202 protein-coding genes (2 of these 202 only partly in view) are annotated in these 227770 nt (G+C 67.3%); 110 read left to right on the top strand and 92 right to left on the bottom strand.

Going from position 1 to position 227770, the window contains the following annotated elements; translation table 11 throughout:
* Positions 1–353: the final stretch of an ATP-binding protein gene (locus tag AC3A6F_RS12650; RefSeq protein ID WP_487681179.1), read on the top strand. Its footprint begins 1159 nt before the window's first position; the window shows 353 of its 1512 coding nt (coding positions 1160–1512); its start codon lies beyond the left edge, outside the window; it ends in the stop codon at positions 351–353.
* A gap of 28 nt (positions 354–381) precedes the next feature.
* Here the strand turns inward: AC3A6F_RS12650 and AC3A6F_RS12645 are convergent, their stop codons facing one another.
* From AC3A6F_RS12645 to AC3A6F_RS12595, 11 genes are all read right to left on the bottom strand, one after another.
* The gene (locus AC3A6F_RS12645) at positions 382–1413 is read right to left on the bottom strand and encodes an SAM-dependent methyltransferase (protein ID WP_487681177.1); all 1032 of its coding nucleotides are present in this window, start codon (positions 1411–1413) and stop codon (positions 382–384) included.
* Positions 1414–1415: 2 nt separating this feature from the next.
* The gene (locus tag AC3A6F_RS12640; RefSeq protein ID WP_487681175.1) at positions 1416–2384 is read right to left on the bottom strand and encodes a phytanoyl-CoA dioxygenase family protein; all 969 of its coding nucleotides are present in this window, start codon (positions 2382–2384) and stop codon (positions 1416–1418) included.
* A gap of 142 nt (positions 2385–2526) precedes the next feature.
* Entirely contained in the window at positions 2527–3447 is a 921-nt protein-coding gene (ppk2, locus tag AC3A6F_RS12635) for a polyphosphate kinase 2 (RefSeq protein WP_487681173.1), read from the bottom strand.
* 134 nt (positions 3448–3581) lie between these two features.
* Positions 3582–4805: a ComEC/Rec2 family competence protein gene (locus AC3A6F_RS12630; protein ID WP_487681171.1), complete on the bottom strand. Its 1224-nt coding sequence runs from the start codon at positions 4803–4805 to the stop codon at positions 3582–3584.
* Entirely contained in the window at positions 4805–7171 is a 2367-nt protein-coding gene (locus AC3A6F_RS12625) for a TonB-dependent receptor (RefSeq protein ID WP_487681169.1), read from the bottom strand. The genes AC3A6F_RS12630 and AC3A6F_RS12625 overlap by 1 nt, the downstream gene beginning before the upstream one ends.
* Before the next feature lie 103 nt (positions 7172–7274).
* Positions 7275–8237, bottom strand: a complete 963-nt coding sequence (locus tag AC3A6F_RS12620; protein WP_487681167.1) for a FecR family protein — start codon at positions 8235–8237, stop codon at positions 7275–7277.
* 3 nt (positions 8238–8240) lie between these two features.
* Entirely contained in the window at positions 8241–8798 is a 558-nt protein-coding gene (locus AC3A6F_RS12615) for an RNA polymerase sigma factor (protein WP_487681165.1), read from the bottom strand.
* 122 nt (positions 8799–8920) lie between these two features.
* Positions 8921–10687, bottom strand: a complete 1767-nt coding sequence (locus AC3A6F_RS12610; RefSeq protein WP_487681163.1) for a monovalent cation:proton antiporter-2 (CPA2) family protein — start codon at positions 10685–10687, stop codon at positions 8921–8923.
* Positions 10684–11202, bottom strand: a complete 519-nt coding sequence (locus AC3A6F_RS12605) for a nuclear transport factor 2 family protein (RefSeq protein WP_487681161.1) — start codon at positions 11200–11202, stop codon at positions 10684–10686. Before AC3A6F_RS12605 ends, AC3A6F_RS12610 begins: the two co-directional genes overlap by 4 nt.
* A 3-nt stretch (positions 11203–11205) precedes the next feature.
* Entirely contained in the window at positions 11206–12018 is an 813-nt protein-coding gene (locus AC3A6F_RS12600; protein WP_487681160.1) for an SDR family oxidoreductase, read from the bottom strand.
* A gap of 38 nt (positions 12019–12056) precedes the next feature.
* Positions 12057–12461, bottom strand: a complete 405-nt coding sequence (locus tag AC3A6F_RS12595) for a GlcG/HbpS family heme-binding protein (protein WP_487681159.1) — start codon at positions 12459–12461, stop codon at positions 12057–12059.
* A gap of 216 nt (positions 12462–12677) precedes the next feature.
* On the opposite strand from AC3A6F_RS12595, the gene AC3A6F_RS12590 reads away from it, so the two are divergent.
* From AC3A6F_RS12590 to htpX, 4 genes are all read left to right on the top strand, one after another.
* Positions 12678–13592, top strand: a complete 915-nt coding sequence (locus tag AC3A6F_RS12590; protein ID WP_487681156.1) for a helix-turn-helix domain-containing protein — start codon at positions 12678–12680, stop codon at positions 13590–13592.
* A gap of 25 nt (positions 13593–13617) precedes the next feature.
* Complete coding sequence (locus AC3A6F_RS12585) at positions 13618–14001, top strand: hypothetical protein (protein ID WP_487681154.1); 384 nt, start codon at positions 13618–13620, stop codon at positions 13999–14001.
* A 134-nt stretch (positions 14002–14135) separates the two neighbouring features.
* Entirely contained in the window at positions 14136–15719 is a 1584-nt protein-coding gene (locus AC3A6F_RS12580) for a TerC family protein (protein WP_487681152.1), read from the top strand.
* Between the two features lie 38 nt (positions 15720–15757).
* Positions 15758–16633: a protease HtpX gene (htpX, locus tag AC3A6F_RS12575; protein ID WP_487681151.1), complete on the top strand. Its 876-nt coding sequence runs from the start codon at positions 15758–15760 to the stop codon at positions 16631–16633.
* Positions 16634–16637: 4 nt separating this feature from the next.
* On the opposite strand, the gene AC3A6F_RS12570 is transcribed toward htpX, so the two are convergent.
* The 5 genes from AC3A6F_RS12570 to AC3A6F_RS12550 form a co-directional block, all read right to left on the bottom strand.
* A complete protein-coding gene (locus tag AC3A6F_RS12570) occupies positions 16638–17258 on the bottom strand; it encodes a TadE/TadG family type IV pilus assembly protein (protein ID WP_487681149.1) in 621 nt (206 codons plus the stop codon).
* The gene (locus AC3A6F_RS12565; protein ID WP_487681147.1) at positions 17245–17721 is read right to left on the bottom strand and encodes a TadE family protein; all 477 of its coding nucleotides are present in this window, start codon (positions 17719–17721) and stop codon (positions 17245–17247) included. The genes AC3A6F_RS12570 and AC3A6F_RS12565 overlap by 14 nt, the downstream gene beginning before the upstream one ends.
* Positions 17718–19232, bottom strand: a complete 1515-nt coding sequence (locus tag AC3A6F_RS12560; protein ID WP_487681146.1) for a pilus assembly protein TadG-related protein — start codon at positions 19230–19232, stop codon at positions 17718–17720. The genes AC3A6F_RS12565 and AC3A6F_RS12560 overlap by 4 nt, the downstream gene beginning before the upstream one ends.
* Positions 19233–19304: 72 nt before the next feature.
* Complete coding sequence (locus AC3A6F_RS12555; protein WP_487681144.1) at positions 19305–20351, bottom strand: Lnb N-terminal periplasmic domain-containing protein; 1047 nt, start codon at positions 20349–20351, stop codon at positions 19305–19307.
* The gene (locus AC3A6F_RS12550; RefSeq protein ID WP_487681142.1) at positions 20348–21727 is read right to left on the bottom strand and encodes a nucleobase:cation symporter-2 family protein; all 1380 of its coding nucleotides are present in this window, start codon (positions 21725–21727) and stop codon (positions 20348–20350) included. Before AC3A6F_RS12550 ends, AC3A6F_RS12555 begins: the two co-directional genes overlap by 4 nt.
* A gap of 97 nt (positions 21728–21824) precedes the next feature.
* Between AC3A6F_RS12550 and AC3A6F_RS12545 the strand changes: the two genes are divergently transcribed.
* Positions 21825–23210 (top strand): MBL fold metallo-hydrolase, encoded by a 1386-nt coding sequence (locus AC3A6F_RS12545; RefSeq protein WP_487681140.1) that lies wholly within the window; start codon positions 21825–21827, stop codon positions 23208–23210.
* On the opposite strand, the gene AC3A6F_RS12540 is transcribed toward AC3A6F_RS12545, so the two are convergent.
* Complete coding sequence (locus tag AC3A6F_RS12540; RefSeq protein WP_487681138.1) at positions 23204–23878, bottom strand: lipid-binding SYLF domain-containing protein; 675 nt, start codon at positions 23876–23878, stop codon at positions 23204–23206. The genes AC3A6F_RS12545 and AC3A6F_RS12540 overlap by 7 nt on opposite strands.
* A gap of 154 nt (positions 23879–24032) precedes the next feature.
* On the opposite strand from AC3A6F_RS12540, the gene AC3A6F_RS12535 reads away from it, so the two are divergent.
* On the top strand, positions 24033–24419 hold the full coding sequence (locus AC3A6F_RS12535) for a formylglycine-generating enzyme family protein (protein WP_487681136.1): 387 nt from the start codon (positions 24033–24035) through the stop codon (positions 24417–24419).
* A gap of 81 nt (positions 24420–24500) precedes the next feature.
* On the opposite strand, the gene AC3A6F_RS12530 is transcribed toward AC3A6F_RS12535, so the two are convergent.
* The gene (locus AC3A6F_RS12530) at positions 24501–24971 is read right to left on the bottom strand and encodes a hypothetical protein (protein ID WP_487681134.1); all 471 of its coding nucleotides are present in this window, start codon (positions 24969–24971) and stop codon (positions 24501–24503) included.
* Positions 24972–24980: 9 nt separating this feature from the next.
* A complete protein-coding gene (locus tag AC3A6F_RS12525; RefSeq protein ID WP_487681132.1) occupies positions 24981–25694 on the bottom strand; it encodes a DUF3313 domain-containing protein in 714 nt (237 codons plus the stop codon).
* Positions 25695–25821: 127 nt separating this feature from the next.
* Between AC3A6F_RS12525 and AC3A6F_RS12520 the strand changes: the two genes are divergently transcribed.
* The 5 genes from AC3A6F_RS12520 (at position 25822) to AC3A6F_RS12500 (ending at position 31230) form a co-directional block, all read left to right on the top strand.
* A complete protein-coding gene (locus AC3A6F_RS12520; protein WP_487681130.1) occupies positions 25822–28008 on the top strand; it encodes a patatin-like phospholipase family protein in 2187 nt (728 codons plus the stop codon).
* Positions 28009–28135: 127 nt separating this feature from the next.
* On the top strand, positions 28136–28276 hold the full coding sequence (locus tag AC3A6F_RS12515) for a hypothetical protein (protein WP_487681128.1): 141 nt from the start codon (positions 28136–28138) through the stop codon (positions 28274–28276).
* A gap of 283 nt (positions 28277–28559) precedes the next feature.
* Positions 28560–29213, top strand: a complete 654-nt coding sequence (locus AC3A6F_RS12510; RefSeq protein WP_487681127.1) for a response regulator transcription factor — start codon at positions 28560–28562, stop codon at positions 29211–29213.
* A 137-nt stretch (positions 29214–29350) separates the two neighbouring features.
* Positions 29351–30100: an aquaporin Z gene (gene aqpZ / locus AC3A6F_RS12505; protein ID WP_487681126.1), complete on the top strand. Its 750-nt coding sequence runs from the start codon at positions 29351–29353 to the stop codon at positions 30098–30100.
* A gap of 224 nt (positions 30101–30324) precedes the next feature.
* The gene (locus AC3A6F_RS12500; protein ID WP_487681124.1) at positions 30325–31230 is read left to right on the top strand and encodes a PLP-dependent cysteine synthase family protein; all 906 of its coding nucleotides are present in this window, start codon (positions 30325–30327) and stop codon (positions 31228–31230) included.
* On the opposite strand, the gene AC3A6F_RS12495 is transcribed toward AC3A6F_RS12500, so the two are convergent.
* The 3 genes from AC3A6F_RS12495 to AC3A6F_RS12485 form a co-directional block, all read right to left on the bottom strand.
* The gene (locus AC3A6F_RS12495; protein WP_487681122.1) at positions 31227–31925 is read right to left on the bottom strand and encodes a trimeric intracellular cation channel family protein; all 699 of its coding nucleotides are present in this window, start codon (positions 31923–31925) and stop codon (positions 31227–31229) included. The genes AC3A6F_RS12500 and AC3A6F_RS12495 overlap by 4 nt on opposite strands.
* An 89-nt stretch (positions 31926–32014) precedes the next feature.
* Positions 32015–33457, bottom strand: coding sequence for a catalase (locus tag AC3A6F_RS12490; RefSeq protein ID WP_487681120.1), 1443 nt, complete (start codon positions 33455–33457; stop codon positions 32015–32017).
* A 30-nt stretch (positions 33458–33487) separates the two neighbouring features.
* Complete coding sequence (locus AC3A6F_RS12485; protein WP_487681300.1) at positions 33488–34402, bottom strand: alpha/beta fold hydrolase; 915 nt, start codon at positions 34400–34402, stop codon at positions 33488–33490.
* Positions 34403–34585: 183 nt separating this feature from the next.
* On the opposite strand from AC3A6F_RS12485, the gene AC3A6F_RS12480 reads away from it, so the two are divergent.
* From AC3A6F_RS12480 to AC3A6F_RS12470, 3 genes are all read left to right on the top strand, one after another.
* A complete protein-coding gene (locus tag AC3A6F_RS12480) occupies positions 34586–36043 on the top strand; it encodes an ATP-binding protein (protein WP_487681118.1) in 1458 nt (485 codons plus the stop codon).
* Entirely contained in the window at positions 36034–38844 is a 2811-nt protein-coding gene (locus AC3A6F_RS12475; RefSeq protein ID WP_487681116.1) for an ATP-binding protein, read from the top strand. The genes AC3A6F_RS12480 and AC3A6F_RS12475 overlap by 10 nt, the downstream gene beginning before the upstream one ends.
* An 85-nt stretch (positions 38845–38929) precedes the next feature.
* Entirely contained in the window at positions 38930–40249 is a 1320-nt protein-coding gene (locus AC3A6F_RS12470; protein WP_487681114.1) for an ATP-binding protein, read from the top strand.
* Here the strand turns inward: AC3A6F_RS12470 and AC3A6F_RS12465 are convergent.
* Positions 40236–41594 (bottom strand): cysteine hydrolase family protein, encoded by a 1359-nt coding sequence (locus AC3A6F_RS12465; protein WP_487681112.1) that lies wholly within the window; start codon positions 41592–41594, stop codon positions 40236–40238. The genes AC3A6F_RS12470 and AC3A6F_RS12465 overlap by 14 nt on opposite strands.
* A gap of 268 nt (positions 41595–41862) precedes the next feature.
* Between AC3A6F_RS12465 and AC3A6F_RS12460 the strand changes: the two genes are divergently transcribed.
* The 4 genes from AC3A6F_RS12460 (at position 41863) to AC3A6F_RS12445 (ending at position 46835) form a co-directional block, all read left to right on the top strand.
* The gene (locus AC3A6F_RS12460) at positions 41863–42567 is read left to right on the top strand and encodes an SDR family oxidoreductase (RefSeq protein ID WP_487681110.1); all 705 of its coding nucleotides are present in this window, start codon (positions 41863–41865) and stop codon (positions 42565–42567) included.
* 412 nt (positions 42568–42979) lie between these two features.
* On the top strand, positions 42980–43519 hold the full coding sequence (locus tag AC3A6F_RS12455) for a 2Fe-2S iron-sulfur cluster-binding protein (RefSeq protein WP_487681108.1): 540 nt from the start codon (positions 42980–42982) through the stop codon (positions 43517–43519).
* Complete coding sequence (locus tag AC3A6F_RS12450; protein WP_487681106.1) at positions 43516–44502, top strand: FAD binding domain-containing protein; 987 nt, start codon at positions 43516–43518, stop codon at positions 44500–44502. Before AC3A6F_RS12455 ends, AC3A6F_RS12450 begins: the two co-directional genes overlap by 4 nt.
* A gap of 11 nt (positions 44503–44513) precedes the next feature.
* Positions 44514–46835, top strand: a complete 2322-nt coding sequence (locus AC3A6F_RS12445) for a xanthine dehydrogenase family protein molybdopterin-binding subunit (RefSeq protein ID WP_487681104.1) — start codon at positions 44514–44516, stop codon at positions 46833–46835.
* A gap of 45 nt (positions 46836–46880) precedes the next feature.
* Here AC3A6F_RS12445 and AC3A6F_RS12440 read toward each other — a convergent pair whose 3' ends face one another.
* From AC3A6F_RS12440 to AC3A6F_RS12430, 3 genes are read right to left on the bottom strand one after another with little or no spacing between them, the layout of a single operon-like run.
* Complete coding sequence (locus tag AC3A6F_RS12440) at positions 46881–48248, bottom strand: VWA domain-containing protein (protein ID WP_487681102.1); 1368 nt, start codon at positions 48246–48248, stop codon at positions 46881–46883.
* Between the two features lies 1 nt (position 48249).
* A complete protein-coding gene (locus AC3A6F_RS12435; RefSeq protein ID WP_487681100.1) occupies positions 48250–48867 on the bottom strand; it encodes a TadE/TadG family type IV pilus assembly protein in 618 nt (205 codons plus the stop codon).
* Positions 48868–48907: 40 nt separating this feature from the next.
* Positions 48908–49342, bottom strand: coding sequence for a TadE/TadG family type IV pilus assembly protein (locus AC3A6F_RS12430; RefSeq protein ID WP_487681098.1), 435 nt, complete (start codon positions 49340–49342; stop codon positions 48908–48910).
* A gap of 128 nt (positions 49343–49470) precedes the next feature.
* On the opposite strand from AC3A6F_RS12430, the gene AC3A6F_RS12425 reads away from it, so the two are divergent.
* The 14 genes from AC3A6F_RS12425 (at position 49471) to AC3A6F_RS12360 (ending at position 61902) form a co-directional block, all read left to right on the top strand.
* On the top strand, positions 49471–51192 hold the full coding sequence (locus AC3A6F_RS12425) for a sensor histidine kinase (RefSeq protein ID WP_487681096.1): 1722 nt from the start codon (positions 49471–49473) through the stop codon (positions 51190–51192).
* 24 nt (positions 51193–51216) lie between these two features.
* Entirely contained in the window at positions 51217–51870 is a 654-nt protein-coding gene (locus AC3A6F_RS12420; RefSeq protein WP_487681094.1) for a response regulator, read from the top strand.
* Between the two features lie 217 nt (positions 51871–52087).
* Positions 52088–52222, top strand: a complete 135-nt coding sequence (locus AC3A6F_RS12415; protein WP_487681092.1) for a hypothetical protein — start codon at positions 52088–52090, stop codon at positions 52220–52222.
* A 35-nt stretch (positions 52223–52257) separates the two neighbouring features.
* A complete protein-coding gene (locus AC3A6F_RS12410; RefSeq protein WP_487681091.1) occupies positions 52258–52440 on the top strand; it encodes a Flp family type IVb pilin in 183 nt (60 codons plus the stop codon).
* 82 nt (positions 52441–52522) lie between these two features.
* Complete coding sequence (locus AC3A6F_RS12405) at positions 52523–53110, top strand: A24 family peptidase (RefSeq protein ID WP_487681089.1); 588 nt, start codon at positions 52523–52525, stop codon at positions 53108–53110.
* Positions 53107–54462 (top strand): ATP-binding protein, encoded by a 1356-nt coding sequence (locus AC3A6F_RS12400; RefSeq protein WP_487681087.1) that lies wholly within the window; start codon positions 53107–53109, stop codon positions 54460–54462. Before AC3A6F_RS12405 ends, AC3A6F_RS12400 begins: the two co-directional genes overlap by 4 nt.
* A complete protein-coding gene (cpaB, locus tag AC3A6F_RS12395) occupies positions 54455–55318 on the top strand; it encodes a Flp pilus assembly protein CpaB (RefSeq protein WP_487681085.1) in 864 nt (287 codons plus the stop codon). The genes AC3A6F_RS12400 and cpaB overlap by 8 nt, the downstream gene beginning before the upstream one ends.
* A gap of 14 nt (positions 55319–55332) precedes the next feature.
* Entirely contained in the window at positions 55333–56775 is a 1443-nt protein-coding gene (locus AC3A6F_RS12390; RefSeq protein ID WP_487681083.1) for a type II and III secretion system protein family protein, read from the top strand.
* Between the two features lie 2 nt (positions 56776–56777).
* Positions 56778–57020 carry a hypothetical protein gene (locus AC3A6F_RS12385; RefSeq protein WP_487681081.1) on the top strand — a complete coding sequence of 81 codons (243 nt, stop codon included), beginning with the start codon at positions 56778–56780 and terminating at the stop codon, positions 57018–57020.
* A gap of 19 nt (positions 57021–57039) precedes the next feature.
* Positions 57040–58218 (top strand): CpaE/TadZ family protein, encoded by a 1179-nt coding sequence (locus AC3A6F_RS12380; RefSeq protein ID WP_487681079.1) that lies wholly within the window; start codon positions 57040–57042, stop codon positions 58216–58218.
* Positions 58219–58246: 28 nt separating this feature from the next.
* Positions 58247–59635, top strand: a complete 1389-nt coding sequence (locus AC3A6F_RS12375) for a TadA family conjugal transfer-associated ATPase (protein ID WP_487681077.1) — start codon at positions 58247–58249, stop codon at positions 59633–59635.
* Positions 59636–59654: 19 nt separating this feature from the next.
* Positions 59655–60629 (top strand): type II secretion system F family protein, encoded by a 975-nt coding sequence (locus AC3A6F_RS12370; protein ID WP_487681075.1) that lies wholly within the window; start codon positions 59655–59657, stop codon positions 60627–60629.
* A gap of 20 nt (positions 60630–60649) precedes the next feature.
* A complete protein-coding gene (locus tag AC3A6F_RS12365) occupies positions 60650–61579 on the top strand; it encodes a type II secretion system F family protein (protein WP_487681073.1) in 930 nt (309 codons plus the stop codon).
* A gap of 107 nt (positions 61580–61686) precedes the next feature.
* Positions 61687–61902, top strand: a complete 216-nt coding sequence (locus AC3A6F_RS12360; RefSeq protein WP_487681071.1) for a hypothetical protein — start codon at positions 61687–61689, stop codon at positions 61900–61902.
* Between the two features lie 49 nt (positions 61903–61951).
* Here the strand turns inward: AC3A6F_RS12360 and AC3A6F_RS12355 are convergent, their stop codons facing one another.
* The gene (locus tag AC3A6F_RS12355; RefSeq protein ID WP_487681298.1) at positions 61952–63022 is read right to left on the bottom strand and encodes an AI-2E family transporter; all 1071 of its coding nucleotides are present in this window, start codon (positions 63020–63022) and stop codon (positions 61952–61954) included.
* A gap of 243 nt (positions 63023–63265) precedes the next feature.
* On the opposite strand from AC3A6F_RS12355, the gene AC3A6F_RS12350 reads away from it, so the two are divergent.
* The 4 genes from AC3A6F_RS12350 to AC3A6F_RS12335 all read left to right on the top strand — a co-directional run bounded on the left by AC3A6F_RS12350 (position 63266) and on the right by AC3A6F_RS12335 (position 67757).
* On the top strand, positions 63266–64123 hold the full coding sequence (locus AC3A6F_RS12350; RefSeq protein ID WP_487681069.1) for a hypothetical protein: 858 nt from the start codon (positions 63266–63268) through the stop codon (positions 64121–64123).
* A 100-nt stretch (positions 64124–64223) separates the two neighbouring features.
* Positions 64224–65510: a paraquat-inducible protein A gene (locus AC3A6F_RS12345; RefSeq protein WP_487681067.1), complete on the top strand. Its 1287-nt coding sequence runs from the start codon at positions 64224–64226 to the stop codon at positions 65508–65510.
* On the top strand, positions 65503–67113 hold the full coding sequence (locus tag AC3A6F_RS12340) for a PqiB family protein (RefSeq protein WP_487681066.1): 1611 nt from the start codon (positions 65503–65505) through the stop codon (positions 67111–67113). The genes AC3A6F_RS12345 and AC3A6F_RS12340 overlap by 8 nt, the downstream gene beginning before the upstream one ends.
* Positions 67113–67757, top strand: coding sequence for a PqiC family protein (locus tag AC3A6F_RS12335; protein ID WP_487681064.1), 645 nt, complete (start codon positions 67113–67115; stop codon positions 67755–67757). The genes AC3A6F_RS12340 and AC3A6F_RS12335 overlap by 1 nt, the downstream gene beginning before the upstream one ends.
* A gap of 4 nt (positions 67758–67761) precedes the next feature.
* Here AC3A6F_RS12335 and AC3A6F_RS12330 read toward each other — a convergent pair whose 3' ends face one another.
* Both AC3A6F_RS12330 and AC3A6F_RS12325 read right to left on the bottom strand, forming a co-directional pair.
* The gene (locus tag AC3A6F_RS12330) at positions 67762–68829 is read right to left on the bottom strand and encodes an SDR family oxidoreductase (RefSeq protein WP_487681062.1); all 1068 of its coding nucleotides are present in this window, start codon (positions 68827–68829) and stop codon (positions 67762–67764) included.
* 125 nt (positions 68830–68954) lie between these two features.
* Positions 68955–71174 carry a TonB-dependent siderophore receptor gene (locus AC3A6F_RS12325; protein ID WP_487681060.1) on the bottom strand — a complete coding sequence of 740 codons (2220 nt, stop codon included), beginning with the start codon at positions 71172–71174 and terminating at the stop codon, positions 68955–68957.
* Between the two features lie 251 nt (positions 71175–71425).
* On the opposite strand from AC3A6F_RS12325, the gene AC3A6F_RS12320 reads away from it, so the two are divergent.
* Positions 71426–71827 (top strand): RidA family protein, encoded by a 402-nt coding sequence (locus AC3A6F_RS12320; RefSeq protein ID WP_487681058.1) that lies wholly within the window; start codon positions 71426–71428, stop codon positions 71825–71827.
* A 22-nt stretch (positions 71828–71849) separates the two neighbouring features.
* On the opposite strand, the gene AC3A6F_RS12315 is transcribed toward AC3A6F_RS12320, so the two are convergent.
* From AC3A6F_RS12315 to AC3A6F_RS12300, 4 genes are all read right to left on the bottom strand, one after another.
* On the bottom strand, positions 71850–72737 hold the full coding sequence (locus AC3A6F_RS12315; protein ID WP_487681056.1) for a LysR family transcriptional regulator: 888 nt from the start codon (positions 72735–72737) through the stop codon (positions 71850–71852).
* Positions 72738–72824: 87 nt separating this feature from the next.
* On the bottom strand, positions 72825–73424 hold the full coding sequence (locus tag AC3A6F_RS12310) for a class I SAM-dependent methyltransferase (protein WP_487681055.1): 600 nt from the start codon (positions 73422–73424) through the stop codon (positions 72825–72827).
* A 51-nt stretch (positions 73425–73475) separates the two neighbouring features.
* Complete coding sequence (locus AC3A6F_RS12305; RefSeq protein ID WP_487681053.1) at positions 73476–74939, bottom strand: APC family permease; 1464 nt, start codon at positions 74937–74939, stop codon at positions 73476–73478.
* A 176-nt stretch (positions 74940–75115) separates the two neighbouring features.
* Positions 75116–76300, bottom strand: a complete 1185-nt coding sequence (locus tag AC3A6F_RS12300; RefSeq protein ID WP_487681051.1) for an alpha/beta fold hydrolase — start codon at positions 76298–76300, stop codon at positions 75116–75118.
* Between the two features lie 235 nt (positions 76301–76535).
* On the opposite strand from AC3A6F_RS12300, the gene AC3A6F_RS12295 reads away from it, so the two are divergent.
* Positions 76536–77480 (top strand): 2-hydroxyacid dehydrogenase, encoded by a 945-nt coding sequence (locus AC3A6F_RS12295; protein WP_487681049.1) that lies wholly within the window; start codon positions 76536–76538, stop codon positions 77478–77480.
* 7 nt (positions 77481–77487) lie between these two features.
* On the opposite strand, the gene AC3A6F_RS12290 is transcribed toward AC3A6F_RS12295, so the two are convergent.
* Entirely contained in the window at positions 77488–78216 is a 729-nt protein-coding gene (locus AC3A6F_RS12290) for a siderophore-interacting protein (protein ID WP_487681047.1), read from the bottom strand.
* A gap of 114 nt (positions 78217–78330) precedes the next feature.
* Here AC3A6F_RS12290 and AC3A6F_RS12285 point away from each other — a divergent pair, with 114 nt between their 5' ends.
* Positions 78331–78729 (top strand): MarR family winged helix-turn-helix transcriptional regulator, encoded by a 399-nt coding sequence (locus AC3A6F_RS12285; protein ID WP_487681045.1) that lies wholly within the window; start codon positions 78331–78333, stop codon positions 78727–78729.
* Positions 78730–78748: 19 nt separating this feature from the next.
* Here the strand turns inward: AC3A6F_RS12285 and zwf are convergent, their stop codons facing one another.
* The 5 genes from zwf to AC3A6F_RS12260 form a co-directional block, all read right to left on the bottom strand.
* Entirely contained in the window at positions 78749–80227 is a 1479-nt protein-coding gene (zwf, locus tag AC3A6F_RS12280; RefSeq protein ID WP_487681043.1) for a glucose-6-phosphate dehydrogenase, read from the bottom strand.
* Positions 80228–80419: 192 nt separating this feature from the next.
* Complete coding sequence (locus tag AC3A6F_RS12275; RefSeq protein ID WP_487681041.1) at positions 80420–83371, bottom strand: TonB-dependent receptor; 2952 nt, start codon at positions 83369–83371, stop codon at positions 80420–80422.
* Between the two features lie 184 nt (positions 83372–83555).
* Positions 83556–85421 carry a glycoside hydrolase family 28 protein gene (locus tag AC3A6F_RS12270; protein ID WP_487681039.1) on the bottom strand — a complete coding sequence of 622 codons (1866 nt, stop codon included), beginning with the start codon at positions 85419–85421 and terminating at the stop codon, positions 83556–83558.
* A gap of 9 nt (positions 85422–85430) precedes the next feature.
* Positions 85431–86642, bottom strand: coding sequence for a DUF4861 family protein (locus AC3A6F_RS12265; RefSeq protein WP_487681037.1), 1212 nt, complete (start codon positions 86640–86642; stop codon positions 85431–85433).
* A 12-nt stretch (positions 86643–86654) separates the two neighbouring features.
* Positions 86655–88052 carry a glycoside hydrolase family 88/105 protein gene (locus AC3A6F_RS12260; RefSeq protein WP_487681035.1) on the bottom strand — a complete coding sequence of 466 codons (1398 nt, stop codon included), beginning with the start codon at positions 88050–88052 and terminating at the stop codon, positions 86655–86657.
* Between the two features lie 165 nt (positions 88053–88217).
* Here AC3A6F_RS12260 and garD point away from each other — a divergent pair, with 165 nt between their 5' ends.
* From garD to AC3A6F_RS12240, 4 genes are read left to right on the top strand one after another with little or no spacing between them, the layout of a single operon-like run.
* Positions 88218–89759: a galactarate dehydratase gene (garD, locus tag AC3A6F_RS12255; protein ID WP_487681033.1), complete on the top strand. Its 1542-nt coding sequence runs from the start codon at positions 88218–88220 to the stop codon at positions 89757–89759.
* A 25-nt stretch (positions 89760–89784) separates the two neighbouring features.
* The gene (locus tag AC3A6F_RS12250; protein WP_487681031.1) at positions 89785–90618 is read left to right on the top strand and encodes an NAD-dependent epimerase/dehydratase family protein; all 834 of its coding nucleotides are present in this window, start codon (positions 89785–89787) and stop codon (positions 90616–90618) included.
* Positions 90618–91493, top strand: coding sequence for an aldose 1-epimerase (locus tag AC3A6F_RS12245; RefSeq protein WP_487681029.1), 876 nt, complete (start codon positions 90618–90620; stop codon positions 91491–91493). The genes AC3A6F_RS12250 and AC3A6F_RS12245 overlap by 1 nt, the downstream gene beginning before the upstream one ends.
* On the top strand, positions 91490–93922 hold the full coding sequence (locus tag AC3A6F_RS12240; protein ID WP_487681027.1) for a family 43 glycosylhydrolase: 2433 nt from the start codon (positions 91490–91492) through the stop codon (positions 93920–93922). Before AC3A6F_RS12245 ends, AC3A6F_RS12240 begins: the two co-directional genes overlap by 4 nt.
* Positions 93923–93928: 6 nt before the next feature.
* On the opposite strand, the gene AC3A6F_RS12235 is transcribed toward AC3A6F_RS12240, so the two are convergent.
* The 3 genes from AC3A6F_RS12235 to AC3A6F_RS12225 form a co-directional block, all read right to left on the bottom strand.
* A complete protein-coding gene (locus AC3A6F_RS12235) occupies positions 93929–97027 on the bottom strand; it encodes a pectinesterase family protein (RefSeq protein ID WP_487681025.1) in 3099 nt (1032 codons plus the stop codon).
* A complete protein-coding gene (locus tag AC3A6F_RS12230; RefSeq protein WP_487681023.1) occupies positions 97024–97740 on the bottom strand; it encodes a rhamnogalacturonan acetylesterase in 717 nt (238 codons plus the stop codon). Before AC3A6F_RS12230 ends, AC3A6F_RS12235 begins: the two co-directional genes overlap by 4 nt.
* A 74-nt stretch (positions 97741–97814) precedes the next feature.
* Complete coding sequence (locus AC3A6F_RS12225) at positions 97815–98510, bottom strand: FadR/GntR family transcriptional regulator (protein ID WP_487681022.1); 696 nt, start codon at positions 98508–98510, stop codon at positions 97815–97817.
* A gap of 188 nt (positions 98511–98698) precedes the next feature.
* Here AC3A6F_RS12225 and AC3A6F_RS12220 point away from each other — a divergent pair, with 188 nt between their 5' ends.
* From AC3A6F_RS12220 to AC3A6F_RS12200, 5 genes are all read left to right on the top strand, one after another.
* Positions 98699–99427 carry a FadR/GntR family transcriptional regulator gene (locus AC3A6F_RS12220; protein ID WP_487681021.1) on the top strand — a complete coding sequence of 243 codons (729 nt, stop codon included), beginning with the start codon at positions 98699–98701 and terminating at the stop codon, positions 99425–99427.
* Positions 99428–99549: 122 nt separating this feature from the next.
* Positions 99550–100461, top strand: a complete 912-nt coding sequence (kdgD, locus tag AC3A6F_RS12215; protein WP_487681019.1) for a 5-dehydro-4-deoxyglucarate dehydratase — start codon at positions 99550–99552, stop codon at positions 100459–100461.
* 2 nt (positions 100462–100463) lie between these two features.
* Positions 100464–102050 (top strand): aldehyde dehydrogenase (NADP(+)), encoded by a 1587-nt coding sequence (locus tag AC3A6F_RS12210; protein ID WP_487681017.1) that lies wholly within the window; start codon positions 100464–100466, stop codon positions 102048–102050.
* A 72-nt stretch (positions 102051–102122) separates the two neighbouring features.
* Complete coding sequence (locus tag AC3A6F_RS12205; RefSeq protein ID WP_487681015.1) at positions 102123–103517, top strand: MFS transporter; 1395 nt, start codon at positions 102123–102125, stop codon at positions 103515–103517.
* A 14-nt stretch (positions 103518–103531) separates the two neighbouring features.
* Positions 103532–104407 carry an SMP-30/gluconolactonase/LRE family protein gene (locus AC3A6F_RS12200; protein WP_487681013.1) on the top strand — a complete coding sequence of 292 codons (876 nt, stop codon included), beginning with the start codon at positions 103532–103534 and terminating at the stop codon, positions 104405–104407.
* On the opposite strand, the gene AC3A6F_RS12195 is transcribed toward AC3A6F_RS12200, so the two are convergent.
* The 3 genes from AC3A6F_RS12195 to AC3A6F_RS12185 form a co-directional block, all read right to left on the bottom strand.
* Positions 104396–105391, bottom strand: a complete 996-nt coding sequence (locus tag AC3A6F_RS12195) for a DUF4380 domain-containing protein (protein WP_487681011.1) — start codon at positions 105389–105391, stop codon at positions 104396–104398. The two genes, AC3A6F_RS12200 and AC3A6F_RS12195, sit on opposite strands and share 12 nt — an antisense overlap.
* Positions 105392–105492: 101 nt before the next feature.
* The gene (locus AC3A6F_RS12190) at positions 105493–105882 is read right to left on the bottom strand and encodes a hypothetical protein (protein ID WP_487681009.1); all 390 of its coding nucleotides are present in this window, start codon (positions 105880–105882) and stop codon (positions 105493–105495) included.
* A gap of 112 nt (positions 105883–105994) precedes the next feature.
* The gene (locus AC3A6F_RS12185; protein WP_487681007.1) at positions 105995–106882 is read right to left on the bottom strand and encodes a LysR family transcriptional regulator; all 888 of its coding nucleotides are present in this window, start codon (positions 106880–106882) and stop codon (positions 105995–105997) included.
* Positions 106883–106978: 96 nt separating this feature from the next.
* Between AC3A6F_RS12185 and AC3A6F_RS12180 the strand changes: the two genes are divergently transcribed.
* Positions 106979–107908, top strand: coding sequence for a DMT family transporter (locus AC3A6F_RS12180; RefSeq protein WP_487681005.1), 930 nt, complete (start codon positions 106979–106981; stop codon positions 107906–107908).
* A 105-nt stretch (positions 107909–108013) separates the two neighbouring features.
* Positions 108014–109528, top strand: a complete 1515-nt coding sequence (locus AC3A6F_RS12175; protein ID WP_487681003.1) for a S41 family peptidase — start codon at positions 108014–108016, stop codon at positions 109526–109528.
* On the opposite strand, the gene AC3A6F_RS12170 is transcribed toward AC3A6F_RS12175, so the two are convergent.
* Together AC3A6F_RS12170 and AC3A6F_RS12165 are read right to left on the bottom strand one after the other, a co-directional pair.
* Positions 109446–110138, bottom strand: coding sequence for an MOSC domain-containing protein (locus AC3A6F_RS12170; protein ID WP_487681002.1), 693 nt, complete (start codon positions 110136–110138; stop codon positions 109446–109448). The genes AC3A6F_RS12175 and AC3A6F_RS12170 overlap by 83 nt on opposite strands.
* Before the next feature lie 14 nt (positions 110139–110152).
* Positions 110153–111610, bottom strand: coding sequence for a M28 family peptidase (locus tag AC3A6F_RS12165; RefSeq protein WP_487681000.1), 1458 nt, complete (start codon positions 111608–111610; stop codon positions 110153–110155).
* A gap of 387 nt (positions 111611–111997) precedes the next feature.
* Here AC3A6F_RS12165 and AC3A6F_RS12160 point away from each other — a divergent pair, with 387 nt between their 5' ends.
* The 3 genes from AC3A6F_RS12160 (at position 111998) to AC3A6F_RS12150 (ending at position 116586) form a co-directional block, all read left to right on the top strand.
* A complete protein-coding gene (locus AC3A6F_RS12160; protein ID WP_487680998.1) occupies positions 111998–114565 on the top strand; it encodes a TonB-dependent receptor plug domain-containing protein in 2568 nt (855 codons plus the stop codon).
* A 132-nt stretch (positions 114566–114697) separates the two neighbouring features.
* The gene (locus tag AC3A6F_RS12155) at positions 114698–115789 is read left to right on the top strand and encodes a sensor histidine kinase (protein WP_487680996.1); all 1092 of its coding nucleotides are present in this window, start codon (positions 114698–114700) and stop codon (positions 115787–115789) included.
* Positions 115786–116586: a LytR/AlgR family response regulator transcription factor gene (locus AC3A6F_RS12150; protein ID WP_487680994.1), complete on the top strand. Its 801-nt coding sequence runs from the start codon at positions 115786–115788 to the stop codon at positions 116584–116586. The genes AC3A6F_RS12155 and AC3A6F_RS12150 overlap by 4 nt, the downstream gene beginning before the upstream one ends.
* 14 nt (positions 116587–116600) lie before the next feature.
* Here the strand turns inward: AC3A6F_RS12150 and AC3A6F_RS12145 are convergent, their stop codons facing one another.
* The 3 genes from AC3A6F_RS12145 to AC3A6F_RS12135 all read right to left on the bottom strand — a co-directional run bounded on the left by AC3A6F_RS12145 (position 116601) and on the right by AC3A6F_RS12135 (position 117837).
* Positions 116601–116948 carry a hypothetical protein gene (locus AC3A6F_RS12145; RefSeq protein WP_487680992.1) on the bottom strand — a complete coding sequence of 116 codons (348 nt, stop codon included), beginning with the start codon at positions 116946–116948 and terminating at the stop codon, positions 116601–116603.
* A gap of 100 nt (positions 116949–117048) precedes the next feature.
* Positions 117049–117423 carry a hypothetical protein gene (locus tag AC3A6F_RS12140; RefSeq protein ID WP_487680990.1) on the bottom strand — a complete coding sequence of 125 codons (375 nt, stop codon included), beginning with the start codon at positions 117421–117423 and terminating at the stop codon, positions 117049–117051.
* A 9-nt stretch (positions 117424–117432) separates the two neighbouring features.
* Positions 117433–117837: a DUF6973 domain-containing protein gene (locus AC3A6F_RS12135; protein WP_487680988.1), complete on the bottom strand. Its 405-nt coding sequence runs from the start codon at positions 117835–117837 to the stop codon at positions 117433–117435.
* Between the two features lie 126 nt (positions 117838–117963).
* On the opposite strand from AC3A6F_RS12135, the gene AC3A6F_RS12130 reads away from it, so the two are divergent.
* The 11 genes from AC3A6F_RS12130 (at position 117964) to AC3A6F_RS12080 (ending at position 132618) form a co-directional block, all read left to right on the top strand.
* Positions 117964–118752 (top strand): ferritin-like domain-containing protein, encoded by a 789-nt coding sequence (locus AC3A6F_RS12130; RefSeq protein WP_487680986.1) that lies wholly within the window; start codon positions 117964–117966, stop codon positions 118750–118752.
* Positions 118752–121124: a DNA polymerase II gene (locus AC3A6F_RS12125; RefSeq protein WP_487680984.1), complete on the top strand. Its 2373-nt coding sequence runs from the start codon at positions 118752–118754 to the stop codon at positions 121122–121124. The genes AC3A6F_RS12130 and AC3A6F_RS12125 overlap by 1 nt, the downstream gene beginning before the upstream one ends.
* 77 nt (positions 121125–121201) lie before the next feature.
* Positions 121202–122980 (top strand): alkaline phosphatase D family protein, encoded by a 1779-nt coding sequence (locus tag AC3A6F_RS12120; protein WP_487680982.1) that lies wholly within the window; start codon positions 121202–121204, stop codon positions 122978–122980.
* Positions 122981–123233: 253 nt separating this feature from the next.
* Positions 123234–124643, top strand: coding sequence for a GntP family permease (locus AC3A6F_RS12115; RefSeq protein WP_487680980.1), 1410 nt, complete (start codon positions 123234–123236; stop codon positions 124641–124643).
* A 135-nt stretch (positions 124644–124778) separates the two neighbouring features.
* Positions 124779–125738, top strand: coding sequence for a chemotaxis protein (locus AC3A6F_RS12110; RefSeq protein ID WP_123070530.1), 960 nt, complete (start codon positions 124779–124781; stop codon positions 125736–125738).
* 43 nt (positions 125739–125781) lie between these two features.
* Positions 125782–126723: a LysR family transcriptional regulator gene (locus AC3A6F_RS12105; protein ID WP_487680977.1), complete on the top strand. Its 942-nt coding sequence runs from the start codon at positions 125782–125784 to the stop codon at positions 126721–126723.
* An 81-nt stretch (positions 126724–126804) separates the two neighbouring features.
* Entirely contained in the window at positions 126805–128259 is a 1455-nt protein-coding gene (locus AC3A6F_RS12100) for an efflux transporter outer membrane subunit (RefSeq protein WP_487680975.1), read from the top strand.
* A 17-nt stretch (positions 128260–128276) separates the two neighbouring features.
* Positions 128277–129449, top strand: a complete 1173-nt coding sequence (locus AC3A6F_RS12095) for an EmrA/EmrK family multidrug efflux transporter periplasmic adaptor subunit (RefSeq protein ID WP_487680973.1) — start codon at positions 128277–128279, stop codon at positions 129447–129449.
* A 15-nt stretch (positions 129450–129464) separates the two neighbouring features.
* On the top strand, positions 129465–130922 hold the full coding sequence (locus tag AC3A6F_RS12090) for an MFS transporter (RefSeq protein ID WP_487680971.1): 1458 nt from the start codon (positions 129465–129467) through the stop codon (positions 130920–130922).
* 47 nt (positions 130923–130969) lie between these two features.
* On the top strand, positions 130970–131497 hold the full coding sequence (locus AC3A6F_RS12085) for a TetR/AcrR family transcriptional regulator (RefSeq protein WP_487680969.1): 528 nt from the start codon (positions 130970–130972) through the stop codon (positions 131495–131497).
* Positions 131494–132618, top strand: a complete 1125-nt coding sequence (locus tag AC3A6F_RS12080; protein ID WP_487680967.1) for an MFS transporter — start codon at positions 131494–131496, stop codon at positions 132616–132618. Before AC3A6F_RS12085 ends, AC3A6F_RS12080 begins: the two co-directional genes overlap by 4 nt.
* A gap of 60 nt (positions 132619–132678) precedes the next feature.
* On the opposite strand, the gene AC3A6F_RS12075 is transcribed toward AC3A6F_RS12080, so the two are convergent.
* From AC3A6F_RS12075 to purU, 7 genes are all read right to left on the bottom strand, one after another.
* The gene (locus tag AC3A6F_RS12075; protein ID WP_487680965.1) at positions 132679–134181 is read right to left on the bottom strand and encodes a tripartite tricarboxylate transporter permease; all 1503 of its coding nucleotides are present in this window, start codon (positions 134179–134181) and stop codon (positions 132679–132681) included.
* A 4-nt stretch (positions 134182–134185) separates the two neighbouring features.
* Positions 134186–134650, bottom strand: a complete 465-nt coding sequence (locus AC3A6F_RS12070; protein WP_487680963.1) for a tripartite tricarboxylate transporter TctB family protein — start codon at positions 134648–134650, stop codon at positions 134186–134188.
* Between the two features lie 169 nt (positions 134651–134819).
* Complete coding sequence (locus tag AC3A6F_RS12065) at positions 134820–135794, bottom strand: tripartite tricarboxylate transporter substrate binding protein BugD (RefSeq protein WP_487680961.1); 975 nt, start codon at positions 135792–135794, stop codon at positions 134820–134822.
* Positions 135795–136053: 259 nt separating this feature from the next.
* The gene (locus tag AC3A6F_RS12060; RefSeq protein WP_487680959.1) at positions 136054–138366 is read right to left on the bottom strand and encodes a xanthine dehydrogenase family protein molybdopterin-binding subunit; all 2313 of its coding nucleotides are present in this window, start codon (positions 138364–138366) and stop codon (positions 136054–136056) included.
* Entirely contained in the window at positions 138363–139412 is a 1050-nt protein-coding gene (locus AC3A6F_RS12055) for an FAD binding domain-containing protein (RefSeq protein ID WP_487680957.1), read from the bottom strand. Before AC3A6F_RS12055 ends, AC3A6F_RS12060 begins: the two co-directional genes overlap by 4 nt.
* Positions 139409–139936: a (2Fe-2S)-binding protein gene (locus AC3A6F_RS12050; protein WP_487680955.1), complete on the bottom strand. Its 528-nt coding sequence runs from the start codon at positions 139934–139936 to the stop codon at positions 139409–139411. Before AC3A6F_RS12050 ends, AC3A6F_RS12055 begins: the two co-directional genes overlap by 4 nt.
* Before the next feature lie 97 nt (positions 139937–140033).
* On the bottom strand, positions 140034–140924 hold the full coding sequence (gene purU, locus AC3A6F_RS12045) for a formyltetrahydrofolate deformylase (RefSeq protein WP_487680953.1): 891 nt from the start codon (positions 140922–140924) through the stop codon (positions 140034–140036).
* A gap of 230 nt (positions 140925–141154) precedes the next feature.
* Here purU and AC3A6F_RS12040 point away from each other — a divergent pair, with 230 nt between their 5' ends.
* Positions 141155–141652 (top strand): GNAT family N-acetyltransferase, encoded by a 498-nt coding sequence (locus AC3A6F_RS12040; protein WP_487680951.1) that lies wholly within the window; start codon positions 141155–141157, stop codon positions 141650–141652.
* Position 141653: 1 nt separating this feature from the next.
* Here AC3A6F_RS12040 and AC3A6F_RS12035 read toward each other — a convergent pair whose 3' ends face one another.
* Positions 141654–142121, bottom strand: coding sequence for a hypothetical protein (locus tag AC3A6F_RS12035; protein ID WP_487680950.1), 468 nt, complete (start codon positions 142119–142121; stop codon positions 141654–141656).
* A gap of 183 nt (positions 142122–142304) precedes the next feature.
* On the opposite strand from AC3A6F_RS12035, the gene AC3A6F_RS12030 reads away from it, so the two are divergent.
* On the top strand, positions 142305–142601 hold the full coding sequence (locus AC3A6F_RS12030; RefSeq protein ID WP_487680948.1) for a putative quinol monooxygenase: 297 nt from the start codon (positions 142305–142307) through the stop codon (positions 142599–142601).
* A 28-nt stretch (positions 142602–142629) separates the two neighbouring features.
* Here the strand turns inward: AC3A6F_RS12030 and AC3A6F_RS12025 are convergent, their stop codons facing one another.
* Positions 142630–143019 (bottom strand): group III truncated hemoglobin, encoded by a 390-nt coding sequence (locus AC3A6F_RS12025; protein WP_487680947.1) that lies wholly within the window; start codon positions 143017–143019, stop codon positions 142630–142632.
* Between the two features lie 5 nt (positions 143020–143024).
* Positions 143025–144224 carry an NnrS family protein gene (locus AC3A6F_RS12020; RefSeq protein WP_487680945.1) on the bottom strand — a complete coding sequence of 400 codons (1200 nt, stop codon included), beginning with the start codon at positions 144222–144224 and terminating at the stop codon, positions 143025–143027.
* A 224-nt stretch (positions 144225–144448) separates the two neighbouring features.
* Between AC3A6F_RS12020 and AC3A6F_RS12015 the strand changes: the two genes are divergently transcribed.
* A complete protein-coding gene (locus tag AC3A6F_RS12015) occupies positions 144449–145072 on the top strand; it encodes a PEP-CTERM sorting domain-containing protein (protein WP_487680943.1) in 624 nt (207 codons plus the stop codon).
* A gap of 1 nt (position 145073) precedes the next feature.
* Here AC3A6F_RS12015 and AC3A6F_RS12010 read toward each other — a convergent pair whose 3' ends face one another.
* The gene (locus tag AC3A6F_RS12010) at positions 145074–145607 is read right to left on the bottom strand and encodes an ankyrin repeat domain-containing protein (RefSeq protein WP_487680941.1); all 534 of its coding nucleotides are present in this window, start codon (positions 145605–145607) and stop codon (positions 145074–145076) included.
* 65 nt (positions 145608–145672) lie between these two features.
* On the bottom strand, positions 145673–146881 hold the full coding sequence (locus tag AC3A6F_RS12005) for an MFS transporter (RefSeq protein WP_487680939.1): 1209 nt from the start codon (positions 146879–146881) through the stop codon (positions 145673–145675).
* A gap of 106 nt (positions 146882–146987) precedes the next feature.
* Here AC3A6F_RS12005 and AC3A6F_RS12000 point away from each other — a divergent pair, with 106 nt between their 5' ends.
* The gene (locus tag AC3A6F_RS12000) at positions 146988–147902 is read left to right on the top strand and encodes a LysR family transcriptional regulator (RefSeq protein WP_487680937.1); all 915 of its coding nucleotides are present in this window, start codon (positions 146988–146990) and stop codon (positions 147900–147902) included.
* Between the two features lie 69 nt (positions 147903–147971).
* On the top strand, positions 147972–148349 hold the full coding sequence (locus AC3A6F_RS11995; RefSeq protein WP_487680935.1) for a Rap1a/Tai family immunity protein: 378 nt from the start codon (positions 147972–147974) through the stop codon (positions 148347–148349).
* A gap of 16 nt (positions 148350–148365) precedes the next feature.
* Here AC3A6F_RS11995 and AC3A6F_RS11990 read toward each other — a convergent pair whose 3' ends face one another.
* The 5 genes from AC3A6F_RS11990 to AC3A6F_RS11970 all read right to left on the bottom strand — a co-directional run bounded on the left by AC3A6F_RS11990 (position 148366) and on the right by AC3A6F_RS11970 (position 153809).
* Entirely contained in the window at positions 148366–150516 is a 2151-nt protein-coding gene (locus AC3A6F_RS11990; RefSeq protein WP_487680933.1) for a TonB-dependent receptor domain-containing protein, read from the bottom strand.
* 178 nt (positions 150517–150694) lie between these two features.
* The gene (locus AC3A6F_RS11985; protein ID WP_487681296.1) at positions 150695–151162 is read right to left on the bottom strand and encodes an EAL domain-containing protein; all 468 of its coding nucleotides are present in this window, start codon (positions 151160–151162) and stop codon (positions 150695–150697) included.
* A gap of 20 nt (positions 151163–151182) precedes the next feature.
* Positions 151183–151563 carry a response regulator transcription factor gene (locus AC3A6F_RS11980; RefSeq protein ID WP_487680931.1) on the bottom strand — a complete coding sequence of 127 codons (381 nt, stop codon included), beginning with the start codon at positions 151561–151563 and terminating at the stop codon, positions 151183–151185.
* Positions 151564–151638: 75 nt separating this feature from the next.
* The gene (locus AC3A6F_RS11975; RefSeq protein WP_487680929.1) at positions 151639–152295 is read right to left on the bottom strand and encodes a response regulator transcription factor; all 657 of its coding nucleotides are present in this window, start codon (positions 152293–152295) and stop codon (positions 151639–151641) included.
* Positions 152296–152315: 20 nt separating this feature from the next.
* Complete coding sequence (locus tag AC3A6F_RS11970) at positions 152316–153809, bottom strand: sensor histidine kinase (protein WP_487680927.1); 1494 nt, start codon at positions 153807–153809, stop codon at positions 152316–152318.
* Positions 153810–154038: 229 nt separating this feature from the next.
* On the opposite strand from AC3A6F_RS11970, the gene AC3A6F_RS11965 reads away from it, so the two are divergent.
* From AC3A6F_RS11965 to AC3A6F_RS11950, 4 genes are all read left to right on the top strand, one after another.
* The gene (locus tag AC3A6F_RS11965) at positions 154039–155661 is read left to right on the top strand and encodes a HAMP domain-containing methyl-accepting chemotaxis protein (protein ID WP_487680925.1); all 1623 of its coding nucleotides are present in this window, start codon (positions 154039–154041) and stop codon (positions 155659–155661) included.
* A gap of 265 nt (positions 155662–155926) precedes the next feature.
* Entirely contained in the window at positions 155927–156238 is a 312-nt protein-coding gene (locus tag AC3A6F_RS11960) for a c-type cytochrome (RefSeq protein WP_487680924.1), read from the top strand.
* A gap of 214 nt (positions 156239–156452) precedes the next feature.
* On the top strand, positions 156453–157154 hold the full coding sequence (locus tag AC3A6F_RS11955; RefSeq protein WP_487680922.1) for a pirin family protein: 702 nt from the start codon (positions 156453–156455) through the stop codon (positions 157152–157154).
* An 88-nt stretch (positions 157155–157242) separates the two neighbouring features.
* On the top strand, positions 157243–157626 hold the full coding sequence (locus AC3A6F_RS11950) for an OsmC family protein (protein ID WP_487680920.1): 384 nt from the start codon (positions 157243–157245) through the stop codon (positions 157624–157626).
* On the opposite strand, the gene AC3A6F_RS11945 is transcribed toward AC3A6F_RS11950, so the two are convergent.
* On the bottom strand, positions 157623–158555 hold the full coding sequence (locus AC3A6F_RS11945; protein WP_487680919.1) for a LysR substrate-binding domain-containing protein: 933 nt from the start codon (positions 158553–158555) through the stop codon (positions 157623–157625). The genes AC3A6F_RS11950 and AC3A6F_RS11945 overlap by 4 nt on opposite strands.
* A 162-nt stretch (positions 158556–158717) precedes the next feature.
* Here AC3A6F_RS11945 and AC3A6F_RS11940 point away from each other — a divergent pair, with 162 nt between their 5' ends.
* From AC3A6F_RS11940 to AC3A6F_RS11900, 9 genes are all read left to right on the top strand, one after another.
* Complete coding sequence (locus AC3A6F_RS11940) at positions 158718–158990, top strand: XapX domain-containing protein (protein ID WP_487681295.1); 273 nt, start codon at positions 158718–158720, stop codon at positions 158988–158990.
* Between the two features lie 33 nt (positions 158991–159023).
* Complete coding sequence (locus AC3A6F_RS11935) at positions 159024–159710, top strand: hydrolase (protein WP_123070156.1); 687 nt, start codon at positions 159024–159026, stop codon at positions 159708–159710.
* 100 nt (positions 159711–159810) lie between these two features.
* Positions 159811–161679: an amidohydrolase gene (locus tag AC3A6F_RS11930; RefSeq protein ID WP_487680918.1), complete on the top strand. Its 1869-nt coding sequence runs from the start codon at positions 159811–159813 to the stop codon at positions 161677–161679.
* Between the two features lie 44 nt (positions 161680–161723).
* A complete protein-coding gene (locus AC3A6F_RS11925) occupies positions 161724–162365 on the top strand; it encodes a YoaK family protein (protein WP_487680917.1) in 642 nt (213 codons plus the stop codon).
* A gap of 9 nt (positions 162366–162374) precedes the next feature.
* A complete protein-coding gene (locus tag AC3A6F_RS11920) occupies positions 162375–162950 on the top strand; it encodes a TMEM175 family protein (protein WP_487680916.1) in 576 nt (191 codons plus the stop codon).
* Between the two features lie 65 nt (positions 162951–163015).
* Entirely contained in the window at positions 163016–163648 is a 633-nt protein-coding gene (locus tag AC3A6F_RS11915; RefSeq protein ID WP_487680914.1) for a response regulator transcription factor, read from the top strand.
* 129 nt (positions 163649–163777) lie between these two features.
* Positions 163778–164242, top strand: a complete 465-nt coding sequence (locus AC3A6F_RS11910; protein ID WP_487680913.1) for a Rid family hydrolase — start codon at positions 163778–163780, stop codon at positions 164240–164242.
* Positions 164243–164363: 121 nt separating this feature from the next.
* Positions 164364–164843, top strand: coding sequence for a helix-turn-helix transcriptional regulator (locus AC3A6F_RS11905; protein WP_487680911.1), 480 nt, complete (start codon positions 164364–164366; stop codon positions 164841–164843).
* Positions 164844–164859: 16 nt separating this feature from the next.
* A complete protein-coding gene (locus AC3A6F_RS11900) occupies positions 164860–165468 on the top strand; it encodes a DedA family protein (protein WP_487680909.1) in 609 nt (202 codons plus the stop codon).
* Positions 165469–165471: 3 nt separating this feature from the next.
* Here AC3A6F_RS11900 and AC3A6F_RS11895 read toward each other — a convergent pair whose 3' ends face one another.
* The 7 genes from AC3A6F_RS11895 to AC3A6F_RS11865 form a co-directional block, all read right to left on the bottom strand.
* Entirely contained in the window at positions 165472–166395 is a 924-nt protein-coding gene (locus AC3A6F_RS11895) for a diguanylate cyclase domain-containing protein (RefSeq protein WP_487680907.1), read from the bottom strand.
* Complete coding sequence (locus tag AC3A6F_RS11890) at positions 166392–169931, bottom strand: hybrid sensor histidine kinase/response regulator (RefSeq protein ID WP_487680905.1); 3540 nt, start codon at positions 169929–169931, stop codon at positions 166392–166394. The genes AC3A6F_RS11895 and AC3A6F_RS11890 overlap by 4 nt, the downstream gene beginning before the upstream one ends.
* A gap of 132 nt (positions 169932–170063) precedes the next feature.
* Positions 170064–173531: a hybrid sensor histidine kinase/response regulator gene (locus AC3A6F_RS11885; protein WP_487680903.1), complete on the bottom strand. Its 3468-nt coding sequence runs from the start codon at positions 173529–173531 to the stop codon at positions 170064–170066.
* 2 nt (positions 173532–173533) lie between these two features.
* Positions 173534–174934, bottom strand: a complete 1401-nt coding sequence (locus AC3A6F_RS11880; RefSeq protein WP_487680901.1) for an oxygenase MpaB family protein — start codon at positions 174932–174934, stop codon at positions 173534–173536.
* A gap of 47 nt (positions 174935–174981) precedes the next feature.
* Entirely contained in the window at positions 174982–177231 is a 2250-nt protein-coding gene (locus AC3A6F_RS11875) for a TonB-dependent receptor (RefSeq protein WP_487680899.1), read from the bottom strand.
* Between the two features lie 255 nt (positions 177232–177486).
* Positions 177487–179100 (bottom strand): methyl-accepting chemotaxis protein, encoded by a 1614-nt coding sequence (locus AC3A6F_RS11870; RefSeq protein WP_487680897.1) that lies wholly within the window; start codon positions 179098–179100, stop codon positions 177487–177489.
* 208 nt (positions 179101–179308) lie between these two features.
* Positions 179309–180907, bottom strand: coding sequence for a methyl-accepting chemotaxis protein (locus tag AC3A6F_RS11865; RefSeq protein WP_487680896.1), 1599 nt, complete (start codon positions 180905–180907; stop codon positions 179309–179311).
* Between the two features lie 272 nt (positions 180908–181179).
* On the opposite strand from AC3A6F_RS11865, the gene AC3A6F_RS11860 reads away from it, so the two are divergent.
* A complete protein-coding gene (locus tag AC3A6F_RS11860; protein ID WP_487680894.1) occupies positions 181180–181554 on the top strand; it encodes a hypothetical protein in 375 nt (124 codons plus the stop codon).
* A gap of 93 nt (positions 181555–181647) precedes the next feature.
* Positions 181648–182292 carry a TetR/AcrR family transcriptional regulator gene (locus AC3A6F_RS11855; RefSeq protein ID WP_487680892.1) on the top strand — a complete coding sequence of 215 codons (645 nt, stop codon included), beginning with the start codon at positions 181648–181650 and terminating at the stop codon, positions 182290–182292.
* A gap of 36 nt (positions 182293–182328) precedes the next feature.
* Here AC3A6F_RS11855 and lpdA read toward each other — a convergent pair whose 3' ends face one another.
* Genes lpdA through AC3A6F_RS11835 form a run of 4 tightly spaced genes read right to left on the bottom strand, consistent with a single transcriptional unit; the run spans position 182329 to position 187359 of the window.
* Entirely contained in the window at positions 182329–183723 is a 1395-nt protein-coding gene (lpdA, locus tag AC3A6F_RS11850) for a dihydrolipoyl dehydrogenase (protein ID WP_487680890.1), read from the bottom strand.
* Positions 183724–183727: 4 nt separating this feature from the next.
* Positions 183728–185074, bottom strand: a complete 1347-nt coding sequence (locus AC3A6F_RS11845; protein ID WP_487680888.1) for a dihydrolipoamide acetyltransferase family protein — start codon at positions 185072–185074, stop codon at positions 183728–183730.
* 4 nt (positions 185075–185078) lie between these two features.
* On the bottom strand, positions 185079–186089 hold the full coding sequence (locus AC3A6F_RS11840; protein WP_487681293.1) for an alpha-ketoacid dehydrogenase subunit beta: 1011 nt from the start codon (positions 186087–186089) through the stop codon (positions 185079–185081).
* 37 nt (positions 186090–186126) lie between these two features.
* The gene (locus tag AC3A6F_RS11835) at positions 186127–187359 is read right to left on the bottom strand and encodes a thiamine pyrophosphate-dependent enzyme (protein WP_487680886.1); all 1233 of its coding nucleotides are present in this window, start codon (positions 187357–187359) and stop codon (positions 186127–186129) included.
* A 404-nt stretch (positions 187360–187763) separates the two neighbouring features.
* Here AC3A6F_RS11835 and AC3A6F_RS11830 point away from each other — a divergent pair, with 404 nt between their 5' ends.
* Positions 187764–189059, top strand: coding sequence for a S41 family peptidase (locus AC3A6F_RS11830; protein ID WP_487680884.1), 1296 nt, complete (start codon positions 187764–187766; stop codon positions 189057–189059).
* Here the strand turns inward: AC3A6F_RS11830 and AC3A6F_RS11825 are convergent.
* From AC3A6F_RS11825 to hmgA, 6 genes are all read right to left on the bottom strand, one after another.
* Positions 189056–190408, bottom strand: a complete 1353-nt coding sequence (locus AC3A6F_RS11825; protein WP_487680882.1) for an amino acid permease — start codon at positions 190406–190408, stop codon at positions 189056–189058. The two genes, AC3A6F_RS11830 and AC3A6F_RS11825, sit on opposite strands and share 4 nt — an antisense overlap.
* Before the next feature lie 245 nt (positions 190409–190653).
* Positions 190654–191355, bottom strand: a complete 702-nt coding sequence (locus AC3A6F_RS11820) for an MBL fold metallo-hydrolase (protein WP_487680880.1) — start codon at positions 191353–191355, stop codon at positions 190654–190656.
* A gap of 59 nt (positions 191356–191414) precedes the next feature.
* On the bottom strand, positions 191415–192218 hold the full coding sequence (locus AC3A6F_RS11815; RefSeq protein ID WP_487680878.1) for a TlpA family protein disulfide reductase: 804 nt from the start codon (positions 192216–192218) through the stop codon (positions 191415–191417).
* Between the two features lie 55 nt (positions 192219–192273).
* Positions 192274–193026 carry an SDR family NAD(P)-dependent oxidoreductase gene (locus tag AC3A6F_RS11810; protein WP_487680876.1) on the bottom strand — a complete coding sequence of 251 codons (753 nt, stop codon included), beginning with the start codon at positions 193024–193026 and terminating at the stop codon, positions 192274–192276.
* Between the two features lie 131 nt (positions 193027–193157).
* Positions 193158–194483 (bottom strand): hemolysin family protein, encoded by a 1326-nt coding sequence (locus tag AC3A6F_RS11805; RefSeq protein ID WP_487680874.1) that lies wholly within the window; start codon positions 194481–194483, stop codon positions 193158–193160.
* 120 nt (positions 194484–194603) lie between these two features.
* Positions 194604–195911 carry a homogentisate 1,2-dioxygenase gene (hmgA, locus tag AC3A6F_RS11800; RefSeq protein ID WP_487680873.1) on the bottom strand — a complete coding sequence of 436 codons (1308 nt, stop codon included), beginning with the start codon at positions 195909–195911 and terminating at the stop codon, positions 194604–194606.
* A gap of 180 nt (positions 195912–196091) precedes the next feature.
* Here hmgA and AC3A6F_RS11795 point away from each other — a divergent pair, with 180 nt between their 5' ends.
* The 5 genes from AC3A6F_RS11795 (at position 196092) to AC3A6F_RS11775 (ending at position 200424) form a co-directional block, all read left to right on the top strand.
* Positions 196092–197000 carry a LysR family transcriptional regulator gene (locus AC3A6F_RS11795; RefSeq protein WP_487680871.1) on the top strand — a complete coding sequence of 303 codons (909 nt, stop codon included), beginning with the start codon at positions 196092–196094 and terminating at the stop codon, positions 196998–197000.
* Between the two features lie 34 nt (positions 197001–197034).
* Entirely contained in the window at positions 197035–198129 is a 1095-nt protein-coding gene (gene hppD / locus AC3A6F_RS11790; RefSeq protein ID WP_487680869.1) for a 4-hydroxyphenylpyruvate dioxygenase, read from the top strand.
* A 112-nt stretch (positions 198130–198241) separates the two neighbouring features.
* Positions 198242–198595, top strand: coding sequence for a CidA/LrgA family protein (locus tag AC3A6F_RS11785; protein ID WP_487680867.1), 354 nt, complete (start codon positions 198242–198244; stop codon positions 198593–198595).
* A complete protein-coding gene (locus AC3A6F_RS11780) occupies positions 198588–199325 on the top strand; it encodes an LrgB family protein (protein WP_487680865.1) in 738 nt (245 codons plus the stop codon). The genes AC3A6F_RS11785 and AC3A6F_RS11780 overlap by 8 nt, the downstream gene beginning before the upstream one ends.
* A gap of 67 nt (positions 199326–199392) precedes the next feature.
* Positions 199393–200424, top strand: a complete 1032-nt coding sequence (locus AC3A6F_RS11775) for a patatin-like phospholipase family protein (protein ID WP_487680863.1) — start codon at positions 199393–199395, stop codon at positions 200422–200424.
* A 170-nt stretch (positions 200425–200594) separates the two neighbouring features.
* On the opposite strand, the gene AC3A6F_RS11770 is transcribed toward AC3A6F_RS11775, so the two are convergent.
* On the bottom strand, positions 200595–201197 hold the full coding sequence (locus tag AC3A6F_RS11770) for a hemerythrin domain-containing protein (RefSeq protein WP_487680861.1): 603 nt from the start codon (positions 201195–201197) through the stop codon (positions 200595–200597).
* Between the two features lie 346 nt (positions 201198–201543).
* On the opposite strand from AC3A6F_RS11770, the gene AC3A6F_RS11765 reads away from it, so the two are divergent.
* The 5 genes from AC3A6F_RS11765 (at position 201544) to AC3A6F_RS11745 (ending at position 206209) form a co-directional block, all read left to right on the top strand.
* Positions 201544–202545, top strand: a complete 1002-nt coding sequence (locus AC3A6F_RS11765; protein WP_487680859.1) for a manganese catalase family protein — start codon at positions 201544–201546, stop codon at positions 202543–202545.
* A gap of 58 nt (positions 202546–202603) precedes the next feature.
* Positions 202604–203512, top strand: a complete 909-nt coding sequence (locus tag AC3A6F_RS11760) for a ZIP family metal transporter (protein ID WP_487680857.1) — start codon at positions 202604–202606, stop codon at positions 203510–203512.
* Positions 203513–203584: 72 nt separating this feature from the next.
* Positions 203585–204190 (top strand): TetR/AcrR family transcriptional regulator, encoded by a 606-nt coding sequence (locus tag AC3A6F_RS11755; protein ID WP_487680856.1) that lies wholly within the window; start codon positions 203585–203587, stop codon positions 204188–204190.
* Positions 204191–204736: 546 nt separating this feature from the next.
* Positions 204737–205450: an SDR family oxidoreductase gene (locus AC3A6F_RS11750; RefSeq protein WP_487680854.1), complete on the top strand. Its 714-nt coding sequence runs from the start codon at positions 204737–204739 to the stop codon at positions 205448–205450.
* 36 nt (positions 205451–205486) lie between these two features.
* A complete protein-coding gene (locus AC3A6F_RS11745; RefSeq protein WP_487680852.1) occupies positions 205487–206209 on the top strand; it encodes a hypothetical protein in 723 nt (240 codons plus the stop codon).
* A gap of 74 nt (positions 206210–206283) precedes the next feature.
* On the opposite strand, the gene AC3A6F_RS11740 is transcribed toward AC3A6F_RS11745, so the two are convergent.
* The gene (locus AC3A6F_RS11740) at positions 206284–207627 is read right to left on the bottom strand and encodes an MFS transporter (protein WP_147935445.1); all 1344 of its coding nucleotides are present in this window, start codon (positions 207625–207627) and stop codon (positions 206284–206286) included.
* Between the two features lie 144 nt (positions 207628–207771).
* On the opposite strand from AC3A6F_RS11740, the gene cyoA reads away from it, so the two are divergent.
* The 8 genes from cyoA to AC3A6F_RS11700 all read left to right on the top strand — a co-directional run bounded on the left by cyoA (position 207772) and on the right by AC3A6F_RS11700 (position 215005).
* Positions 207772–208779 (top strand): ubiquinol oxidase subunit II, encoded by a 1008-nt coding sequence (cyoA, locus tag AC3A6F_RS11735; RefSeq protein ID WP_123071373.1) that lies wholly within the window; start codon positions 207772–207774, stop codon positions 208777–208779.
* Between the two features lie 2 nt (positions 208780–208781).
* A complete protein-coding gene (gene cyoB / locus AC3A6F_RS11730; protein ID WP_487680849.1) occupies positions 208782–210791 on the top strand; it encodes a cytochrome o ubiquinol oxidase subunit I in 2010 nt (669 codons plus the stop codon).
* Positions 210784–211422 carry a cytochrome o ubiquinol oxidase subunit III gene (gene cyoC / locus AC3A6F_RS11725; protein WP_292029235.1) on the top strand — a complete coding sequence of 213 codons (639 nt, stop codon included), beginning with the start codon at positions 210784–210786 and terminating at the stop codon, positions 211420–211422. The genes cyoB and cyoC overlap by 8 nt, the downstream gene beginning before the upstream one ends.
* Positions 211419–211796, top strand: coding sequence for a cytochrome o ubiquinol oxidase subunit IV (gene cyoD, locus AC3A6F_RS11720; RefSeq protein WP_487680847.1), 378 nt, complete (start codon positions 211419–211421; stop codon positions 211794–211796). The genes cyoC and cyoD overlap by 4 nt, the downstream gene beginning before the upstream one ends.
* Positions 211797–211883: 87 nt before the next feature.
* Positions 211884–212633, top strand: coding sequence for an SURF1 family protein (locus tag AC3A6F_RS11715; RefSeq protein WP_487680845.1), 750 nt, complete (start codon positions 211884–211886; stop codon positions 212631–212633).
* Between the two features lie 55 nt (positions 212634–212688).
* Positions 212689–214044, top strand: a complete 1356-nt coding sequence (locus AC3A6F_RS11710) for an ATP-binding protein (protein WP_487680843.1) — start codon at positions 212689–212691, stop codon at positions 214042–214044.
* Positions 214031–214570: a response regulator transcription factor gene (locus AC3A6F_RS11705; RefSeq protein ID WP_487680841.1), complete on the top strand. Its 540-nt coding sequence runs from the start codon at positions 214031–214033 to the stop codon at positions 214568–214570. Before AC3A6F_RS11710 ends, AC3A6F_RS11705 begins: the two co-directional genes overlap by 14 nt.
* Positions 214571–215005, top strand: coding sequence for a c-type cytochrome (locus AC3A6F_RS11700; RefSeq protein WP_487680839.1), 435 nt, complete (start codon positions 214571–214573; stop codon positions 215003–215005).
* Here AC3A6F_RS11700 and AC3A6F_RS11695 read toward each other — a convergent pair.
* Positions 215002–215760: a ZIP family metal transporter gene (locus AC3A6F_RS11695; RefSeq protein ID WP_487680837.1), complete on the bottom strand. Its 759-nt coding sequence runs from the start codon at positions 215758–215760 to the stop codon at positions 215002–215004. The genes AC3A6F_RS11700 and AC3A6F_RS11695 overlap by 4 nt on opposite strands.
* Before the next feature lie 391 nt (positions 215761–216151).
* Here AC3A6F_RS11695 and AC3A6F_RS11690 point away from each other — a divergent pair, with 391 nt between their 5' ends.
* Together AC3A6F_RS11690 and AC3A6F_RS11685 are read left to right on the top strand one after the other, a co-directional pair.
* The gene (locus AC3A6F_RS11690; RefSeq protein ID WP_487680836.1) at positions 216152–217381 is read left to right on the top strand and encodes a cation:proton antiporter; all 1230 of its coding nucleotides are present in this window, start codon (positions 216152–216154) and stop codon (positions 217379–217381) included.
* The gene (locus tag AC3A6F_RS11685) at positions 217368–218489 is read left to right on the top strand and encodes a YbdK family carboxylate-amine ligase (protein WP_487680834.1); all 1122 of its coding nucleotides are present in this window, start codon (positions 217368–217370) and stop codon (positions 218487–218489) included. The genes AC3A6F_RS11690 and AC3A6F_RS11685 overlap by 14 nt, the downstream gene beginning before the upstream one ends.
* A gap of 16 nt (positions 218490–218505) precedes the next feature.
* Here AC3A6F_RS11685 and AC3A6F_RS11680 read toward each other — a convergent pair whose 3' ends face one another.
* Entirely contained in the window at positions 218506–219006 is a 501-nt protein-coding gene (locus AC3A6F_RS11680) for a MarR family winged helix-turn-helix transcriptional regulator (protein ID WP_487680832.1), read from the bottom strand.
* Between the two features lie 104 nt (positions 219007–219110).
* Between AC3A6F_RS11680 and AC3A6F_RS11675 the strand changes: the two genes are divergently transcribed.
* Both AC3A6F_RS11675 and AC3A6F_RS11670 read left to right on the top strand, forming a co-directional pair.
* Complete coding sequence (locus AC3A6F_RS11675; protein ID WP_487680830.1) at positions 219111–221924, top strand: bifunctional diguanylate cyclase/phosphodiesterase; 2814 nt, start codon at positions 219111–219113, stop codon at positions 221922–221924.
* 91 nt (positions 221925–222015) lie between these two features.
* On the top strand, positions 222016–224478 hold the full coding sequence (locus AC3A6F_RS11670; protein ID WP_487680828.1) for a penicillin-binding protein 1A: 2463 nt from the start codon (positions 222016–222018) through the stop codon (positions 224476–224478).
* On the opposite strand, the gene AC3A6F_RS11665 is transcribed toward AC3A6F_RS11670, so the two are convergent.
* Genes AC3A6F_RS11665 through AC3A6F_RS11655 form a run of 3 tightly spaced genes read right to left on the bottom strand, consistent with a single transcriptional unit; the run spans position 224435 to position 226105 of the window.
* Positions 224435–225028, bottom strand: a complete 594-nt coding sequence (locus AC3A6F_RS11665; RefSeq protein WP_487680826.1) for a M23 family metallopeptidase — start codon at positions 225026–225028, stop codon at positions 224435–224437. The genes AC3A6F_RS11670 and AC3A6F_RS11665 overlap by 44 nt on opposite strands.
* An 11-nt stretch (positions 225029–225039) precedes the next feature.
* Positions 225040–225879: a glucose 1-dehydrogenase gene (locus AC3A6F_RS11660; RefSeq protein ID WP_487680824.1), complete on the bottom strand. Its 840-nt coding sequence runs from the start codon at positions 225877–225879 to the stop codon at positions 225040–225042.
* A 49-nt stretch (positions 225880–225928) separates the two neighbouring features.
* Positions 225929–226105, bottom strand: a complete 177-nt coding sequence (locus tag AC3A6F_RS11655; protein WP_147935428.1) for a DUF3606 domain-containing protein — start codon at positions 226103–226105, stop codon at positions 225929–225931.
* Positions 226106–226300: 195 nt separating this feature from the next.
* Here AC3A6F_RS11655 and AC3A6F_RS11650 point away from each other — a divergent pair, with 195 nt between their 5' ends.
* Positions 226301–226621 carry a thioredoxin family protein gene (locus AC3A6F_RS11650; protein ID WP_487680822.1) on the top strand — a complete coding sequence of 107 codons (321 nt, stop codon included), beginning with the start codon at positions 226301–226303 and terminating at the stop codon, positions 226619–226621.
* A protein-coding gene (locus AC3A6F_RS11645; protein ID WP_487680820.1) for an MFS transporter crosses the window boundary here: on the top strand, positions 226618–227770 show its 5' portion. The gene runs 137 nt beyond the window's last position; only the first 1153 of its 1290 coding nucleotides appear in the window; the start codon lies at positions 226618–226620; its stop codon lies beyond the right edge, outside the window. The genes AC3A6F_RS11650 and AC3A6F_RS11645 overlap by 4 nt, the downstream gene beginning before the upstream one ends.

Here is a 227770-nt window from a genome sequence, read left to right as displayed (position 1 = left end):
GCAAGCCGCTGGCGCTCAAGCGCGCGCTGGGCAACTTGCTCGACAATGCGCTGTTCTATGGCGCCCGCGCCGGAATCACGGTGCGTGAGGAGCCGGGCAGCGTGGTGGTCGAGGTGCGTGACCACGGGCCGGGCGTGCCGGAGGACGCGCTGGCCAGCCTGTTCGATCCCTATGTGCGGCTGGCCCACGGGCGCGACAGCAACGATGGCGGCATGGGCCTGGGCCTGGGCATCGCACGCGGCATCGTCGAGGCGCACGGCGGCCGGCTGGAACTGCGTAACCATCCCGACGGCGGCCTGGTGGCGCAGGTAAGGCTGCCGGCGCGCAGGCTGGCCGCCATTGCCGCTGCGTGACAAGGCGAGCTTTCGCACATGGGCGCATTCAGCCCGGCAGCACGGCGTAGTCGAGGCCCGGGTCGGCGCCCAGGCGGTAGTGGAAGCGCACCTTCTGGCCGGCGGCGAACAGCGGCTTGCCCGGCAGGTAGCGCGGTGTGTTCAGGCTGCAGTCGCCCTCGGTCAGGCCGATGCCGTCGAAGACCGTGATGTCCGTGAGCAGGCGTAGCGTGGTGTGCGGCGCGATGTCGGCCGGAATGGTGAACGTGGCCGCCGGCAGCGCGCCGTCCACTTCGGCGTCCCAGGCCGTCGCCGCGGCCGCGTCCAGCGCGAACACCTGGCCCAGGCGGACGGTGTCGCGCCAGGCGCTGGTCGCGTCCGGGCGTTCGCTCAGCGCGCAATCGACCCGCACCGAGGCCGGCACCATCAAAGCGCCCGGGGCCTGGGCGAGCAGGTTGCGGGCGATCGCTACCTGCGGTTCGCGCTTCAGGGCCGCGCTCATGGTCTCGCTGACGATCACGTCCGGTAGGGCGGCCGGGTCGAGCCGGACCGTCGCAGCGTCGGCCTGGATCCAGGACGTCACGCCCGCATCCAGGCCGAGGGCCGCCACCAGCCTGCGCGCCGGCGCCAGCGCTTCGGCGTGGATGTCGAGCATGGTGAACGTCGCCCGCTCCTTCGGCCACAGCGCCAGCAGGGGAAGCAGCAGGAAAGCGAACGGTCCGCAGCCGGCGTACAGCACCCGCACCGGGCGTCCCTCGCAGCGCCTTGCCGCCTGTTCCATGGCCCGCGACGCGCCCTGGATGAAGGCGGCGCTGCGCAACACTTCGTGCGCACATTGGGCGGCCGAGAGCGGCGACACCGCCAGCCCGGACGGCAGCCAGCTCTCGCCGTCGCAGATATTGCCTTGCACCGATCTCTCCATGGTGGACAGGCGTTCGGCGAGCCGGCGCAGGTCCTGGACCGGCCCGATGGCCGCGTGCAGGTCGGTACCGGTGGCCAGGATGGCGCGGGCAATCGCGCACAGGCGCGCGAGCTCGTTCGTGCCGGCGTCGGCTCGCTCGTTGTTCGTCGTGTCGTTCATGGTCAGATCCACTGTGCTTGATGATCGATGGTGTCGGGCAGGTAGGTCAGGTATTGCACCATGCGCGGCAGCTTGCCGTGATTGGGCGTGGCGCAATGGGGCAGGGCCTGGTGCCACAGGATGAAGTCGCCAGCCTGGCCCGGCACCGGAACCGGCTCCAGGTCGTGCAGCGCCCAGTCGCGCGGATGAACCCCCGCCGGCACCCGCGCCAGCCAGTCCGGCAGGCGCGCGTGGAAACCGGGAACGCAGTGGAAGGCGCCGTCGAGCGGTCCGCAATCGCCGAGGTATAGCAAGCCCTGCAGCCGGAACGGCATCGGCAGGCACAGGCTTGCATCCCAGTGCAGGGGGCTGCCCTGGAAGCGCGAGCCGCCGTCCTCGGGCGGATTGAAGCTGACCTTGTCGATGGACGGATAGACCGCGGTGCTGCCATACAGCTGTTCGCAGACGCGCCGCACCAGCGGCGCGGCGCGGTTGGCGGCAAGCGCCGGATGGTCGTAGAAGTCGAGCATCATGCCGCGCTTGCCGGGATGCTCGCGATACCAGGAGCCGGGATCGTCGGCGCTGGCGCCGAGGAAGTCCCAGATTGCCTCGCACGCCGCCTCGCACTGCGCGCGCGGGACGACGCCCGGCAGCACCAGGTAGCCATGGCGGTGCCAGAATTCCCGCTGGGTCGCCGTCAGTGCGCCGTCGTCGACGCCAGCCGCCGGATCCGGGACGGCCGGCTGCGGCCGCCCGGTTTCCAGCAGCCAGTCCCCGAACGCGTGCCGGTCCGGGCGCTCGCCATACAGGAATTGCAGCGCGGTCTCGATCGAGATACCGCGCCGGTACAGGGCCCTGACCTGGCGCTGCCAGTCCGGCCCGCTGGCAGGGCCACGCATGCCGACGCTGTGCTGCCGCAACGCTTCGAGCGCGGCATCGTCGTCGTCCAGCCGCGTAGGGAGATGTATCTCAACATGTTCTTGCAAGGTCATCGGTCAAGTCCAGGAGGCCGGCGTGATGGGATCGCCACGCGGCAAACCGATCTGAAGCTTAGCAAAAAGAACAGTTCCTGGACAGAAAATCGTCGCGCCGCTTCTCTGACAGACCACAGGCCGGCTGCGCGCCGGCCGTGGTCTAGAACACTTCCGGCACGATGATCTCGGGCGGCACTGGCCGCCGCACGTAATCGTCGTGATATTCTCGTTCCGGCAGCGCGATCGCCGGCCGCTCGACTTCTACATAGGGCATCTGTTGCAGCAGATGATGGATGCAGTTCAGGCGCGCACGCTTCTTGTCGACCCCTTGCACCACCCACCAGCGCGCCTCGGGAATATGGGTCCGCTCGAGCATGATTTCCTTGGCCCGCGTGTACTCTTCCCAGCGCCGGCGCGATTCCAGGTCCATCGGGCTGAGCTTCCACTGCTTGAGCGGATCGTGGATGCGGCTCAGGAAGCGCGCGTTCTGTTCTTCGTCCGAGATCGAGAACCAGTACTTGATCAGCTGGATGCCGGAGCGCACCAGCATGCGTTCGAACTCAGGCACTGTCTGGAAGAATTCCTCGTACTGGTTGTCGGTGCAGAAGCCCATCACGCGCTCGACGCCGGCGCGGTTGTACCAGCTGCGGTCGAACAGCACGATCTCGCCCGCTGCCGGCAGGTGGGAGACGTAGCGCTGGAAGTACCACTGGGTGCGCTCGCGGTCGTTCGGCGCCGGCAGGGCCGCCACCCGGCACACCCGCGGATTGAGGCGCTGGGCAATGCGCTTGATGACGCCGCCCTTGCCGGCGGCGTCGCGACCCTCGAACAGGATCACGACCTTGTGGCCGGTGTGCACGACCCAGTCCTGCAGCTTGACCAGCTCGGCCTGCAGGCGGAACAGCTCATGGAAATACTGGCGACGGGCTTCCTTCTCCTGCTCGCTGCGGGTAGGCGAGGGCAGCAGCGTTTCGGGATCGAGGTCGCGGTCGTCGAGCTCCATTTCGAGCTCTTCGTCGTAGCTATCGGTGAGGTCGCGCTGCACGCGGTGGGTGAGGTCGGTAGTGTGGGCGGTAGACATGGAAGCATCCTCAGGGAACAAGAAAATCCACCCGGTGCGGGGCCGGTGGATGGGCGGCCGTTCACGAGAAAACACACCGGGTGACCGGCCAAGTCTAGCGCCCCGGTGTGTCACCCATATGACAAGGCGCAGCGTCAAGGTGCCATGCGCGCCGTCGCCAGTTTCACGATATCGGCCTCGTCCCCGTTGCCGGTGACCGTCACGTGGAAGTGGCCGCCGCCCGGCGCCACCCGCACGACCACGTGGCCGTCGTGGCTGCGCAGGCGCCGGGTCAGGCGGCCGTTGGCCAGCAGGTTTTCGCGCATCACGGAGGTGGCGAACACGTCGCGCGGCCCCGGATAGTGGCGCTCGCTGAACATCCGCTCTAGCTGCAGCATGTCGGGGTGGGCGATGTGCCAGGATTGGATCACCCAGACGCGCGGCCGCAGGGTGCGCACGATGTCGCCGTCCAGGCCGTCGAACATGCCGTGGTGGTCGGCGGTGGCCACGGTGACGGGGCCGGCCGCGCGCGCCGCCGGCCCCAGCACGTCCTGCCATGGCAGCGCGCCGTCTGCCGTGTAACTGGTCAGGTCGCCGCCCGTGAAGTAACTGAACGGGCCGTAGCCGATGCGCAGCGCGGCCGAGCACTGGTTCTCATTGGGCCAGTCGGCGCGCGGCAGGGTTGCCAGTTCCGGGAACAGCGAATGGGTCGATTCGCCCTGGCCGGTCCAGACCACGCCATTGGCGGCCACCGTGCGGATGTCCCAGTCCGGTGCGCCCGGCCGATGACCGCGCGGCGCGACCTGGCTGGAGCTGCCGACCCGGAACCGCTCGACCGCCAGCCCGGCCGCTCGCCGCGCCGCGATCCAGGCCCGGTAGCTGGCGGCGAACGGAGCGTCGACGCGCTGCGGATAGGCGTAGTCGGGAAAGCCGCGGTCGATCACGGTGCGCACCGGGAGCTGTTGTGCGACGTCGGCGACGCCGTCCGTGTGGTCCGGATGCACATGGGTCGCCAGCAGGTAATCGATGCCGTCCAGACCGGCCCGGCGCAGGTGGCGCGCCGCATAGCGGCCGACCCACTCCCCGGGACGGCGGCTGGCGTCGGGGCGCGGCGCCACCGACACGTCGAGGGCGTTCAACGAGGCGCCGGCATCGATCAGGAGGCTGGTGCCGTCCGGCAGCAGGACAAAGGTCGCGTTGCCGCGTCCGGTGGCGATGTGGTGGATTTCCAGCCAGCCTGGCTGCCAGGGCGCCAGGCGCTCGCCAAGCCGGTCGGGTACCTCGCCGGCGGCCGCCAGCGCCTGCGACGGCCATTGCCAGGCTGGCCCGGCCAGCAGCGCCGCCAGCAGCGCCCGGCGCTGCATCGACGGGGCGGCCATCAGAAGCGTCCCGTCAGGCTCAGGCCAAAGGTGCGCGGCTCGCCGGCATAGCGCGCACGCACGACCTGGGTCGAGCGCGTCAGCAGGTAGTCGGTATCGTTCGCATTCTTGACCCAGGCCAGCAGGCGCCAGCTGCGGTCGGGCGACTCGACGCCGGCCGACAGGTTGGCCAGGCCGAAGCCGGGCAGCTGCAGGTTGGGGTCGTTGGCGGCGCCCGTGTTGTAGCTGTCCTTCCACGCATAGCTGGCGGCGCCGACCAGGTAGCCGAACGAGACCGGATAGCTGAGGTTTGCCGCCAGGCCGGCCTGGCGCCGCGGCGAGTTCGACAGCGGGTTGCCGCTATTGTTGACGGTGCCGACCACGAACCGGTCGTAGCGCCCGTCGAGGTAGCCGAAGCTGGCCGACAGGTCGAGCCAGGTCGCCGCCTTCCAGGCCAGTTCGACTTCGGCGCCGTCGACGCTGGCCTTGCCGGCATTGACGATGGACAGAATGCCGGTCAGGGTATTGTTGACGAATTCCTGCTTGTCGCGATACTTCATGCGGAACAGGGCGGCGTTCAGGCGCACCCGGTTCTGCAGCCATTGCGACTTGAGCCCAAGTTCGGTATTGGTGACGGTTTCCGGGTCGAAGGGCATGCTGAAGGCCGCGACGCTGGTGGCATCGGCGTTGTAGCCGCCGCTGGTGAAGCCGCGGCTGGCGCTCAGGTAGGCCATCATGCCGCTGTGGGGCGTCCAGCTCAGCACCGCGCGCGGCGTGGTCTCGGTCCAGCTATGGGCCAGGCCGTCGACGCGCCAGCCGTTCGCCGGCCGCACCAGGTCGCTACGTACGAGGCTGACGCGCTTGCGGTCGCGCGTGGTGCGCGCGCCGACGGTCAGGTCGAGTGTGTCCGTCAGGTGCAGCGTGCCGTCCGCGAACACGGCGGCGCTGCGGCTGTCGACCGACTGCTCGGCCAGCGTGGAGCTGGCCTGCAGGCCCGTGCCGGCGGCCAGGCCGCGCACGCCGAGCTGGCGGTCGCCATTCTCGTCGGCGAAATAAAGGCCCGCCACGAAGTCGCCGCGCGCCCATTTGGGGCTGGCGTAGCGCAGCTCTTGCGAGAAGGTCGTGATCTGGTCGGCGTCGCGGGTGATGCTCTGGCTGCCGGCGCTCAGCAACGAATAATGGGCGCCGACGCCGGAATAATCCTCGCCCGACTGCGACTTGCGCCAGGCGCTGATCGAGGTGATCTCGCCCGCGTCCAGGCGCCAGACCAGTTTGGCGGACAGACCGGCGATGATGCGCGCGAAACGCTGCTCGACCCCGACTTCGGAGGTGCGCACGTCGCCATCGTTGCCCAAGGTGTCGGACGAGAGCGTGCGCCCGCCGTTGCGGTCGTCGCCATAGTCGGCGCTGAAGGTGGCGTCGAAGCCGCTGCCCGCGCGCACATACGCCTGGGCGCGAAAGTTCTGGCTGTCGATGTCGTCCTGCTCGCGGCCGGTCAGGCGATCGCGCCCCAGGCCGTCGCGCTTGCGCAGCGAGGACGAGATCTTGAAGGCCGCATTCTCTGACAACGGGACGTTGAGCACGCCCTTTGCCTGGCGTTCGCCGTGGTTGCCTGCAATGAGTTCCGCTTCGGCCGCGAACTGCGCCGGATCGGGCTGGCGGGTGGTGATCACGATCGCGCCGCCTGTCACGTTGCGGCCGAACAGCGTGCCTTGCGGGCCCTTGAGCACGGCGATCGATTCAAGGTCGAACAGTTCGAAGCTGGCCGCGCTGTTGCGCGGGATGAAAACGTCGTCGACCACGATGCCCACCGGCTTGTTTACGCCGATCTGGTTGAAGGTATTGCTGATGCCGCGGATCGCGATCGTCGGGTTGGCCTGGCTGAAGCTCGACACCAGCAGGCCCGGGGTCAGGCGCGCCAGGTCTTGCAGACCCTGGACGCGGTGCACGTCCAGGGTCTTGGCCGACAGCGCGGTCATGGCGATCGGCACCGCCTGCGCCGACTGGGTGCGCTTTTGGGCGGTGACGGTCACGGTGGTGAGTTCATTGTCTGCGGTTTCGTTGGAGGCGGCGCTATCGTCCTGGCCGGAACGAAAGACGAGGATGGCGTTGCTGCCATCCTTGCGGGTCGCCATGCCGGTTCCCGCCAGCAGCGCAGCCAGCGCCTGGGCCGGGTCCAGGCTTCCCTGGACGCCAGGGCTTGTGCGTCCCTGGACGTCGTCGGCGCGGTACAGCAGTTGCACGCCGCTCTGGGCGGCATAGCGGTCGAGCGCGGTGTTGAGGTCGCCGGCCGGGATCTGCAGCGGCATCGCCTGGGCCTGGACTGCGCCGCAGAACATGGCGGCGCACAGCGCGCCAATCAGGGTGGTGAGGGTAGGTTGTGCCATCGTCGTCGTTCCTGGTTTGAGAGGAGCCATGCGGCTCGATTGTGTACTGCTCCCCTCAATGACGGATGGTCGCGAAAAATCCGGTATGGCGCTCGCGAAAACTTCAGCGGCTGATTACGACATCCTTGCCGCGCCGTGCGGTGCGCAGGCCGAAACCCTGTTCGAGCAGGCGCAGGAAACCGTCGACATTGGTCGGCGCGAAGCTGCCTCCCAGGACGATGCCGGCCACCTCCGGACCATCCACGACGATCTTGCGCTCGTTGTAGCGATTGAACTCGCCGACCGCGTCGCCCAGCGGCGTCCGGTCGAACACGATCCGGCCTTCGCGCCAGGCCAGCTGGCGGTCGGTATGGGCGGCGTCATGGACGCTGCGGGCGATCGCGCCGCCGTGGGCCAGCGCCTCCTCGTCGGGCGAGAGTTCGACCGAGGACTTGCCGTCGCTGACCCGCACCCGGCCCTGAGCCACCAGCACGCGGGTGCCGCCGTCCTCGCGCCGCACCGTGAAGCGGGTACCTAGCACAGTGATGCGGCTGGCGCCGGCCTCGATGATGAAGGGGTGTTGCGGATCATGGGCGACGTCGAAATAGGCTTCGCCGCTGTCGAGCCAGACTGTACGCGCATCGTCCTGCGAGGAGCGCAGCCGGGTGTCGGTATTGAGCGTGAGGCGCGAACCGTCGGCCAGCGCGACCAGGCGGCTTTCGCCGACCGCTGTCGCATAGCGCTGGACGCCGTGGTCGCCCCTCATCGACGCCAGCTGGGCCCCGAGCGCGCAGGCCAGCGCGACGCCGGCGGCGATGCGCCAGGGTGAAGAGCGTGCCAATGCCGGCCTGGCCGTGGGCAAGGGTGCGGGCAAGGGCAAGGGCGCGCGCTCGTGGCCGCACAGGGCGTCCGCCTCGTTCCAGGCGGCGCGCAGGCGCAGCCAGGCCACCCGGTGGCGGGTGTCCGCCGCCAGCCAGGCAGCGAGTCCGGCTTGCCGTGCGTCGTCCCAGTCCGGCCCGTCCTGGCGCGCCAGCCACGCGGCCGCTTCTTCCTCGACCGTCGCGGCCTTCCTGTTCGTGTCAGTCATCTTTCATGTGCCTCTCTTGCGCAGCTTGCGTTCCAGCTTCGCGATGCCGGCGCCGATGCCGCGCGCGAACAGCGCGTCGGCCAGCGCGCGCATGCCGTTCGCGATCTGCCTTTCCACCGTATCCTCGGTGATCCCCATCTGTTGCGCCACCTCGCGCTGCGACAGTCCGTCCACCTTGCGCCGCAACACCACCTCGCGGCAGCGCGGCGGCAGCGCCTCGATCGCGTCGACCAGGACTTCCAGTTCGGCGCGCCCGCTGGCATGGCGTTCCGGCGTCAGTTCGTCGGCAGCCATGTCGTCGAGTTCGGCGAAGGCCTCGATCGACACCACCTGGCTCTTGCGGGCGCGGTCGATCAGCAGGTTGCGCGCCGTGGCCAGCACGAAGGCCGCCGGACGCTCCGGATAGCCGCTCCGCGCCGCCTCGTACACGCGCGCGTAGACCTCCTGGCGCAGGTCCGGCCATTCGGACGCATCGCGCCAGTTCCGGCGCAGGTAGCGCATCAGCGCGCCCTCGACGGGAAGTATCTCGTGGATGAACCACTCGTCCAGATCATTGAGCATGTGTTACATGGGTAGACGAACGGTCCTGGAAAATCCGGTATCGGATCGCATGAAAAGCGGCGCCGATAGTCTATCCCGTGTATATGACGGCTCGATGAAGCCTGGGCGGCCGCCGCCGCGGCTCAGCGCTCCCGGCCTTGCGCATTATTCCGGATCAGCCCCGGCGCCGCATACAGCCCCTCGGCAACCTGGATCGCCAGCCTCTCCGCATCGCGCTGGCGCACGGCGTCCATCACCGCGTCGCGCACGCCGGCGTCGGGCTCGAGCAGCTCGAGCGCCTTGCCGGCCAGGGCCAGCGCCGATTCGAAGGTCTCGCGCACCTGCCAGTCGACTCCGAGCCGGATCAGTTCGAGCGCATGCTCGCGGTCGAAGGCGCGCGCCAGCACCGGCGTGTGCGGGAACTCGGTCCTGGCGATTTCCACGATCCTGAGGCAGGCCTGGCGGTCGTCGATCGCCACCACGATCAGCCGCGCCTCCATCGCGCCGGCCGCCTGCAGGATGTCGAGCCGGGTGCCGTCGCCGTAATGGACCTTGAAGCCGAGCGGTTCCAGGTCGAAGATCGCCTGGGTGCTGGTTTCGATGATCGACAGCGAGTAGCCATTCTCGAGCAGCGGCTGGCTGGCGATCTGGCCGAAACGGCCGAAGCCGATCAGCAGCACGTTGGCCGACAGGTCCGCCGGCGGCGTCACCGACGCGGTCGATGGCGCCCACTTCGGCCCGAAGGCGTCGTACAGCATGATCAGGAACGGCGTCAGGATCATCGAGACGATGACGGCGGTGGTGAGGATGGCGTTCTGGCGGGCGTCGAGGATGCCGGCGGCGGTGGCGGCCGCATACAGCACGAAGGCGAACTCGCCGCCCTGGGCCATCAGCACGGCGCGGCCGACCGACTCGCGGTTGTCGAGGTCGAACACGCGGGCGACGCCATAGATGACCGCCATCTTGAGCAGCATGTAGCCGGCGACGGCCAGCGCCACCTGTTGCCAGCCGCTGGCGATCACGCCCAGGTCCAGGGCCATGCCGACACCGAGGAAGAACAGGCCGAGCAGGATGCCGCGAAACGGCTCGATGTCGGCTTCCAGCTGGTGGCGAAACGTCGATTCCGACAGCAGGACCCCGGCCAGGAAAGCGCCCATGGCCATCGACAGGCCGCCCAGCTGCATGGCATAGGCTGCGCCCAGCACGACCAGGAGGGCGGCGGCGGTCATGACTTCGCGCGCCCGCGCCTGGCCCAGCATGCGGAACAGGGGATCGAGCAGATAGCGCCCTGCCAGCACCAGGCCGGCGACGCTGGCGGCGCCGATGGCTAGGGCCTCGATCCGGGCGCTGCCGGCGATGCGGTCGGTGTCCGGTGCCAGCAGGGCCACCACCGCCAGCAGCGGCACGATCGCCAGGTCCTCGAGCAGCAGGATGGCGATCGTGCGCCGGCCGCGCGGCAGGCCGCGCACGCGGCGTTCTTCAAGCATCTGCATGACGATGGCGGTCGAGGTGAGTACGAAGCCAGTGCCGCCGACGAAGCTCTTGGCGAACGGAAAACCCAGCACCATGCCGAAGGCGGTGAGCAGGGCGCTGGCGCCGGCCACCTGGGCGAAGCCAAGGCCGAAGATCTCGCCGCGCATCGTCCACAGCCGCGAGGGCTGCATCTCAAGGCCGATCACGAACAGGAACATCACCACGCCCAGCTCGGCGACATGCAGGATGGCCTGGGGATCGGCGATGACCTGCAGGCCGAACGGTCCGACGATCATGCCGGCGGCCAGGTAGCCGGTCACCGAGCCCAGTCCCAGGCGCTTGAACAGCGGGACCGCCAGCACGGCTGCGCCGAGCAGCATCAGGATCGGCAGCAGCTCGACCGGGGCCGCCTGGGCGTGCCCGGCGGGGGCGCTCATGGCGGCGGGCCGGCGGGCTTGACCCGGGTCCAGAGTTCGTTGAACTCGATGGCGTCGAAAAAGGCCCACACCCGTAGCGCCCGCCCGTCGCGCATCTCCATGATCCAGGTGTAGGTGTTGACGTAGGGCTTCCCGTCGAGCGCCGTACCCTTGGCGTCGAAGAACACGATCACCGTGTCGCCGTCCGCGTACAACTGGCGCACGGTTGGCCGCAGCGGCTGGGCCATGCGCGCATTGAAGGGGTGGATCACCTCGTTCATGAAGGCGGCCTTGTCGGGATAGGTACGCGAGGCCAGCGAGCGCCCCACGATGGTCCACTGCGCATCGTCGGCCAGCAGGGCGAACGGCCCGCCTGTGCCCTCCGCCCAGGCCTTGAAGGCGGCGCGCACGCTTTCCCTGTTGGCCGATTCAGTCTCTGTCTTCATGGCGGCGCTGGCATCGCTGGCCCTCAGAGGGCAGGGCGTGCCGGCAGCCAGCAGCAGGGCCGCCAGGCACAGGTTTCGGAAGGTGGACATGGCCTAGATCGTGTTGTCCCAGGCGGCCAGCTGGTGCTGCTTGAGCATGTCCTCGATCACCTTGGGCATCACGTTGCGGAACTTGCCGCTGTCGGCCGGGACGATCTCGATCATGCGGTCGATCATCTCTTTCGGATCCATCTTGCCTTCGGGCGTGGCAAAGAAGTCGTCGAAGCCCTTGCGCAGCTGGGCGCGGCTGGTCAGATGCTTGCGCTCGTCGAGCCAGCGGAAGGGATTGTCCGCCATGGTTTCGTTGTAGCCGGTGTAGTAGGCGCCGGGGTTGATGGTCTGGATCCGGATCCCGTAGGCGGCCAGCTCCTGTTGCAGTGCCTCGGCGATCGCTTCCAGCGCGTGCTTGGTCGAGACATAGGTGCCCCAGTTGGCCGGCGTGAACAGGCCGCCCATCGACGAGGTGAACACCACCTTCTTGCCCTGCGGCTGGCCGCCGTCGATCCACTTGCGCACGACGCGCTGGGTGAGCGTGAGCGGCAGGAACACGTTCACCTCGTAATTCTTGCGCACCAGGTCGATCGGGATTTCCCAGACCGGCCCGGCCTCGCCCATGCCGGCATTGTTCCACAGGACGTCAACATCCCATGTCAGCGCCTGGTCGATGTCGTAGGGGTCCGTCAGGTCGAGGCGTTCGACCCGGATGCGCTCGGCAAGGTCCAGCTCCTGGACCTGCTCGCGCAAGGCGGTTACCTGTGACGACACGTGTACGGTGGCAATGATGTTGTGGCCATTCTTTGCCATGCCGATGGCGGCGCCGCGGCCGAAACCGACGGCGGCGCCGGTGATCAGGATCGTCTTGGACATGTGAATACTCCTTATCGTTGGAGAAATGAAGGAAAGTTTCAGGCGGCGAAAGCCGCGGCGCCGGCGCGGGCGATCTCCTGGTCCTGGGATACCGCGCCGCCCGAGACGCCGACCGCGCCGACCACCGCGCCGTCGCCGGACCTGAGCGAGATCCCGCCAGCGAAGGTCATGAGCCCGCCGTTGCTGAGCTCGAGACCGGGCGCCGGCGCGCCGGGCTTGCAGTATTCCCAGACGTCTTCGCTATTGCAGTTGAACAGGACCGCGGTCCTGGCCTTGCCCAGGGCGATGTCGATCGATCCCAGCGGAGCGCCATCCATGCGCTGGAACGCCTTCAGGTGGCAGCCGCCGTCGATGACCGCGATCACGGCGGGTACGCCCAGGGTCCGGGCCCTGGACTGCGCCGCCTCGATCATCGCCTGCGCTTGCTGGCTAGTGATAAGCATATGCATCCTCCCTCGTCGAACGTCACGGATCGGGTGTCGGCGGCTGCCACCAACGGCAGGTAGCGAGCTATGGCCAGGGACAGGGTATCGCTCGGCTTGGCCAATGGCCCGCTGCAGCCGCCAGCACCTGATACCGATTATCTTTAAAACATGGTTCGCGGCGTGGTAAGTTATTGCCAAGCTTTGGTATTTACTTGCCATCAATGGGAGGCGGTCATGCACCCTTCACCTGTGTCGGATAACCGGCTGCTGGCCACCCCGGTCGCGTCCAGTCAGGGCCGTCCCTGGAGCGGCGTCGGCATCAGCGTCTACGAGTGGACAGCGGCGGGAAGCGTCGGCTCCGGCGTGCTCGACCAGGACGTGATCGGGATGCGCATCTCGGGCGCCGTGCGCCTGACCCAGGTGCGCGACGGCAAGACCCATAGCGCCATGATCGGTCCCGGCAATATCGGCGTCCATCCGCGCGGCATGCCGTCCGAATGGGCCTGGGACGGTCCCGGCGCGATCATGCTGATGCGGGTGCCGCCGGCGCTGCTGCAGCATGCGGCCGAGACGGCGCTGCGCGGTGCGCTGCCCCGGACCGAGCTGGCCAACTGTTTTTCGGCGCGCGACCCTTTCGTGGAGCGCATCGTGGCGCTGTTCCTGGCCGAGATCGAGCGTGCGCCGCATCCGGCCCAGGCCTATGTGAGCCAGGCTCTGTCGAGCGCGCTGGCGCTGCACCTGGTGCACCGCTTCAACTGCCAGCTGGCGCCCCTGGCGCCGGTCCCGCGCGGCCTGAACCCGCGCAGCCTGCAGCGCGTGAAGGACTTCATCGACGCCCACCTGGGCGAAGAAATCGACCTGCAGATGCTGGCGAATGTCGCCAACGTCAGCCGCTTTCATTTCGCGCGGCTGTTCCGACGCAGCACCGGCGCCAGCGCCATCGCCTGGCTGGAGCAGGCGCGCATGCGGCGCGCGCAGGAGCTGATCCGGCAGGGTCGGCTGCCGCTGGCGCAGGTGGCGGCGCTGGTGGGCTACGCCGACCAGAGTTACTTCACGCGCCGCTTCCGGCTGACGGTGGGGGTGACGCCGGCGCGCTATGCCCGCTTGTGCGCGGCGGGGCGGGAGCTAGGCGAACGCATGCTATACTGATACCGTTCCGACTCCTGCAATGTATATGAGACGATTTTTCGTCATCTGCCTGACCCTGCTGCTCCCCCTGAACATGTTTGCCCTGGCCATGGCCGCATCCGCGATGCAGCCCGCCGCAGCGACGGAACGCGTCACACCCTCCGAAGTCCTCATCCACACGGCTGCGCTCGAGACCGATGCCGCCGTGCCGCTGTTCGCCGATGCCTACCTGTCGGGCGCTTACGATTGCCAGGCCGGCTGCGAGATCGATCCCGACGAGCCGCCGGCCGGCGCCGACGTCCACGACTCCGTCTACGAAGACCTCGGCCTGCAAGTGGACGGCGCTCCGGGAGGCGCGATCGCGCCGCCGGCGCCGCCACGCGCCAATCACTCCTCGTTTCCACCGCTAAAACCCCCGCGCATGGCTTGAGGGCCTGCTTCGCCGCCTGCGCGGCGCCCCTGGCCGATCACGATCCCCGCATCGCGGCGCACGTCACCGGACTGCGCCGCCGTGCCCGCGATCGCGGCCGCGACACACATTTAGCAAAATAACGAGGTAATACCATGGAATGGCTATTCGACCCGGCAATCTGGGCGGGTCTGCTCACACTCGTTGTCCTGGAAATCGTCCTGGGCATCGACAACCTGATCTTCATCGCGATCCTGGCCGACAAGCTGCCGCCGCACCAGCGCGACAAGGCGCGCCTGATCGGCCTGACCCTGGCCATGCTGATGCGCCTGGGCCTGCTGACCATCGTGTCCTGGCTGGTGACGCTCACCACGCCGCTGTTCGCGCTGGGGCCGTGGTCGCCCTCCGGGCGCGACCTGATCCTGCTGCTGGGCGGCGTGTTCCTGCTGTTCAAGGCCACCGTCGAGCTGCACGAACGCCTGGAAGGCGTGACCCACGTCCAGACCCAATCGAGGGTGTATGCCAGCTTCGGCGCCGTGATCGTGCAGATCGTGGTGCTGGACGCCGTGTTTTCGCTCGACGCCGTGATCACCGCGGTCGGCATGGTCGACGAACTGGGCGTCATGATGGCGGCCGTGATCATCTCGATCGGCGTCATGATCCTGGCCTCCAAGCCGCTGACCCGCTTCGTCAACGCCCACCCGACCGTGGTCGTGCTGTGCCTCTCCTTCCTCTTGATGATCGGTCTGTCGCTGGTGGCCGAGGGCCTGGGCTTCCATATCCCGAAAGGCTATCTGTACGCGGCGATCGGCTTCTCGATCCTGATCGAAGCCCTGAACCAGTTCGCGCGCCGTAACTTCCTCAAGAACGAGGAGCGCCTTCCGCTGCGCGACCGCACCGCCGACACCGTGCTGCGCCTGATGGGCGGCAAGCGCCGCCAGGATGCCGAGCCGGACGCCCACGACGAGCAAGTTGAAGAGACGCAGGCCTTCGGCGTCGAGGAACGCAATATGGTCAGCGGCGTGCTGACCCTGGCCGACCGCTCGATCCGCTCGATCATGACGCCGCGCTCCGAAATGTCGTGGGTGAATCTCGACGACGAAGCCGACGAGATCCTGCGCCAGCTGCAGGAGTCGCCGCACAGCCGGATGCCGGTGGGCCGCGGCCAGCTCGACAAGCTGGTCGGCATCGCCCGCACCAAGGACCTGATCAGCCAGCTGGTGCTGCAGGGGCGCATCGACGACGGCATCGTCGACGGCAATGGCCCCAATGGTCCAATCAGGAAGCCAATCCTGCTGCCCGATACCGCCGGCGTGCTCAAGGCCATGGACACACTCAAGCGCGCCCACGGACAGCTGGTACTGGTGACCGACGAATTCGGCATCGTCCAGGGCCTCTTGACCCCGGTCGACATCCTGGAGGCGATCGCCGGTGAATTCCCCGACGAGGACGAGCAGTTGGCGATCCAGCCCAGGGGCCCCGGCGAGTGGGAAGTGATCGGCACGGCCGACCTGCACCAGCTGGAGCAGGTGCTGGAGACCGAGGGCCTGGTGAGCATCGACGATGACTACACCTCGCTGGCCGGCTTCCTGCTGGCGCGCTTCGGGAGCATGCCTGAGCCGGGCCAGGAGATCGAGATCGACGGCCTGCGCTACCGCATCCTGAGCGTGGAGGAGCGCCGCATCGCCAAGGTGCTGGTCCAGCGCATCGTGGCCGACGATGCCGAACAGGCCGCCTGACCCCATTTTTTTACCGCAACCGTACCAAGAAGGACATCATGAAACGTACTCTTTTGTTTGTCGCGACTAACCTGGGCATCATGCTGGTGCTGGGCATCACCGCCAGCCTCTTGGGCGTGAACCGCTTCCTCACCTCGAACGGCCTGGATCTCACCAGGCTGCTGATGTTCGCCGGCCTGATGGGCTTTGGCGGCGCCTTCATCTCGCTGCTGCTGTCGAAGCCGATCGCCAAATGGAGTACCCGCGCCCGCGTGATCACCCAGCCGTCCAACTCGACCGAGCAGTGGCTGCTCAACACCGTGGCGGCCCAGGCCCAGCGCGCCGGCATCGGCATGCCCGAAGTGGCGATCTACGAGGGCGAACCCAATGCCTTCGCGACCGGCGCCACCAGGAACTCGTCGCTGGTCGCGGTATCGACCGGCCTGCTGCAGTCGATGACCGAGCAGGAAGTCGAAGCCGTGCTGGCCCACGAGGTGGCCCACATCGCCAACGGCGACATGGTCACGCTGACCCTGATCCAGGGTGTGGTCAACACCTTCGTGATCTTCCTGGCGCGCATCGTCGGCTACTTCGTGGACGGCATGTTGCGCAAGAACGACCAGGAAAACAGCGGCCCCGGCATCGGCTACATGGTCACCGTCATCGTGTGCGAGATCGTGTTCGGCATCCTGGCCAGCATCATCGTGGCCTGGTTCTCGCGCCAGCGCGAGTTCCGCGCCGACCGCGGCGCCGCCAACATCATGGGCCAGCCGCAGCCGATGATCGCGGCCCTGCGCCGCCTGGGCGGCATGGCCGAAGGCGAGCTGCCGAAGAATATGAGCGCATTCGGCATCTCGGGCAAGGGCGGCGCGATGGCGCTGTTCTCCAGCCACCCGCCGATCGAAGAGCGGATCGCGGCCCTGCAGTCGCGCTGACCGTTCAAGGGCAGGGGCAGGGGGATTCGCCGGCCTGGTAGCCGAACGACTCCACCGGCACGATCGTGGTCGCCCTGTGCAGCGGCACGCGCAGGTCGATCAGCGGCAGCATCATGCGCGAGCGCACCAGCGGACATGCGCCGTCGCCGTCGTCGCCCGTGCCGCAGATGCGCACCTGGACGAAGCGGATGCAGTTCGCGGCATTCGGATTGGCCATGCACACCTGCCGGTTGCGCGCTGCGGAATTCGGGATCGAGCCCGACGCGACCGGCGCCAGGCTCAGTTCACCGTCGTCGGGGTCGCGGGTCAGGGCCAGGTAGTCGATCTGCAGGTGGGCGTCCGACACCGGCGGCGCCAGCGCGAGTTCGCCCGGGCCGCTGCGAAACAGCGCGGCGTACTTGAGCCGGGCGATGCCGGCGCTGTCGGTCGGGTACACGTGCGCCGCGCTGGAGGCGGCGCGGCGCGTCACTTCCTGCAAGGTGCCGTAGACGTACAGCATGCGCGCCACTTCGATGATCCCGAACACGACCAGGAAGAACAGCGCCGCGAGCAGCGCGAACTCGACCGCGGCGGTGCCGCGCTGGCGGCGCTGCCCGCGCGACCTGTGCGGATTATTTGCCGACATAGGGCGCCACCACGTCGACCTCGATCGGCAGGCCCCACGGACCGAGGTAGGTGTTGAAGATGGGGTCGTGCATATGGAACACCAGCGTGACCTTGACGGTACGCGGCACCGTGCCGGTCCGAACCCCGCAGTTGTTGGTATCGCACAGCACGTCGGCGTCGCGCAGATCTTCGCCCGGCGCCAGGTCGCCCAGCTCGCGTCGCGCGATCTCGATCGCCACCTCCTTGGCCTGGACGGCAAGGGTCGGCGAGCGCATTTCGACGGCCGGCACCGTGGCCATGTAGCGCGCCGCGTCCTGCGCCGCCTTGTGCGCGACGGTGTAGTGCCACATGAAGCGCGCGCAAAAGATCAGGGGCGCCAGTACGATCGCCAGGCATGGCAGCAGGAGGGCGAATTCGACGGCCGCCGCGCCGCGCTGCCGGTGGCCGATGGCGGACCGGCGCCAGGGCAGGTTCAGGTTCATGGATAGAGCTCCACTGCGCCGGGGATCGCCTGCTCGGATGCCGTGCCGGCGAACTCGGCAATGAGGGCATCGCCGGTGGCGGGCACCGTCATGAAGAACTTCCCGACCGCGAGGACGGTGGCCGCGACATTGGCGCCCGACGGCGCGGCGCCTGCACACGACAGCAAAGGCACGTACAGCACCCGCCGCAGCGGCGATGCGTAGTGCCGGCGGAGGGTCGACGGCGCCGCCACCGTGGGCGGGTCCATGGTGTTTTGCGGATTGTAGGGCGTGTACTGGCCGGTGCCGGGATATCTGTTGGCGGCGATGCCGGTCCGGTACAGCTTGGGCCAGTCGGCGGTGGCGAACGTCGTGTAGCCGCCGGACGGCTCGGGAACGCCCGCGCTGTAGGACGAGAACCGGACCGCCTTGGCATACGACCACAGCGGCCCGAACGAGCTGGCGGTGACGGTGGCCAGTCCGCTGCCGGGGTAGGGAATGTCGGCTACGGTCTCGAGCCGGCCGCGTTCGATGGTGGTCATGGCGGCGCGAAGGCCGGTGGCCGGGGTCATCCACGGCGCACCGCCAGCGGTGTCGTAGGTGTAGGCCCGGATATTGGTGTCGGGGGGAGCGCCGGCGGGAAAGCACAGGTCCTGGCTATAGTCATCGAAGCGCGCGTTGAGCTGGGTGGCCAGCCCGGCCAGCGGCGCCGTCTGCTGCAGCGACGATACCCGGATCGGGCCGCCGGTCAGGCGCGGCATCCAGAGGGAGCCGGCGCACACGAAAGGCCCCAGGATGCCAGAATTGAACGAGGTGCTGGCCATGCCCGGCGGGATGACCGGATTGATCATGTAGCGCGCCGCCGTGGTGCCGCGCGGGTTGAGCTGCATCAGGTCGTAGCTGATGCCGCGCCGGAAGCCGTACTCGACCAGTTCGTGATTGCTCAGGTCGGAATTGGCGCGTTCGCTGGCCGCGGTTTCCGACATCGCGCAGATGGCGAGCGGCGCGGCCTGGATGCCGGCGCGGCCGGCGACCGCGACGTCGGCCACTTCCACCGTGGCCAGGCTGCTCGAGACGACGCGCATGAAAACCGTGCTGATGCTGGCGCTCACCGCGCCGAGCGCGGCGGTATTCACCTTCGCATAGAAGTAGCCGGCGGCGTCGCCGACGCCGTCCGCGCTGACCCAGGCGCCGCCGCGCGCCGGGGTGGTGCCGAAGCTGAGGGCGGCTTCATCCCATGCGATGGTGGCGCCGTAGCGGTAGGTGAAGCGCTCAGCGGCTTCGCGCGCCTGGGGCCTGGCCGCGGTGATGCCGCTGCTTTTCCCGTTGAGCTCCTTGGCGGCGGCCAGCGCGGCGGCCTTCGCCATGCCGCTCAGCTCGACCTTGCGGTTGTAGACCATGCCCATGTCCATGGCCAGGCCGGCAAAGGCCACCAGCAGCACCAGCAGCGGCACGAACATGATGGCGAAGGCGCCGTCCTGGGCTGCCGGTCCAGGCAGGCGTTGCCACGGCGGATGTCGACCCGATACCATTGCGTTTCCTTATCGATTCCTGGCAGCGTTGCAGGAGCAAATCGAACCTGAGTCGATTCTATCGAGGAGGGATCAGGGCCTATTGATCTTCAACAGTTGATTGGGGACAGTGGGCGCGGCGATGCCCGGCACGCCGGCCCGGATCGCCTGCGAAAAGTCGGGCGTGCCGGCATCGGATGCGAGCGCGCGCGCATTGATGTGGCCACGCTCGCGCAAGACCGCGTAGGGCAGGCCCGAGGTGAGCGCGCCCTGGTCATAGGCATATTCGGCGAAGTGCCCCGACGCCAGCAGGCGGTAGTCGAGCGGCAGGGCGGGATCGATCTGGCGCGCCAGTTCGAACAGGATGGTGGTGCAGTTGCTGGTCAGGGTATTGTAGAACTCGGGCTCGCGCCGCAGCCGCTCGGCGCGCGCCAGGTAGTCCAGCAGCACCGCGCGCAACTGCGGCTGCGTGGAGTGCAGCCGGTACAGATAGACTTGCTCGCCGCGCACATTGCTGCGGGTGCGGATCAGGTCGCGCTCGTCGGACGCGATGACTACCTGCTCGAACTTGCGGAAGAATCCGCCGGCCGCCGAGAAGGTCTCGTTGCGTTCCTTGCGAATCTCGAGCGACAACACCAGTCTTTGCCCGTCGCTGAAGCCGAACGACACCAGCGTGTGGGCGATGTGCGGTCCCATCCAATAGGACAGGATCAGGTCGGCCGATTCGAGCCGCGACAGGTCGTAGCGCCGGGTCTCCCAGCGCGGCGTGTAGTCGGTCTCGGTGCGCCACTCGAAGGCGCGCACATTGCGCAGTTCCACGCGGTCGCCGTCGACCGTCGATTCCAGCAGGCGCGCGACGTCGTCGGCCCACGGCCGATCGTGCGACGGCGTGAGCGACTGCCACCAAGCCAGCATCGCGAGCGCTGCCAGCGCGCCGGCCAGCAGCAGCCTGCGTTCGTACCGCCAGGCAGGCGCGCGCGCCAGGACCGTCGCCACGGCCAGGCCGAGCAGGGTCCAGGCGCCGCCGATGGCCAGCGCAAGCGCCGGCGCCAGCTGGAACCACAGCGCCAGTGCGCCCCACGCCGTCACCGCCACGACCGGCAGCGCCGACACGCCCCTGGCCAGCCGCTTCCAGTTCATTGCGATTCTTTCGGGCCCGCCGCCTGTTCGGGCAGGAACCAGTTCAGCAGCAGCGCGCACAGGCCGCCGGTGGCGACGCCCGATTCGAGCACGTTGCGCACAGCGGCCGGCATATGGGCCAGGAATTCGGGCACCTGGGACACGCCCAGGCCCAGCGCCAGCGACACCGCGATCACCAGCAGGGCGCGGCGGTCGAGCGTGACGCTGGCCAGGATATTGATGCCGGCCGCGGCGACGGCGCCGAACATGACCATGGCGGCGCCGCCCAGCACCGGTTCCGGCACCGCCTGGATCACGCCGGCGACGGCAGGAAACAGGCCCAGGATTACCAGGAACAGGGCGATCCACATGCCGACGTGGCGGCTGGCGATGCCGGTCAGCTGGATCACGCCGTTGTTCTGGGCGAAGATCGAGCTGGGGAAGGTGTTGAAGATGCCGGCCAGCAGGGAGTTGGCGCCGTTGACCAGCACCCCGCCCTTGATGCGCTGCATCCAGAGCGGCCCCTCGACCGGCTGGCGCGAGACCTTGCTGGTGGCCGTCACGTCGCCGATCGCCTCCAGCGAGGTGACCAGGTAGATCACGATCATCGGAATGAACAGCGACCACGAGAAGCCCAGGCCGAAGTGCAGGGGTGTGGGCACCTGGAACAGCGGCGCCTCGTGCATGCCGGTAAAGTCCAGGCGCCCCATCCAGCCCGCCAGCGCATAACCGACGGCCAGCGCGATGACGATGGCGGCGCTGCGCATCCACACCACCGGCACCCGGTTCAGGATCACGATGATGGCCAGCACCACGCCGGAAAGCAGCAGGTTCTCGCCGTTGGCGAAGCTGCCATTGGCCATGGCCGCGTAGCCGCCGCCCATGCTGATCAGGCCGACCTTGATCAGGGTGAGGCCGATCATCAAGACCACGATGCCCGTGACCAGCGGCGTGATCAGGCGCTTGACGAAGGGCAGCACGCGCGAGACGCCCATCTCGATGAAGGAGCCGGCCACCACGACGCCGAAGATCGCCGCCATCACCGCCTCCACCGGCGTTCCCTGCTTGACCATCAGGGCGCCGCCGGCGATCAGCGGCCCGACGAAGTTGAAGCTGGTGCCCTGCACGATCAGGAGGCCCGCGCCGAACGGGCCGAAGCGGCGGCATTGCACGAAGGTGGCGATGCCGGAGACGACCAGCGACATCGAGACGATCAGGTTGGTGTCGCGGCTGGACACGCCCAGCGCCTGGCAGATCAGCAGGCCCGGCGTGACGATGGGGACGATGATGGCCAGCAGGTGCTGCAGGGCGGCCAGCATGCCGAGCGGCGGGGGCGGACGGTCGTCGAGTCCGAGGATCAGTTCCGAGTGAGTCTGCTGGGAGTGCGATGTCGACATGGGATGCGGCCGGGCAAAGACGCGATTCTACAGGCAGACGGGCGGCGGCAGGCGGCCGCCGTGTAGAATGCCGCCTTTCACGGGGAGGGCGCAGTACATGGAGGAGTACAGGGAGGAGTACAGGGAGGAATTCACGGCGGAGCTGACGATATCGAGGATCCTGCATGCGGGGTATGTCTTCGAGTGCGGGGTCAGCCGTATCGCCTTCGATACCATCTTCGAGAATCCCTTCAGCCGCAACTGCCACGCCTTCCCCGACGTGCGCTTCGACCTGGATGCCATCCGGCGCCAGCGCTTCGACGCCGTCTTCATCTCTCACTTCCACGACGACCACTGCTCGCTCGACAGCCTGGACATGCTGGAGCGCGCCACGCCAATCTACCTGTATTGCCAGTTCGAGGCGCTGTTCGACATGCTGCGCCAGCTGGGATTCACGAAGGTCCACGCGCTTGCGCTGGACCAGGCGGTCGAGGTGGGGCCATTCACGGTCATCCCGCGCGAGGCGATGGATATAGACGTCGATTCGATGTTCCAGGTGCGCGCGGCCGGCATGAACGTGCTGAACGTGGTCGACTCGTGGATCGACGACGACACGCTGGCCAAGCTGGTCGCGCAGGGGCCGTGGGACATGGTGCTGTGGCCGTTCCAGACCATGCGCGAGCTCGAGGTGCTGGCGCCGTCGCGCCACACCGCGGCGCCGCCCGGCCTGCCGGAAGAATGGATAGACCAGCTGCGCGCGCTGGCGCCGCGCTACATCGTGCCGAGCTCCTGCCAGTTTCAGCAGGAGCCGTGGTCCTGGTATAACCGCGCCTTCTTCCCGATCTCGTACGCGCGCTTCGCGCAAGAGGCGGGGGCGGCCCTGCCGGCCTCCCGGGTCGTGCGGCTCGACCCGTCCGTCTCGCGCCGGCTCGATGCCGGCGGCCTGCATCCGGCGCCGCCATTGCCCTGGGTGATCCCGGTCGGCGCGCAGGACGTCGACTACGTCTATGAAGGCAATGCGGCGCCGCCGTCGACTGGCGAAATCTCCCGCCGGTTCGCGCCGCTGACGCCGCAGGAACAGGCGCGCGTGGCGGATTACTGCCTGCGCGGGCTGGCCGAACGCTACGGCGCGACTGAGGCGGGCTCGGACTATTTCGAGCGGCCGCGCATCTGGCGCCTGTCGGTGTTCGACCACACGGGTGAGGCGCGCGACTATCGCTACCGCCTCGACGGCGAGCGCGCGGTCCTGCTGGATGCCGATGCCGGCGCGCTCGGCTGGACCACCGAGGTGCCGGCCGCCAAGCTGCATGCGGCGCTGGCGCACGGAGAATCGCTGACCTCGATGTACGTGCGCATCAACGGCGTCGTCTTCGATGCCGGGACCGAGCGCGCGCTGCAAGAGGCCGAGCTGGTCGACGACCCCTTGATCCGCTGCCTGTTCGGCGATACCTTCGGCGCCTACCAGGCGGCCCAGCTGCGCCGCTTGCTGGCGCGCCCCTACTGATCGCCGGAATCGCCGTCGACCGCGCTGGACGCGACCCGGGCCAGCGTCTGGCCGTGGGGATTGATCACGCTGCGCGTCACCAGGATGTCCACCGGCGTCGCCCCTGCGCCGTAATAGGCGTGATTGCGGCCGTCATCGACCGAGATTACGGTTCCGTCCAGGTTCAGCCCACCATACAGGCCCTTCGAGCGCGTGTACACCACCATGTCGGCATTGAGCGGCGCCCCGGTGCCGGCGCCGACCGGGCCGGCGGCGACGCTCACGTCGGCGCCCAGCTTGAACGTGGTCGACAGCAGTGAATTGAGGCCTTTCTCGGTCATGATCAGGGCCACCATCTCGGACGCCTGGGCGCCGGCCTGCAGCCCGATGGAGCCGGCCGCGATGCGATAGAAGGCCGGCCCGGCCCAGGCATCGCCCTTGCGCGCGATGAGGACCGCCGAGCCGCCCGAGCCACCCACGATGAAGCCGGCCTGCACGATCTCGGGACTGATCAGGACCGCCTTGGCGTGGCCGACGTGCTCGCGGAACCAGCCCATGTCGGGATCGCGCACGAAGTTGTCCAGGGTGGCCTGGGCGGCGTCGACCCGGGCCTGGGTCTCGTCGCGGGTGGGCTGGCCGGCGCAGGCGGCCAGCGCCAGCGCCAGCGCGGCGCCGAGGATGGTTGGCATCAGCAAGCGTCTCGTGTTGCCTGGTTGTGCCTTCATGGTGACCTCATGGGGAAGTGGATGGGGGCGGTTGGATGCAGAGCCGCTGCGGGCTGTCACAGCCTACCGCCGCCCTGGACGCCGGCGCTATTGGACTTTCGTCCAACCCTGCCATTCCTTGGGACTGTGGTCCAATGCCGCCGCACGGGCGGTGCGGCTACCATCGATGGACGGCGCGCCGATGGCCGATACCTGGCACGGCGAGTTTCCCTGGCAGCGGCTGCCACCCTCGCTTGCCGGTGGCACGATGCCGGTGCGCGCCTTCGCACCGAACGGTTATGGCCTGTACCAGAACGCGGGCAACGTCTGGGAATGGACGGCCGACTGGTATCGGGCCCGTCATCCCGCTGTGGCGCACGAGGCCTGCTGCGTGCCGCTCAATCCGCGCGGCGGCGCCCTGGACGGCAGTTACCAGGCGGGCCAGCCCGGTGGCCTTCCCAGGATCGCGCGCAAGACCATCAAGGGCGGTTCGCACCTGTGCGCGCCGAATTATTGCCGGCGCTAGCGGCCGGCGGCGCGTTATCCGCATCCGCTCGACACGGCGACCTGCCACCTGGGCTTTCGCTGCATCCTGAGGGTGTAGTTACTACTCGACGGTATAGCCGCGCCCGCGCATGCAGGCATGCCAGGCGCGGCTGTATTCGTCGAGGGCTCCCTGCTGCGCGCCGGCGTTGGCCGCATTGCGGCCGGCCTGGTTCTGCCGCGCGCGGTGGCCACCGGCGAGGGTGCCGACACCGGCGCCGACGGCCGCGCCTCCGCCGGCATCGCCGCCAATCGCGCCGATGGCCGCGCCGCCCAGCGCCCCGCGCAGGGCGCCGCGCACCCGCTCGCCGCCGCCCACCGCGGGCCCGGTTTCCTGGGGCGGCGGATTGGCCGCCAGCGTGGCCGGATCGACGCCGGTCTGCTTCCTGGCCCAGACCTGGCATTCGCCGTCATCGCGGTCCTGGCGCTCCTGGCCCTGGCCCTGGGAAGGATAGGCGACCGGGCGCTGGGCCTGGGCGGCGCAGAACCAGGCGGCAAGCAGGGCGGCGCAGGTCAGCTGGCGGGCAATGAACATGGCGGCCTCCTATTCGTCGGCGCCGGCGCTGGCGCGCGCCGTCCCGCCGCCACGCATTTCGTCGAGCCGGGTGCGGAAGTTGTCCGCCCAGTAGTCGCTGATCGACTGCAGCTCGGTCCACGTGATCTGTTCGCCCTGCGGCAGGGTCTTGTCGCCGCGCCGGGTAGCGGTGGCGGCGACGACCCGCCGGCCATCCGGCGCCAGCGCTTCCATCTCGGCGGTCATCTCGACCAGCCGCGGCAAGGTGCCGGCCGCCGCGCGCCCGGCGTTGTACAGCGCCTTGATCGGCAGGAAGTCGCTGGCGCCGGTGGGCGGCTTGACGGTCTGCAGATTGGTGATCGCGATGCGCACGCGCAGCACGTCGGGACCAGGTGCGGTCACCACCTGGTAGGTCGGCGCCAGCGCCCGCTGCAGCGCTTGCTGGAAGTCGGCGCTCATGCGCGCGACCGCGTCGGGCGCGGGCGGCGGCTGGCCCGGGGCGGGCGTGGCCAGCACCTGGATCGGATCGAGCAGCAGCTTGGTGTAGCGCGTGTAGTCGACCGAGCGGTCGATGTACAGCTCGACGCCGTCGCGGTCTGGCGCCGGCTTGAGCTGGGAATAGTCGCCCAGGAAGCCCGAGCGCTGGGCCTGGGCGGTACCGACATCGCCGGGTTGTGTGGTCTGGCTCGATTGGCAGCCTGCCAGCACCGTGACCAAAAGCACTGTGCCGATGGAAGTTTTCATATGAAGGATCCCTCAAAAGTCTGATGGCCATCGTCATCTTGGGTGAATCGACGGAACAAGCCTATTGTCCTTTGGTCCTACCGCAAAGCCGATTGACGGCCACGACAGTGCAAAGGACATGAGGACAATGACGGCGAGCACCTGCCTGCGCCTGGCGTTGCTTTTGGCGCTCACCCTGATCTCGGCCTGGCCCGCGGCATCGGCGCAGCCGGGGCCGCGCATCGGCCTCGTGCTGGGCGGGGGCGGGGCGCGCGGCACCGCCCACGTCGGCGTGCTGGAGGTGCTCGACGCCTTGCGGGTGCCGGTCCATTGCGTGGCCGGCACCAGCATGGGCTCCCTCGTCGCGGGGGCCTGGCTCGGCGGGCTCTCGCCACCGCAGATGCTCGAGCGCATGGGCAAGGTCGACTGGCACGACCTGTTCGACGACGACCCGGCCCGCAGCGAAACCAATTACCGCGAGCGACGCTTGGCGCAGAGCTATTATCCGAGCCTGGAAGCCGGCGTCACCCAGGACGGCCTGCGCATGGCGCGCGGCCTGGTCGGTGGGCAAAAAATCAAGCTGTTCTTCAACGCCCTGGTCGGCGCCGACCGTGGCGAGCGCACCATCGAGAGCCTGCCGCTGCCCCTGTCGATCGTGGCCACCGACATCGGCACCGGCGAGCGGGTGGTGTTCCGCAGCGGCGAGCTGGCGGCAGCCATGCGCGCCAGCATGAGCGTGCCGGCGGTGCTGGCCCCGGTGCCCTACAAGGGACACTACCTGGTCGACGGCGGCCTGGTCGACAACCTGCCGGTGCGCGAGGCGCGCGAGCGCTGCCAGGCCGACGTCATCATCGCGGTCGATGTCGGCTCGCCGCTGCTGAAGCCGCAGCAGGTCGAGTCGCTGACCAGTGTGTCCCTTCAAATGATCAATATCCTCACGGAGCAGAACGCGCAGGCTTCGCGCGCCTCGCTGGGGCCTGGCGACATCTACATCCAGCCCGACCTGAAGGGCATCACGGCAGCCGATTTCGGCAAGTTCCGCGAGGGTGCGGCGCGGGGCAAGACGGCGGCCGAGGCGGTGGCGCCGCAGTTGGCGCGCCTCGCGCTGCCGGCCGCCGACTATGCGGCGTGGAATGCCCGCCTGCGCAGCCCGCCGCAGCCGGCGGAACCCATCGACGGCGTCGAGATCGCCGGGCTGCATCATGTGAACCCGGTGCTGGTGCGTGAACACCTCGATATCGTGCCCGGCCAGCCGCTCGACACCATTCGCCTCGAGGATGGCCTGGCCCATGTGTATGGCGAAGGCGACTTCGAGAGCGTCGACTATGCGCTGCTGGGCACCCGCGCGCGGCGCATCCTGCAGGTCACGCCCACCGAGAAGAGCTGGGGGCCCGATTACTTGCGCTTCGGCGTTGACCTGCAGGCCTCGAACAAGGAGAACGATTTCGCGCTGCGCATGGCCTATCACCGAAAATGGCTCAACCCGCTCGGTGGCGAATGGCTGTCCGGCGTCCAGATCGGCGAACGCGCCACGCTGTTCACCCAGTTCTACCAGCCGCTCGAGGCGCGCCAGCGCTTCTTCGTCCAGCCGGCGCTTGCCGTGGCACGCGACCGGCTCAATGTGTACCAGGGCGACAGCCGCATCGCCGAATACCGCTTGCGCAACCGCGGCGCCAGCCTTGGACTCGGCATGAATGCCGGCACCGTCGGCCAGTTGCGCCTGGAACGGACGGTGCGCAAATACGACGCCACGGTCGAGACCGGGCCGGCGACCTTGCCGACCGGCGAGTCGACCCTGCGTGGCTGGCAAGTCGTGGCGGACTTCGACCAGCTCGACCGTGCCTTCTTTCCCAGCCGCGGCTGGTCGGCGCGCGCCGCCTGGTTTCGGCATGACCACGGCGACTACAGCCGCCTGGCGACCGAGCTGCGCGCGGCGCGCGGTTGGGGCGATTACGTGCTCAACGGCCGGCTGCTCTACACCGGCTCGACGGACGGGCGGCTGCCGCTGGCCGAGGCCGGGGCGCTCGGCGGCTTCCTGAACCTGTCCGGCTATGTGCGCAATCAGATCCTGGCCGACGATGTGCGCATTGCCATCCTGCGTGGGGAAAAGATCATCGGCCGCATGCCGCTGGGGCTGAGCGGCGATCTGCGCATCGGCATGTCGCTCGAGGCGGGCAGTGCGCGCAATCGCTACACTGAGACAGGACTCGACGGCTGGCAGGCCGCAGCCTCGATCTACCTGGGCGGCATGACGCCGCTGGGCCCGCTGTACTTCGGCGCCGGGCTGGCGCAGGGCGGGCGTTCTTCGCTGTACCTGTTCATCGGGCTGCCTTAGTGCAGGTATGCCAAGTCGCCGCATTCCTTCTCCATCACAAGGCCTGACTATCGGAGGCTGGCATGAGTATCGGTTTCACGAGCAAGACGGCAGCGGCGCTGGGAGCGATTACGCCTGGCAGTTGTTGGTGAGCGCCAGCTATGCCTGGCGGCCGGACCGCTCGATCAAGCTCGGCTACCGCCAGCTCAAGACCAAGTACAGTGGCGAGCGCATCGAACTCGACACGACGATGCAGGGCCTGTATATCGGTGTCGGCTTCCGCTTTTGACGGGCGATTTCTGCAGGCGAAGTGCAGTCAAGACCAGGGCGCGCGGAAAGACAGATGCTGTGCGACCGCGTTACTCAAGATTGGTTTCGCAGGAGGCCGGCTTAGCGCACCCGATGTTTGTGACATATCAAATATGCCATCTGTCCTCCCGTGCGTGCGTGGACGCGCATCTAGAATCGTCTGCACCGCGCTCGATGCGCAGATGGTGATTGACGGCGGAAGACGCAGGCGCCGCGCGAGGGCGCCGGCGGTTTCCGGTGCAGGCTTGCAGCGGGAGTTGCCTATGCATACGATCGAACCCCTGACCTATCTTGTCGATGGCAATGCCGGCGCGCTGAATGACATGGCGTGCCTGCTGCAGGCCGTGGGCCTGCGCGTCGCGGCCTTTGACCGCACCGACGGTTTCCTGCGGGCCCACGATCCCGCGATGCCCGGCTGCGCCGTGATCGATGTCCGCATGCCGGACCTGGACGGCCTGGCGCTGCTGCGCGAACTGCAGCAGGGCGGCGCCGAGCGCGCCATCGTGTTCGTCGCCGGCGGCGGCGACGTCGAACTGGGCGTGCGGGCCATGAAGGCCGGGGCCGACGACTTCCTGCTCAAGCCGCTCGAGGCGGACAGTTTCGTGGCCGCCGTCCGGCATGCGCTGGCGCGCGACGCCCACGAGCGCGCGGTGCGGCGCGAGCTGCAGCGCATCCGCGCCCACCTCGACACGCTGACCCGGCGCGAGCAGCAGGTATTGCGCCATGTGGTCTCGGGCCGCCTGAACAAGCAGATCGCCTTCGACCTGGGCATCGCCGAAAAAACGATCAAGGTGCACCGCGCCCGGGTGATGGAAAAGATGGGCGCGACATCGCTGGCCCAGCTGGTGCGCGAGACCCTGGAACTCGAGGCGGGCGCGGTGTTCGCCGGCGACGGCGTCGACAAGGACGGTGGCTGAGGGCGGCCGCGTTCGGCCACCAGCCCCAGTCGCCGGCATCGCCCTTTGGTCCAATAGGCACTTGCCATCGGCCAGAGCACGATGGCGATCCGCAGGCGCGCGCCGTACGTGCGCCCGGCACGATGGGGGAGAACGTCATGTTGAACAAACTACTGGCCGAGTTCATCGGCACATTCTGGCTGGTGCTGGGCGGCTGCGGCAGCGCCGTGCTGGCCGCCACCTTTCCCGAGGTCGGCATCGGCCTGACCGGTGTTTCCCTGGCCTTCGGCCTGACCGTGCTGTCGGCGGCCTATGCGCTCGGCCCGATCTCGGGCGGCCATTTCAATCCCGCCGTGTCGGTGGGCCTGTGGGCCGGCGGGCGCTTTCCGGCGCGCCACCTGGCGCCCTATGTCGTGGTGCAGGTGTCCGGCGCCGTGCTGGCGGCGGCCCTGATCTATGTGATCGCGAGCGGCAAGGCCGGCTTCGACGTCCAGGCCGGTTTCGCGGCGAATGGCTACGGCGCGCATTCTCCGGGCGGCTATTCGCTCGAGGCCGCCTTCGTGTGCGAGCTGGTGATGAGCTTCATGTTCGTGCTGGTGGTGCTGGGCGCGACCCACACGCGGGCGCCGGTCGGCTTCGCCGGCATCGCGATCGGCCTGGCCCTGGCCCTGGTGCACCTGATTAGCATCCCGGTGACGAACACCTCGGTCAACCCGGCGCGCAGCACCGGCCCGGCGCTGTTCGTCGGCGGCTGGGCGATGGCCCAGCTATGGCTGTTCTGGCTGGCCCCCCTGCTCGGCGGTGCGCTGGCCGGGGTGTTGTACCGCAAGGTGCTCCAGCGCGAACCGGTCGAGCCGTCGGTCACCGGCCAGCTGGAGCCGGGCCTAGGGTTGGGCGCCCGCACCTGAAGCCACACTGGGGGCTGATATCGGCTTAATGGCGTAGGGGGACTAGCGCAAAAAAATCCTGACATTGACGTAGATTAACCACTACAATCGAAGCGCATCCTGTTATGACGATGCACCGTCAGCGCCCGCCCTTGTGCGGGCGCTTGTTCGTTGTGCCTCGCATGCAGCCGGCATATCCGCTCTGCGGATAGGGCATGTGCGGGTCCGGTTCGAAAGGAAGTGGCGTGCAATCCCACATCAAGTCATCTGTCATGGAAGCGATCGGCAACACTCCGGTGGTCAGGCTCGGCCGCGTGTTTGCGACGGCCAATGTGGTGGCCAAGCTGGAGTTCATGAATCCCGGCGGCAGCATCAAGGACCGCATGGTGCGGGCCATGCTGCGCAAGCTGCCGCCGGATGCCGGACGCTTGGTCGAGGCGTCTTCTGGCAACACGGGCGCGGCCCTGGCCATGGCCAGCGCCGTGCTCGGCCTGGACTGCGAGGTCGCCGTCCCCGTCAGCACCAGCCGTGAAAAGATCAGGCGCATCGAGGCCTATGGCGCCACGGTGCGCGTGTGCGACGGCGAGCGCGGCCCCGACTACCAGGAGACGGCCCTCGACATCGCCCGGCAGGGCGGCGCCCACCACCTCGACCAGTACCGCTCGACCCTCAACAGCCAGGCGCACTACGGCGACACCGCGCCCGAACTGTGGTCGCAAATGGCAGGCCAGATCGACGTCTTCGTGTGCGGCGTCGGTTCGGGAGGGACGATCTCGGGCATCGGGCGCTACCTGAAGGAGCGCGATCCGGCGATCCGCGTGATCGGGGTCGAGCCCCAGGATTCGGCCTACAGGAAGCTGGTGACCGACCTGCCGGCGGGCGGCGAATTCTCCAGCGCGATCGAGGGCGTCGGCAAGGGCTGTCCGTCGCCCGTGTTCGACCCGGCGGTGGTCGACGACGTGGTCCAGGTGCCGGATGAAGAATCGCTGGCGTGGATCCACCGGCTGGCGCGCGAAGAAGGCATCCTGGCCGGCGGCTCGAGCGCCTGCGTGGCGGCGGGCATCGCCCGCCTGCTGCCGACACTGGGCACTGCCCGCATCGTCACGATCTTCCCCGATTCCGGCGCGTTCTACCTCTCGAAGTATTTTTAACGGCCGTCGCGTCCGTCGCGGCCCGCTTCCTGCTCGCCCTCGGCCGGTTCCGGCGCGCGCGCCGTCGGCAAATGCCAGCCGTAGCGGATAGCCGCCAGGCGCAGGCCGAAGCACAGGGCGGCGCCGGCCAGCGCGGTCGGGGTGCTGGGCAGCCCCAGCGCGTCGCCAGCCACGACCACGGTGGCCCCGGCCAGGGCGGCGACGGCGTAGATATCCGACCTGAACACGGCCGGCACGTTCGACAGCAGCACGTCGCGCGCGATGCCGCCGCCGATGCCGGTCAACATGCCGAGCAGCGCCGCCATCACCGGCTCCAGGCCGAACACCAGCGCCTTCTGGGCGCCGGCGACGCAGAACAGGGCCAGGCCGGCGCCGTCGAACACCAGCACCGGGTGGCGCAGGCGGTGCAGGGCGGGCGACCAGAAGAAGATCGCCACTCCGGCCAGCAGCGACACGCCAAGATAGCGCCAGTCGGTGAAGGCGGCCGGCGGCGTGGCCCCGATCAACAGGTCGCGCACGATCCCGCCCGACGTGGCGGCGACGAAGGACAGCACCAGCACGCCGAACAGGTCGAGCTGGCGTCGCAGGCCGGCGGTGGCGCCGCTCAGGGCAAACACGAAGGTGCCGACCAGGTCGAGCGTCAGCACCAGGGTCTTCATGGCGGCGCCCATGTCGAGGGCGGGAACGGGGAACACGGCGTACCTCTGCACTTGTAAGGTGCAATCCGCACCGAGGATGCGGATTCTATAGCACCGCGCCGGTCCTTGCCGAGCTGCACCCGTCCTCAGGTCCCTTCGCTGGCCTGCACGATGGCGCGCGCCACGCCGTCGCCATAGGCCGGATCGCACATCGTACAGTTGGCGATGTGGCGCGCCTTGACCTCGCTTGATGCGCCGGCGATCGCCCGTGCCGTGTTCTGGAACAACGCCTCGCGCTGGGCCGGCGACATCTTCCTGAACAGCAGGGCCGGCTGCGAAAAATAGTCGGCGTCGACCCGGTGGTTCCAGTGGTCGGCGGCGCCTTCGAGCGACAGCGGCGGCTCCCTGAAGTCGGGCTGGTCCTGCCACTCGCCGTGGCGGTTCGGCTCGTACGAAGTGGTGCCGCCGCGGTTGCCGTCGACCCGCATGGCGCCATCGCGGTGGTAGCTGTGCACCGGGCAGCGCGGCGCGTTCACCGGGATCTGGTGGTGGTTCACGCCCAGCCGGTAGCGCAGCGCGTCGCCGTACGAGAACAGGCGCCCCTGCAGCATCTTGTCGGGCGAGAAGCCGATGCCCGGCACGATGTGGGCCGGGTTGAAGCCGGCCTGCTCGACCTCGGCGAAGTTGTTTTCCGGGTTGCGGTTCAGCTCCAGCACGCCGACTTCGATCAGCGGGTAGTCGGCGTGCAGCCAGACCTTGGTCAGGTCGAACGGGTTATAGCGATAGGTGGCCGATTCGTTCTCGGGCATGATCTGCACGTACAGGGTCCAGCGCGGGAAGTCGCCGGCCTCGATGCTGTCGTACAGGTCGCGCAGGTGGCTTTCGCGGTCGCGGCCGATCAGGGCGCCGGCCTCGGCGTCGCTCAGGTTCTCGATGCCCTGCTGCGTCTTGAGGGTGAACTTGACCCAGAAGCGCTCATTGGCGGCGCTGATGAAGCTGAAGGTATGGCTGCCGAAGCCGTGCATGTGGCGAAAGCTCCTGGGGATGCCGCGGTCGCTCATGACGATCGTCACCTGGTGCAGCGCCTCGGGAAGGCTGGACCAGAAGTCCCAGTTGTTGTCGGCGCTGCGCAGCCCGGTGCGCGGATCGCGCTTGATGGCGTGGTTCAGGTCGGGGAACTTGAGCGGGTCGCGCAGGAAGAAAACGGGCGTGTTGTTGCCCACCAGGTCCCAGTTACCCTGTTCGGTATAGAACTTGATCGCTAAACCGCGGATGTCGCGTTCGGCATCGGCGGCGCCGCGCTCGCCGGCCACCGTCGAGAAGCGCAGGAACAGGTCGGTCTTCTTGCCGATCTCGGAGAACATGCGCGCCTTGGTGTAGCGCGTGATGTCGTGGGTCACGGTGAAGGTGCCGTGGGCGCCGCCGCCCTTGGCGTGCATGCGGCGCTCGGGAATCACTTCGCGGTCGAAGTGGGCCAGCTTTTCCAGGAACCACACGTCCTGCAGCAAGGCCGGGCCGCGCGGGCCGGCGGTCATGGTGTTCTGGTTGTCGACCACGGGTGCGCCCGCGGCGGTGGTCAGTTCTTTCATGGCTTCGTCCTCTGGTTTGGGGGGGGACGGTCAGCCGCGCACGAAGGCCAGCAGGTCGGCATTGACCTGGTCCTTGTGGGTATCGGTGAGACCGTGCGGCGCGCCCGGGTACACGATCAGCTGCGCGTGCGGGACCAGGCGTTTGGAGGCGCGCCCGGCCGCGTCGATCGGCACGATCTGGTCGTCGTCGCCGTGGACGATCAGGGTCGGGATCGTGAATTTCTTCAGGTCTTCGGTGAAATCGGTCTCCGAGAATGCCTTGATCGAGTCATAGGTGTTCTTGTGGCCGCCCAGCATGCCCTGCAGCCACCACGACTGGATCAGCCCTTGAGAGACCTTGGCGCCGGGCCGGTTGAAGCCATAGAACGGACCGCTCGGGACGTCCAGGTAGAACTGGGAACGGTCGGCCAGCTGGGCGGCGCGCAGGCCGTCGAACACCTCGAGCGGCAGGCCGCCGGGATTCGCCTCGGTCTTGAGCATCAGCGGCGGCACCGCCGAGATCAGGCCGGCCTTGGCGATCCGCGCGGTGCCGTGGCGGCCGATATAGCGCGCCACTTCGCCGCCGCCCGTCGAAAAACCGAACAGCACCGCGTCCTTGACGTCCAGGTGGGCGAGCAGCTCGGCCAGGTCGTCGGCGTAATGGTCCATGTCGTTGCCATCCCATGGCTGGCTCGAGCGGCCGTGGCCGCGGCGGTCGTGGGCGATGCAGCGGTAGCCCTGGTCGGCGAAGAAGATCATCTGCGATTCCCAGCTGTCCGAGTTCAAGGGCCACCCGTGGCAGAACACGATGGGCTGGCCGCTGCCCCAGTCCTTGTAATAGAGTTCGACGCCTTCCTTGGTGGTGTAGATGGTCATGCGGGTTTCTCCCTGGAGTGGATGTGGTTGACAGAAATGGTTGGCGCCGGCCGATGGTGCATGCGCCGTCCAGCGTGAGTAGACTCGAATTCACAGCCGGCCGACACCTGTCAGAAGGAATAGCCATGGACCACACGATCGGTATCGCTGGCCTTCCTGTACATCTCGGCTGAGCTGTTGTGTATTTACTTCTTGTCATGAGGCCGGCAACCATTTAAGGTAGCGGTATCGACGCGCAATACCGTGCGCCATGCCGTGTGTTGGACCGATCGCATGCATACCGATACCTCTATCGCGCCGCCACCACCACCACCGCCGTCCGCCGGCGTGCAGCACGCCAGGCTGGCGTGGGGCGGCCCCGCTTACACCTTTGGCTTTTTTTCGCTGTACCCGGCGCGCAAGCTGCTGGTGCGCGGCGAGACGCCGGTGCCGCTCGGCGGGCGCGCCTTCGACCTGCTGGTCGCGCTCATCGCGCGCGCCGGCGAGGTGGTCAGCCACCACGAACTGGTCGCGGCCGTGTGGCCCCATTCGGTGGTCGAGGAGAACGGCTTGCGGGTGCATATGTCGGCGCTGCGCAAGGCGCTCGGCGAGAATCCGTCCGAGCAGTACATCCTGACCGTGCCTGGACGCGGCTACCGCTTCGTCAAGACCGTGGCGGCCGCCCCGCTGGCGCCGCTGCGTGGCCCGCGTCCGGGGCGTCTGGTCGGGCGCGCGGCCCTGCTGGCGCAGCTCGACGGCAGCCTGGCGCCGGGCCGGGTGACGACCCTGGTCGGCGCCGGCGGCAGCGGCAAGACGGCGCTCGCGCTGGCCCATGCGGCCGCGAACGCGCGCCACTATCCCGATGGCTGTCGCGTGGTCGACTGGGCCGCCGCCGGCGATCCGGTGGCCATGGACCGTAGCGCCCTGCGCGAACGCCAGGCCCTGCTGGTGCTCGATAACTGCGACGCGGCGCTGCCGGCGGCGGCGGCCCTGGCCGCGGGCCTGGCTGGCGCCGGCGCGCGGCTCACGGTCCTGGCCACCAGCCGCGCGCCGCTCGGGCTCGCCGGCGAGCGGGTGGTCGGGGTGCCGACGCTCGACGTGCCCGCGCCGGGCGCCGCGCTCGATTGCAGGCAGGCGCTGGCGCTGTCCGCGATCGCGCTGTTCGTCGAACGCGCCGAAGCCAACGGCAGCCGCTTCGCGCTGACCCCGGCCAACCTGGCGTGTGTGGCCGAACTGTGCCGCCAGCTGGATGGCCTGCCGCTGGCGCTCGAGCTGGCCGCCGCGCGGGTCGAGGCGCTGGGCGTCGAAGGGCTGGCGGCGCGCCTGGACGACATCTTTCTTTTGTTGACGCGCAGCCGGCGCCTGGCGGACCCGCGCCATGCCTCGCTCAAGGCCATGTTCGACGCCGGCCATCGCCTGCTGGACGAGGCCGAGCGCACGCTGCTGCGCCGGCTGGCGGTGTTCGCGGGTCCCTTCGCGCCCGGGACGGCGCTGCGGGTATGCGCATTCGGTGGGCTCGGACCGGGCGAGGCGGCGCGGGCCTTGCCGTCGCTCGCCGCCTGCTCATGGCTGGTTGCTGAAGGCAGCGCCCACGCGCCACGCTACCGTCTGCTGAACACGACCCGCCGCTATGCGTCAGCGCAGCTGGCCGCCAGCGGCGAGGCGTGGATCGTGGCGCAGCGCCTGGCGCATACCGGTCCCGAAGAACACGGGCAGGCACAGGACGCAGTGTGGGGCGCGGTGTGGGAATAAGGCAGGAACCGCAGGGCGAGCAGCCCGTCTACGTCTTCGGCGCCTTCCGCCTGCTGCGCCAGGCGCGCCAGCTGTTCCTGGGACCGACCCCGGTGCGGCTGGGCGGGCGCGCGCTCGAACTACTGCTGGTGCTGGTCGAGCGGGCCGGCGAAGTGGTCAGCCGCGCCGAACTCGAACGCACGATCTGGCCCGGCAGCGTGGTCGAGGACAGCTGCCTGCGGGTGCACATCGGGGCGCTGCGCAAGGCGCTGGGCGACGGCCCCGGCGCCTCGCGCTACATCGCCAATGTGCCCGGGCGCGGCTACAGCTTCGTGGCGCCGGTGGTCACGCTCGGCCTCGATGCCGATGCCGATGCCAATCCGGCGCCGCCCGCCGGCGCGCGTTCCTTGCCGCTGCGTATGACCAGCGTGCTGGGGCGCGAGGACGTGATGGAGCAATTGCGGGCGCTGCTGCCGCGCTGCCGCCTCGTCACCATCGTGGGCCATGGCGGCATCGGCAAGACCACGCTGGCGCTGTGCCTGGCCGCCGAGCTGCAGGACGGCTATGCCGACGGCGCCTGCTTCGTCGACCTGGCCCTCCTGAGCGGCGCGATCCAGATCCCCGATGCGCTGGCCGCCAGCCTGGGCCTGGAGCCGGACGGAGAAGGCGTGCGCGCACTGCTGGAGCGCTGGCTGGCGCCGCGCCGGATGTTGATCGTGCTGGACAACTGCGAGCACCTGATCGAGGCCGCGACCGCCGTCGCCGAATGCCTGCTGCGGCTGGCCCCCGGAATCGACGTCGTCGCCACCAGCCGCGAGCCGCTGGACGCCGACGGCGAGTGGGTGCTGCGACTGGGACCGCTCGCCTGTCCGCCCGACGATCCCGCCCTGAGCCTCGAACAGGCGCTGCGCTATCCGGCCCTGCAATTGCTCGCCAACCGGGCCGAAGCCGGCATGGACGCGTTCCGGCTCGGCCAGGCCGAGCTGCCGGCCGCCGTCAGGCTGTGCCGCCGGCTGGACGGGGTGCCGCTGGCGATCGAGTTCGCCGCCGCCCAGGTCTGCCTGCTGGGCGTGCACGGGGTGGTGGAGCAGCTGGGGGACCGCCTGCGCCTGCTCGGCAGCGGGCGCCGCACCGTGCTGCCGCGCCATCGCACCCTGCGCGCGCTGCTCGATTGGAGCTATGAACTGCTCTCGCCGGACGAGCAGCGGGTGCTGCGCGGCTGCGCGGTGTTCGCCGGCCCGTTCTCGCTGGAGGCGGCGCTGGCGGTGGTGGGACCCGGCGCCGCCGGCGCGATGGGCAGCATGGTTGGATGCCTTCTGGACCTGGTGTCCAAATCGCTGGTCGCGGCCGACACCGGGGGACCGGACGCCCGCTTCGTGCTGCTCGGGATCACCCGCGCTTATGCGATCGAGCGCCTGGCCGAGGATCCCGGGCGCATGTCGCTGGCGGCCCGCCACGCGCGGCACACCCTGGGCCTGCTGGACGAGTGCGAGCGCGCCTGGGACACGCTCGACCATGGCGCCTGGCTGGCGTGCGCCAGCCACGTGGCAGGAGATCTGCGCGCCGCACTGGACTGGGCGTTCGGTCCCGGCGGCGAGCGCGCGCTGGGCGTGCGCCTGGTGGCCGCGCCCGCTGTACTGGGCGCGGGCCTGTTTGGCGAGCGCGAACTGGAGCGCCACGTGCGCGCGGCGCTGGAGGCGATCGGCGCCGGGGCCGCGGCCGAGCCGCTCGATGAGGCGCGCCTGCACGCCGCCATTGCCCGCGGCCCGCTCAGGGACTCAAACTCGGACTCGGACTCGGAGCCGTACCTGCGCGCGATCCGCCAGGCCGAGGCCGGCGGACAGCCGGAAGCCCTGGCCGAAGCTCTATACGTAAGCGCCATGCGCTGCCTCGGCGCCGGCCTGTATCGCAGCGCCCACGAACACGCGCTGCGCATGGCGCGGGTGGCGGCGCAGGCCGGGCTGGCGCGCACGCTGGCGGTGGCGCGGAGCCTGCCGGCCTTGAGCCTGCACGCGCTGGGCGAGCATGAAGAGGCGCTGCGCCTGGCGCGGCAGCGGCCGGCGGCGGTGGGTGCGCGCGCGCCGCTGCGCCTGGCCGGGCCGGTCGGCGCCGATCTCGCCCGCGCGGTGCTGGCCGTGCGCACGCGCTGGCTGCTGGGTGAGGGGCGTGCGGCGGCGGCGCAGGCGCGCGAGCTGCTCGCGCAGGCGGCCCGCGACGGCGCGCCGGCCTCGCTGGCCTGGGCGCTGGCGCTGGGGGCCTTGCCGGTGGCCTTGTGGCGCGGCGACGACGACTGGGCGCGCGAACTGGCCGGCTTGCTCGAAGAACATGCCGAGCGCCATGCGCTGGCCTACTGGAGCGGCTGGGCGCGGCTGGCGCGCCAGGTGCTGGCGGCCCGCGCCAGCCGCCTGGAGACGCCGCCCGGGGGCGCCTGGGGGCTGGACGCGGTCCAGGGCGACCACCTGGCGACCTGGCTCGGCGCGGCCACCGGGGCGGGGGTGGACGCGGCCGCGCAGCGCTGCGTCGGAGGCCAGGTCGGGTGGTGTGCCGCCGAGGTCTGGCGCGCGGGCGGCGAACGCTTGCTGGCCGGACCGGGCGCGCAGGGGGCGGCCGAGGCGCTGTTCGAACGGGGCCTGGCCGCTGCGCGGGCCCAGGGTGCGCTGGCCTGGGAGCTGCGCTGCGCGATCAGCATGGGCCGCCTGTGGCGTGACGCCGGCGACGGCGCGCGTGCGCGGGCGCTGCTGCAACCGCTGGTGCTGGCCCTGGGCGACGGCCATGACGGCGTCGACCGGCGCACCGCCTTGCTGCTGTTGCAAGACTTATAGCGCATCCTGATTTCACACTTTTTCACATCGGCCGCTTGATCCAAGTCATATGATCGTAATCATAAGATTGACGGGGAGGTGGCTGATGGACATGGAAGGCGAGCTGCTGTTCGGCCCCTTTGTGCTGTCGCTCGACCGGCGCGAGCTGCGCCTGGACGGGCGCGCGCTGCCCCTCGGCGCCCGTGCGCTGGAGCTGCTGGCGCTGCTGGCCTGGCGCGCCGGCGAGGTGGTAGGCAAGGAAGAGATCGTCGCCCGCCTGGCGCCTGGCGCCGACATCGAGCAGGGCCGGCTGCGCGCCCACGTCGCCGCCCTGCGCCGCGCGCTCAGGGATGGCGAGGATGGCGGCCGCTACATCGTCAACGTCCTGGGGCGGGGCTATGTGTTCGTCGCCGCCGTGCGCCGGGCCAGGCCGGCCGTCGTGCCGAGCGTAGCGGATCTGCCGGACGGCGCCGCGCCGCTGCTGGGCCGCGAGGAGACGGTTGCGTCACTGGCCCGCCTGATCGGCGAGCGGCGCCTGGTGTCGGTTGTCGGCGCCGGCGGCCTGGGCAAGAGCGCGCTGGCGCTGGCGGTGGCGCGCCGAGTGGCGCCGCGGTTCGACGGCCGCGTGGCCTACCTCGACCTGGCGCCGCTGGCCGACGGCGCCCTGCTCACGGATGCGATCGCAGGCGCGGCGGGGCTGGCGGTGGGCGGCTCGTTCCCGCGCCTGTGCGCCGCCCTGGCCGAACGGCGCCTGCTGCTGGTGCTGGACAACTGCGGCCACCTGGCCGATCCGACGGCGCTGCTGGCCGAGGCGCTGCTCGAGGCCGCGCCCCAGCTGTCTCTGCTGGCCACCAGCCGGGAGGCGCTGGACCTGCGCGCCGAATGGGTGCACCGGCTGGCGCCCCTGGCCTTGCCGGCGGCGCAGGAACTGTTCGCCTTGCGCTGTGGAACCAGGCCCGATGCCGCCGCTCGGGCGCTGGCGGCGCGACTGTGCCGTCAGCTGGACGGCAACCCCTTGCTGATCGGCCTGGCCGCGGCGCGCGCCAGGACTCGCGGCATCGAGGCGCTGCCCGGCGGGGTCGAGGCGCTCTGCGGCGCGGGCGGAGAGCAGGAAGGACGCCACCGTTCGGCCGACGCCCTGCTGGACTGGAGCTGGCGCCTGCTCGCGCCGCGCGAGCGCGCCGTCCTGCACCGCCTGTCGGTGTTCCCCCGCAGCTTCACCCTCGACGACGCTGCCCGGGTGTGCGCCTGCCCCGAAATCGACGGCGCCGCCGTGAAGTGGTGCCTGTCGGGGCTCGTGGCCCGCTCGCTGGTCGAGGTCGATTATGGGCGGCACGGGGTGCGCTACCGCCTGACGAACGCTACCCGCCACTACGCCGGCGAGGCGGTGGCGCGCCGTGAGGCGTCGGCCCTCATGCCGTCGTGACCTCGTCCGTGGAGCGCATGTCGGCATAGGCGAATCCAAGCGCCGCCATGAAGGCGGCATGGGCGTGCGCCGCCGGCACCCTGAGCCCGCCGAATTCCAGGTCGCGCGAGGCGCAGGCGTCGTGCACCACCGTGACCTTGAAGCCGAAGTCGTTGGCGGCGCGGCTGCAGGCGTCGACGCACATATGGCTCATGGCGCCGCAGATCACGACTTCGTCGACCTGGTGGCCGCGCAGGATGTACAGCAGGGCGGTGTCGCGGAACGAGTTGATGTGGTGCTTGAGCAGCACCGGCTCGCCCTCGATCGGCGCGGCCGACGGGTGGATCGCGGCGCCTTCGGAGCCGGGCGCGAAGAACGGCGCGCTGGCGGCGTCGGGGAACTCGTGGCGGATGTGGACGATCGGCGTGCCGCTGGCCCGGTAGTGGCGCAGCAGCCGGCCGACGTTGGCGCTGGCGGCGTCCATGTTCGCCAGCTCCCAGCGGCCGTTTGGAAAATAGTCGTTCTGGACGTCGATGACGATCAGTGCCTGCTTGCTCATGGTGGCTCCTCGTGGTGGTTGTGGTGATGGTGGTGGTGGGTGCGATTGGTTGACCTTGCCCGTCAGCGTCAGTTTCCCCGAAGCGACCTTGAACACGTCGGCCACGCACAGCAGCGGGCTGTGGACGCTGGCATTGACCCGCAGCGCCGCCGTGACGCCGTCGAAGCTCGCCGCCTCGACCACGCCGATGTCGTCGAACGGCACCTTGACCTCGAGCGAGTCGGCCTTGAATACCGGGTGCCAGCCGGGGCTGTCGAGCAGGATCGGAAACCCCAGCCAGGTCTTGGGCAGGCGCGGTTTGGCGCCCTGGGGGATGTCGACGACCTTCAATGCATCCTTGCCGCAGGCGTCATCCTTCGTGAGCACCACCCAGTGCGAGTGCCACAGGTTGCCGTCGTTGCCGACGTCGCCGTCTCCGTTCTCGTCGTACAGCGGGGTGTCGTCGAAGTCGGGGTGGGAGGTGACGGCGAAGGCCAGGATCCCGGCCTTGCTCTCGAACCCGACCGCATAGGGGTCGATGGTCGTCGGCCAGACGTAGGAAAACACGGCGCTGCCGCCCAGCTTGCCGTTCTTGGTCGGATAGGTCTTGCCGGCCTTGCCGGACACCGCGATGTGGAAGGTGGCGACATTGCCCTCGGTGGTAATTTTTGTGTGGACGATGTCGTAGTCGGCCTTCACGCCCTTGGCGGCAGGAGTCTGGATGCCCCCTGTATGCGCCTTGCCGCCCTGGTGGGCGGTGGCCGTGGAAGCGGCGCCGCAGGCGGCGAGGGCAAGGGCGGCGGCGAGGATGGTGCGCATGGCGGTCATGGAGGCTCCGTGGCGGTGGTGGCATTGGCGGCGGTCTGATGCCGCAACTGTCATCGAGCTTAGTCGGCCCATGGGGCGCCGGTTGTAAAGACGTGTGATGAGATGTGCCGCGCGGACATGGGCGCAACCAATGGGAGAGATGGACGGCTTGCGCCGGATCGAACGCACGCCATTTCACAAGGATTTACTGCGGCGGCCCGCGGTCTGACCTTAGTATCGGAGCATCGCCGGAGCTTTCGTGCATCCGGCATCGACTCGGGAGAGCGTCATGAAGGTCAGGGATTCCGTCGTACTCATCAGCGGGGCGAACCGGGGGCTGGGCCGCGCCTGGGCCCGGCTCCTGCTCGAAGCCGGGGCGCGCAAGGTGTATGCCGGCGCCCGCGATCCGCGCAGCATCGACCTGCCGGACGTCATTCCCGTCGAGCTCGACATCACCGACCCGGAGCAGGTGCGGCGCGCGGCCGCCGAATGCGGCGACGTGACGTTGCTGGTCAACAATGCCGGCATCGTGCGCGGCGGCCATGTGTTCGACGACGAGGCCGTCGACCGCGCGCGGCAGGAGCTCGACACCAACCTGTTCGGCACCCTCGCCATGTGCCGCGCCTTCGCGCCCATCCTTGTCGCCAACGGCGGCGGCGCCATCGTCAATGTGTTGTCGGTGCTGAGCTGGATCAGCATCCCGGGCGGCGCCACCTACGCCATGTCGAAGGCGGCCACCTGGTCGATGACCAATGGCGTGCGCATCGCCCTCAGGCCGCAGGGCACGCAAGTGGTCGGCTTGCATGTGGCCTTCATGGATACCGACATGACCTCCGGCATCGACGCACCGAAGGCATCGCCCCAGGACGTCGTGGCCCAGGCCATTGCCGCCATCGAGGCGGGACAAGAAGAAGTGCTGGCCGATGCGCTCACGCGCGAGGTCAAGCGCGGCCTGTCGCTCGAGCGCGGCGTCTACCTGGATGCGGCCAGCTGAATACATTGACACAACACGGGCGCCATCGGGCGGCCGCATCGAATGGGAACTGACCGATGAGCATCTCAAGAAGCGGGGCGAAGCAGCGCGGGAAGGAGCCTCGACGGCAAACAAGCGGCGATCCGCAGGCGTCTCCGGACCCGCACCAGGAAGCAGCGCTCGACGAAGCGCTTGCCGAATCCTTCCCGGCCAGCGACCCCGTGGCGGTCTCGATCAGCACGGTCGCTCCGGGGGAGAAGCCGCGTCTTGCACGATCCTCCGAACCGCCATCCTGAGCCTCAAGCGTGCGCCTTTTCTGCACGGCTGACTCTACACTTGGTACTCGTTATCGGAACACATACGGTCACTTTGCACATGATTTGCTGCATGCGTTTGCAGGCAGGCGACCGCCACCCGAGAAGGAGTTTCTACCGTGTCGACCACCATCACCATCAACGGAAACACCGTCGCGCTGCCGAGCGATCCGCGCGTTTCCCTGCTCGATTTCCTGCGCGAGCACCTGGGTCTCTGCGGCACCAAGAAGGGCTGCGACCAGGGCGCCTGCGGCGCCTGCACCGTGCTGCTCGACGGCGAGCAACGCATCCTGTCCTGCCTGGCCCTGGCCGTGCAATACCAGGGCCGCGCGATCACCTCGGTCGAGGGCCTGGCCACCGACGGCCAGCTGCATGCGCTCCAGCAATCCTTCATCGAGCATGACGGCTTCCAGTGCGGCTATTGCACGCCAGGTCAGATCTGCTCGGCGCTGGGCATGGAAGCCGAGCTGCGGCGCGGCGTGCCGAGCTACGTGACCGAAGACATCGGCGCCGGGACCGTCGCGTTCAGCGAGGACGAGGTGCGCGAGCGCATGAGCGGCAACCTGTGCCGTTGCGGCGCCTACAACGGCATCGTGGCGGCAGTCACCGAACATCATGTGCGGCTGCACGGCAAGGCTGCGTCCGGGGAGGCCTCATGAATCCGTTCACGTTCGCCCGCGCCCTGGATGCGCAGGACGCCGTACGCCAGGGCGCGGCGGCGGGCAGCCGCTATCTCGGCGGCGGCACCAACCTGGTCGACCTGATGCGCGAGACCATCGAGCGGCCGGCGCAGCTGGTCGACGTCAGCGGCCTGTCGCAACAGATCGAAGAGCGTCCCGACGGCAGCCTGCTGGTCGGCGCCGCCGTCAGGAACACGGCGCTGGCCGAGCACCGCGCGGTGCGCGAACGCTTTCCGCTGCTGTCACGCGCCATCGCTTCCGGCGCCTCGGGCCAGATCCGCAATATGGCCACCGTGGCCGGCAATGTCCTGCAGCGTACCCGCTGCACCTATTTCTACGACCGCGACGGCGCCCACTGCAACAAGCGCAATCCGGGCGAAGGCTGCGACGCGCTCCAGGGCGTGCACCGCATGCACGCGGTGCTGGGCGCCTCGAGCGCCTGCATCGCCACCCATCCGTCCGATATGTGCGTGGCGCTGGCCGCGCTCGACGCCGTGGTCCACCTGCAGCGCGTGGGCGGCACGCGCCAGGTGCCGTTCACCGGTTTCCACCTGCTGCCTGAGGATCGCCCGGAGCGCGAGACCGTCCTCCACCCCGGCGAGCTGATCACGGCGATCGAGATCCCGGCGCTGGCCTTCGGCGCCAACTCCACCTATCGCAAGGTGCGTGACCGCGCCAGCTATGCCTTCGCGCTGGTGTCGGTGGCAGCTGCGCTCGACGTCCGGGACGGGGTGGTCAGCGAGGTGCGGCTGGCGCTGGGCGGCGTGGCGCACAAGCCGTGGCGCGCGTCGACGCTGGAGCAGATGCTGCGCGGCCAGCCGGCCGATGCGGCCCATTTCGAGGCCGCGGCGCGCGCCGAGATGGCCGACGCGAAGCCCTTGCGCGACAACGCGTTCAAGATCCCGCTGGCGCAGCGCACGATGGTGGCGGTGCTCGACCGCCTGGCCACCGTGCATTCCTGAGGAGACGGACCATGAAGATCGTGCAGAACATCCAGAAGGCCGGCCAGGCGATCATGCAGAAGGCGGTGGCGCTCGCGCCCGACCGCTACGTCACGGGTGGCAAGCCCGACCCGCTGACGTCCAGCGACGATCCGCTGATCGGTGCGCCGGTATCGCGCCTGGACGGCCCCGTCAAGGTAAGGGGCGAAGCAAGATATGCCGCCGAGTTCGCGCTGGACGGCATGGTGTATGGCGCCCTCGTATACAGCACGGTGGCGAAGGGACGCATCGCCGCCCTCGACGTCGCGAAGGCCGAGGCGGCGCCCGGCGTCGTGTTGGTGATGAGCCACCTGAATGCGCCGAAGATGCAGCCACCGCCACTCCTGATGCGCGAGCCGCTGGGCGGCAGCGGGGACGCGCTGCCGGTGTTCCAGGACGACCGCGTGCACTGGAACGGCCAGCCGGTGGCGGTGGTGCTGGCGGAGACCCGCGAGCAGGCCGAGCACGCCGCGTCCCTGGTGCGCGTGCGCTACGACGTCGAGGACGGGGTGACCAGCATGGATGCCGCGCGCGCGGCCGGCGTGAAAGTGGCCGAATTCATGGGCGCGCCGCTGCAGGACATCATCGGCGACGCCGAGGCCGCGCTGGCGTCCGCGCCGCAGCGGGTCGACGCGGTCTACCGCACCCCGCGCCAGAACCATCATGCGATCGAGCTGCACGCGGTGACGGTGGCCTGGGAGGGCGAGGTCCTGCGGGTCCACGACTCGACCCAGGGCGTCGTCAACGCCGCCTTCACGCTGGCCCAGGTGTTCGGCATCGCGCAGGAACAGGTGCGGGTGACGTCGCCCTTCGTCGGCGGCGGTTTTGGGGGCAAGCTGGTGTGGCGCCACCACTTGCTGGCCGCCGCCGCGTCCAAAGTGTCCGGCAGGCCGGTGCGCATCATGCTGTCGCGCGAAGGCGTGTGCCGCGCCGTCGGCGGGCGCACGGTGACCGAGCAGCGGGTGGCCATCGGCGCCGACCGCGACGGCCGTTTCGTGTCCCTGATCCACACCGGCGTGGCCGTGATGACCGAATACAATGCGATGCCCGAGCCGTATATCCACAATGCGCGGGTGCTGTATGCGGCCCCCGCCATGAAGCTCGAGGTGCAGGCGGTGACCATGAATATGGTCGCCAACGTCCCGATGCGCGCGCCGGGAGAATCGGTCGGCTCGTTCGCCCTCGAAAGCGCGGTCGACGAGCTGGCCGAGCAGCTGGGCCTCGACCCGATCGTGCTGCGCCGGCGCAACGAACCGGTGCAGGATCCGACCGCAGGCACGCCGTTCTCGTCGCGCCACCTGATCGAAGCCTATCGCGCCGGCGCCCAGGCCTTCGGCTGGCAGGAGCGGCACGCCAGGCCACGCATGCGCCAGGAAGGCGAATGGCTGGTCGGCCTGGGTTGCGCCAGCGCGGTGTTCCCCTATTATCGGATGGAAGGCGGGGAGGCCCGCATTGTCCTCTCGCGCGACGGCCACGCGCGGGTGTCGGTCGGCGTGCACGAGATGGGGATGGGCACGGCCACCGCCCAGACCCAGCTGTGCGCGGTGCGCCTTGGTTTACCGATGGACAAGGTGAGTTTCGACTATGGCGACTCGGCGTTGCCGGGCGCGGTGCTGGCGGGCGGCTCGCAGCAGACGGCCGTGGTCGCGGCGGCGGTCAAGGCCGCGCACGCGGCGCTGTGCGCCGAGCTGCTCAAGCTGGCCGGACGCGAATCGCCGCTGGCGGGCTTGAAGCCTGAACAAGTGCGGTCCCGCGACGGCGGCCTGTGCAAGGTCGACGATGCCGGCCGCTGGGAGAGCTACGCCGACATCCTGGCCCGGGCCGGCCGCGACGAAGTGGATGTGACGGCCAAGGCGCCGCCGTCGCAAGAGAGCGAGCACTGGTCGATGCATTCCTACGGCGCGATCTTCTGCGAGGCGCGGGTCAATGTCGTCACCGGCGAGCCGCGCGTCACGCGCCTGCTGGGCTCCTTCGATTGCGGCCGCATCCTCAACGCCAAGACCGCCGCCAGCCAGTTCCGCGGCGGGATGATCATGGGCCTGGGCGCGGCGCTGATGGAAGAGACGCATTTCGACGAGCGCAACGGGCGTGTCGTGAACGCCAGCCTGTCGGAATACCACGTCCCGGCCCACCTGGACGTGCCGGAGGTCGAGGTGATGTGGCTCGACATACCCGATCCGCACGCGCCGGCCGGCATGCGCGGGGTGGGCGAGATCGGCATCGTCGGCACGATGGCGGCGATCGCCAACGCCATCTATAACGCGTGCGGCAAGCGGGTCAGGGAGTTGCCGATCACGCTGGATAAACTGATGTGATCCGGCGGCGAGGGCGCCCCGGCGGCTGCCGGGGCGCCCAAGCGCTTATTTCGAGATGCGCAGGATGGCCGAGGCCAGGCGCGAGAAGCAGGGCGTCAGGTCGGCGTCGGAGGCGGCGTAGCAGTACATGCCGACCGGCTGGTTGGCGTTCTGGCAGCGCTTCGGTGCATCGACGGAGTTGGCCATGCATTTCAGGATGGTTTCGCCGTTGCTGGTCGTATCGCTGGTTTCAATATCTTTCAGTCCGGACCCGAACCCAAGCGTAAAGACGACAATGCCTTCGCTACGCGCCTTGGCAGCTGCGGCTTCGGCAAGATTGCGCGATGCGCGCAGGATGTTACGTTCGTAAAGGGCCGGCGTGCTGATGTCGGCGGTAACCTGGCGTGGCCCGTCTGTCACGACGGGAAACTCGCGTACCGAACTGCTGCGCGCGTTGTACCACTCGGGCAGACGGCGCACCGTCGGAACCGGTTCGTTACGCCGGGTGGAAAAGTTATAGGCCATGCGCCAGGTCTTGCAGCCCTCACTGACATACCGCTTCTCGCTCGATCCCAGCTCGGCCAGACCGGCTTGATTGAGCACGCGGTCGATCGAGCCCGCGGTCTTGCAATCGCCCGGATTGTTGAACTCGGGGAGGGCTCCGAAGGCCGTCGGTGCGCCGTCTGAGAAGAACACGATCACCCGCATCGTCGAGCGGTTACCGGCAGGAACCAGGTTGAGCTGGCGGCGTGCTTCCCACATGCCTTCAAAGGACGCCGTGCCGCCGTCGAACACATAGCCGTTGATTGCATTGTTCATCGTGGTGCGGTTGAATCCGCGTGCCGAGGGGTTGATCGGACTGTCAGCCTCCACCCCGGTAGCGAAGTGGAGGAGCGCCACCCGGTCCTGGGTCACATTGAATTTGCTGAGGAAGCTCTTCGAGGATGCCTTCACTGTCGCTGCTGAATCCTCCAGCGAGCCAGAGGTATCGATCACCAGCGCCATGTCCAGGTCGTTGCGGATGGTCTGCGCGGCCGCCACCGGCGTCAGCGATTCGAAGCCCATCACCTGCATGATCGACACCGGCATCTTCGCCTCCGCCTCGACGTCGATGATCGCCTGGCCACCCTTGAACGTCACGTTCGTGCTCAGGATCCGCGGCGCAGAGAGCAGGTAATTGGTGGGTATATTGGCCGCGAAGAAATCCGCCGCCGCGGTGCGCGCGCTGGCGATCTGAGCGGTCTGGGTATCGCCGGTGGTGACGGCGCGGGCGCCGGCGAGAGCGGCCGAGTCGACCGCCGCATTCAGGCGCGCCTTGAGGAGGTAAGCCAGGCCGGCGTCGATCGTCAGGCCCACCACGCCGAGGAGGACGAGCATGGCGATGGCCACCATGATGGCGACAGCGCCGCGCTGCCGGTGAAGAGTCGGACGCATATCAGAATACACTCATGGAATACAGGTCGGGCCCGAAGGCGGGCAGGGCATCCTTGCGGAATGAAAACGCGCTGACCAGCATATCGAACTTATAGAAGGTCTCAACCACATAGACGATCTCGCCATTGTCTAGCTTGTTGGTCAGCACGGCGACGGCGGGCCGCGACGTACTACTGATGCTGGAGCACTTGCCGGCGCTGTTCCACGAGCCGCAGGCATGGACCCGGCTGGTTGGCTGGTAAGTGCTCCTGCGGGCGCCGAGGTTGCGCGCGGCATCGTCCCAGCGGTACTGGTCCAGCACGACGCTGCGCGTTCCTCCGGTGCCAGTCACGCCCATCACGCGCGTGATGTACATCATGCCTTGCTGATTGACGTTCAGCGGCGGTGCACTCGCCATCACGGCATAGATGACATCCTGGCTCTCGTCATCGAGGTCGGCGCCGCCGCGCGCGACCAGGTTGGCCCCCTCGCGCGCGATATTGGTCATGATGATGTTCGCCTGCAAGGCGCGGGCGCCGTCGATGGCGCACAGCGCCAGGATCACCAGCATGGGCAGCAGCAGGGCGAGTTCGACTGCCGCAACGCCGCGCTCGGATTTGCGGATTTTCGGTACAGTCATGACGGATTTGCGCGTTCTAAATTGCATCAGGTAAAGAGAATCAGGGGAATATTTCGTTGCGCATGGTCGCCGCGACCGTGAAGCGGTAGGTGCCGTTGGTGAAGAAGCTCGACAGGATCGGTGTCGTCACCGGCCAGCTGCAGTCGAGCTGGATCACGAGGATGTCCCCGGGTGCGCCGAACATGCCTTTGCTGTACGTTGCATATTTGGTGCCATTGACCGAGACCTGGGGCGAAGTGCGCGCGAACATCCCGATCGAGTTGTCGCGGATCCTCGCGATGACGACCGCGGGATCGGCGGTCTGTCCGGTGACGGCGTAGCGGCCGCCTTCACGTACCGCATACTGCATGGTCAGGGTGGCGAAGAACATCATGCTGAACTCGATGATCGCGACCAGCACCAGCAGGAAAACCGGGGCGATGATCGCCATCTCGACGATCGTGGCGCCGGTTTGACGTCGGGGAAGGGAATACATCGTTGTCCAGAAAATTTTACGGAAAGTAATACTTGGCATGCGGTAAGCTTCGGGAATTCTACAGGGCAAAATTCATTTCCCGCATCGCTTTTAGAAAGGATTCAACGCCGCTGTCGGCGCCACACAACATGAATTGGCTAGCTAGCATCGTCCCTTCCTTCCTTCGTTCACCGGTTCGCGCGCGCGCGGGCCAGTCCAGCGCCGAACAGCGCGTGGCCGCCGCCGACGCCGAGGTGTGGATGGTGTTCGGCATGCGCGTGCTGCTGGCCGTGTCGGCGCTGCTCACCCTGTTCATCGGGCCGGGCAGCGTGACGGTCTCGGGCGAATGGACCACGGTCGTGCTCGCGGCCTATGTCCTGCACAGCCTGACCCTGCTGGTGATCGCCGGCTACCGCGCCGGCTTTTCGCACGGTCCGCTGGTGTACTGGATCGACATCGCCTGGTATGGCCTGATCGTCTGGGCCAGCGGCGGCAGCTCCAGCCCTTTCTTCTCGTTCTTCTTCTTCGCCATCCTGGCGGCATCTTTCCGTCATGGCTTCGACGTCGGCGCCAAGCTCACCCTCGGTTCGGTCGGCGTGGTGACGCTGTCGGTGCTGGCGGCGCGGGGCCTGGCGTCGGTTCACATCCTGCTGCTGCGCGCGACCTTCGTGCTGGCGCTCGGCTATATGATCGCGTTCTGGGGCGGCCTGGCGGTCGACCAGCGCCGCCGCCTGGCGCTGCTGCGCGACGTCAGCCGCCTGTCCAATCCCCGCTTCGGGGTGCAGCACACGCTGGACTCGCTGATGGAGAAGATCCTGCGCTTCTACGGCGCCGACAGCTGCGTGCTGCTGATGCAGGACAGCCATGAGCGCTGGGTCATGAGCACCGCCCACCATCCGAAAAGCGGGCGCGCGATCAGCCGCAGCAGGCCGGATGCGGCCGATATCGAGCCGCTGCTCGGGCTCGAGGATGGCGCCACCCTGTACCAGGCGCCGCCGCGCCACTTCGGCCTGTTCGTGCTGGGGCGCGCCACGGCATTGCAGCAGGGTAAGAGCGCACGCGACTGGCTCAAGGCCGATTCCGACGCCTGCGGCCACGTCGCCGACCTGCTCGACGCCAGCGGCTATATCAGCACCTCGCTGCCCCTGCGCAAGGGCAGGGGCCGCATCATCGTCACCGGCTCCCGGCTCAAGCGCAGCGACGCCAGTTTCCTGAAACATATCGTGCAACAGGCGTTCCCGGTCATCGAAACCATCGACCTGCTCGACCGCCTGGCGTCCGAAGCGGCGTTCCGCGAGCGCCAGACCATTGCCCGCGATTTGCACGACAGCACAATCCAGCCGTATATCGGGCTGCGCCACGCGGTGGCCGCGATCCGCAACCAGGCCGGCGACGACAGTCCGGTCACGCCCGAGCTGGACCGCCTGATGGCGATGTGCTCGGGCGTGATCGGCGATATGCGCGATTTCGCCCAGCGTTTTCGCAGCGGGCGCCAGGAAGAGCCGGAACTGCTGATCGCGCTGCGGCGCCAGCTGCGCCAGGTCGAGACCTTCTATGGCCTGGATGTGATGCTGGAAATGCATGCCGACAGCGCCATCAACGACCGCATGGCGGCCGAGGTGTTCCAGATCGTCACCGAAGGCATCAGCAATATCTGCAAGCATACGCGGGCGCGCACGGCCGGCGTCGTGGTCGAAGAAGAGGGCGGTACGCTCGCCATCGATATCTTCAACCCGGCGGCCGTGGCCGGACAGGCCGCTGCGCCATTCCTGCCGCGTTCGATCGCGGAGCGCGTCCAGGGGCTGGGCGGCAAGCTGGAAGTCGAGGCCGACGGCCGCCAGACCCTGCTGCGCATCCGCATTCCGATCTGAACACCCCTCGTTTCAAGGAGAAACATGACCATTCGTATCTTGCTGGTCGACGACCATAAAACCATGTTGTGGGGCCTGGAGCGCCTGATCCAGGCCGAGGGCGACGCCTTCCAGCTGGTCGGCAGCGCCAGCGACGGCATCGAGGCCAGGGCCTTGTGCGCCGAGTTCAATCCCGACATCGTGCTGCTGGACCTGGACCTGAAAGGCAGCAGCTCGATCGACTTCCTGCCGGCGCTGGTCCAGAACGGGACCAGCAAGGTGGTCATCCTGAGCGCCAACCGCGACCAGGCGACCCTGGCGGCGGCGGTCAAGGCCGGCGCGCGCGGCGTGGTCAGCAAGGAGGCGCCGACCGACGACGTGCTGGCGGCCGTGCGCAAGGTGCATGGCGGCGAGCTGTGGCTCGACCAGACGCTGATGCAGGTCTTGCTGGGCCAGCTGGTGGCCCCAAGCCCGAAGGCAGATCCCGAGGCACAGCGCATCGCCTCGCTCACGGCGCGCGAACGCGAGGTGATCGGCATGATCGTGCAGGGCAAGGGCGCCTTGAACAAGGACCTGGCCGAGCGCGCCTTCATCTCCGAGCGCACGCTGCGCAACCACCTGACCACGATTTACCAGAAGCTCGACGTGGCGAACCGCCTGGAACTGTACGTCTACGCCACCAAGCACGGTCTGTCCTGATCGTTCCCCCCGCCGGCGCCCGCCCGGGGCGTCGCATTCTCTCGGTAATCCCCCTCCCACACGGCGTCTAGGACATATGTCCTGGGCCGCCACGGCAAGAAGTCCTCCTCAAAAAGGTAGTTTTGACGGATGGCAACAAAACCGCCGATCCGTAAGATTCAACTCATGCGCTGCGTTTCGTTTCATGCGGAACGGCGGCAAGAGGACAGGAGCGAACGTGTACGACAAGGAAGACAATCCGGAGCAGCATTATGAAAGAAGCGAAAGCCCGGCGATGTCGTACCTGGTCCTGAGCGTCCTGCTCGCAGTCGTCTGCTTCATTGCGGCAATGGCCGTGTGGACGAGCGCATAAAGCCCAACTTATTTATATACCTGAAAGGAAATACCATGAACTTCATCGCCAACCTGATCAAAGAAGAAGACGGCGTCACCGCAATCGAGTACGCACTGATCGCCTCGCTGATCGCCGGCGTCATCATCGCCGCAGTCAGCCTGCTGGGTGGCAACATCAGCGCCCTGTTCACCACCCTGGCGGACCGCATCAAGGCCAAGACCCCGACCGCCGCTTAATACCTGGCGTTACGGCCGCCCTCGGGTGACCACTGTCCGGCACTGGATTTTCGTGCCGGATTTTTTTTGACCGGAGCCCAACTTGACAACCCTGCCACATCTGCTGCCGCTCTTGATTCTGCTGGCCCTGCTCGGCGCCGCCGTCTGGCACGACGTGCGCGCACGCCGCATCCCGAATGCCGTCGTGTTTCCCGGCATGCTGGCGGCGTGCGCGCTGCACGCGCTGCTGCCGGCGGGGCAGGGCCTGTTCGCTCCGCAGATGGGCGGCCTGGGCCTGCTGCAGTCGCTGGGCGGCTGGGGCCTGGGCCTGGCGCTGCTGCTGCCGATGTATGCGCTGCGCCTGATGGGCGCCGGGGACGTCAAGCTGCTGGCGATGGTGGGCGCCTTTGTCGGCGCCGGCCAGATCCTGACGGTCGGCCTGATCACCCTGGCGGCCGGCGGCGTGCTGGCGCTGGCCTTCGCCGCCTGGCAAGGCCAGCTGCGCCGCCTGGTGGGCAACGCCTGGCATATGGCGATGCACAGCGCCTACTCGGCTCTGGCCGGCAGCATCGCCGCACCAGTGACACCGCCCGAGGCGGCCAGCGGCCGCCTGCCGTACGCGGTGGCGATCGCCGCCGCCACCGTCGGCTGCGTGCTGTGGATCGGCGTGCATGGGGAGTTGCCGCTGTGACCCATGCGCTGCTGGCTCCGGCCAACGCCCGTGCCCCGCGCACGGTGGAAGATACCGGCCTGCCATTCTTGTTTTTGGCCGAACTGATCTCGAAAGTGCTGTTCCAGCGCGGCCAGCTGCGCCTGGCCGAACTGGCCAGCCACCTGAAACTGAACGTCAGCGTCATCGATCCGCTGGTCGCTTTCCTGCGCGCCGAGAAGCTGTGCGAGATCGCGCGGGTGGGAAGCAGCGGCACCGACGCCGACCTGTCGTACATCCTGACCGACGCCGGCCGCGCGCGCGCCGCCAACGCGGTCGCCCGCAATGCCTATGCCGGCCCGGCGCCGGTAACCCTGGCTGCCTATACCGCCCAGGTGCAGGCCCAGAGCGTGGCCGCGATGCAGGTGACGCGCGCCGCCATGGCGGCCGCTTTCCAGGGTGTCGTGGTCAACCCGCTGGTGCTGGACCAGCTGGGCGCGGCGATGAATTCGGGCCGCGCGATCTTCTTGCACGGCCTGGCCGGCAGCGGCAAGACCTATCTGGCCGAGCGCCTGCGCGACCTGCTGGTCGGCACGGTCTCGGTGCCTTACGCCCTGATGGTGGACGGCGAGGTGATTCCCTTCTTCGACGCCCTGCAGCACGTGGCGGCGGACGAAGGCGTGGCCACCGGCCTCGGGCTGGATCGCGGCAGCGCGCCGGACGCGCGCTGGGTGCGCGGCGTGCGCCGCCCGGCGGCACTGGCCGGCGGCGAGCTGACCCTGGACATGCTGGACCTGAGCTTCGACCCGCACACCCGCCTGTACCAGGCGCCGCCGCACCTGAAGTCGAACAACGGCATCTTCATCATCGACGACCTGGGGCGCCAGCGCTGCACCCCGGAAGCCCTGATGAACCGCTGGATCGTGCCGATGGACCGCAGCGTCGATTACCTGACGCTGCACACCGGCCACAGCTTCCAGATTCCGTTCGACGTGATCGTCGTGTTTTCGTCGAACTTCGTGCCGCAGCGCCTGTCGGACGGCGCCTTCCTGCGCCGCCTGGGCTACAAGATCGAAGTGCCGCCGGCGTCGATTGATGAATACGCGACGCTGTTCCGCCAGGCATGCGCCTCGGCCGGCGTGGCGTTCGACGGCGCGGCCTTCGACTACCTGCTGGCGCGCCACTGCGAGCGCATGGTGCCGCTGCTGGCCTGCTACCCGCGCGACCTGGTGCGCCAGTTGCGCGACCTGGCGCGCTACGAAGAGCGCGCCCCTGAACTGAACCGCCAGACCATCGACTGGGCCTGGGACAACTATTTCGCCGCCGGCGCCGCCGGCCGCCCTTTGGAGCTTGAGCGCCGCGAACGCGGCGCCGTGGAGTACAACAATGCGTAAATCTGTAACAAGTTCGCGAGCCTTCCTGATCATCGGCGTGGCCCTGGTGCTGGCGCTGGGCGCGGTCGTGATGGCCGCCAAATGGATGGGCGAGCAAGGCCCGTCCGGCACCCGTGTGGTGGTGGCGGTCGCCAACATCAACCAGGGTTCGCGCCTGGCGCCGACCAGCCTGCAGCTCGCCGACTGGCCGGCCACCTCGGTGCCGCCGGGCGCGATCCTTGACATCAAGGCCCTCGAAGGCCGCATTGCGCGCGCCGAGATCCTGGTCGGCGAGCCGGTGACCGAATCGAAGCTGGCGCCGAAAGGCACCCTTGGTGGCCTGTCGGCCGTGGTCAGCGCCGGCAAGCGCGCCATGACGGTGCGCGTCAACGACGTGGTCGGCGTGGCCGGTTTCGCGCTGCCCGGCAACTACGTCGACATCCTGGTCAACCTGCAGGCTACTGGCAGCGACCTGGCCGCCTCGCCATCGATTTCGAAGATCGTGCTGGAACGGATCCTGGTGCTGGCCGTGGCCCAGGAATCGACGGTCGATGACAGCAAGCCGCGCGTCGTGAACGCAGTCACCCTGGAGCTGACCCCGGACCAGGTGGAAAAACTCGACCTGGCGCGTTCGATCGGCGAGCTGTCGCTGGTGCTGCGCAACCAGGTCGACCCGCAGCCGGCCGCCACCACCGGCGCCACCCGCGAGTCGGTGCTGGGACTGCCCGAGCGCAGCCCGGCGCCGGCGCCTGCGGTCGCCCACGAACCTGCCTATGAACCGGCGCCACGTGCGGCCGCCCCGGTGCGCCAGGGCGCCCCGCGCGGCGACGGCGTGCTCGTGATCCGCGGCCTGGACGCCGCTTCGCAAAGCTTTTGATTGAAGACCCCATCATGAATCCATCGTTCAATAAAACCCTGCTGGCCTCACACCTGACCCTGGCGCTGGCCATGCAGGCCGGCCCGGCATCGGCCGCCGACTGCATCGACTTGCGCAGCGACGCCGCTCCGCGCCTGGAACTGGTGCGCGGCAAGTCGGTCATCAAGCGCTTCTGCACGCCGGCCGCCCAGGTTACGGTGGGCGACCCGCAGGTGGCCAACGTGGTGGTGCCCAATTCCGGCGAAGTGGTGATCGTGGCGCGCAGCGTCGGCACCACCAACCTGATCGTGTCGGGCCGCGACAAGAAGTCGACCGTGGTCGACATCGCCGTCGGCGTCGACACCTCGGTCCTGCGCAGCCAGTTCGACACGCTGTTCCCGCAAGAGAAGGACGTGCGCATCGGCAGCAGCGGCAACGCCCTGATCCTGTCGGGCATGGTGAGCGACGCCGTCGTTGCCAGCCAGCTGGTGGAGCTGGCCACCGCCTTCCAGGCGATCGGATCGTCCGGTGGAGAGTCCAACAGCGGGGCAGGCAGCCCGTCGCCGGCCGGCGTCGGCGCTCCCGCGGCCGCGGGCGCCGGCGGCGCGGCGCCGTCGACTGGCGCCAAGGTGCTCAATATGCTGTCGATCGCCGCCCCGCAGCAGGTCATGCTCGAAGTGAAGATCGCCGAGGTGTCGAAGTCGCTGGTCGACCAGCTGGGCGCCAAGGCCGGCTATGCCAAGACCAATGGCAGCTGGACTTATGGCGTGGTTTCGAGCCTGCTGAGCGGCGGCGCCGGTTCGATCGGCGGCGTCGGCGCCGGCATCAAGGAACTGACGATCGACGGCGAGAAGCGCGACGGCCTGGTCAAGATCCTGGCCGAGCCGAACGTGATGGCCGTGAGCGGCCAGGAGGCGAGCTTCCTCGCCGGCGGCAAGATCTTCATCCCGGTCGCCCAGTCGTCCGGCGGCGGCACGCCGACCATCACGCTCGAAGAGAAGGAATACGGCGTGGCGGTGAAGTTTACCCCGACCGTGCTGGCCGGCGGCCGCATCAACCTGCGCGTGGCGCCGGAAGTGTCGGAGCTGAACCGCGAAGGCATCGGCATCTCGACTGGCGGCAGCAGCAACGCGAGCGCGATCCTGCCGTCGTTCACCACCCGCCGCGCCTCGACCACGGTGCAGCTGCTGGACGGCCAGAGCTTCGCCATCGGTGGCCTGATCCGCAACAACGTGACCAGCAATATCAAGCGTTTCCCCTTCCTGGGCGAAGTGCCGGTGCTGGGCACGCTGTTCCGCAGCAGCGACTTCCAGAACGACCGCACCGAGCTGGTGTTCATCGTGACGCCGCGACTGGCCAGGCCGATGGAAACCGTGCCGGCGCTGCCGACCGATCATTACGTGCAGCCGAGCCGCACCGAGTTCCTGCTCGGCGGCCAGCATGAAGGCCAGCGCGCCAGCGCTACCTCAAAGGAGTAATCATGAAAACCATCCTGTGCGCCAGCCTGCTGGCTTTCCTGGGCATCCTGGCCGGTTGCGCCACCGACGGCCCGGCCACCAATGGCGACAGCGTGCGCGCCATGCTCGCCAGCCAGACGGCGCCGCCGCAGCCGCGCGTGGAGCGGGGCAGCGACGCCCGCGCGGCCGTCGCGGCCTATGCCAATTACCAGAACTCCTATGTGACGCCGACGTCGCAGGGCGACGCCAGCGCGTTTGGCAAATAAGAGAGCAGGGAGAGCCACCATGAAGATCGCAGTCCTTTCGCGCGACGAGCGCCACCTGATCGAGCTGTCGCGCCAGTTGCGCGCCCGGCCGGGCAGCGACGAAGTCGACATGATCGCCGGCACCGCCGCGCGCCTGTCGACGATGGCCGACGAGGCCGTGCCAGACCTCCTGATCGTCGACGCGCCGCGCGCCGACGAGGGTGAGCTCGACCAGCTCGAGCGCCTGGGCCACCTGTTCCCGCGCATGGCCTTCATCGTGTTGTCCGAAGACCTGTCGCAGGACTTCCTGCTGCGCGCGATGCGCGCCGGCGTGCGCGAAGTGCTGGCGGCCAAGCCGCTGCCGGCCGACCTGGTCGCGGCCGTCGACCATGTCGCCGAGAAGCTGGGCAGCCAAGGCGCGGCCCAGGGCCGGGTGCTGGCCTTCATTTCGTGCAAGGGCGGCAGCGGCTCGACCTTCCTCGCCACCAACCTGGCCTACGCCCTGAGCGCAGGCGGCGCCAAGCGCGTGGCGCTGATCGACATGAACCTGCAGTTCGGCGACGCCTCGCTGTTCGTCTCGGACAGCAAGCCGCTGGCCACGCTGTCGGACGTCGCGACGCAGATCCACCGCCTGGACCCGTCCTTCCTGTCCTCAAGCATGGTCAGCGTGACGCCCAACTTCAGCGTGCTGGCGGCGCCGTCCGATCCGGCCCACGCCAGCGACGTCAAGCCCGAACACATCGACGCCATCATCAAGCTGGCGCGCCGCCAGTACGACTTCATCGTGCTCGACGTCGGCCGCAGCCTGGACCCGGTCAGCATCCGCGCGCTGGACCACGCCGACACCATCTACCCGGTGTTGCAGACCACCTTGCCCTATATCCGCGACGGCAAGCGCCTGCTGACGGTGTTCCGCAACCTCGAATACGGCAACGACAAGGTCGAGCTGATCGTCAATCGCCATGACAACAACAGCGACATCCGGCTCAAGGACCTCGAAGAGGCGTTCGACACCACGCACCTGCGCACGATGCCGAACCATTACGACGCGGCGGCCAGGTCGGTCAACCAGGGCGTGCCGGTCACGCGCCTGGCGCCCGACAGCCAGCTGAGCATGGCCCTGATGACGATGGCGCGCGGCCTGACCGGCGAAGCCGCGCCGGTGCAGGGCGCCAGCCTGATGACGCGCTTCTTCAAACGCAGGAAGACCGACGTCTGACCGTCGCCCGAGATAGAGAAAGACCGAGATGAACATGACGCCACCATCCTCCCTGCGCGAACGCCTTGCCAGCATGAGCGGCAGCGCCGGCACCAGCATTGGCGCCGGCGCGATCACGCGCCCGGTCGCCCAGCGCGGCGGCCCGATCGACAACCGTGCCTACCACCAGCTCAAGGCCCGCATCCACGAGGCGCTGCTCGACCGCGTCGACCTGGAGAGCATGCAGCGCCTGAACCAGGACCAGATCCGCCAGGAGCTGCGCCTCTTGGTCGAGCGCCTGCTCGAAGAAGAGATGGTCGTCATCAACGACGCCGAGCGCAAGACGCTGACGCGCGACATCCAGAACGAGATGCTGGGCTTCGGCCCGCTGGAGCCGCTGCTGGCCGATCCGAGCGTGTCGGACATCCTGGTCAATACCCACAAGCAGGTCTATGTGGAGCGCCGCGGCAAGCTGGAGCTGACCGACGTCACCTTCACCGACGACGCCCACCTGATGAAGATCATCGACAAGATCGTCTCGCGCGTGGGCCGCCGCATCGACGAATCGAGCCCGATGGTCGACGCGCGCCTGCCGGACGGCTCGCGCGTGAACGCGATCATCCCGCCGCTGGCGATCGACGGCCCGGTGATGTCGATCCGCCGCTTCTCGGCCGATCCGCTGCGCCTGGCCGACCTGGTCTCCTACGGAAGCATGACGGCCGACATGGCCGAGGTGCTGCAGGGCCTGGGCAAGGCCAAGGTCAATATCCTGATCTCGGGCGGCACCGGCAGCGGCAAGACCACCATGCTCAACGTGATCTCGGGCTTCATCAGCCACAGCGAGCGCGTAGTGACGGTGGAAGACGCGGCCGAGCTGCAGCTGCAGCAGCCGCACGTGGTGCGCCTGGAAACCCGTCCCGCCAATATCGAGGGCAAGGGCGAGGTGAGCCAGCGCGCGCTGGTCAAGAACGCGCTGCGCATGCGCCCCGACCGCATCATCCTGGGCGAGGTGCGCGGCGAAGAGGCGATGGACATGCTGGGCGCCATGAACACGGGCCACGAAGGCTCGATGGCGACCATCCACGCCAACACCCCGCGCGACGCCCTGACGCGCCTGGAAAACATGATCAGCATGGCGGCGCCGAACCTGCCGCCGAAGGCGATGCGCCAGCAGATCGCGTCGGCGGTCGGGGTGGTCGTGCAGGTGTCACGCCTGACCGACGGCAAGCGCAAGGTGCTGTCGATCTCGGAAGTAACGGGCATGGAAGGGGAGGTGATCACGATGCAAGAGATCTTCACCTTCCGCCAGACCGGCGTGGCCGAGGACGGCGCCGTGACCGGACAGTCGAGCGCCACCGGCGTGCGCCCGCATTTCGCCGAGCGCCTGCGCACCTTCGGTGTGAATCTGGCGCCGCACATCTTCGAGCCGCGCGTCTGAGCGCCGAGCGAAAGCCGACATGGACACCACCTTCATCCTGTTCATCCTGATGCTGTTCGCGGCCGTCATGCTCCTGGTCTGGGGTGTGTACGCCGCCTGGCAGGCCAGCCGCGATCCCGAGGCCGAGCGCGTCGCGCGCCGCCTGCGCAGCGTCATCAAGAGCGATACCCGCCAGGAAGACGTCACCATCACCAAGGATCGCCGGCTCTCCGACAATCCCGATCTCGAGCCGCTGCTGCGCCGCCTGCCGCTGGCGCGCCGCCTCGACCGCATGCTGGTGCAGGCCGGCAGCGCCCAGCTGGTGGCCTCGCTGCTGGCGGTGTGCGCGGCCTGCTTCGGCGCCGGCCTGGTCGCCGCGCTGGTGCTGCGCCTGCCGCTGCCCGCTGTGCTGGGTTGCGCGCTGGGCGCGGCCGGCCTGCCGCTACTGCGCCTGGGGCGCGCGCGCGGCCAGCGCATGGTGCGCTTCGAACGCCAGCTGCCCGAGGCGCTGGACATGATGGGCCGCGCGATGCGCGCCGGCCATGCCTTCCCGACGGCGCTCAAGCTGGTGGCCGACGAAGTGGCGGCGCCACTGGGCGAGGAGTTCAAGACGGCGTTCGACGAAGTGAACTTCGGCGTCTCGATGGCCGATGCGCTGAACAACCTGGCGCAGCGCGTGCCGAGCATGGACTTGCAGTACTTCGTGGTGGCGGTGCTGATTCAGCGCGAGAGCGGCGGCAACCTGACCGAGCTGCTGACCTCCATCGCCACCATCGTGCGCGACCGCCAGAAGCTGGCAGGCCAGGTGCGCGTGCTGTCGGCGGAAGGGCGGATCTCGGCCTGGGTGCTGTGCCTGCTGCCGTTCGGCGCCGGCACCATGATGTACGCGGTCAATCCGGAGACGATGGGCGTGCTGGTGAACGATCCGGTGGGACGCCAGCTGACCGGCGCGGCGTTGGGCATGATGGCTTTCGGGGTGCTGGCGATCCGCAAGATCGTCCGCATCCGCATGTAAGAACTTTCAGGATCAACAAGATGACGATGCCTCAAATCGTGATGCTGGCGGCGATGTTCGTGCTGGTGTTCGGGATCGCCGTGGCGGCCATGATGCTGCTGACGCGCGACCCGGTGAAGGCGCGCCTGGTGGCGCTCGATGAACGCGACACGCCTGCCGCCCGCCGCACCGACGGCTGGCGCGAGCGCCTGGCGCGCCTGGCCGAGCCGCTGGCCAAGCTGTCGGTGCCGGCCGAGGGCTGGGAGACCTCGCCGGTGCGCCTGCGTTTCATCAACGCCGGCTGGCGCGCGCCGTCGGTGCCAGGCCTGTTCCACGCCGGGAAGACCGCGCTGACGATCGGCCTGCCGCTGATCGTGTATATCGCGCTGCCGCACCATAACGAGCGCCCGCTGGTGCTGACCTTCCTGTACCTGGTCGGCTCGGCCGCCGTCGGCTACTACGTGCCGGACATCGCCCTCAAGCGCCGCATCGCCAACCGCCAGCGCGAGATCTTCGAGAGCTTCCCGGACGCGCTGGACCTGATGACGGTATGCGTCGAGGCCGGCCTGGCGATGGATGCGGCACTGGCGCGGGTCGGCAACGAGATCGGCCTGAAAAGCCCGGTGCTGGCCGAGGAACTGCAACTGGTGACGCTGGAACTGCGCGCCGGTAGCGGCAAGGAGAAAGCGCTGCGCAACCTGGCGCTGCGCACCGGCGTCGAGGACGTCGACGCGCTGGCCAAGATGCTGATCCAGGCCGAGCGCTTCGGCACCAGCATCGGCACCGCGCTACGCGTGCAATCCGAACAGCTGCGCACGCGGCGCCGCCAGCTGGTCGAGGAGAAGGCGGCCAAGATCGCGACCAAGCTGCTGTTCCCGCTGATCTTCTGCATCTTCCCGGCGCTGCTGGTCGTGCTGCTGGGGCCGGCGGTGTTGCAGATCATGCGTTCGGTGATGACGGTGGGGGTTTGAACGCCAGATAGATGATTTGTGAATGGCAATCATCATGGATTGCAATTTGATTTCTATCTGAGAGGGCGCATACTGGAGTCATACCAGCCCACACACGAAAGAAGATCATGTCCACCCTGTCGCTCCGCCCAAGCCTCGCAGCCCAGCTGTCGGCCTTCGTCGCCACCCTCGCCAATTTCGTCAGTGCGAAAGCGGCGCCGGGCGCCGTCGCCCGCAGCGCCGACGCGGGCGACGTCTGGGCCTTGTACCGCATGACCCGCGGCGCCGATGCCGTCGCTCCGGCCGTTGCTCGCCGCCTGGAAGCGCACGCTCAAGCGAAGTAATCACACTGCGCCAGCTTGACGACGCCCCGCCTCGAACGGGGCGTTTTTCTTACTGGACTTCCGAAGGCTCGTGGAATTCATCCGCGCGCGAGAACAGATCCCAGGCCGCGATGAACAGCGCGGCGATCACCGGCCCGATCACGAAGCCGTTCAGGCCGAACAGCGCCATCCCGCCCAGCGTCGACAGCAGGATCACGTAATCCGGCAGCTTGGTGTCCTTGCCGACCAGGATCGGGCGCAGGATGTTGTCGACCAGGCCGATCACCAGCACGCCGTAGGCGGTCAGCACGACGCCCTGCCAGATGTCGCCGGTGGCCAGGAAGTAGACCGCCACCGGCGCCCACACCAGGGCCGCGCCGACCGCCGGCAGCAGCGACAGGAAGGCCATCACCACGCCCCACAGCAGCGCGCCGCTGACGTCCAGCGCCCAGAAGATCAGTCCACCCAGCGCACCCTGGGCCATCGCCACCAGCACATTGCCCTTGACCGTGGCCCGGATCACCGTGGTGAAGTTCTGGAACAGGCGGCCCTTGTATTCGACCGACAGGGGCACCGCACGCTGGATGCGCGCCGCCAGGATGCGGCCGTCGCGCAGCAGGAAGAACAGCAGGTACAGCATGATGGTCATGCTGACTACGAAGTCGAGCGTGTTGCGGCCGATATTGAGGGCATAGTGCGCCGTGGCCTGGCTGATCTGGGCCGCGCCTTCGGCGATTTTGTCCTGCAGCGAAGCCAGGTTGGTCAGCTCGAAACGCTCGAGCAGCGAAATCGCCCAGTCCGGCAGCGCGCGGATCACGAGGTTGAAGTAGGAGGCGAAATTGACCTCGCCGGCGCTGACGCGGGCGTAGATGACGGTGACCTCATTGATCAGCGACGAGGTGATCAGGGCCAGCGGAAAAAGGACCATCAGGATGATCACCAGCAGCGAAAGCAGGGCGGCGACCGTCGGCCGCCCCTTGGTCACGCGCAGCAGGCGCGATTGCAGCGGTGCGAACAGGATGGCGAACACCACGCCCCAGAACACGGCTCCGGAATAGGGCAGCAGCACCCAGATGAATGCGATCGTCACGATCGCCAGTAACAGGAGGAAGGAGTTCTGCGGCAGCGTGTATTGCTTCATCGGCGGGCTGGAGGTGGTTGATGTTTCCTGATGATAAACCATGCCATCCTCTATACGGCTGCCTTTTGCGTGGCGCGGTACGCCAGCTAACATATGTTTCGACTTTTGGTGAAGTGTCGCTTGTTGACCACAAAGTCAGTTCAATCGTGCGCATTGTTTAAATGGCATCTTGCGATAATGAATGTCGCCGCGTCAAGACATAGTCTGGCGGGCTTTGAATAACATTTTTTATCGGAGAGCTCCATGTCCCGCACCGCGCCGCGCACCACCTTGTCCATCGTCCACACCACACTCGTCACGGCCCTGAAGGGCGCCATCCTGCTGGGCGCGGCAAGCGCCGGCATGGCCCAAGCCCAGCAGTCGCCGGCCCTCGACCGTATGAGCGTTTCGGCCGGCGCCTTCTATGCCGAGCCGAAGATCCACCTGGGCGGCGACACCCGCTACGGCCGCGTCGACACGCCCGACGAAAAAATCGACGACGTCACCCTGCCGCGCGTGAAGGCCGAGATGCTGATCGGCGACAGCCATGGCCTGTCGTTCGATTACTTCCGCTTCGACGAAGACTGGACCGGCACCGCCAGTGGCGACGCTGTCTACGAAGGCCGTCCGGTCAGCGGCACCATCACCGCCGACGCCGACCTGCGCCTGGAAATGGCCCGCTTCGCCTACAAATGGTGGATGGGCAAGGAAAAGAACGCCTTCGGCGTGGGCCTGGGCGCCGCCTACCTGCGCGCGAAGATCTCCGGTTCGGCCGACGCCAACCTCTCCGCCTCGAATCCGGTCGAGAACCGCTCGTGGAGCGGTTCGGCCGAGGGCAGCGACAGCGTCTGGGCGCCGACCGTCGAGCTGGCGTGGCGCCACCAGTTGAACGAGCAATGGCGCTTCTACGCCGAAGCCTCGGGCATCAAGAAGAATGGCGGCACGGTCGAGGGCCATATCTGGAACGGCGCCGTCGGCGTCGAATGGTTCCCGCACAAGAACGTCGGCCTGGTGCTCGACTACAACGTCCAGAAGATCGACCTGCACCGCAATGGCGACCGCACGGCCGACCTCGACCTGAAACTGAAGGGACCGTCGGCCTTCGTCAAGGTTCGCTTCTGATCGACCGGACACGCGCGATTCGATCGAAAAGACACGCTCAATTGCTTCCGGTCATAATACATAGTGCGAAAGCACTAATGTAGCAGAGCGAGGAGAACGATTGAGCGCGGAGCATCTGATCGGCTGTCATGACTGCGGTTGCCTGTACCACCGGGAGCCGCTGAACTCGTGCGAGCGCGCGCGCTGCACGCGCTGCCGCCACGAGCTGTATCGCTGGCATGCCGGCGGACCGCTGCGCCGCGCCGATTCGCTGGTGGCGCTGACCCTCGGCGCCGTGCTGGTCTACCTGCTGGCCCAGAGCTTCCCGATCGTCACGCTCGAACTGGGCGGCATGGCGACCGGCGCGACCCTGCTGCAGGCGGTAGGCGTGCTGTGGAACGCCGGGATGCAGGTGGTCGCGGCCATGGTGCTGTTGTGCGCCGTCGTCTTCCCGGGGCTGGAACTGGGCGCGCTGCTGTACGTTGCCATCGGCCTGCGGCGCGGTCGCCGCGTTCCCGGCTTTCACCTCGTGCTGCGGGTGGTCCAGGGCGCACGCCACTGGGCCATGACCGAGGTGCTGATGATCGGCATCCTGATCACCGTCATCAAGATGACCAGCCTGGCACGGGTCGTGCCCCATCCAGGGCTGTTCGCCTTCGGCGTGCTCACCATTCTGTGCGCGCTCGTGATGCGCTACGAACCCAAGGCGCTGTGGGAGCTGGCCGACCGCCTGGCGCCGCGCCCGCCGCAGGGGGCCGGCGCCTACGCCGTGGCCCATGCGCCTGACACGCTCCTGGCCTGCCGCGCCTGCGGCCTGGTCAACGGCTATCCCTGGCAGCGCGCGAAGGATGGCGCCTGTCACTGCCGCCGCTGCGGCGCGGCGCTGCACCGCCGTATCCCGAACAGCATCGGCTGGACCTGGGTGATGCTGGTCGCGGCCACGCTGCTCTACGTACCAGCCAACCTGCTGCCCGTGATGTACTCGCGCATGATCGGCGGCGGCGCCGAGGGCGACACCATCATGAGCGGGGTGGTGCTGTTCTGGAACACCGGCTCGCCTGGCCTTGCCATCATCATCTTCGTCGCCAGCGTGGTGGTGCCGGTATCGAAGCTGGTGGCGCTGGCCTGGCTCAATGCCACCGCCCAGCTGCGCTCGCGCGCCGCGCCGCTGGCGCGCACCCGCGCCTACCGGGTGGTGGAATTCGTCGGCCGCTGGTCGATGCTCGACATTTTCGTGGTCGCGCTGACCGTGGCCCTGGTGCGCTTCGATGCGCTGGCCACGATCACCGCCGGCCCCGGCGCGATCGCCTTCGGCTGCGTGGTGATCCTGACCATGGTCGCCTCGCACCAGTTCGACCCGCGCCTGATCTGGGACCCTATTGAATCGAATGGAGAACGACATGTCTGAACCGGACGGCGCACGACCGCCGCAGGGACCCGCATCGCCCGACGTCGACCGCCCGAGCCGCTGGCTGCCGTCGCTGATCTGGCTGATCCCGCTGCTGGCGGCCCTCATCGGCGCCTGGCAGGTGGTCCAATGGGTAACCAACAAGGGACCCACGGTGTACGTGTATTTCGCCAGCGGCGAAGGGCTGGAGGCGAACACGACCCGGGTCAAGTACAAGGACGTCGACATCGGCCGTGTGGTGTCGGTGACGCTGGCCGACGATGGCAACCGGGTAGTGGCCAAGATCGAGATGGTCAAGGAGGCCGGCCGCTTCACGGCCAAGGATTCGCGCTTCTGGGTGGTGCGCCCCCAGATCGGCGCCAGCGGCGTGTCGGGACTCGGCACCTTGCTGTCAGGCCCGTACATCGGCGCCGCGCCCGGCGCCTCGGAGGACAGCAGCGATGCCTTCACTGGTCTCGAGACGGCGCCGCCGATTCCGATCGGCCTGAAGGGCCGCGAATACCTGCTGCACGCCGACAGCCTGGGCTCGGTGGCGCCTGGTTCGCCGGTTTACTTCCGGCGCGTGCGCGTGGGCCAGGTGGCCAAGGTCGAACTGGACAAGGCCGGGCAGGGCATCGACATGTCGGTGTTCGTCGAGGAGCCGTATATCGGCTTCGTCGGCACCGACACGCGCTGGTACCACGCCAGCGGCGTCGACCTGCGCCTGGACGCGAGCGGCTTGAAGCTCAACACCCAGTCGCTGGCGGCGCTGGCCACCGGCGGCATCGCCTTCGAATCGACCGACGGCAAGAAGCCGGCCGCGCCGGCCCCGGCAGGCAGCCGCTACCGCCTGGCCGAGGACCGCGCCGCGGCGCTGCGTCCGCCGGACGGCCCGGCCACCAGCGCGGTGCTGTACTTCGACCAGACGCTGCGCGGCCTGGCGCCGGGCGCGCCGGTCGACTTTCGCGGCGTGGCGCTGGGCGAGGTGCGCAGCGTGGGCATCGAATGGGATCGCGAGCGGCGCCGCTTCAATATGCCGGTGACGATCGATATGTACCCGGGCCGCCTGGGCCAGGACTTCATGAACGCCCTGAACCAGGGCCGCGAGGGCAAGGACATGATGGGCATGATGGTGGGGCGCGGCCTGCGTGCGCAGCTGCGCAATGGGAACATCCTCACCGGCCAGCTGTACGTGGCGCTCGACTTCTTCCCCAACGCGGCCAAGGCCGCAGTCGGCCAGCAGGGCGAGCTGGTGGTGCTGCCGACCGTGCCGGGCCAGCTCGACGAGCTGCAAAGCCAGGTGGCGCGCATCGCCAACAAGCTGGACAAGGTGCCGTTCGACGAGATCGGCGCCAACCTGAACCGCACGCTGGCGCAGGCGAATGCGACCCTGTCGCGCCTCGAAGGCGAGGTGCTGCCGGAGATGACGGGCACGCTGACCGCCGCCAAGGGCACGTTCGCGCGCGCCGAGAACCTGCTGGCCCAGGATTCGCCGCTGCAGTCCGACCTGCGCCAGGCGCTGCAGGAAGTGACGGACACGATGGCCAAGCTCAATGCGCTGGCCGACTACCTCGAACGCAATCCGCAGTCGATCATCCGCGGCAAACCCCAGGAGAAGAAGTGATGACGTCGTTTACCAGCCCTTGCCGCCTGATTGGCGCCGCCGTGTCGACGGTCGCCCTGGCCACCCTGGCCGCTTGCAGCAGCACGCCGGTCGACCGCTTCTATACCTTGAGCGGCGGCCCTGCGACGGCCACGCCGCCGGCAGCCAGCGCCGCGCCGCTGTATTTCGAGATGCGGCCGGTGACGGTGCCGGCCCAGCTGCGCCGTCCGCAGATGGTGGTCAGCACCGGCGAAGGCACGATCGACCTCGAAGAACACCACCGCTGGGCCGGGCCGCTGGCCGAGGAGATCGGCAACAGCCTGTCGCTCGGGATCGCGGCCCGGCTGGGCGGGGTGGACGTCTACCGCAGCGCGGCGCCGGACGGGAGCACGCTGTACCGAGTCGGCGCCGACGTCCAGCGCTTCGAATCGAGCCCCGGTAGCCTCGCGCTGCTCGACGTGGTGTGGAGCGTGCGCCGGCTCGAAGGCAGCCAGCCTGGCGGCCAGATGCAGACTTGCCGCAGCGTGTACCAGGAACCGGTGGGGATGGGCCACGATGCCCTGGTGGCGGGCCACCGGGCGGCGCTGGACAAGCTCTCGGCCACGATCGCGCAGGCCGTGCGGGCCCAGGCCGGGGGGCAGGCGCCGGCCTGTCCGGCCGGCTGAACGATCAGGGGATCAGGCGCTCTGCGCGCAGGCGCGCGAACAGGTCGTAGAAGGAATCGTCGGTGGCCTGGTAAGCGGTAAAGCCCAGGCGCCGGCTGTTGGCCATATCGGTCATCACTTCCAGTGGACGGCCCAGGTCGAGGTCGGTATGCCAGGGCGAGGCCAGGCGATCCAGGTCGGCTTCGACCAGGCCGTGGCGCGCGGCGATCTCGCGCCACACCGCGTGGTCGTTCGCCATTGCGGCTTCCAGCGGCTGGATGGTGCCGTTGAAGCCCGCCGCCTCCACGCCGAAGAACGCGGCCAGTTTCGGCCACAGCCAGCTCCAGCGGAACACGTCGCCGTTGACGATATTGAAGGCATCGTTGCGCGCGGCGTCGGTATCGGCGGCCCACACCAGCTGCCTGGCGAGCATGCGCGCGTCGGTGACGTCCGACAGGCCGTTCCACTGCGCGCTTGAACCCGGGAACTGGAACGGACGACCGGTCTCCTTGCAGATGGTCGCGTACACGCCCAGGGTGGTGCCCAGGTTCATCGCATTGCCGACCGCCAGGCCGATGACGGTGTGCGGACGGTGCACGGTCCAGGTGAAGCGGTCGCGCTCGGCCGCGGCATAGACTTCGTCTTCCTGCGCATAATAGAAATTCTCGAGCGGCAGGCGTGGCTGGCTCTCGCGCAGGGGGGTATCGGGCAGGGTGCCCGAACTGGCATAGGCTTCGAACGGCCCAAGATAGTGTTTCAGCCCGGTCACCAGCGCGACGTGGCGTACGCTGTTTTTTGGCGACAGCGCGTCGAGGAGGTTGCGCACCAGCGCGGCATTGACGCGGATGTTCTCGGCTTCGGTGTCCTGGCGCATCCAGGTGGTGATGAAGACGTGGGTCGGCTCGACGTCGGCCAGCGCCGCACCCAGGGCGGCAGGGTCGAGCAGGTCGGCGGCCACGTGGCGTACGGCGGGCAGGTCTTGCGGCGCGCGGCGCGACAGGCCGACCACGTCCCAGCCCCTGTCCAGCAGTTCGCGCGCGACGTGATTGCCGCCGATGCCGGTGACCCCGACGACCAGTGCGGTTCGTTTCATGTGTGTACTCCCGATGTGACAATTGACCCCCATTCTACCGGCTAGGCGAAAATCGGCGCGCAGGCCCAAAAGAAACGGGGCGCCGCATCGCTGCGGCGCCCCGTTCGGGTCAGCGCTTCAGGACATCAGAAGCGGTAACGCAGGGTCAGCGAGGTGTTGCGCGGCGCACCGTAGGTGATCTGGTTGAAGGCCGAGAACATCGCGAAGTGGGTCTCGTCGGTCGCGTTGCTCACGTTGAGCTGGGCCGACAACTGCTTGGTGAAGTCGTAGCGCGCCATGAGGTTGACCAGGGCGAACGAATCCTGCTCGATGCGGCCGTCGATGCCAGAGGCTACGGTGCCGTCGATCGTGTAGGTGCTGCCTTCCCAGTTGACGCCGCCGCCGATGGTGAGCTTGCTCCACGCGCCCGGCAGGCGGTAGGAAGCGAAGGCGCGCAGGGTCTTGCGTGGGTAGATCGAGTTGAAATCGGCGCCGGTTTCGTCCTTGGCGCGGTAGATCGCGTAGCCGATGCTGGCGTTCAGGCCAGAGACGATCTCGCCCGAGACGTCCAGTTCGATGCCCTTGCTGGTGGCGCCGTCCACGGCGCGGTAATAGGCTTCTGGCAGCTGCGGACCGGCGCCGTCACGGTCGACCTCGCCGGCCCTTTGCGCCAGGCCATCCTGCTTGAGGTGGAACACGGACAGCGAGGCGTTCACGCGGCGGTCGAAGAATTCACCCTTGATGCCGGCTTCGCTGGCCTTGCCTTCGATCGGGTCGAGCAGGTTGCCCGCAAAATCCTTGTTGTTCTGCGGCTGGAAGATGCTGGTGTGGCTGGCGTACAGCGAGTAGGTGTCGTTCAGGTCGAACACCAGGCCGGCGTATGGGGTGATCTCGTTGTCGTACTTGAGCAGGTAGGGGACGGCGCCGGCGAGGCCACCGGTCTTCTCGTACTTGGTCACACGGGCGCCGACGATCGCCTTGAGCCGGTCGGTGAGCGAGAAGCGCGCCATGCCGTACAGGCCTTGCTGGGTGACTTCGTTGCCTTCATAGAAGCCCTGCGGGCCCCACACGGGCGTCGGGTAGCTGGCGGGATCCCATTGCGGGAAGCCGGTTACCGAGGGCGCGAAGCCGTCCGCCGTGGTCGGGAAGCTTGCCAGGCGGTTGTTCGACGTGAAATCGGTCTTGGCATGCAGGTAGCCGACGGCGGCCTGGTGCTCGCGGCCGAAGGCCGAGAACGGACCGCTGGCGTGCACGCCGAAGTCCTTCTGCTTGGTTTCGATGACGTACGAACCGGCGAACGCAAAGAGCGAGCCAGTGGCGCGGTCGGGCACGCCCGACAGGTACAGCAGGCGCGAGTCGCCGTCGCGGGTGGCGTCGGTATAGGTGAAACGCAGGTTCCAGCCGTTGGCGAAGCGGTGTTCGTAGTCGGCGAAGAAGTTGTCGTACTGGTTGTCGAAGCCAGCCCACGGGGCGCCGGTCGTCAGCGAGCGATCTTCGGGGATGACCGAGCCGTCGGTAAAGCGGTAGGGCAGGCCGCCCCACATCGGCGCGCGCGGGCTCATCTTCTGGCGGCTGAAGCCGGCCGAGAAGGTGCCGTCACGGCCGATGTCGGCTTCGATGGTGCCGTAGTAGGTACGGTCGCTGTTCTCCATATTCCTGATCCAGCTGTCGGCCTCGCCGTACTCGCCGACGAAGCGGCCGCGCACGCTGCCCGATTCGTTCAGCGGGGTCGAGACGTCGGCCACGATGCGGCGCTTGTCCCAGCGGCCGACGGTGGCTTCGACCGAGCCGGCCAGCTTCTTACTGAAGGCGCGTTTGCGCACCAGGTTCAGCGCAGCCGATGGGGTGCCGGCGCCGGTCATCAGGCCGGTCGCGCCGCGCACCACTTCGACGCGGTCGTACAGGGCCAGGCTGCCCAGCACTTCGCCGGCGCTCCATTGCGCGTCCCAAGTCGTTGGAATGTTGTCGATCTGCAGGTTGGTGACTTCGAAGCCGCGCGCCGTGAAGCTGCCGCGGTGGGTCTCGTACTGGTTGACCGAGACGCCGGTGACGTTGTTGACCACATCGGTGATGGTCGCCAGGTTCTGGTCGTCGATACGCTGCTGGGTGATGACCGAGACCGATTGCGGGGTGTCGCGCAGCGACATGTCGAGCGGGGTCGCGGTGCGGGTGCGGCCGATGGTATACGAGCCGACGTCGTCGGCGAGCTTTTGCGCCTGGACCTGCACTTGCGGCATCGAGGTGGTGCCGGCGGCGGTGTTGCTCTCGGTGGACTGCGCTTGAGCGATGAACGGGAGCGCGAGGCCCACACAGACCGTCAGGGTCTTCAATTTACGGCTTCCGTTGGCGCTGACCTGCTTTTCCATCTTTTTTCCTGTTTTTAACGATGAGTGGGGGGCGGACCAGCGCTCGAGGAGCACACGTCTACCTATAACAAATAAATGCGACTACGAATGATAACGATTCTCATCTATTTATGTCAATGTATGACAGCTGCATTGGCCTATTTAGGTAGGATTGTGCAGCTGGATGGATGGTATTGTCAGCGGACCGGTCTGTATCCGGACGCTGGAAGAGGATAAGCTGACGTCACTTCAGAAACCGAAAGGACAAGCACATGGACAAACCAGAATTCTTCGTGACCCCGGGTTATGGCGAAATGTTTTACAAGAAGCTCGGCTATTCGCAGGCCGTGAAGGTCGGCAACCGGGTCGAGATTTCGGGGCAGGGCGGCTGGACCGATGACCTCCAGTTTCCGGAACGGCTCGAGGACGAGATCGAACTGGCCTTCAAGAACGTCGAACGCGTGCTGGCGGCGGCTGGCGCCACCTGGGAGCACGTGATCCACGTGAACTCTTACCACGTAGGGGGCTTTCCTCCCGAGACCAACGAGACGATGGCAAGGCTGTTCCGCCAGTACATGCCGAATCGGGCGCCGATCTGGACCGAGCTCGGTGTGGCGGAGCTGGGCGCGCCGAATATGCGGATCGAGATCCGGGTGACCGCGATCATCGCGTGATCATCCTGGCGCCAGGGCGGCGCTAGTCACGGAAAGTGTCGATCAGCCAGTCCACGAACACCGTGAGCCGGGCGTTCTGGTGCCGGTTCGGCGGGTACAGGATGTGGAAGGGCATGGCGGGTCGGTTCCAATCCTGGAGGATCGGCACCAGCTCGCCGGCGTCGATCGCAGGCTGCACCATCCGCGTGAAATGCTGGCCGATGCCCATGCCTGCCCGCAGCAATGCCAGCAGGCCGTTGCCGTCGTTGGTGGACAATTGGCTGGCCTCGATGTCCAAGCGGTCGTCGCCGCGCGCGAACACCAGCGGATTCGGCTTTGTTGTGGCTGCAAAGAAATAGCCCAGACGGACGTGATGCTCGAGGTCGGCGGGTGTGCGTGGCGTCCCCGCCCGTGCGAGATAGGTGGGTGACGCGAAGGTACCGTAGCGCAGGTCGAGCAGCTTGCGGCCGACCATCGACATTTCTTGCACTTCGCCGGCGCGGATCACGCAGTCGACGCCTTCGCCGACGATATTCGCGGGACGGTCGCTGACGCCGAGCGCCAGGGTGATGTCCGGGTATTCGCGGTGGAAGGCGGGCAGTGCCGGAATCAGGAGCGAAGTGGCGAACGAGGCTGGGGCATCGATCCGCAGATGGCCGTGCGGCTTGCGTTTCTGGCCGCGCATGGCGTGGTCCATCGCGTCCAGTTCGGTCAGCAGGCGGGTGGCTTGCTGGTAGTACTCTGCGCCCTCGGCCGTCGCCGCCACCGTGCGCGTCGTCCGGTGCATCAGTTTGTTGCCGAGGTGGACCTCGAGATCGCCGATCAGCTTGCTGACCGTGGAGCGTGGTAGGCCCAGCTGGTCCGCGGCGCGGCTGAACGAGCCGGTGTCGATCACGCGGGTGAAGGCGCGCATGGCCAGGAGCTGGTTCATGCGCGGGCAGACGGGATGCGGAAGTTCATGGATCACCATTATCCATGTAACTGGATAATGGCGGCAGTCAAGAGGGGCGCGGCTGGATCAGGCCAATTCCTTCTTGTTCGCCTCAGTGATGGTCCAGTAATAAATCGTCCGGCCATCCACCTCAACGGTCTTCTCCGCCGGCCATTCCGACCCCATGTCGAAGGCATGCGACACTACGCGCGTGCCCACCTTGAGCTGCTTCCACAATTGCGGACGCAGCTTCGCATTAATCGTCGGCAGCAGATACAGGGTCACGACGGTGGCGGTCGAAAAATCGGTCTTGAACAAGTCACCGACACGGAACTGGGCGCGATCGGACACACCCGCCTTCTTGGCGTTTTCCTTGGCCTCCGCGATGCGGGTCGGATCGATGTCGATGCCGGTGCCGCGCGCGCCGCGTTCCTTGGCGGCGGTGACGACGATGCGGCCATCGCCGCAGCCCAGGTCGAACAGGGTGTCGTTCTTGCCGACCTTGGCCAGGTCGAGCATCTTGTCGACCACCTCTTGCGGGGTCGGCACGTAAGGCACGTCGAGGCGCGGCGTGGCGGCGGTGGCGGCAGTGGCCTGGGCCAGCGCGCGGCCGAACGGGAACATCATCAGGCCGGTGGCGGCGACGGTCGACAGCAGCAGGGTACGGCGGCGAGGTTGCGGATTCATCAGCACAGCTCCTTGGTCAGGTTTGGACTTGGGGGTAAAAACGGATGGCATCTACTGGTCGTTCTTCGAGCGTAGCAGCAGCAACAGCACGACGCCGATGGCAAGCACCGCGACGCCGATCCAGGCGGCGTTCAGGCCGCCGAGCTGCTGGCTGTACACATACGACAGGCTCGACCACAACATATAGGCGCAGCTGGCGCAGAACAGCAGCGGCAGCACCGGGTACAGCGGCACCTTGAACGGGCGCGTCACATGCGGCTCGCGCCGGCGCAGCACGAACAGCGAAATGCCGGTGAGCAGGAAGAACAGCCAGAACACGGGCGCCGTGAATTCGACCATGGACTTGAAGCCGCCGCCCAGCGCGGCGCCGGTCGCGACCAAGGCCAGGGCCGCCACGCATTGCACCGTCATGGCGACCGTCGGCGTACCGCGCTCGCTGTCCCACTCGGCCAGGCGACCCAGCTTTTTCCAGTCGAGGCCCATGGCGTAGCTGGTGCGGGCGCCGACGATCATGGTGGCGTTGATCGAGGTGAGGGCCGAGATCGCTACCAGCACCGAGATGATTTTTTCGCCGGCCGGGCCGAAGGCAGCCTTCATGACATCGGCCGCGACCGCCTCGGAGGCGGCCATGCCGTCCATGCCGAGTACCTTCCAGTAGGCCCAGGTCACCATCAGGTAGAGCACGGTGATGATGACGATGCCCATGGTCAGCGCCTTGACCATGTCGCGCGGACCGCCGCGCATCTCGGCGCTGATGTAGGCGGCCTCGTTCCAGCCGCCGTAGGTGAGCAGGACGAAGACCATCGCCATCCCGAGGGCGGCGGTGGTCGCGCCGGATGCGCCGCTGGCGGCCGTCGCCGCAGCGACCGGTGCGGGCGCCGGATCAGTGAACAGCGCCGCGGCGCCGACGATGAGCAGCAGGCCGAGGATTTCCGCAACCGTCAGGAAGGTCTGGGTGCCGGTCCCGGTGCGGATCCCGCGCAGGTTGAGCGCCGACAGGCCGGCGATCACGGCGACGGCGTACGTTGTGCTGCCCCAGCCTTCAGGCAGCATCGTCAGCGGAATCGCCTGCTGCATGTAGTCGCCGAACACGAAGCCGAGCAGCGCGATCGAGCCGGTGGTGATTACCGAGAAGCGCGCCCAACCGAACAGGAAGGCGACCGAGCGGCCGTAGGCGCGGTGCAGGTAGTGGTAGTCGCCGCCGGCATGCGGATACGAGGTGGTCAGTTCGGCGTAGCACAGGGCGCCGATGAGCGAGACCACGCCGCCCATGATCCACAGGGTGAACATGGCCGTGGCGCCGCCGCTCATGCTGGCGACCAGCGACGGGGCCTTGAAGATGCCGGCGCCGATCACGACGCCGACGATGACGGCGACCGCTTCGCGCAGGCCGATGGTGGGACGAGGTCGGGTGTCGCGAGGGGCTGAGATAGTGCGTTGCACTTCTATGGCATCCATGTCGTGATCGGTTGGGCGCGGCGCCGGCCGATGGCCGGGTGGCGCTTGGTTGCACATGGGGAGCCTATAAATACACTAACGCTCACCCGCTTTTCGGTACTGGATGTTATCCAGACCGCAGAGCAGATGGCGCGCGATTGAATTGCTATAAAGATAAATACAGTTTGGTTGCGCGGGGCGCGGAGGAATGTGCAATGCATGGCGCGGCACGACGCCGCGCCCGTGTCCGGGTACTAGTCCGCTGCCGGCGACGCCTTGGCGTCAGCCCCGGCGCTGGCCGCGAGAGCCGGCAGCGATCGTTTGCTTCCATCGTTCGATGCATTCGCCAGCGCGGGCGAGCCGAGCCACTCGAAGATGGCCGGCCAGATCGCGGCGTGTGCGCTGCGGCCGACCAAGACGCCGACGTGCTGCAGGTTGACGCCGACGTCGCCCTGGTATTCGAGCACGTGCTTGCGTTCGCTGCTGGCGGCTTCCTGGAAGGGCAGCACGGCTTCGGGCGGGATCACCTTGCTTCGGAAGTCGACCACGCACAGCAGTGGGGCGCGCAGGTCGCGCGGGCCGATCGTGCGCCCACCGACGTCGAGCCGGCCCTGCATGAAATCGTCGTTGCGGTACAGCGACTCGACGATGTCGGTGAACAGCCTGCCGGGCAGCGGGAATTCGTCATGGGTCCAGCGCTCGACCCGCATATGGGTGGCCAGTGCCTTCGGGTCGAGCAGCGACAGCCAGCGGTCGGCGATGCGCTCCCACTGGAAGGCCTGCGGTTCGGCCATGGCGCTCATCATGTTCAGGTAGACGCCCGGCACGTGGCGGAAGGCGTCGGCGATGCCGCGTGCATGCGGGGTGGCGTTGACCAGCGGCGAGAAGCAGCAGCTGGCCTGTTCGAAGTGCAGCGGCGACTCGAGCAGGACGGTTGCGGCCACGCGCTCGGGATGGCTACAACTGTAGATGGCGGCCAGGATGCCGCCCAGCGAGTGGCCGACGATCGTCAACTGCTCTTGCCCGCTGTCCTCCATGATCGCCTGCTGGCAGGCCGACAGCATGCGGTCGCCATAGTCGTCCAGGCCGACGTCGCCGTCACCGTCGGGCATCGGCAGCCATTCGGCCAGGTAGACCCGATAGCCGCGCTCGCTCCAGCGCTGCACCACGCTGATGTCGGGCGCCAGGTCCCAGATATAGGCCCGCTTGATCGGCGCCGGCACCAGCAGCACCGCCGGGCCGCCGCCAGGGGCGTCCAGATAGCGGTGCAGCTTGAGGCCGGGCTGTTCGAGGATCACGGTCGACGGGGTCTGCTGCGGCCCGTAACCGGCGCGATCCAGCATCTTGCCGCGTGCCTGGCGGCTGCGGTCCATTTGCTTTAGGGCTTGCGTTCCGAGGTCTCCGAAGGCCCCGAGATTGTTCCAGTTGCTGGCGTACATGGATGGCGATCCTGTCGAATTGGCGATCACGCGACTCTACGCCAACTATCGCCGGGCTCCAACCGCGCACGATTCGAATCCCAAGCCTGTTTGCGCTAGGTAAAACTCTGTACGAATAGATATAGCCGGAGCGGAAGGCAGCGGCGTCGGGAAAGCGGCCGGCGACCGGCGCATGAGCTGCTCCTCTGGCATACTCGACTTATCCATATTGAGCGACAAGGCAGGGTATTTACCGATGAAACCAGAGATTCTCGTGTTGGGCGGCGTGTGGTCGCCGGAGGTGCGCGCACAGGTGGAACAAGCGTTCCAGTGCCATTTTGTGCCGGCGATTCCGGCGACCGGAGACCCGGATTTCCAGCACATCGCCGGCGGCATCCGCGCCGTCCTCACCACCGGTACGCTCGGCGTGACGCCGGAGCTGGTGGCCAGCCTGCCGGCGCTCGAGATCGTGTCGGTGCACGGCGTCGGCGTCGATGCGGTGCCGCTGGCGCTGCTGGCGGACAAGGGCATCCACGTCAGCAACACGCCCGACGTGCTGACCGACGACGTGGCCGATTTCGCCGTCACCCTGCTGTTGTCGACCGTGCGCCGCCTGCCGCTACTCGACCGTTACGTGCGCGCCGGCGGGTGGCCGGCCAAGGCGCCATTGACCCAGGCCCGCAGCCTGAAAGGCAAGGTGGCGGGCATCGTCGGCTTCGGCCGCATCGGCCAGGCGGTGGCGCAGCGTTTGCAGGGCTTCGGGATGGAGATCCGTTACCACCAGCGCAGCCCGGGGCCGGCGCCCGAACAGCGCAGCAGTTCGCTGCTGGCGCTGGCCGAGGAAAGCGATATGCTGGTGCTGTGCATGCCGGGCGGCCCGGAGACCCGGCACATGATCGGGCTGGACGTGATCGAGGCGCTGGGCCCGGAAGGCACGCTGGTGAACATCGCGCGCGGTTCGGTGGTGGACGAGACGGCGCTGGTCGCGGCCCTGCGGGATGGCCGGCTCGGCGCGGCCGGGCTCGACGTGTTCGAGGACGAGCCGCACGTGCCGGAGGCGCTGTTCGCGCTCGATAACGTGGTGCTCACGCCCCACGTCGGCAGCTTCACCGTTGAGGCGCGGCGCGCGATGGGGCGGCTGGCGGTGGCAAATCTGCTGGCCCACTTCGATGGCGAGCCGTTGCCGACGCCGGTGGTCTAGCCGGGCTTCAATCCAGATGCGCGTGGTGATCGGCCACGCCCTGCTTCCAGTAGGCCGAGATTCGTGCAGCCTGGCGCGGCAGGCCCTTGTCGATCAGCAGCTGGCGCACCTGGGCCATCAGGGCGGCCTCGCCGCCGCCCCAGGCCAGGCCGGCGCCGCCTGGCATTGGCAGGTCCTTCAGCACCTGCAGCAATTCCTCGTTCGACGCCACCCAGTGGACGTAGGCGTTGGCCTGGGTGGCGAACTCGCGGCGGTCGGCCGCATCGACCAGCAGCACGGCCTGGATCCGGGCCGCGGACGGCAGTTCTTCCAGGCGCCGCGTCACCGCCGGCAGCGCGCTGGCGTCGCCCACCAGCAGGTGCCAGTCCATGACCAGGGGCAGGATCATCGAGCCGCGTGGCCCGCCGATGATGGCTTTCGATCCGACCGTGGCATTGCGCGCCCATTCGGCCGCGCCGCCATGGCCGTGCAGGGCGAACTCGAGGTCGACCTCGCAGGCTTGGCGGTCGAAGCGGCGTGGCGTATAGTCGCGCCGAACCTGCTGGCCGCCCGCGTCGTCGAACATGAACTTGACGTGGTCGTCGAAGGACAGCGACGTGAAATCCGAGAGTGCGGCGCTCTTGAAGGTGATGCTGGCAAAGCCGGGGCTGAGCTGCTCGATGCGCGCAACCTCGACCTCGCGCATCTTGAGGTCGTGGCGAACGCGCTCAATGGAGGGAATATGGGATTCAGACATGCTACACTCCAGCATTAGTTGATAGTGTCCACTATTATGCAAAAAGAAGTTGATAGAGTCAACCAAATCCAGGGCAGCCGTGCGGACGATCCCCTGGAGACGATGCACGCGATCGTGCATCTCTACCGTTCGCGGCAGCTGCGCGGCCTGCGCGGCGGCCCGCACGAGCTGGCGCATATGGAGATGAAGGCGCTGGGGTATTTTGCGCGCCATCCCGGCGCCACACAGAGCGATCTGGTGGCGCATTCGGGAAGGGACAAGGCCCAGGTGGCGCGCCTGATCCGGGCGCTGCGTGAAGCGCAGTTGCTCGAGGCGGCCGCCGACGAGCAGGACCGGCGCAGCACGCGGCTGACGCTCAGCGCGGCCGGGCAGGAGGTGTTCGCGGGACTGCACCGCCAGAGCGGCGCCTTGGGAGCGGTTGCGCTCGCCGGGCTGTCCGACGATGAGCAGTCCCAGCTGACGGTGCTGCTGGCGCGGGTGCGCGCCAATCTGGAAGAAGCGCGGGCGGACTGAACCGCCCGTTCAAACAGGCTTACTCGACCCAGCCGAAGCCGTCGCGCGCCAGCAGCGCGAACGATTCCGCCGGGCCCCACGAGCCGGCCGCATACGCGTGCGGCTTCTCGTTCAGGGTTTCCCAGCCATTGATGATCGGCTCGACCCATTCCCACGCCGCTTCGAGCTCGTCGCGGCGCATGAAGTGGGTCAGGCGGCCGCGCACCACGTCGATCAGCAGGCGTTCATAGGCTTCGGCGCGGCGCTGCTGGAAGGCCGATTGCAGGTCGAGGTTGAGCGCGACCTGCTGCATCAGCATGCCGCTGCCGGGCTGCTTGGCAAAGAGCTGCAGCTTGATCGCTTCTTCGGGCTGCAGCTCGATCACCAGGCGGTTGGCGACGCCGCCGGGGGTTTCCGGGAACAGCGGGAATGGCGGATTGGCGAACTCGATCACGATCTTGGACGAGCGGCGGGCCATGCGCTTGCCGGTGCGCAGGTAGAACGGCACCTTCGACCAGCGCCAGGTATCGATGTGGGCGCGCAGGGCCACGAAGGTCTCGGTATGGCTGCCTGCCGGCACGTTGCTCTCTTCGTGGTAGCCCTTGACTTCCTGGTTGCCGCTCACGCCGCGGCTGTACTGGCCGCGCACCGTGTCGCGCGCGATGTCGGCCAAGGTCATGCGGCGCAGCGAGCGGATCACCTTGAGCTTCTCGTCGCGCACCGCGTCCGGCGACAACGAGGTCGGCGGCTCCATGGCGACGATGCACAGCAGCTGCATCAGGTGGTTCTGCACCATGTCGCGCATCGCGCCGGCGCTGTCGTAGAAGCCGGCGCGGCTGCCCACGCCGACTTCTTCGGCGACCGTGATCTGCACGCTCGCGATGTTCGGCGCGCGCCACAGCGGTTCCAGGATTGAGTTCCCGAAGCGCAGCACCATCAGGTTCTGCACCGTTTCTTTACCCAAGTAGTGGTCGATGCGGTAGATCTGCGATTCGGCGAAGTGCTTGCCGACCGCCTCGTTGATCTCGACCGCCGAAGCCAGGTCACGGCCCAGCGGCTTTTCGAGCACGACGCGCGCATTGGCGTCGACCAGGCCGGTGGCAGCCAGCTTGTCGCAGATGGTGGTGAACAGCGACGGCGCGGTGGCCAGGTAGAACACGCGTTGGGCGCCATCGCGCGAAGCATCGCGCAGGGTGTCGAAGAGCTCGGCGTTCGAGACGTCCAGGCGCACGTAGACCAGCAGGTCGAGAAAGCCCGCCCAGCTCTTCTCGTTGAAGTTGGCGGCGCTGATGAAGGAGCGCGAATGTTCCTCGACGAAGGCCAGATAGGCGGCGCGATCGTAGTCCTGGCGGCCGGTCGACAGGATGCGGGTCGATGGCGGCAGGTTCCCGTGCAGGAAGGCCATGTACAGGGCGGGCAACAGCTTGCGCATGGCGAGGTCGCCCATGCCGCCGAAGATGGTCATGTCGAGGGGAAGGCCGTCATTGTGCTGATTCGCTTGCTCGTTCGAGGTGCTCATGTCTCTTTCGCTGACAGGTTGTATAGATCGCTTGCGCCGTGCGCTCGCCTGAAATGGTCTTTGATTGTAGCTTACATGACCGAATAAAGTCTGGCAAAAGCGGCAAGCTTGCCATTGTCGGCGCACCAGCGAAAGGCCGAGCGAAAAAAAGCCCGCGCAAGCGCGGGCCGCAAAGCCACCAAGAGATCGTGCTTAGAACTTGTAGCGCAGGCCGAACAGGTATTCGCGACCGGTCACGTTGTTCACCACTACGCTGTCGCGCTGGCGGCTGATGAACTGGTCGTTTTCCTCGTTGGTCAGGTTGACGCCTTCGAGCGTGAACTCGAGGTTTTCATTGACCTTGTACGACAGCGACAGGTCGACGTTGAAGGTTTCGTTCTTGCCCTCGACGTCGTTGTTGTTCTGGCCCGGCACGCGGGTCACGAAGCCCGAACGCTTGGCGCCCGAGACGCGTGCGCTGAACTTGCCGTCGTCATAGAAGAAGGTGGCGTTCCACGACTTCGGCGACAGGTTCAAGAGGTCGTCGGTGATGGTGGCGCCGCCGGTCGGCGAGACCAGGTATTCGATCTTCGAGCTCACCTTGGTGTAGTTCAGCAGGGTGCCGAAGTTCTTGCCCCAGCCCGGCAGGAAGGTGAACGGCTGCTGGTAGCTCAGCTCGAAGCCCTTCAGCTTGCCGCCATCGGTATTGACCGGCAGCGTCTGCTGGAACACTTCCTCACCCGTGAAGTTGGCCGGCAGCAGCGACATCGGCAGGCCCGAATCCCGGAACGCCACGTTGGTGCGCAGGCTCTGGATATAGGTGTCGATGTTCTTCTGGAACAGACCCAGGCCGACGAAGGCCTTGTTGGCGAAGTAGTACTCGAAGCTGCTGTCGAAGGTCTTGGCGCGGAACGGTTTCAGGAACGGGTTGCCGGAGTTGATCGACAGGTTGCCGGTGGTGGCGATGCTGCCCCCCGGTGACAGGAAGCCCAGCTGCGGACGGGTCATCACCTTGGCCGCGCCGAAGCGCACGATGAACTCGTCGGTCACGTTGGCGGTCAGGTTGAACGAGGGCAGGGTGTCGGTGTAGTCGTGCTCCACTTTCACCGCGGTGCCGCCGCCGGCCGCCTGGTAGCCGATGGTTTCGAGGTCGGTCTTCACGTAGCGCACACCGATATTGCCGCGTACCGGAATATTCCACAGGTCGTGGCGGAACTCGCCCATCAGGTAGACGCCGTCGCTCTTTTCGGTGACCGAGCGGTTGTTGCCGCGCGCATTGCCGTTCTCGATCGACGACAGGGTGAAGTCGCCCGGGCCGCCGGCAGGACCGCTCTTGATGCAGTTGCAGTAGATGTCGTAGGCGGCGGCAATGGCCGCCAGGTTCGGCATCACCCAGCCGGTGGCGTTCCCGGCCGGCATGCCGAGCTGGCTGCCAAAGCCGGTCATGTTCGAGGTCAGGCCGGTGGCGCCGGCCGGTGGCGCGAAGATCGTGTCGTTCTGGTTCACGCGGCGGAACTCATAGGTCTCCGACGTGTACTTCTTGCTGTTGACGCCGCCCTTGAAGGTCAGGCTGTCGCTCGCTTCCCAGGCCAGGTCGAACTGGGCGACGTTGTTGACGTTGTCGGTGCCCTGCGGACGGATGCGGATCTCGCTGGTAGTGGTGTTCGGCACGGTCGTCGGCTGGGTGCCGCCGGCGACCTGCGGCACGCCGATCAGGCCCAGCGGGCCGCCGTTGACGTCGAACGGATACGTGATCAAAGGACGGCGGCTGTCGCGACGGAAGTCGATGCTGTAGCCATCCACGTTCAGGGCGTCGAGCGTGACCGTGGTCTGGATCGGATTGCGGAACTTGGATTCGGCGCGGCCGTACTTGGCGCTCATGCTCCAGGTGTCGGAGAGCTTGTGTTCCAGGGTCAGCGTCGGCTGGGTGAAGGTGGTCTTCAGTTCGTCGAAGCGCTGCTCGGAACGGATGTCGACGTTGTTGTAGCGGCCGTACAGCAGCGAGCCGTTCGGCGCGTACTGCGCTTCGAGCACGCCGACCTGCGGCTTGCCGCCCTGGCTGGCGCTGCGGCTGAACGACGTCGCCTGCAGGAAGTCTTCCTGGCGGGTCGCATCGAGCTTCGAGTACAGCATGTCGAAGGTCAAGAGGGTGCCGCGTTGCGGACGCCATTGCACCGAGCCGGTCAGGCCCAGGCGGTCCTGGTCGTGGGTCAGGCGGCCGTAGCGCGGCAGGCGTGGATGGAAGTTGTTCGGGTCGCTGGCCGCGTTGTAGGCGGCGATGTTCTCGGGCGTGCCGGGCAGGCGCTCGGCGCCCTGGGCGGCCGGGCCGCAGGTGGTCGCCGTCGAATTGCTCGGATTGGCGACCATCCCTTGCGGCGCGCACCAGCCTCCCGAGGATGGGCCGTTATCCCAGCGCACGGTGCTGAAACCGTCTTCCAGCACGCGGCGTTTCGAATAGGCGCCCGAGAACAGCACGCCGACCTTGCGGTCGAAGAAGGTGTTCGAGATCATGAAGGCGGCGCGCGGATCGGTTTTCTCCGAGCCGTCGTTGTATTTGCCCTTCAAGGCGACAGTGGCGTTGAAGCCGCGCAGGTCGAATGGACGCAGGGTCTGCAGGTCGACGGTGGCGCCGAGCGAGCCTTCGTCGACATCGGCCGAGGAACTCTTGCGCACTGTCAGGGCGCTGAACAACTCGGACGCGAACACATTGAAGTCGAAGCCGCGGCCGCGGTTGGTGCCGCCCGAGCTGTCGGTGCCGCCGGTGGTGGCCAGGCCCTCGATGCCGTTGATCCGCACGCGGGTAAAGTCCTGGCCCAGGCCGCGCACCGTGATGCTGCGGCCTTCACCGGCATCGCGGTCGATCACGACGCCCGGCACGCGCTGCAGCGACTCGGCCAGGTTCGTGTCCGGAAACTTGCCCATGTCTTCCGACTTGATGACGTCGACGATGCCGTTGTCCTGGCGCTTGGCGTTCAGCGCGCTTTCCAGCGAGGCGCGCAGGCCGGTCACGACCACGGTTTGCGCATTGGCCGTTTCGGCGCCAGCTGACGTGGCTGCCACTTCCTGGGCGAAAGCCGGGCCGAGCGAGAGTGCCGATACCGATGCGGTGCCGAGCAGGCACAGGGTAAGTTTGCGCAGGACTGCGCGGTGGGGGTTGTGGTTCATTTTGTCTCCATGCGTTTTTGATCCGGTGGACTATGAACATGTCCGCCGCCGCTACTTTGTGATTATTTGGTCCCCCCGGTGTTAATCCCGGTGGTCAGGCCAGTTGTTGAATTCTATGTCAACTTTTGCGTTTTTGGTCAGACCAATTAAAAAATATTTTTCAACTGGCCTGACCTGTTGCAAGTCAGGTCTTTGTCGACAAGACCTGCTTGTAGCGCTTGCCGCCGATGGTGACGTTGTCGAGCGTGATCTCGGCGGCGTTGTGGATGAACCACGGCTGCTTCGTGTTGGCGGGCGTGCCGAAGTCCGAATCGCTGATGCGGATGCGCGCGATCGGCGGGATCGGCGCGCCAGGCTTGCCGTTGAAGCTCGACGCAACCGGTCCCAGCAGCATGAAGGCCTGGTAGCACGAGAAGCTGCCCTTGCCGGTATCGACATTGCTGGCGCGGACGTTGCGGATATCGATGTCCGACACTTGCGGCGGCCGGATACGCATCGTGTCGTCGCCCGGCACGTAGTCGCAGTCGATGGTGACGATGGCGCCGGCGCTCGAGGCCACCGGCGCCTTGATCTCCGTGGCGCCGGGCAACGGCTTGTACAGCATCGGCTCAACCGAGACGCCATGCGGCAGGGTGACGTCGCGCACGTACAGGTGGCGCAGGAAGCCGCCCCGGTTCATATTCGTCTTGAGCCGGATCGCCGTGTTCAGCGGATCGTCCTTCCAGTGGATATTGCGGAACTCGAGCTTCTCGGCGAACACGTACTCGATCCCGCCGGCCATCTCGCTGCCGAGGGTGACGCCGCCATGGCCACTGTTCATCACGCAGTTCTGGATGACGATATTGCGGGTCGGGCCGTGCTGGGTGTCGAGGTTCTTGCCGGCCTTGATCGCGATGCAGTCGTCGCCGTTGTTGAACAGGCAGTCGTCGACCAGCACGCCGTCGCAGGCTTCAGGATCGAAGCCGTCGCTATTGGGCCCCAGGCTTTCCATGTTCACGCGCCGGATCAACAGGTCGCGGCAGTTCACCGGGTGGTGCAGCCAGAACGGCGCGGCATTGACCTGGTAACCCTGCAGCAGCACTTTATTACAGCCGATCAGCTCGATCATGCACGGGCGCAGGTAGTGTCCATGGCCGAAGACCCGTCTCTCCACTGGCACGCCGGCTTCGGACAGCGCCGGCAGGTAGCGCGAATCGGTCTGCCAGCGATCTCCCTCACCCTGGATGCTGGCCTGGCGCCGCGCATCGATGCCGGGGACGACCTTGTCGAGCGGCGGATTGTTCGGATTGGCGTAAACCTCGGTGCGCTTGCGTACTGGCTTGCCCCGTCCCTTCCAGTCCCACCAGCATTCCGGCCCTTCGGCGAAGCCCGGCTCGAACGGCACGCCGCCCTGGCCATTGAGGATGCTGGTCCAGTCCTCGCCGGTGAGGGCGATATTGGTCTGGTTGATCGCGTACACCATCGGCGAGTAGTTCAGGCAGTCGTTGCCCTGCCAGCGCGACAGCACCAGCTTGCCGTTTTTTCCGCAATCGTGTTCACCGTGGCGCGCGTAGTGGGCCGGATTGGCGGCGAAGTGCACACGCGCGCCGGCTGCCAGGTGCACGTGCACGTTCGAGCGCAGTACGATCGGGCCGGCGCAATACCACTCTCCCTTCGGGATCACGACCCGGCCGCCACCCTTGGCGTGACAGGCCGCGATCGCGGCGGCGATCGCTGGATAGCAGTTCGGGGAGCCCGGCGCCGGTGTGTCGAGGATGCCTTCGACCAGCGATTCGGTCTGGCCCTTCACCTTGACCAGCGTGCATGGCTTGGCGCCGTGGTCGGTGATCGGGAAATCCTCGTCGCGGAAGTTCAGCGGGGTGGCGAATCGGGCCACGATGGCGGCTGCGCGCTGCCACGGATCGGCCGCCTTGGCTGCGGCGGTCGTCAATGCACCCGTGTTGGCCAGCGCGCCGGCCTGGTGCGCCGCAGCGGTCTTGACGCCGCCCAGCATCAGCGAGGCGGCGGGGACGGTGCGCAGCAGGGCGCGGCGTTTTGCGTGAAAAGTCATCGAGATCCTTTACTTCGCAGGCTGGATGGTCACGCGCACCGGGCTGGCGTCGCGCGCGGCGATGTCCTGCGCCTGGCGTTCCCATTGAGCGCGGCTGGTGATCTCGCCAGCGCGGCTCCAGGCGGCGCCGGCGTAGTAGCGCAGTGGCTGGCCCGGCGTGGCTTTCGCGAACACCAGTTCGTTGAGCGAATCCTGGCCGAAGCCCTCGGCGGTCGGCAGTACGATCGCGGTGCCGAAGGCGTCATTGCTCTTCTGCTCGACCCATTGCAGCAAGACCTTGCCGTCGCGGCCGACCGTGATCTTCGGATCCTGGCCCTTGTCGCCCGGCGTCTTGTTCAGGCCCACGGCCACCGTCAGCGGCGCAGCATCGCTGGTAGTGAAGGTGCTGTCGATGCGGTCCAGCCAGTGGCCTGCGTCGACCGTGAAGCGCTTGACTTCGCTGACCTGGCGGCCGCCCGCATCCCATGGCGCATAGTGCAGCTCGAATACGGCGCGGATGGGGCCATTCGCCAGGATCTTGTAGCTGGCGTAGTTCACGCCCGTGTACAGCGTCTTGCCATCCCAGATGCCGGTGCCGCCAGCCCCGCGCGACTTGCCGACGTTGTACATGTCCATGCCTTCACCCTGGTCCTTGTGGTAATGGTCATGGCCCTTGTTGTACCAGCGGTCGACGATCGGGTAGTCCACCCGCTTGAACCAGATATCCAGGCCGCTCGTCACCAGCACTTCCTTGACCACACCGGCGGGCGCCGGCGCCGCCAGTGCCGGGCCATAGGTGCGGTGCGCGACCTTGTCGTTCTCCCAGGCGAAATCGTCCAGGCGTTCCGGCACCTGGCGCGCGAACGCCTTGATCGGGAAGGGCGGAGCCACACCAATGATGCGCTCGACGGTGAAGCTGGCGCTCTTTTCGCCAGCGCCGAAGCTGTGCTGGAACAGCAGTTCGCCGTAGGCGACGCCTTCGTTGTTCGGATCCTTGGCCTGCGGGGCGACGTTGGTCACCTGGTGCGGCAACACGCGGCCACCCGCGTCCTTGACCGCGATCTTCTGCACCATCGCGCCCGGCATGGCGGCATTGACCTCTTTCCACGGGATCGCAATGGTCTCCGATGGCCGCGCGATCGTCAGGTCGTGCTGCACGGTGACCGCGAATTTGTCCTGGGCCTGCGCCTGTGCCTGCGCGAGCGCCGTCCCCAGCATGGCTGCTAGTACGAGTCGTTTCATCTTGTCTCCCGATTAGTGGTGTTCGCGGTAGTCGGTCTGCCCGCCCTTGGGCATGTAGTGGTAGGTGCGCACCTTATGCTGCACCTCGAAGGCGGGATTCTTCACCAGGCGGATGATCTCGGCGCCGGCCATCAGCATCGGACCGTAGCCGTGCAGGGCATCGACGCTGGTCGGGCGGTGGTAGTAATAGACCATGTCGCTCGCGAGCGTCGTGCCCACGCAGGTGCCTTCCACCTGGCCCAGCGAATTGATGCGGGTCGACAGTGCGCTCCAGCCGGCCTGGGCAATCGAACCATAGGTGGTCGGGCTGACCCAGCCTTCATTCACGGCGTGTGCGAACACATAGGTGAACATGGCGCTGGCCGAGGTCTCCAGATAAGAGTCGTTGCGGTCCAGCATCTGGTGCCACATGCCGCTGCCGCTCTGCAGTTCAGCGATGCCCCTCAAGGAAGCGCGCAACTGGGCCAGTACCTTCGGATAGCCCGGATGATCTTTCGGCAGCACGTCGAGCAGGTCGGACATCGCCAGCACCGCCCAGCCGTTGGCGCGCGCCCAGTAGAAGCGCGGCGCGTCCTGGTGGTTGGCGTGCCAGCCGTGGGTGTACAGGCCCAGCTGGGGGTTGAACATGCGGCTCGACATGCCCAGCACGTTGTTGACGGCGTCGTCGAAGTGCTCGCGCTTGCCCGTCAGGCGGCCCATCTCGGCCAGCGCCGGGATGCTCATATACATATCGTCGGCCCACAGCGAGACTTCCTGCGGACGCTTGCGCGCCATGGTGCCGTCCTCCAGGCGGAACTGGCGCTTGGCGACCCAGTCGCTGCAGGTGTCGATCATGTTCTGCAGATCGGGACCGACCTTGGCCAGGCGGGCGCGGATCAGGGCCGCGCACATGGAGCCCGTGTCGTCGAGCGAGCGCGGATCGAGGAAGCGCGAAAAACTGTTGCCCCGCTCGAGCTTGAACTTCTGCTCCTGGGCGCGGAAATAGGGGAGGGTGTCGTTGAAGAACTGGAAGTGGCGGCGCGTCATGCCGGTGAAGCCGTTGTCGCCGGTGATCTGGGCAGCCTTGATCAGGCCCGAGTGGACCACGCCCATTTCGTAAACCTGGATGCCATAGTCGCCGGCGCTGCGCTCGAACACCGCGTCGGCGTTCGGGGTCCTGAGGTCGGTAATCGGCTGGCCGGTGCGCTTGCTGACGACGCGGGTTGGCGTGGCGCGGTCCATGAAGGAGCGGATCGATTGCAGTTGGGCCGTCACCTCGGCCACGACCGGCATCTTGTAAGGGATCGGGTAGGTCCCTTCACCCGGGTCGCCCAGGTTGGTGTTGTCGGGATTACGGTACTTGCCCTCGGCCAGGGCGGGTCCGCAAGCGAGCGCGCAGCCCAACAGGGCTGCCAGCAAATGCAGTTTCATGTGTCTCCAATCGGCGTTGTTGTGTTACCCGTGTTGCTTAAACTTCAGGTACTGCTCTTTTGGTCAGGCCATTCTAATTTGGTCAGACCAAAATCGCAAGGTGGACTAGCCACTTTCGATTTTTGTGTGGCATACTGAAAAAGAACTTCCAGACAAGGCAGACCCATGAACCAGCTCGTCCCCCGTACCATTCGCATGCAGTCCAGCGACAACGTAGCGATCGTCGCCAACGATGGCGGCCTGCCCGCCGGCACCGTGTTGGAGGGCGGCCTGGTGCTGGTCGAAGGGGTGCCGCAGGGGCACAAGGTTGCCTTGGTCGACCTGGTCGATAAGGACCCAGTGATCCGCTACGGCGTCGTGATCGGGTATGCCAATGGCGCCATCCCGCGCGGCAGCTGGATCTCGGAGAAGGTGCTGCACATGCCGGCCGCGCGTTCGCTCGACAACCTGCCGATCGGCACCCATGCCGTGACCGATTTTCCGCCGCTGGAGGGCTTCACCTTCGAGGGCTACCGCAACGCCGACGGTTCGGTCGGCACCCGCAACCTGCTGGCGATCACCAGCACGGTGCAATGCGTGTCGGGCGTGATCGAGTATGCGGTCAAGCGCATCCGCGACGAACTCCTGCCGCGCTATCCGAACGTCGACGACGTGGTGTCGCTCGAACACATCTATGGCTGCGGCGTCGCGATCGACGCGCCAGGCGCCGAGATCCCGATCCGCACGATTCGCAATCTGTCGAAGAACCCGAATTTCGGCGACGACGTCATGGTGGTGAGCCTGGGCTGCGAGAAGCTGCCGCCGACGCGCCTGTTCCCGGCCGGTTCGATCCCGATCGGCTCGGCCCAGCCCTCGGTCGTGACGTTGCAGGACCAGCAGCACGTCGGCTTCATGTCGATGATCGACAACCTGATGGCGACCGCCGAACGGCACCTGCAAAAGCTGAACGCCCGCCGCCGCGAGACCTGCCCGGCATCGAGCCTGGTGGTAGGCGTGCAGTGCGGCGGCAGCGATGCGTTCTCGGGTGTCACCGCCAATCCGGCGGTGGGCTACGCGACCGACCTGATCGTGCGCGCCGGCGGCACCGTCATGTTCTCCGAGACGACCGAAGTGCGCGACGGGATCGACCAGCTGACCGCGCGCGCCGCGACGCCGGAAGTCGCCCAGGCCATGGTGCGCGAGATGCAGTGGTACGATGACTACCTGGTGCGGGGCGGTGTGGACCGCAGCGCGAACACGACGCCGGGGAACAAGAAGGGCGGCCTGTCCAATATCGTCGAAAAGGCGATGGGATCGATCGTCAAGTCGGGCAGCACGGCCATCACCGGCGTGCTCTCGCCCGGCGACAAGCTCGCGCAGAAGGGCCTGATCTACGCCGCCACGCCGGCCAGCGACTTTATTTGCGGTACGCTGCAGATGGCCGCCGGGATGAACGTCCACATCTTCACCACCGGCCGCGGCACGCCTTATGGCCTGGCCGCGGTCCCGGTGATCAAGATGGCGACCCGTTCCGACCTGGCGCGCCGCTGGCACGACTTGATGGACGTCGACGCCGGCCGCATCGCCACGGGCGAAGCGAGCATCGAGGACGTGGGCTGGGAGCTGTTCCGCCTGATCCTCGACGTGGCCAGCGGCCGCCGCACCTGGGCCGAGCAGTGGAAACTGCATAATTCGCTGGCGCTGTTCAATCCGGCGCCGGTGACGTAAACAATAAAGATAGAGGAGTGGTGGAATGACCGACGCAGTTGGCAGTACGAAGAAGATTGGCAAGCCGTTCAAGCGCATCCTGCTGACCGGCGCCGCCGGCGGCCTGGGCAAGGTGCTGCGCGACCGCATCAAGCCGTGGGCCGAGGTGGTGCGCCTGTCGGACGTGGCGGACATGGGAGAAGCGCGCGAGGGCGAGGAAATCGTCCAGTGCGACCTGGCCGACAAGGAAGCGGTGATCAGGCTGCTCGAAGGCGTGGACGCGGTGCTGCACTTCGGCGGCATCTCGACCGAGAAACCGTTCGAACCGATCATGCAGGCCAATATCCTCGGCGTGGCCAACCTGTACGAGGCGCTGCACAAGGCCGGCACCCGGCGCGTAGTGTTCGCCAGCTCGAACCACGCCATCGGCTACCACCGCACCACCGAGGTGCTCGATGCGAATTCGCCGACCCGCCCGGACAGCTACTATGGCCTGTCGAAGGTGTTCGGCGAACAGATGGGGCGCTACTACTTCGACCGCTTCGGCATCGAGACCGTGTGCATCCGCATTGGCTCGAGCTTCCCGGAGCCGGCCAACAAGCGCATGATGAGCACTTTCCTCTCCTACGACGACCTGACCGAGCTGTTGCGATGCTCGCTGTTCGCGCCGCGCGTCGGCCACACCATCGTGTACGGCCAGTCGGACAACGACAGCACCTGGTGGGACAACCGCCTGGCCTCGCACCTGGGCTACAAGCCGAAAGACAGCTCGAGCAAGTTCGCCCACCTGTTCCCGGACACCTCCGAGTTCCCGGCCCAGGATGACGTGACCACGATGTACCAGGGCGGGAAGTTCCTGCTCGACGGTCCGCAGTACTGATGCTGAAGCGCCTGCAGCTCGAGAACGGCCGCCTGCGGGCCGACGTCGTGCCGCAGGCGGGCGGCGGCCTCGGTCGCCTCGACTGGCTTGGCGGAGCGTCGGCGCAACCGCTGTTGCGGGCGCTTCCGGCGAATACGCAAGACGTGCCGCTGCCTTCCCAACTGGCGTGCTTTCCCCTCCTGCCTTGGTCGAACCGCATGTCGCCATCGGGCTTCGTATTCGATGACCGGCGCCACGTGCCGGCGCCGAACCGCGCCGGTGAACCCTGTCCGATTCATGGCGACGGCTGGCAGCAGGCGTGGGAAGTGGCCTCGTACACGTCCGATTCAGTGCAGTTGCGGCTCGAGCGCCATGCCGCTTCGCCGTTTTCCTACGACGCCGCATTGCGCTACACACTCGAAGGCGATGCGCTGGTCGTCGAGCTGGAAGTGCGCAACGCCGGGGAGCACGCCTTGCTGTTCGGCCTCGGCCTGCATCCATGGCTGCCCGATCCACAGGGGGCGCGCCTGCGCGCCAGGGCGAGCCAGGTGTGGCTGGCAGGCGCCGACAAGCTGCCGTCGATGCGCAGCCACCTGCCGCCGGACTGGGATTTCACCGATCCGGCCCGCCTGCCCGGGAACGGCGTCGACAACGTCTTCGAGGGTTGGGATGGGGCTGCCCACATCACCTGGCCGGCGCGCAGCGTAGGCCTCGTCATCGAGACCGACATGGATTACTTCATCCTGTACGCGCCGCCCGGACGCGACTTCTTCTGTTTCGAACCGGTCGACCACCCGATCAATGCCCACAATCTGCCGGGCTATCCGGGCCTGAGCATCCTGGCGCCGGGCGCGAGCTTGCGCCGGCGTGTCGTGTTCCGGGGCAGTGCGCTGTGAGGCGCTGGACGCTGGCGCTGTTGCTGCCATTTGCCGCGACGAGCGCGCAGCCGCAGCCTCAGGCCTACAACGCCGAGACCACTTACCGCAAGCTGGCGGCTGACTATCCGTTCATCCGCATCGCCGCCGCCACGGCGCCAGCGCCGGTCCAGGTGCGCAAGGACGTCGTCTACGCGCGGCGGGGCGACACGTCCCTGGCGCTCGACCTCTACCTTCCTGCACCAGGCAAGAAGCCGGCGCCGCTGGTCGTGCTGATCCACGGCGGCGGCTGGCGTAGCGGCGACCGTAGCGAGATGGCCCCATTGGCGGCGCGGCTGGCCGCGCGTGGCTATGCTGCCGCCAGCGTCAGCTATCGCCTGTCGGGCCAGGCACCTTACCCGGCGGCGATCGACGACGTCAGGCAAGCCGTGGGCTGGCTGCAGGCGAACGCCGGGCGCTTCGGCGTCGACCCGGCGCGCGTGGCGATCGCAGGCGGCTCGGCCGGCGGGCAGATCGCGGCCCTGGTTGGCATGACGGATCACGGCGCCATTCGGGCGGTCGTGAATATCGATGGCCTGTCCGACTTCACCTCCAGCGAAGCGCTGCGGCACGAGGACGATCCAGCCAAGAACCCGTCGGCGGCCGGCGCCTGGCTCGGCGGCCGTTACGCCGAGCGGCGCGAGACCTGGCACGCTGCCTCGCCGATCGCGCATGTGGACATGGCGAGCCCGCCGGTGCTGTTCATCGTGAGCGGCGCGCCGCGTTTTTCGGTCGGCCGCGAAGCGATGACGGCGAAACTCCAGAGCCATGGCGTCCTGGCCGAGACCGTGGCGCTGCCTGGCACGCCGCACGCGTTCTGGCTGTTCGATCCGTGGCTGGCGCCGACCGTCGATGCGATGGATGGTTTCCTGGGCCGCGTGCTGGGTCCGCAGCGTGCGCGCGCGCCATGGTCGCCCGACCTGGGCAATGGCCGCTACCGCAATCCGATCCTGCACGCCGACTATTCCGACCCGGACGTGATCCGGGTGGGCGACACCTATTACATGGTGGCGTCAAGCTTCGCCAATGCGCCCGGCCTGCCGCTGCTCACGTCGAAGGACATGGTCAACTGGGAGCTGACGGGCCATGCGCTGCCGCGCCTCGTGCCTGAGGCGGCGTTCGCGACGCCCCAGCACGGCAAGGGTGTCTGGGCGCCGTGCCTGCGCTACCACGACGGCAAGTTCTGGATCTTCTATCCCGATCCCGACCAGGGCGTGTTCGTCACCACGGCCACCAGTTTCAACGGGCCATGGAGCGCGCCGCACCTGCTCTTGCCCGGCAAGGGCATCATCGACCCGACGCCGCTGTGGGACGACGACGGCAAGGCCTGGCTCCTGCACGCCTGGGCCAAGAGCCGCGCCGGAATCAACAACGTGCTGACGCTGCGCCGCATGGCGCCCGACGGCCGCAGCCTGCTCGACGACAAGGGCAAGGTGGTCATCGACGGCAATCGCCTGCCGGCCTACCGCACACTCGAGGGCCCGAAGCTGTACAAGGCCGACGGCTGGTATTACGTGTTCGCCCCGGCCGGTGGCGTCGAGCATGGCTGGCAATCGGTGTTCCGTTCGCGTTCGATCGAGGGACCCTACGAGGACCGCATCGTACTGGCCCAGTCCACCACCGACATTAACGGTCCGCACCAGGGCGCCTGGGTCAGGACCCCGCAAGGGACGGACTGGTTCTTTCACTTCCAGGACAAGCGCGCGTACGGTCGCGTGGTGCACCTGCAGCCGATGCGCTGGCAAGATGGCTGGCCGTTGATCGGGGAGCCGTCAGGCGCGCCTGGTGTCGGCCAGCCAGTGCTGGAGCATGCCAAGCCGGTGGCCGGCGCCTTCCCACGACGCGAGCCAGCGGCCGGCGACGAGTTCGACGGATCGGCGCTCGGCCCGCAATGGCAATGGGCCGGCAACTGGAAGGCCGACTGGTATGCGCTGGGCGGCGGCATGCTGCGCCTGAACGCCCAGCCGCCGGCGCCACTGCGCCAGCTGGCGTCGGTGCTGACCCATAAATTCGTGGCCCCGGGCTTTAGCGCGACGGCCAGTGTGCGCCTGGACGCGGTGCGCGATGGCGACCAGGCGGGCTTCGGCGTCGCGGGGCTGGCCGACAGCTGGTTCGGCCTGCGCCGTGTCAAAGGGGGCACACGGATCGTCATGATGCGCTGCGGCGAAGGTGGACCGTGCGTGGAAGACGTGGGCCCGGTGTTGCCGCGCCCGGAAGCGCGGCTACGGATCGACGTCACCGATGGCGCCAGGGTGGCGTTTTCGTACAGCGCGGATGGCGGACGCTTTGTGCCGCTGGGCGCGCCGTTCGAGGCGCGCATGGGGCGCTGGGTCGGTGCGCAGCTGGCCTTGTTCGCCACCGGGGAGCCGGGCGCGCGGGCCGAGATCGACTACGTGCGGATCACGCCCTGAATCGGCTCAGGGCTGGGGATTCCAGCCTTGGCCGCCATTGAAGCCGCCAAAGATGGCGCTGCGCGTCGACAGGCGGCGGGCTTCCTCGTCACTCATGCGGTATCCGCCGAAGTGCAAGGGCGTCCCGTCCAGCGTTAGATTCCCGTGTTCGCGCCAGCCCGACGTGGCGTCGCCGGCGCGCGGATTGGGCTCCGGCTTGCGCAGCCAGGCGTCGGCGGCAATATGGCCATCGACCGTATTGCCGATGAAGACGACGTTGTCCCAGGTATGCGCGGTGCCCGGCGAACGCGCCAGATAGGCGCTGCCCGCCGGTGGCCGGTTTCCGGCAGGCCCGGGACCCTGGGTCAGCCGCGAGCGCAGGAAAACGAAGCCCGGGTCGCCCCGCGTCACGGTCCTGGCCTGCACCAGGTAGCCGCCGTTGTCCGTCGCCGCGCTGTCGCCGACGCTGCGGATCTCGCTTTCCTCGAACAGCGCGGCGCGGTTGTTCCCCCAGATGAAATCGACGTTACCCTCGACCAGCGAGCGGTAGATCCAGGCGTAGCCGGTCAGTTGCAACGTGTCCTGCTCGCTGAGGAAGGCCGCATTGCGAGCGATGAACCTGCCTTTGGCGTTGCTGAAGAAGAGCGTTTCGGCCTGCGCCGAGTGACCGTCGCTGCGGCGCGTCGTGTTGTGAAGCGTCAGGTCGCGGATCTCGAGCAGGTCGCTGGCCTGGGCCAGGAATAGCGCGCGTCCGTCGGAACCCGGGTTGCGCGCATCGCTGTTGGCGGCCCGGATGATGGTGGCCTCGCGACTTTGCCCGCGCAGCATCAGGCGGTCCTTGTCGCGCAGGTAGAGTAGCTCCGGATAGACGCCGTCGCGCACGTTGACGGTTATCGGCTTCTCGCGCGGCAGCGTCATCGCGTGATCGAGGGCGCCCTGCACGGTGCGGAAGTCGGCGCGGCCATCGTCATCCACTGTCACGCTGTCGCCGACCGGCGGATAGGGTTTGGTGCGGAAGGTCCAGCGCGCTCCCTTGAACGCGGGGTCGCGCAGCAGCGCCGGATCGACCACGGCCTCGTATTCGACGCCGTAGTCGAGCTTGAGCGGCAGGCGCACGCGCATGTCATTGCCTTCGACCGCAATCGCATGGTGGCGCAGCTGGCGCTGCTTCCCGGCTGGCCCGAGTGCGATGACGGTCTCGCCGGGCCGGATCGTCGCGAGCCGCGCGCCGTCATGGCGCCGCACGATGCGTACGCTGCCGGCGCCGCTCAGGACCGGAGGACGGTCGAACGTCATCAACAGCGGCGTGTCCGGCGGGACGCCGCGCTCGGCATGCGCCGGGCGCAGGTGGGCCGCCGGCAGCGCCGTTCGACGGGGCCCGGCGAATGGCTTGCCTACTTCCAGCGCGAGCGCAGTCTGCTGCCAGGCCGGGTCCGGGCCGCCGGCGGTGATGGTGGCGCGCCCGGGCTTGTGCGGCGCGACCAGCAGCCGGTCGTCCGAGATGGTGGCCGAAGCGATGTCCGGATTGCTGGAAGTGACAACCGTGGCCTGTCCCGTGACGATGATGTGCTCGGCCGGATCCCCGGCCTGCAGCGCAAACGTGTTTGTTCCAAGCAGCAGGGCGATGCGCTCCGCAGGCAGGCCGGGCGGTCCGTCGCGCAGGTCGAGAAGGATATGTTCGGCGGCATCCCAGGCCGCCGGCGCGCTGGCCGTCAGCGGCGCGACCTGGCTCGAGGTGACCCGTTCGCCATCGACCCAGGCCGACAGCATGCCGGCGTGGCTCTCGACGCGCAGCACCAGCGGTGTACCCGCCAGCGGCGCGCGCCGCCTTACCTGCTTGAGGCGCACCGGTGCGCCGCCGCGTGCTTCCAGCAGCTCGACCTGCAGCGTGGCGCCGTCGTCGATGGCGCGCACGCTGGCGCCTTGCCAGCCACCCTGGTCGTCGCGCCGCGCCTGCAGGACGAAGGGCGCAGCGCCGCCCTTCAGCACCAGACGTGCCTCGACCACGCCGTCCACCCGGTCGACGGGGCGAGGCCCGGCATGGGCGAGCACGTGGCGCGGGACCTCATGAGCGGGCAGGGCGTCAAAGCGGTAGGGGACGCGCCAGCCGGCGTCGCCGCCATGCGGGCAGCCGGTGAGCGGCTGGCCATTCAGGGCCGACCCCTGGTCGACATGGACGCCGGCGCTGCCGCCTGGCGCGCGCACCACCTGTGCGCAGGTCGTCGCACCCAGGATCTCGTAGGCATTGGCATGCGTGATCACGTGGGCTTCGGTGCCGATGCCGACGCTGTAGGCGTGCGCATACACGGGATGCTTGCGGTCGCCGACGTGGTAGTTGTTCAGCAGGTGCACCTGGCCGTAGCGCACGCGCGGCGCGCGCTCGCTGACGTGCTCGAACAGATTGCCCTTGAAGGTCACGCGCAGGTGTTCCCGGTCGCCTTGCGCGCGGTCGCTGCCGCCTACCAGCGTGTTCTTTTCGTGCTGCGCGAAGCGGTTGTAGGTGACGCTGACGAAGTCGGAACCATTGGTGATGTCCAGCGCGCCGTCGTGGCACTGCTTCGGCATGCCGTTCTCCACCGGCTGGGTATCGTCCGTGACCGGCGCATCGGTAAAGCTGTTGTGGTCGATCCAGACGTGGCGCGCGTTCGAGACGCTGATGCCGTCGTAGCGCGAATTCCAGTTGCCCTTGACGCCATCCTGTGGATCCCACTTGGGGTCGACGTCGCAGGGATTGCGCAGCTCAAGGTTACGCACGATCACCTGGGACACCCCCGATACGACCAGGCTGGCGTTGACGAAGCCGGCACCGGGCGTCACGCCGAGCAGGGTGGTGTTGGCGGGAACGCGCACCACGCCGCGCCGCCCCTGGTCCGCGCTGTCTTGAAAAGGTGCGCCTGCGCTCATATCGATGCTGGCCGCGACGCGTACGATGCGGGCCGGCGCCGGGGCGCGGAGCGCCGCCAGTAATTCGTCCGGACTGCGCACCGTGTAGACGTAGCTCGGCGCTGCCATGGCGCCGCCGCGTGTGCCGCCTTCCTGGGCGGCCCAGCCGTCGGAGGGCGCGTGCTGTCGCTCGCTGACGGCGCCGGCGAGCGCCAGGGTGAGTGCGGCCAGCGCGGCGCTCATCGTACGCTCCCGAATGCGGCGCCCATGCCGGGCGCCTGGCGCCGCAACGCGCGCGCCATCATGTTCCCATAGCGTTCGGCGCCGACCGGCCCGACGTGCGTATGGTCGAAGTTCGCGCCGGCGCGGGCCAGCGCGTCGGCCTGCCGCGGCCCCATGGCCTGGACGTCGGCCATCGACAGTGCGTTCAGGTCGACCAGCGCGGCCTTCGTCTCGCGCGCCACCTGGCGTACTGCGGCCGACCACGGGGCGAGGTCGTCATGCACCCAGAAGCCGCGGAAGCCGCGCCGGGTCAGCGGCGTCACCAGCACCGGAATGCCGCCGGCGGCGCGTGTCTCCTCGACGTAGCGCCGCATATTGGCGGGGAACTCGTTCACGTAGTCGGTCGAACGCCCCGGTTTGCCCGGCTGGTCGTTGTGGCCGAACTGGATCAGGACGTAGCTCCCCCTGAACGCATCGCCAGCGCGCAGCAGGGATAGCACCTCGTCCCAGCGACCTTCGGCGCGGAAGCTCCCGGAGCTGCGGCCACCGCGCGCCAGGTTGTGGCAGGCGGCGTCGGGACTCAGGCGGGCGCACAGGGCGTCGCCATAGCCGGTGCTGCTGGCCATGGTGGAGTCGCCCACGAGGATCAGGCGCAGCGGCTTGTCGGGAGCGGCGCCGGCGCCGGTCGCAAGAAAGGCCAGCAGCAAGGGAAGGACGCGAAAGCGAAACGGCATGGCAAACTCCAAAGGGTTTGCCGGATTCTATTTTGGCCTGACCAATTAAGCAAGCGGTCAGGCCATTCGCGCATTCAGCCGCGCGAGAAGGTGCGCGTCACGCGCTCCAGGTGGGCGCGCATCGCAGCGCGGGCAGCGGGCGCGTCGTGCGCGGCGATGGCAGCCAGGATGTTGCGGTGGTCGATCAGGGTCTGCTTGCGCAATTCCTCGGTCTGGAAGTGTTCCTTCAGCTTGTGCCACAGGCTGCCGCGCTGGGCCCACAGGTACTCGATCACGCCCACCATGGCGGTGTTGCCGGTGGCGCGCGCGAGCGCCAGGTGGAAGTTGCGGTCGGCGTTCTCGTTGCTGGCGCGGTCGTCGTGCTGGCGCTCCATCTCTTCGACGGCCTTCAGGATGGCGTCGATGGCCGAGTCGGTGGCGTTCTTGGCGGCGAGGGCGGCGATCTCGGATTCAATCATGCGACGCGCCGCCAGCACCTCGAACGGGCCGGGGCCGGCTTCCGGCACGTCGGACGGCGCCACCGCCTTCTCGCTCACATAGACCCCGGAACCTCCGCGCACCTCGACGATGCCGGACAACTCCAGCACGATCAGCGCCTCGCGCAGCGAGGCCCGGCTCACTTCGAGCTTGGCGGCCAGCTCGCGCTCGGCCGGCAACCGGGTGCCGGGTTGGATCTTTTCTTCCCGGATCAGCTCCTGGATGCGCGCGGCGACGACGCGGTACAGGCGCGGCTCCTGGCCTGGCTCGGCGGTTGCTGGGACTTTTTTCATGTGGCGGGGGTGCTGTCGGCGTGATGACCGACGGGTAGGTGACGGTCAGACGATTCTAATTTGGCCAGACCAATCCCGCAAGGTGGACATACCAATGATGCAAGAAAAGACGTCTGCTCATAAGATGTCTGACAACTTGTGCTGCGGTATAATCAGTGGACTTCTTTTCATTTTCTTACTAGGCAATCATGGTACTCCCGCAGCGCAAGCACCGCAGTCTGGCACAGGGTGTGGTCGAGCAGGTCAGCGGCATCATCCGCGACGGCATGCTCAAGCCGGGCGACAAGCTGCCCACCGAAGCGTCCCTGATGACGCAGTACGGGGTCAGCCGCACCGTGGTGCGCGAGGCGATCTCGCACCTGCAGGCGGCCGGCCTGGTGCAGACCCGGCACGGCATCGGCACCTTCGTGCTCGACCGGCCGCAATCGGGACTCGGCCTGGATGCCGAAAGCATCCTGACCCTGCGCGACGTGCTGTCCATCCTCGAGCTGCGCATCGGCGTGGAGACCGAGACGGCGGGCCTGGCGGCAGTGCGCCGCAGCGAAGACCAGGTCGACGAGCTGGCCGGCGCCTTGCTCGAGATGCAGCAGGCGATGGCCGAGGGCAGGTCGGCGGTGGACGCCGACAAGCGCTTCCACCTCTTGATCGCCCAGGCCACCGGCAACCGGTATTTCGCCGACATCCTCGAGCAGCTGGGCAATGCGATCATCCCGCGCGCGCGCCTGGACACGCCCAAGCTGGAGCAGGACAAGCCGGCCGATTTCCTCGAGCGCGTCAGCCGCGAGCACGACGATATCTTCCGCGCCATCGAGCGGCGCGACCCGGAGGCGGCGCGCGCGGCGATGCGCACCCACCTGTCCAACAGCCGCGAACGCCTGCTGCAGGCGCAGCGCCGCCTGGAAGGGGCCCTCAACTAGAATTAGCCGCACATTTTGCTTGCGGCCGACTTCGCTAGGTTGTACGATGACTTACAACTTGATTTTGGCATATGCCTGATCGCACGACTTTCGTCCAACACTAGACCTACGGAGACCTAGCAATGCACCCAAATGAACTCAAGCAAGTCCTGTCGCACGGCCTGCTGTCCTTCCCGATCACCGACTTCGACGCGCAGGGCGAGTTCGATCCAAAAGGCTATGCCGCCCGTCTGGAATGGCTGGCGCCGTTCGGCGCGACAGCGCTGTTCGCGGCCGGCGGCACCGGCGAATACTTCTCGCTGCACGGCGAGGAGTACGGCCAGATCATCAAGACCGCCGTCGACACCTGCGCCGGCGTGGTGCCGATCCTGGCCGGTTGCGGCGGCCCGACCCGCACCGCCATCGCGCATGCACAGGAAGCCGAGCGCCAGGGCGCCAAGGGCCTGCTGCTGCTGCCGCACTACCTGACCGAAGCCAGCCAGGACGGCCTGATCGCCCACGTCGAGGCGGTGTGCCGCTCCGTGAAGATCGGCGTCGTGGTCTATAATCGCGCCAACTGCCGCCTGACCCCGGATTCGCTGGCCAAGCTGGCCGACCGCTGCCCGAACCTGATCGGCTTCAAGGACGGCAACGGCGACATCGAACTGATGGTCTCGATCTGGCGCAAGCTGGGCGACCGCTTCAGCTACCTGGGCGGCCTGCCGACCGCGGAAGTGTACGCCGGCGCCTATAAAGCCCTGGGCACCCCGGTGTACTCGTCGGCCGTGTTCAACTTCGTGCCGCAACTGGCGATGGACTTCTACCACGCCACCGCCAACGACGATTTCGCCACCACCAACCGCCTGATCGACGAGTTCTTCCTGCCTTACCTCGAGATCCGCAACCGCAAGGCCGGCTACGCCGTCAGCATCGTCAAGGCCGGCGCCCGCCTGGTCGGCCACGGCGCCGGTCCGGTGCGTCCGCCGCTGACCGACCTGACCGCCGAAGAAGACGCGATGCTGCTCGACCTGCTCAAGAAGAATGGAGTGCTGTGATCATGACGATTCTCGGTGAAATGATCATTGGCCAGCAGTGCGTGCGCGGCACGGCCGGCGAAGCCTTCGGCTTCAACCCGGCCACCCGCGCCAACCTGGAGCCGGGCTTCGGCCAGGCGACCGGCGACGACGTCGAGCGCGCCTGCGCGCTGGCTGGCCAGGCCTTCGACCCTTACCGCGCACTGCCGCTCGAACAGCGTGCGCGCTTCCTGGAAGCGATCGCCGAGCAGATCCTGGCCGTGGGCCCGGAACTGATCGAACGCGCCATGTTAGAGACCGGCCTGCCGCAGGCGCGCCTGGAAGGCGAGCGGATGCGCACCGTGACCCAGCTGCGCTTGTTTGCGAAAGTGGTGCGCGACGGTTACTTCATGGATGCGACGATCGACAGTGCGCTGCCTGACCGTACGCCGCCGCGCCCCGACCTGCGCCTCTCCAAGATCGGCCTCGGCCCGGTCGTCGTGTTCGGCGCCAGTAACTTCCCGCTGGCGTTCTCGGTGGCCGGTGGCGACACCGCCTCGGCACTGGCGGCCGGCTGCCCGGTCGTGGTCAAGGCCCATGCCGCCCACCCAGGCACTTCGGAACTGGTCGGCCGCGCCGTCCAGCGCGCGGCGAAGGAAGCCGGCGTGCCGGAAGGCGTGTTCTCGATGCTGTACGGCGATGGCCGTACCGTTGGCCAGCAACTGGTGGCGCACCCGGCGATCAAGGCGGTGGGCTTTACCGGTTCGCGCCAGGGCGGCACCGCGCTGATGCGCACCGCCGCCGGCCGCTCCGAGCCGATCCCCGTGTATGCCGAGATGAGCAGCGTGAATCCGGTGTTCCTGCTGCCGGCCGCCCTGCAAGCCGGCGGCGCCGGCCTGGCGCAAGGCTTCGTCGATTCGCTGACGCTGGGCGTCGGCCAGTTCTGCACCAACCCGGGCCTGCTGTTCGCGCTCGAAGGCGCCGACCTGGACGCCTTCGTCAAGGCCGCCAGCGAAGCGCTGGCAGGCAAGGGCGCCGGTACCATGCTCACCGCCGGCATCCATGAGGCGTACAACACCGGCGTGGCCAAGTTCGGCCAGGTCGAGGGCTTGCAGCTGGTCGCGCAAGGCGGCGAGCAGGGCACCGGTTGCGCGGCGCGCGCCGCGCTGTACGTGTGCGACGCCGACACCTATCTGGGCAACGCGGCGCTCGAAGACGAAGTGTTCGGGCCGGCCGCGGTGCTGGTGCGCTTCAGGGACGCCGATCAGCTGCTCAAGGCGGCCGAGGCGCTGCACGGCCAGCTGACCGTCACCGTCCACGCCCAGGCCCAAGACCACGGCGTTGCCGGCGCACTGCTGCCGATCCTGGAACGCAAGGCAGGCCGGGTGCTGTTCAACGGCTTCCCGACCGGTGTCGAAGTGTCGCACGCGATGGTCCACGGCGGCCCGTTCCCGGCCACCAGCGACAGCCGCACGACTTCGGTGGGCGCGTCCGCGATCGACCGCTTCCTGCGACCGGTGTGCTACCAGAACGTGCCTGCCAACCTGCTGCCGGAAGCGCTGCGCGACGAGAACCCGCTGGGTCTCGCGCGCCTGCAGGACGGCACCCTGCAAGCTGGAGGGAAAGCGTAACGCCTTAAGCCTTTATTGCAGCACCAGCCGGGGGAGACACCGGCTGTTTTAACTTGTAAAGAACTGATCACCATGAATCAGCAAGTCATCGACCTCGCACCGGCACAGACGGTGGTGGGCAAATATCGCTGGACGATCTGCGCACTGCTGTTCTTCGCCACCACCATCAATTACCTGGACCGCCAGGTCCTCAGCCTGCTCGCACCGATGTTGTCGGCCGAATTCGGCTGGTCCAACACCGACTACGCGAACATCGCGGCCACCTTCCAGTTCGTCTACGCCATCTCGATGCTGTTTGCCGGTCGCGTGATCGACCGTATGGGCACCAAGCGCGCCTACGTGGTGGCCATCGTCGTCTGGTCGCTTGGCGCCATCGCCCACGCCTACGCGATCTGGATCGGCGAGGCGGTCAATACGGTCTTCACCTCCATCGGTCTGGCCGTGGTGCCGGTGTCGATTGCCGGCTTCATGATCGGCCGCGCGATCCTCGCCATCGGCGAAGCCGGCAACTTCCCGGCCGCGATCAAGGCCACCGCCGAATACTTCCCCAAACGCGAGCGCTCGTTCGCGACCGGCATCTTCAACTCGGGCGCCAACGTCGGCGCCATCCTGGCGCCGCTGACGGTGCCGGTGATCGCCGAGTTCTGGGGCTGGCAGGCGGCCTTTATCGTGATCGGCGCCATCGGCTTCGTCTGGATGGGGATCTGGATCTGGCTGTACGACGTGCCGGAACGCTCGCCGCACGTCGGCGCGGCCGAGCTGGCGTATATCAACAGCGACGCCGGCGTCAGCCCGGCTGCCGTCGACAACACGCAAGTGGCGAAAAGCTCGTGGTTCAAGCTGCTCGGCTACCGCCAGACCTGGGCCTTCGTCGCCGGTAAATTCCTGACCGACGGCGTGTGGTGGTTCTTCCTGTTCTGGCTGCCCAAGTACATGTCGGCGCAATACGGCATGTCGGCCACCGCCATGATCCTGCCGCTGGCGGTGCTGTACAGCATGACGATGGTGGGCAGTATCGGCGGCGGCTGGCTGCCGACCTACTTCCTGAACCGCGGCGCCGACATCTACCATGGCCGCATGCGCGCCATGCTGCTGATCGCACTGTGCCCGCTGGTGGTGCTGCTGGCGCAACCGCTGGGTTACCTGGGCTTCTGGATTCCCGTAATCCTGATCGGCATCGGCGCCTCGGCCCACCAGGCCTGGTCGGCCAATCTGTTCACGACGGTGTCGGACATGTTCCCGAAACACAGCGTCGGCTCGGTGGTCGGCATCGGCGGCATGGCCGGCGGCCTGGGCGGCGTGCTGCTGACCAAGCTCGGTGGCTGGCTGTTCGACCACTATGGCGCGCTGGGCCAGCTGTCGACCGGCTACATGATCATGTTCTCGATCTGCGCGCTGGCCTACCTGGTGGCCTGGTGTGTGATCAAGGCGCTGGTGCCGCAGCACCGTGAAATCAAGGACCTGTAAGGATGTCGATGGAAATGGAAATCGTCTCCGGCGTGCATTGCGCGACCGGTGAAAGCCCGATGTGGCATGCGGGGGAACAGGCCTGGTACTGGGTCGACATTCCCGCCCGCCGCATCTGGCGGCGCGACCACGCCAGCGGGGAACTGCGCCGCTGGCTGGCGCCGGAAATGGTGGCCTGCATTGCCGGCAGCAGCGGCGGCGGACTGGTGGCGGGGATGGAAAGCGGGATCTTCCATCTCGACCTGAACGACGACGGTTCGGTCGGCGCCAGCCGGCTGGCCGCGCCGCCAGCCGCGGAGCTGGGCGAGGGCATGCGTTTCAATGACGGCCGCTGCGACCGCCAGGGACGATTCTGGAGCGGCACCATGTTCATGGACATGGGCGCCGCGCGCGCGGTCGGCGGACTGTATCGCTACTCGCAGCGCGACGGCCTGCACGGGCCGGTGGTGTCGAACATGCTGACCCAGAACGGGCTGGCCTGGTCACCCAGCGGGAAGACGATGTACCTGTCCGACTCCCACCCGCAGCGCCGCATGGTCTGGGCCTTCGACTACGACGTCGACGCCGGCCTGCCGCATGATCAGCGGGTGTTCCTCGACCTGAACGGCCAGAAGGGCCGCCCCGACGGCGCCGCGGTCGATGCCGACGGTTGCTACTGGACCTGCGCCAACGATGGCGGCGTGGTGCAGCGCTACACCCCGGCTGGCAAGCTCGATCGCGAGATCGAACTGCCGATGGCCAAGCCGTCGATGTGCGCTTTCGGCGGGCCGGATCTCGACCTGCTGCTGGTAACGTCGATCGATCCTGGCGCCGGTGGGGATGCCGGCGCCGTGGTGCTGTTGCGGCCCGGTGTCAAGGGCGTGGCCGAGACGCCGTTCTTACGGGATTGATATTCCGAGCTGCGCCGCATGCCGGCGCAGGAATTCCAGGTGGGCGTCGCGGGCGGCGGGACCGTCGTAGGGCAGGATGGTCCACAGCTCCGACGCCCGCATCGCCGCGCCGGGCGCCAGCTCGACATAGGGCGCGTGCACTTCCAGCTCCAGCATCCCTTTGTCCGCCGCGCGCGCGTCGGCGTCCTGGTACAGCTCCACCTGGCCCTGGGCCGGATGGATCGCGGCGCGCGGCTGGTGGGCGAACTGGATCACCAGCGCCTGGCCGTCGCGGAACGCCGCCAGCCAGCCGTGCGACGGCTGGGCGAACAGCTTGCCCTTGCGTGGGGCCTCACCCGGCGTCGGCAAGTCCAGCGACAGCAGGCCGCCACCCAATGTGTAACGCAAGGCCTCAGCCGGCTCGATCCGAACGTCTTCCTGCGAGGCCACCGGCACATAGGCCATCGTATGCGCCGGCACCCGCGTATTGAACCAGATGTCGCGCCCCGCCAGCTTGCCGCTGCGGTTGGTCGCCTCGGCCTCCAGCCGCAGGCTGTCCGGCTTGTCCGCGACCAGGGAGTAGCGCTTGCGCAGCTGGACGCCGGATACGGGGCTGGCCGGGCTATCGAGCACGATCTCGTCCTGTTTTCTCTCCGCCAGCGTGTACTTCGCCAGGCTCAGCCAGGGATCGGGCGGCCAGGTTGCCCTGGCCGCGGCGCGCGCCGGGTTGACATCCTGGTGCACCCACCACTCGCGTTGCGGACCGATCCAGACCTCGTGACCCTGGTAGCGGATGTAGTTCGACGTCGCATTCGGGGCCAGGTCGGGATCGCCGGCGGCTTCGTCGATGAGCAGGAAACTGGGCTTGCCTGCCAGTGCGAACGACAGCAGCCGGCCGCCGGCCACTGCCGAGACACGCGCGTGTACCACGCCATTGTCGAGACGATGCGAGGGCAGTTGCGGTGCAGCGTGCGATACGGGCGAGGCGATGCAGAGACAGGCCACGATGAGTGCCTGGAAGGACGGGGACGAGGACCAGAAGAACGACGAGCCGCGCAGCCGGTTACCCGGCCGCGCGGCTCGCTCATGTTGATGACGCTGGACGATTATTTCGAAGCGTCCTGCATTTTTTCGCCGGCGCGTTCGACGCTGCGTCCAGCAGCGGCGGTGGTGTCGCTGACGGCATCCTTGGCTTCGGCTGCGGCTTCACGCGATTCCTGACGCACTTCGGCAGTGGCGTTGTCGATGCGGTCGCCGGCGCGGTCAGCGGCGGCTTCGGCGCGGTCGCCGGCAGCTTCGATACGGTCGCCAGCGCGCTCCGCGGCGGCGTCGGCAGCTGCCACGCCTTCGCGGGTTTCATTGGCCACGGTGCGGCCGGCGTTGTCGACGGCGGCGCCGGCTTCTTGCGCTGGGCCCATATTGTCGTTCTTGTTACAGCCGGTAGCCAGCACGGCGACGGACAGCATGAGGGCGGAGAGGGCGATAGTGGTTTTCATGGTGTGCTCCTTAAAATAAATGTTGTCGTTTAGCTTACACCTACTGCTAATTATTTGACTCACGCTACGATCGCAATCGTGCGCGACGAAAGCATTACAACATTTCCAACACTCATCGGCTGTGCGCTAGATAACGTAACAACGTTTCGGTATGCGGCGACAGCGTAGCCGGATCGGCGAAACACACTCTCAGTTCCCGGTTGGCCCAGGTATCGTCGAGCGACACGATGCCCACCGGCATCTCGCGGGCGAAGCGGCTGGCGGCGGCCTCGGGCAGCATGGCGATGCCGGCGTCCTGCGCCACCAGCTGGGCGATGGCGTCGAAGCTGGGCGCCCGCACCCGCACCTTGAGCGGCCGCCCGCTCTGAACCGCGCGCGCCTCGATGAAGTGCTGCATCGGGCGCTCGGCCGGCAGGCACACGAAGGCGAACTCGAAGGCGTCGCGCATCCGGATGGCCGGGCGTTCTGTCAGCGGGTGGCCGTTCGGCACCAGCAGCACCAGGCGGTCGGTGCGAAACGGCAGCGAGATCACGTCGCCGGTCGCCACATTGCCGTCCAGGATGCCGATCTCGATCTCGCGTTCGCGCACGGCCTGCAGGATGTCGCGGCTGGTGCGTTCATCGAGCTGCAGGTCGATTTCCGGGTGGTCGGCCAGGAACACGCCCAGCGCGGCCGGCAGGAAGGTGCTGATCGCCACCGTGGTGCCGGCCAGGCGCACCGCGCCGCGCTGCGGCCCGCGCAATTCGCGCACGGTGTCGCGCAGCTGGTCGGCCTCGCTGACCACGCGCGCCGCGCGTTCCAGGATGAAGCGGCCAGCCGGCGTCGGCGTCATGCCGCCGGCGGAGCGCGTGAAGACGACGACGCCGCAGTCGTCCTCGAAGCCACGCAGGCGGTTGCTGGCGGCCGACAGCGCGAGCGGGAAGCGCTCGGCTGCCTTGCTGAGGCTTCCGGCGTCGGCGATGGCCAGCAGCAGGCGAAGGTCGGTGAGGTCGAAGTGCATGGGTTTCTCGAAACGCGAAGGCTGGGTCCAGGATTGACGCATTCTAGCGTGGATGCTTTCTCGGCAGAATAAGGTCTTTGCCACCGAAGCGAGAATATGAGTCCAACCCAAGCACGCCTGCACAGCTGGTCGCAGGATGGCCGCCTGTATGCGGTGCTGGCCGCCGCCGGCTTCAGCATGAAGGCGGTATTCGTCAAGCTGGGTTATGCCGCGGCGCCGGTCGATGCATTGACCCTGCTGGCCTTGCGCATGGGCTTCGCGTTGCCGCTGTTCCTGTGGCTGGCCTGGCTAGCGCGCGATCGCGACGCCGAACCGCTGTCCGTGAAGGATGGCGTCCACATCGCCGTGCTGGGTTTTCTTGGCTACTATCTTTCCAGCCTGTTCGACTTCTATGGACTCGAAACCATCACGGCCGGGCTCGAGCGGCTGATCCTCTATCTGTATCCGACCCTGGTGCTGCTGTTCCAGGTGGCCCTCACGCGCCAGCGGCCCTCGGGACGCACCCTGCAGGCGCTGGCCATCTGCTACCTGGGCCTGGGCATCGGCTTCGTGCACGACCTGCAGGTGACGGGCTGGAGTCGAGAGATCATGGTGGGATCGGCCTGGGTATTCGCCAGCGCCGTAACCTATGCCATGTATTACCTGGGCACCGGCGCCCTCGTGGGCCGGATCGGGTCCATGCGCCTGGCCGGCCTGGCCGGCAGCGCTTCATGCGTGTTCGTGCTGGGGCACTTCGCGGCGGCTGGCGATGTGGCCGCGCTGCCGGCGCTGCCGGCCGCAGTGTGGCTCAATGGCGGCCTGATGGCGGTGGTCTCGACCGCGCTGCCGATCTACTGGCTGGCGCTGGCGATCGGGCGCATGGGCGCGGCCCAGGCGGCGGCGGTGGGGAACCTGGGGCCGGTGCTGACCGTGTTCGCTTCCTGGCTGCTGCTGGGCGAGCCGCTGTCGATCTACCAGCTGGGAGGTTTGGCGCTGGTGATCCTGGGAGTTGCGCGGCTCAAGCCGAAGGCGCCGTCGCACCGGTAGCGCACGATATGCGACACACAATCGCAGTTAGCGATCCATTTGAAGCAACCGGGACATGGTAAAACTCTTGCTGCAATGTACATTCATCGACAGCAACGAGGAATCATGACAAGCACGTTAACACTACATCGCGCGATCAAGGTGCTTGCCTTCGGCCTGTGCGGCCTGCACGCGTCGCTGGCGTTTGCGGCGAACCCACAGAATCCCTGGGCCGCGATGGCGCGGGCGGACGCGGATTTCATCCACGACTGGATCGAGCGGCAATCCATCTCGGCGGTCCACCCGGCCGATGGCGCTTTCAAGGCGAAGCTGGCTAGGGCTCGGAGCGCATTCGAGGCCGACTCGGCGCGGGTCGACAGTTACGCGGGCTATCGTCATGCACTCGGGTCTTTCCTGGGTTCCATGCAGGACCTGCACCTGACGCTGCGCCATTCGCTGACGCCATCGACCTACCAGTGGCCCGGCTTCATGGCAGTCTATCGTGGCGGGCGCTACCTCGTGTCTACCCAGGGCAGCGACCTCGCCGGCCAGGAGATCACGCAATGCGACGGCCAGCCGATGGATGCGCTGGTGCGCCGTGTCGCCACCTACGAACAGCTGATCGCCGGCGTGGAGTCGACCAAAGCGCGGGCCGCGCCCCTGGTCTTCCGGGACGCCGGCAGCCCCTTCGTGCCGCGTCCGCGCAGCTGCCGCATCGGCGGCCGCGATGTCGCCCTCGATTGGCAGAGCGTCGCGGCGAGCAGGTTTGCGGCGGATATGCGCAGCGTGATCGCATTCACCGACCGGGTCACGGGCGTCACGCCATTCGGCGCCGACGGTTCCTGGGTGCGCATGGGTATATTCCACATACAGACACAAGCCGAAGGCAAGGCGTTCAAACAGCTCATGGCCGATGCACCGGCATTGCGGGACAAATCCGTCATCGTCCTCGACGTGCGTGGCAACGGCGGCGGCTCCTATGAGTGGTTCATGGGTTTCCTGCGCGCGCTGTACGGCAAGGATTATGCCGACTATCACGCCCGCTCGCGCCTGGAGATCTCGCACGTCTACCGGACTACGCCCGAGATCATGGCGTTCTTTGCCGCCGACGAAGCTGCCGAAACCGGCGACCTCATACCTCCTGCCGACGGCACGCCATTCGACAAAGGCTATGTCAAGTACCGCCAGGCCCTCGAGGCGGGGAAGACGGTCTTCGTCACGCCGCCCAATGCGCGCGCAATCCCGAAACCGGCGAGGGAACCAGTCAACCCGGTCAAGGCCAGGGTGCTGCTGCTGACCGACTACAACTGCGCCAGCGCGTGCATGGTCTTCGTCGATGAACTGAAACGGTTTCCAGGCGTCGAGCAGGTCGGCGTCGAGACCTCGGTCGACTCGCGCACCGGCACCGGGTTCGGAGCGCCGCTGCCGAGCAAGAATGGCGTGATCGAAGTACCGGTCGTGACGCGTGACGGCCGCGAGCGGGGGGATAATATTCCGCATCGTCCGAGCCGGGTCTTCACTGGGAATATTTTCGATACGGCGGCCGTCAAGGCATGGATCAGCGACGAGATCCTGGGCGGGAAGGCGGAAGTGCATCCCGATCGAACAGGCCCGCACCCGTCCAGCGCGGCTGGGAAGTGAGCGCGCGCGCCGCGACGGCCTTTCGCGCGTCAGCGGCTTTCATTGCGCGCAGCAGACGTGGAAAGGCGCGGCAATAGCTGGACTGGATGCCCGCCAGGCGCGCCAGCTGGGCGTAGTCGACCACGGCGCCAGCAGGGACGGCGTCGAGCACCTGGGCGATGCGCAGGCGCCAGTCGTCCGGCCACGACGCGAAGCCCTGGCCGAGGTTGCGTACCGGATCGCCCGGTCGAATGACTCCGCCCTCGACCACGCGCGCCAGGACGCCGCGCCGGGCGCCGATCCTGGCCGCCAGCCGCTCACCCTGCAGGTCGAGCCGGCCGCAGGCTTCGCAGGCGAACATCAGGCGCACCCTGGCTTCGTCCCCGATCTGCAGCACGGTTCCGGAAGGGAGATGCTCGATGTCGTCGTCGAGCAGGAGATTCTCGCGCAGCGCCTGCGGCGGGAGCAACAGGGCGGCGTAGCTGGCTTGGGAAGCTAGCAGCAGCTGGCGCGCGGACAGCGGGTCGAGATGGCGGTCGCCCTCGGCGCCGCAGCCGGCGACGAGCCTCAGGCTGTCGACCCGCGTTGGCGCGGGCGCGCCGGTGGGGCGGACCGACAGGCTGGCTATCATTTAAGTCGACACAATCAAGGTGCGCCGTGCAGCGCGCGCGCCGCCTCGCGGTACTTGGCGGCGTTGGGGACGTCGGTCCATGCCGGCTTGGCCGTGTCGTTAGCGATGTCCTGCAGGGCGACGGCGATCATGCGGCTCACGCGCGCCATATTGTCGTAGTCGATCTTGTCCCAGGTGTCGTCCTTGCCGTGGTAGTCGGGGAAGCCGAAGGCCACCGCCAGCGTGTGGGCCGGCACGCCGGCATCGGCCAGCGCCTGGTTGTCGCTGCGCGCGAAGTAGCGGTTGCTATTGGTCGGGTGCTTCCAGAAGCGGATGCCGGTGCCGTCGGCGGCGCGTTGCAGGGTCGTGCCGACGGTCGAGTAGTCGAAGCCGGTCATGGTCGCGGAGGAGACCTGCGGGCCTTCGCTGTCGTCGGTGCGGCCCAGCTGCTCGAGGTTCAGGTTCATCACGGTGTCCTTCAGCGGGAACACCGGGTTCTTCGCGTAATAGCGCGAGCCCAGCAGGCCCAATTCTTCGCCGAACAGGGCGACGAACACAATGCTGCGGCGCGGACGCTCCTTTTGCGCGGCCATGGCCGCGGCGATCTCGATCATCGACACGGTGCCGCTGCCGTCGTCGTTGGCGCCGTTATAGATCTCGCCGTCGCGGATGCCCAGGTGGTCATAGTGGGCGCTGAGCATGACGTAGGTGCTCTTGAGCTGCGGGTCGGACCCGCGCAGCACGCCGATCACGTTGCGCAGCTTGACCGGGCTGACGGTCGGCGCCACGATCCTTGCGGCCACGCTGGTGCCGCCTTGTTCCAGCTTACCGGCGATGTCGGCCGCATGCAGCAGCACGACCGGCGGGCCGTCCTTGGCCACCGGCTGGCTCGGATCGATCAGCCAGCCGCCCTGGGTGCGGCCGTGGCGGCGCTCGCGGTCGATCATCACGACCAGCGCAGGTTTGCTTTGCAGCTTCGATTGCAGGGTGGCGGCCGCGCCGGGAATCGCCGCCGCCGGCACGACCAGCACCTTGCCATTGGCCGCGCCTTTGTCGTCCAGCGCTGCCTGCCACTGCATGAACACGGCCGGCGTGTTCTTGAGCGTGACCGGATCGAGGAAATTGGCCGATGCGCCGCCCAGCGGCACCTCGATGGTCTTGCCGCCCGCCGTCACCGTGATCGTGATGTCCTTCTCGCCGCGCCTGGCGTATTGCCAGTTGGCGGTCTGGTAGTAGCCGTCGTCGCCCGCTGCTTCCAGGCCGGCGCGGCGGAACTGGGCCGCGATGTATTCGGCGGCCAGATCGACGCCGCGCGACGGCGTGCCGCGGCCCTCCAGCAGGTCGGACGACAGGAAGGACAGGTGGCCGCGCAGCGAGTCGGCCGAGATCTGGCTGGTCAGCGCTGTATTGGAGGGCGCGCGTGGCGCTTCGGCATGGACCGCACAGCCGGCGAGGACGACGGAAAAGCCGAGGGCAGAGACAAGGTGACGCATGCGTGGACTTCCTTGGGATGGAAAAAATTGCAATATGACATGTTGAGCAAGTGCGGTCAATCGCATGGCCGGCAGGGCGTTTCGATGGCGATTTGCATAAGCTTGTATTTATTTATTCGTTTGGCATAGCATTTCCGCTCGGTATTATGCGTCTTCCACAGGGATTCAACGATCATTCAGCCATGACACATTCGCAGCATCCCACTTCACGAACCCGCGCGGCGCACATGCCGGGCAAGGTCGGGTCGTGCTGTCGAATGCCGCGCACCTGATCGCCTGATCCATACCGCCGTCTTCCGCACCCGTCCACCAAGGATGGGGCAGGAAGCGCACGCCCGCTGCGGGGCCGGGAGCACCGCCAGCGGGTAGACCACCACCAGGAACACCATGCACAAACCACTCGCTATCGTCGTGGCGCTCGCCGCCGCATTCTCGCAACACGCCGCCGCCCAGGACATCGAAAAAGTCGTCGTCACCGGCTCGAACATCCGCACCACCCAGAAGGAGGGCGCCAGCGCCGTCCAGGTGATCACCGCCAAGGAACTGGCCGCCACCGGCAAGTCCAGCATCGCCGACGTGATCCGCTCGATCTCGGCCAACAGCGGCAACAGCTACAACGAGCAGTTCACCGGCAGCTTCTCGGCCGGTACCGCCGGCCTGTCGCTGCGCGGCCTGGGCCAGAAGAACACCCTGATCCTGGTGAATGGCAAGCGCGTCAGCCCCTATGCCACCGCCCAGAACCTGCAGGAAGTCTTCGTCGACCTGAACAGCCTGCCGATGGCGGCGGTGCAGCGCATCGAGGTGCTCAAGGACGGCGCCTCGTCGGTCTACGGTTCGGACGCCGTCGCCGGCGTGGTCAACATCATTCTCTACAAGGAGTTCAAGGGCACCGAAATCAGCGCCCAGGTCGGCCGCTCCACCGAGGGCACCGGCCAGGACGACAAGAGCGTGACCCTGCAGACCGGCTTCGGCTCGCTGGTCGAGGATGGCTATAGTGTCGTGTTCTCGGCGGACGCGCAGTGGCGCGACAAGCTGCAGCAGGACCAGGTGGGCTGGATGGCGGGCAGCGACTTCCGCGGCAATCCGAACGGCACGCTGGCCTGGGTGCCGACCAACTACGTCAACAACGATCCGACCCAGTGGCTGGGCGGCGCGTCCGGCGCCAATGCGGGGCCGCTGGCGGTCCAGCCCTACGGCGAGATCACCCCGGGGCGCAGCGGCAACGTGCTGGCCTATAACCCGGCCACCTACAAGACCCTGATCCCGGGCATCCAGCGCGCCCACGCCTCGCTGCGCGGCACCGTCAAGCTGGGCCAGGACCACGAGGCGTATGCCGAGGTGCTGTACGGCCGCTCGCGCGCCGACCAGACCTTCAGCGCGCCGCTGACCGTCGGCACCGGCCTGCGCGCCTGGAACAACGGCACCCAGCAGCTGGACAACATCAATGTCGTGCTGCCGGTAGGCCACCCGAACAATCCCGGCGCCACGCCGCTGCCGTTCAACGCCACCCTGTTCGACCTCGGTCCGCGCATGAAGCAGGGCCGTGTGGAGTTCTTCCGCGTGCTGACCGGCGTGAAAGGCTATGCCGGCGGCTGGGAATACGATGCCTCGGTCGGCCATTCCGGCAGCGAGTTGAAAGAAACCGTACAGAACTTCGTCAACCGCTACGAATTCGAAAAGGTGTTGGCCGACGGCAGCTATGACTTCGTCAACCAGGCCAACAACAGCGAAGAAGTGCGCAACCGCCTGCGCCTGTCGACGCTGCGCCCGGCCGAATCGAAGCTCACGACCGTCGATCTGAGCGCCACGCGCGAACTGGCGCAGCTGCCGGCCGGCGCGCTCGGCTTCGCTGTGGGCGCCCAATGGCGCCGCGAAGACATGGATTCGCAGACCTCGACCGCGGTCCTGTCGGGCACCGAGCTGCGCCCGGCGATCAACATCATCGACGGCAGCCGCGACGTGGCGGCGCTGTTCGCCGAATTGAACGTGCCGGTGCTGAAAGACTTGAGCGTCAACCTGGCCGGCCGCGGCGACCATTACGACGACTTCGGCAGCGCCTTCTCGCCGAAAGCCAGCGTGCGCTGGCAGGCGGCGCCGTGGCTGCTGGTGCGCGGCACGGTGTCGCGGGGCTTTCGTGCGCCGTCGCTGCCCGAGATCACCAACTCGACCTCGGTCAGCTACGGCAACGTGGTCGATCCGCGCGATCCGATTTCGCCAACCCAGGCGCGCGGCATCACCAACCTGACGATCGCCAACCCCGACCTGTCGCCGGAGCGTTCGACCAATGCCAACTTCGGCATCGTGCTGGCGCCGAACAACCGCACCAGCCTGGGCTTGGACTTCTACCGCATCCGTACCAAGGGCGTGATCGGCACCGAATCGGCCGACAACATCATCGCCAACGAAGCCATCGCCCCCGGCAAGATCGTGCGCGACGCCCAGGGCCGCATCCTGACCTTGTACCGCCAGTATGCGAACCAGGGCAACCGCTCGGTATCGGGCTTCGACATCGACCTGCGCCACGTGCAGCCGCTGGCGGCGTACGGCAAGCTGACCGTGAACGCGCAACTGAGCCGCGTGCTGACGTTCGAACAGCCGCTGGCGGTCGGGCGGCCGCTGACCGAGGGCGCCGGCAACAATTACTTCGGCTCGATCCCGAAGTGGCGTGGCGTGACGGGCCTGACCTGGGACATCCAGGACTGGAGCAATACGCTGGTGTGGAACTACATCGACGGCTACGAGCAGACCACCCGCCCGGGCGAACGCGTCAAGCCATATGGCACCTTCGACCTGAACCTGGCGTGGAAGGCGACCGAGGCGGCCACCGTCAGCTTCATCGTGCATAACCTGGGCGACAAGCGTCCGTCGTGGGATTCGTCGACCGCGTTCTTCGATTACACCCAGGGCGATCCGCGCGGCCGTGTGGCGTCGGTGAAGGTCAACTACCGCTTCTAAACCCCACCTCGAGCGGTTCCGGTCGACGCCGGAGCCGCTTCGCGCCATCCTTTCTCCGGTTCGTCGCAACGCGGCTTGCCGGACACCCGCCTGCTGGGCACAATGGCTTTACTTTTAGTCAAGCGAGCCAGCATGTCCAGTCCTATCCGATCTCTCCTGCCTGCGCCGCGTTCTCGCCTGCGACGCCTGCTGGCCGACCTGCCGCTGTCGATCGCGGTCAGCGCCGTGCTGGCGATCTTCATCGGCCTGGTGTCCGGGCACTTCCTCGAAAACCTGGTGGTGTCGATCGTCATCGGCATCGTTGCCTTCACCATCGTCAATGGCGGCCGGCTGCTGTGGTGGGACCGGCGCGGCTGGGGCGTGCGCGAATGGGCGCCTTTCCTGGCGCTGGCCGTTGCGACGGCGCCGGTGGCGCACTTCACCGGCTTGCGCGTCGGCGGCATGATGCTGGGGATCCCCACGCCGACGCTGGCCGAATATCAGACGCCGGCGCGCATGAGCATGGTCTTGTTCACCATGCTGGGCACCATGATGATGGTCGTGCTGGTGAGGTACCGCGAGCGCGTGCGCCGCATCGAGGAGGAGCATGCGGCGGCAAGGCTGCACGCCGAGATCATCGAGCGCCAGGCGCTGCAGGCGCAACTGCGTCTGCTGCAGGCCCAGATCGAACCGCACATGCTGTTCAATACGCTGGCCAACTTGCAAGGCCTGATCGCCATCGACCCCGACCGCGCCGGCGAGATGCTCGACCAGCTGATCCAGTACCTGCGCGCGACCCTGAGCGTCTCGCGCGCCGAGAGCACGACCCTGGAGCAGGAATTCGCGGCAATGCAAGCCTATCTGGGCCTGATGGGGGTGCGCATGGGCGAGCGACTGGCCTATCGCCTCGAACTGCCGCCCGAGCTGAAGACGGCGCGCCTGCCCACGATGCTGCTGCAACCGCTGGTGGAAAACGCGATCGTGCATGGGCTGGAGCCGAAGGTCGATGGCGGCGAGGTCGTCGTCAAGGCCAGCGTGGCCGGCGACAGCCTCGTGATCGAGGTATGCGACACTGGCCTGGGCGTGATACAGGTGCCTGGCCGGCGCGGCGGCGGGGTGGGGGTATCGACGACCCGCGAACGTCTCGAGGCCTTGTATGGCGAGCGCGCGACGATTACCCTGACGCCGGCCCCGCCACAAGGCACGCTGGCCCGACTGACCCTTCCCCTGGAGACCACCGCATGACCCGCGCCCTGATTGCAGAAGACGAACCGATCCTCGCAGCGACCCTGGCCAAGACCTTGCAGGGCTTGTGGCCGGAACTGGAAATCGTGGGCACGGCGCCCAATGGCCTGGCAGCGGTGGAGCAGGCGCTGGCGCTGCGTCCGGACGTGCTGTTCCTCGACATCCGCATGCCCGGCCAGACCGGGCTGGAGGCGGCCGAGGAACTGGCCGAGCGCTGGGAAGGGCCGCAGCCGTTCCCGCACATCGTGTTCGTGACCGCCTTCGACGACTATGCGGTCGAGGCTTTCGAACGGGCCGCGGTCGACTACGTGCTCAAGCCGGTCAGCGCGGGGCGGCTGGGCAAGACGGTGGAGCGCCTGCGGGCGCTGGTCGAGGCGCGCCGGGAGCCGGCAGTTGGCGTGGCGGACGCGGACTCGCTGGGCCAGCTGCTCGGCCAGCTCCAGGCGCTGCTGCCGGCGGCAGCGTCGAACGAGCGCCTGACGACCGTGCGGGCGGCGGTCGGCAATGTGGTGCGCATGATCCCGGTGGCCGACGTCGTGTTCTTCCAGGCGGTCGACAAGTACGTGAACGTGGCGACGGCGGACAGCGAGGCGCTGATCCGGGTGCCGCTGAAGGATTTGCTGCCGCAGCTGGATCCGGACCGGTTCCGGCAGGTCAGCCGCAGCATGGTGGTGAATATGGCGTGCGTGGTGAGTGCGGGGCGGGACGATTTCGGCAAGGTGACCCTGAACCTGCGTGGGCGGGCGGACAAGCCGCGGGTGAGTCCCGTGTATGCGCATTTGTTCAGGCAGATGTAGGGCTGCTGCTTGTCTTACTCGACATCCGGTACGAAAAATACGCTGTCGATCCGGCCGGTGTCTTTGTCTGCCTCGAAGACCAGTAAATACCCTTTTCCGTACATGCTTCTAACTGTATCCGGCCCGACGACATAGGCAAGGTTCGTATCGTAGTTGTAGTAGGCGGTCTGGGTGCCAAGCAATGCCTCTACTTCTTTTCGGGTGAAATTCCTGGTGTCGTGCTGTTTGAGGAAAGACGCTGTCATTTCTGCCCGCTGCATTTGTGATGCAGTCGCCCAAGCCTCTGGCGTGAAGTCGCGCCCTCCGAGTTTGCTCGCTTGATTCTCAACCGAGTTCAGCCAACATCCGGTCAGTCCGATCATCGAAAGGAATAGTGGACAGGATATACGGGCCGCGGTCGATCGGACCGAATGAAGGGGTGAAAGCAAAGTCGTCCTGGCAACCATGCTTATGTATCAGTCTTCATTCCACTTCGGGAAGGAAGAAGACTCTATCGACCTCCCCATTGTATTTGTCGGTTTCAAATACCAGCATGTAGCCTTTTCCGTACACGCTCTCTACGGTTGTTGGTCCGACAAAATAGGCTGGATTCGTGTCGTAGTCGTAGTATCCCGTCGGCGCCCCGAGCAGCGCAACCACTTCTTTACGATGAAAGTTGGTGATGTCATGCTTCCTGAGAAGCGAAGCAGTCATCTCGCCACGCTGCAGGTCCGTGGCGGTCGCCCATGTCTCAGCCGTGAACTCACGCGCGCCCAGCTTACTGGCCTGATTTTCGACCGAGTTCCAACATCCCGAAAGTAGAATCGAGAGCAATAGGATTTGTGCCAGGGTACGCATCTGGTCCTCTCACGGCCTGATCACTTTGAGCTGGCCAGACCGTAAAGCGCTAATGCAAAGTTGACCGAGCAATTGATTCGAAGTGGGAATGCGGCCGATCCTGAGACCGACTTCATTGTTATGAAGATCCATGGCTTTTTCTTCCGGTGGGTTCTCCGGGAAGTCTTCGTGCGCCGAAGTGTATCTGAGCGCACTGTTGTAGCCTATATCGCGACAGAGGATTGCCGACCAGAAGCAATGTCGAAACGCGTCGCCTGGACCGTTGTGGTCGTGTCTGCCAAATCGCCTTTTTGTCTCATCAGTCGCAGTACGCGCTGCATCGTCGATCAATGCCGCGTGCTCAGGGTACATCATCAAATAGACCTTCTCACTATTGCTAAGTTTCCAAATTTTCATGAGTACCGAGGTGGTCATTCTCAAACTCCGGAAACGTGTCAACGTTTGAGTGTTTCATGCCTTCTGAAAAAGTAGTTTGGCGCCCCTCAAGAACATGCTGTGGAATTGAGTAAAATGCCGTCTTTCGCCTGACTAGTCACCATCATGGAACTCCGCGCCGCCGCGCTGCACGCGCTGCTCGAAACCGATCCCGCAACCAAGGCCCAGGCGGTCGCCGCATTGACCGCCGCCTGCAAGGCCGGGACCGTGCGCATCGACACAGGCATCGCGCTCGCCGCGCCCGCCGGCATCCCCGGCCGCCCGGTCCGCCCCGAACTGGTGCCGCCGCTGCAAGTCGGCCGCCGCTCGATGGCCACGCCCGAGGGCCGGGCCATGCTGGTCCACGCCCTCGCGCACATCGAATTCAACGCCATCAACCTGGCTTTGGACGCGCTGTGGCGTTTTCACGGCATGCCGGAGCAGTATTACCTCGACTGGCTGCGCGTGGCCGACGAAGAGGCGCTGCATTTCACGATGCTGAGCGCCCACCTGGCCACGCTCGGCTATGCCTACGGCGACTTCCCCGGCCACGACAGCCTGTGGGAGATGGTGGCCAAGACGGGCGACGACGTCATGGCGCGCATGGCGCTGGTGCCGCGCACCCTGGAGGCGCGCGGGCTCGATGCGATTCCGCCGCTGCGCAAGAAGATCGCCCAGGCCGGCGACCTGGCCGCGGCCCAGATCCTCGACCGGCTGCTGGTGGACGAAGTAGGGCACGTCGAGATCGGCAACCGCTGGTACTTCAGCCTGTGCGAGGAACGCGGGCTGGAGCCGATCGCCACCTACGACGAACTGACCGTGCTCTACAAGGCGCCCGTCCTCAAGGGACCGTTCAATATCGAAGGCCGGCGCCAGGCTGGCTTCACCGAGGCCGAGCTGCAGCGCTACCGCTGATGGACACCGGCTTTCTCCTGACGCGCCACTGGCGCGACACCGCCGCCGGCTGCGAGGTCGAGTTCTGGCTCGCCACCGATGCCGGACCGCGCCGCCTGCGCCTGCCGGTACAGAAGCCCGTGGCCTTCATCCCCGAGGAGCAGCGCGCGACCGTCGAGCAGTTGCTGAGCGATGAACGCGGATGGGAGCTGCGCCCGCTCGACCTGCTCGATTTTCGGCACCGGCCGGTGGCCGGCCTGTATTGCCGCAAATACCGCCAGCTGCTGCGCATCGAAAAGCAGCTGCGCCAGCACGGCCTCGACGTGTTCGAGGGCGACGTGCGTCCGCCCGAGCGCTACCTGATGGAGCGCTTCATCACGGCGCCGGTGAGCTTTGGCGGCACGCCCGTCGACGGCGATCCGCTGTTGCTGGTCGATGCCGTCCTGAAGCCGGCGGCCGGCTACCGGCCGGCGATCCGCACGGTCTCGCTCGATATCGAGACCACCTTCCAGGGCGAGCTGCGCTCGATCGGGCTCGAAGGTTGCGGCCAGCGCCAGGTCTATATGCTGGGGCCACCCAATGGAAAAGACGGCGAACGCGATTTTGAACTCGATTTCGAACTCGAATACTGCGCTACCCGCCTCGAACTGCTCGACCGGCTGGAAGCATGGTTCATCCGCCACGATCCCGACGCCATCATCGGCTGGAACCTGATCCAGTTCGACATGCGGGTGCTGCAAAAGCACGCCGACCGGTTCAATCGCCCGCTGCGCCTGGGCCGCGACGGCAGCGCGATCGAATGGCGCGAGCACGGCGGCAAGCAGGAACACTACTTCATCTGCATCGCCGGCCGCCTGGTGATCGACGGCATCGATGCCCTGCATTCGGCCACCTGGAGCTTCCCGTCCTTCAGTCTCGAGAACGTGTCGCGCTCCCTGCTGGGCGAAGGCAAGGCGATCGACAACCCGCACGACCGCATGGCCGAGATCGACCGCATGTTCGCCGAGGACAAGCCGGCACTGGCCTGGTACAACCTCAAGGATTGCGAGCTGGTCACCCGCATCTTCGACAACACGAAGCTGATGGCCTTCCTGCTGGAGCGCGCCAGCGTGACCGGGTTGGCCGCCGACCGCAGCGGCGGTTCGGTGGCGGCGTTCGAGCACCTGTACATGCCGCTGCTGCACCGCCAGGGCAGGGTGTCACCCAATATCGGCGACGTCGCCGGCGCCGACAGTCCCGGCGGCTTCGTGATGGATTCGCGTTCCGGCCTGTACGATTCGGTGCTGGTGCTGGACTACAAAAGCCTGTATCCGTCGATCATCCGCACCTTCCTCATCGATCCGCTCGGCCTGGTCGAAGGCTTGCGCGAGCCCGAGGAAGCCACGGTCCCGGGCTATCGCGGCGGACGCTTTTCGCGCACCAGGCACTGCCTGCCCGGCATCGTCGCCCAGGTCTGGGCCGGCCGCGAGGCCGCCAAGAAGGAAAGCAATGCGCCGCTGTCGCAGGCGCTGAAAATCATCATGAACGCCTTCTACGGCGTGCTCGGCACCACCGGCTGCCGCTTCTTCGACCCGCGCCTGGCCTCGTCGATCACGATGCGCGGCCACGACATCATGCACCGCACGCGCGAGCTGATCGAGGAGCAGGGCTACCAGGTGATCTACGGCGACACCGATTCGACCTTCGTCTGGCTGGGGCGCGAACATGCCGAAGGCGATGCGCGCCGCATCGGGCAGGCCCTGGTCGATCACGTCAACAGCTGGTGGCGCACGCATTTGCAGGCCGAGCTGGGCATCGAGAGCGCGCTCGAACTGGAGTACGACGTGCACTTCCGCCGCTTCCTGATGCCGACCGTGCGCGGCTCGGACGAAGGCAGCAAGAAGCGCTACGCAGGCCTTGCGGCAGCGGCGAACGGCGGCGAAGAGATGGTCTATAAAGGCCTGGAGACGGTGCGCACCGACTGGACGCCGCTCGCGCAAGCCTTCCAGCAGGGGCTGTACGAACGCATCTTCAAGGGCCAGCCCTACGAAGACTATGTGCGCGAACTGGTCGCCCGCATGTTGCGCGGTGAATGTGACGACGATCTCGTCTATCGCAAGCGCCTGCGGCGGCCACTGGAAGAATACCAGCGCAACGTCCCGCCGCATGTGCGCGCCGCGCGCATGGCCGACGAGCACCATCTGCGCCATGGCCGCACCGCGCTATACCGCAAGGGCGGCTGGATCCGCTACGTGATGACCTTGAACGGCCCCGAGCCGATGGAAGCGCGCCACGGGGCGATCGACTACGAACACTACCTCACGCGCCAGCTCGAGCCGGTGGCCGACGCCATCCTGCCCTTCCTGGGCGACAGCTTCGCCAATCTCACGAGTCCGCAGCAAACGCTGTTCTAGGCATCCCGCCGCCCTGTCATGCCTCGGAAATATCGGCTCGCTAGACTGCCGACACGTTTTCAACAGGGAGGTGGCAAGTGGATCGTCGGGGCTTTTTACGCAGTAGCGCATATTTCACCGTCGCCAGCGCAGGCGGCTTGCTGGCTGCCTGCGGCGGCTCGGACGACACGCCGCCAGAGGGCAGCTTCAGCTTCCCGCTGGGCGTCGCCAGCGGCGATCCGAAGGAGGGCAGCATCGTGTTCTGGACCCGCTGCGCGCCAAAGAGCGGCAGCGAAGAAGTCGCTGTGCGGCTCGAGGTGGCGCTTGACGCGGCATTCACCCAGGTTGCCGGCGTGGTGGAACTGAGGGCAGTGCCGACCTACGACCACACGGTGCGCGCCAAGCTGACCGGCCTGGCCCCGGTCACCCGCTATTATTATCGCTTCCGCGCCGGCGCCGACCTGAGTCCGGTGGGCCAGGCAAGGACCGCACCAAGCGCCGCCAGCACTCCGGCGCAGATGCGCTTCGCCTGGATGACCTGCCAGGACTGGAGCATCAACCACTGGGCCGCGATGGGCATGATGGCGACCGAAGAACTCGATTTCATCGTCCACCTGGGCGACTACGTCTACGAGACGGTCGGCGCCGACTTCCAGTCCGGCCGCGCCGAGCCGGCCCATGCGCGCATCAACCTGCCCGACGGCGTGACGATCGAAGGCGGCGGGCGCTACGCCAACACCCTGGCCGACTACCGCACCCTGTACCGCACCTATCGCAGCGACGCGCGCCTGCAGGCGCTGCACGCCAAGTGCCCGATGATCGTGATCTGGGACGACCATGAATTCTCGGACGATTGCTGGCAAGACCACCAGACCTACGACAACGCCAACCAGCAGCAGACCTCGCGCCGCCGCAACGCCACCCAGGCCTGGGCCGAGTACATGCCGATCGACTGGGGCGACGTCTCGTTCGACCTGAACAAGGCCGGCTACGACAATATCCGCATCTACCGTGACTTCCGCTTCGGCACCCTGATGCACCTGGTGATGACCGATCAGCGACTGTACCGCGACGACCACGTGGTCAATGAAGCGGCCTACGCCAGCATGCTGCAGGGCGACCCGGTGAACGGCGACGATTCGATCGGTTCGCGCTACTTCGTGCCGCAGCCGCTGCTGGCCCAGTTCGAGGCCGGCGCGAGAAGCGCGCTGGGCCGCAATCCGGGCCTGCTCGGCCCGACCCAGACCCAGTGGTGGAAAGACACCATGAAAGGCTCGACGGCCACCTGGAAGGTGTGGGGCAATGAAGTGACCCTCAACCGCATGTGGCTCGACATGCGCACGCTGGCGCCGGCGCCGTACAACAACCTGTATATCGTGAACGCCGACGGCTGGGACGGTTTCCCGTCCTACCGCGCCGAAATGCTGGGCCACCTGGCCAGCAACAACGTGAAGAACGTGGTGGCGATCACGGGCGACCTGCACGCCTTCCAGTGCGGCGTGATCTACGACAGCAACGATCCGGTCGGCGGCCGTCCGGTGGCGGTGGACTTCGTCAGCGCCGGCATCAGCAGCTCCTCGTTCTACCAGTACCTGCGCGCCGGCGCCGGCAGCACGCCCTTGGCGCCGCTGGTCGCCACGCCGCAGGGCTTCGACCAGGTGCTGCGCATGAACAATCCTGCCTTCGCCTATGCCGACCACGATGCCCAGGGTTATGCGGTGGCCACCGTGACCGCGGCTTCATTCAGCGTGGTGTTCACCAAGGTCAAGCCGCTGGACGCCAACGGCGCCGCGCCGAGCGCGCCGCTGGCCAAGCGCACCCGCATTACCCTTGCCAGTGGATCGACGACGCCACGGGTCGAGGACAATGTGGCGTAGCACCACCGTCGTTACTGCCACTGGCAGTAACGACTCCCCGCGAAGGCGGGGACCCAAGCTTGCTTGCGCTGTCGATATGCGTGCAAACTTAGGTTCCCGCCTGCGCGGGAACGACGGGCTAACTGCGCGGGAACGACGGGGTTTGCAGATGCCGGCTGCATAAGCGAACCTGAAAGCCGAATGAGCGCTGGCCGATCACGCCATATGCTTTCTATAATGATGACGTCTTTACACGCCATCACATGGAGTCGACTTGTCCTTCCTGATCGTCCTGGCCGCACTGGCCTTCCTGATGTTCGCCGCCTACCGCGGCTACAGCGTCATCCTGTTCGCGCCGGTCGCCGCCCTCGGCGCCGTGCTGCTCACCGACCCGGCGCAGGTCGCCCCGGTCTTTTCCGGCATCTTCATGGAAAAGATGGTCGGATTCGTCAAGCTGTACTTCCCGGTGTTCATGCTCGGCGCGGTGTTTGGCAAGGTGATCGAACTATCCGGCTTTTCCGAGTCCATCGTGGCGGCCGCGATCCGCTACATCGGCGCGGCGCGCGCCAATGCCGTCATCGTCGCCGTGTGCGCCTTGCTCACCTATGGCGGCGTGTCGCTGTTCGTGGTCGTCTTCGCGGTGTATCCATTCGCGGCCGAACTCTATCGCCAGAGCGACATCCCCAAGCGCCTGCTGCCGGGGGCGATCGCGCTGGGGGCCTTCTCATTCACGATGGATGCCTTGCCCGGCACCCCGCAGATCCAGAACATCATCCCGACCACCTTCTTCCAGACCACCTCGTGGGCCGCGCCGGTGCTGGGCACCGTGGGGGCGCTGTTCATCCTGGCTGTCGGGCTGGCTTACCTGGAATGGCGCCGCCGCACCGCCGCCGCCAATGGGGAGGGCTACGGCACCTCGCTGGTGAACGAACCGGAACGGGTGGACACGGGCGCCGGCGGCTTGCCGCATCCGCTGCTGGCGGTGGCGCCGCTGCTGCTGGTCGGCGTGGCCAACTTCGTGTTCACCCGCATGATTCCAATCTGGTATGGCGGCGACAGCCACACGGTGCCGCCCGAGATCCTCCCCGGCATCGCGACGCCGGTAACGACGACGATCAAGACCGTGACCGCGATCTGGGCGGTGCAGGCCGCGCTGCTGCTGGGGATCCTGTTCGTGATCGCGACCGCATTCGGGCGGGTGGCGAAGCGGTTTGCCGACGGCAGCAAGGCGGCGGTGGGCGGCGCGCTGCTGGCGGCGATGAATACGGCGTCGGAGTATGGCTTTGGCGGCGTGATCGCGGCGCTGCCGGGATTCCTGGTGGTGAGCGATGCGCTGCGCAGCATCCCGAACCCGCTGGTGAACGCAGCGGTCTCGGTCAGCTCGCTGGCCGGCATCACCGGCTCGGCCTCGGGCGGCATGAGTATCGCGCTGGCGGCGATGTCCGATGTCTTCATCCGCGGCGCCGAGAATGCCGGGATCCCGCTCGAGGTCATGCACCGGGTGGTGGCGATGGCCAGCGGCGGCATGGACACCCTGCCGCATAACGGCGCCGTGATCACCTTGCTGGCCGTCACCGGCCTGACCCACCGCGAAGCCTACCGCGACATCTTCGCCGTCACCCTGATCAAGACGGCGGCCGTATTTGTTGTCATCGGCGTCTACTACACCCTAGGCCTGGTGTGACAATCCGTGGTTTTTTTGCACTCGTTCTCGCAAAATCAGCAAGGCTTGTGCGTCGTATTGACCCAAGAAAGAGCCGCACGACTACAATGACTTCCGCAATGGTTTCCGTGCAGCACTATTACTCCAGGATGGAACATGAAATCGGTACAACAAGAAGTCGACGAACGCAGCAACCTGACCGGCACCAATAAATTCGAATTGCTGTTGTTCCGCCTGGGCGGTGACGAGCAGGGCAACCACAACGAGCTGTTCGGCATCAACGTCTTCAAGATCCGCGAGATCGTCGCCATGCCCGAAATCACGGCGGTGGCCGGCGCCCCGCGCCATGTGCTGGGCGTGGTCAACCTGCGCGGCCAGATCATCCAGGTCCTCGACCTGCCGGGCATCACCGGCGTCAAGCCCAAGTCGGGCCTGAACATCATGCTGGTGACCGAGTTCGCGCGCACCACCCAGGCCTTTGCCGTCGAGAGCGTGGAAGAGATCGTGCGCCTGGACTGGAGCCAGGTGATGACCGCCGAACATAGCGCCGGCAGCGGCATGGTGACCAGCATCGCGCGCCTGCCCGAGCAGGACGGCCAGCCGGCGCGCCTGGCCCAGGTGCTGGACGTCGAGACCATCCTGCGCAACCTGAATCCGACCCAGGAGCGCGAGAACATGGAGCAGGCAGTGGGCGCCAAGATCTCGATCAAGCCGGGTTCCGTGATCCTGGCGGCCGACGACTCGGTGGTGGCGCGCGCGTTGATCGAGCAGGGTCTGGATGCGATGGGCCTGCCCTACATCATGACCAAGAGCGGCAAGGAAGCCTGGGACCAGCTGGGCACGATCGCCGCCGCGGCCGAAGCCGAAGGCCGCACCGTGTACGACCGCGTGGCCATGGTGCTGACCGACCTCGAGATGCCCGAGATGGACGGCTTCACGCTCACCCGCAACATCAAGTCGAGCAACCGCTTCGGCAACCTGCCGGTGGTGATCCACTCTTCGCTGTCGGGCAGCACCAACGAAGAACACGTCAAGAACGTGCGCGCCGACGCCTATGTCGCCAAGTTCTCGGCCGAAGACCTGTCGCGCACGCTGCGCAAGGTGCTGGGCGGCTGAGCCGGCACCCAGGGGATCATTGCCGCAATGTTATGATGCGGCCGTGATCCCCGACCTTTCCCAATTACTGATCCTCGACAGCCTCCTGCGCGAGGGCAGCCTCACCCGCACCGCCGAACTGCTCGGCATGACCCAACCCACGGTCAGCCGCGCGCTGGCGAAACTGCGGCGCCATTTCGGCGACCCGCTGTTGGTGCGCTCGGGCCAGCGCATGCAGCCCACCGCGCGCGCCCTCGAGCTGACCGGGCCGGTGGCGGCCGTGCTGGATGCGGCGCGCCAGCTCGAAGGCGGCCCGGCCGCATTCGATCCGCTGACCGCCACCCGTTCTTTCGGCCTGTATATGGTCGACGGCGCGGTGGTGAACATCCTGCCGCAACTGCTGGACGGGCTGGCGAAGCTGAAAAACGGCGCCGCAGGGCTACAGCTGCGCAGCGTGCACATCGATCCGGGCTCGCTCGAGGCCCAGCTCGAACGCGGTCACATCGATCTGGCCATCGGCCGCTTTCCGCACCTGCTCAACAACATCCGCCAGCGCAAGCTGTGGGACGACGAATACGCCTGCGTGATGCGGCGCGACCATCCCTGGGCCGGGCAACTCGACCGCGAGGCCTGGCTGACCCACCGCCACGTGCTGATCGAGATGGAGCACACCAGCCACCACAACGTGGCCGTGACCCGCAAGCTCGAGACGCTGCTCGAACCCACGCGCATCCTGTGCCACGTGCCGAGTTTCACCTCGGCCGCCCACATCGCGCTGCATACCGACGCGATCGCCACCATCCCGCTGCGCCTGGCGCGGCCGCTGGCGCGCGACCTCGGCCTGCTGCTGGCGCCCATGCCGGTCGAGCTGCCGCCGCTGCAGCTGGCGCTGTACTGGCATGAGCGCAGCCATCGCGACCCGGCCAACCGCTGGCTGCGCGAGTTCGTGCTGACGACGCTCACCAATACGCTGGGCGCCGAGACTGGTTATGCAGAATCTGCATGATGCCCATGCCGCTTATGGCATGGCCTAAATAACTCAGAGCAACTATGCTTCGGCTATTCAGTATTTTTGCCGAGGCACACCATGCTTCCATATCTTCCCGCGCCAGGCCGGTTATCGACCCGCCTGGCGCTTGTTTCTGCGATGCTCGTTCTCAGTGGTTGCGTGTCGATGGGCGCGCAGCCGCAACTGGCCCGGCTGAATCAGGACGCGGCTCCAAATTCATCGCGTGCTATTGGGTCGTTGGCGACCGAGGCCGCCACCTGGCCGGCCCAGGATTGGTGGCGCGCCTATGGCGATCCCCAGCTCGACCGGCTGGTGGAGACCGCAAGCGATGCCAGCCCGACGATCGCCGGCGCACTGGCGCGGGTGCGCCAGGCGGCGGCCCTCGAAGGCCTGGCCGCAGCAAGCCTGGGGCCGCAGGCCAATGCGTCGGCCCGTTCCGCGCGCCAGCGCTATAGCGAAAACGGCAGCGTGCCCAAGCCGCTGGCCGGCAGCTGGCAGTGGGTCAACGACGCCAGCGTCAACCTGAATTATGAGCTCGATTTCTGGGGCAAGAACGCAGCGGGCGTGGCCGCCGCCGCCGGCCGCGTCAATGCGCGCCAGGCCGAAGCCCAGGCCGCGCGCCTTGCCGTGTCGACCGCCGTGGTGCAGGCCTACCTGCGCCTGGACCACCTGTACGCGCAGCGCGACCTAGCCGAGCGCGAGCTGCGCCAGAGGAGCCGCATCCTCGAGCTGGTGCAGCAGCGCGTCTCCGCCCAGCTCGACAGCAATGCGGAGCTGAAGCAGGCCGAGATCGGCGTGCCGTCCGCACGCGGCCAGATCGCGGCGCTGGACGAGGCGATCGCGCTGACCCGCGGCCAGATCGCGGCCCTGGGCGGGCAGGGCCAGGACGCCGCCGAGGCGATCGCCCGTCCGCAACTGCGCCTGGAGCGCCCGGCGGCGGCGCCGGCCGATATTCCGGCCGCGCTGCTGGGTCGCCGGCCGGAACTCGTCGCGCTGCGCTGGCAGGTCGAAGCGGCCAGCGGCGAGATCGATGTAGCCAAGGCGCAGTTCTATCCGACGGTGAACCTGAGCGTGTCGGGTGGCCTGGCCAGCCTGGGCTTCGACCGCCTGCTGCAAGGCGGCAGCCGCAGCTTCGCGGCCGGACCGCTGGTTACCCTGCCGCTGCTCGACGGCGGCCGGCTGCGCTGCAACCTCGCGGCGCGCAGCGCCGAATTCGACCTCGCGGTCGAGAACTACAACGGCGCCGTGATCGAGGCGCTGCGCGACGTGACGGCGCAACTGACGTCGCTGCGCTGGCTGGGCGAACGGGTGCGCGAGCAGGACCAGGCATTGGGCGCGGCCGAGCAGGCCTACGACCTGGCCGAACAGCGCTACCGCGCGGGGCTGGGCAACTTCGTGCAGGTGCTGATCGCCGAGACCCAGGTCGTGGTCCAGCGCCGCGCTCAGGCCGACCTGGACGCCCGTGCCTACGAGCTGGACGTGAACCTGGTGCGCGCACTGGGTGGCGGCTACCAGGCCCTGGCCGTGCATTGAACAATCGAGAGAACGCTATGGACACCAAGAATACGAACAATGCTCCCCAGGGCCGGCGCAAGATCGCGATCGGCCTGACCGCCTCCGTGCTGGCCGCCGCCGCCGGCATCGCCTGGTCCTCGCCCGAGGTGCTCGGCATCGGCTGGAACAGCCAGCACACCGAAGACGCCTATGTCGAGGGCAACCTGGTGCAGGTGACGCCGCAGGTCGGCGGCACCGTGACCCGCATCGCGGCCGACAACACCGATTTCGTGCGGCCCGGCGAGGTGCTGGTGCAGCTGAACGAAGTCGACGCGCGCCTGGCCCAGGACCGTGCCGAGGCCGCGCTGGCCAAATCTGCGCGCCAGGTGCGGGCGCAATTCGCGGGCGTCGAGCAGCTGCGCGCGACGGTCGCCCAGCGCGAGGCGGATCTCGGCAAGGCCACCAGCGACCTGGAACGCCGGCGCAAGCTGGCCGACACCGGCGCGGTCTCGGGTGAGGACATTCGCCACGCCGGCGATGCCGTGGCCGCCGCCCGCGCCGCCTTGACGGCCGCGCGCCAGCAGGTCGGCTCGGCGCTGGCCATGGTCGACGGCACCACGGTCGAAAGCCATCCCGACGTGCTGGCCGCGATCGCGCAGTTGCGCGACGCCTCGCTGGGCCTGGCGCGCACCACGCTGGCCGCGCCGGTGGGCGGCATCGTCGCCCGCCGCAACGTCCAGATCGGCCAGCGTGTGGCGCAGGGCACGCCCCTGATGGCGATCGTGCCGCTGGACCAGATGTGGGTCACCGCCAACCTGAAGGAAACCCAGCTCAAGGATGTGCGCATCGGCCAGCCGGTGGCAGTCACCGCCGACGTGTACGGCAAGGACGTCGTCTTCCATGGCCGCGTGGTCGGCCAGGAAGCCGGCACCGGCAGCGCCTTCGCCGCCGTCCCGGCGCAGAACGCGACCGGCAACTGGATCAAGGTGGTGCAGCGGGTGCCGGTGCGCATCGCGCTCGACCCGGCCGACCTGGCGCGCCACCCGCTGCGCCTGGGCCTGTCGATGAAGGTGGCGATCGACACCAGCAGCAAGCAGGGCCCGAGCCTGATGCAGGCCGGCGCCGTGCGCCAGCAGTACAAGACCGTCGTGTTCGAGGCCGAGTCGCATGGCGCCGAGGAGGCGATCCGGCGCGCGCTCGGCCACCCGGGCGCGGTGGCGTCGCGTTGATGGAAAGGGCAGGCGATGAACGCCCCCACTAGTGTGACCATTCCGCGTCCGGCCCTGCTGGCCGCGATCTTCGTCTTCAACTTCATCGAGTTCCTCTCGACCGGGATGACGGTGTTCGCGGCCCCGGCCATCATGGGCCATATCGGCGCCTCGCCCGAGGAATACGCGACCGTCTCGGCGCTGTACGCGGCGGTGGCGGTGCTGTCGATCTCGCAGCTGACGGTGCTGGTGCAGCGCCTCGGCTGGCGCAACTACCTGCTGGGCGGCGTGCTGTTCTACATGATCGGCGCCTGGATCTGCGCCAGCAGCGGCAGCGTCGCCGCCTTCGCCGGCGGCCGGCTGTCGATGGCCATGGGCGGCGGCGTGTTCATGACGGCCTCGCGCATGATGGTGAACCTGATCCCGCCGTCGCCCCAGCGCCTGCAGGGCATTGCGGCCTTCGGCGGCGCACTGTCGCTCGGCCTGGCGCTCGGGCCCCTGGCGGCGGCGAAGTTCATCGGCCACGAAGCCTGGGGCGGCATGTTCCTGCTGCTGGCAGCGCTGGCCGCGATCGGCGCCGGCATCGCGGCGCGCTGGCTGCCGCCCGGCGCCGACACGCTGGACGGCACCCCGACGCGTTTGCACGTGCCGGATGCGATCCTGCTCGGTGGCGGCGCCGCGGTCACGCTGTTCGCCCTGCAGCACCTGACCTACGACTGGCATGGCGGCGAGCGCGCCGCGCTGCTGGGCCACCTGGCGCTGGGCCTTGCCTTGCTGCTCGCCTTTGGCCTGCTCAAGGCGCGCCGCCGCGAGCCGTTTCTGCACCTGAACATCCTGGCCAGTGCGCGCTACCGTTTGGGCCTCGTCATCTTCGCGGTCTGCTACGCGGTGCTCGGCATGGTCAATACCCTGCTGCCGCAGGCGGTACAGAAGGGCCTGGGCATGGGGCTGGAACAGGCCGGCGTGCTGCAGGGCGTGGGCCTGCTGTCGACCTTCGTCGTGTTCACGGTGATGCTGCAGCTGGTCAAGCGCAATCCGCATCCGACCAGGTTCTTCGTGACCGGCTTCCTGATGCTGGCGGCGCTGGGCTGGCGCTTCGCGACCCTCGATCCGCGCGCCAATGCCTGGGACACGGTGATGCTGTGGCTTGGCCTGTTCGGCGGCTTCCTGACGCTTGGCATGGCCACCGCCGCGATCCACTCGTTCAAGGATCTGCAGGCCGACAACGTGGTGTTCGCGCATGCCCAGCAACTCAAGAACATGCTGGGCCAGGTTGGCCTGGCGCTGGGCGTCGGCGTGACCAATATCGCGCTGCAGGAGCGCACCGCGCTGCACTCGTCAAGGCTGGCCGAGAAGGCGACGGCGCTTCTAGATGGCGGCGCCGAGATGTCGCGCCAGGCCGGCCTGCTGGCGGGGCAGGACCTGTTCTGGGTCGTGATGTGGGTGGGACTGGTGGGCGCCGTGCTGCTGGCCATGCAGCGCAGGTTCGATTGACTCCCAACCGTGCGCCGAGTGTAAAACGATCGTTTTACACTTGAGCCATGGATACGAACCCAGCACTGATCAATACCGCCGAATGCCTGTTCTACGAGCACGGCTACATGGCCACCAATATGGACACCCTGGCCCGCGCGGCCAGGATGTCGAGCCGCACCCTGTACAAGCACGCCGGCAGCAAGGCCGCCCTGGCGGTCGATGTTCTTGCTGCGCGCGACCGGCGTTTCTTCGAGCAGGTCGACGGGCGCGACGTGCGCGCGCTGTTTGCCGCACTGGCCGACTGGATCGGCCAGGAAGGCGCGCGCGGCTGCCTGTTCCTACGCATGCTTGGCGAGACCGGCGGCGCCGAACCGGCGATCGTCAAGGCGGTATTGGCCCACAAGGACAGGCTGCGCCGGCACGTGGACCGCATCGTCGAGGCCGACCTCGGGCGCGCCGACGACGTGCTGGCCGAGCGCATCGTGCTGCTCTTCGAGGGCGCGGTGGCGGCCAGTGCCTGGCAGGGGGCGGCCGCGGTCGAGGCGGCATGCGCAGCGGCGCTGGACCTGGTTGCAGCGGCGCGCGCGGCATGAGCCGGACCGTCGTTCTCGGCGCCACCGGCTTCGGCCTGATCGCGGTCTGCTACGGCTTCGCGCGCTTCGCCTTCGGTCTGTTCCTGCCGGCGATCGCCGACGATTTCGCGCTCTCGTCCACGCTGGCCGGGGTCATCTCGGCTGGCTCCTTCCTCGGTTTTTGCCTGGCAATCGTGCTGGCGGCATGGCTGACCGAGCGGGTCGGCCCGCGCAGCGTGGCTGTCGCCGCAGGCGCGGCCGGCGCCATCGGCATGATCGGGATCGCCAGCAGCGCGTCGCCCGCCTGGCTCGGGGCCTTCGTCATCCTGGCCGGCTCGAGCACCGGGCTCGCCTCGCCGGCGCTGGCGGCCGCCGTGACCTCGATCGCGCCTTCAGACCGCCAGGACGCGACCAATACCTTCATCAATGCCGGCACCAGCGCCGGGGTCGCCCTGTCCGGCCCCGTCGCGGCGCTGATGGGTGCGCAGTGGCGGCTGGCCTTTGCCGGCTTTGCCGGCGCCGCGATCCTGATGGCCCTGGCCACGCTGAAGGTGCTGGCCGGCGCCGCCGCGCAGCCGGCCGGGCGTGCGCCCTTGCTGCCGCCTCTGTCGCCCGACCTGAAGCGCCTGGCCGCGGCCGCGGGCCTGAGCGGGGCCGCGAGCACGGTGGTCTGGAGCTTCGGCGCCGACCTGCTGGCGGCCAATCTCGACTGGAGCGGTGGTCAGGTCGGCATGCTGTGGACCGTCATGGGCTCTGCGGGCGTGGTGGGGGCCATGGCGGGATCCCTGATCGCCCGCTTCGGCATGCGCGCCGTGCACCTGGTATTCCACATTGCGTTGGGGCTGGCCGTCGCCGCCGTCGGGCTGGACGGCGCGCCGCCGTGGCTGGTGCTCACGGGGGGAGCGCTGTTCGGCGCCGCCTATCTGATGCTGACCGGCGTCTATCTGGTGTGGGGCATCGCGGCGCTGCCCGAGCGGCCGGCGACCGGCGTGACCGTGGCCTTCCTGGCGCTCGCGGTGGGCCAGACCCTGGGCGCGATGGCGTTCGGCTTTGTGATGGAGCGCGTTTCGGCAAACGTCGCGGTGGCGTCGTTCGCGGCGCTGGCGCTCGCCGCAGGCGGGGTGCGCCGCCGCGCCGACTGAGCAAAAAAAAGCGCCGGCCTGTGAGGGCCGGCGCCGGGTGGTGCTTGCGCACCCGTCAGGTCAGTCTTCCTGGAACGCCTCTTCGCGCTTCTTGCGCAGCGACGGCAGCAGCACGACGATCATCGCCGCTGCGGCCAGGCCCAGCATCACGCCCGAGATCGGACGCTCGATGAACACCATCGGGTCGCTGCGCGACAGCAGCAGGGCGCGGCGCAGGTACTCCTCCATCATCGGTCCGATGATGAAGCCGAGCAGCATCGGCGCCGGTTCCAGTTCCAGCTTGGCGCACAGGTAGCCAAGCAGTCCGAACAGCGCCATCAGGTAGACGTCGAAGGTACTGTTGTTCAGGCTGAATACGCCGATCGCGCAGAACAGCAGGATCGCCGGATACAGCATCTGGTACGGCACCATGATCATGCGCACCCAGATGCCGATCAGCGGCAGGTTCAGCACCACCAGGAACAGGTTACCGATCCACATCGAGACGATCAGGCCCCAGAACAGGGCTGGCTGCTCGGTCATCACGGCCGGACCCGGCTGGATGCCCTGGATGATCATCGCACCGATCATCAGCGCCATCACCGGGTTCGACGGGATGCCGAGGGTCAGCATCGGGATGAACGAGGTCTGGGCGCCGGCGTTATTGGCTGCCTCTGGCGCCGCGACGCCTTCGATCGCGCCCTTGCCGAACATGGCCGAGTTCTTCGACACCTTCTTCTCGAGCGAGTACGAGGCGAACGAGGCCAGCATGGCGCCGCCGCCCGGCAGGATGCCGAGCACCGAGCCCAGGCCGGTCGCGCGCAGCACCGGGGCGATGATGCGCTTGAAGTCATCCTTGCTCAGCATCAGGCCTTGCACCTTCTTCATGACCAGGTTGCGGCTCTCGTCGTGCTCCAGGTTGCGGATGATTTCGCCGATGCCGAACATGCCCATCGCGACGATCACGAAGTTGATGCCGTCGGCCAGTTCGGGCAGGTCGAAGGTGTAGCGCGCCGAGCCCGAGTTGACGTCGGTGCCGACCACGCCCAGCAAGAGGCCGAGCAGCACCATGCCGATCGCCTTGAGCAGCGAACCGCTGGCCAGGACCACCGAGGCGACCAGGCCGAGCACCATCAGCGAGAAGTATTCGGCCGGTCCGAATTCGAGCGCCATGTCGGCCAGCGGCGGCGCGGCCAGGGCCAGCAGGATGGTGGCCACGGTACCGGCGAAGAACGAGGCGATGGCGGCGGTGGCCAGCGCCTTGCCGGCCTGCCCGTTGCGCGCCATCTGGTAGCCGTCGAGCGCTGTCACCACCGAAGATGACTCCCCGGGCAGGTTGACCAGGATCGCGGTGGTCGAGCCGCCGTACTGGGCGCCGTAGTAGATACCGGCCAGCATGATCAGGGCCGATTCCGGCGGCAGGCCGAAGGTAGCCGGCAGCAGCATGGCGATGGTGGCGACCGGGCCCAGGCCCGGCAGCACGCCGACGGCGGTGCCGACGAACACGCCGACCAGGCAATAGAACAGGTTCTGGAGGGTGAAGGCCGTTTCCAGGCCAAGTGCGAGATTGCTGAAGATTTCCATTTGATTATGCTCCACCTAACCAGGGGCCAAACATGGGCATCGGCAAGCCAAGCAGCTTGACGAACAGGCCCACCGCGAACAGCGCTGCGCCGATCGCGAGTGCGATCGACTTGGCCAGGTTGAATTTCTGGCCGGCGTAGGAGCTGATCATGATCAGCACCAGGGTCGCGGGGATCAAGCCGGCGTCGCGCACCAGGAAGCCGAACAACAGCACGGCGACCAGTACCAGGGACAGCTCGCGCCAGTACAGGCGGCCGATCGGCTCGCCCTGGCGGAAGAAGGAGCGGATCAGCGAAGCCGCGCCGACGAGCGACAGCAGGCCGCCGAGCACGGACGGGAAGTAGGCCGGACCCATGCGGCCGGCCGTTCCCATTTCATAGTCCTGGCCGATGACTACGGCGGAGAGGCCGAATAAGAGAAAGACGATGCCACTCCAAAAATCCTTTGGGTGGCGTATGAATGCTGGCACGTGGTGGTCCCCTTTTTTTTGATGCAAATGCGGTGTTACAGATGCAGTGGTTCGAAGTGTGTTTCAGCTACGGTGATGCGGGTGCTGCAGGTACGACGGATACAACAGGTACAGAAAAGCGCACCGCTCCGGAAAAACCGGTACGGTGCGCGAATTCAGCTGCTCATGCTCAGTCGGCGAAAGCACCGGCCTTCTTGATGATCGGACCCCACAGGTCGATCTGCTGCTTGAGGTGGGTGCGCAGGGCTTCCGGCGTCGCCTGGTTGGTCGGCACCGGCTCGGTGCCCAGGTCGTTGAAGCGCTTGACCACGTTCGGATCGCGCAGCGAGGCGCGCAGGGCGTTGGCCAGCGCGTCCACGACTGGCTTTGGCGTGCCCTTCGGCGCGTACAGGCCGTGCCAGACGCCCACTTCGAAGCCCGGCAGCGCGCCCGAGGCCAGGGTCGGCAGGTTCGGCAGCGACGGCACGACGGTCTTGGTGGTCACGCCATAGGCCTTGATCTTGCCGCTCTTGATCTGGCTGGTGGTATTGGTGGTCTGGTCGCACATGAAGTCCACCTGGCCGCCCAGCAGGTCGTTCATCGCCGGTCCGGTGCCTTTGTAGGGCACGGTGGTCAGCTCGACGCCCATCGCGGTCTGCAGCAGCATGCCGCACAGGTGCGAGGCCGAACCCAGGCCGGCGTGGGCGTAGGTGACCTTGTCCTTGTTGGCCTTGACGTAGGTGATCAGCTCTTTCATGTCCTTGGCAGGGAAGTTGCCGCGGGCGACCACGGTCATCGGCACGTCGGTGATCAGGCCGATCGGCTCGAAGCTGTCGATCGCGTTGTACGGCAGCTTGCGGTACAGGGCAGGAGCGGTCGACTGGCCGATGTGGTGCAGGAACAGGGTATAGCCGTCGGGCGAGGCCTTGGCCGCGCGCGCCGCACCGATCGTGCCGCCGGCGCCGCCGACGTTCTCGATGATGATCTGCTGCTTGAGGGTGTTGCCCATCGATTGGGCCACCAGGCGCGCGACGGTGTCGGTCGGGCCGCCGGCCGCGAACGGCACGATCATGGTGATGGTCTTGGTAGGGTAGTTCTGGGCCTGGGCCAGGCCGCTGCCGAAGGCAGCCAGGCACGCGACAGCGCACAGCATCTTGAGCTTCATGTTTGTCGTCCTCGTCAATCTCGTTCTTGGTATGGGGTCGGCGGCCCGCACCTTTGTGGTGCGTTGCTGCGCTCTAGCGTTGTCTTACGCAGCTAGGGTTGTACCAGTAAACATATTGATATGCAACTACGTGGAACTACGTATGTCGCGCGGGTGTGACGAGGTTCGGTAAAAGCAGCACGCCACAAGACGAAAAAGTCGAAACGACAACGCCGACGGCGAAGGCCGTCGGCGCCTGGATATTGCCGCCGAAACCGGCTTACACCGGCGCCGGCACCGGCAGTTCGCGATCTCCCATCAGCAGCTTGGCCGGAGTCATCGGCGTGGTCCGCAGGCGCTTGCCGGTCGCGTGGAAGATGGCGTTCGACACCGCCGCCGCCACACCCACGATGCCGATCTCGCCCACGCCCTTGGCGCCGAGCTGCTTGCTCACGATGCGGTCGTCCTCTTCCACGAAGATCACGTCGATGTCATGGATGTCGGCGTTCACCGCCACGTGGTATTCGGCAAAGTTGTGGTTCATGAAGCGCCCGTACTTTTCATCGGTATGGGTTTCTTCATGCAGGGCCTGGCTGATGCCCCACACCACGCCGCCGCTGATCTGGCTGGCCGCGGTCTTGGCGCTGATGATGCGCCCGGCCGCGATCGCGCTTACCACGCGGGTCACGCGCACCATGCCCAGCTTCTCGTTGACGCGCACTTCGCAGAACACGGCCGAGTGCACCGCGCGCGCGTACTTGCGCTGCTTGAGCATCTGCGGCGTCATGAAGAATTTCTCCTCGACGCTGTCCTTGCCCTCCTCACGCAGCACGCTGGCAATCTCGACGCGCCGCGCCGGGTCTTTCTTGAGGAAGATGGCGCCGTCGCCGAATTCGACGTCGCGCATGCGGGCGCCGTCGATGGGCGAATCCTTCATCCCGGTGGCCATCTTGAGCAGCGTCTTCTTGAGCTTCTCGCAGGCGCCGTGCACGCCCGAGCCCACGGTCGCCATATGGGACGAGCCGCCCTCGATCGGCGCCATCGGCAAGGTCGAGTCGCCCAGCTGGAAGGTCACTTTTTCCATCGGCAGGCCCAGTTGTTCGGCGGCGACGATCGACATCGCGGTATAGGTCCCGGTGCCGATGTCGGTTGCCGCGCTGCTGACCACCAGGCGGCCGTCGGCGTGCATCACTGCGCTCACGCGCGCCACCATGACCATCGCATCCCAGATTCCGGTCGCCATGCCCCAGCCCACCAACTCTTCGCCGTCACGCATCGAGCGCGGCTCCAGCGGGCGCTTGTCCCAGCCGAAGCGCTCGGCGCCCTGGCGGTAGCATTCGCGCAGCTCTTTGGTCGAGAAGGGCTTGTCCTCGATCGGGGCGACGTCGGTGTAGTTCTTCAGGCGCAGGGCCAGCGGGTCCATCCTGAGTTCATACGCCAGCTCGTCCATCGCCACTTCGAGCGCGTGCACGCCGTGGGCGGCACCCGGCGCGCGCATGTCCAGTGGCGTGAAGCGGTCATGCGCCACCACCTGGTAGCCCAGCTTGACGTCGGGGCAGGCATACAATTGCCCGGACCAGTTGACGATCACTTCCACGTAGTCCTCGAGCCGCGACGTCTCTTGGATCGCCTCGTGCCAGATCGCCTTGAGCGTGCCGTCCTGGTCGGCGCCGAGGCGGACCCGGTGCCAGGTCTCGGGGCGGTGGCCGAAGCTGAACATCTGCTGGCGGGTGAGCACCACGCGCACCGAGCGCTTCAGCTGCAGCGCGCCCATCACGGCCAGCGGCAGCTGGTATTGCGGACGCAGGCCGGAACCGAAGGCGCCGCCCACGTAGGGATTGCGCACCGTGACCTTGTCCTTCGAGATGCCGAAGCCGTGCGAGACGTACCAGCGGCTGTTCTGCGAACTTTGCGTCTTGTCGTAGATGGTCAGGTGGCCGTCTTCTCCGTAGATCACGGTCGAGGCGAACATCTCCATCGGATTGTGGTGTTCGACCCCGTTGTAGTACTGCGAGTCGACCTTGACCGGGGCATTGGCGAAGGCCTTCTCTCCGTCGCCGGTGGAGCTGGGCGGCGTGAAGCCGGCCTTCATTTTCTTCGGTTCGTAGGCTTCGTCGAGGCGTTCGAGGTGGTTGGTCTCATGCTCCTCGACGTCGTAGTGCACGCGCACCAGTTGGGCCGCGTGGCGCGCCGCCTCGAAGGTGTCGGCGATCACCAGCGCGACCGGCTGGCCGCTGTAGAAGATCTGGTCCGAGAACAACGGGCGGAAAGGCGAGCCGGCAGGCGCGGTCATGTCCTTCCAGGCGATGTCGAAGGAGCGCATCTTGGGGCGGTTCTCGTGGGTCATCACGGAGATCACGCCATGCGCAGTGAGGGCGTCGACGGTGTCGATGCGGGTGATGCGGCCCTTGGCCACGGTGCCGCTGACGACCACGCCGTAGCACAGGTCGGGGGCGAACACTTCGGCCGCGTACTGGGCCTGGCCGGTGACCTTGGCGCGGCCGTCGACGCGCGAGACGGACATGCCGCTCTTGACGCGGCCGGTGCCGGCCGGCGCGCTCGGAGCGCGCAATTCTGGAATCAGGTCGGTCATGCGTTGTCTCCCTCTGGACTGCGGCCGCTTCCGCTGGCAATATCGGTGCCGCGGGCGGCGCTGGTCAAGGCCTGGACGATGGCGTTGTGCGCCAGGGTCAGCTTGAAGTCGTTGTGGCCGTAGCCGCGCGCTCCCTGCAGGATGGCGTCGGCCGCGGCGGCGAAGGCTTGTTCGCCCGCCGCCTTGCCCACCAGCTGGTCTTCGGCCGCTTCGATGCGCCACGGCTTATGGGCGACGCCGCCCAGCGCGATGCGCGCGGCCTTGATCGTGCCGCCGGCATCGAGGTCGAGCGCGGCCGCCACCGACACCAACGCGAAGGCGTAAGACAGGCGGTCGCGCACCTTGATGTAGGCGCTGTGTGCCATGAAGCGGTCGGCCTGCGGGACGGTGATGTGGGTGATCAGTTCGCCCGGCTGCAGGGTATTGTCGATCTCGGGTCGGTCTTCCGGCAGGCGGTGGAAGTCGGCGAAGGGGATTTGCCGCTTGCCGCTGCTCGACTGGACGTGCACGGTCGCGTCGAGCGCGCGCAGGGCCACGCACATATCCGACGGATGGGTCGCGATGCAGGTCTCGCTCGTGCCCAGGATCGCGTGCTGGCGGTTGACGCCATCCTTGGCCGGGCAGCCGGTGCCGGGCTCGCGCTTGTTGCAGGCCGTGCCGACGTCATAGAAGTAGACGCAGCGGGTGCGCTGCATCAGGTTGCCGCCATTGCTCGCCATATTGCGCAGCTGTGGCGAGGCGCCGGCCAGGATCGCGCTCGACAGCAGCGGATAACGCTCGCGCACCAGCCGGTTGTAGGCCGTGTCCGCGTTGCGGGCGAGGGCGCCCAGCAGCAGGCCACCCTGGTCGTCAAGTGCGACCTGGTCCAGGTCGAGCCCCTCGGTCTTGAGCCCGTTGATGTCGACCAGCTGCGAAGGGCGCATCACGCCTTCCTTCATCAGGTCGAGCAGGTTCGTGCCGCCTGCGATCGGGCGTGCTTCGCCGGCGCTCAAGGCCGCCAGCACGCCATCGAGGTCCTTCGATTGGGTGAAGATAAATGGATTCATGCGAGCACCGCCCCGGTCGTGAAGGCCGGCTTGTCGCCATTCTGGTTCTTGCGCAGGTCCATCACCTGGATCACGGCGTCCGCGATCTGCGGATAGGCGCCGCAGCGGCAGATATTGCCGCTCATGAGTTCGCGCACGTCGTCGCGCGAGGTGGCCTGGCCCTCGTTCATCAGGCCCACGGCCGAACACAGCTGCCCGGGGGTACAGTAGCCGCACTGGAAGGCGTCGCACTCGATGAAGGCTTGCTGGAGCGGGTGCAGGTCCTCGCCCTTGGCCAGGCCTTCGACTGTGGTGATTTCCTTGCCGTCCTGCATGACCGCCAGGGTCAGGCAAGAATTGATGCGCTTGCCGTCCACCAGCACCGTGCATGCGCCGCATTGTCCCTGGTCGCAGCCCTTCTTGGTCCCGGTCATGCCTGCGCGCTCGCGCAACAGGTCAAGCAAGGTTACCCAGGATTCGACGTTGAATTCGCGGTCTTGCCCGTTGATACGCAGGCGGACCGGATACTGCTGGTGAAGTTCCATGGTCATTCCCTTCTGTGAGAAGCCATGACCTTACCCGTGCAGCTGGGGCGTCACGGTTAGGTGACGCACCCATTCCTGCGCATAGTTGTATTTTTGCTCAGGGCCCGCGGAATACCACCGTTTTGTTGCCGTCGACAAAGACGCGGCGCTCGATGTGGAACTTGACCGCCGTCGCCAGCGCCAGGCATTCGTTGTCGCGACCGACACGGGTCAATTGATCAACCCGGTAGTTGTGGTCGACCCGGGTCAGCACCTGTTCGATGATCGGGCCTTCGTCGAGATCCGGGGTGGCGTAATGGGCCGTCGCGCCGATCAGCTTGACGCCGCGGTCGAACGCTTGCTGATAGGGCTTGGCGCCCTTGAAGCCGGGCAGGAAGGAGTGGTGGATATTGATGCACTTGCCGGCCAGGCGCCGCGCCAGCTCGTCCGACAGGATCTGCATATAGCGCGCCAGGATCACCAGCTCGGAACCGGTCTCCTCGAAAATCTCGAACAGGCGCGCCTCTTGCTGCGCCTTGTTGTCCTTATTGACCGGCAGGAACACGAAGCGGATGCCTTCGCGCTCGACCATCGGGCGCAGGTCGAGGTGATTCGACACCACCGCCGTGATCTGCATATTCAGCTCGCCGTTGCGGCGGCGGTACAGCAGGTCGTCCAGGCAATGATCGGTCTTCGAGACCATGATCACGGTGCGCACCGGGTCGAGCGGATCGAACATTTTCCATTGCATGTCGAGGCGGCCGGCCACCAGCTCGGCGAACTCGTCACGGATGCGGTCGATCGTCGGCGAATGTTCTTGCTGGCGGAACACGGCGCGCATGAAGAAGCGCGCGGTCGAATCGTCGTCGAACTGTTCCAGCGCGCAGATATAGCAGTCGCGCTCGGCGAGGAAGGTCGCGACGGCGGCGACGATGCCGGTGCCGGCCGGGCAACTGGCGTTGAGGATGTATTCGATGCGGCCGGTGGACGCCGGGGCGATGCTGCTCATGAGTGATTCCTGTCGGTTAGGGGCTAAACACAATGTGCCCGTCCGTCACGCGACACCGGCCAGGTGGGCCAGCGGCAGCTCTGGTATCCGGCGCCGCCCGGTCGGCGGCGCTGGGAAGGCTATCTTGCGATGTCGAGGTGTTGTCAGAATATATAGAATGAGGGATGAGGCGGGCGCCGTCAAGCGTGTGCATCTCGCGTGCTACCATGCGCGCTTTTTCCTGAACAGCCATGTCGCCGCCAATGACCATCCGTCCGATGCAGCCCGCCGATCTCGATGCCGTCCTGCGCGTGCAGGCGGCCTGCTACCCGCCGCCGATGCAGGAGCCGGCCGCAGTGGTGCAGGCGCGGCTGAATACGGCCGCCGCCACCTGCCTGGCCGCGAGCGACGCCGACGGCGTGTGCGGCTACCTGTTCGCCTATCCCTCGCGCCTGGGACTGGTCACCGACCTGGGGGCGCCGTTCGAGATCGCGCCGGATGCCGACACCCTGTACCTGCACGACCTGGCGGTCGACCCGCGCGCGCTCGGGCGGGGCCTTGCGCGCGCGCTGGTGGAATGTTTGCTCGATCTCGGCCGCGACCTGGGTTTGTCCCATGCCGCGCTGGTCTCGGTGCAGGACAGCACGCGTTTCTGGACCGGCTTCGGTTTCGCGGCGCGGATAACGGGCGATACAGGCCTGCTCACCTATCCGGCGGCCGCGCTCTATATGGCGCGCCCGCTGGATTAATCTACTCGACGCGGCGCACCTTGGCCGAGGCGTTGGTGCCGTCCACGCGCATGAAAATGGTGCCGAACATATTGCGTTCGATGCTGACCTTGACGTCCCTCGCTGGCGCCAGGACCGCGTCGCTGCCGTCGACGACGCGCCACACCTGGCCATTGGCCAGGCGGATCCGGGAGCCCGGGCCCCAGCCCTCGAAGCTGCCCACGATGGTGCTCTGCACCGACTTGGGCTGGGTCTCGCGCTGCTTTACCGCTTCCATGCCGAAGTTTTCCTCGGCGGTGGCCACTGGCGCTGCCGCTCTCGGCGCGCCTGGCGCCGCTGCCGCAGGACCTGCCGCGCCAAGGGGGATCGCGTCATAGCAGGCCACGCGCGCCGCGACGTCGGTCACGGCGCGGCATTTCAGGAGCGCGGCATCGTTGGCGAGCGCGGAGCCGGAGGCGAGGAGCAGTACGGCAAGAGGCAGGGCTTTCATCGGAATCCTAGGTAGTGGTGGAAGCTCGTCCCCGGGCGGGGCCGGGGGCGGCTACGATTATAGGGGATGCCGATGCCGGAGTGGAAATCGGGGGCCGGCCGGCAGCCGCCCGCGGGACGTCCTATACTGCTGGGCGGCGCCAGGCACTTTCGGACCGTGGCGCCTCTCAGACGAAAGAAGACCATGACTCAACAAGTGACGATTATCGCCACCCTCTACGCCAAGGCAGGCCAGGAAGCCGCGCTCGCGGCGCGCATGCACGAGATGACGATCGAGACCCGCAAGGAAACCGGCTGCATCCTGTACGAGCTGCAGCGATCGAGCGAAGACCCGCGCGAATTCATCATGGTGGAATACTGGCGCGATGCCGAGGCGGTGGCGCTGCACGACGCCAGCGCGCACATGGCGGCCCTGGTGGCCGACCTGCCGGCGCTGGTCGACCGCCCGGTCGCCGTGCGCAAGTATACTCCTGCCAACTGAGCGCCGGCCGCCTGAGCGCAGGCCTGCTTCAGGCGGCCCGGCCGAACAACCCGATCTGCAGGCCGCGCGCCATGCCGCGCGCCGCGTCGACCAGGGCGTCGGCATCGGCGGGCGCGAACAGCGCGCCGGCCGTCTCTTCGAACAGGGTCAGCCAGCGCGCGAAGTGCGCCGGTGTGAGCTGGGGCATGGCCTGGTGCTTGCCGAAGACGTTGCCGCGAAATTCGCGAGCCTTGAGCATCGCGGTACTCCAGAACGACACCATGCGCTCCTTGTGGTGGTCCCATTCGCCGTCCGGGATCGCGCCGGCGAACACGGGACCGAGCAGCGGGTCGCGCCTGACCTGGTCGTAGAAGACGTCGACCAGCACGGCCAGGGCCGGGCGATCCAGAGGCAGGGGAAAGGCGTCGCGTGCGCTCATCGCCATTATCCGGGTTTGCCGTCGAGGCGCGGACTGGCCAGCCAGGGGCCGTAGCGCAGCAGGTAGATGACGAAGGCCAGCGACCACAGTGCGGCCGACAGCGCCAGCGTGTGGCCGCGCGCGGGACCATCGAACAGGTTAGCGGCCAGCCGTGCGGCCACCGCCAGCGGCAGCAGCGCGAACATCGCCACCTCGGGGCGCTCCGCCTGCAGGGTGCGGCCGGTATGGCCACGCGCGGTGCGGGTGATCATGGCGCCGATCATGCCGGTCATGGCGCCGGCCGCCAGCAGGTGCAGGGCTGCGCTGCCCGAGACCACCCCGACGCGAGCCAGGCCCAGGGCCAGCAGGCCCGCCACCAGCATCGCATACGACAGGTGGAACGACCACAGGAGCGGCGTGCGCAGCGTCGACAGTGGATCCCACAGGATGAAGCGTGCGCCGTTGAGCACCGCCGCAATGGCACCCGCCGCCAGGATCGCCCAGCCGCGCGCTCCGGTCAGCCAGCACAGGGCCAGCACGGCGATCGAGACGATGCTGGCCAGGTCGAGCCGCGGCAGGCTGCGCGCGCGGCTGCCGGGCGCGCCATTACGGGTGAACATGGGGCCGACCCGGCCGCCGATGACCGCCACCAGCAGCACCAGCAGCAGGATCGCGCCATGCACGGGCGTCACCGGCGAGACCGCCAGCACGCCATGCATCGCCAGGTGGAAGACCAGGTTGCACACCCCCAGCAGGGCGATCACGAGGCAGATCGGCAGGTTGCGGCGGTTGTCGGCGCGCAGCAGCAGGCGCAGGATCACGCCCGCCACCGCGAACAGAAAGGCTACGTCGACCACGGCATACAGCAGCGGCGGCGCGCCAAGGGCGGCGCAGCGTCCCGCGATCCACAGCAGCACCAGGGCCTGCAGGCTGCGGCCGCGCGGTGTCGGCAGGCCGGTCCAGTTCTGCGCCGCGGTCAACAGAAAGCCGGCGACCACCGCGACTGCGAACCCGAACACCATCTCGTGCACATGCCACAGCAGGTCCACCGGCCCCTGGGGCAGCAGGCCCAGATAGGCCAGCAGCCAGGCCGGCACCGCTGCCGCGGCGAAGGCGGCGGCCAGCAGGTAGAAGGGGCGAAAGCCCAGCCGCCACAGCGGGGCGTCGCCGGACGCCAGGCCGGGCTGGGAGTGGCGAGGCAGATCGGTAGCAGGGTTGGCGCGCATGCGGACCTCCTGATGAAGATGTATTCAAGATACATCAAAATCCGGCTCGGCGGGACCTCCTTTCGACCTAGTCCGAACGGATGAGTTGTCGAGAAATTTAACACTCGCCTCGTGTGTATTTACAATGCACGAAAAATCTTTTGATAAATCAGTGAGTTGCCGTCGGATGGTTCACAGGCCCGGTTCTTGCTCATCCATGGTGAGTAACCATGAGGAGCTTGTCGATGTTGCGTATCACCCCGTTGTTGTTCGTGGCCGCGCTGCTGGCCCAGCCGTCGCAGGCCGCCGTGACGTATTCCTGGCAGCAGGTCGAGGCCTCCGATTCGATGCCGCCCGGCCTAAACCTGGAGCTGGTGTTTTCCGATGCGGCGGTTGCGCAGGGCAGCCTCTACCTCGATTTCACGAATATGTGCGACCTGGACGGACCGTGCCTGAATCCCCAGGACAGCCTGCTGTCGCTGCGCTACTGGTACGAAGAGCCGTTCTCGGGCGATTACCGGCATAACTACATCGACTACGGCTATCGCCAGCTGCCGCAGCACTACTATGACAAGATCAAGCTGGACGTGACCTTCCTGCCCGGCGGCCTGCTCAGCGGCGACATCTTCGCCACCGACGGTAATTCGCACTTCACGCTGGGCAGCGCGGGCAGCCTGTTCACGGTGCTAGACGCGCACAGCGACGAGCCGTTCGGCTGCGCCTACGACAGGCCGGCCTGCTCGGGCTCCAGCGGTCTGCTGGTCGGCGAGCCGAAGAAGGGCGAAGTGCCCGAGCCGTCCAGCGTACTGCTCACCGGCCTGGGCCTGGCGGCGGCCTGGCTCTCGCTGCGCCGGCGCCCACGGCGCTGACTCAGACGGCCGGCGCCAGCAGCGCCGCGGTGTCGGCCGCACCCATGCGCTGCGCCGCATCGTGGGCGCTGACGCCGTCGGCATCGCGCCGTGACGGGTCGGCGCCGCGTTCGATCAGCAGGCGGGCAATCTCGACCCGGTTGAACATCGCGGCGAACATCAGCGCCGTCTTGCCCGCCGGTCCCGCATGGTCGGCGATGGCGCCGTGGTCAAGCAGGAGCTTCGTCACCGCCAGGTCGCCCTTGAAGGCGGCGCCGTGCAGCGGCGTCTGGGATGCGTCGTTCATCAGTTGCGGATCGGCGCCGTGCTCCAGCAGCACGCGCGCTGCATCGTGGTGGCCGTGGTAGCAGGCCAGCATCAAGAGACTGTCGCCGCGCTCGTTGCGCAGGTTCGGCGGCAAGCCCTGGGCCAGCAGCGCGCCGAGCGGTTCGGCCTCGCCGGCGCGGGCGTGCTGGAACACCTTGCGCACCCATTCGAGGGTGGCTTCGTCGAGTTCCGCCGGCGCGGCCGGCGGGGTGGTTTCGTTGGCTTGCATGCTGGCCCCGGGAGTCATTGTGATGCTTGATTAAAGCACATCCGAGGCGGCCACGCAGGTGCGCTTCAGGCTTGCTGGCGGCTGGCCGTGTGCTCGGCCGCTTCCCACAACCAGGCTGGCAAGGCCAGCGCAGGCAGCAGCATGCCGGTCACCAGCGCCGCATGCCAGCCATATTCGGCGTAGATCCAGCCGCCGAGGGCCGAGCCGAGCGCGCCGCCGGCGAAGAACAGGGCGAAGTACAGGCCATTGAGGCGGCCGCGGATCTCGGCGCCGAGGGCGAACAGCGCGCGCTGGCCCAGCACCAGGTTGGCGGCGACGGCGGCGTCGAGCGCGATGGCAGCCAGGGCCAGCAGGCCGAGCGCCAGCGGCTTGGAATCAGGAGCGAACAGTGGCAGCATGAAGCTCAGTGCACCGACCGCCAGCGCGATCGCGGTAGCGCCCAGGGTATGGCCAGCATCGGCCAGGCGGCCGGCGATCGGCGAGGCCACCGCACCGGCCATGCCCACCAGGGCGAACAGCGCGATGCCGTTCTGGCTCAGGCCGAAGTCCGGGCCGGCCAGGGCTTGCGGCGCCACGGTCCAGAACAGGCTGAAGGCGCCGAACAGGCCGGCGTGGTACAGCGCCCGGCGGCGCAGCACGGCGGTATTGGCCAGCACTGGCCACAGCGAGGCGATCAGCGCGCCGTAGCGCTGGGTGGCGACCGGCCGGCGCTGCGGCAGCTTGAAGTGCAGCACCACGGCCAGCAGCAGCACCAGCGCCGCGGCGATCCCGAACACGGCCTGCCAGCCACCGAAGCCGGCCAGCACGCTGGCCACCGGCCGCGCCACCATGATCCCCAGCAGCAGGCCGCTGACCACCTTGCCCACGGTCTGGCCGCGCGTCGCCTCCGGCGCCAGATGGGCCGCAAACGGCACCAGCACCTGGGCCACCACCGCGCCCAGGCCGATGGCCAGGGCGGCCAGCAGGAACTGCCAGGCCGCGCCGGCATTCGCGGCCAGCGCCAGCGCGGCGCCGGTGGCGACCAGGCCGCTCACGATCAGGCGCCGGTTCTCGATCAGGTCGCCCAGCGGGACGATGAACAGCAGGCCGATGCAGTAGCCGATCTGGGTGAGGGTAACGACCAGGCCGGTGGCGCCTGCCGGCATGCCGAGGGCGGCGCCGATCGGGCCGACCAGCGGCTGGGCGTAATATAGGTTGGCGACGATGATGCCGGCGGCGGCGGCCAGCAGCAGCGTCATGCCGCTCGATATCTGTGTTTGGGTGCTTGTTGTCATGGCGTGTTCCTCGATGGGGTATGTGAACGGTTCCATTCTAGGCAGGCATGCGCTAAAGATAATTAGGGCATAATGCCCACATACAATTCATTTAATGTGAACAATCATGGACAAGGTCAAGGCGATGCAGACCTTCGTGCGGATCGTCGAGGCCAACAGCTTCACGAAGGCCGCCGAATCGCTCAACCTGCCGCGCGCCTCGCTGACGGCGACCATGCAGAACCTCGAGCGCCACCTGGGCGCCCAGCTCTTGCAGCGCACCACGCGCCGGCTGTCGCTCACACAGGACGGTGAGCGCTACTATGAACAATGCGCCGCCATCCTGGCTGCGATCGATACCGCGGAAGCCGATTTCCTGGGCGTCGACGGGCGCCGCATGCAAGGACGGCTGCGGATCGACCTGCCAGGCGCCCTGGGCCGCGCCATCGTGCTGCCGCGACTGGCCGAATTCCGCCGCGCCTGGCCCGGCATCGACCTCTCCATCGGCATGGGCGACCGTCTGGTCGACCTGACCGGCGAGGGCATCGATTGCGCGCTGCGGGTGGGCCAGTTGCAGGATTCCAGCCTGGTGGCGCGCCGCATCGGCCTGATGCGCTTCACGATCGCGGCCACGCCCGGCTACCTGGCGCGGTGCGGGGTGCCGGCCTCGCTCGACGAGTTGGCGGGGCACGACGGCATCGTTCATTTCTCGGGCCGCACCGGGCGCGCCTTCGACTGGGAGTTCGAGGAAGCCGATGGGGTGCGCAAGGTCGCCGTGAAAGGCGGGGTCTCCGTCAACGACGCCGACGCCAACCTGATTCTCGCGCTGCAGGGCCTGGGCCTAGCCCAGCTGGCGCGCTACCAGCTGCGCGGCCAGGAGGGCCGGCTGGTCGAGGTGTTGCCGGTCGTTCGCCCGACGCCGATGCCGGTGTCGCTGCTGTATCCGCAGGGACGCATCGCCAATCCGCGCCTGCGCGCCTTCGCCGATTGGCTGGCGGGGGTGTTCGAGGCCGACCCGGACCTGCGGCTGGCGCACGATTGAGGGTCCGCAAGCGGCGGCGGCGGACGCCACCGCACCATGGGGCGCCGAATGTCACGACAGGAGATCCTCATGAAAGCCGGCGCCTGGATAGCGCTCGCGTCCTGCATGCCGGCCGGCGCGCTGGCCGCGATCCCCTATGTGTATCCGTTCAATGCCATGACCGGCCAGGAGGTGGTCGAGCATCGGCTCAAGGAGCCGAAGACCCAGCTCGATTACATCAACCGCGAAAAGGTGGACGCCTACCTGAACGGCATCAAGGATGCCGGCCATGGCCGCGAATGGTGCCTGGCCCGGCCGGTGCTGCCGCAAGAACTGAATGTGGCCGTGGTGCGCCGCCTGAAGGCGACGCGCAAGCCGGCCGAACTGAAAGAGAACGCGGCGCCGCTGGTGCTGGCCGAGCTGCGCCGGCGCTTTCCCTGCTTGACGCCAGGCAAGAAGAAGCGCTGACCGGACTACCCCTGGATCAGAAGTCCACGTTCATCGACAGCCACAGGCGGCGGCCATCCATATTGTTGACGTACACGCTGGTGTAGATCGGCGTCGCCGTCGGCGTTTCGCGGTAAGGACGGTAGTCGATGAAGTCCTTGTTCAGCAGGTTGTAGACCGCAGCATTGAGCGTGACCGCCGGCGTGATCTGGAAACTGGTGCCCAGGTGCAGCATGGTGTAGGCCTTGTAGTCGCCCAGCTGCGCCTTGGTGGCGCGGGAAGACGCCGAGGTGCCAGGATCGCGGAAGCGCTCGCTGCGGTACTCGGCGCGCAGCCAGGAATTCCATTGCGGCGAGATGTCCCAGGTGAGGCGCGCATTGACCGCATGTTCCGGCGTGTCGGACAACGGCTTGCCCTCGTTCGGGCCGCTCTTCTGTTCGCTGTCGGTATAAGTGTAGTTCGCGCTCGCGGCCCAGCCGGCGGCGAGCGGGAAGCGTGTCGCCAGTTCCACTCCGCGGGTCACCGCCTCGTCGACGTTGGTCGACTGGCCGAAGGCGTCGACGTTCGGCCAGTTGCCGAAGCTGACGCAACCTGGACGGTTCGGCGCATTGCGGAAGTCGCAGTTGAGCAGGCCGGTGCCGCTGGTGATCTTGTCCTTGAAGTCGTTATTGAACACAGTCGCGTTCGCGGTCCAGCCGGCGCCATTGTCGAAGTAGGCGCCCAGCTCGGTCGTCACGCTGGTCTCCGGTTTCAGGCCCGGGCTACCGACGAGGGGAATCGTGCCCTGACCACCGAAGCCGTTGATGCCCGGCGACAGCTGCTCGACGCGCGGCGTCTTGTAGCCCTTGCTGACGCCACCCTTGACGGTCCAGCGCGGCGAGGCCGTCCACACCAGGTAGCCGCGCGGGCTGGTCTGGCCGCCGAAGATGCTGTGGTCGTCGTAGCGCGCCCCCAGGGTCAGGGCCAGGCCCTCATGGAAGCGCCATTCGTCTTCGAGGAACAAGGCTTCCTGAGTGAAGGCGAAGGTTTCCGGCGCCACGCCATCGACCATTTCGGCATCCCAGTGCTGGGCGCCGATCGTGGTCAGGTGGTTGCCCCATGGGACCAGCAGCTTGGTGTCGAACACCTTGCTCTCGACTTCCAGCGTGCGCGGGGAGCCGGCAACCGCGCCCGGCGTGCCCGGCGGGATGGTGCGGCCATTGGTCTCGGTCTTGTTGACCATATAGCTGCTGTCCCAGGTGCCGAACGGCAGGCGCGCATTATAGGCGGCCGTGTACTGGTCGCGGCTGTATTTCTGGATCGGACCGTAGCCGCCTTGCACGCCCAGGGTGCCGAGCTGGCCGGCCGTATTGTCGTACTTCTGGCGCGTGGCGTCGGCGTCGAGCGTCACCTCGTGGTAGCGGTTGGGCGTGAAGGCCAGGCGCGCACCGAGGTTGCGCACGGTGGATTCGACCGGATTGGCGTTCTGGCTCGGGGCGCGGGTCTGGCCCTCGTAACTGACATTGGCGGCGTCGCGGCGCTGTGCGCTCCCGCGCAGGGCCAGGCCCAGCACCTCGCTGGCGATCGGGCCGCTCAGGTAGAACTTGCCGGCCTTGACGTCGCCGAAGGCCGATTCTTCCTGCGCCGTGTAGTCGGCCGACACCGAGCCGTTCCACTGCTTGCCGACCTTGCGCGTGATGATGTTGATCACGCCGCCCATCGCGTCCGAACCGTACAGGGTCGACATCGGGCCGCGGATGATCTCGATGCGCTCGATGGCGCTCACTGGCGGCATGAAGCTGGTCGAGGTGCCGCCGAAACCGTTCGGGGTCACGTTACCGGCCGCGTTCTGGCGCCGGCCGTCGATCAGGATCAGGGTGTAGTCGCTCGGCATGCCGCGCACGCTGATGTTCATGCCCCCGGTCTTGTCGCCGGCAGCCGCGACGTCGATGCCTTCCACGCTTTCCAGGGCCTGGGCCAGGTTGCCGAAGCGTTCCTTTTCGAGCTGATCGCGGGTCAGCACGGTGATCGAGGCCGGCGCTTCGCGGATGGTCTGCTCGAAGCCGGAGGCCGAGATGACGACGGTCGCCATGTCGGCCGGGGCGGCGTCGACGCTCACGTTGGCATGGGCGGCGAAGGGCAGGGCGCCGATGGCGAGGCTGAGCAGGGAGCGGCGCAGCAGCGGCGCGTGGTGGATAGGTGTGGGCATCTCGGTTCCGTTGTTGTTTTAGGACTGTGTAATTACAGCTGTAAATTTATGTAAAGAGGTCTGATCGGCAACATTCTAAACACAAATACGAATCATTCCTATTCTTATTTGTGACCAGGTAGCAAGAATGCGACGAGGCGCCCCGGCCAAAAGGCCGGGAACATGGCGAGGACGGTGATCAGGCCGCGCGGGCGGCGGCGTCGAGATGGTAGCGATGCATCAGTTCGGCGGCCGGCATGGGCGCCGCGAACAGATAGCCCCGGAAACGCTCGCAGCCAAGGCCGCGCAGATGGCGCCATTGTTCGGCGCTTTCGACGCCTTCGGCCACCAGGTCCAGCCCCAGGCTGTCGGCCAGGTGCACGATGGCCTGCACGATGCCGGCGGCGCTGGGATTGGCCAGCATGTCGCGCACGAAGGACTGGTCGATCTTGAGCTGGTCCAGCGGCAGTCGGCGCAGGCAGTTGAGCGAGGAATACCCGGTGCCGAAGTCGTCCAGCGCGAAGCCGATGCCGCAGGCGCGCAGGGCGCCGATGCGCCCGGCGATGTCCTCGGCGTCGTGTACCGGCATGCTTTCGGTGAGCTCGAACTTGAGCAGGCGCGGATCGGCGGCTGCGCTCGAGCCTTGCCTGCCATCACACCTGAGTATGGTCGGGGATTAGGAGAATCTCAGTAGATCGGGGTGTCGGGCGACAGCGCCGATTCGATGCAGCGGATCATGATGTCGCCGTCGAAGGGCTTGCCCAGGAAGCAGCAGGCGCCGGCGGCAAAGGCGCGCTTGCGCAGCGCTTCCTCGGGGAAGGCGGTGATGAAGATCATGGGCACCGTGTGACCTTCGCGGCGCAGGCGGTCCTGCAGCTCGACGCCGTTCATGCCGGGCATCTGGACGTCGGTGACGACCACGGCGCTGGCCTTGACGCCGCCGGCCTCGATGAACTGCTCGGCCGAGCCGAACAGCGCGGCGGCGAAGCCGAGCGAGCGCACCAGGCTGCCGAGCGCCTGGCGCACCGAGTCGTCGTCGTCGATGATGGAAATGGTTAACTGTGACACTGGGCGCTCCGGTTCAGGAGGCGAAAGGCATCCTGTTCTCGCAAGCAGGATAGCGGCATTCCCGGCCGCGCGACATCATACCCGGGTATAGGATCCGGGTCGCGCTTGCGCCACGTCCAGGCCCAGCGCCTCGGCCATGCGCACCAGGTCGGCGAAGGTCTTGGCCTGCATCTTGCGCATCGCGTTCGCGCGGTGGATCTTGACCGTGATTTCGCTGGTGCCCACCTGGCCGGCGATCTGCTTGTTCATCAGCCCGCTCGCGGCCAGGCCCATGATCTCGCGTTCGCGCGGCGTGAGGCCGGCATAGCGCGCCGCCAGTTCGTCTGCCGCGCGCGCACTGGCGCGCCGCTCGCCGTCGCGCGCCAGCGCCGCCGCCACCGCGTCGAGCAGGTCCTGCTCGCGGAACGGCTTGGCCAGGAAGTCGATCGCGCCCGCCTTCATCGCGCGCACCGTCATCGGGATGTCGCCGTGGCCGGTCATGAACACGATCGGCAGGCCGATCCGGCGCCGCCCCAGCTCGGCCTGGAAATCGAGACCGCTGGCGCCCTGCAGGCGCACGTCGAGCAGCAGGCAGCAGGGACCGTCGGGCAGCGCGCTGGCGAGGAATTCGGCGCCCGAGGCGCAGGCCACGGTCTGGAAGCCGCAGGAGCCGAGCAGGCTCGCCAGCGCGGCGCGCAGCGACGCATCGTCGTCGACGATGAAAACCGTCGGCGCGCTTTTTTTTGCGCTCATGTCTGCGCTCACATCTGCGCTCAAGCCGTCGCCCCCGTGACGGCGGGCGCCGTCTCATCGACCGTCAGCGCGGCGCAGGGCAGCGTGAAAGCCAGGGTCGCCCCCGGTCCGGCATCGGCCACGGCGCGGATGCTGCCGCCGTGGGCCTCGACGATCGAACGGCAGATCGCCAGGCCCATGCCCATGCCGTCGGCCTTGGTGGTATAGAAGGCCTCGAACAGGCGGCCGGCCTGGAGCTCGCTCAGGCCCGGACCGCTGTCGGCCACCTCGATCTCGGCCTGGCCGCCGTCCAGGCGCGTGGACAACACGATGCGTTGCTGGCGCCCCAGCCACTCCGGCGCTGCGCCGTCGATCGCCTGCATCGCGTTCATCAGGAGGTTGATCACGACCTGCTGCAGCTGGACTGCGTCGCCTTCGACCGGGGGCAGGCCGGGCGCCAGGTTCAGTTCGAGCACGATGCGGTGGCTGCTCAGTTCGCGCTGGACCAGGGCCGCGGTATCGCGCAGCAGGGTATTGACGTCGAGCGGCTGGCGCTGGGCCTCGCCCTTGCGCGCCAGGGCGCGGATACGCTTGATCACTTCGCTGGCGCGGCAGGTGTCGGCCAGGATCCGGTCGAGCGCCAGGCGCGCTTCCAGCAGGTCGGGCTCGGGACGGTTCAGCCAGCGCAGGCAGGCGTTGCCGTTGGTGGACACCGCCGCCAGCGGCTGGTTGACTTCGTGCGCGATCGAGGCCGCCAGTTCGCCCAGGGTGGTGACGCGGGTCGCGTGCGCCAACTGGGCCTGGGTGCGGTGCAGCGTCTCGGCCGCCTCGTGGGCGGCGCTCACGTCCATCAGCGCGCCCAGGTATTCGAACTGCCCGCCGTGGACCGCCGCCAGGCGCGCGATCATGTGCACGTGCTTGACCGTGCCGTCCGGCATGCGCAGGCGGTGGCGCAGCTCGATCGTCGCCTCGCCTCGGTCGGCGCGGGCGATGACGTCATCCAGCAGCGGCAAGTCGTCGGGATGGGTGCGTTCGCGCACCAGCGCCGGCGTGGGCGTGACGTCGAGCCCGACGCCATAGATGCGCGCGGCTTCTTCCGACCAGTGCATCGCGCCGCTTGGGGCCTGGAAGCGGAAGCTGCTGGTACGGCTGATGCGCTGGGTGCTGGCGAGGAAGGCCTCGGACAGGCGCAGCGACTCCGAGCGCTGGCGCAGCGCATCGGTGGCCGCCATGCCGGCCATGGCCAGCACCGTGGTGATCGCGATCGCGGCGACGCTGACCAGGCAGCGCGCCATCGGGCTGGACACCACGCCGTGGTGGGTGAGGGCGAAGGCGCCCACCGTCAGCGCCGCGCAGGCGACGCCGGTAAGCAGCACGCCGCGGCGCGACCAGACGCTGGTGGCGCACAGCACCACCACCACGTACAGCACCGCGATGGCGATGTCGAGCGCCGTGAAGGCGTCGACCGCGAAGATCGCGAGCGTGAGCAGCACCACCCCGGCGGCGCGCAGGTTCGAACCCGGTGACTGGAACATGTCCTCTTTCTTTTGTTATAGGCGGCGCTCGCCGCATCCCTTGTCCTGGTCTTTCGACCATCTGGAGTATATGGCAAGTAACCTGCTGGCGGGAGTGGGCCGGCATTAAACCAAGGTATAGCTAGCCGATACCAACATCGCATGGTGGGGCCGGGCTTGCCTGCATATCATCAGTTCCAGGCACCGATCCGGGCCCCGAGCGCGGCCCGCAACCTGAGAAGGATAATGAATGATGAAATGGTTCCAGGACTTGAAAATCGCCACCAAGATCATGCTGGCCATCGCGGCGATGGCGGCGCTGATGGTATTGCTGGCCGCCTTCGGCGTGGCCCAGATGGGCAAGCTGCACGCGGTGGTGGGCGAGATGCAGTACAAATGGCAGCCCAGCGTGAGCGGGATCCTGCAGATCAAGGGTTCCCTGCTGCGCTACCGCACCTACGAGGTGCAGCACGTGCTGTCCGACGGCGACGCCGACCATGCCAATTACGAGTCCGAGATGGCGCGCCAGATGGCCACCCTGCGTTCGCAGCTCCAAGCCTACCGCGGCCTGGCGCTCCCCGGCCCCGAGCGCGACACGCTGGCGCAATTCGAGGCGTCGCTCAACGCCTACCAGGATGTGGCGGGCCAGGTGGCGGCGCTGTCGCGCGCCGGCGACAAGGCCGCGGCGCGCACGCTGCTGCGCGGAGAATCGCGGCGGCATAACTTTCGCAGCGTCGACCTGGTGAACCGGTTGGTCGACCTCGACCAGGCGGGCAGCGCGGCCGCCGCGGCGCAGGCCGAGGCGGTCTATCGCCAGGCCCACGCGCGGATCGTCGCTCTGCTGGTGGGCGCGGTGATCGGCGGCGGCCTGCTGGCGTACTGGATCGCGCGCCTGATCGCGGCGCCGCTGCAAGAAGCGGTGGCGATCGCCGGACGCGTGGCCCAGGGCCGGCTCGACGGCGAGATCGTCGCCCGCGGCAACGACGAAACGGGCCAGCTGCTGGTGGCGCTGGCGCGCATGCATGCGCGGCTGGAGGACATGGTGCGCCAGATCCGCGCCGGCGCGGTGCACGTCGAGCGGGTAGCGGGCGACATCGTGGCGGGCAGCCGCGAGCTGGCCCAGCGCGCAAGCACCCAGGCAGCGACGCTGGAGGAAACCGCGGCCACGATGGAAGAGATGAGCGCCACGGTCGCCAACAACGCGGCCAACGCGCTGCGCGCGAGCGAGCTGGCCGCCAGTGGCGCGCGCGCCGCGGTCGATGGCGCCGGCGCGATGGCGGAAGTGGGCGCCACCATGGACAGCATCAGCGAATCGGCCCAGCGCATGTCGGGCATCGTGGCCGTGATCGACGAGATCGCGTTCCAGACCAATCTGCTGTCGCTGAACGCGGCGGTCGAGGCGGCGCGCGCCGGCGAGAGCGGGCGCGGCTTCGCGGTGGTGGCCGGTGAGGTGCGCCACCTGGCCACCCGCAGCGCCGCTTCGGCGCGCGAGATCCGCCAACTGATCGAGGAAGCGCTGGCGCGGGTGCACGCCGGGGCCCGGGTGGCGGGCGACGCCGGCGCGGCGGTGAAGGAGGTCGCGGCCGGCGCCGGCCAGGTGGCGGCCATCATGGCCGAGATCAGCGCCGCCTCGCGCGAGCAGAGCACCGGCGTCGAACAACTGAGCCGCTCGCTGGTATCGATCGACGAGGCCACGCGCCACGACGCCGACCTGGCCGGCCAGTCGCTGGCCTCGACCGCGGAACTGGAACGGCAGGCGGTCGGCCTCGGTCGCCTGGTCGCGGCCTTCCGCCTGGCCCCAGCGGCCAGCGTGCCGGCCCTGGAAGAGGGGCGGCGCGGTGCGCGCAGGCTGGCTGCGCCGCAACCGGCGTGACGGCGCCGCACTCACCTTGGCTGGAGGCCGCCATGCGTCCGAGTCAATACCTGCGCATCGCACAGATGGCCGCCGCGGTCATGCCGGTCGCGTGCGGAGCGGCCGCGATCGTCGTCCATACGCCCTTGCCGCAACTGGCGATCCTCGCCTCGTGGGGTCGCAGTCGCGCGGCATTGTCGGCTATCATGCCGGGTGCGTCAGGGACGAGGCTGTCGGTCCCTGGGCACAGCGCCCCATTGTCATTACAGCCCATACAGGAGCACCTATGAAGAACACCATGATCCTGGCCGCGACCTTCGCCGCCGCCGCCGCGATGCCCGCGGCCCACGCCAGCGCCGACCTGGCGAAGGCCAAGGCCTGCATGGCCTGCCACACCGTTGCCTCCAAGCTGGTCGGCCCGTCCTACAAGGATGTCGCCACCAAGTATGCGAAGGACGCCGGCGCCGAGGCGCGCCTGGCGCTGAAGATCCAGAAGGGCAGCAGCGGCACCTGGGGTCCGATTCCGATGCCGGCCAATCCGCAGGTCAGCGATGCCGAGGCGCAGACGCTGGCCAAGTGGATCCTGGCGCAGAAATGACGGAGAGCGGCGCCAATGTGCGCCGCTTTTTTTGAAGCTGTCTTTATCATCGAAAATTTCGATCTTAAGCCCAGAAATTATCCGTTTTTCAAGCCCGGCCAACCCGCGCATAATGACTCCATCGCATCGAACACCAAGCAGACATAGAAGTGGCCCGCAAGGCTGCGGAGAGTCGAGCGGTTCGATGATACTGAAACCACGAAAGGAGCACATCATGTTGAACGTACGTAAAAGCAATGAACGCGGCGGCGCAAGCTTTGGCTGGCTGGACTCGAAGCACACCTTCTCCTTCGGCCACTACCACGATCCGAAGCATATGGGCTTCGGTCCGCTGCGGGTCATCAACGAAGACAAGGTGCAACCCGGCCGCGGTTTCGATTCGCATGGCCACCGCGACATGGAGATCATCTCCTATGTGCTCGACGGCGCGCTGGAACACAAGGACAGCATGGGCAACGGTTCCGTGCTGCGCTACGGCGACGTGCAGATCATGAGTGCGGGTTCGGGCGTGGTGCACAGCGAGTACAACCACTCCAAGACCGAGGGCGTGCACTTCCTGCAGATCTGGATCATGCCGAACGTGGGCGGTGCCGAACCGCGCTACGAAGAAAAACACTTCGACACGGCCGACAAGACCGGCAAGCTGCGCCTGATCGGGTCGCCCGACGGCCGCGAAGGTTCGGTCTCGATCCGCCAGGATGCCGCCCTGTATGCGACCATCCTCGATGGCGAGGACGAAGTCGAACATACTCTGGGCGCCGGGCGCCAGGCCTATGTCCATGTGGTGCGCGGCCAGGTGACGGTCAATGGCATCGCCCTGGAAGGCGGCGACGCGCTCAAGGTCACCGGTGAAGAAGCAGTGACCCTGGCCCAGGCCGCCGGTGCCGAAGTGTTATTGTTCGACCTGCCTCAGTGAGCAACCATAAGCAACCATAAGCAGCCATGTAGAACGCCGTCCCGCCAGCGGGGCGGCGCCCGGATCCCCACGATAACAGGAGACGACGATGCAAGTAACGACCACCCGCGGCAACGATAAACTGCAATACAAGATCAGGATCGGCAAGCACGAGCTGATCGCCGACGCGCCGGAAGCCTTCGGCGGCGACGACAGCGGGCCTGAACCGCACGATCTTCTTGCCGCGTCCCTGGCCGCCTGCACCGCGCTGACCGTGACGATGTACGCGAAGCGCAAAGGCATGCAACTCGACGACGTGCGGGTCGCCATCGACCACGCCCAGCAAGACGGCGCCTACGAACTGCGCCGCCACATCGAATTCGTCGGCCAACTGAGCGATGAGGAACGCGCCCGCCTGCTCGACATCGCCAACAAGTGCCCGGTCCACAAGACCCTGTCCGGCACAATTCATATCCACACCGAGGCTGTCTAAGCCTCGGCCGGCCCCGCACAGGGGTCGGGCAGCATGCGGGCGAATGCGCCACCCGTGCGCATCCGCTCGATCCACCACTTGAGCGCGGCGCCATCCTCGCCGCTGCGCCAGGCGAGATAGAAAGTCTCGTCCGCCTTCGGTTCCACCACCTGTTTTTCGATCAGCAAACCCTGGTCGATGGCCGGTCGCGCCCATGCTTCCGGTAGAAAGCCGAAGCCGAGGCCCTGGACCTGGAACTCGTACTTGGTGCGCATATCGGGCACTGCCAGCGTCTCTTGCCCGAACAGCAGGCCGACGGTGCGCGCGCCCAGCACCCGCGCCGAGTCCGAAACCGAGATCGCCCGGTAGGGCAGCAGGTCGGTCTTGTCGAGGGGATGTTCTAGCAGCGCCAGCGGATGGTGCGGGGCGACCGTAAACACGAAGGCGCTGGTGCCGAGCGGTTCGGCGGTATAGCCGCCGCCCGACGGGCCTTCGCCGGCGGCGCCCACCAGCAGGTCGACGCGGCGGTCGAGCAGGGCGTCCCAGGTGCCCGACAGCGACTCACGGACGATGCGCAGCCGGGTCTGGTCGGCCACGTCATAGAAGGCTTCGATGTCGGGCTGCAGCGCGCCGCTTGATAACACCGAATCCATGCCCAGGGCGATCTCGGTCTCCCAGCCCGAGGCCACGCGCCGCACCCGCGATTCGAGGTCGCCGGCGGCGCGCAGCAGGTAGCGGCCTTCCTTGAGCAGTTCCTGGCCGGCGGCGGTGAGGGTCACCTTGGGGCCGAAGCGGTCGAACAGGCGCACGCCCAGGTCGTCCTCGAGCTTGGAGACCGTGTAGGAGATGGTCGAGGGAACGCGAAACAGTTCTTTCGCGGCCCCAGCGAAGGAGCCGCGGCGGGCGATGGTTTCGATGATCTGGAGGGCATCGAGGCTGAGCTTGAGCAATTGTAGGTCCCGTGGTGCGTGATGGCGCCATGGTAGCGCCAAGGCGCGGAACAAACCAAGCCCCCGGGCTTTGAAAATAGCAATCTGATTCTATCGCCGCGGCGATGGTCTAACGATACTGGAATGAACGGGCGCCGATTTGGCGCCTCCCGCAAGGAGGAGCTGGACATGTATCTGATTTCACTGGGCGCCGGCATCCTGGCCGGCCTGTTGTACGGCCTGATCAACGTGCGCTCGCCGGCGCCGCCCGCCATCGCCCTGATCGGCCTGCTCGGCATGCTGATCGGCGAACAGATCGTCCCGGTGGCCAAGCGCCTGATCGAGGGCGCTCCGATCACCGCCAGCTGGTTCGCCAGCGAATGCAAACCCAAGATCACCGGCGTGGTCGCCAAGGCGCCGGAGCCTGGCGGCAAGGACGGCCCGCGCCACGGCTAATCCTCAAATTTTCATCACCAAAAGGAGAACATCATGAGCAATCCAAAACTCGAAGTCCTGACCCCGCAGAATTCGCAGCTGATCGTCATCGACCACCAGCCGCAGATGGCCTTCGGCGTGCAGTCGATCGACCGCCAGACCCTGAAGAACAACGTCGTCGGCCTGGCCAAGGCGGCCAAGGTGTTCAACATCCCGACCACGATCACCACGGTCGAAACCGAATCGTTCTCGGGCAACACCTACCCGGAGCTGCTGGACGTGTTCCCGGGTCACCAGATCCTGGAGCGCACCTCGATGAACTCGTGGGACGACCAGAAGGTGCGCGACGCGCTCAAGGCCAACGGCCGCAAGAAGGTCATCGTGGCCGGCCTGTGGACCGAGGTGTGCAACACCACCTTCGCCCTGTGCGCGATGCTCGAAGGCGACTACGAGATCTATATGGTGTCGGACGCCTCGGGCGGCACCACCAAGGAAGCGCACGACATGGCCATGCTGCGCATGGTGCAGGCCGGCGTGGTGCCGGTGACCTGGCAGCAGGTGCTGCTCGAGTGGCAGCGCGACTGGGCCCACCGCGACACCTATAACGACGTGATGAAGATCGTCACCGAGCACTCGGGCGCCTACGGCATGGGCGTGGACTATGCCTACACCATGGTGCACAAGGCCCCGGCGCGCGCCCAGGGCACGCACGAGGTGCTGGCGCCCGTTCCAGCCCGCTGAGGTCTACTGAAGTTCTCGCCGCCGCACGCCCTCCAAAGCGCGCGGCGGTTGCCGCAAACCCGCCGGGCGCGTCACGCCCGGCGACATTTGGAGTACACGCATGAACCAAGCACAGTCCACCCCACCGCTCATCCTGATCAACGGCTGCTTCAACACGGTCGACCGCGAACAGCCCCAGGCCAGCGCCGTCGCCATCCAGGACGGACGTTTCCTGGCCGTGGGCGACACCGACTACGTGATGCGCCACCGCCGCGACGGCAGCCAGGTGATCGACCTGAACGGCCGCACCGTCGTGCCGGGCCTGAACGACTCGCACCTGCACCTGATCCGCGGGGGGCTCAACTACAACCTGGAGCTGCGCTGGGAAGGCGTGCCTTCGCTGGCTGACGCCCTGCGCATGCTGAAGGAACAGGCCGACCGCACGCCGAATCCGCAGTGGGTAAGGGTGGTGGGTGGCTGGAACGAATTCCAGTTCGCCGAGCGCCGCATGCCGACCCTGGACGAGATCAACGCCGCCGCGCCCGATACGCCGGTGTTCATCCTGCACCTGTACGACCGGGCCTTGCTCAACCGCGCGGCCCTGCGCGCGGTCGGCTACACGAAAGACACGCCGAATCCCCCGGGCGGCGAGATCGTGCGCGATGGCGCCGGCAACCCGACCGGCATGCTGATCGCGCGGCCGAACGCGATGATCCTGTACGCGACACTGGCCAAGGGCCCCAAGCTGCCCTACGACCTGCAAGTGAACTCGACCCGTCAGTTCATGCGCGAACTGAACCGCCTGGGCCTGACCAGCGCGATCGACGCCGGCGGCGGCTTCCAGAACTACCCCGAGGACTACGCCGTCATCGAGCAACTCGACAAGGCCGACCAGCTCACGATCCGCATCGCCTACAACCTCTTCACCCAGAACAAGGGCAAGGAGCTGGAAGACTTCCAGCGCTGGACCGGTATGGTGACGCCGGGGCAGGGCAGCGACTACTACCGCGCCAACGGCGCCGGCGAGATGCTGGTGTTCTCGGCGGCCGACTTCGAGGATTTCCTGGAGCCGCGTCCGGACCTCGATCCCGGCATGGAAGACGAGCTGGAACGCGTGGTGCGCCACCTGGTGGCCCAACGCTGGCCGTTCCGCCTGCACGCGACTTATGATGAATCCATCTCGCGCATGCTCGACGTGTTCGAGAAGGTCAACCGCGATATCCCGTTCGACGGCCTGCACTGGATGTTCGACCACTGCGAGACCATCACCCAGCGCAATATCGACCGCGTCGCCGCGCTCGGCGGCGGCATCGCGATCCAGCACCGCATGGCCTTCCAGGGCGAGTATTTCGTCGAGCGCTACGGCAGCGCGGCGGCCGAATCGACGCCGCCGGTGAAACGGATGCTGGAAACCGGCGTCCCGGTCGGCGCCGGCACCGACGCCACCCGCGTGGCGAGCTACAACCCGTGGACCTCGCTGTACTGGCTGGTGACGGGCCGCACCGTGGGTGGCCTGCCGCTGTACGGCACCGCCGGCCACCTGCCGCGCCAGGTCGCGCTCGAACTGTGGACCGCGGGCAGCGCCTGGTTCTCCAACGAGCAAGAGCGCAAGGGCCGCATCCGCGAAGGCATGCTGGCCGACCTGGCGGTGTTGTCGCAGGATTTCTTCAGCATCGACGCCGAAGAGATCAAGGCGATCGAATCGGTGCTGACCGTCGTTGGCGGACGCATCGTGTACGGCGCCGCTGAATTTACAAGTCTTGGGCCGCCGCCGATTCCGGTGTTGCCCGAGTGGTCGCCGGTGAGCAAGGTGCCGGGCCACTGGCGGAAGGTCGAACCGCAAGCGCAACAGATGGCCTTGCCGCACCAGTGCAGCGGCCCATGCGGCGTGCACGCCCACAGCCATGACAAGGCGCGTCGGTCGAGCATGCCGGTGTCGGATTTCAGCAGCTTCTGGGGCGCGCTGGGTTGCAGCTGCTTCGCGTTCTGATGATGGCCGCTACTCTTGTTCCATCTCGCCTGCAGGGTTTCAATATGGGCTTCCTCGGGGGCTATGTCGACACCCTGGGCTTCATCGGCCTGTTCGGCCTGTTCACGGCCCACGTCACCGGCAATTTCGTGCTGCTCGGCGCTTCGCTGGCCGACCCGGCGAACATCCCGTCGCTGCTGAAGATCCTGGCCTTCCCGGCCTTCATCCTCGGCATCGCCGCGGCGCGCCTGCTGGTGGCGTCGTGCGAGCGGCAAGGCAGGGATGCGCACCGGCCTTCGTACCTGCTGCAACTGGTCCTGCTGATCGGCTTCATGGTCTGCGGCATGCTGTCCGAGCCGGTGGCGCGCGACATGTCGACGCTCGCCATGGCGGCGGGCCTGCTGGGCACCGCGGCCATGGGCGCGCACAGCGCGGCCAGCAAGCTGCTGCTGGCCCACCTGGCGCCGACCTCGATGATGACCGGGAACGTGACCCAGCTGGTGATCGATACCGTCGACCAGCTGCGCGGCGCCGGCGACGCGGCCACCACGGCGCGCTGCAGCAAGTTCTTCTGGCCGCTGTTCGGCTTCGCAATTGGCTGCGCGGCGGGCGCCTTCCTGTTCCTGGCGTTCGGCTTCGTGGCGCTGATCGTGCCGGTGGCGATCCTGTGCCTGCACCTGGTCAGGCCCAGCCTGGACCAGGCATAGGAAGGACATATGACCAAGACCCGCCTGGAGGCGTTCAGCGACGGCGTGATCGCCGTCATCCTCACCATCATGGTGCTGGAGCTGACGCCTCCGCACGGCACGACCCTCGGCGACATGCTCGCGGTCGTGCCGGGCTGGTTGCGCTACGCCCTGAGTTTCGTCTATGTCGGCATCTACTGGGTAAACCACCACGCACTGTTCGAGCGCGTGGAACGGGTCGACTGGGCGACGCTGTGGGCCAACCTGCATCTGCTGTTCTGGATGTCGCTGATCCCGTTCGTGACCGCCTGGGCGGCCGAATACCCGACGGCGCCGGCGCCGGTGGCCCTGTACGGCGTGGTGCTGTTCCTGTGCTCGGTGTCCTTCATGCTGCTGTCGTGGCGCCTGGGAACGCTTGCCGGCCTGGATCACGCCCACACCTGGCAGAACGCCAAGAACCGGCTGTCGCTGGCCATGTACGCGCTGGCGGTGGGGGTGTCGTTGTGGCAGCCGCCGCTGGCGGCGCTGATCCACGTGCTGCTGGCGGCGCTGTGGCTGGTGCCGAACAGGCTTGAACGTCATCCGACCTCACGCAGGCCGCGCTGACTGGACGCCACGTGCCGGCGCTGGCATCATGGCCGTCGCCGGCGAAGAACAAGAAGAGGAATCCCGTGAACAGTCAACAGCGCACCATCGACGTCCTGATCGCCGACGACCATCCCCTGATGCGGGAAGGAATCGCGGCTGTGATCGCCAGCCAGCCCGATATGCGGGTGGTGGGCGAGGCCGCCGACGGCCTCGAGGCGGTCGCGCTTTACCGCAAGCTGCGGCCCCACGTCACCCTGGTCGACCTGCAGATGCCGCACTTGAACGGCATGGATGCGATCGCCGCGATCCGCGCCGAATTCCCCCAGGCCTGCCTGGCCATCCTGACCACCTTCCGCGGCGACGCCCGCGCCATGCAGGCGATCAAGAGCGGCGCCCAGGGCTATCTGCTCAAGAGCTCGCTGCGCAAGGAACTGACCGACGCCATCCGCGTGCTGGCCGCCGGCCACCGCTACATCCCGTCCGAAATCGCCGGCGAGCTGGCGCGCCACCTGGGCCAGGAAAGCCTGACCGTGCGCGAGCTGCAGGTGCTGGAGCTGATCGCGCGCGGCAACGGCAACAAGCAGATCGGCGCCGCCCTGAACCTGTCCGAAGACACGGTCAAGGGCCACCTGCGCAGCATCATGGACAAGCTGGGCGCCAATAACCGCACCCATGCCGTGACGATCGGGATCGAGCGGGGTTTCCTCGAAATCTGATCTGGATCTTCCGCGACAGTAGTTTCCTGCAAGACGGCTGCGTAATGCCTTTGTCAGAATCGTTCACGGTTGCGCTCTGGGATTCCCGGCGCGCATATCGCCTTCACCAACGAACCGGGAGCACGCAGCATGGGCAAGAACTTTACACTTAGCAAGAAAACCGCCAACCACGGCGTCCCGTGGGAGTCCATCTATGGCTACAGCCAGGCAGTGCAGGTCAAGGACGTGGTCTACCTGTCCGGCCAGCTGGGCCACGACAAGGACGGGCAACTCGTCGCACCGGCGCCGCTCGACGCGCAGGGGCGCCCACTTGACTTCCGCGGCATGGAAGAGCAGATGCGCCAGACCTACCGTAACGCCATCGACCTGCTGGCCCGGTTCGGCGCGACGCTGGACGACGTCGTCGAAGAAACGCTCTACGTGCTGGACGTCGATGCCGCCTTTGCCGTGGCAGGCAAGGTCAGGAAGGAGTTCTACGGCATGGACCAGCCGCAATGCGCCAGCAACCTGATCGGCGTCACCCGCCTTGCATTGCCGCCACAACTCATTGAGGTAACCTTCCGCGCCGTGCTCGCGGACGCCGGCGCCGCCTGACGCGTGCTCCCCCCCACTTTAGTGGGGGTATGCGGGGGCTCTATCTTGTCTGTGCAACATCTTCAGTCGGCGGCAACATGCTGTCCAGATCGTCTCGAACACGACCACCCTGGAGAGCCCCATGCAGACCGCGCCATCGATCCCCATCGCCATCCCGTTCCGGCCCGTAGCCGAGCACCGAGCCGCCGATCCTTCCCACGGCGGCCTCCCGCGCTGGCAGGTCAGGCGGGTCACCGACTACATCGACGCCAACCTGGGCGCCACCCTGCGCACGGCCAGCCTGGCGGCGACACTGGGCCTGAGCGTGAGCCATTTCACGCGCGCCTTCAAGCACAGCGTTGGCGTGCCGCCGCGCATGTACGTGATCCGGCGCCGGCTGGCGGCAGCCTGCGAAGCGATGGTCAACTCGGACACGCCGCTGACAACTATTGCCCATGCACACGGTTTCTGCGACCAGTCGCATTTCACACGCACCTTCCACGAGGTGATCGGCCTGTCGCCCCATGTCTGGCGCTGCCTGAACCGGCCTGGCTTGGCCATCGATCCGTACGAAAGCGAACAGAAGCGCACTATTGAACTGGATATGGTGGAGACTGCCTAACCAGTGGGAGTGCCCCGTGTTCGACTTCATCACCGAATTCATGCAGAGCGGCGGTTATCTGGCCGTGTTCGCCCTGATGGCGTTGGAAAATATTTTCCCGCCGATCCCGTCCGAACTCATCATGCCGTTTGCCGGCTTCGTCGCCGCGCGCGGCGACCTGAGCGTGTTCGGCGTGCTGATCGCTGGGACGGCGGGCTCGGTGGCCGGGGCCTTGCCCTGGTATTACGCCGGCAAGATCTACGGCAAGGAGCGCCTGGAAAAATTTGCCGACAAGCATGCGCGCTGGCTGACCGTGACCCACGGCGACATCGAGCATGCGATGGAATCATTCGAGAAGCATGGACGCAAGGTCGTGCTGTTCGGGCGCCTGATCCCGGCCATTCGCACCCTGATCTCGGTGCCGGCCGGCCTGGCCGGCATGCCGATGGGACAGTTCTTGCTGTACTCGACGGTGGGTTCGCTGGTCTGGACCGGCATCCTGACCGGTGCCGGCTACATGCTGGAAAGCCAGTATGAACGGGTGGCGCAATATGTCGATCCGGTGTCGAAGGCGATCCTGATCGGCCTGCTAGGCTGGTATCTGTACCGGGTGGCGACTTTCAAGAAGCGCGCCAAGGCGCAGTAATCGTCAGACGGTAGCGTCGCCGTCGCGCCACCACACCTGGTTGCGTCCGCTCTGCTTGGCGCGGTACAGCTGGGCATCGGCCACCTCGAACAGCTCGGCTTGCCCTTCGTCGCCCTCCGGATCGAGCGTGGCGCCACCGATACTCACCGTCACCAGCGGCGCCACGCCCGACGCCTCGTGCGCGATGTTCAGGGCGATCACAGCCTCGCGCACCGCTTCCGCAACCCGGCGTGCTTCGAGCGCGTCGGTTTCGGGCATCAGGAGCAGCAATTCCTCGCCGCCGTAGCGCGCAGCCAGGTCGCCCGGGCGACGCATGGCGGCGCCGGCCACCCGCGCCACCGAGCGCAGCGCGCGGTCGCCGGCCGGATGGCCGTAGCGGTCGTTGAACTGCTTGAAGGCGTCGATGTCGAGCAGGGCCAGCGACAGCGGACGCCCCGAACGCCGTGCACGCTGCCATTCGAGGCCGTACATCTCATCGAAGCGGCGGCGGTTGGCCAGTTCGGTCAGGCCGTCGATGTTCGCGAGCCGTTCCAGCATGCGGCGCTGGCGCACCACCTGCAGGTGCAGCGCCACGCGCGCCATCACCACGGTCTGGTTGAAGGGCTTGACGATATAGTCCGAGGCGCCCATCTTGAGGCCGTTGGCCTCGTCCTCGGGGCGGTCCAGGCCCGAGATGAAGATTACCGAGATATGGGCCGTCTGCGGGGCGTCGCGCAGGCGGCGCAGCACCTCATAGCCGTCCATGTCGGGCATCATCACGTCCAGCAGGATCAGGTCGGGCAGGTGGCGCGCGGCGCGCTCCAGGGTCTGGGCGCCGTTACGGGCCAGCAGCACCGTGTATTCGGGCTTGAGCAACTCGCCCAGCACTTCGCGATTGATGGCGTCGTCGTCCGCCACCAGCACCTTCTGGCTCTCCACTAAGTTCATCGGCTACTTTCGAGGCTGAGGCCATGACTGATATCGAGTTGCGCCGCCAGCGCATACAGCGGCGCCAGCGCGGCAGCATACTCGATATCGGCGACCGCGCGCCGCACGCCATCGAGCGCGGCGTCGTACAGGTCCGGGTCGACGTTGGCCGCGAGCAGCGCTTCGAGCTGGGCCAGCCCGTCCTCGGCGCGCGCATCGTCGCTGCGCAGGTGGTCCTCGAGGCGGGCGATGACCGCCGCCAGCGCCTTTGGATCGCTCGGCTTGGGCAGGGTGGCGGCGGCCAGCTGGGCCAGGCCCGCCAGCACCGATTCGGCGGCCGCCACCAGCGCCGGCACCTGGATGCCGACCCGTTCCAGCTGGCCGGCGCGCAGGTCCTGTTCCAGGCGGCTGGCGGCGCCGGCCAGCTCGAAGGCGCCGACGTAGGCGGCGCTCGACTTCAGGTTGTGCGCCAGCCCCTGCAGGCGCATATGGTCGCCCGCCGCGAGCGCGTCGCGCAGGATGCGCGGTGCACCCGCGTATTCGCGCACGAAGCTGCCGGCGCGCTTTTCCAGGCGGCGGCGCTGGCCGTCGACCTTGTCCAGGGCCAGGCGCCAGTCGATGCCGGGCACCGCCGGCAGCGCCGCCAGCGCGAGGTCCTGGCCGAGCCCCCCGATCTGCGCCGCCGGCTGGACGCCGGGCTCGAGCCCCTGCAGCGGCGGGCGTCCTTCCAGGCGCGCCGGGTCGATCCACTTGAGCAGGGTGCAGAACAGCAGGTCGGGATCGATCGGCTTGGTGACATGGTCGTTCATGCCGGCCAGGCGGCTCAGCGCGCGGTCGCTGGCCAGCGCATGCGCGGTCATGGCCACGATCGGCAGTTCGCGCAGGCGCGCGTCGAGGCGGATTTCGCGGGTCGCCGTGAGGCCGTCCATTTCGGGCATCTGGATGTCCATCAGCACCAGGTCGTAGTCGCCGGCGCGGGCCATGCGCACCGCTTCCACGCCGTTGAAGGCGACGTCCACCTGCATGCTGGCGGCGGCCATGAATTCGAGCGCCACCTCGCGGTTGTTGGCATTGTCCTCGGCGAGCAGGATGCGCGCGCCATCCAGGCGCGGCAGGTCGGCCATGGCCGGTAAATATTTTTCCATAGGTTCGATGGGGCCGAGCTGCGGGTGCAGGGCTTGCAGCAGGCTGTGATAGAGGAGTGCAGGACCGACCGGCTTGTGCAGGAAGGCGTCGACCGGCAGTTCGCCTTCCTCTTCCATCACGGTCTCGCGGGTGCAGGCCGAGATCATCAGGATCGCGGGCGGTGGGCAGTCGTGCCCGTGGTCTTGCGCGCAGCGGCGGATGCGGCGGATCGTCTCCATCCCGTCCAGCCCCGGCATCAGGTAATCCATCAGCACGACCTGGTAGGGTTGGCCGGCGGCGTCCGCGCGCGCCAGCAGCGCCAGGCAATCCTCGCCCGAGGCCGCGGTGTCGGCCCGCACGCCGAGCCCGGCCAGCATCTCGGACAGCGCGCTGCGGGCGGTGGCGCTATCGTCCACCACCAGCGCGCGCACGTCCTGCAACAGCGCCTGGCGCACAGGGGCGGCGGCGGACTGGCCAGTGGCGATCCCGAGCGGCACGCTGAAGGTGAAGCAGCTGCCCTTGCGCGGCGTGCTGCGCACCGCGATGTCGCCGCCCATGAGTTCCACCAGCTGGCGCGAGATCGACAGGCCAAGGCCGGTGCCTCCATACTTGCGGGTGGTCGAGCTGTCGGCCTGGCTGAACGACTGGAACAGGCGCCCGATGGCCTCCTCGGTCATGCCGATTCCGGTGTCGCTGACCGAGAACGCCAGCGTCACGCGCCCAGCGACTGACTTCACCGCATCGACCGCCACGACGATCTCGCCATGCTCGGTGAACTTAACGGCGTTGCCGGTCAGGTTGATCAGCACCTGGCCCACGCGCAGCGGGTCGCCGACCAGGTGGGTCGGCACATCCGGCCCCACGCGGAACACCAGCTCGAGGCCCTTGGCTTCGGCCTTGACCGCAGTGAGGCTGGACAGGTGTTCGAGCAGCTCGTTCAGGTCAAACTGCACTTCCTCGAGATGCAGTTTACCGGCTTCGATGCGCGAGAAGTCGAGGATGTCGTTGATGATGCCCATCAGGTGTTCGCTCGCGCCGAGGATCTTGCCCAGGTAGTTGCGCAGGGCGGGCGCCGGTTCGCTCATCAGGGCCAGCCGGCTCATGCCGATGATGGCATTCATCGGCGTGCGGATCTCGTGGCTCATATTGGCCAGGAATTCGGATTTCATGCGGGTGCTGGCCTCGGCGCGCAGCATCGCTTCGCGGATCGCCTTGGTGCGCAGCCCCAGGATGCGCATGAAGACCAGCATGTCGAAGGTGCTGCCGAATACCAGCGCGTGCATGGTCCAGAAGTTGGCCGGCAGCCTGCCGTTGATCAGCTGGGCGGTGACCAGCGCGCAGGCGAAGGCGCCGGCCCAGCCGATCAGGAAATAGGTGCCGACCATGTCGCCGGCGCGCGCGCGGCGGAAGGCGCCGGGCAGGCCGAGCAGCATCGGCAGGATGCCCAGCGTGCCGACGATCATGACTAGGTAGCGATGGCTGATCAGGCCAAGGCCGAAGCCCAGCGCCGTCACCATGCACAGGGCGGCCAGGGTCTTCATCAGGAGACTGAAGATGCGGTCGCGCCCGGGGCGGGCCAGCGACTGCTCGACGAACAGGTAGGCCCCGCACGAGGCCAGGATCGATGCGATGCCGGCGCCGTGTTCGAGCAGCCAGGCGTTGCCGGGCCAGACGTACTGGCCGGCGATCCCGAACCACGCGGCCGAGTACACGGTCACCCCGGCCGCCAGCAGCGCGTACTTGCCGAACAGGTGGTCGCGCAGCGTGATCCACTGGCCGATCGCGTACAGGAACAGGGTGATGCGCAGCCCCAGCAACAGCCCTTGCAGGATCTGCTCGCCCAGCGCATTGGGCAGCACGGCATGCGGCTGCATGAACGTGATCGGCAGGATCTTGGGGCCCACCGAGCGCACGCGCAGCAAGACCGTGTAATCGGCGCCGGGCGTCAGGCGCAGCAGGGCGCCCGGCACCCGGCCGGCGAGGGATTCGCCGGAAGGCGCCTGCATGCGGCCCAAGCTGGCGATTTTTTCGAGGCCCGCGGGGCGGGCCAGGTAGACATCCAGTTCGTCGAGCAGGGCATAGTCGACCTGCAGGACCCAGCCATTGGTGGCGTCCTTCGGCACCGTCACCGGGATGCGCAGCCAGGTGGTCCCGGGCAGCATGCCCAGGCTGGCGTAGGCGGTGCGCGGCTGTTCGAAGCGCTCCGGCGCCGCCAGCGCGGCCGCCGCGTCCAGCCGGTTGTCCGCGTCGTGCAGGACCGTCACGGCCGGCCAGGCCTCGATCACCTGGGCGTCGCGCGCCAGCTGCAGCGGCGCCGCCTGCGCCGGCTGCATGCAGAGCACCAGAAGGGCCAGCACGAGCGCGAGCGCCATCGCCAGGCGCGGGAAGGCGCCAGGGGCCGGTGAGTGAGGGGTGGATGACGTGAAGGTCATGAATCTTTCGGTAGAAGCGGCGGGCGAACCGCCCGGCAGTCTAGCAGGAAGACCCTGCCGTGGACAGTGCCAATGCGCCCCCGGGCCGGTGTGCCGCGCGGCACGGTAGCGCGGCGCAGTACCGGCCCGATGCTAGACGCTGCCCGCCGCCTGGGGCGTCAGCTGCCGGGCCAGGCGCGCCAGCGGCGCGAGCGCGGCTTCGTATTCGACCTCGTCGATCGCGCGCCGCAGCGGGGCCAGCTCCTGGGCGTAGGGGCCACCGGCCAGCAGTGCCTCGAGCTGGTCCAGCGCGTCCTCGGCACGCGCGTCGTCGGCGCGCAGCCAGGCCTCCATGCGGGCGAATACCTCCGCCAGTGCCTGTGGATCGGACGGCTGCGGCCGGCCGGCGGCCGCCAGCTGGGCCAGGCCGGCCAGCACCGGCCCGGCGGCGGCGATCAGCGCCGGCACCTGGACCCCGATCCGTTCATGCAGCCCGGCGCGCAGGTCCTGGTCGAGGCGGCCGGCGGCAGCGGACAGCTCGAAGGCGCCGATATAGGCCGCGCTCGACTTGAGGTTGTGCGCCAGCGACTGCATGCGCGCATGGTCGCCGCCGTTCAGCGCTTCGCGCAGGATGTCGGGCGCGCTGCCGTACTCGCGCACGAAACTGCCGGCGCGCTTCTCGAGCCGGCTGCGCTGGCCGTCGACATTGTCCAGGGCCAGGCGCCAGTCGATGCCCGGCACGGCCGGCAGGGCGCGCGCGGCGGTCGCCGACGCCGCCGTCTCCGACTCTTGCCGGGAAGCCTGCGGAATGGCGCGGCCGGCCAGGCGGGCCGGGTCGATCCACTTGAGCAGGGTGCAGAACAGCAGGTCGGGGTCGATCGGCTTGGTGACGTGGTCGTTCATGCCGGCCAGGCGGCTTTGCGCGCGGTCGCTGGCCATGGCGTGCGCCGTCATGGCCACGATCGGCAGCGTGCGCAGGCGTGGATCGAGGCGGATCTCGCGCGTGGCGGCGTGGCCGTCCAGCTCCGGCATCTGGATGTCCATCAGCACCAGGTCGTAGTCGCCTTCGCGCGCCATGCGCACCGCTTCCACGCCGTTGAAGGCGACGTCGACCTGCATGCGCGCGGCCGCCATGAAGTCGAGCGCGACCTCGCGGTTGTTGGCGTTGTCCTCGGCCAGCAGGATGCGCGCACCGTCCAGGCGCGGCAGGTCGGCCATGATGCCCGGCGGCTTGCGGTTGGCGCCTTCGTTGATGCTGTCATGAAACGGCGCGGCCTGCGGATGCAGCACCTGCAGCATGCTGTGGTACAGCAGCGCGGGGCCGACCGGCTTGTTGAGGAAGGCGTCGACCGGCAGTTCCCCGGCCGTTTCCAGCACCGCCTCGCGGCCGACGGCCGACACCATCAGGATCGCCGGCGGCGTGGCCCCGGCCACGTAGGCCGGGATGCGACGGATGGTGGCGATGCCGTCCAGGTGGGGCATCAGATAGTCCATCAGCACGATCTGGTAGGGGCGGCCTTCGGCCTGGGCCGCGGCCAGCATGCGCAGGCATTCCTCGCCCGAGGCTGCGCTGTCGGCCTGCGCGCCGAAGGTGTCGAGCATCTCGGCCAGCGCGGCGCGCGCGCTGGCGCTGTCGTCGACCACCAGCGCGCGCAGGTCGGTCAGGATCGCCGGACGCAGCGCGCCTGCGCCGCCCTGGCCGTCGTCGATCCCCAGCGGGACGGTGAAGGTGAAGCAGCTGCCGGCGCCGGGCGTGCTCTGGACCGAGATCGTCCCGCTCATGAGTTCGACCAGCTGGCGCGAGATCGACAGGCCCAGGCCAGTGCCGCCGTATTGGCGGGTGGTCGAGCTGTCGGCCTGGGTGAAGGAGTCGAACAGGTATTCGAGCTGGCCGGCGGTCATGCCGATGCCGGTGTCATTGACCGAGAACGCCAGCATGACCCGGCCGTCGCCGGCCGCACCGGGCCGCGCCTCGACCGCGACCACGATCTCGCCGCGTTCGGTGAACTTGACGGCGTTGCCGGTCAGGTTGATCAGCACCTGGCCCAGGCGCAGCGGATCGCCCACCAGCCGCGCCGGTACACCCGGCCCGACCCGGAACACCAGCTCGATGCCCTTGGCGTCGGTTTTCACCCCGACCAGGTTGGACAGCTGTTCGAGCATCTCGTCGAGCGAGAACGGCACCGCCTCGACCAACATCTTGCCGGCCGCGATCTTCGAGTGGTCGAGGATGTCGTTGATGATGCCCAGCAGGTGTTCGCCGGCGCCCAGGATCTTGGAGACGTAGTTGCGCAGCCTGGGGTTCGGGTCGGCCATCAGGGCCAGCCGGCTCATGCCGATGATGGCGTTCATCGGGGTGCGGATCTCGTGGCTCATATTGGCCAGGAACTCGGACTTCATGCGCGCCTCGGTCTCGGCGCGCTGCATCGCCTCGCGCAGCGCCTTGGCGCGCAGGCTCAGGATGCGCATGAAGACCAGCATGTCGAAGGTGATCCCCAGCTGCAGCGAGTGGGCGGTCCAGAAGTTGACGGGCACCTCGCCGGCGGCGAGCAGGGTCTGGGTGATCGTGCCGCCGTAGCTGGCCACCCAGCTGATCAGGAAATAGGTGCCGATCGCGTCGCGTTCGCGCATGCGCCGGAACGCCGCCGGCACGCCCAGCAGCATCGGCACCGCGCCGACGGTGGAGGTGATGACGATCATCGGCAGGTGCGCGATCCAGTCGAAGGCCCAGGCCACGGCGGACAGCGCGCAGATCGCCGCGCCGCTGCGCATCACGATCCGGAATTTGCGGTCGCGTCCGGGCCGCGCCATGATCTGCTCGACGAACAGGTAGGCGCCGACCGAGCCGATCATCGACGCGATCCCCATCATATGCTCGCTGAGCCACAAATGATCGCGCCACAGGAACTGCTCGGCCGTGCCGTACCAGATGGTGAGGTAGACGGTCAGGCCGCCGATGAACAGCGCATACTTGAAGAACAGCGCGTCGCGCAGGGTCACCCACTGCCCCAGGCTGTAGAGTACGAGGCAGATGGCGATGCCGAACAGCAGTCCCTGCAGCATCTGTTCTTCGAGCGAGACGCGATGGAAGGCGTCCGGGTGGAAGAAAGTCACCGGCAGCAGCTTCGGACCGCGCGACTGCACCCGTACCAGCAGGGTGTAGTCGTGGCCCGGCGTGAGCTCGAGCGCGATCGCGGGCACGCGTCCCTTAAGGGCGCCTTCCATGTCCTGGCGCCGGCCGGTGGCGGCCAGCTTGCGCAGATCAGTGCCCTCGACCAGGTAGACGTCGAGGTATTCCAGCAGCGCGACGTCGAATTGCACCACCCAGTTCGAGGGCGCATCCGCAGCGACGCGGAACGGGATCCGGATCCAGCTCGGCGCCGGATGCAGGCCCAGGGTGCCATACGCCTTGTCGGGCGCCGTGAAGCGTTCCGGCGCGGCCAGGGCGCCGGCCGCGTCCAGGGTCTTGCTGGTGTCGCGCAGCAGGCTCGCCGCGGGCCAGCCTTCCACCGCCGGGGTGTCGGCGGCCAGGAGCGCTACGCTGGCGGGGGCAGCGCCGGCGGCGCCGGCGGACAGGAAAAGGCAGAGCGCCAGGCCGAGGAAGAAGGACAGGGCGCGCATGCTCAAGCCGCCCGTTTGTCCGCGTCGGCGTCAGCGCTCGCGTCCGCAGCAGGCCGTGTGCCGTGCCCGGCCAGCTTCGCCTCGAGCCGGTTCATCCAGCGCGGGGCGCGCGGGTCGTAACGCCACTGGCCGAGCGCATCCTGCACCTGGACCAGCAGCGCGTCGGGCAGGCGCAGGGGCCGGGTCTGGTCCATCAGAAAGCGGGTCACCAGGCGGTAGCCGAAGGCGCGCGTGAGCATGCGGCTGATCGAGAAGCCCGGCACCAGGAGGCGCACGGTGGCGTCGATGGCGCGCACCAGGGCCAGGCCGCATGTAAACACGAGCCGCGACAACAGCGGCTGGCGCTTGTTCAGTCCCAGGTCGGCGCTGGCGTCGCGTCCGCACAGGTGGCGCGTGAGCAGGGTGGGGAAGGGCTTGAACAGGCGCAGTTCAATCTCGTCTTCCATGGCGCGCATCAGCGCCGCCGCCAGGGCCGGACGCGAATCCGGCGCGCGCACCAGTTCCCGGCCGCGCGCCTGGATGTCCTGGAACGCCTGCTGCGCCTGTTCCATGTTCTCGGGCATCAGGGCGCGCTCGATGCCGAGCATGTGACCCAGGACGTTCCAGGCATGCAGGTAGTCTTCCTCGTCCCGGCGCTCCAGGCCCAGGCCCAGCTTGCGCAGGCTGCGCAGGAACACATAGTGGAAGGTCAGCAGCGTATAGGCCAGCTCTTCCTGGTTGCACGGCAGGCCGTTGCGCGCGGTATCCCAGCCGTGGGCATACAGCGTGTGATAGATGCCGCCGCCGGCCGGCAGGAGCGGCCGCACGGGACCGGCGCCGAGCGAATCCTCGGGCGAACCGCGCAGGATCAGGTGGCGGATGGTGGCGTGGATCAGCCTGACCTTCAGCGCCTGGGCCACACCGGCGCCCTCGCTGGCGGTCAGCCCGCCCGCCAGCATCACAGGGAAGATCATGGCGGCGGTGGCGCGTACCCGGTAGTCGGTGTGCGCCTCGAGCTGGCCGGCGGCGTGCAGCACGGCCGACAGGTCGGGCAGCACATAGCATTCGGGCAGGCTGGCGCAGAACAGCAGGGTGCAGGACAGCATGCTCATGTCCATGAACAGGCTTTCCGCGCGCGCGATGCGCTCCGGCTCGGCCCACGCGGGCAGGGCCAGGCAGCCGGCCAGGTAATCCTTCAGCGCCGCCGCGGCGCGCGGATCGAGGCCGGGGCCCGGCTGCCAGTGCGCCAGGCCGCCATTGCTGTCCCAGCGCGCCAGCTCGCGATTGACGGCGGCGATGCGTTCGGCCAGCTCCTGCGGCCCGTCGGCGCCTGCCAGCATGCCGGCGACGGCAAGATCGGCGGGCGGATCGGCGCGCATGGACGGCGAAGGCGCGGAAGGCAGATGGGGTGCATCGCGGTGCATATGGTCTCCTGCTACGGCGGTAAATATCGTTGGAATGCGGCCCTGGGTCAGAAGCGCAGGTCCAGGCGCACGTCGGCGGTGCGCGGCGCGGTCGGCGTGGCCATGCCGAAGCTGTCGATCAGCGACGGCCGCACCGAGTTCTCGAGATTGCGCACCCGCGCCAACAGACTCCAGTTCGCCGCCTCCGGCTGGTAGCGCAGGGTGGCATCGGTCGTGGTATGCGCCGGGATGCGGTATTCCAGCAGGTTGCTCGGGATCGTGATCGCGTAATCGGCGCTGCGGCGCGAGAACACACCGGCATGCAGCTGCCCGTCCAGCAGCTGGAAGCGGTGCTCGTAGCCCAGGGTGTAGACGTGGCTCGGCGCGCGGTCCAGCTTGCGGCCGGCCCAGGACACGCCGACGTTCGGGTGATAGGCCGCGTAGTGGGCGTCGAGGAAGGTAGCGCCGTAGCGCAGGCGCCCGTTGGCGCCGACCCGCAGTTCGCCGTCCAGCTCCAGGCCGCGCGAGCGGGCCTGGCCGGCATTGCCCGTCAACAGGCGCGGGGCGCCCGAGACGATCGCATTGCTGCTCAGCTGCAGATTGGTGTAGTCGTAGTAGAAGGCGGCGGCGTTGAAACTGAGCCGCCCGTCCAGCAGGCGCGACTTGAGGCCGGCCTCCCAGGCGCGCAATTGCTCGGGCTGGTAATACAGGTAATCCTGCTCGACCGCGGCGACGGCCGGGCAGGCGACGCCGCCGACATTGGCGCCGGCCACGCAGCCGTCGTTGAAACCGCCGGCCTTGTAGCCGGTCGCCAGGCTGCCGTACAGCAGCGTGCCAGGGGCCAGGTCATATTCGGCGCCCAGGCGCCAGGTGGTGCGCGAGGTAGACAGCTCGGCGGCGTTCGGCAGGCGGCGGTCGGTGGCCGGGTTGAAAACCGGTCCCTGCTGGAAGTCGGTCGATCCGACGCGGTCCTTGTCATCCTGGGTACGGCGCGCGCCGGCCGTCAGGCGCAGCCCGTCCAGCACGCGCCAGGTCAGCTGGCCGAAGACTGCGCGGCTTTCTGCCTGGGTGTGCAGCGGGAACGAGTAATACGGCGGCAGGCCGACCGGCTGCAGGCCCTGGAAGGCATACGAGGTGTTCGAGTCTTCGCTGAAATAGTACAGGCCGGCCTGTGCGCTGAGCGGACCGCTGCCATTGGTAGCGATGCGCAGCTCGTGCGAATCCTGCTCGTTGTGGCCATCGTAGTTGTTGACCACGCCGAGAGCCAGCGTCGGGGCCACGCGGTAATAGTAGTTCTGGCGGATTGCCTGGTCCAGCTTGCGGTGCGAGCCCAGGTAATACACGGTGGCCGGACCGAGGTCCCAGCTCAGGTCGGCCGACAGGCCGCGCGCGCGGCGGTCGTGCCAGCCCTGCACCGGGGTCATGTTCGGCGGGCGGAAGCTGTTGGTCAGGCGCTCGTCGGTGGTGCTGTCACGCCACACTGGCCGGCCGCTGGCCACGCCGGTGAAGAAGTTGGTGTCGGGGACGATGCGGTCGTTATTGCCTTCGGTCTCGCCGTGGTCGTAGCGCACCACCAGGGTCGCGTCGCGGTTGAGCTTGAGTTTGGCGGAGAGGCGCGCATCGCGTTCGTCGCGGTCCATGCCCGGACGGTGCGGCGTGCCCTGGCCGTTGTTCAGGAATGGGTCCTGGCGCAGCTGGCTCACGGCAGCGCGCACCGACAGCGCCTCGTTGACGGGGACGTTGATCACGCCGTCGACCTTGCGCCGTCCATAGGTGCCGGCCTCGAGGTCGAGCGCGCCTTCGAGGCGGTCGGTCGGGGCGTTCGAGATCACGTTGACCAGGCCAGCGGTGGTATTGCGGCCGTACAGGGTGCCCTGCGGGCCGCGCAGCACTTCGATGCGGTCGACGTCGAGCAGGTTGGCGCTCTGGCCGGCCGGACGGGCGATATAGACGCCGTCGAGCATGAAGGCAGCCGATGGGTCGCCCTTGTCGGTGGTGTCGTTGTTGCTGATGCCGCGGATCGTGACGCGCAGGCCCGAGAAGGCCTGGTCGATGTGCACGTTCGGAAGGCGCGGACCGATGTCGGCCGGGCTGATGGCGCCGAGGTCGCGCAACTGCTCGCCGGTGACGACGCTGACTGCGACCGGGGTACGCGACGCCAGAGACGCGGTGCGCTGGGCGGTGACGACGACTTCCGGCAGGGCCGTGTCATTGTCCTGCGTAGGGGGAACTTGCTGGGCGTGGGCGATGCTGCAGACGATACCGGATACCGCCGCCACCAGCAGCTTTTGCGCTGGGCGGACTTGCATTGCTTTCATGAGACGACTCCTGTGTAGACCGATGCTTACCCGTCCTGGGTAGAACATCCTCTTATTGTTCTTTTTAGCAAATAGAATTGCGTCAGAGGATGCAAAGTCTGCCAGTCTAGCAGTTCGTGACTACAGGCAATAGTGTCCTGTAAGTTATTGAACAAAAGTGCGACCAGAATGCAACGCTGGACGCTGCTTTCTGGTCGAACGATCAATGCGACAGGTGTGTTTGTCTTGCGTAAAACCTATCGCCGTGGCGCGGCCTCAAGCCGCCAACGCGGGACGCGCGGCGAGCGCCGTGCGGCGTGCAGACGCCGGCGCGCTGACGCCGTGTTCCAACCGGAAGGTGCCGACCACCGCGGACAGCTGCGCCGCCTGGCCGCGCATCGCATCGGCGGCGGCAGCCGCTTCTTCGACCAGGGCCGCGTTCTGCTGGGTCACGCGGTCCATCTCGACGATGGCGGTATTGACCTGCTCGATGCCGGCGCCTTGCTCTTCGCTGGCGGCGGCGATCTCGCCCATGATCACGGTGACCTGCTCGATGCTCTGGACGATCTGCTCCATGGTGGCGCCGGCGCGCGCCACCTGCTGCGTGCCTTGCTGGACCTGGCCGACCGAATCGTCGATCAGGCTCTTGATCTCCTTGGCCGCCGCGGCCGAGCGGTGGGCCAGGGTGCGCACCTCGCCGGCGACGACCGCGAAACCACGGCCTTGCTCGCCGGCGCGGGCCGCTTCGACCGCCGCATTCAGGGCCAGGATATTGGTCTGGAAGGCGATGCCGTCGATGACGCCGATGATGTCGACGATGCGCTGCGACGAAGCGTCGATGCGGCCCATGGTGCCGACCACCTCGGCCACCATGCGGCCGCCTTCGCCGGCCACGCCGGCGGCGGTGGCGGCCAGGCCGTTGGCGCGTCGGGCGTGCTCGGTGTTCTGGCGCACGGTCGAGGTGAGTTCTTCCATCGAGGCCGCGGTTTCTTCCAGCGAGCCGGCCTGCTGTTCGGTACGGCTCGACAAATCCTGGTTGCCGCTCGCGATCTCGTCCGAGGCGGTGGCGATGGTGACGGTGCCGTCGCGCACCTGGCCGACGATGGACGCCAAGCTGCCGTTCATGCGCGACAGCGCCGACATCAGCTGGCCGACCTCGTCGCCGCGCTCGAGCACCTGGCGGCTGAACCGGCTGGTCAGGTCGCCGCCGGCCACGCGCTCGGCCACCTCGACCGCCTGGCGCAGCGGCGCCGTGATCGAGCGGCTGATAAACCAGGCGCAGGCGGCGCCCAGCAGCAGGGCCGCGCCGCCCAGCGTGAACAGGATCACGCGGGTGCTGGCGTAAGACGCCAGGATAGCCTGGGCCACGCCGTCGGCGGCGATAATCTGCATATTGGCGAACTTGTCGACCGTGGCCAGGTAGGACACGGTGCGTGGACTCAGCTGATCACGGTAGATATCGTCGAGCCGGGCGCGATTGTCTTCGCGCTTGGCCTGGAACAGGGCGTCGCGCGCGGCCATGTAGCCGAGGCGTTCTTCCTTGACGAGCTTGAACTGGTCGCGCACGGCTGGGTTGCGCAGCGATTCCTCGATGTCCTTCTGCAGCACGTTGGACCGGCTGGTGATCGCCTGGCGCTTGGGGCCGACCACGTCAAGGATGGCTGCGTCGGACGCATAGTAGACGGTTTCATTGATGGCGCTGTTGATTTCGATGTTGCGGCGCCACTCGGCGACGCTGCGCTGGTTCTTGATGCTGGTATTGACCAGGCGGTCGGTCAGGTCCGCCGCCGATTGCATGCGCGTGAGGGCGGTGGCGCTCATGGCGAGCAAGAGTATGAGAACAATGGCAAAGCCAAGGCCCAGGCGGGCGCCGATATTCAGTTTTTTCACGAGGGTAGTTTCCAGTCTGCTTGGTGACTGCAGGCTGGCCGCGGGCGCGGCCGGACCGGCAAGCGCCGCGCGCGGCGCCATATAGTAGACCCCTAGTATAACCCGCAAAACCGGCAAGACAATTGCATTGCGGCAAATTTGCAACATGCGTAGTACTACGCATGTTGCAATTTGCCGTAGCGGCAGGCCGCCGCCGTGGGCCGATCCGTCAGGCCGGCAGGGCGGCGCGTACCGGTTGCTGCTGCGGCGCAGTCCTGGCGGCTTCACCAGTCCCGAGGCGGAAGGTGCCGACCACGGCCGACAGCTGCCCGGCCTGCTCGCGCATCGCATCGGCAGCGGCGGCCGCCTGTTCGACCAGGGCCGCGTTCTGCTGGGTCACCCGGTCCATCTCGGCGATGGCGGTGTTGACCTGTTCGATGCCGGCGCTTTGCTCTTCGCTGGCGGCGGCGATCTCGCCCATGATCACCGTGACCTGGCGGATGCCGTCCACGATCTGCCCCATGGTCGCGCCGGCGCGCGCCACCTGCTGCGTGCCTTGCTGGACCTGGTTCACCGAATCGTCGATCAGGCCCTTGATTTCCTTGGCCGCGGCGGCCGAGCGGTGGGCCAGGGTGCGCACCTCGCCGGCGACGACCGCGAAACCACGCCCTTGCTCGCCGGCGCGGGCCGCTTCGACCGCCGCATTCAAGGCCAGGATATTGGTCTGGAAGGCGATGCCGTCGATGACGCCGATGATGTCGACGATGCGCTGCGACGAGGCGTCGATGCGGCCCATGGTGCCGACCACGTCGTCCACCATCTTGCCGCCTTCGCCGGCCACGCCGGCGGCGCTGGCGGCCAGTCCGTTGGCGCGGCGCGCATGCTCGGTGTTCTGGCGCACGGTGGACGTGAGTTCTTCCATCGAGGCCGCGGTTTCTTCCAGCGAGCCGGCCTGCTGCTCGGTGCGGCTCGACAGGTCCTGGTTGCCGCTGGCGATTTCGCCGGATGCCTGCGCGATCGCCGCGCTGCCGTCGCGCACCTGGCCGACGATGGTGGCCAGGCTGCCGTTCATGCGGCTCAGCGCCTCCATCAGCTGCGCGACCTCGTCGCGGCCCTGTGCCTCGACCCGGCTGCCCAGGTCGCCGTCGGCCACGCGCTCGGCCACTTCGACCGCCCGGCGCAGCGGCGCGGTGATCGAACGGGTGATGAACCAGGCGAAGCCGGCGCCCAGGGCGACGGCGGCCACGGCGAGCACCAGCAGGATGATGCGGGTCTCGGCGTAGGACGCCAGGATGGTGGCGCCAACGCCGGCGGTGGCCGTGCCCTGGCGCGTGGCGAATTCTGTCAGCGCGGCCTCGAAGGCGTGGGCGCGCGGCACGAACTGCACGTTATAGGCCTGATCGAGGCGGGCCGGATCGCCCGCCAGCTTGGCCTCGAGCACGGCGTCGCGCGCGCCGTCATAGGCCCCGCGCAATTCCTTGGCCCGGTCGAGGAACACGCGCACCTTCGGGTTGAGCAGGTTGGCGTCGACGTCGGCCTGCAGGGCTTCGGCCTGGCGCACGTTGGCGCGCAGGCGTGGTTCGAGCTGCGCCACCACGCCGGCGTCATGCGCATGGTAGATGGTGCCGATCATGGCATCGTTTACCTCGATCACCTTGCGCCATTCCGAGGTCGTGAACTGGTTCTTGGTGCTGGTGTTGACCAGGCGGTAGGTCAGGTCGCCCGCGGTCTGCATGCGGGTGAGGGAAGTGGCGGCCATGGTCAGCAGCAGGGCGAGGACGACGGCAAAGGCGAGCCCCAGGCGGGCGCCAATTTTTAGATTCTTCACTGGATAGTCTTTCTTGGTTGGCGGCGCGGCCGTCGGCTCGCGAGGGGCGAGACGCAAGCGGAGCCGCATCAGAGGCATCAATCGAGATGCGCAAACCGATAGTGTATCGCAATAATCAGACTTATGTTGCTTAGCAGCAAAAATACGTGTTGAATCGTCATCGCCATAGCCGGGCGCGCCAACTCCTACAGGCCGCGAGGCAGTCCGCCTATTGCCGTCATGCGCCGGGCGGCTAAGATGGGTACCACATTATTGAACATGAGGAGATCACCATGTCGACGCACAACGAAGGCAAGGATGTGAAGGGGCGCAGCTGGGACCAGGTCACCAATGGCACCACCAGCGCGGCAACTATGGGCGCCGGATCCACAGGTGAGGTCGGCTCCAATGCCGAGCGCAAGGATCCGGCCCAGCGCGAGCGCGATGGCGCAATGCAGCAAAGCGGCCAGGGAAGCGCCGCCGGCCGCACCGACGACCTGCTGGCTGGCGGCTCGAACGACGAGCAGTCCGACCGGGGTTTCCAGGGTGGCGGCAACCGCCAATCGGGGCCCGCGGGCAATCGGGACGCTGAACGCCAGAATAAGGCAGGCGCGGCCGATGCCGACGACGACGAGTACTACCAGGGTACTGCACGGAGCCAGCCTTAGTTCGATGTCCGCGCCAGGCCGTATCGCCTGGCGCGGATACCGACACTCATCGCATTTTGATAACCAACGGCAAGTTGTGTCAAAATGTGAGGGATGAACCCAGAGCTTTCCACTACCTCCACGCTCACGCGCTCCTACCGCGGCCAGTCGCAGGAGCAGCGCCGCGCCGAGCGCCGCAGCCGCCTGATCGCGGGCGCCATCGCCGTCTACGGCGAGCGCGGCTACCATCAGGCGACGGTGAAGGCGGTCTGCGAGGCGGCCGGCCTGACCGAACGTTATTTCTACGAGTCTTTCGCCAATAGCGAAGCGCTGCTGATCGATTCCTACAATGCCGTCACCTACGGCGTGCTGGGCGAGATCCTGCGTGCGGGCGAGGCGGCAGGACGCGCCCGGGTAGCGCGCTCGCGCGCGATGCTGCACGCGTATTTCGCGGCCCTGCAGCGCGAGCCGCAGTCGGCGCGCGTGTTCCTGGTCGAGATCCGGGGCGTGAGTCGCGCCGTGGACCAGGCGTTCGACGCTTCGCTGCGCGCGATCGGCCGCGAAGTGGCGCGCGTGGCGGGGTCCGGCGCCGCAGACGACGAATTACTGCAGGCAGGCGTGATCGGGGGCGTGATCCACATTGCCCTGCGCTGGATCGAAGATGGCTACCAGCCGCCGATCGAGGGCGCGGTCGACACGGCGCTGCGCCTTGGCACGGCGCTGGCCGCGCCGCCGCGCACCCGCCGCCGGCCCGCATGAGCCGGAACACCGCCCCGCATGGGGCGGCGCATCTGCTCAGATGTGCAGGGCGTGGCCGAGCGCGCGCAGCGCGGCTTCCTGCACCGCCTCGCCCAGCGTCGGGTGGGCGTGGATCGTACGGGCGACGTCTTCCAGCTGGGCGCCCAGCTCGATCGACTGGGTGAAGCCGGCCGCCAGTTCCGAGACGCCGACACCCACCGCCTGCCAGCCGAGGATCAGGTGGTTGTCCTTGCGCGCCACCACGCGCACGAAGCCATCCGTACTCTCGATCGTCATCGCGCGGCCGTTGGCGCTGAACGGGAAGCTGGCCTGGATGGCATCGATGCCGGCCGCTTGCGCCTCTGACGGCGACATGCCGGCCACCACGATCTCGGGATCGGTGTAGCACACCGCCGGAATCGCCGCCGGCTGGAACCAGCGGCGCTTGCCGGCGATGATCTCGGCCACCATCTCGCCCTGCGCCATGGCGCGGTGGGCCAGCATCGGCTCGCCCGTGAGGTCGCCGATCGCCCATACATTGCGCATCGAGGTGCGGCATTGTTCGTCGACCTTGATCGCGCGGCCGGCCATGTCGAGCATCAGGTTTTCCAGGCCCCAGCCGGTGGTTGCCGGCTTGCGGCCGACGGCCACCAGTACCTTGTCGGCTTCCAGGTAGGCTTCCACGCCGGAGGCGTCCCGCACTTTTACCCGCTCGCCTTCCATGCCCAGTACCGACGTCGCCAGGCGCAGCTCGACGCCGAGGCGCTCGAGCGACTTGGCCACCGGCTTGACCAGCTCGGCGTCATAGGCCGGCAGGATACGCTCCGCCGCCTCGACCACCGTCACCTGGCTGCCCAGCTTGCGGTAGGCCGTGCCCAGCTCCAGGCCGATATAGCCGGCGCCGACGACCACCAGGCGGCGCGGGACGCTGTCCTGCGACAGCGCCTCGGTCGACGAGATCACCAGTCCGCCGAAAGGCATGAACGGCAGCTCGACGGCCTGCGAACCGCTGGCCAGCAGCAGGTGTTCGCAGCGGATGCGCACCGTTTCCTGTCCCTCGGCCTCCACCTCGACCGTCTTGCCGTCCAGGACCCTGGCCCAGCCGTGCACTACGCGCACACCTTGTTTCTTGAGCAGGGCGCCGACGCCGCCCGTGAGGCGCCTGACGACGCCGTCCTTCCAGGCCACGGTGCGCCCCAGGTCGATTCTTGGACTCTCGACGCTGATGCCGAGCGGCGATTCCTGGGCCGCATAGGTGGCGGTCTTGTGGTACTCGTCGGCCGCGTGGATCAGCGCCTTCGACGGAATGCAGCCAATGTTCAGGCAGGTGCCGCCGGGGTTCGCGCCTTCGACCACGATGGCCGGGATGCCCAGCTGGCCGGCGCGGATGCCGGCCACGTAGCCGCCGGGGCCGCCACCGATGATCAGTAAGGTCGTGTTGATCGTCTCCATCGGTTCACTCCACGAACAGGGTTGCTGGGAACTCGAGGTAGCCCCGGATCGCCTGCACGAACTGGGCCGCCACCATGCCATCGATCACGCGATGGTCGAACGACGACGACAGGTTCATCATCTTGCGCGCCACCATGGCGCCATCCCGGATCACCGGACGGTCGACGATGCGGTTGACGCCGACGATGGCGACTTCAGGGCGGTTGATCACCGGCGTGGTGACGATGCCGCCCAGGGCGCCGAGGCTGGTGATCGTGATGGTGGAGCCGGTCAGTTCGTCGCGCGTCGCCTTGCCAGTGCGCGCGGCGTCGGCCAGGCGCGAAATTTCGGCCGCGCTCGACCATGGGTCACGCGACTCGGCGTGGCGCACCACCGGCACCATCAGGCCATTGTCGGTCTGGGCCGCGATGCCGATGTGGGCCGCGTCATAGGTGGTGAGCAGGTTCTTGTCGTCGTCGTAGCGCGCGCTCATCATCGGATAGCTGCGCAGGGCGAGCACCACGGCGCGCATCAGCAGCGGCAGCAGGGTCAGCTTGCCGCGTTCCGCCCCGTAGCGGGCGTTCAGTTGCACGCGCAGCGCTTCGAGTTCGGTGACGTCGACTTCTTCGACATAGGTGAAGTGCGGGATGTTGCGCTTGGCTTCCTGCATCTTCTCGGCGATCTTGCGGCGCAGGCCGATCACTTGCGTCGCGTGTTCGCCATGCTGCTCGGCGTACCGTTCGTCGGGGCCGCCATTGGCCGCGCCGCCGCGGTGGCCGGCCACGTGGGCGTCCAGGTCGGCGTGGGTGATGCGGCCGGCCGGGCCGCTGCCGGCCACGAACTGCAGCTCGACGCCCAGGTCCCAGGCGCGCTGGCGCACGGCCGGCGGGGCCAGCGGTTTCTCGCCTTCGGCGCGCAGCTGGGGCGCGCCCTTCGACACTGGCGCCGGTCGCGCGGCCGGCGCCGCCCTGGATGCAGGGGCGGGGGCCGGGGCAGGCGCTACTGCGGATGCTTCATTGGCCGCCACGGCTGCGAGTAGCGGCTCGGCGACTTCTTCGGCCGGCGCGGTGGCGGCGGCTGTCCTGACCGGCTCCTGGCTGGCTGCGCCCTTGTCCTTCAGGTTGCCGGCGCCCTCGACTTCGAGGCGGATCAGCTCCGCACCGACGGCCAGCGACTGGCCGATCGCACCGCCCAGGCTCGTGATGGTGCCCGCGACCGGCGACGGGATCTCGACCGTCGCCTTGTCGGTCATGACGTCGGCCAGCACCTGGTCTTCCTTGACGACGTCGCCCGGTTGAACGTGCCAGGCCACCACTTCGACTTCGGCGATGCCTTCGCCGAGGTCAGGCATCTTGATAACGTGAATACCCATTGAATCAACCCTCCATCACGCGAGTCAAGGCCGCGCCGACACGGTCGGGCCCCGGGAAATAAGCCCACTCCTGCGCATGCGGATACGGGGTGTCCCAGCCGGCGACGCGCCCGATCGGGGCCTCCAGCTGGTAGAAGCAGTGCTCTTGCACCAGCGCCGCCAGTTCGGCGCCGAAGCCGCTGGTCTGCGTCGCCTCGTGCACGATCACGCAGCGCCCGGTCTTCTTGACCGAGTCGACGATGGTGTCGAGGTCGAGCGGCCAGATACTGCGCAGGTCGATCACCTCGGCATCGACGCCCGATTCGCGCGCCGCCGCTTCGGCGACCCAGACCATGGTGCCGTAGGCCAGCACGGTGACGTCGTTGCCGGGGCGGACGATGGCAGCTTTATCCAGGTCGACGGTGTAGTAACCCGTTGGGACGTCGCCCTTCGGATGGCCGGACCAGGGCACGACCGGACGGTCGTGGTGGCCATCAAAAGGACCATTGTAAAGACGTTTCGGTTCCAGGAAGATCACCGGATCGTCGTTCTCGATCGAGGCGATCAAGAGGCCCTTGGCGTCGTAGGGGTTCGAGGGCATCACGGTGCGCAGGCCGCACACGTGGGTGAAGAAGGCCTCGGGGCTCTGGCTATGGGTCTGGCCGCCGTAGATGCCGCCGCCGCAAGGCATGCGGATCACCATCGACGCGGTGAATTCGCCGGCCGAGCGGTAGCGCAGGCGCGCCGCCTCGGACACGATCTGGTCGGTCGCCGGATAAAAATAGTCGGCGAACTGGATCTCGACCACGGGGCGCAGGCCATAAGCGGCCATGCCGACCGCGGTGCCGACGATGCCGCCTTCCGAGATCGGGGCGTCGAACACGCGCGACTTGCCATACTTCGCTTGCAGGCCGTCGGTAACGCGGAACACGCCGCCAAAGTAGCCGACGTCCTGGCCATACACCACGACGTTGCCGTCGCGTTCCATCATCACGTCCATGGCCGAGCGCAGTGCCTGGATCATGGTCATCGGCATCGTTGCGATGTCCTTCGGTTGATCGTCTCGTGCCATCTTATACTCCCAACTGCTGACGCTGACGGCGCAGGTGCGCCGGCATGTCTTTATAAACGTCTTCGAACATGGTCGCGGCGCTCGGCGCGCGCTCGTCGCCCAGGGTGCCGTAGCTCTCGGCTTCCTTCTGCGCGGCCAGCACTTCGGCTTCGAGCTCGGCCTGCACGGCCTCGTGCTCGGCATCCGACCACCAGCCCAGATTGCTCAGGTACTGGCGCAGGCGGGCGATCGGGTCGCCCAGCGGGAAGCGGGCGTAATCGTCGGCCGGGCGGTAGCGCGAAGGATCGTCCGAGGTCGAGTGCGGGCCGGCGCGGTAGGTGACCCATTCGATCAGGGTCGGGCCGAGATTGCTGCGCGCTCTTTCGGCGGCCCAGCGCGAGGCCGACAGCACGGCCAAAAAGTCATTGCCGTCCACGCGCAGCGAGGCGATGCCGCTGCCGATGCCGCGGGTGGCGAAGGTCACGCTCTCGCCGCCGGCGAGCGCCTGGAAGCTCGAGATCGCCCACTGGTTGTTGACCACGTTGAGGATGACCGGCGCGCGGTACACATGGGCAAAGGTGAGGGCGGTCGAGAAATCGGATTCCGCGGTGGCGCCGTCGCCGATCCAGGCCGACGCTATTTTTGTGTCGCCCTTGATCGCGGAGGCCATGGCCCAGCCCACGGCTTGCGGGTACTGGGTGGCGAGGTTGCCCGAAATAGTAAAGAAGCCGGCCTCGCGCACCGAGTACATCACCGGCAGCTGGCGGCCCTTGAGCGGATCGCGCTCATTGGACAGCAGCTGGCAGATCATGTCGACCAGGGGCACCTGACGCGCCATCAAGAGGCTTTGCTGGCGGTAGGTCGGGAAATTCATGTCGCCGTCCTGCAGCGCGAGGGCGTGGGCGGTGCCGATCGCCTCCTCGCCGAGCGAGATCATATAGAACGACATCTTCTTCTGGCGCTGGGCGATTACCATGCGCGCATCGAAGATGCGGGTCTTCATCATGGTGCGCAGGCCGAAGCGCAGCAGGTCGCGGTCGGGTTCCTCGGCCCAGGGGCCGACGGCATTGCCGTGCTCGTCGAGCACGCGGATCAGTTGTTGGGCGATGTCGCTTGTCTCCAATGGAGCGACATCGATCGGTGGACGCCGGACCGAACCGGCAGCGCTCACCTGGAGGAACGAAAAATCAGTCTTGCAGCCCGGGCGGCCGGTAGGCTCCGGTACGTGCAGCGACAGAGGATTGCTCTGGCTCATATGTATGCTTTCCCTTTTGAGGTGTTTTGCAGCAAGAGGCATCATAGACCTTTAGTTGACGTTTACGTCAACTGCGCGAAACTATTTTCATATTGCTTTGCAACATAGCAAGTCGTCATTTTTTGCCATTGAGGTAGGGGTTGCCTTGATTGGCGCGATGGAGGCAAGTTATGCGGCATGGGTGCGCCGCACAGCGCCCGGCGCACCGACGACGATAGAGCATCGAACGGGCCAGTCATTGGGATCGGCTAAACGGGCGCAAGGACATACGTGGCTGGGCGGCATTTAGCCGCATTTGTCGCGTGATAGTGCATTTCATCGCAAAACCCATGCCGCCCAGCAAGTCTGGCGCTAGCATGCATTCGTTCCGGATGAGGTAACCGGCAAGACTATTGAAAGCACGCATGCATCGACGACTGCTGTCCACGATTTCCCGATTTCGGCCGCTACTGGCGACGTTCTTCCTTGCTTGTGGACCGGTGACGGCAGCGGATGGCGTGCCGCAGCCCATCAGCGCGGCGCAGTTTCGCGAAGATATCGCCTTCGTCCGCGCCATGATCGCGCGCATGCACCCGGATCCCGGCTTCTCGACCGACCCGCCGGCCATGCACCGCGCGCTCGACCGGATGGCGCACGATGCGCCGCCCGCGCTCACGCGCGACGAAGCGTGGCAACGGCTTGCATCGATCAATCCGCTGCTCGCCGATGGTCACTTCGTGATCGGCTATCCGGACTGGCGCAGGGAAACGCGTGCGTGGCTGGCGCAGGGCGGCGGCCTGTTTCCGATCGAGGTGAACGTCGAACAGGATGGCGCGCTCCATCTGCTTGCAACCCCGACCCGCGTCGTCTCCGTCAATGGCGTGGCCGCAGGGGAACTCGTGTCGACCCTGTCGTCCATGGTGCACGGCGATACGCCACGCTTTCGGGCGAACCTGCTGGGCCAGCGCTGGTGGTTGTACTACTGGAAGAGGTTTGGCGCTCCCGAGGCCTACGAACTGGTACTGGAAGAGGAGGGCGTGCGGCGCACGGTCACCATGCCAGCACGACGGACGCTGCCGGGCGTCCTGGAACAGGAGGCACGGCAACCCTTCGATCTCGCCATTGGCCGGGATGGCGGGGCCGTGCTGACGATCGACACTTTCAACCTGGCCGATCCCGCTCCATTCCTGGCATTTACCCGCGACGCGTTCACCCGCATCCGCGCCCAGGGCGTGACCAGCCTGGTGATCGACATCAGCAACAACGGTGGAGGAGACGACGCGGTGTGGCTGGACGGCTTGATGCCCTATCTGGCCACGCAACCCTACCGGACCGGCTCAACCTTCCGCGGCCTGGCGCGGGCCCCGGCAGGCGCCCCGGCCAAGCCCATGCAGGGCGAGATTGCGACCTGGCGCCAGCCGCAGCCGGACAACCCGCTGCGCTTCTCGGGCAAAACCTGTGTGCGTATCGGACCCGGCACGTATTCGTCCGCCATCCTGTTCGCCAACGTGATGCACGATTTCGGCTTTGCCACCCTGGTCGGCGCAGGCAGCGCCGCCAGGCGGTCGCAATCGGGAGGCATCCGCGACGTAGTGCTGCCGCATAGCGGTCTCGCGCTGACACTGCCGCGCTTCATCCTGGACCCGCCCTCCGGTCGTGCGCCGGAGTCGCTTCTCGAAGGAGACGCGGCAGAAGGAGATGCCGCAGGTCGGCGCAACTAGCGGGTCTTGCGCCGCTCGCGCAGCCAGTAGCCCAGGCCAAGTACCGCCAGCCATACCGGAATCAGGAATACCGAGATGCGCAGGCCAGGCGTGAGGAGCATCACGACCAGCAGCAGGGCAACGAATCCCAGGCACACATAATTCGACAGCGGGAACCAGGGGCTGCGGAAGGTCGTCGTCGCGCCGAGCGCCTCCTTGCTGCGGCGGAAACGCAGGTGGCTCCACGAAATCATGGCCCAGTTCAGGACCAGGGCGGTCGTGGCCAGCGTCATCACCATGCCCAGCGCTTCGCGCGGCAGGAAATAATTGATCACGATCGCCGAAGCCGTTGCCATCGCCGACACGCCCAGGGCGACCAGCGGCACGCCGCGCCGGTTGGTGTACTTCAGCGACGCTGGCGCATTGCCCTGTTCGGCCAGGCCGAACAGCATGCGGCTGTTGGCGTAGACGCAGCCGTTATACACCGATAGCGCGGCGGTCAGCACGACCAGGTTGAGGACGTTGGCGACCCAGCCGCTGTCGAGCGCCTGGAAGATCAGCACGAAGGGGCTGCCCCCTAGGACCACCTTCTGCCACGGGTACAGCATCAGGAGCACCGCAAGCGCGCCGATGTAGAAGATCAGGATCCGGTACAGCGCGTTGTTGGTGGCGCGCGGGATCGTGCGCGCCGGGTCGTCGGCTTCGGCGGCGGTGATGCCGATCAGTTCCAGGCCGCCGAACGAGAACATGATCACCGCCATCGCCATCGCGAGGCCGGCCACGCCGTGCGGGAAGAAGCCGCCGTGCTGCCACAGATTGGCCACGCCCGCCTCGGGACCGGCGCCACCGCCGATCAGCAGGTAGAGGCCGAACACGATCATGCCGACCACCGCGACCACCTTGATCACGGCGAACCAGAACTCCATTTCGCCGAAGGCCTTCACGTTGAGCAGGCTGATACAGTTGACCAGCACGAAGAAGCCGAGGGCCGAGACCCAGGTCGGCAGCTCCGGGAACCAGTACTGCATATAGATGCCGAGCGCGGTCAGCTCGGCCAGGCTGACCAGGATGTACATCACCCAGTAATTCCAGCCCGAGGCGAAGCCGGCCCAGCGGCCGCAATACTTGTCGGCGAAGTGGCTGAACGAGCCGGCCACCGGCTCGTCGACGATCATCTCGCCGAGCTGGCGCATGATCAGGAAGGCGACCGCCCCGGCGATCGCATAGCCCAGCAGCACAGAGGGACCGGCCATCTGGATCGTCGAGGCGATGCCGAGGAACAGGCCGGTGCCAATGGCGCCGCCGAGGGCGATCAGCTGGATGTGGCGGTTCTTCAGCCCGCGCTTGAGTTCGTTGTGCCCGTCGGCCATGGTCCGTCTCTTGGTCTTGCCAGAAAGACAGGGATTCTACTGCATCCTTTGGGTCAGGCAAACCTGCGCCACGAAGTAGAGGCCCGGGCTATGCTGTCAGTAACGGCATGTCGCCGACCACCATCAAGGAGAAATTATGCGCAAGATGATCATGATGGCCCTGGCCGGGCTGATCTGGAAGCAGTTTCAAACGAAGGTAATGAAGCGTCCACCAACGCCCAAACGCACCTGGCGCTACTAATCCATCACACGCTGTGCGGCAGGCCCAGATTGCGGTTTGCCGGCACGGCGACATCCATCATCCGCGGGCGCGGCAGGTCGAGCGCCGCCATCAGGGCAACGAAATCCTCGCGGCTGCGGTTGGCCAGGCGCGCGTTGTGGCGCCGCTCCCAGCCGATGGTCGACACCGACTGGCCCTTGTAGTCGTGGCCCGGCCACACCCGTACATGGTCGTCCAGGACGAACAGCTTGCGGGTGACGCTGTCGTACAGGCTGTCCGAACTCCCGCTCTGGAAGTCGGTGCGGCCGCAGCCGTCGATCAACAGGGTATCCCCCGTAAACAGGTTGCCATGCCACAGATAGCACATGCTGCCGGCCGTGTGACCAGGCGTGTGGATCACCGCGATGTGCTCGTGCAGGCCGAAGCGGATCTGGTCGCCGTCCTGCAGCTGCACTTCGGCCGGCGGGATGTCGCAGCCGCTGGGTACGCAGGCCTTGGCGCCCGTATGCTCGCGCAGTCGGCCGGCCGAGGTCACGTGGTCGGCGTGGGCGTGGGTCTCCAGCACGTGGGTCAGGCGCAAGCCGAGGCGCTCGATATGGGCCAGGTCGCGCGTGAAATGGCGGTCGACCGGATCGATGATGACGGCGTCGTAGCTGCCCGGGGCGGCCAGAATATACGTAAACGTCGACGATTCGGCGTCGAACAGCTGGATCGGATTGACTTGCATAGACATCTCCTCGGTTGCCGCGATGTTTTACCACAAGTCGCAATGGCACGGTAGCCTGCTCATTGCAGGCTCGCCAGCTTGTCCCTCAGCGTTGCCTCCGACAGCTCGCCGACGTGACGCAGCCGCAGCTTGCCATCCGCGTCATAGAACAGGGTGGTGGGATAGCCGGCGGCGCCGGTACGCGCCGCGAGCTGGCCGGCAGGATCGATGACCACGTTCTGCAGGCGCAGCTGCTGCGTGGCCAAAAAGCGCCGCACCACCACGCCCGACTCGCCCTGGTTGACGAACACGAAGCCGATGTCCGGATTGGCCGCCTGCGCCGCCTGCATGGCCGGCATCTCGCGCCGGCAGGGCGGACACCAGGTGGCCCACAGGTTGACCACCAGCGGTCGCCCGCCCAGGCTGCGCAGCGCCACTTCGCTGCCGTCGAGCTGGCGCACCATCAGGTCGGGCAAGGGCGGCCGCGGCGGCGCCAGCGCCTGGGCGGCCAGCAGGCCGCCGATCCAGACCGCGCCGCCGGCCAGCACGCTGGCCAGCAGCGGGCGGCGCAGCTCGGCGCGGCGCCGGGTCAGTTCGGCGCCGATCACGCAGGCGACGATCAGGCCCGCCGCCGCTTCGAAGCCGCCGTCGCGGATGTCCAGCGCGCTCCATGGCGCCTTGACGTAGATGTCGTGGTGCTTGAGCACGAACACGGCGCGCGCGGCAATGAAGCCCGCCACGATCATCCGCCACAGCACCGTGCCGGGGTCGACGCCGCGCCGGCGGCGCAGCCAGTCGGCCGAGGTGGTAGCCGCCAGCAGCGCGAGCACGACCAGCACGGCCGATAGCGGAATGATGAGAGGGCCGAGCCTGACGACGTCCATGCTGTTCCTTGTGCGATCCAAAGCACAAGTATACGTGCTCGCCAGGTGCGGCGTGCTAGCTGATGTTCAAGCCGCCGTCGACGGCCAGCACCTGGCCGGTGATCCACCCACCCATCGTGCCGGCCAGGGCCACGATCGCCGCGGCGACGTCGGCCGGCGCGCCGCGCCTGCCCAGCGGAATGCGTGCGGCTTCGTCGGCCTTCACGGCCTGGATCTGCTCCGGCGTGAGACCCATCCGCTCGGCCAGGAAGTCGGTCTCGGTCGGTCCGGCGGCGATCGCGTTGACGCGGATGCCGCGCGGCGCCAGTTCCAGCGCCCAGCAGCGCGTCAGGTGCTCCACCGCGGCCTTGCTGGCGCCGTAGTGGGACAGCAGGGCGCCGGCCTTGTGGCCGAAGGTGGACGACAGGTTGAGGATGAGGCCTTGCGCCGCCTCCAGGTGCGGCAGCGCGGCGCGCGCCAGCAGCGACGGGCCGATGACGTTGACCTCGAAGATGTCGCGAATCTGCGCGGCTTCGGCGTCCTGCAGGGGCAGGATGGCGCCAGCCCCGGCATTGTTGACCAGGACGTCGAGGCGGCCATGGCGCTCGATGACGGCGGCGATCGTGCGCGGCGCGTCCTCGGCCTTGCCGGCGTCGGCCACGACATAGCCGATGCCTGGATGTTCGGCGGCGAGCGCCTGGAGCGGCGCCTCGCGCCGGCCGGTGACGACGACGTGCGCGCCGCCCTGTGCAAACTGTAGCGCCGCGGCGCGGCCGATGCCGGCTGCGCCGCCGGTGATCAGGACGACGATATCCTTGTTTTGTTGCATGATGCTTGCTCCTGCTGGGTTGGATGCGTGACCGCCCACGATCGTTCGTGAGCCTCACATCCATCCAGACGAGCCAGGAGCCGCGGGCGTGACATCGCGGGGCCTGTCTCTCTCCTCGCAGGGAGGGAAGGTCAGGCCTCTTCGGCGACCGGCTGCGGCGCGGGCAAGCGGTCCACCAGGATGCGGTCGATGCGGTTGCCGTCCATGTCGACCACCTCGACGCGATAGCCGCCCCATTCGAAGAATTCGGAGGTCTTGGGGATGTAGCCGAACTGGTACAGCACGAAGCCGGCCAGCGTGTGGTACGCGCCGGTCCCTTCATCCGGAAAGCGCACGTCGGTATTCATCAGGTCGCGGAAGCGGTCCAGGTCGACGCCGCCGTCGAGCAGCCAGCTGCCGTCCTGGCGCTGCACCGCGTCCGGATCGTTCTCTTCGCCGATCACGGTGACGTCGCCCACCAGGGCGCTCATCACGTCGGACAGGGTGACCATGCCCTGGATGTCGCCGTACTCGTCGACAATCAGGGCCAGTTCGGCGCGGTTCTTCTTGAACAGCTCGAGCAGCACCATGGCGCTCACGGTCTCGGGCACGAACAGGACATCGGACACCGCATGCTCGATATTGACCGCCTCGAGCGAGCCATGCCGCACCGACTGCGCCAGCAGGTCGCGCACCTTCACGTAACCCAGGATCTGGGCGCGGTCGCCGCGGTACACGGGGAAGCGGCTGTAATTGTGGCAGCTGATGAGTTCCAGGGTGCTGCGCCGCTCGGCGTCGAGGTCGATCATGACCAGGTCGACCCGCGGCGTCATGAGGGCCTTCAGGTGGCGGTCGTCCAGGCGCAGCGCGCGCGAGACGATGTCGTACTCGGTTTTTTCGAACAGGCCGGCGTCGGTGCCTTCCTTGAACATGCCGGCGATGTCTTCTTCGGTCGGCGCGTCCTCCTTGGCGTCGTGGATGCCGAACAGGCGCACGATTGCCTCGGTGGTGAGCGACAGCACCTTGACGAACGGCGACATGACCACCGACAGCATGTTCAGCGGCGGGGCGATCAGGGTCGCCATCGTCTCCGGGTGGCGCATCGCGATCCGCTTGGGCACCAGTTCGCCCAGGACGATCGAGACGAAGGTGATGCCCAGCACCACCACGAACAGCGCGATCTCGTAGGCGTAGGGCGCCAGGAAGCCGACGGTCTCGATCTGCGGCGTCAGGCGCGACACCAGCGAGGCTTCGCCGAAGGCGCCGGTGAAGATGCCGATCAGGGTGATGCCCACCTGGACGGTGGACAGGAAATGGCTGGGATTGTCGGCCAGCGCAATCGCGGCGCGGGCGCCGCGGCTGCCTTCTTCGGCGCGCCGTTCCAGGCGCATGCGCTTGGCCGAGACGAGCGCGAGTTCGCTCATCGCGAACACCCCGTTCAAGAGGATCAGAACGAGGATGATCAATATGTCTGACATGCTGGGCGCTTGCCCCATGACCGGTCATGCCGGACCGTGGCCGGGCGGGCCACCATGGCCCGCCCGCGAATCATGGCATAAATGACAAAATCCGGGAACACCGCAGCGTGTGCTGGCGTGTCATCGCTCCAGGCGGAAGTGCTTCTGGATGCCAGCCCAGCACTGCTGATAATCGCCCTGCAGCTGGGGCGAGGCCAGCGCCTGCGCCGTCGGCACCAGGGCGGCGCGGGTCTCGAACATGAAGGCCATCGTGTCGCCCACCTTGTGTGGGTGGCCGGTGTCGGCGCTGCTGGCCTTGTCGAAGGTGGCGGCGTCCGGGCCATGCCCGCTCATGCAGTTGTGGATGCTGGCGCCGCCCGGCACAAAGCCTTCGGCCTTGGCGTCGTAGGCGCCGTGGATCAGGCCCATGAACTCACTGGCGACGTTGCGGTGGAACCAGGGCGGACGGAAGGTGTCCTCGGCCGCCAGCCAGCGCGGCGGGAAGATCACGAAGTCGATCGTGTCCACGCCCGGCGTGTCGGACGGCGACTGCAGCACCAGGAAGATCGATGGATCAGGATGGTCGTAGCTGATCGAGCCGATCGCGTTGAAGTGGCGCAGGTCGTATTTATAGGGCACGTAGTTGCCGTGCCAGGCCACGACGTCCAGCGGCGAGTGGCCAATCGGGGCGCGCCACAGGCGCCCGCCGAACTTGGTCACCAGCTCGAAATCGCCCTCGAGGTCTTCGTAGCGCGCCGTCGGCGTGAGGAAGTCGCGCGGGTTGGCCAGGCCGTTGGAGCCGAGCGGGCCCAGATCGGGCAAGCGCAGCAGGGCGCCGAAGTTCTCGCAGATATAGCCGCGCGCCTCGCCGTCGGGGAGCAGCACCTGGAAGCGCACGCCGCGCGGGATCACGGCGATTTCCTGCGGTTCCACCTCGATGTGGCCCAGCTCGGTCGCGATCGACAGCCTGCCCAGCTGGGGCACGATCAGGAGTTCGCCATCCGAGTTATAAAAATAGCGGCCATCCATCCCGCGGTTTGCCGCGTACATATGGATGGCGCAGCCGCTCATCGCATCAAACGCGCCGTTGCCGGCCATGGTCACCCAGCCGTCGATGAAGTCGGTCGGCGAGTCCGGCATCGGCAGCGGGCTCCAGCGCAGCTGGTTGGGCGGCGCCGGGGTGTCGAAGCGGCCTACCAGGCGCGGCGCGTCCAGCCGGACAAAGCTGCCATGCACCGCCGCCGGGCGGATGCGGTAGAGCCACGAGCGCCGGTTATGGCTGCGCGGAGCGGTGAAGGCGGTGCCGGACAGCTGCTCGGCATACAGGCCATAGGCCACGCGCTGGGGCGAGTTGCGGTGCTGGGGCAGGGCGCCGGGCAGGGCTTCGGTGGCGAATTCATTGCCGAAACCGCTCATATAGGCTGACGGATGGCCGGGCTCGTGGCTCATGGGGTCTCCTGGACGGTAGATAGTATCTTTGATGGCGCCACTCTAGAATAATCCGCCATGTTTTACGAGATGAATAGAAAAATGTAGACTATTCATATCATAAATATTGCTGTTCGGGCGACCGCCTGGGCGTGGACAATGCGTTTCTATTGCCGGTCAGGCCGGCAGCCCGGGAAATCCATGATCGAAGCACACGATATCGACCTGAATCTGCTGGCCGTGTTCCAGGAGGTATACCGGGAGCGCCAGATCTCGTCGGCGGCACGGCGCCTGGGGCTGTCGCAGTCGGCCGTGAGCAATGCGCTCGCGCGGCTGCGGCGCAGCTTCGGCGACGAGCTGTTCGTGCGCACCGCGAGCGGCATGCAGCCGACCCCGCTGGCGAGCCAGATGGCCGAGCCGATCGGGGCGGCGATGGCGCAGGTGGCGCTGGCGCTGAACCAGCGCAGCCGCTTCGAGCCGGCCACCAGCAACCGGCGCTTCATGCTGGCCATGACCGACGTCGGCGAAGTGTATTTCATGCCGACGCTGATCGAGCGCTGCCGCCAGCTGGCGCCCCAGGTCGAGATCAGCTCGGTGCGGGTGGGGATGCTGTCGCTCAAGGAAGAGATGGAGGGCGGGCGGGTCGACCTGGCGGTGGGGCCGTTCGAGGACGTGTCCGAGGCGCTGTACCAGCGCCATTTGTTCAGGCAACCGTTCGTGGCGATGTTCCGCAAGGGGCACCCGCTGGCGCGGGGCGAGCTGACCCTGGCGCGCTTCGCGCAAGCCGAGCATCTGCTGGTGGACGCCGCCGACAGTCCCTACGACCGGGTGAATGCGGCGCTGGCCAGGGCCGGCATCGGGCAGGCGACCCGGTATCGCGTACCGCATTTCACGGCGGTGCCGTATATCGTGAGCACGGGCGACCTGGTCGTGACGGTGCCGCAAAAACTGGCCGAGCGCGCGGCCGTGCCGTTCGGGCTCGAATGGGCGACGCCGCCGCTCGACCTGCCGCCGCTGCAAACGAATATTTTCTGGCACCGGCGCTTCAACCAGGATCCGGGCAACCAGTGGTTGCGGGGTCTCCTGGCCGACGTGTTCGCCGAAACGTGAGTCAATAACAGTCAACTGAATAAAGGAAGAGACAATGGCAGACCTGTTCGAAAATCCGATGGGCCTGATGGGCTTCGAGTTCGTCGAGTTCGCATCGCCCACGCCGGGCGTGCTGGAACCGGTGTTCGAAGCGCTCGGCTTCACCAAGGTCGCGGTGCACCGCTCGAAGGACGTCGCTTTGTTCCGCCAGGGCGGGATCAACTTCATCGTCAACAACGAACCGAAGAGCTACGCGGCCTACTTCGCGGCCGAGCATGGCCCGGCGGCCTGCGGCATGGCCTTCCGCGTCAAGGACGCGCACAAGGCCTATGCGCGCGCCCTGGAACTGGGCGCCCAGGCGGTCGAGATCCCGACCGGCCCCATGGAACTGCGCCTGCCGGCCATCAAGGGCATCGGGGGCGCGCCGCTGTACCTGATCGACCGCTTCGAAGAGGGAAAATCGATCTATGACATCGACTTCGAATTCATCGCAGGCGTCGACCGCAATCCACCGGGCCACGGCCTGTCCATCATCGACCACCTGACCCATAACGTTTACCGCGGCCGCATGTCCTATTGGGCCGGTTTCTACGAGAAGCTGTTCAACTTCCGCGAGATCCGCTACTTCGACATCAAGGGCGAGTACACCGGCCTGACCTCGAAGGCGATGACGGCGCCGGACGGCATGATCCGCATTCCGCTGAATGAAGAAGGAAAAGCTGGCGGCGGCCAGATCGAAGAGTTCCTGATGCAGTTCAACGGCGAAGGCATCCAGCACATCGCGCTGCTGACCGACGACCTGATCGCCACGGTCGACAAGCTGCGCGCCGCCGGCGTGCCGCTGATGGCGCCACCGCCGGACACCTATTACGAGATGCTCGACGAGCGCATCCCCGGCCACGGCCAGGACGCCGACGCGCTGAAAGTGCGCGGCCTGCTGCTCGACGGCGCCGTCAAGGACGGCCACGCGCGCCTGCTGGTGCAGATCTTCGGCGTGCCGCAACTGGGTCCGGTGTTCTTCGAGTTCATCCAGCGCAAGGGCGACGACGGCTTCGGCGAAGGCAACTTCAAGGCCTTGTTCGAGTCGATCGAGCGCGACCAGGTCAAGCGCGGCGCGATCGCCGGGGCGGGGGCCACGGCCGAGGCGTGATATTGCAACCGGCGCCGCGACCCGCAGCGCATGTACGCGGCGGCGCCGGATTTGCTATCCTGTACACGTTTGGCGGCCCGGGTGGCCGCCTTGTTGTGTTGGGGGGTTGGGTATGCTGGCTGCGTTCGCGGTCCTGTTGTTGTTCCAGTGCCTGGGCGAAGGCATCGTATTCGTCTTCCATCTTCCCTTGCCGGGGCCGGTCGCCGGGATGTTGCTGCTGATGGCGGCGCTGCTGGTCATGCCGAAGCTGCAGGCGCTGGTCGAGGAGGCCGCCAATACGCTGCTGTCGCACCTGTCGCTATTGTTCGTGCCGGCCGGCGTCGGCATCCTGGTTGCCGCCGGCAGCGGCAGCGGCCACTGGATCGCGATCCTGGCTTCGCTCGTAGTCAGCACCGTGCTGGCCCTGGCCGTGACCGGCCTGATCCTGCGCGGTATGGGCGCTGCAAGCAAGGACGGCGATGCCTGATTTCGCCGAGTTCAGCCATTTCTGGGTCTATCTTTCCGCCTCACCCCTGCTGGGCCTGACCATGACCCTGTGCGCCTACCTGGCGGCGCAGCGCATCTTCGCCTTGTGCAAGGCCTCGCCGCTGGCCAATCCGGTGGCGATCGCGGTCGCCCTGGTCGTGGCGGTGCTGTGGCTCACCGGGATGTCCTATGAACGTTATTTTGCCGGCGCCCAGTTCGTGCATTTCTTGCTCGGCCCGGCCACCGTCGCGCTGGCGGTGCCGCTGGTGCGCCAGCTGCCGCGCCTGCGCCGCGCCGCCTTGCCGCTGGGCGCGGCGCTGCTGGCCGGCAGCGTGACGGCCATCGTGTCGGCTGTGGTGGTGGCGCTGCTGCTCGGCGCGACGCCCGAGCTGGCGTACACGCTGGGGCCGAAGTCGGCCACCTCGCCGATCGCGATGGCGGTGTCCGAGCGGCTTGGCGGCATTCCGGCGCTGACCGCGGCGCTGGTGATCGGTACCGGCATCTTCGGCGCCGTGTTCGGGCGCTACGTCTTCATGCTGCTGGGTATCCGCTCGGACGCCGCCTGCGGCTTCGCGCTGGGCCTGGCCTCGCACGGCATCGGCACCGCGCGCGCCTTCCAGGTCAGCCCCGGGATGGGCGCCTTCGCCGGCCTGGCGATGGGCCTGAACGGCGCGCTGACCGCACTGCTGGCGCCATGGCTGGTGCCGCTCGTGATGGCCTGGATGCCCTGAGGCTACGCTGCGCCGCAACATCGGGCGCCGCGTTATGCTCGCTCCATCAATCATAAGGGAGCCGACTTTGACCACTTACAAGAAGATCAGCCTCGCGATCCAGGGCGGAGGAACCTACGGCGCCTTCGGTTGGGGCGTGCTCGACCGCCTGCTGCAAGAGGAAGACCTGGTCATCGACGCCCTGAGCGGCTCGAGCGCCGGCGCCATCAATGCGGTGGTGGTGGCCGACGGCTATGCGCGTGGCGGTGGCCGCGAAGGCGCGCGCCGCTCCCTGGACCGGTTCTGGCGCACCCTCGGCAGCGCGGCGGTCCTGAGTCCACTGCAGCGCACGCCGCTCGACCGCATGGCGCCCACCTTCACGATGGCATTCTCGCCGGCCTACCACCTGCTCGAAATGATGGGCGCAATGATGGGGCCGGTGCGTGAAGGTCCGCTTACTCTCAATCCATTACGCAACTTCCTTGCCACCATGATCGACTTTGACCGGGTGCGCGATTGCGAAGAACTGCAGGTGTTCATTGCCGCGACCAATGTGCGGACCGGCACCGGCAAGCTGTTCCGGCGCGAAGAGATGGACGTACAGCGCCTGGTGGCGTCGGCCTGCCTGCCGACGGTGTTTGCGGCGGTCGAGGTCGAGGGAGAGATGTACTGGGACGGCAGTTATGTCGCCAATCCGCCCCTGGAGCCGCTGGTGCGGCACTCGACCGCGAGCGACCTGATCATCATTCAGAACAATCCGATCGCGCGCAGCGACATGCCGACGAATATCGCCGACATCGCCAACCGCTCGAACGAGATCGCCTTCAATATCAGCTTCGTGCGCGAGGTCAGCGCCCTGCAATATCTGAATGGGGTGCCCGACGAGAGCCGCGGCGCAGGGGCGGCGCCCAATAACAAGCACCTGCACCTGATCAGCGGAAACGAATTTTTGCAGGATCACGGTATCTCGGCCAAGATGAATGCTGAAATGCCTTTCCTCCAGATGCTGCACGACCAGGGCGTCAAGACGGCTGATCTATGGCTCAAGGAGCAGGGGCAGCATCTTGGCCTCAAGTCGACGCTCGACCCGATGCCGGTGTTTTTCCCGGAGCAGATGTAGAGGTCTTGATTCAGAGAGAACGCAAAACAACGTCGTCCCGGCGCAGGCCGGGCCCCAAGTACTGCGAGCGTCGTCGAGATGCTGGCAAGCTTGGGTCCCCGCCTTCGCGGGGAGTCGTTACTGCCAGTGGCAGTAACGACGTATCGAAGGCCTTCGGTACTGCCTAATCCTCAGGTATTCGCCGGCTGCGACTTCCAGGTGTTCTTCTTCGGCTTGAGCGCGAATGCCGCCAGCAGGGCGCCGGCCACGCCGACCACCATTGCCGCCGTGCTGCCCGAGAAGCCGACGATGTGTTCCTTGGCCAGCTTGCCGGCCTTCGGTCCCACCAGCTGCATGCGGCGGCGTGTCATGTCGGCGCCCAGCTCGGACAGGCGCCGCTTGCCGAGGATTGCCTCGGCATCCGGCAGCAGCTTGGTTTCTTCTTCCGCCACGTGGTGCATCACGTCGCGCATCAGTTCCATTACGAGGTCGTCGTGGCGCGGATCGGCGCCGGACGTGGCGCGCAGCTCGGCGATCAGGCGGCGCATTTCATCGTGCTCGGGCTCGGCTTCGTGGATGAAGGGCTCGCTGCCGTCGCGCTGGCGCATGACCGGGTAAAAGATCTCCTCCTCCAGGGTGGCGTGGATTTCCAGGCCGTCGCAGATCGTGTCCGCCAACGCCTTTTTGACTGTCGGGCTTTTGTCTTTCGAATATTGGTGGAAGGTGACCATCACATGCGAGTGGTCGAAGCGGATCATATCGGTAATGCTTGGGCTCAATTGTTTGAGATTCATGGTAATACCCCCGTTCGTGATTGTTTGAACAATATGGTAGTCCTCGTTTGCGCGGGATGACTGTAGGCGCGCGCGCCGGGGGGGTGTCAGTCATGGACGCACACAGCGGCATGCAAGGGTCGATGCTCGGCAAGCAGTCGTCTTGACTGGAGGATTGTTTATCTGGAATAACAGATTGTCACTTTTGTCCTACAAGGACACGAGGGTGCTCCTGACTCAAATTCGACGTCGACCTGAGAACATGAACATATTGGGTTGCCGATCCCGGCGGTGACCCGCACAGGCAGCGTCACGCAGGACGCGTCGCTGCTGGTTTGATTTTCCACTTCAATCGGAGATACCTGTCATGTTTGCACACAATAAGCGCTTGCAATACACAGTCCGGGTCAGCGGACCGAACCCTGGCCTGGCCAACCTGATGCTCGAGCAGTTCGGTGGCCCGCAGGGCGAGCTGGCTGCCGCCATGCGTTACTTCACCCAGGCCGTCGCCGAAGACGATCCAGGCCGCAAGGACATGTTGTTCGATATCGCGACCGAGGAGCTGAGCCACCTCGAGGTCATCGGCCACATCGTTGCCATGCTCAACAAGGGCGCCAAGGGCCGCCTGGCCGAGGCGGCCGAGGAAGAAGCCGAGATGTACAAGTCGATCACCGGCGCCGGCAACGACAGCCACATCACGCAGGTGCTGTACGGCGCCGGCGCGCCGCTGACCAATTCCGCCGGCGTGCCGTGGACGGCCGCCTACATCGACTCGATCACCGAGCCGACCGCCGACCTGCGGTCGAATATCGCGGCCGAAGCCCGCGCCAAGATCGTCTACGAGCGCCTGATCGCGCTGACCGACGATCCGGGCGTGAAGGACGCGCTGGGCTTCCTGATGACGCGCGAAGTCGCCCACTTGAAATCGTTCGAGAAAGCGCTGTACTCGATGGAGCCGAACTTCCCACCCGGGAAAATGCCGGTGGTGCCGGCCTTCGCCAGCGTCTACTACAATATGTCGCAGGGCGACGGCGAGATGCGCGGCTCCTGGAACCAGGGTCCCGATTGGGACTTCATCAGCGATCGCGAAAAGCAGATGGCGGTCGACGGCGGCTCGGGCCAGGCCGAAGTGGCCTTGCCGAACGAAGACATCGACATCCTCCAGCAAATGGCTGCCCGCACGATTTCGAACCCGGCGGCAACCCCTCGTACGGGGGCCGAGTTGGGCATGATGCAATCGGCAACCGGTGGTACTATTGCCAACGCTGGCGATGAATCCAAAGGTCAGGCCACGGTCGCTTCGATGGGCGGACCGCTGGACGATACCGGCATCGGTAATCCGATGGGTAGCGGCAAGCCGCTGAAGTAATCCCCGGCGCCGGGGCCGCGCGTTATGCGGCTCCGGCGCAGTCTTAACAGGAAGATGCATGGACATCCAGACCGAAAAAACTGAACACCCTCGTGGCTTTCCGCGCTGGCTGACCCCACGCCGCGCCATCGGTTTCGGCATTTGCGCCATCGGCTTCCTCGTCCTGCTCGGCAGCATGATCGAGCAGATCATGAATGCCAATCCCAAGATGCTGGCGGCCCTGGCCGGCGGCAGCACTGCGGCGGCCGCGACCGCCCTCGGGACCTTGCCGGTCCTGTTCGCGCAGAATTTCACCAAGCGCACCTACGATTGCTTTCTCGGTTTCGGCGCCGGCGTCATGCTCGGCGCCACCGCCTTTTCCCTCGTGATCCCCGCCCTGAGCGCCGCCAAGACGGCCGGCGCCGGCAACTGGGAATCGAGCCTCGTGGTCGGCGCCGGCATCATGTTCGGGGCCGGCGCCATCCTGCTGCTCGGTCGCGCGGTGCGCACCGAGGGCATCCTGACCAACGATCCCGACAAGGTGTCGCTGCGGCGCGCCTGGCTGTTCGTCTGGGCCGTGGCCCTGCACAACCTGCCCGAAGGCCTGGCCATCGGCGTGGCCTTCGCCGGCATCGACGTCGAAAAAGCCACCTCGCTCGCCACCGGCGTGTCGATCCAGGACGTCCCCGAAGGCCTGGTGGTCGCGCTCGCGCTGCACGCCGTCGGCTACAGCCGCCTGACCGCGGTCGCCATGGGCGTGGCCTCGGGCCTGGTCGAGCCGATCGCCGCCGTGTTCGGCGTGGCCCTGATCGGCATCTCGGCTGGCCTGCTGCCATACGCGCTGGCCGCAGCCGCCGGCGCCATGCTGCTGGTGATCGTCAACGACGTGATCCCCGAGTCGCGCCAGTCGGGCAACGGCACCCAGGCCAGCATCGCGCTGATTTTCGGCTTCATCCTGATGACGGTGCTCGACACTGCGCTGTCGTGATATCCGGCGATGGTTGACCGCCATGGTGGGATGGTCGTAGGATAAAGATCATCCCATTTCCGCAAGCACGGCATGACTATCCCATCCAAACGGGAACAAACCCATCAGCGTATTGTCGACGTCGCGGCGCGCGCGCTGCGCCGCAACGGTTTCGCGGGCGTCGGCGTGGCCGACGTCATGAAGGGCGCCGGCCTGACCCATGGCGGCTTCTATGCCCACTTCGACTCGCGCGAAGCCCTGCTGATCGAGGCGCTCGAGCATGCCGATGCCGCGTCCACCGCCAACCTCGACCGCCGCGCGGCCGCCTTGCGCGAGGGCGGCGCCAGTCCGCTCGCTGCGCTGGTGACGGCCTACCTGTCCGAAGAACACCTGATTGCCCATGAGTCGGGCCTGGGCTGCGTGGTCGGTGCGCTCGGCTCGGAAATGGCGCGCCAGGATGCGCCGCTGCGCGAGGTCGCGCGCCGCCGCATCGAACGGCTGGTAGGGCAGGTCCAGGCGGCGCTGGAAGCCGAAGGGCGTGCCGGGGACGCCGCTGCCGGCCAGGCCCTGGCGCTGGCCGGCGCCATGGTCGGCGCCCTGCAGATCGCACGCACCTTCGGTCCCGACCCGCAAGGCAGTGCGACGCTGGCCGCCGGCCGGCAAGCCTTGCTGGCGCAGTACGCTCGCCAACCCGCCTGAATCCGAGCCTGTCAGTACGGGCCTGTAAGTAGGCTCATAAGCGGGGTCACTCATAAGCGGGGTCATAAGCGGGGTCACATAAGCGGGGTCACATAAGCGGGGTCAGGTCTGACATTCGGACACAGCCTCTGCAATGGTCCCCCCGCATAAGCGGGGTCAGGTCTGACACTCGGACACAGCCTCTACAACGATCCCCCGCGATCACAGTTCAGGTCGTGTCCAAATGTCAGACCTGACCCCGATTTTTCCCAGTTCAGGTCGTGTCCAAATGTCAGACCTGACCCCGATTTTTCCATGCCGGGGACGCCGCCGTCGGCCAGGCCCTGGCGCTGGCCGGCGCCATGGTCGGCGCCCTGCAGATCGCACGCACTTTCGGTCCCGACCCGCAAGGCAGTGCGATGCTGGCCGCCGGCCGGCAAGCCTTGCTGGCCCAGTACGCTCGCCAACCTGCCTGAATCCGAGCCTGTCAGTACGCAGTCGTTTTTTCTGGATTAAAATATGATGCGCATCATATTTAATGACGTCCATAACCAGAAAGGGATTGCCATGAAACTCGACACCGCCACCGTCCTCGTCACCGGCGCCAACCGCGGCCTGGGCCTCGAATTCGCCCGTCAGGCACTCGCGCGCGGCGCCAGAAAGGTCTATGCGGGGGCGCGCGATCCTGCAAGTGTTACCCTGGCCGGCGTCACCCCGGTGCAGCTCGATGTTACGGATGCGAGCAGCGTGGCCGCTGCGGCGCGCGAGCTGGGCGACGTTGACCTCGTGATCAATAATGCCGGCATCGCCCATTTCCAGCAGGTGCTGACGGATGGCGTGGAGGACTCGCTGCGGGCGATGCTGGAAACGAATGTGTTCGGCATCCTGGGCATGAGCCGGGCCTTCGCGCCGGTGCTCGGCCGCAACGGTGGCGGCGCTATCCTGAACGTGCTGTCGGTGGCGAGCTGGATCAGCTCGCCGGCACTGGCGGCCTATGGGGTGTCGAAGTCGGCGGCCTGGGGGCTGACCAATGCCTTGCGCAACGAACTGCGCGAGCAAGGCACGCAGGTGCTGGCCTTGCATGTCGGCTTCATCGACACCGACCTGACGCGCGACATCGCCTTGCCCAAGCTGGCGCCGTCCACCGTGGTCGAGCGCGGCTACGCGGCGCTGGAGGAGGGCGCGGACGAAGTCATGATCGATGAACTCACGCAGGCGGTGAAGGCCGGACTGTCGAGCGTGCCGGGCATTTATACCGAGGTCAGGCGCAATAATGCGTGAGAAATAGCCGCCCTGCGGCGGCTATACTCGGGCCTTATGCCACCAGCCCAACTACTGAGCCAATATCCGAGCAGCCGCCTGGCGGGCGTCGTCGTCACGCTGGTGGTCCATGCGGCGCTGGTGGCCACCTGGCAGCAGGCGCGCAAGCTGCGACTGCCCCTGCAGGGCGAGGCCGACTTCGTCCAGTGGGTGAGGGTGCAGCCGCGCCTCCCAGAGGCGGCGGTGGTCGGGACGGCTCCTGAGCGGCCGCGCGTGCATGCCGCGCCCGGGCCGATCGCGTCCTCTGCTCCCCCTGCGCCGGCGCCGGAGGCCATTGCAGCCACCGCTCCGGCCGAAGCCGTGAACGCCCCGGCGATGGTGGCGGAGCCGGCCACCGGCACTGCACGCCAGATGATCGAGCAGGCGATCCGCGACGCCGGCGCCATCGACCGTGCCGTGCGCAAGGACAGCAAGCCGACCATCGTCGCCCCACGCGACAGTCCGCAGATCCGCATGGCGAACAAATTCAGGGAAGCCGCCGCGCTGGCGCCGAACAAATGGTACGAGGCGCCCAAGATCGTCGAGCTGGTCAACGATGGCGGCGACGGCGCACGCCGTTTTCGCGTGCTGACCGCGCTCGGCATCTACTGCATCACCGAGCGCTCGCCGGCCACCAGCATCGACATGATCGAAAAACACGGCAAGCAGCGGATCACGAACTGCGGTCACGAACACGAGCAGCCGGTCAATCCCCAGGAATGGCGCACGGCGCGCGACTAGGACCGCGCGAAATGCAAGGCACAAAAAAAGACGGCCCCGCAGGGCCGTCGTCGTTTCACGCTAAGCGACAATCATCAGTCGCGAATTTCCAGCTTGCGGTTCAGGCTCAGCGCCGCCAGCGAGGCCACGGCGCCCGACAGCAGGTAGAGGCTGACATAACCCAGGCCGAAGTGGGCCGACAGGCCGAGGGCGACCAGCGGGGCGAAGGCCGCGCCCACCAGCCAGGCCAGGTCCGACGTCAGCGCCGCACCGGTATAGCGGAAGTGCTTCAGGAAGTTCGAGGTCGTGGCGCCCGCCGCCTGGCCGTAGGAGAAGCCGAGCAGGGTGAAGCCGATCAGGATGAAGGCGTTCTGGCCGCCGGTGCCGCTATCGAGCAGGAACGGGATCGAGGCCGAATACAGGGCGATCAGCGCCGCGGCAGTGCCCAGCGTGGTGCGGCGACCCAGTTTGTCGGCGACGACGCCCGAGATCAGCATGGCGATCGCGGCGAGGCCGGCGCCCCACATCTGGACGTGCAGGAACTCATCCATCGGACGGGTGTCGTACAGTTGGATCCACGACAGCGGGAACACGGTCACCAGGTGGAACAGGGCGTAGCTGGCCAGGGCTGCCATGGCGCCGATGGCGATATTGCTGCCTTGCTTGCTCACCAGTTCGCCGACCGGGGCCGGATCGAGGTGGTGCGAGTCGAGCAGGCGAGAATACTCGGGCGTGCTGGCCAGGCGCAGGCGGGCGAAGGTGCCGACCACATTGATGGCGAAGGCGACGAAGAACGGGAAGCGCCAGCCCCAGGTCAGGAAATCTTCTTCGGCCGTGTAGGTGATCAGGAAGGCGAAAATACCGGCCGCGATCACGAAGCCAAGCGGTGCGCTCAATTGTCCGAGCATGGCGTACCATCCGCGCTTGTTCTCGGGTGCGCTAAGAGCCAGCAGCGAAGGCAGTCCATCCCACGAACCACCCTGGGCGAAACCCTGGGCGATGCGCAGGGCTGCCAGCAGGACGATCGCGGTGGCGCCGATTTCACTATAGCTCGGGAGCATGGCGATGACGACGGTGCTGGTACCCATCATGAGCAGGGAAATGCCGAGCTTCATGTCGCGGCTCCAGCGCTTCTGGATCGCCATGAACGCGACCGTGCCGATCGGTCGTGCGATGAAGGCGAGCGCGAAGATCGCGAAGGAATACAGGGTGGCGTCGAGCCGGTCCGCCCATGGGAAGAAAATGGCGGGGAAAACGAGTGCCGACGCGATTGCGTACGTGAAGAACTCGAAGTATTCGGCCGAACGGCCGATGACCACGCCAACGGCGATGTCACCTGGGTCAACGTGCGCATCCCTGGCGTTGATGTTGCGAGCCCCGCTGTGCGGGTGTGTGATTGGAGCGGCCCCTGCGCCGCCGTACGTCGTCGTGCTTTGCATATTGTGTTCTCCAGAGAAGTCGACGGTCGCCACTGTTGTTAAAATTGCACTCCGGCAAAGGTGGGACAATGTGTCCAATGTTCTTTGGCGACCGTTGGCATTACAGTAGCATGTTCTCCTTCCATGTAACGTTAGATACCTAGCATGATTCCTAAAATTGTCCGCCGCGGACTCCCATTACTTCCGCTTGCAGCGCTGGCCGGCTGCAACACGGTCGTCATGAATCCCACCGGTGATATTGCGAAGCAGCAGGCCGATCTGATTACCATTTCGGTTGTGCTGATGTTGTTGATTATCGTCCCTGTGATGATCTTGACTGTCCTGTTCGCCTGGCGCTATCGCAAGAACGCCAACGCGAAGTACGAACCCGATTGGGACCACTCGACCAAGCTCGAGCTCATCATCTGGGGCGCACCGCTCCTGATCATCATCGTCCTTGGCCTGATCACCTGGGTCAGCACCCACAAGCTCGATCCTTACCGTCCGCTCGAACGCCTGGACGAACACCGTCCGATCCCGGCGTCGACCAAGCCACTCGAAGTGCAAGTCGTGGCGCTGGACTGGAAATGGCTGTTCATCTATCCAGAGCAGGGCATCGCCTCGGTCAACCAGCTGGTGACCCCGATCGACACCCCGATCCGCTTCAAGATGACCGCATCGACCGTGATGAACACCTTCTATATTCCGACGCTGGCAGGCATGATCTACACGATGCCCGGCATGCAGACCGAATTGAACGCGGTGCTGAACAAGACCGGTGACTATCACGGCCTGTCGGCCAACTTCAGCGGCGACGGTTTCTCGCACATGAAGTTCGCCTATAAAGGCGTCACCAACGAAGAGTTCAACACCTGGGTGCAGGAAATGAAGGCCAATCCAGCCGTCCTGGATCGCGCCGACTACCTGGTGCTGGAAAAGCCGACCGCCAAGGAGGCCGTGCGCCACTACGGCCAGGTCGAGCCGGCGCTGTTCAACCGTGTCGTCAACCGCTGCGTGGCGGAAGGCACCATGTGCATGAACCAGCAGATGCACGAAGACGACAAGCGCAACCAGATGGCCGCCGCTATCCGCCAGCAATCGCAGGGTGGCAAGTCGCAGCTGGCGGAAGCACTGGAAATGTGCGTCGCTCCTATTAATACCTTGATGAAGTAATCATGCAAGAATCATTCGACTTGACGAAGTTTATCTTCGGTCGGCTGGGCTGGGACGCGATCCCGCTCCATGAGCCGATTCTGCTCGCTACCTTCGCAGGCGTGATCGTCGGCGGCCTGGCCCTCGTGGCCATCCTGTCGTACTTCCGCCTGTGGGGCACCCTGTGGAAGGACTGGATCACCAGTATCGACCACAAGAAAATCGGGATCATGTACATGATCCTGGGCCTGATCATGCTGCTGCGCGGCTTTGCCGACGCCCTGATGATGCGCGCACAGCAGGCGATCGCCTTCGGCGACAACGCCGGCTTCCTGCCGCCGCACCACTACGACCAGATCTTCACCGCCCACGGCGTGATCATGATCTTCTTCGTGGCGATGCCGTTCGTGACGGGCCTGATGAACTACGTGGTGCCGCTGCAGATCGGCGCGCGCGACGTGGCCTTCCCGTTCCTGAACAACTTCTCGTTCTGGATGACCACCATGGGCGCCGTGCTGATCATGGCATCGCTGTTCGTGGGTGAGTTCGCGCGTACCGGCTGGCTGGCCTATCCGCCGCTGTCGGGCATCCTGGCAAGTCCGGGTGTCGGCGTCGACTACTACATCTGGGCGCTGCAGATCGCGGGTGTCGGTACGACCCTGTCGGGCGTCAACCTGATCGTCACCATCATCAAGATGCGTGCGCCGGGCATGGACCTGATGAAGATGCCTGTCTTCACCTGGACCTCGCTGTGCACCAACATCCTGATCGTGGTCACGTTCCCGATCCTGACCGCCGTGCTGGCCATGCTGGGCATGGACCGCCTGCTCGACACCGCGTTCTTCACGAGCGACCGTGGCGGCAACCCAATGATGTACGTCAACCTGATCTGGATCTGGGGCCACCCTGAGGTCTACATCCTGATCCTGCCGGCCTTCGGTATCTTCTCCGAAGTCGTCTCGACCTTCTGCGGCAAGCGCCTGTTCGGCTACACCTCGATGGTGTACGCGACCTGCGTCATCATGGTTCTCTCGTACCTGGTGTGGCTGCACCACTTCTTCACCATGGGCTCGGGCGCCAGCGTCAACGCGTTCTTCGGCATCACGACGATGATCATCTCGATCCCGACCGGCGCCAAGATCTTCAACTGGCTGTTCACCATGTACCGCGGCCGTATCCGCTTCGAACTGCCGATGATGTGGACGATCTCGTTCATGCTGACCTTCGTGATCGGCGGCATGACCGGCGTCATGCTGGCCATCCCGGCGGCTGACTTCGTGCTGCACAACTCGCTGTTCCTGATCGCTCACTTCCACAACGTCATCATCGGCGGTGTCGTGTTCGGTATCTTCGCCGGTATCAACTACTGGTTCCCGAAAGCCTTCGGCTACAAGCTGGACCGTTTCTGGGGCCTGGTCTCGTTCTGGCTGTGGTCGATCGGCTTCTGGGTCGCGTTCACCCCACCGTACATCCTGGGCTTCATGGGCTACACCCGTCGCGTGAGTCACTTCGACGATCCTTCGGTGCAGTGGCTGTTCCAGATCTCGTTCGTGGGCACCCTGATGATCGCCGGTGGTATCGGCGCGCTGCTGATGCAGGTCTATGTCAGCTTCCGTGACCGCAACACCGCTCGCCTGCGTGACTTCACCGGCGACCCTTGGGAAGGCCGTACCCTGGAGTGGGCGACCTCGTCGCCACCGCCAGACTACAACTTCGCCTTCACCCCGGTGGTGCATGACAACGACACCTTCGCCGACATGAAGAAAAACGGCTACCGTCGTCCGCTGAAGGACTTCGTGGCGATCCACATGCCGAAGAACACCGGCGCCGGTTTCGTGATCTCCGCGATCTCGTGCGTGGTCGGCTTCGGCATCATCTGGCACATGTGGGCGCTGACCGTGGCTTCCTTCGTCGTCATGATGGCCGCGATCATCATCCATACCTTCAACTACAAGCGCGACTACTACATTCCGGCCGAAGAAGTGGCCCGTACTGAAGCAGAGCGCACCCGTATGCTGGAAAGCCATGTCTGAACTTAAAGCAACTGTAACCGGCGGCAGCGTCGCCGACGACGTGAGCGGACGTTACTTCGTCCGCGAACACCACCCGGAGCAGGGCACGCTGCTGGGCTTCTGGCTCTACCTGATGAGCGACTGTCTCATCTTCGCGTCCCTGTTCGCGACCTACGCGGTCCAAGGCCGCTCGTACGCCGGCGGTCCGACCGGCGCCGAGCTGTTCGAGCTGCCGCTGATCGCGCTCAACACCGCGTTCCTGCTGGTGTCGTCGCTGACCTTCGGCTTCGCCATGATCGCCGCGCAAGCGAAGAACCTGGCCAAGACCCGCATGTGGCTGGTCGTGACCGGCATCCTGGGCCTGGCCTTCCTGTGCGTGGAAATCTATGAGTTCCAGCACCTGATCCACATGGGCGCGGGTCCGCAGCGTTCGGGCTTCCTGACCGCGTTCTTTGCGCTGGTCGGCACCCACGGCCTGCACGTGACGTTCGGCATCATCTGGCTGGTGACCCTGTTCTTCCAGCTGGGTAAACACGGCCTGACCCCGGAGAACTTCCGTCGCCTGTCGTGCCTGTCGCTGTTCTGGCACTTCCTGGACCTGATCTGGATCTTCGTCTTTACCTTTGTCTACCTGATGGGAGTCCTGCCATGAGCGACCACCACGACAACGGCCATCATGGCCACGACGCCTACGTGACGCACTACAGCCAGAAGGACTACCTGATCGGCTTCGCGCTGGCAGCGATCCTGACGATCATCCCGTTCTGGCTGGTGATGGGCAACGTGCTGGCGCCGGAGACCACCAAATGGGTCGTCCTGCTGTTCGCCGGCGTGCAGCTGATCGTGCAGATGGTGTACTTCCTGCACCTTAACTCGAAGTCGGAAGGCGGCTGGAACATGATGGCTGCCATCCTGACCATCGTCATCCTGGTCATCGTGCTGGCCGGTTCGATCTGGGTCATGCATCATATGAACACCAATATGATGCCGGGCATGGGTCCGAACAGCACCCACGACATGACCTAAATGGTAGTAGTGCACGAACAGCCGGCAGGGCCGGAAGCAATCTCCAGGTCGCCTCAGCGCTCCGCCTTCGTGCGGCGCGCCCTGGCAGTGGCGGCCCTGCTGCTGTTCGTGCTGTTTGCCGGTCTGGGAACCTGGCAGGTGTTTCGCCTGCAATGGAAACTGGACCTGATCGAACGCGTCGACGCACGCGTTCATGCGGATCCCGTTGCGCCGCCCCCGGCGACGCAATGGCCGCAGATTTCAAAAGAGTCCGACGAATACCGGCGCGTGCGCCTGTCGGGCCACTATCTCTACGAATTGACTACACCGGTGCAAGCGCTGTCCGATCTCGGCGCCGGTTTCTGGCTGCTCACGCCGTTATGCCTTGACGAGGGCCACATCATCCTCGTCAACCGCGGTTTCATCCCGTCGAGCGGAAATATCGCGCAGCAGTACCCGGCCAACAAGGCCGCCGGCGACCCGTGCGCAGCCGCTCCTGGCGCGCCGGTCGCGCCCACCGGCCTGCTGCGCATCGCCGAACCGAAAAGCGGTTTCCTGCGCGATAACGATCCCGTCCACAACCGCTGGTACGCGCGCGAAGTGGGCGCCATCGCCGCCGCGCGCGGCCTCGATCCTGCAAAAGTCGCACCATTCTTCGTCGACGCCGGCAAGGGCCAGGATCCGAAGGACGCGCCGGAAACGGCGGTCGGCGGGCTGACCGTCATCTCTTTCCCGAATAATCACCTCGTCTACGCGCTCACTTGGTATGCTCTGGCCCTCATGGTGGCCGCCGCCACGTGGTGGATCGTGCGCTACGAGGCCAGGCGCAGCAGCAACAGCGGCGCCGCCGACGATTAAGAAGACGCCTGGCGCGCCTCGCGCGCGGGCCGCAGGACAGACAACACGGATTCCGATGCAATCTCCGCTGGATTTCTTTGCCAGGGCGGCGCGCTCGTCGCCGTCGGCCGCCGCCGCCAACGTCGAGTTCGCGGCCGGCCACAAGAATATGCTGCAGCTGATCGAGCTGCGCTGGATCGCCGTGATCGGCCAGATCACCACCATCGCCTCGGCCATCATGATCTTCCGGATCGAGCTGCCGCTGGTGCACATGCTGCAGGTGCTGGCCTGCCTGATCGCCTTCAACGTCGCCAGCCACCTGCGCTGGCACGAACGGCGCCCGGTCTCCAATGGCGAGATGTTCCTGGCGATCCTGGTCGACGTCTCCAGCCTCACCGTGCTGCTCTACCTGTCGGGCGGCACCACCAATCCCTTCGCCTTCCTCTACCTGCTGCAGGTGATCGTCTCGGCGGTGCTGCTCGACGTGCTGTGGACCTGGAGCATCGTGCTGGTCACGATCGCCTGCATGGCAGGCCTGGCCATCTACGCCCAGCCGCTCGCGCTGCCGTTCGACCATGCGCGCGGCATCGGCAGCCTGTACGTGCAGGGCCTGCTGGTCTGCTTCGCGCTCAATGCGGCGCTGCTGGTGATGTTCATCTCGCGCATCTCGGACAACGTGCGCGACAAGGCGACCCAGCTGGCCGCGCTGCGCCAGCGCGCGGCCGAAGAAGAGCACATCGTGCGCATGGGCCTGCTCGCCAGCGGCGCTGCCCACGAGCTGGGCACGCCGCTGTCGACGGTCTCGGTGATCCTGGGCGACTGGAAGCGCATGCCCGAGTTTCGCAACAATCCCGAGATGCTGGGCGAACTGACCGAGATGCAGACCCAGCTCAAGCGCTGCAAGGCCATCGTCAGCGGCATCCTGCTGTCGGCCGGCGAGGCGCGCGGCGAGTCGGCCGAGCGCACCACGATCAGCCGCTTCCTGAACGAGCTCGCCGAAGGCTGGGAGGCCAGCCGTCCGGTGCGCACCTTCATCTACAATAACCGGATCGCCGACGACCTGCCGGTGGCGAGCGATTCGGCGCTGCGCCAGACGATCGACAACCTGCTCGACAATGCGCTGGAAGCGTCGCCCGACTGGGTCTATATGGACGCCCACATCGACGAGCGCACCCTGGTGCTGACGGTCTTCGATCGCGGCCCCGGCTTCGCGCCCAGCATGCTGGCCCATTTCGGCAAGCCGTATCACTCGACCAAGGGCAAGCCCGGCGGCGGGCTGGGGCTGTTCCTGGCGGTGAACGTCGTGCGCAAGCTCGGCGGCACCGTCACCGCGCGCAACCGGCGCCAGGACGAGGACGGCGGGGCCGAGGTGTCCGTGCGCCTGCCGCTGGCGGCCATCGAACTAGAGGAAATAGACGATGCAGAATCCTGAGCCGCTGCTGCTCATTATCGAAGACGACGAAGCCTTCGCCCGCACGCTCTCCCGCTCGTTCGAGCGGCGCGGCTACCGCGTGCTTAGTGCCACCGGCCATGACGAGGCCTCAGGGCTGCTGGCCCAGCACAATCCCGGCTACGCCGTGGTCGACCTGAAACTCAAGGGCAATACCTCGGGCCTGGCCTGCGTGCAACTGCTGCACGAGCACGACCCGGACATGTTGATCGTGGTGCTGACGGGCTTTGCCAGCATCGCCACCGCGGTCGAGGCGATCAAGCTGGGCGCCGTGCAATACCTGGCCAAGCCTTCGGACGCTGACGACATCGAGGCCGCCTTCGGTCACATCGCCGGCAGCGCCGACGTCGAGGTCACCAACCGCTCGACCTCGATCAAGACCCTGGAGTGGGAGCGCATCCACGCCGTGCTGGCCGAGACCGATTTCAATATTTCGGAAGCGGCGCGGCGGCTTGGCATGCACCGGCGCACCCTGGCGCGCAAGCTCGAAAAGCAGCGGGTCAAGTAGATGCGCGCGCCCACGGTGTTGCCAGGCTTGCTGTTGGGCCTGGTGCTGGCCCTGGCCGGCTGCAGCCGCAGCGATACCGCCCCCACGGCAAGCGTCGCGGGCGCCGACGGGGCGCCGTCGCCGGCCCGAATCGAGGCCGGGCGGAAGCTGTTCGCGCGCTGCGCCGGTTGCCACCAGGTGGGTCCCAACGCGGTCAACATCTTCGGTCCGCAACTCAATGGCGTGCTCGGCCGCAAGGCGGGCGGCGTGGCCGGCTACGCCTATTCGCCGGCGATGAAGGCGTCACAGCTGGCATGGGACGAACGCAACCTGGCCGCCTTCATTCGCGATGCGGACGCGGTCATCCCCGGCAACAGGATGCGCTTCATGAATTTCATGAGCGAACAGCAGGCGCGCGACATCGTCGCCTATCTGGCCACCCAGGACGGCCGTTAGCCCAGCTTGCTGAGCGCAAAGGCGGCCAGGAAGCCGGCGGCCACGATCAGTCCCGCGAAGTCGTGGGTTTCGTCGAACGCCTCCGGAATCATGGTGTCGACCACCATCGCCAGCACGCCGCCCGCGGCCACCGCCGTGGTCGCCGCCAGCATCTCGGGAGGAAAGCGGTGGAATACCGTATAGCCGAGCAGGGCAGCGAGCCCGGAGGCCACGGCGATGCCGCTCCAGACACCGTAGATGTGGGCCGGCGTGCGGCCGGCATGCCGCATGCCGGCCGCACTGGACAGGCCCTCGGGCAGGTTGGACAGGAATACCGCCGCCACCACCGCCACACTGACGCCTTCGCCTTTCAATAGCGACAGGCCGATCACGATCGATTCCGGGATGCCGTCGAGCAGGGCGCCGACCGCCAGCGCCGCGCCGCTGGCGTCGTGGTCCGCTGCCGCCGGGCGTGGCCCGGCACGCTTGCGGTGGCGCGCTCCCTTGCGCCCCAGCCACCAGTTGGCGCCCGTGTAGACCAGGGCGCCGAGCAGGAAGCCGGTCGCGGTGGAGGCGAAACCGCCGGTGTCGATCGCCTCGTCCATCAGTTCGAACGACAGCGCCGAGATCAGTACGCCGCTGCCGAAGGCCATGATGGCCGCCACCAGCCGCTGCGGAACCTTGAAACGCACGCCGATGAAGGCGCCTAGCAGCAAGGCGGCGCCCGCCAGCAATCCCCAGCCACCTGCCTGCAGCCATCCCGGTATCGAGTCCAATGCGCCTCCACGTGTTTCATCCATGCTAATATTTTCAGGCAAATATGGCGCGCACCGCTGGCCAACAGATGGTCGGCGACACGGATTCCCATCCTGACCGACGGGAGGGGCCGCCTATTGCCTGTCTGTACATTCGCACAAATAGGGTTGCCACGATTATATTTTTCGTGCAGTATAGCTGGGTGGCAACCGGCAGCGTCCGGTTGCCCCGATCAGCGATGAGGCGGCTCACCCCGTTTCTTTTCGCCCCCCGCATCCGTCGGGGGGCATTTTTCGACACGCGGCGTAGCGTTTCCCACATCTGCCGCGTCTGGCGCTCCCCGCGCCGAATCGGACCACTGTGCCTGCGCGGCTCCCTGCCGCCGATCGGCGCGTCCCACCGGAGAATTGGATGAGCGAGCTGCTTTCACTCACGCATGCGCTGGCCTGGCCGCTGGCGCTGACACTGGCCTGGATGACCGGCGAACTGCTGTACCGCTGGGCGAACGTGCCGCGCATCTCCATCTATGGCTTGTGCGGCTTCGTGTTCGGCAACCTGTCGAGCGGCTATCTGCCGCCAGCCCAGGCCGACAACTTCATGATGCTGGCCAACCTCGGATTCGGCCTGATGCTGTTCGAGCTCGGCTACCGCATCAATCTGCGCTGGCTGCGCACCAATCCCTGGCTGCTGATCACCTCGGTGCTGGAAGCCGGCCTGACGTGGGCTGCGGTGTATTACGTCTCGCGCATCTGCGGCCTCGCCGTCCTGCCGGCCTGCCTGCTGGCGGCCCTCGCCATGGCCAGCTCGCCGGCCGGCCTGCTGCGCATCGTCAACGAGCAGGGCGGCGGCGGCCAGGTGACCGAACGCGCCATGCACCTGACGGCGCTGAACTGCGTGCTGGCCGTGTTCGTGTTCAACGTGACGGTGGGATTTGGCGTGTTCCAGACCTCGGGCGACGTGGTCCACTCCAGCTGGACCGGCCTGGTAGTGCTGGCCGCGTCCAGCGGCCTGGGCGCGGCGCTGGGCTGGCTGCTGCCGCTGTGGCAGCGCGTGGCCGGCCACGTCCGCTCCAATTCCACGCTGACGTTCGCGGTGTTCGTGTTCCTGCTGGTGGCGATCACCCATGTCCTGAAACTGTCGCCGGTGCTGGCGGCGCTGACCTTCGGCCTGGTGGCGCGCCACCGCCGCGTCACCCTGAGCCCGGCCCAGCGCAACTTCGGCGCCCTGGGCGACCTGCTCACGGTGCTGCTGTTCTTCTTCGTGGCCACCACCATCGCCTGGCAGCCGACCGCCGAAGGCCTGATGCTGGGCCTGTTGCTGCTGCTGGTGCGCGCCCTGGTCAAGGTGGCGGTGTGCACCGCCACTGCCCGCGTGTCGGGCATCTCGGCGCGCAAGGGCGCCCTGACTGGCGTCGCGATCATGCCGCTGACGGTGTTCGCCATCATCCTGATCGAGCAGACCCGGCGCTCGGGCGTCGACCTGTTCGACACCCTCGCGCCATTGGCGCCATTGGCCGCGATGGCCATGATCCTGGAAGTGCTGGCGCCGATCCTGACCCAGATCGCGCTGACGGGCGCGCGCGAGTCGGGTTTTGCCAACTACAAGCGAATCAAAGAGGAGGACAAGGATGCCGCTGCCTGAATTTGCGCGCTCGGAACCGCTGACCATGGGCGTCGAGCTGGAGTTGCAGCTCGTCGGCCTGTCGGATTTCGACCTGGCCCCGGCCTCGCCGGACATGCTCGACCTGCTGGCGCGGGCACCATTCCCCGGCGCCGTCACGCCCGAGATCACGGAGAGCATGATCGAGATTAACAGCAGCATCCATACCGGCTACGCGCCGCTGGTGGACGAGCTGCGCCTGATCCGCGACACCCTGCTGCGCGCGGGCGACCGCCTGAACGTGGGCGTGTGCGGCGGCGGCACCCATCCGTTCCAGCAGTGGACCGAGCGCCGCATCTATGAAAAGCCGCGTTTTCGCGAAGTGTCGGCGCTGTACGGCTACCTGGCCAAGCAGTTCACCGTGTTCGGCCAGCACGTGCACATCGGCTGCGGCAGCGGCGACAATGCCCTGTTCCTGCTGCACGCACTGAACCGCTACATCCCGCACTTCATCGCGCTGTCGGCCTCGTCGCCCTTCCTGCAGGGCAGCGACACCCAGTTCCATTCCTCGCGCCTGAATTCGGTGTTCGCCTTCCCGCTGTCGGGGAGGGCGCCGTTCCTGCTGAAATGGGAAGATTTCGAGCGCGATTACTTCAAGCGCATGGAAGACACCGGCATCGTGCGCAGCATGAAGGACTTTTACTGGGACCTGAGGCCGAAGCCTGAATACGGCACCATCGAGCTGCGCGTCTGCGACACCCCGCTCACGGTCGAGCACGCCGCAGCGCTGGCGGCCTACCTGCAAGCCCTGTGCAGCTACCTGCTGGCCGGCAACGAGGCGCCGCCGCGCGAAGACGACTACCTGGTCTACAACTACAACCGCTTCCAGGCCTGCCGCTTCGGCCTCGACGGCAATATCGTGCTGCCGCAGGAACACCAGCAGGTGTCCCTGCGCGACGATATCCTGGCCACCCTGGCGCGCATCGCGCCGCATGCCGAGCAGCTCGGCTCGGGCGCCGCGCTGACCCACCTGTCCCATGTGACGAAGGCGGTCGGCGATGCCGAACAGCTGCGCATCGTGCACGAGTACGAGGGCAGCGTGGAGGCGATGGTCAATCTCGCTCTGGGGAAATTCCGCGGCGAGGTGTAAGCGCCATGACCGCGCGTCAGGAGTGGCTCAGGGGGATCTTGCCCGCGGCCTCGTCCGCATCGAGGCGGGCGATCAGCATCGCCAGGTCCTGCTCCAGGCGCAACAGGGTCGCTTCGTCCAGCGTTCCCAACGCACTGGGCAATACGCCGGCAGCCGGACCGGGAACACGGCGCAGCACTTCCTGTCCCGCCGGCAAGATGCGCAGCGCGACGTTGCGCCGGTCGGCTCCTTCCCGCGCCGCCGCCACGTAGCCGCGCTCGACCAGGCCGCGCACCAGGTTGCTGGCGGTCGACTGGTGGATGTCCATGGCGCGCCCCAGGCTGGTGGCGCCGATGCCGGGCTGGCTCTCGATTACCGATAGCGCCCAGACCTGGGCGCCACCCAGGCCCGAGTCGCGCTCGAGCTGGCGGAAATGCGTCTTGACGGCATTGAAGACGATACGAAACTGGCGCAGCACGCGCTGGGGAGGGGCGTCTGCGGGCAGGATCAGCGGTGCGGGTGGGGCTTCGGAGGGCATGGGCGAGATGATAATGCAACAGCCCGCAAAACGGGGCCGGGCGACGCGCTTTTTCTTGGCATGCACAGTCCCCCGAACGCCCCGTTCTGCGCTAGCATCGATTCATGCGCAACGCGTCCGCCAGCCCTGGTGTCCCGGAGCGCGGCCTGTCCAGGGCCGCGATGGGCACCTGTCTGCTCGGCCTGGTGCTCACCTCGCTGCTGTGCGGCGCGGTGCGCAAGATGGAATACGACCGCACCCAGGCCGAGTTCGACCAGCGCGCCGTGGTGCGGGTCGCGGCCGTCACCCGCGCCTTCGCCGAGGCCACCGACGCCGCGCGCGCCGTCAACCTGTTTTTCCGTGCCTCGAGCGACATCACGCGCGCAGAGTTCGACGCCTTCGCTCAGCCGCTGGTGGCGCGCCACGGCTATCTGCAGGCGCTGGTGTTCCAGCGCTTCGTGGGCGGCGCCGAGCGCGCCGCCTTCGAGGCCCAGCGGCGCGCATTCTGGCCGGGCTTCGAGATCCGCGAGCGGGTCAAGACCGGCGCGCCGGCCCTGGTCCGGGCCGGCGTACGCTGGCGCTACCTGGTCAACGACTACGTGGCGCCGATCGTCGGCAACGAGGTCACCTTCGGCTACGATGCCTGGTCGTACGCGCCGCAGCGGGTGTACACCCAGCGCGCGATCGACACCGGCGAGCCGGCCGCCAGCCCCGTCATCGACCTGCTGCAGGGTGGCGGCGCCCGTCATGGCGTCCTGATCACGCTGCCGGTCTACCGGCCCGGCACCCGGCCTTTTGCCACGCCCGCGCGGCGCGCGGCCGTGGTGGGCGCCACCGAGGTGGTGATCGACGTCGCCCTGCTGGTGGGAGGCACCCTCGAGGCCGTGCGCCTGCTCGACGACGACAACTTCGCACTGTCGCTGCGCGGCCCCAATGCCTTGGGCAACCTGGTCACTGCCTACCAGCACGGCAGTCCGGCTGCGCCCGACGGCTGGTGGGAAGGCTTGCTGGACGGCATGGCCCTGCGCCACGTGGAAAAATTCGAGATCGCCGGAAGCCCCTGGCAGGTGGTGGTCGAGGAGCAGCCGCCGGCCCTGGGCGCCCACATGGCCGAGCTGGTGGCGATGGTGCTGGGGCTGATCCTGAGTTTCGCCGCCGCCGGCCTGGTGCAGCAGCGGGTGGCGCGCACGCGCCGCATCGAGGCCCTGGTCGAGCAGCGCACCGCGGCGCTCGAGCGCGCCACCGGCTCGTTGCGGCTGTACGAACGGGCGATGGAGGCCAGCGCCAATCCGATCCTGCTGGTCGACGCAGAGCAGCCGGGCTACCCGATCGAATACGCCAACCCGGCCTGCGAGCGCACCTTCGGCTATGCGGCGCGCGAACTGGCCGGCCAGCCGCTGAAGCTCCTCGCCGGCCTGGATGCCGACCAGCCGGCGGTGGAAGAGCTGCGCCGCGCCCTGGACGGGCAGCGCGAGGAGCACGCCCTGCTCACTGTCCACACCCGCGACGGGGTGGAACTGATCAGCGACGTCTACGTGGCGCCGGTGCGCCGCGCCGATGGCCAGGCCGGGCATTTCGTCGTCACCGTCTACGATGTCACCACCGCCAAGCGCTACGAGGCAGAGCTCGAACGCCATGCCCACTACGACACGCTCACCGGGCTGGCCAACCGTTCCTTGCTGTCCGACCGCATCGAGCGCGCCACCGCCCATGCCGGCGGCATGCCGGTGTGGACCGTGCTGCTCGACTTCGACCACTTCAAGCTGATCAACGACACCCTCGGCCGCCGTGCCGGCGACGAGGCGCTGCGCATGCTCGCCGCCCGCATCAAGGGCGCGCTGCGGCCGGTGGACACCGCGGCCCGGGTCGGCGGCGACGACTTCGTGCTGGTGCTGGTCGGCGTGGCCGACGAACGCCAGGCCGCGGCCCGCATCCAGCAGGTGCGCGAGGCGGTGGCCGAACCGATCCACCTGGCCGGCCAGCGCCTGGTGCTCAGCTGCAGCGCCGGCGTGGCCGCGTTCCCGGTCGACGGGCTGGATGCCGACACCCTGGTCAAGCACGCCGAGATCGCGATGTACCGGGCCAAGGCCATCGGCCGCAACGGCGTGCAGTTCTACGCCCCGCACATGAATGCCCAGGCCTTCGACCGCCTGGCCCTGGAAAGCGCGCTGCGCCATGCGCTGCAGGACGACCAGTTCGAGCTGCATTTCCAGCCCCAGGTCGACCTGGCCACCGGCTGCGTGGTCGGCAACGAGGCGCTGATCCGCTGGCGCCATCCGCTGCTGGGCACGGTGCGGCCCGACCGCTTCATTGCCCTGGCCGAAGAGACCGGCCTGATCGTGCCGATCGGCGCCTGGGTGCTGCGCACCGCCTGCCGCCAGAACCGGCGCTGGCAGCGCGCCGGGCTGGGACCGCTGCGCATCGCGGTCAACCTGTCGGCGCGCCAGTTCGCCGAGCCCGACCTGGTCGACACCGTGGCCCAGGTGCTGGTCGAGACCGGCCTGCCGCCTTCCTCGCTCGAGATCGAGCTGACCGAGAGCATGATGATGGCCGACGCCGACGCCGCCATCCGCACCATGGAATGCCTCAAGCGCATGGGCGTCAAGCTGTCCATCGACGACTTCGGCACCGGCTATTCGAGCCTGCAATACCTCAAGCGCCTGCCGGTCGACGTGCTCAAGATCGACCGCTCCTTCGTGCAAGATATCGTGGGCAACCCGGACGGCGCCGCCCTGGTCGACGCCATCATCTCGCTGGCCCACGGCCTGCGCATGCAGGTGATCGCCGAAGGGGTCGAGACGATCGAACAGCTCGACTACCTGCGCGGCTGCGGCTGCGACGAGGTGCAAGGCCACGTCTACAGCCGGCCGCAGACGGCCACGCGGGTCGAGGCGCTGCTGCGCGCCGGGCGGGTGGAGCCGGCGGCCAGTACCGCCTGAGTTGCAGCTCATTCCATCCCGTACCGTGGCGGCGGTCGCGGTCGGCTATACTTGCGCCACATTGTTACTTTGATCAGGGCAGGTAGAGCGAGTGGACCAACAACAGGACAACGAGAACACGGACACCGCAGACACCGCGCCAACCGTGCAGCAACGCATCAAGCAGATCTCCCGGCGCCTGCTCGTCGGCGCCTCGATCCGGGCTGGCGCGCTCAAATCCGGCGCTCAGTCGCGCTTGCACGGCCGGCCGCTGCCGGTCAAGCTGGCCCTGATCGCGCTGTGGAGCATGGCGGCTGGCCTGATGGCGATCCTGGCCTGGCTCCTGATCCTGATCCCGTTCACCCCCGGCATCGACGACCTGGAGCAGGTCAGCCGCTCGCGGCCGACCGTGATCCTGGACGCCGGGGGCCGCCCGCTCGGCACCTTCGAAAAGGGCCTGCAGGAACGCGTCAAGCTGTCGCAGGTGTCGCCGCACGTGGTCGAGGCGCTGATTTCGACCGAGGATCACCGTTTCTACCAGCACCATGGCGTCGACTTCAAGCGCGTGGCCGGCGCCTTCTGGGCCAACGTCAAGGGCGACCCGCAGGGCGGCTCGACCATCACCCAGCAGCTGGCGCGCAATATGTTCCCGCAAGAGATCGGCCGCGCGCGCAGCGTGAGCCGCAAGATGAAGGAACTGATCACCGCGATCAAGATCGAAAACACCTACAGCAAGACGCAGATCCTGGAAGCCTACCTGAACACGGTGCCTTTCCTGTACAACGCCTACGGAATCGAGATGGCGGCGCGCACCTACTTCGGCAAGCCGGCGCAGAGGCTCGACGTGCTGGAATCGGCGACCCTGGTCGGCATGCTCAAGGGCACCCACTATTACAACCCGGTCGCCAATCCCGAGCGCTCGCTGGCGCGCCGCAACGTGGTGCTGGGCCAGATGCGCAAGCATGGCGCCTTCGACGACAAGCGGTATGCGCAACTGGTCAAGCGACCGCTGCGCCTGCGCTTCGCGCGCCTGCCCGACCGCAGCGGCAAGGACGACCATTTCACCCACCACGTGCGCAAGTGGCTGCTCGACTGGGCCGACGAGAACGACTACAACCTGCAGCTCGACGGCCTGGTGGTGCGCACCACCCTCGACCCGGAACTGCAGGCGGCGGCCGAGCGCGCGGTGCGGCGCCAGGCCGACATCCTCCAGGCGATCGCCGACGTCGAATGGTCCAACCCCAACGTGCCACGTTCGACCGCGACCGCCACCTACACGTCGATACGCCCGAACATCGATCCTTTCTCTTATTACTGGATCACCAATGCGCGCGCGCTGGACGCCTTCGTGCGCGAGAGCGGCGCCTACCGCAACGCGGTCGAGGAAGGCGAAGAGCCGGCGGCCGCGCTCAAGCGCCTGAAGGCCGACCGCGGCTTCATGAATGAACTGAAAAGCGCCAAGTCGCGCCTGGAGGCAGGCTTCGTGGCAGTGGACCCGGCCAGCGGCGCCGTCAAGGCCTGGGTCGGCAGCCGCGACTTCGAGCGCGACCAGTACGACCACGTGGCCCAGGCCGCGCGCCAGCCAGGATCGACCTTCAAGCCCTTCGTCTACGGCGCGGCGCTCGAGCGCGGCATTCCGCCCGACCAGGCCTACCGCGACGTGGTGCTGGAATTCAAGGGCGACCACGGCGAGGTGTGGAAGCCCACCGACATGGACGGCAATAGCGGCCGCTCGATGCCGATGCGCGACGGCCTGGTGTTCTCCAAGAACACGATCACTGCCCAGGTGAGCCAGGAAGTCGGCATCGAGCCCATCGTGCGCCTGGCCCAGGCCCTGGGCATCCGCCAGAGCCGTCTCGAAGCCGTGCCCTCGCTGGCCCTGGGCACCAGCCCGGTCACCCTGCTCGAGATGGTGAGCAGCTATGCCACCATCGCAGCCCTGGGCGAATACCACAAGCCGATTTTCGTGCGCAGCATCGAAGACCGCGAGGGCAATGTAATCGCCGATTTCGGCGTCGGCCAACCCGAGCGCGCGATGTCGCGCGAATCGGCCGAAGCGCTGATCGACATGCTGCGCGGCGTCGTCACCCGCGGCACCGGCAATGGCGTGCGCAGCCGTTTCGGGATCCGCGGCGACCTGGCGGCCAAGACCGGCACCAGCCAGAACAACCAGGACGGCTGGTTCATCATGATGCACCCGAACCTGGTGGCCGGGGCCTGGGTCGGCTTCAACGACAACCGGGTGACCATCCGCAGCAGCTACTGGGGGCAGGGCGGGCACAACGCGGCGCTGGTGGTGGGCGACTTCTTCCGCGGCGCCTTCGACGGCGGCAGCCTGGACGCCAAGGCCACCTTGCCCGGCTGGCGCGCGCCGGAGCCGCGCCGCTACGTGGTGGAAGAAGAGCCGGAAGAGATTTTCATGGACGAGGCGCAGGAAATCGTGCCGGATGGCGGCCCCGAGGAGATGCCGGTGGCGCCGGAGCCCGAACCGGTCGAACCGGTGATCGAACCGCCGGAGGCAGCGCCTGCCCCTAGCGCGCCGCCGACTGGCTTTCCGACGCCGTCGGAGTTGTAGCCGAGGCCGTTGCCGGCGCCGCGATCAGGGCCGGATCGGCCTTGAGCAGCGGATAGGGATTAATGGCGCCGCCGGTGTCGTAGATCCCGTAGTGCAGGTGCGGCGGCGTGCCCTTGGCATTGCCCGTGTCGCCCACATAGCCCAGCACCCGGCCGGCCTCGATGCGCATGCCGGGTTCGACGTCCGAATAGCCGTCCAGGTGGGCGTAGTAGTGACGCTGCCCGCCGGGTCCCAGCACCCAGACCACCAGGCCGCCGAGGCGGTTGGTGCCCACCTGGCTCACGATGCCCTCGGTGCTGGACACTACCGGCGTGCCGCGTTTGGCGAAGATGTCGATCCCCTCGTGCTTGCGGCCTTCGCTGCGCGCGCCGCCCCAGGTGTCGCGCAGCGCGCGCTGGCGCACGCCCTCGACCGGCACCGGCAGCGCCTGGGGCTTGGGCATGGCGGCCAGGCGCATGGTGTAGAGGGCCCGCTCGATATAGGGTTCGAGCAGGCCATACGCCAGCACCAGGAAGATGGCGACAACAAGGGTGCGCAGGAGAGCGGCCATTGAGCGACCGTTTACAGGATCGGCGTACCGCCCGTGACGGCGATGCGCGCGCCCGAGATATAGCTCGCCTCATCGGAAGCCAGCATCACGAATGCCGGCGCCACCTCTTTCGGCTGGCCGGCGCGTTTCATCGGCACCTGGCTACCGAAGTTCTCGACTTCTTCCGGCGGCATGGTCGATGGGATCAGCGGCGTCCAGATCGGGCCGGGCGCCACCGAGTTCACGCGGATGCCTTTTTCGGCCAGCAGCTGCGCCAGGCCGGCGCTGAAATTGGCGATCGCGCCCTTGGTGGTGGCATAGGCCAGCAGGGTAGGCTTGGGGTTGTCCGAGTTGATCGAGGTGGTGTTGATGATCGAGGAGCCGGGCGCCATATGCTTCACTGCTGCCTTGCACAGGTGGAACATGGCGGTAATGTTCACCTTGAAGGTGTAGTCCCATTCGTCGTCCGGGATCTCGTCGAGCGAGTCGTGCGACATCTGGAACGCGGCATTATTGACCAGCACGTCGATGCGGCCGAACTCGGCCACCGCCTTGTCGACGATGGCGCGGCAATGGGCGCGGTCGGCGATATCGCCCGGCACCAGGATGGCGCGGCGGCCGGCTTCCTCGACCAGGCGCGCGGTCTCTTTCGCATCGTCGTGCTCGTCGAGGTAGGAAATCAGGACGTCGGCGCCTTCGCGCGCGAAGGCCAGCGCCACGGCGCGGCCGATGCCGCTGTCCCCGCCGGTGATGACGGTGGCCTTGTCCTGCAGGCGACCGGAACCGCGGTAGCTGGTCTCGCCATGGTCTGCTTGCGGGGTCAGTTCGGATTCGCGGCCGGGCCATTGTTGCTGTTGCTTCGGTATATCCATCGTGTGCTCCATGTCTGGGTCAAAAGAGTGGGGAAGCGACCGGAGCCGCTCAACGGCCGAGGTGTTCGCGCACCGCGCTGGCGCTCACGCCGACCTGGTCGATGGCGCGCTGTAACTCTTCGCGGGTCACGCCCAGCGCCTCAGTCCAGTACCGCACTTCGTGCTCTTCGTGCATATTGATGCGGGAACGGTCTTGCTGGCCGCGTTTGTTCAAGTCATCCGACATGATCTGCTCCTGGTAAGAAGATGGGTTATAAAACGATGAATCACAGGGTGACAGTCTCGGGCGTGAGACTCCGTTAGCTGCCACACGCTGGAGCCAGATCGGCGCCAGCCAGGTGCGTCGGCATGCCAGACGGCGCGTTTTGAGGTAGGCTTGCGGTATTCGAATAGCAATAAATAGCGATCACCAGGAGACTCCATGGCCAACCCCTACACAACCTCTCAACCCGAACGCAGCACGATCGACGCCACCCCGGGCCTGGTCGCCCTCGACTTCGGCGCCAACTGGTGCGGCTATTGCCGCGCCGCCGAGCCGCTGATCGAACAGGCCCTGGTCGACCATCCGGCCGCCCGCCACATCAAGGTCGAGGACGGCCCCGGCCGCCCGCTGGGGCGCTCGTTCCGCATCAAGCTGTGGCCGACGGTCGTGGTGCTCAAGGACGGCCAGGAAGTGGCGCGCGTGGTGCGTCCGGTCGACGCCGACGCGGTGCGCCAGGTCCTGGCCCAGGCGGGAGCATGAGCCAGGCGGCTGAACACCCCGCGGTCAACAAGCCCCGCACCGTCCTGTTTGCCAGCCTGATCGGCACCACGATCGAGTTCTACGATTTCTACATCTATGCCACCGCCGCAGTGCTGGTGTTCCCGCGCCTGTTCTTTCCGGCCGCCGACCCGGGCGCAGCCGTGCTGCAGTCGCTGGCCACGTTCGCCATCGCCTTCTTCGCGCGCCCGATCGGCTCGGCCGTGTTCGGCCACTTCGGCGACCGTATCGGCCGCAAGGCGACCCTGGTCGCGGCCCTGCTCACGATGGGCATCTCGACCATCCTGATCGGCATGCTGCCCACCTATGCGCAGATCGGCGTGGCGGCCCCGCTGCTGCTGGCGCTGTGCCGCTTCGGCCAAGGGCTCGGCCTGGGCGGCGAGTGGGGCGGGGCGGTGCTGCTCGCCACCGAGAACGCACCGCCGGGCAAGCGCGCCTGGTACGGCATGTTCCCGCAGCTGGGCGCCCCGATCGGTTTCTTCCTGTCCGGTGGCGTGTTCCTGCTGCTGGGCGAGCTGATGAGCGACGACGCGTTCTTCGCCTGGGGCTGGCGGATTCCCTTCCTGGCCAGTGCCTTGCTGGTCGCGGTCGGCCTGTACATCCGCCTGAAAATCACCGAGACGCCCGACTTCCAGAAAGTGCTGGACCAAAAAGCGCGGGTCAAGGTGCCGATGGTGGCCGTGCTGCGCGACCACCGCCGCGCGCTGGTGCTCGGGACCCTGACCGCCTTGTCGACCTTCGTCATCTTTTATCTGATGACGGTGTTCGCCCTGAGCTGGGGCACGGCGCAACTGGGCTACACGCGCCAGGAATTCCTGGTGCTGCAGCTGTTCGCGGTGGTGTTTTTCGCGCTCACGATCCCGCCGTCGGCACTGCTGGCCGACAGCCGCGGTCGGCGCAGCGCCATGATGCTGGTGAGCGCTGCGATCGCCGTGTTCGGCCTGCTGTACGGGCCGCTGTTCGGCGCCGGCGGCTGGGTCGCGGTCACCCTGTTCATGGTGCTCGGCATGTGCCTGGTCGGTTTTACCTACGGTCCGCTCGGCACCCTGCTGGCCGAGATGTTCCCGCCCGAGGTGCGCTATACCGGCGCCTCGCTCACCTTCAACCTCGCCGGCATCCTCGGCGCTTCGG

It is taken from the genome of Massilia sp. Soil_C_3, from assembly GCF_057657035.1.
The sequence above is the reverse complement of the archived record's forward strand: the minus strand, read 5'-3'. Positions and strand labels throughout refer to the sequence as shown.

Bases quoted from the DNA above. Each gene is read 5' to 3' on its own strand.
- hmgA (WP_487680873.1), bottom strand. From the start codon at position 195,911: ATGAGCCACGAGCCCGGCCATCCGTCAGCCTATATGAGCGGTTTCGGC.
- AC3A6F_RS12445 (WP_487681104.1), top strand. From the start codon at position 44,514: ATGAAGATCGTGCAGAACATCCAGAAGGCCGGCCAGGCGATCATGCAG.
- AC3A6F_RS12265 (WP_487681037.1), bottom strand. From the start codon at position 86,642: ATGAAACGACTCGTACTAGCAGCCATGCTGGGGACGGCGCTCGCGCAG.
- AC3A6F_RS12015 (WP_487680943.1), top strand. From the start codon at position 144,449: ATGTTGCGTATCACCCCGTTGTTGTTCGTGGCCGCGCTGCTGGCCCAG.
- AC3A6F_RS12600 (WP_487681160.1), bottom strand. From the start codon at position 12,018: ATGTCCAAGACGATCCTGATCACCGGCGCCGCCGTCGGTTTCGGCCGC.
- AC3A6F_RS11890 (WP_487680905.1), bottom strand. From the start codon at position 169,931: ATGACCTTCACGTCATCCACCCCTCACTCACCGGCCCCTGGCGCCTTC.
- AC3A6F_RS11885 (WP_487680903.1), bottom strand. From the start codon at position 173,531: ATGCGCGCCCTGTCCTTCTTCCTCGGCCTGGCGCTCTGCCTTTTCCTG.
- AC3A6F_RS11795 (WP_487680871.1), top strand. From the start codon at position 196,092: ATGATCGAAGCACACGATATCGACCTGAATCTGCTGGCCGTGTTCCAG.
- AC3A6F_RS11905 (WP_487680911.1), top strand. From the start codon at position 164,364: ATGCAGACCGCGCCATCGATCCCCATCGCCATCCCGTTCCGGCCCGTA.
- AC3A6F_RS11855 (WP_487680892.1), top strand. From the start codon at position 181,648: ATGAACCCAGAGCTTTCCACTACCTCCACGCTCACGCGCTCCTACCGC.
- AC3A6F_RS11895 (WP_487680907.1), bottom strand. From the start codon at position 166,395: ATGAACTTAGTGGAGAGCCAGAAGGTGCTGGTGGCGGACGACGACGCC.
- AC3A6F_RS12245 (WP_487681029.1), top strand. From the start codon at position 90,618: ATGCTGAAGCGCCTGCAGCTCGAGAACGGCCGCCTGCGGGCCGACGTC.
- AC3A6F_RS12460 (WP_487681110.1), top strand. From the start codon at position 41,863: ATGAAGGTCAGGGATTCCGTCGTACTCATCAGCGGGGCGAACCGGGGG.
- AC3A6F_RS12380 (WP_487681079.1), top strand. From the start codon at position 57,040: ATGAAGATCGCAGTCCTTTCGCGCGACGAGCGCCACCTGATCGAGCTG.
- AC3A6F_RS11765 (WP_487680859.1), top strand. From the start codon at position 201,544: ATGTTTGCACACAATAAGCGCTTGCAATACACAGTCCGGGTCAGCGGA.
- AC3A6F_RS12420 (WP_487681094.1), top strand. From the start codon at position 51,217: ATGACCATTCGTATCTTGCTGGTCGACGACCATAAAACCATGTTGTGG.
- AC3A6F_RS12250 (WP_487681031.1), top strand. From the start codon at position 89,785: ATGACCGACGCAGTTGGCAGTACGAAGAAGATTGGCAAGCCGTTCAAG.
- AC3A6F_RS12320 (WP_487681058.1), top strand. From the start codon at position 71,426: ATGGACAAACCAGAATTCTTCGTGACCCCGGGTTATGGCGAAATGTTT.
- AC3A6F_RS12295 (WP_487681049.1), top strand. From the start codon at position 76,536: ATGAAACCAGAGATTCTCGTGTTGGGCGGCGTGTGGTCGCCGGAGGTG.
- AC3A6F_RS11680 (WP_487680832.1), bottom strand. From the start codon at position 219,006: ATGCCCTCCGAAGCCCCACCCGCACCGCTGATCCTGCCCGCAGACGCC.
- AC3A6F_RS12620 (WP_487681167.1), bottom strand. From the start codon at position 8,237: ATGACTGACACGAACAGGAAGGCCGCGACGGTCGAGGAAGAAGCGGCC.
- AC3A6F_RS12290 (WP_487681047.1), bottom strand. From the start codon at position 78,216: ATGTCTGAATCCCATATTCCCTCCATTGAGCGCGTTCGCCACGACCTC.
- ppk2 (WP_487681173.1), bottom strand. From the start codon at position 3,447: ATGTCTACCGCCCACACTACCGACCTCACCCACCGCGTGCAGCGCGAC.
- AC3A6F_RS12530 (WP_487681134.1), bottom strand. From the start codon at position 24,971: ATGTTCATTGCCCGCCAGCTGACCTGCGCCGCCCTGCTTGCCGCCTGG.
- AC3A6F_RS12465 (WP_487681112.1), bottom strand. From the start codon at position 41,594: ATGACCGCCATGCGCACCATCCTCGCCGCCGCCCTTGCCCTCGCCGCC.
- AC3A6F_RS12040 (WP_487680951.1), top strand. From the start codon at position 141,155: ATGTCGCCGCCAATGACCATCCGTCCGATGCAGCCCGCCGATCTCGAT.
- AC3A6F_RS12165 (WP_487681000.1), bottom strand. From the start codon at position 111,610: ATGCGTCACCTTGTCTCTGCCCTCGGCTTTTCCGTCGTCCTCGCCGGC.
- AC3A6F_RS12170 (WP_487681002.1), bottom strand. From the start codon at position 110,138: ATGATAGCCAGCCTGTCGGTCCGCCCCACCGGCGCGCCCGCGCCAACG.
- AC3A6F_RS12100 (WP_487680975.1), top strand. From the start codon at position 126,805: ATGCTTCCATATCTTCCCGCGCCAGGCCGGTTATCGACCCGCCTGGCG.
- AC3A6F_RS12145 (WP_487680992.1), bottom strand. From the start codon at position 116,948: ATGATCGGACTGACCGGATGTTGGCTGAACTCGGTTGAGAATCAAGCG.
- AC3A6F_RS12055 (WP_487680957.1), bottom strand. From the start codon at position 139,412: ATGAATCCATTTATCTTCACCCAATCGAAGGACCTCGATGGCGTGCTG.
- AC3A6F_RS12335 (WP_487681064.1), top strand. From the start codon at position 67,113: ATGACGTCGTTTACCAGCCCTTGCCGCCTGATTGGCGCCGCCGTGTCG.
- AC3A6F_RS12060 (WP_487680959.1), bottom strand. From the start codon at position 138,366: ATGACCGACCTGATTCCAGAATTGCGCGCTCCGAGCGCGCCGGCCGGC.
- AC3A6F_RS11700 (WP_487680839.1), top strand. From the start codon at position 214,571: ATGCGCGCGCCCACGGTGTTGCCAGGCTTGCTGTTGGGCCTGGTGCTG.
- AC3A6F_RS12570 (WP_487681149.1), bottom strand. From the start codon at position 17,258: ATGTCGGCAAATAATCCGCACAGGTCGCGCGGGCAGCGCCGCCAGCGC.
- AC3A6F_RS12520 (WP_487681130.1), top strand. From the start codon at position 25,822: ATGACGGCGAGCACCTGCCTGCGCCTGGCGTTGCTTTTGGCGCTCACC.
- AC3A6F_RS12435 (WP_487681100.1), bottom strand. From the start codon at position 48,867: ATGACTGTACCGAAAATCCGCAAATCCGAGCGCGGCGTTGCGGCAGTC.
- AC3A6F_RS11750 (WP_487680854.1), top strand. From the start codon at position 204,737: ATGAAACTCGACACCGCCACCGTCCTCGTCACCGGCGCCAACCGCGGC.
- AC3A6F_RS12365 (WP_487681073.1), top strand. From the start codon at position 60,650: ATGACGATGCCTCAAATCGTGATGCTGGCGGCGATGTTCGTGCTGGTG.
- AC3A6F_RS12130 (WP_487680986.1), top strand. From the start codon at position 117,964: ATGGAACTCCGCGCCGCCGCGCTGCACGCGCTGCTCGAAACCGATCCC.
- AC3A6F_RS12305 (WP_487681053.1), bottom strand. From the start codon at position 74,939: ATGTGCAACCAAGCGCCACCCGGCCATCGGCCGGCGCCGCGCCCAACC.
- AC3A6F_RS11950 (WP_487680920.1), top strand. From the start codon at position 157,243: ATGCAAGTAACGACCACCCGCGGCAACGATAAACTGCAATACAAGATC.
- AC3A6F_RS12360 (WP_487681071.1), top strand. From the start codon at position 61,687: ATGTCCACCCTGTCGCTCCGCCCAAGCCTCGCAGCCCAGCTGTCGGCC.
- AC3A6F_RS12155 (WP_487680996.1), top strand. From the start codon at position 114,698: ATGTCCAGTCCTATCCGATCTCTCCTGCCTGCGCCGCGTTCTCGCCTG.
- AC3A6F_RS11760 (WP_487680857.1), top strand. From the start codon at position 202,604: ATGGACATCCAGACCGAAAAAACTGAACACCCTCGTGGCTTTCCGCGC.
- AC3A6F_RS11785 (WP_487680867.1), top strand. From the start codon at position 198,242: ATGCTGGCTGCGTTCGCGGTCCTGTTGTTGTTCCAGTGCCTGGGCGAA.
- AC3A6F_RS12185 (WP_487681007.1), bottom strand. From the start codon at position 106,882: ATGCACTTCGACCTCACCGACCTTCGCCTGCTGCTGGCCATCGCCGAC.
- AC3A6F_RS12350 (WP_487681069.1), top strand. From the start codon at position 63,266: ATGTCCCGCACCGCGCCGCGCACCACCTTGTCCATCGTCCACACCACA.
- AC3A6F_RS11755 (WP_487680856.1), top strand. From the start codon at position 203,585: ATGACTATCCCATCCAAACGGGAACAAACCCATCAGCGTATTGTCGAC.
- AC3A6F_RS12300 (WP_487681051.1), bottom strand. From the start codon at position 76,300: ATGTACGCCAGCAACTGGAACAATCTCGGGGCCTTCGGAGACCTCGGA.
- cyoC (WP_292029235.1), top strand. From the start codon at position 210,784: ATGTCTGAACTTAAAGCAACTGTAACCGGCGGCAGCGTCGCCGACGAC.
- AC3A6F_RS12410 (WP_487681091.1), top strand. From the start codon at position 52,258: ATGAACTTCATCGCCAACCTGATCAAAGAAGAAGACGGCGTCACCGCA.
- AC3A6F_RS11960 (WP_487680924.1), top strand. From the start codon at position 155,927: ATGAAGAACACCATGATCCTGGCCGCGACCTTCGCCGCCGCCGCCGCG.
- aqpZ (WP_487681126.1), top strand. From the start codon at position 29,351: ATGTTGAACAAACTACTGGCCGAGTTCATCGGCACATTCTGGCTGGTG.
- AC3A6F_RS11660 (WP_487680824.1), bottom strand. From the start codon at position 225,879: ATGGATATACCGAAGCAACAGCAACAATGGCCCGGCCGCGAATCCGAA.
- AC3A6F_RS12480 (WP_487681118.1), top strand. From the start codon at position 34,586: ATGCATACCGATACCTCTATCGCGCCGCCACCACCACCACCGCCGTCC.
- AC3A6F_RS11655 (WP_147935428.1), bottom strand. From the start codon at position 226,105: ATGTCGGATGACTTGAACAAACGCGGCCAGCAAGACCGTTCCCGCATC.
- AC3A6F_RS12430 (WP_487681098.1), bottom strand. From the start codon at position 49,342: ATGTATTCCCTTCCCCGACGTCAAACCGGCGCCACGATCGTCGAGATG.
- garD (WP_487681033.1), top strand. From the start codon at position 88,218: ATGAACCAGCTCGTCCCCCGTACCATTCGCATGCAGTCCAGCGACAAC.
- AC3A6F_RS12080 (WP_487680967.1), top strand. From the start codon at position 131,494: ATGAGCCGGACCGTCGTTCTCGGCGCCACCGGCTTCGGCCTGATCGCG.
- AC3A6F_RS11710 (WP_487680843.1), top strand. From the start codon at position 212,689: ATGCAATCTCCGCTGGATTTCTTTGCCAGGGCGGCGCGCTCGTCGCCG.
- AC3A6F_RS12315 (WP_487681056.1), bottom strand. From the start codon at position 72,737: ATGAACCAGCTCCTGGCCATGCGCGCCTTCACCCGCGTGATCGACACC.
- AC3A6F_RS11650 (WP_487680822.1), top strand. From the start codon at position 226,301: ATGGCCAACCCCTACACAACCTCTCAACCCGAACGCAGCACGATCGAC.
- AC3A6F_RS11705 (WP_487680841.1), top strand. From the start codon at position 214,031: ATGCAGAATCCTGAGCCGCTGCTGCTCATTATCGAAGACGACGAAGCC.
- AC3A6F_RS12220 (WP_487681021.1), top strand. From the start codon at position 98,699: ATGGTACTCCCGCAGCGCAAGCACCGCAGTCTGGCACAGGGTGTGGTC.
- AC3A6F_RS12200 (WP_487681013.1), top strand. From the start codon at position 103,532: ATGGAAATCGTCTCCGGCGTGCATTGCGCGACCGGTGAAAGCCCGATG.
- AC3A6F_RS12490 (WP_487681120.1), bottom strand. From the start codon at position 33,457: ATGAAAGAACTGACCACCGCCGCGGGCGCACCCGTGGTCGACAACCAG.
- AC3A6F_RS12625 (WP_487681169.1), bottom strand. From the start codon at position 7,171: ATGGCACAACCTACCCTCACCACCCTGATTGGCGCGCTGTGCGCCGCC.
- AC3A6F_RS12590 (WP_487681156.1), top strand. From the start codon at position 12,678: ATGCACCCTTCACCTGTGTCGGATAACCGGCTGCTGGCCACCCCGGTC.
- AC3A6F_RS12615 (WP_487681165.1), bottom strand. From the start codon at position 8,798: ATGCTCAATGATCTGGACGAGTGGTTCATCCACGAGATACTTCCCGTC.
- AC3A6F_RS11970 (WP_487680927.1), bottom strand. From the start codon at position 153,809: ATGTTCCAGTCACCGGGTTCGAACCTGCGCGCCGCCGGGGTGGTGCTG.
- AC3A6F_RS12340 (WP_487681066.1), top strand. From the start codon at position 65,503: ATGTCTGAACCGGACGGCGCACGACCGCCGCAGGGACCCGCATCGCCC.
- AC3A6F_RS12555 (WP_487681144.1), bottom strand. From the start codon at position 20,351: ATGAACTGGAAGCGGCTGGCCAGGGGCGTGTCGGCGCTGCCGGTCGTG.
- AC3A6F_RS12150 (WP_487680994.1), top strand. From the start codon at position 115,786: ATGACCCGCGCCCTGATTGCAGAAGACGAACCGATCCTCGCAGCGACC.
- AC3A6F_RS12180 (WP_487681005.1), top strand. From the start codon at position 106,979: ATGAGTCCAACCCAAGCACGCCTGCACAGCTGGTCGCAGGATGGCCGC.
- AC3A6F_RS12585 (WP_487681154.1), top strand. From the start codon at position 13,618: ATGAGACGATTTTTCGTCATCTGCCTGACCCTGCTGCTCCCCCTGAAC.
- AC3A6F_RS11845 (WP_487680888.1), bottom strand. From the start codon at position 185,074: ATGGGTATTCACGTTATCAAGATGCCTGACCTCGGCGAAGGCATCGCC.
- AC3A6F_RS11930 (WP_487680918.1), top strand. From the start codon at position 159,811: ATGAACCAAGCACAGTCCACCCCACCGCTCATCCTGATCAACGGCTGC.
- cyoA (WP_123071373.1), top strand. From the start codon at position 207,772: ATGATTCCTAAAATTGTCCGCCGCGGACTCCCATTACTTCCGCTTGCA.
- AC3A6F_RS12270 (WP_487681039.1), bottom strand. From the start codon at position 85,421: ATGACTTTTCACGCAAAACGCCGCGCCCTGCTGCGCACCGTCCCCGCC.
- AC3A6F_RS12005 (WP_487680939.1), bottom strand. From the start codon at position 146,881: ATGACAACAAGCACCCAAACACAGATATCGAGCGGCATGACGCTGCTG.
- AC3A6F_RS12640 (WP_487681175.1), bottom strand. From the start codon at position 2,384: ATGACCTTGCAAGAACATGTTGAGATACATCTCCCTACGCGGCTGGAC.
- AC3A6F_RS12260 (WP_487681035.1), bottom strand. From the start codon at position 88,052: ATGAAACTGCATTTGCTGGCAGCCCTGTTGGGCTGCGCGCTCGCTTGC.
- AC3A6F_RS11665 (WP_487680826.1), bottom strand. From the start codon at position 225,028: ATGGCCGCTCTCCTGCGCACCCTTGTTGTCGCCATCTTCCTGGTGCTG.
- AC3A6F_RS12090 (WP_487680971.1), top strand. From the start codon at position 129,465: ATGAACGCCCCCACTAGTGTGACCATTCCGCGTCCGGCCCTGCTGGCC.
- AC3A6F_RS12085 (WP_487680969.1), top strand. From the start codon at position 130,970: ATGGATACGAACCCAGCACTGATCAATACCGCCGAATGCCTGTTCTAC.
- AC3A6F_RS11910 (WP_487680913.1), top strand. From the start codon at position 163,778: ATGGGCAAGAACTTTACACTTAGCAAGAAAACCGCCAACCACGGCGTC.
- AC3A6F_RS12020 (WP_487680945.1), bottom strand. From the start codon at position 144,224: ATGCGCGCCAACCCTGCTACCGATCTGCCTCGCCACTCCCAGCCCGGC.
- AC3A6F_RS12025 (WP_487680947.1), bottom strand. From the start codon at position 143,019: ATGAGCGCACGCGACGCCTTTCCCCTGCCTCTGGATCGCCCGGCCCTG.
- hppD (WP_487680869.1), top strand. From the start codon at position 197,035: ATGGCAGACCTGTTCGAAAATCCGATGGGCCTGATGGGCTTCGAGTTC.
- AC3A6F_RS12140 (WP_487680990.1), bottom strand. From the start codon at position 117,423: ATGCGTACCCTGGCACAAATCCTATTGCTCTCGATTCTACTTTCGGGA.
- AC3A6F_RS12010 (WP_487680941.1), bottom strand. From the start codon at position 145,607: ATGCAAGCCAACGAAACCACCCCGCCGGCCGCGCCGGCGGAACTCGAC.
- AC3A6F_RS12645 (WP_487681177.1), bottom strand. From the start codon at position 1,413: ATGAACGACACGACGAACAACGAGCGAGCCGACGCCGGCACGAACGAG.
- AC3A6F_RS12000 (WP_487680937.1), top strand. From the start codon at position 146,988: ATGGACAAGGTCAAGGCGATGCAGACCTTCGTGCGGATCGTCGAGGCC.
- AC3A6F_RS11860 (WP_487680894.1), top strand. From the start codon at position 181,180: ATGTCGACGCACAACGAAGGCAAGGATGTGAAGGGGCGCAGCTGGGAC.
- AC3A6F_RS12450 (WP_487681106.1), top strand. From the start codon at position 43,516: ATGAATCCGTTCACGTTCGCCCGCGCCCTGGATGCGCAGGACGCCGTA.
- AC3A6F_RS11875 (WP_487680899.1), bottom strand. From the start codon at position 177,231: ATGAAAGCAATGCAAGTCCGCCCAGCGCAAAAGCTGCTGGTGGCGGCG.
- AC3A6F_RS11770 (WP_487680861.1), bottom strand. From the start codon at position 201,197: ATGAATCTCAAACAATTGAGCCCAAGCATTACCGATATGATCCGCTTC.
- AC3A6F_RS11830 (WP_487680884.1), top strand. From the start codon at position 187,764: ATGCATCGACGACTGCTGTCCACGATTTCCCGATTTCGGCCGCTACTG.
- AC3A6F_RS12470 (WP_487681114.1), top strand. From the start codon at position 38,930: ATGGACATGGAAGGCGAGCTGCTGTTCGGCCCCTTTGTGCTGTCGCTC.
- AC3A6F_RS12630 (WP_487681171.1), bottom strand. From the start codon at position 4,805: ATGGCCGCCCCGTCGATGCAGCGCCGGGCGCTGCTGGCGGCGCTGCTG.
- AC3A6F_RS11675 (WP_487680830.1), top strand. From the start codon at position 219,111: ATGCGCAACGCGTCCGCCAGCCCTGGTGTCCCGGAGCGCGGCCTGTCC.
- cyoB (WP_487680849.1), top strand. From the start codon at position 208,782: ATGCAAGAATCATTCGACTTGACGAAGTTTATCTTCGGTCGGCTGGGC.
- AC3A6F_RS12595 (WP_487681159.1), bottom strand. From the start codon at position 12,461: ATGCTTATCACTAGCCAGCAAGCGCAGGCGATGATCGAGGCGGCGCAG.
- AC3A6F_RS12175 (WP_487681003.1), top strand. From the start codon at position 108,014: ATGACAAGCACGTTAACACTACATCGCGCGATCAAGGTGCTTGCCTTC.
- AC3A6F_RS11690 (WP_487680836.1), top strand. From the start codon at position 216,152: ATGAGCGAGCTGCTTTCACTCACGCATGCGCTGGCCTGGCCGCTGGCG.
- AC3A6F_RS11780 (WP_487680865.1), top strand. From the start codon at position 198,588: ATGCCTGATTTCGCCGAGTTCAGCCATTTCTGGGTCTATCTTTCCGCC.
- AC3A6F_RS12225 (WP_487681022.1), bottom strand. From the start codon at position 98,510: ATGAAAAAAGTCCCAGCAACCGCCGAGCCAGGCCAGGAGCCGCGCCTG.
- AC3A6F_RS12205 (WP_487681015.1), top strand. From the start codon at position 102,123: ATGAATCAGCAAGTCATCGACCTCGCACCGGCACAGACGGTGGTGGGC.
- zwf (WP_487681043.1), bottom strand. From the start codon at position 80,227: ATGAGCACCTCGAACGAGCAAGCGAATCAGCACAATGACGGCCTTCCC.
- AC3A6F_RS11965 (WP_487680925.1), top strand. From the start codon at position 154,039: ATGATGAAATGGTTCCAGGACTTGAAAATCGCCACCAAGATCATGCTG.
- AC3A6F_RS12355 (WP_487681298.1), bottom strand. From the start codon at position 63,022: ATGAAGCAATACACGCTGCCGCAGAACTCCTTCCTCCTGTTACTGGCG.
- AC3A6F_RS12425 (WP_487681096.1), top strand. From the start codon at position 49,471: ATGAATTGGCTAGCTAGCATCGTCCCTTCCTTCCTTCGTTCACCGGTT.
- AC3A6F_RS12110 (WP_123070530.1), top strand. From the start codon at position 124,779: ATGAAATCGGTACAACAAGAAGTCGACGAACGCAGCAACCTGACCGGC.
- AC3A6F_RS11975 (WP_487680929.1), bottom strand. From the start codon at position 152,295: ATGAGCGCAAAAAAAAGCGCGCCGACGGTTTTCATCGTCGACGACGAT.
- AC3A6F_RS11745 (WP_487680852.1), top strand. From the start codon at position 205,487: ATGCCACCAGCCCAACTACTGAGCCAATATCCGAGCAGCCGCCTGGCG.
- AC3A6F_RS12550 (WP_487681142.1), bottom strand. From the start codon at position 21,727: ATGTCGACATCGCACTCCCAGCAGACTCACTCGGAACTGATCCTCGGA.
- AC3A6F_RS12310 (WP_487681055.1), bottom strand. From the start codon at position 73,424: ATGAATCCGCAACCTCGCCGCCGTACCCTGCTGCTGTCGACCGTCGCC.
- AC3A6F_RS11825 (WP_487680882.1), bottom strand. From the start codon at position 190,408: ATGGCCGACGGGCACAACGAACTCAAGCGCGGGCTGAAGAACCGCCAC.
- AC3A6F_RS11840 (WP_487681293.1), bottom strand. From the start codon at position 186,089: ATGCCGATGACCATGATCCAGGCACTGCGCTCGGCCATGGACGTGATG.
- AC3A6F_RS12610 (WP_487681163.1), bottom strand. From the start codon at position 10,687: ATGAGCGCCCCCGCCGGGCACGCCCAGGCGGCCCCGGTCGAGCTGCTG.
- AC3A6F_RS12510 (WP_487681127.1), top strand. From the start codon at position 28,560: ATGCATACGATCGAACCCCTGACCTATCTTGTCGATGGCAATGCCGGC.
- kdgD (WP_487681019.1), top strand. From the start codon at position 99,550: ATGCACCCAAATGAACTCAAGCAAGTCCTGTCGCACGGCCTGCTGTCC.
- AC3A6F_RS11685 (WP_487680834.1), top strand. From the start codon at position 217,368: ATGCCGCTGCCTGAATTTGCGCGCTCGGAACCGCTGACCATGGGCGTC.
- AC3A6F_RS11955 (WP_487680922.1), top strand. From the start codon at position 156,453: ATGTTGAACGTACGTAAAAGCAATGAACGCGGCGGCGCAAGCTTTGGC.
- AC3A6F_RS12330 (WP_487681062.1), bottom strand. From the start codon at position 68,829: ATGAAACGAACCGCACTGGTCGTCGGGGTCACCGGCATCGGCGGCAAT.
- AC3A6F_RS12125 (WP_487680984.1), top strand. From the start codon at position 118,752: ATGGACACCGGCTTTCTCCTGACGCGCCACTGGCGCGACACCGCCGCC.
- AC3A6F_RS12235 (WP_487681025.1), bottom strand. From the start codon at position 97,027: ATGAGCGCCGCGCTGGCCGCACTCACCCTGGCGCTCGCCGGCGCCGTC.
- AC3A6F_RS12230 (WP_487681023.1), bottom strand. From the start codon at position 97,740: ATGCCGTTTCGCTTTCGCGTCCTTCCCTTGCTGCTGGCCTTTCTTGCG.
- purU (WP_487680953.1), bottom strand. From the start codon at position 140,924: ATGAGCAGCATCGCCCCGGCGTCCACCGGCCGCATCGAATACATCCTC.
- AC3A6F_RS11990 (WP_487680933.1), bottom strand. From the start codon at position 150,516: ATGCCCACACCTATCCACCACGCGCCGCTGCTGCGCCGCTCCCTGCTC.
- AC3A6F_RS11835 (WP_487680886.1), bottom strand. From the start codon at position 187,359: ATGAGCCAGAGCAATCCTCTGTCGCTGCACGTACCGGAGCCTACCGGC.
- AC3A6F_RS12160 (WP_487680998.1), top strand. From the start codon at position 111,998: ATGCACAAACCACTCGCTATCGTCGTGGCGCTCGCCGCCGCATTCTCG.
- AC3A6F_RS12035 (WP_487680950.1), bottom strand. From the start codon at position 142,121: ATGAAAGCCCTGCCTCTTGCCGTACTGCTCCTCGCCTCCGGCTCCGCG.
- AC3A6F_RS12545 (WP_487681140.1), top strand. From the start codon at position 21,825: ATGGAGGAGTACAGGGAGGAGTACAGGGAGGAATTCACGGCGGAGCTG.
- AC3A6F_RS12210 (WP_487681017.1), top strand. From the start codon at position 100,464: ATGACGATTCTCGGTGAAATGATCATTGGCCAGCAGTGCGTGCGCGGC.
- AC3A6F_RS12390 (WP_487681083.1), top strand. From the start codon at position 55,333: ATGAATCCATCGTTCAATAAAACCCTGCTGGCCTCACACCTGACCCTG.
- AC3A6F_RS12065 (WP_487680961.1), bottom strand. From the start codon at position 135,794: ATGAAGCTCAAGATGCTGTGCGCTGTCGCGTGCCTGGCTGCCTTCGGC.
- AC3A6F_RS12440 (WP_487681102.1), bottom strand. From the start codon at position 48,248: ATGCGTCCGACTCTTCACCGGCAGCGCGGCGCTGTCGCCATCATGGTG.
- cyoD (WP_487680847.1), top strand. From the start codon at position 211,419: ATGAGCGACCACCACGACAACGGCCATCATGGCCACGACGCCTACGTG.
- AC3A6F_RS11810 (WP_487680876.1), bottom strand. From the start codon at position 193,026: ATGCAACAAAACAAGGATATCGTCGTCCTGATCACCGGCGGCGCAGCC.
- AC3A6F_RS12075 (WP_487680965.1), bottom strand. From the start codon at position 134,181: ATGGAAATCTTCAGCAATCTCGCACTTGGCCTGGAAACGGCCTTCACC.
- AC3A6F_RS11920 (WP_487680916.1), top strand. From the start codon at position 162,375: ATGACCAAGACCCGCCTGGAGGCGTTCAGCGACGGCGTGATCGCCGTC.
- AC3A6F_RS11995 (WP_487680935.1), top strand. From the start codon at position 147,972: ATGAAAGCCGGCGCCTGGATAGCGCTCGCGTCCTGCATGCCGGCCGGC.
- AC3A6F_RS12275 (WP_487681041.1), bottom strand. From the start codon at position 83,371: ATGAACCACAACCCCCACCGCGCAGTCCTGCGCAAACTTACCCTGTGC.
- AC3A6F_RS12605 (WP_487681161.1), bottom strand. From the start codon at position 11,202: ATGTCCACCTTCCGAAACCTGTGCCTGGCGGCCCTGCTGCTGGCTGCC.
- AC3A6F_RS11880 (WP_487680901.1), bottom strand. From the start codon at position 174,934: ATGCACCGCGATGCACCCCATCTGCCTTCCGCGCCTTCGCCGTCCATG.
- AC3A6F_RS12385 (WP_487681081.1), top strand. From the start codon at position 56,778: ATGAAAACCATCCTGTGCGCCAGCCTGCTGGCTTTCCTGGGCATCCTG.
- cpaB (WP_487681085.1), top strand. From the start codon at position 54,455: ATGCGTAAATCTGTAACAAGTTCGCGAGCCTTCCTGATCATCGGCGTG.
- AC3A6F_RS12050 (WP_487680955.1), bottom strand. From the start codon at position 139,936: ATGGAACTTCACCAGCAGTATCCGGTCCGCCTGCGTATCAACGGGCAA.
- htpX (WP_487681151.1), top strand. From the start codon at position 15,758: ATGAAACGTACTCTTTTGTTTGTCGCGACTAACCTGGGCATCATGCTG.
- AC3A6F_RS12030 (WP_487680948.1), top strand. From the start codon at position 142,305: ATGACTCAACAAGTGACGATTATCGCCACCCTCTACGCCAAGGCAGGC.
- AC3A6F_RS12190 (WP_487681009.1), bottom strand. From the start codon at position 105,882: ATGAAAACCACTATCGCCCTCTCCGCCCTCATGCTGTCCGTCGCCGTG.
- lpdA (WP_487680890.1), bottom strand. From the start codon at position 183,723: ATGGAGACGATCAACACGACCTTACTGATCATCGGTGGCGGCCCCGGC.
- AC3A6F_RS12565 (WP_487681147.1), bottom strand. From the start codon at position 17,721: ATGAACCTGAACCTGCCCTGGCGCCGGTCCGCCATCGGCCACCGGCAG.
- AC3A6F_RS11815 (WP_487680878.1), bottom strand. From the start codon at position 192,218: ATGGACGTCGTCAGGCTCGGCCCTCTCATCATTCCGCTATCGGCCGTG.
- AC3A6F_RS11820 (WP_487680880.1), bottom strand. From the start codon at position 191,355: ATGCAAGTCAATCCGATCCAGCTGTTCGACGCCGAATCGTCGACGTTT.
- AC3A6F_RS11935 (WP_123070156.1), top strand. From the start codon at position 159,024: ATGAGCAATCCAAAACTCGAAGTCCTGACCCCGCAGAATTCGCAGCTG.
- AC3A6F_RS11805 (WP_487680874.1), bottom strand. From the start codon at position 194,483: ATGTCAGACATATTGATCATCCTCGTTCTGATCCTCTTGAACGGGGTG.
- AC3A6F_RS12325 (WP_487681060.1), bottom strand. From the start codon at position 71,174: ATGGAAAAGCAGGTCAGCGCCAACGGAAGCCGTAAATTGAAGACCCTG.
- AC3A6F_RS11740 (WP_147935445.1), bottom strand. From the start codon at position 207,627: ATGCAAAGCACGACGACGTACGGCGGCGCAGGGGCCGCTCCAATCACA.
- AC3A6F_RS11925 (WP_487680917.1), top strand. From the start codon at position 161,724: ATGGGCTTCCTCGGGGGCTATGTCGACACCCTGGGCTTCATCGGCCTG.
- AC3A6F_RS12580 (WP_487681152.1), top strand. From the start codon at position 14,136: ATGGAATGGCTATTCGACCCGGCAATCTGGGCGGGTCTGCTCACACTC.
- AC3A6F_RS12540 (WP_487681138.1), bottom strand. From the start codon at position 23,878: ATGCCAACCATCCTCGGCGCCGCGCTGGCGCTGGCGCTGGCCGCCTGC.
- AC3A6F_RS12375 (WP_487681077.1), top strand. From the start codon at position 58,247: ATGAACATGACGCCACCATCCTCCCTGCGCGAACGCCTTGCCAGCATG.
- AC3A6F_RS12525 (WP_487681132.1), bottom strand. From the start codon at position 25,694: ATGAAAACTTCCATCGGCACAGTGCTTTTGGTCACGGTGCTGGCAGGC.
- AC3A6F_RS12135 (WP_487680988.1), bottom strand. From the start codon at position 117,837: ATGACCACCTCGGTACTCATGAAAATTTGGAAACTTAGCAATAGTGAG.
- AC3A6F_RS12370 (WP_487681075.1), top strand. From the start codon at position 59,655: ATGGACACCACCTTCATCCTGTTCATCCTGATGCTGTTCGCGGCCGTC.
- AC3A6F_RS12560 (WP_487681146.1), bottom strand. From the start codon at position 19,232: ATGGTATCGGGTCGACATCCGCCGTGGCAACGCCTGCCTGGACCGGCA.
- AC3A6F_RS12095 (WP_487680973.1), top strand. From the start codon at position 128,277: ATGGACACCAAGAATACGAACAATGCTCCCCAGGGCCGGCGCAAGATC.